Below are 168,989 nucleotides of genomic sequence, written 5' to 3' on the forward strand. Positions count from 1 at the left end.
GGCCCGCGTCGTCACGCCGGAAGCCGGGTCCATCCTCCGTCCGGCGCGGGCGAACAGCACGCCCGCGACAGCGGTCCACGCGAGCGCAACCACCACCCTGGGCGCCACCTCGCCGACGACCGGGACAACCACGACACCCGTGCCCACGTAGCCCAGGACAATCAGGTTGGCGACCACGACCATCACGGAGATGACCCGGCGACCTGCACCCTTTTGCGTCACAGTGACGCTCAGGCCGGACAAGGTCATCGCCACGGTCACGAACCCGCAGTTCGCCGCCACGCAGAGCGCGCCCATCCACTCTCCCGGGTCTCCCGGCGACAGCATGGGCAAGGCTCCGGCCCCTCCCCTGGACTGCACACCCTGCTCAAGACCCCAGGCCACCAGATACACCAGCGCGAATCCCACTGGGGCCACCCACCAGCCGCGCACCACGGCGCGTTGCCAGTCACGTGTCACCCCGCCGAAGACGGTCCACATCATCGCGGCCCGCTCCGCCTGGACGAGTCGGCCGAAGACGACGCTCGCAGTGAGTGCCACCACCAGGATGACGGCGACCACGGTCAGGTCGCTGCCGAGCAGCCGGAACACCAGCTGGACGGGGATCATCACGACCAGGAAGGCGATCAGCGGAGCCAGGACTCCCCCGCCTGCCATGGCACGCATCACGGCGACATGACCGTCCGGTGCCTGTGCCCTCCGACCCCACCGCGTCGACAGGGAGGCCGCCGCACCACCACCGGCGTCGACCGCCGCCCCGCGCAGCTCGCGCAGGCGCAGCACCACGGTAAGGGTGCTGAGCGCCACGATGACCAGCACGGTCAACGCGAACCAGGCCCCGAGACCGCCTCCCCGCACGGTTCCCACCGCCCACAGGACCGTGAGCACCGCCAGACAGACAGCGGTCCCCACCACCGTCGCCATCACCACATGCGCCTTCGCCGCCCGGGCTCCGATGCCGAAGACGACGAGTCCACGCGTCGACATGGTCAGCACCCCGGACGAGGAACCACCGACGATGCCGAACAGGACCGCGACGGCGACCTGCCGGCCAACTCCTTCCACTGTCTCACCGAACAGGATGAACGGCACGATGAGTACCAGCAGCCACGTGACGAGGCGTCCGGCGATCTCCGACCTCGCCTGCGCCAGGCAGAGCCGCAGGTGCGTGGCGGCGGGCACCCCGCCGAGCAGCGTCGTCGTCATCGCGTCCCCCTGACCAGGACGGTCTCCTCCAGTCCGGCGTCCTCGAGGCGGACGTCCAGCCCCTCGGACGCGTGCAGCAGCGCCGCTGCAGCCACTGCGGCCCCGGCATCACCTGCGTCTCCGGTGCGCCCGGCGTCCAGCACGACCCGGCGCGCCCCAGCGACGGTGTCCTCGCGCAGAACAGTTCGCGGTGCGCGCGCCAGCAGGTCGTCGACGGCGCCGGCGGTGCCGGTCGCCACGACGGTCGAGGACGTCAGTGCCTCGACGTCGGCGATGCGGACGACGTCGCCGCGGTCGATGAGGATCACGGCGTCCAGCAGCAGGGAGGCGTCCTCGACCTGGTGGGTGGAGATGACGACCGTGCGTCCGGCATCGGTCGCCCGCGTCGTCTCCTCGAGGAGTTCGCGGTAAAGGTGCTCGCGGTTGCGTGCGTCCAACCCCAGGTAGGGCTCGTCGAGCAGGGTCACGTCCGCCCGGGCGGCGAGGCCCATGACGACACCGACCAGGGTCTTGTTGCCGCGCGACAGGGTGTCGAAACGTGCCTTACGGTCCAGGGCGAAGACGTCCTGCAGGTGGCGGGCGTAGTCGGCGTCCCAGGTGCTCCAGCGCGAGGCGGCGAGGTCGAGCAGCGTGCGCACGCTCATCTCTCCGGGGTAGGGGACATCCGCGCCGGCGAGGATGATGCGGTCGAGGGCGCGTTGGTTGTCGCGGACCGGCTCGCCCTCGAGGGTCAGCCGCCCTTCGGTGGGCAGTTGGCCGGCGAGTGCGCGCAGCAGCGTGGTCTTGCCGGCCCCGTTCGCGCCGATGAGTCCGTAGACGCGGCCGAGAGGAATATCGCAGGTCACGGCATCCAGTGCGCGCGTGCGGCCATATCTGCGGGTGATGTTGTCGAGCTCAAACACGGTTGTCAGAGTGCTCCTTGTCGTTGGTAGTAGAGCCGGTCGTCGCCCTGCACCGCGCCGACCGGGTGCAGATCGTTGCCGGCGAGGATCGTACGGGCCGAGTAGACGAGGACGCCTCCCGCCGCCGCGATCACGACGACGCCGGCGACGACCGGCAGCGGCCCGCCGGGGAAGTCGCTGGCGGACAGCATCACGGTGAGCGCGATGCCGAGGACCAGCAGCACGACGATGCCGAGGTAGTAGTGCACGGTCACGAGCAGCGGCAACAGCACGATGATCAGCAGGAGCAACGCGCTGACCAGCACGATGCGTCCGGCGGTCCAGCCGTCATCAGTGGCCTCCGCGGCCAGCGCGCCGGAGGAGACGAGCGCGGCAATGCACACGGAACCGAGCGCCACCACGGACGCGGAGGCCACGTGGGCATGCAGGAGCCAGCGTCGCACGGGCAACCCGTAGGCCGTCCAGCTGCGCCGCGTGCCGGCGAGAACGTCCACCACTGCCGAGCACGAAATCGCGATCGGTGCGAGGAGAAATGCCATCTCGATCGGTTCATCCTCGCCGCTCATCATTGCTGTCAACACCCCCATCACGACTACGAACGTGACCACCACGGCGACGGCGGTGGTCAGCGCCGGCAGATAGATGAAGCGCCAGGAGAGCGGCCCCCGCGACGCCGGCAGCTTCGAGACCAGGGCGGACCAGCTCGTCGCCGCTGAGCGGGACGTCCCCCGGACCATCCCGTCGCCGCGCAGGAGCGGACGGATCGCAACCGCCTGCATCACCGCGACCACCAGTGCGCCCAGCAGGGCCCCGGCGAGCCCCCACATTCCGCCGGTGAGGCCACCGACCAGGACGACGACGCCGACGGAGAGCGCGAGGACTACTACGCCGGCGATCACCGCGTCCACCCGCCAGATGGCCAGCGGGACGCCGAAAGCGCGGTAGCGCGAGACGTCCGGCAGGGCCACCCAGATCGCAAAACCCGTGGTCAGGGCGATAGTGAAGAAGTCCACCGCCCCCTGCCCCGGGAGAAGCAGGATCCCCGAGAGAGCGAGCATGGCCGGGACCAGCAGCTGTTCGATACGCGGGTACATCTGCACGCGCACGTCGAATCCGGGGCCACGCATCACTGCACCTCCCCGGCCAGACCGGTCAGGCCGATCACGGTGTCCTCGGCGTCGAGGTGCTGGACGGTGACGCCGGGGCGCTGCGGGACGGTGGCACCGCGCAGGTCGACGTCCAGCGACATCGTGCCGGCGACGTCGCGCATGGCGACGACCTGCGGCAGGTCCCCGGCGGTACCGTCGCGTCCGCCCCGCAGCTCGTCGAGGACGTCGTGCATCAGGGCGGTGCTGCCGGTGAGCCGGACGACCCGTTCGTCGAACTCGGCGGCGTCGAGGTCGTGGGCGAGGCTCCCGTCGCCGGCGAGGATGAGCAGCCGGTCGACGCTGCGGCCGGCGTCCGCGAGATGGTGCGTGGACAGCAGGATGCAGCGCGGCGCGGCGGCCTGCTCCTCGGCGAGGATCTCGTAGAACAGGCGGCGTCGCTGCACGTCCAGCCCGGAGTACGGTTCGTCGAGCAGCGTCAGCGGTGCCCGCGACGCCAGTCCGACGACCACGCTGACCAGCGAGCGGTGGCCGGTTGACAGGGAGGCCATCTGGCCGAAGCGGGCCAGGCCGAAGCGTCCGGCGAGGCTCTCGGCGAGGTCGGCGTCCCAGTACGGGTAGCGGGCGGCGGCGACGGTCAGGACGGTGTCCACGGACCAGCGCGGCGGGTAGAGGACGTCCACACCGGTGAAGCAGACCCGGTCCATCACCGCAGCGTCGTCGAAGGGGTCGCGGCCGTCGACGGTGATGCTGCCCGTGCTGGCGCGCAGCTGACCGGCGAGGATACCCATCAGCGTGGTCTTGCCGACTCCGTTGCGTCCGACGAGGCCGATGGTCCCGGCGCGCGGAAGGTCCAGCGTGAGGCCGCGCAGGACGTCCCGGCTGCCGAAGGAACGGCCCAGGTCGCGGGTCTGGATGAAGGTGTCGGTGGGGTGTGTGGTGGGGGTTGGAGAGTTCATGGTGTTCCTTTCGCTGGTGAGTGGTGTCAGGCGGAGAGGCTGAGGTCGACGGGGCCGACGACCGGTGGGAGGGTGCGCCCGGCGCGAGGTGTGCGCCCGGCCCCGGGGTAGGCCAGTGCGGCGCCGGTGAGTGTGACGGTGCTGGTCATGAGTACAGTCCTCTGCTTTCCGCGACCTGGTCGAGCAGTCGGTGCAGGTCGTCGCGCGGCATGTCGAGTTTGATCGCCTCGTCCACGAGGGGGGCGAGGTAGTCGGCGGCGAAGGCCTCGCGGCGGCGGGCGGCGATGCGGTCCCGGGCACCGTCCTCGACGAACATGCCCAGGCCGCGGCGTTTGGCCAGGACCCCGCGTTCGACGAGCAGTGTGAGGCCCTTACGGGCGGTGGCGGGGTTGATGCCGTGGAAGGCGGCGAGTTCGTTGGTGGACGGTGCGCGGTCGCCCTCGGGGAGTGAGCCGTCGACGACGGAGTCCTCGACGAGTTCGGCGATCTGCCGGAACAACGGTGACGTGGTCTCGTCCACGGCCGGTCTCCCTCCGCCCCTCGGGCACATTGGTTCGTTACTGGTGTAACTAACCATCGCACAGGTCGATCTTTCTGACAAGAGCCCCCGCCGCAACCGCGACGTACAGGGCGAATGACCTGCACACCTCCCCACGCGCCCCACGCCTGATGCACACTGGTGGGACTGCACAACTAACTTTAGTGAGGACCATCACCATGCTCGAGCGATCGCTGATCTACGTCGACACCTCCTACCTGCTCGCCAGCTTCTACAACGCGTGGGAGACCGGCGCGCGCGCCCAACTCGAGATCGACCTACCCGAGGTCGTCAACGTGCTCGAGTCACGCGTGGTCGACCAACTCCATCAACCGGTCTACCGGCAGAACTGGTACGACGGGCTGCCGGACTCCGGCCCACACCGCTACCAACGCGCACTGCGCTCCTGCAACGGGGTGCAGCTGCGCTCCGGGCAGCTCATCGAGTGGGGCGACCGGCGCACGCAGAAGGCCGTGGACACCCGCCTGGTCGCCGACATGGTCATCAGCGCCATGTCGCGCGAGGTGACCGACATCGTGCTGGTCTCCGGTGACGCCGACATGCTCCCCGGCGTCGAGGAGGCGGTCTCCCGCGGCGTGCGCGTGCACCTCTACGGATTCGGCTGGGACTCCATGTCGGCCAACCTGCGCTACGCCTGCGACTCCACCACCATCCTCGACCCGCGCGAGGACTTCGCCGACTGCATGCGCCTGCAGGTGCTCGAAGGCCCCTTGAAGACGGCCACGAACAGCGCCTCCGGGACCCCTGGCGCCTCGGGGCCACAGCACAAGCCCATCGGCGACGCCGAACCCGTCGAGGACCTCTCCGGCACCTGCGCGGTGCCCGACGTGCGACGCAAGTCCTCCACGCACTCCGGCGAGACGGCGACACAAAACGAACCGGCACAGGACGAACCAACGCAGGACGCAACGGCGCAGGACGCCCCGTCCGCGCCGTCCGCATCTGCGTCAGCACCCACACCGGCCGACGTCGCGGCCGCGGCGTCCCCCGCGGCGGCACCTGAGCCTGCCCCGGCGCAGGACGCCGGGGACGCCCCCGTCACCGAGACGGAGAAGGACGACGAGAAGAACGCCTCCGGCGCGTCCGATCCGTCCGGTGCCTCCGGCGAATCGTCCGCACCGTCCCCCGGCCCGTCGCCGGCGGACCTGGCGTCCTCCCGTCCGACCCCGGCGATGATGGCGCCGCGCCGGCGGCTGCGCAGCCGCTACGTCCCGCTGCCCACCGAGGTGTGGCAGTCCGGCGGCCAGCAGAACCCCTTCGACATCGGCGAACAGTACGCCGTGTGGTGGTTCCAGAACGCCGCCACCGGCGAACAGCAGGACGGTGCCCACGTGCTCTGCGGCGGCGGACTGCCCCCGGAGGTCGACCGTCCGCTGCTCCAGTTCGCCTGCGAGACCCTCCACGAGTACACGCTCACCGAGTACCAGCGCGTCAACCTACGCGACGGATTCCACTCCGGGATCCGCGGCATCCTGCTCAACCGGTAGCAGGAACCCCACAGTCACCCGTGACCCGGAATCGGCCCGGACTGTGAGAAAATGCCGACATGACCGCCCCCTCCACCGGAACAACCGGCCCCACCGGTAGCGACGCCGCGTCCCGCCCCGACCGTAGCGGCCGTGGGATCCTCACCTTCCTCGGGCAGATCGTCGGGGCGGGCGTGCTCGCCTCCGCCGTCACCCTCGTCGCCTGGTGGGTCCTCGCGCGCACGAACCTGCCCGCCTACTCCTCGTCGAACGTGACCAAGGCGCTGGCCAGCGCCGCCGGCGTGATCGTCCTCGTCGTCCTGGCGTTCGTCCTGTACGCGGTGATGCACGCGCGCACGCCCTTCACCGACTGGGCCCGGTGGCGCAGGCTCGGCGCGACGGCCCTGTGCTGGCTCGCGCCCGCCGGGCTCGTGATCGCCACCCTCGCCATCCCGCTGGCCGCCACCCGCCTTTCCCTCGACGGCATCAGCGTGGACCAGGCGTTCCGCACCCAGTTCCTCACCCGCATGACCGACCAGCCCGGGTTCGAGGACATGGCCTACCTGGACGAGCCGAGCTTCTACCCCCGGCTGTGGTTCTTCACCGGCGGGATGTTCGCCAACATGCTCGGTCTCGCCGGGTGGGCGGCGTTCCAGCCCTGGTCGCTGATCACCCTCGCCGCCACCGGGTCGATGCTGGTGCCGGTGTGGCGCCGACTCACCGGGTCGCTGCCGCTGGGCACCGTCATCGCCGTGGCGACGACCGCGGTGGTGCTCTACACCGCACCGGAGGAGCCCTACGCCGCCGTCGTGGCGTTCGGCATGCCCGCCGCCTTCGTCCTCGCCGGACGCGCCATGCGCGGTTCCTGGCCGGCCGTCGCCGGGCTGGCCCTGTTCCTCGGGCTGTCGGCGAACCTGTACACGCTCTACACCGGCGTGTCCGCGCTGACGGTGGTGCTCATCGCCCTCGCCGTGGCGTGGGGCAGCCGCTCCATCGCCCCGCTGGTACGGCTCACCGTGACCGGGCTGGTGTCCATCGCCATCGCCCTCATCGGCTGGGCGCCGTACCTGATCGCCCTGCTGACCTCGGAGAGCGGCGCGAAGGGACGCGCCCAGCACTACCTGCCGCAGATCGGCACCGAGGTGCCCGTGCCCTTCTTCCAGATCGGGCTCGTCGGCGCGCTGGGACTGCTGTGCATCGTGTGGATGGTGCTGCGCTGGCGGCGCAGCCAGGTCCGCGCCCTGCTCGCCGGCCTGGTGGTCTGCTACGGCTGGGTCGTGGCCTCGATGCTGATGACGCTGACCGGCACCACCCTGCTGGGCTTCCGCATGGAGCTGCCCATCTCGTTGATCCTGGTCACCGGCGGCATCATGGCACTGCAGGACCTGCGGATCAACGGTGTGCGCCGCGCCTACCCGCAGTTCGTGGGCCCGGAGGCGGCACCGAAGGTGACGGCCGTGCTGGCCGTCCTGCTGACCTTCGCCGCCGCCGCGCACGTGGTGAGCATCCCGCTGCACCTGCGCCAGCACATCGACCTGGCCTACACCGACACCGACGGCGACGCCCAGCGCGGCGACCTCTTCCCCGCCGACTCCACCGTCTACTACGCCGACGTCGACTCCTACATCGACGAGACGCTGGGCCTGGGCGGCCAGCGCGCCGGCACCGTGGTGCTCACCGACGAGCAGAGCTTCATGGCGTACTACCCGTACCACTCCTACCAGGCGATGACCTCGCACTACGCCAACCCGCTGGGCCTGTTCGAGGAGCGCAACGACGAGATCAGGGACTGGACCGACATCTCCGACCCCGCCGAACTCACCGACGCGATGGACGCCACCGCCGAGGAGCGCGGCTGGGAGGGCCCGGACGTGATGGTGCTGCGCGGCCAGGCGTCCGACGCCACCGAGGCCACGGAAGACGAGGACGGGCAGGACGGGACGTTCTCCTACCGCCTGTCCGAGGACATCTACCCCAACGACCCGAACGTGCGGTTCACCACGGTGCCCTTCCAGGCGTCCGCCTTCGCCGACGGCTGGGACCTCGAGCAGATCGGCCCGTTCGTCGTGGCGGTGCGCCAGCGCTAGGCGCACGCGCCGTGCCCGACCACGGCTTAGGCCACACCAGACTCCTGCCGTAACATGTGCTGCTATGTCACGAGTCGAACATGAGGCGCCCGACGAGGTGTCTGAACAGGCCCCCGAGACGAACACCGGGGACAACCCTGCCCGGACGACAGCGGTCACGGTGGACCGTCTCAAGGCGCTGGCCGTCCTGTCGGGCATCGCGGCCCTCGTCCTGTTCTGCCTGACCCCCCTGCTGCCGGTCAATCAGGAACAGTCCAGCTTCTCCTGGCCGCAGGGCGGTGACCTGCGCAGCGTCGAGGCTCCGCTGATGTCCTACCACCCGGAGAACCTGGACATCACCCTGCCGTTGGCCGAGGTCCGCGACCTCAACGGCAACCAGACCACCGTGCTGTCCACCGTGCCGGAGGACGCCGAGGAGGCGACGCTGCGCGGCATGTTCGTGCGCTCCACGCCGGACGGACTGGACGTGGTCGTGCGCAACTCCGTGGCGCTGTCGGTCGACACCGAGACGCTGGAGAGCCTGCCGGACGACGCGCAGCTGCGCATCACCTCCGACTACGAGGGCACGCGCGCCTGGATCCCGGACGCCACCGACGAGGACGGCAACCCGCTGGAGGGCGGCTTCGGCGACGACATCCGCCCGATGCTGACCGGCATCTTCACCGAGATGACCGACAGCCCGGAGAACGCCCAGGCCGCGATCGACGCCGGCCTGCAGGTGGACGTGACCGTCGACTCGCGGTACACCTCCACCGCCAGCGGCATCAAGATCGCCGCGATGGTCCTCGGCGTCCTGTTCATGGTCGTCTCCCTCTGGGCGCTGCACCGCATGGACATCCTCGACGGACGCACCCGTACCCGTCGTCGGTTCCTGCCCGCCAACTGGTGGCGCCCGCGCTGGCTCGACGCCGTGGTAGGCGGCGTGCTCGTGGTCTGGTACTTCATCGGCGCCAACACCGCCGACGACGGCTACCTGCTGACCATGGCCCGGGCCAGCCAGGAGTCCGGCTACATGGCGAACTACTACCGGTGGTTCGGTGTGCCGGAGTCTCCCTTCGGCGCCCCCTACTACGACCTGCTGGCGTTGATGACGCACGTCTCCACCGTCTCGGTGTGGATGCGACTGCCCGTGCTGATCGCCAGCCTCCTGACCTGGATGCTGCTCTCGCGTGAGGTGCTGCCCCGCCTGGGTGCCAAGATCTCCCAGCGCAAGGTGGCGCACTGGACCGCCGCCGGCATGTTCCTCGTCTTCGCCATGACCTACAACAACGGTCTGCGTCCCGAGCCCGTCATCGCCCTCGGCGCCCTGCTGACCTGGGTCTGCATGGAGCGCGCCATCGCCACCGGACGCCTGCTGCCCGCCGCGATCGGCGTCATCGTCGCGACCCTGTCGCTGGCCGCCGGGCCGACCGGCCTCATGGCCGTCGCCTCGATCCTGGTCGCCCTGTCCGGGCTGATCCGTATCGTGATCCGTCGTCTGCCCCTGCTCAACGCGGGACGCGGCAGCTCGAAGAAGTCCGTCACCTGGGCCGTCCTCGCACAGATCGCCCCGTTCCTGGGCGCCGGCACCGCCGTGCTGATCTGCGTGTTCGGCGACCAGACGCTGAGCACCGTCATGGAGTCCATCGGCGTGCGCGGCCCCGTCGGCCCGTCGTTGTCCTGGTACGAGGAACCGCAGCGCTACACCGAGCTGCTCAAGCAGACGGTGGACGGCTCGTTCCCCCGCCGCTTCTGCGTCCTGATGATGCTGCTGTGCCTGGCCGTCGTCGTCGCCTCGATGCTGCGCAACCGCCGCGTCCCGGGCACGGCCCACGGTCCGGCGCTGCGTCTGACCCTTGTGATCGTCGGCACCATGTTCTTCATGACCTTCACCCCCACCAAGTGGACCCACCACTTCGGTGTCTACGCCGGCATCGCCGCCGGCCTGGCGGCGCTCGCCGCCGTCGCGGCGTCCAGCATGGCGATGCGCTCGGCACGTAACCGGATCGTCTTCCTCGGCGCCTGCCTGCTGCTGTTCGCCTTCACCCTCGCCGGCACCAACGGCTGGTGGTACATCGCCAGCTTCGGCGTGCCCTGGTACGACAAGCCCGTCCAGATCGCCGGTTTCGAGATCTCCACCGGCATGATGGTGCTCTCCGTGCTGGTCATGCTCGTCGGCGTGGTCATCGGCTTCCTCAACGACATCCGCGAGGCCAACGCCACCACCGACGCCGAGCTCAAGGAGGTCGACCGCCGCGAGGCCGCCCAGGCGCAGCGCTTCGCCGGTGTCGCCGCCGCCCCGATCGCCGTACTCACCATCCTGGTCGTGGTGTTCAACCTCGCCTCGCTGGGCAAGGGCTTCATCTCCCAGTGGCCGGCGTACTCCATCGGCAAGGGCAACCTGACGGCCCTGACCGGCAACACCAGCGGCCTGGCCGGCGACGCCCTCGTGGAGTCCGACACCAACGACTCCTTCCTCGACACCGCCGACGGCACCGACTTTGCCGACTCCCTCACCAGCGAGGGTTCCCGCGGCTTCGGGGAGAACAACATCCCCAACCGCATCGAGGAGAGCTCCGGGTCCGAGTCCGGCTCCTCGCCGCAGACCTCCGCCGTGGACACCAACGCCTTCGGCTCCAGTGAGGACGACGAGGACGTCACCGACACCGGCCCCGGCGGCGGGCTGAACTCCCTGGAGGGCGCCAACGGCTCCTACGCCCAGCTGCCCTTCGACATCGACCGCACCCAGGTCCCGGTCGTCGGCTCCTACACCGACGGGCTGCAGCTGCAGGCCGAGACCACCACGTCCTGGTACTCCCTGCCGGAGCGCAGCGAGGACTCCCCGCTGCTGATCGTCTCCGCCGCCGGCGAGATCTCCCACCTGGACATGAACGGTGTGCGCCAGTACGGCCAGGAGCTCAAGCTGGAGTACGGCCGCAGCAGCGGCGACGGGAGCAGCTCCGACGACTTCGAGGTCATGGGCGAGCTGGAGCCGTTGGACATCGGCACCGCACCGCAGTGGCGCAACCTGCGCTTCCCGATGGACCAGATCCCGGAGGACGCGGACGTGGTGCGCATCCAGGCCGCGGACATGAACGTCACGCCGGACCAGTGGCTGGCCTTCACCCCGCCGCGCGTGCCCACCCTGGCCCCGCTGGACGACGTCATCGGCGACGCCCCGACGCTGCTCGACTGGTCCGTGCCGCTGCAGTTCCCGGCGCAGCGCCCGTTCAGCCACTACGCCGGAGTCGCCGAGGTGCCGGAGTACCAGATCTCCCCGGAGCACGACGCCAAGAAGGCCCACGCACCGGTCATGGACTACTACGGCGGCGGCGCCGGCGGCCTGGTCCAGATGAGTACCCGTGGCACCGAGATGTCGACCTACCTCGACAACGACTGGCAGCGCGACTGGGGTGTGGTCACCAAGCTCACCCAGTTCTCCTCGAGCACCGGCGAGGAGCCCAAGGCGGTGGACCTCGACATCGAGACCGAGAACCGTTCGGGTCTCTGGTCGCCGGGGCCGATGCGCCTGAGCTAGGCGGTACCGGCAGGAACCGTTGACGACGGTTTCCGTCCGGCCCCGGGCACGAAGTGAGCACTTCGACCCCGGCGGCGGACGGAAACCGTCGTTGTGCGTCTGGGGGCCGTCCGGATTCCTTCGGGGTTCCGTCGGGGGCGGCTACGATGGCGGGCGGAGGGGATAGGTCATGGGGGAATCAACGACGCCGCCGACACCGCCGACACCACTGTGTTCACGGCCGTTCTGGCTGACCGCGGAACTCGTCTCCGCCGGACGACCTGACGGCGCTGCAGGCGTTGTCGCACCTGGTGCCGGACCTGGTCTACACCGGGCCGACCGCCCTGTTCCTCTACGACGAGCGCCCGATGCTCTTTGCCGGCGCGCGGCCTGGTGCCGTCCACCGGACGCGCCGGCACGCGGGACCGTCTACTGCTGCGCGCCCGCGACAGGAAGGGCACCGAACGTCACCGCAGGTGCCACGGCGTCACGGCGTCACGGTGGCCACCCCGCTGCAGGCGGCGGTGGACGTCCGGGCGTCCCACACCCCGACGTCCACCGACGGGGAGCTGCGACGATTCCCGACCAGGATGTACGACGGGGCGAAGGGCGACGACGTGCTCGCCGCCGACCTCGCCGTGCTGACCCCGGGCAAGTCCCACGCCGCGGCGGCGCAGTGGGGGTGGCTGGTGCTGCGCTACACCGACTTCTGCATCGGTCCCGGCGGGGTGGACTCCAGGATCGTCGCCAGACGGGCGAACCGCAGGTGGTCGGGGATTCCGCACTACCGTGACCCGGGGGTGTGGACGTTCCATCCGCAGCTGATCTGACGGATGCCTACAGTGGTGGCCATGACTGAGATCCCCGACAACATCACCGAGCGTTCCACCGGCACCGTCCCCGCGCCGGCGGACGACCTCTACCGTCACGTCAACGGCGCCTGGCTGGCGTCCCACGAGATCCCGGCGGACCGCGCCGTCGACGGCAAGTTCCACGAGCTGCGCGACCGCGCCGAACTGGACGTGAAGGCGATCGTGGCGGGCGCGGACCCGTCCACGCGCATCGGCGCGTTGTTCAGCTCCTACATGGACGAGGACGGTGAGCACGGCATCGAGCAGGCCGGCCTGTCCGTCCTGTCCCCGGACCTCGACCCGGTGCGGGACGCCCCGGACCTGGACGGCCCCGACGGACTCGTCGCCGCGCTCGCGCAGCTCGACCGTCACGGCGTCGGCGGCGTCGTCGGATTCTGGACGGAGAAAGACGCCGGCGGCAGCGGCCTGGAGGTCGCCTACCTGGTGCAGACCGGTCTCGGCCTGCCGGACGAGGCCTACTACCGCGAGGAGCAGCACGCCGAGGTCCGTGCCGAGTACCGGGCGTTCATCGAGCGCTTCCTGGGCCTGGTCGAGGCCACCGGCGGGCAGCCGCTGCCGGGCAGGTTCGCCGACGCCGACGCGTCCACCGCCGCCGACGCGCTGATGGCCTTCGAGACCGCGCTGGCCGCGGGCCACTGGGACACCGTGGCATCCCGCGACGCGGAGAAGACGCACAACCCCACCGCGCAGGACGCCCTGCCGTCCGGCTTCCCCTTCGCCGCCTGGCTCGACGGCGTCGGTATCACCACCGACGTCGCGCCGGAGGTGATCGTGAGCCAACCGTCCTACCTGGAGCACGTCGCCTCCCTGGTACCCGGCGCGGACAACGGCCGTGACCTCGACGAATGGAAGCTGTGGGCGTACTGGCGGGTGCTCACCGCGCGTGCCGGAAAACTACCGCGCGAGTTCTCCGAGGCCAACTTCGACTTCTACGGGCGCACGCTCTCCGGCTCCACCGAACAGCGCGACCGCTGGAAGCGGGCCGTGATGATGGTCGAGGGCGCCGTGGGCGAGGAGGTCGGACAGGAGTTCGTGGCCGAGCACTTCCCGCCCGAGTACAAGGAGCTCATGGGCGAACTCGTGGACTACCTGCTCGCCGCCTACCGTGACCGCATCAGCGAGCTGCCCTGGATGACCCCGCAGACCCGCGAACGTGCCCTGGAGAAGCTCGGCACCTTCCGCGCCCGCGTGGGCTACCCGGACACCTGGCGCGACTTCTCCGGCCTGGAGCTCGGCGAGCACGCAGGACGCGGCGAGAACCTGCTGGCCAACTACCGTGCCGCCTCCGACTTCAACCACGAGTTCGAGGTCGCCAAGCTCGGCAAGCCCAGCGACGGCGACCTGTGGTTCACCACCCCGCAGACCGTCAACGCCTTCTACAACCCGGTGCGCAACGACATCACCTTCCCCGCGGCGATCCTGCGTCCGCCGTTCTTCGACGCCGACCGCGACAGCGCCGACATGGCCGCCAACTTCGGCGCCATCGGCGCGGTCATCGGCCACGAGATCGGCCACGGCTTCGACGACCAGGGCTCCAAGTACGACGGCGAGGGCAACCTGAACTCCTGGTGGACCGAGGACGACCGCGCCGCCTTCACCGAACTGACCGACCGGCTCGTCACCCAGTACGACGGGCTGGTGCCCACCGGCCTGGCGCAGCGCGGCCAGACCGACCACAAGGTCAACGGTTCCTTCACCCTGGGCGAGAACATCGGTGACCTCGGCGGCCTCGGCATCGCCGTGGTCGCGCTGAAGAAGTGGCTCGCCGACCGCGGCGAGACCGTGGACTCCGCACCGACCGCCCCGGTCGAGGGGCTGGACGGCGAGTTCAGCGTCCTGCAGCGCTTCTTCCTGCAGTGGGCCACCGTGTGGCGCACCGCGATCCGCCCGCAGATGGCCGCGCAGTACGTGGCCATCGACCCGCACTCCCCCGGAGAGTTCCGCTGCAACGTGGTCGCCTCCAACGTCGCGGAGTTCTACGAGGCCTTCGGCGTGGACGCCGACAACGGCATGTGGCTGCCCGAGGAGCAGCGCGTGACGATCTGGTAATCTCCTGAGAATGCCGGTAGCACCGATCACCCCGGACCCGGGGGCGGACGGGTGGGGGCGTCCAGCACCCGGCCCAGTTTCCGGGTCTTTTTCTGGGCCTCCTTCTCTCCCGCCGAACGCCGATCCGGACGGACGCTTCCGTCCCGCGGCCGTCGGCGGGCACCGCACCGCGCGCTGGTTCATCCTCGTCGGCGTGGTGCTGGTGGCGCTCGTCGTCCCGTTCGCCGTGCCGATGAACCCGTCACCGGACACCGAACCGTACCTACTCAACGAGGCCGCCGCCGACAGCCTCCTGTCCTGGGACCACGACCCCCTCGACCTCACGGCCCTGGACCCGCAGTGCGTCGCGACCGGTGACGCGATGTTGCCCGGCACCCTGGAGGCCGAGTGCGCCGACCGGTTCGGCAACTACGTCGACCTCGACATCATGTCGATGAACGGGGTCGGCGACGAGGACGGGGACACCACGCAGGCCGCCCGGCGGTCCATGCGCGCCATCTTCTACGGCGACATGTCCGGCGCCACGTTCACCACCGTGGACGACTCCGATGCCGCCGACCTGCTGCACCCCACGCTCGCCGCGCGCACCACCGAAGTTCTGACCACCCCGGTGCTCGAACTGGAACCTACCCTGCTGAACGACCCCGACGGCTTCTTCGATGATTTCGAGGACGGCCTCCGCGAGCCCGCCTCGCCGGACACCCACCCCGTGCAATACGGCGACAGCGACGGCAGCGGCAGCGACGGCAGTACCGGGTCGGGGTTGTACACCGCCGCGGCGTCCTTCCTGCTGGACGGCCCGGAACGGGTCCTCTACACCGTCACGGTGACCGGCGACGACGCAGACGTCGTGGCGGCCGCCGCCGAGCAACTCCTGGGGAGCGTCCGTGCAGCATAACGGCAACAACGACCCCGGGGTCAGCGCCCGGGACACCACGCGGCAGGGCTGGCGCGTGATCGACGTCCCGCGTGCCCACCACGACTCCTTCCCACCGACGCAGCGTCCGAAACTCCGTCCCACCTGGGACGTCTTCGGGTGGACGTTCCTGGTCCTCACCGTCATCGGTCTGCTGGTGGCGGCGCTGAACCCCCTGATCATGATGATCTTCCCCGGGCCCGGACCGGTCGCCCTGTGTGCCCTGTACACCGTGGTCTTCACGGCCGTGATGTGGTTCCTGTTCTCCCGCCTGCTCATCTACCGGGGCACGCCCTGGCTGCTCGCCGCGGCCGCCGTGCTGTGGGGCATGACCGGCGCCATGCTGCCCGCCTTCGCCATCGGCGAGCGGCTGATCGACCTGTCCTACAGCTGGAACATCGACGAGATGGCCCTCTCCCTCGGCGGCGCCTACCCGGAGGAACTCTCCAAGGGGCTCGGGGTGTGGCTGCTGCTGCACCTGGGCCGCGCCTGGTGGAACCGGCCGTGGCACGGGCTCGTCGCCGGGGTGCTCATCGGCATCGGCTTCGAGGCCTTCGAGAACTTCGGCTACGCCATGATGCTGAGCTTCTACCACCCGAGCTCCGACCTGGCCGGGGTCTCGGAGATGTGGTTGTTCCGTCTGGTCGCCGGGCCGCTGCTGCACGGGATCTGCGCCGGGCTCGTCGGATTCGGCATCGGCATGGCCGTCTACGCCGCCGGGCTGACCTGGACGCGACGACTGAGCTGGGTGCTCGGCGGCGGCGCCGCGGGCTTCCTCGTTCACGCCGGATGGAATCTGCAGCTGGACTCCCTGACCGCCCAGATCGTGAACATGGTGTTCATCTGGACCGTCGGCGCGGTACTGCTCGTCACCGCGGTGGTGATCTCCACGAAGGAGGCCCGGGTGCTCGCAGACGCGGGACTGTACCCGGCGGTGAGCATCTACCAGCGCATTCCCGTCGCACCGGTGCGGCCGTTCCTGCCGCCGGTGGCTGCTCAGCAGGGCCAGCAGATGCCGCCGATACAGCCGATGCAGCAATTCCCGCAGCAGGCGCCGCCGTTCCCACCCCGGCAGTACCCGCCACAGCAGTACCCACAGCAGGGCCGGAACGGCCCGCCACAGCCCCGGTAGTACCGGCGTGCAGACCGGCACAGTTGTGTTCATTCCTGATATGACTATCATCGGCGCCATGACCATTCTCTCCAGCACGACCACTGCCCCTCGCCGCCCCCGATTCCGCCGCGCCGCCGCGACCGCTGCCGCGCTCGCCCTCACCACCGGGACGCTCACCGCGATCGCCGCCCCCACCGCCGGGGCCGCCACCGCGTCCTCCGCCTCCCCGGCGTCGTCCGCGTCCACCCTCCCGTCGCTGCCCGAACTGCCGTCCCTGCCTGAACTCCCGTCGCTTCCCGGCGGAACCGGTGCGACCGGCGGCCAGGACAACTCCAAGGCCACGATCAACGACCCGGGCCGCGTCGCCGGCGTCGCACTGGCCGCCGGTGTGGATCCCGGCGTGGTGGGTCAGCTGCTCGCCGACCCGGAGGCCACCATCGCCGCCGGCGAGCGTCTCGGCATCCCGCGCCAGACCGCCGTCTGGGCGGCGAACAACCCCGAGCAGGCTCTCGGCGCGGCACGCGCAGCCGGCATCGACCCGGCCTGGGCCGCCAACGTGCTCGCCGCCAACCTGTAGGAAACACCACCTTCCACCAGCACGAACCCTGGTCCTCCCCGCACCCGTCCCCGGTACCTCCCGGGCGGGCGCGGGGAGGACCTTTGACGTTCCTCCCGCTCCCTTTCCAGCGCCTTTCCCGGGCCTTCCCCGACTCTTCCCGTGCTCTGTGGCACCCCTGAGAAAACGACCTCGGCGCGGTGAGCAGCAGAAAATCCGACACGCGGTGCGCGTGTTACTAGTGTGAATGTTGTGAATCGTGTGTATCGTGTGGCGCATGTTGTCTCTCCCCTGGCGTCGATCGGCGCGCACCACCGTCCCCGCCCGACTCACCGCAGTGACCCTCTTCGGCTCAGCCGCAGCGGTCGCCGCACTGGTCGCCACCGACGTCCTCCCCGTGCCCACCTGGGCGCTCGACGGGGTCGACGTCGCGAGCCACCAGCACCCCGGCGACTCCGCCATCGACTGGCAGAGCGTCGCGGCGTCCGGCCAGAGCTTCGCCTTCATCAAGGCCAGCGAAGGCACCGGGTACGTCAACCCCTACTTCACCTCCGACTCCGCCAAGGCCTCCGCCGCCGGCGTGACCCCGGGCAGCTACCACTACGCCAAGCCCGGCGAGACCGACCCGCGTGCCGAGGCTCAGCACTACGCCGCGACCCTGGCCACCGGCGTCCAGCCCTCCCTGCCGCCGACCCTCGACCTCGAGGAGTCCGGCGGACTCGCCCCCGCGGACCTGCAGAACTGGGTCCGCGACTGGATCGACGAGATCAAGGTCCAGACCGGCCGCGAACCGATCATCTACACGTACCAGAACTTCTGGCTCAACGACATGGGCAACACCACGGAGTTCTCCGAGTACCCGCTGTGGCTCGCCTACTACAACCCCACCCTGCCGAACGAGATCCCCGGCGGCTGGGACGAGGTCACCTTCTGGCAGTACTCCTCCGAGGGCCAGGTCGACGGCATCTACACCAACGTCGACATGAACACCTATTACGGCACCGACGAGCAGCTCCAGGGCCTCACCGGCGCCCCCTCGGACGGCAGCGCCGCCGGCAACATCGTCGACGCACTCAAGCCGATCACCGATGCGGCACTCGGCCAGGCCGAGGAGGCCAACGACACCGAGCACCAGGAGGCCGCGGGCGGCGAGCCGGGCCTCGACCAGCCGCTGAGCACGGACCTGCTGGTCAACCTTCTCGGCCTGGTCGGCGGCGCCGTCGGCCCGGAGGCCGTCCTCGAGGCCGCGATGAACTCCGGCCTCGGCGAGGGCCTGGGCTCGGTCCTGGCGTCCTCCGGCATCGAGGCGCGCGACGCCGGCGAGACCATGCCCGTCGCCGCGATCGCCGCCCTCGTGCTCGGCGCCCTCGGCCTCGGCGCCGACGGTGGCGACATCGCCAACCAGGTCGGCGACCTCGTCGGCTCCCTCGTCGACGAGCAGGGCCAGCCCCTCGGCGACGGTGGCCCCGACATCTCCCGCCTCGCCGAGCTCATCGGCGGCGGCGACGTCACGCTCGACAGCATCCTGCGCCTGCTCACCGCCTTCGGCGCCACGGACTACGCCGCCCAGATCGCCAACGGCACCGTCGACACCGACGCCCTCCTGGCCCAGGTCAAGTCAGCTCCGGCGGCACCCGCGCAGGACGCCCCGGCCGCCGATGCGTCCGACGCCGTCGCGTCCGACGCCGACCCGGAGGCGCTGCGCGCCGCGCTGGAAGGTGCCGGCGTGGACGCCGAGACCGCCGGCAAGCTCGCCGCGGACCCGGCCGCGACCGTCGCCGCCGCCGAACGCCTCGGCGTCGACCACGAGACCGCGTCCCGCTTCGCCTCGGACCCCGCCGGTGCGCTGCAGGCGCTGGACGAGGCCGGCATCGACCCCGTCGGTACCGCCCCCATGCTCGCCGCGCAGCTGTAGAACCCCACCCCGGGGGAGAGACACAACATACGACAACGCCCTGACCGGTGCTTTCGCCAGCACCGGTCAGGGCGTTGTCGTGCGTCAGTACACGCCAGTCCGGGTCAGGGCTGGGGCGCGCCAGGGGCCATGATGTCGGGCTCGTGGATGTCCTCGAGGCTCTCCGGCGTCGGCTCGGCGATCTCGCAGAGGTTCACCAGCGCACCCGTCGGGTCGACGAGGGTGCACAGACGACCCAGCTCGGAGTTCCACGGGGCACGGACCAGCTTGCCGCCCAGCTTCTTGACCTTCTTCGCCGCCGCGTCCACGTCCACGCAGCCCAGGTAGAGGGTCCACATCGACGGGTTCTCGTCCAGCTCGCTGGTGTCCCACATGCCGCACAGCGGGGCACCGTTGTACTCGCCGGTGGCGTAGCGGAACTTGTCCGTGTCGCTGTGCTGACGGATGTCCCATCCTGCGAGGTCGTGGTAGAACTTCATCGTCGCGTCGAACTGCTCGCCGACGAGCAGCTCGTGCCACACCGGGGTCCCGGGCTCGCCCGCGGCGAAGAACGGCTCGTCGCCGGACGGCTGCTTGAGGCCCACCGTCGCACCCGACGGGTCGACGATCACGGCCATGCGACCGCGACGTCCCACGTTGCGCGGGGACAGCACGCTCGTCGCGCCCGCCTTCACCGCCTCATCGTGCACGGTGTCGATGTCCGGGGCGTACAGCAGCATGCCCCACAACGACGACTTGTCGTCCGGGACCTCACCGAGGCCGGCGACAGGCATGCCGTTCTTCTTGGCGACGAGGTAGCCGTCGCACTGCGTGTCGAACTCCCAGTGCAGGAGCTCGGTGTAGAAGGTCTTCGCCTTCTCCAGGTCAGTGGTAGCCAGGTCGATCCAGATCGGCATTCCTGGCTCCGCTACGAGAGCGGGCATCAGAGGTTCCTCCACTTGTCGGGGTCGAAATCGTCATCGGCAGTTGCTTCGTCGAAGTAGTCGTCATCGTCACTGGCACCGTCACCGTCCACACCGTCACCCTGGGTGACGACGCGTGCGGTGGCGACCGGGGTGGCGTCCTCGTCAAGGACAGCCACCTCGTCACCGGTGCGCAGATGACGTCCGCGGCGGGTGTCGGCCTCGCCGTTGACCGTCACCCGACCGGCGGCGATGACCTCCTTGGCCGCGCCGCCGGAATCGACCAGGTTCGCCAGTTTGATGAACTGGCCGAGCCGGATGTCGTCACCGCGGACGGAGACGTCCTGCGCCGGTACCTTGTGCTCTTCTCGCTCAGGCATGCCGACCATCCTACGACTCCGCGCGGTGCGTGGGAAGTCCAGCCGGAATATCGTTACCAAACTTGCGGGGCACGGGGTGTGCGCTGGGAGTTTCAGGGCGCTCACGGGCGGCGCTCATGGTGGTTTCCGCCTGCGTGGTGGGGCGCTGCGCACCGGAGACGGTGGCCCTGTGCCCCGCGCCGATTGAATTGTCGCCCGCCCAGGCAGGGTTTCGGGCAGAACAGCTACCTGGAAGGGTGATCCGGCCGCATGTGACGGCCAGGAGCGCCGGGGACGGTCAGCGCAGCAGCGCCACGGTCTCCATGACTCCTTCGCCGACCAGGATCACGCCGAGAACGAGGAAGACCGCGCCGGCGACGATGTCGATCCACGGCCCGGCGGCCTGGAGGCGTCGCGACAGCGCAGGCACCGACACCATCACGGCGACGAGGACGAACCAGGCCACGCCCGTGACCAGCATCATCAGCAGAACGACCAGACGCATTCCCCACCCGGTGTCCGGCGGCACGAAGCCGGCGAAGACCGCGCCGAAGAACACCAGCGCCTTCGGGTTGGCCAGGTTCGTCATCAGCCCGAGCCGCCACGCGGTGGCCGTGGAGACCTTCTCAGCGGTGGTGGCCGTCACGGTGGTCCCGGCGGAGCGTCGTTCGGCCAGACCCCCGCGCAGAGCGCCCTGGCCCATCCACAGCAGGAATCCGCCGCCGACGAGGAACAGGACCGTCAGCACCCACGGGAAGGCGTCCACCAGGGCGGACAGGCCGACCATGCTGGCGAGGATCCACAGGGTGTTGCCGCTCATGATGCCGAGGGCGCAGGCCACCCCGTTGCGCCGGACGGCACCGAGGCGCAGGATCTGGACGAGGTCGGGCCCGGGCGACGCGATGGCGAGCAGCCACGCGACGAGGATGCTGAGAAGTGCGCCGCCGGTCATGGGGAGTAAATCTACCCGGGGACGAAGACGGGACCGGCCCCGCCCCCGGGGTCCGGACTACACGCTCAGCGGCATGTCGGACGGCGCGACGGGGCGCGGCAGGGCGCTCTCGCCCATCAGCGCGCGGTCCACGGCGGCGGCGCAGGCGCGTCCCTCGGAGATCGCCCAGACGATCAGGGAGGCGCCGCGTCCGGCGTCACCGGTGGCGAACACCGGTGCGTCGAACCCGGTGTCGCGCACGGCGGAGGACTCCGCCCACCAGGTGCGGTAGTTGTCGTCGCGCTTCAGGCGTCCACGGCCGTCGACGGGCAGGCCGAGCTCGGAGATGATGCCCCTGGTGTCCACGGAGGTGAAGCCGACGGCGAGCAGGACGAGGTCGGCGTCCATGTCGACCTCGGTGCCGGGCAGGTTGACGGTGCCCTCGGCGGTGCGGTCGCAGGTGGCCGCGCGCAGGCTGGTGACCCGGCCGTCCTCACCGGTGAGCTCCACGGTGTTGATGCGGTGCTCGCGCTTGCCCAGCGGGGTGCCGACCTCGCGCTCGGCGAGGCCGAGGGCGACGATCTCGTCGGCGGACTCGTCGCCGCTGATGTGGTACTCGCCCTCCTCGTGGGCGGACGCCACACGCCAGATCTTCGGCCACACCGGCCACGGGTTGTCCTCGGCGCGGTAGGGGTCCGGGGCGGGGTGGTAGTCGAACTGCCGGACGGAGGCCGCGCCCTGGCGCAGCGCGGTGCCGAAGCAGTCGGTGCCGGTGTCGCCGCCGCCAATGATCACGACGTGCTTGCCCTTGGCGTCGATCTCGGGGGTGTCGATGTCGCCGGCGACCACGCGGTTGGCCATCGGGAGGTACTCCATGGCCTGGTGGACGCCGTCGAGGTTGCGTCCGGGCAGGGAGACGTCGCGCGGGACGGTGGCACCGACGGCCATGACCACGGCGTCGAAGCCGGCGAGGTCGGTGGTGGACGGCGAGACACCGGTGCGGAACGTGGTGCCCTCGGCCTCCATCTGGACCAGACGGCGGTCGATCCAGCGGTTCTCGAGCTTGTAGTCCGGGACACCGTAGCGCAGCAGGCCGCCGATGCGGTCGTCACGCTCGAAGACGGTCACGTCGTGCCCGGCGCGGGTGAGCTGCTGGGCGGCGGCCAGGCCGGCGGGCCCGGAGCCGACGACGGCGACGGACTGCCCGGTGGAGAAGCTGGCCTTGACCGGGCGCACCCAGCCCTCCTCGAAGGCGTGCTCCACGATCTGAAGTTCCACGGTCTTGATCGCGACGGGGTCACCGACGCCGGCACCGGCCCCGATGCCCTCGATGCCGAGCACGCAGGCGCCCTCGCAGGGGGCGGGGCAGATGCGACCGGTGAACTCAGGGAAGTTGTTGGTGGCGTGCAGGCGGTCGTACGCCTCCTTCCACCGGCCCTGGCGGACCAGGTCATTCCACTCGGGGATGATGTTGCCCAGGGGGCAGCCGTCGTGGCAGAAGGGGATGCCGCAGTCCATGCAGCGGGAGGCCTGGGTCTGCACCTTCGAGTCGGCGAAGGGTTCGTAGACCTCCTTCCAGTCCATCAGGCGCAGCGGGACGGGGCGGTGTGCCGCCTCCTCGCGGGGAAACTTCATGAAACCGTGCGGATCAGCCATTACTTGACTCCCTCCATGATGGCGGCGGCGATGCCGTCCGCGTCCAGGCCTGCGTCGCGGGCCTGTTCGATGGTCTGCAGGACGCGGCGGTAGTCGCGCGGCATGACCTTGATCAGTGACCGGGGGTCCACGTCCACGGTGGAGCCGGTGAGGCGCCGGTGGCGCTCGATGGTGTCGACGAGCCAGTCGAGCTCGTCCTCGGCGACGGCCTCCACGTCGACGAGACCCGGGTTGATGTGCTTCGACATGCCTTCCACGCCGGTACCGTCGTCCATGAGGTAGGCGATGCCGCCGGACATGCCGGCGCCGAAGTTCTCGCCGATGGGGCCGAGGTTGATGACCCGGCCGCCGGTCATGTACTCGCAACCGTGGTTGCCCATGCCCTCGACCACGGCGGTGACGCCGGAGTTACGGACGCAGAAGCGCTCGCCGACGGCGCCGCGGATGAACATCTCACCCGAGACACCGCCGAAGCCCAGGACGTTGCCGGCGATGATCTGGTGCTCGCCGACCGCGCCGTCGCGGCCGTTGGGACGGATGGCGATGGTGCCGCCGGAGAGCCCCTTGGCGACGTAGTCGTTGGCGTCGCCGACGAGGGTCAGGGTCATGCCACGGGGTACGAAGGCGCCGAAGGAGTTGCCGGCCGAGCCGGTGAACGTGAGGTTCACGGTGCTCTCGGGCAGCCCCTCGCGTCCGGCGACGCGGCTGATCAGCGAGCCGGTCATCGTGCCCACGGAGCGGTTGACGTTGGTGATCGGGTACGCCAGCTCGATGGTGGTGCCCTCACCGGCGGCGGCGCGTCGGATGGTCTCCTCGGCGTCCTCGCGGATGCGGTTGTCCAGGGCGCCGTCCAGGCTGTGGTCCTGCTGCTTGGTCTTGTACAGGTCCTGGTGCATGTACGGGCTGTCGGGGCGGGCGAAGATCGGCGAGAGGTCCAGCGACCCGGCGGTCTTGTGGCCGGGGTCGACCTTCCCGGAGCGCAGGCACTCGGAGTGGCCCACGGCCTCCTCCAGGGTGCGGAAGCCGAGCTCGGCGAGGTACTCGCGGACCTCCTGGGCGATGAAGGTGAAGAAGTTGACCACGTGCTCGGCCTGGCCGGTGAACTTCTTGCGCAGGTCGGGGTTCTGGGTGGCCACGCCGACGGGGCAGGTGTCCAGGTGGCAGACGCGCATCATGATGCAACCCTCGACGACCAGGGGTGCGGTGGCGAAACCGAACTCCTCAGCGCCGAGCAGGGCGGCGATAATGACGTCGCGTCCGGTCTTCATCTGGCCGTCGCACTGCACGGTGATGCGGTCACGCAGACCGTTCATCAGCAGGGTCTGCTGGGTCTCGGCCAGGCCGAGCTCCCACGGGCCGCCGGCGTGCTTCAGCGAGTTCAGGGGGGACGCACCGGTGCCGCCGTCGTGCCCGGAGATCAGGACGACGTCCGCGTGTGCCTTCGACACACCCGCGGCGACGGTGCCGACGCCCTGCTCGGCGACGAGTTTGACGTGGATGCGGGCGTCCGGGTTGGCGTTCTTCAGGTCGTGGATCAGCTGCGCGAGATCCTCGATGGAGTAGATGTCGTGGTGCGGCGGCGGGGAGATCAGGCCCACGCCCGGGGTCGTGACGCGCACCTCGGCGATCCAGGGGTACACCTTGTGCGGGGGCAGCTGGCCGCCCTCGCCGGGCTTCGCGCCCTGCGCCATCTTGATCTGGATGTCGGTGCAGTTGTTCAGGTAGTGGCTGGTCACGCCGAAACGGCCGGACGCGACCTGCTTGATCGCCGAGCGGCGCCAGGTGCCGTCAGCCTCGGGTTCGAAGCGTCCCGGGTCCTCGCCGCCCTCACCGGAGTTCGACATGCCCTTGAGCCGGTTCATGGCGATGGCCAGGGTCTCGTGCGCCTCGGCGGAGATCGAGCCGTAGCTCATCGCGCCCGTGGAGAAGCGCTGGACGATGGCGGAGACCGGCTCGACCTCGTCGACGGGGATGGACGGGCGGTCGCTGTGCATCTCGAACAGACCGCGCAGCGTGGCCAGGCGCTTGGCCTGGTTGTCGACCTTCTCGGAGTACTCCTTGAAGATGCGGTACGCCCCGGTACGGGTGGCGTGCTGCAGCTTGAACACGGTCTCCGGGTTGAACAGGTGGTACTCGCCCTCGCGGCGCCACTTGTACTCGCCGCCGATCTCGAGCTCGCGGTGGGCGGCCTCCTCCGGACGCGGCAGGAAGGCGAACCGGTGACGCACGGCGACGTCGGCGGCGACCTCGTCGAGGCCGATGCCGGAGATCGGGCTGTTGCAGCCCTCGAAGTAGTCGTCGAGCAGGTTCTGGTGCAGGCCGGTGACGTCGGCGAGCTGGGCGCCGCGGTAGGACGCCACGGTGGCGATGCCCATCTTCGACATGATCTTCTGCACGCTGGCGGTCGCACCCTCGATGAAGTTCCGGCAGCCCTCGTCGGTGCTCAGCGAGCCGAGCTGGCCGCGCTTGACGAGCTCGTCGATGGTCTCGAAGGCGAGGTAGGGGTTGATCGCGTCGGCGCCGAAGGTGATCAGCATCGCCAGGTGGTGGACCTCGCGGGCGTCACCGGACTCGACGATCAGCGAGGCCTGCGTGCGGGTGCGCTCGGCGACGAGGTGCTGGTGCACCGCGCTGGTGAGCAGCAGGGACGGGATGGGCGCCATGCGCTCGTCGGACTCACGGTCGGAGAGGATGATCAGCGTCGCGCCGTCCTCGATGGCCCGCGAGGTCTCGCGGCGGATGCGCTCGATGGCCTGGCGCATGCCGCGGCCGCCGTGGGCGACCGGGTAGAGCCCGGAGATCACCGCGGAGCGGAAGTCGCCGAAACCCTCGTGGTCGCCGGCCTGGCGCAGGGTGGCCAGGGTGGAGTTCAGCAGGACCGGGGTCTCCAGGTGGATGCGGTGCGCGGCCTCGGGCACCTCGGTGGTGACGTCGACCTGGCGTCCCAGCTGGGTGAACATGCTGGTAACCATCTTCTCGCGGATGGAGTCCAGCGGCGGGTTCGTGACCTGCGCGAAACGCTGCGCGAAGAAGTCGAAGAGCATGCGGGGACGGTCCGACAGCGCCGCGATGGGCGTGTCGGTGCCCATGGAGCCGAGCTGCTCGCCGCCGGTGACGGCGAGCGGCTGGATCAGGACGTCGACGTCCTCCTCGGTCATGCCGAAGACCCGCTGGCGCAGGACGACGCGCTCGTGGCTCATCGCCTCGTACTCGACCGGGGGCAGGTCGGCGAAGCGCACGATGTTGTCGTCGACCCACTGGCGGTAGGGCTTGTCGGCGAGGCGGGTCTTGATCTCGTCGTCGGGGATGATGCGCCCCTCGGCGGTGTCGACCAGGAACATGCGGCCGGGCTCCACGCGGCGGCGCTGCACGATGTCCTCCGGGGGAACGGGCAGCAGACCGGCCTCGGAACCACCGATGACCAGGCCGTCCTTGGTGACCCAGATGCGCCCGGGACGCAGTCCGTTACGGTCGAGCACGGAGCCGATGACGGTGCCGTCGGTGAAGACCAGCGCCGCCGGGCCGTCCCACGCCTCCATCAGCGAGGAGTGGTACTCGTAGAAGGCGCGCACGTCCGGGTCCACGGCGGGGTTACGCTCCCACGCCTGCGGGACCATCATCATCACCGCGTGCGGCAGTGAGCGTCCGGCGAGGTGGAGCAGCTCCAGGGCCTCGTCGAAACGTCCGGTGTCCGAGCCGGACGGGTCGCAGACCGGCAGGATGCGCTCGATGTCGCCGAGGGCCTCCGAGCGGATCTGGGACTCGCGGGCGCGCATCCAGTTCTCGTTGCCGCGCACGGTGTTGATCTCACCGTTGTGCGCGAGCAGCCGGTAGGGGTGCGCCAGCGGCCAGGAGGGGAAGGTGTTGGTGGAGAAGCGGGAGTGCACGACCGCCAGCGCCGACTCGACACGCTCGTCCTGCAGGTCAGGGTAGAAGTCGCGCAGCTGCGGGGTGGTCAGCATGCCCTTGAACACGATGGTGCGCGAGGACAGCGACGGGAAGTAGACGGTGTCGGACCCCGGGCCCTCACCGGGGCCCTTGGAGCCGAGCTCGCGCTCGGCACGCTTGCGCACGAACCACACGCGGCGGTCCAGCTCGATGCCGGAGAGCTCGTTGCCTTCGGCGTCCTGCCCGGAGATGAACAGCTGGTAGAAGATCGGCTCGGCGTCGCGCGCCATCGCGCCCAGCGCGGAGTCGTCGACGGGGACCTCGCGCCAGGCGAGCAGGGTGAGGTCCTCCTCGGCGATGATGGACTCCACGGCGCGCATCGCGTCGAGGGCGGCCATGCGGGCGGCCGGGAGGAAGGCGATGCCGGTGGCGTAGGCGCCGGGTGCGGGCAGGTCGATGCCCTGCTCGGCCAGCACCTCGCGGTAGAAGCGGTCCGGGACCTGCATGAGGATGCCCGCGCCGTCGCCGGTGTTCTTCTCGGCTCCGGCGGCACCGCGGTGGTCGAGGTTGACCAGCGCCTGGATGCCCTTCTCGACGATGTCGTGGGTGGCGCGTCCGTGCATGTCGGCGACGAAGGCGACGCCACACGCGTCGTGTTCGTGGGCGGGGTTGTAGAGCCCCTGGGGCGCCGGGTAGTTCTTCAGCTGGTTGTTCACGGGGTGGTCATCCTCCGGTCGTCGGGTCGGGCAGTGCGTTTCGCCGGTGGCCTGGGGTGGTGGCCTTTCCTCGGTACGGGTGCGTTTGCCCTACTGATACGGACCTGCGCAGGCGACACAAAATTAGGCTTGGCTTAGAGCCGCTGGTGCGCTCGGCGAAATGTGATGAAGCACACATTTTTTCGTCGTGCCGGTGTCCGTCTCGTTCTGTGGTTGTCTTTGTATCCTATCTCCCGCGGGACGGCATATCGATACAGCAGCGTATTCCCACTTGGCGCTGAGGCATATCCCACGGTTCGGGATGATTGTTACAACGCAGTTACATCGCCATTTCTTCGTTGTGTACGTCCCGAGGGCGCCGCAACGCGTCTGAAACGCGCCGCCGGACCCGACGCATGCGTACACTGTCGCGCCGTTACCATGGGAGTGGTGAAGGACCCCCTGAGAATTCCCCGCGTCCTGGAGACCCTCTCGCAGGCATGGGAGCGCCAACCCGAGCTCACCCTCCCCCAGCTCTACGGCGTGCTGGAGTCCCGCGGCATCGGCTGGAACTCCTCCGACGAGGAGGTCACCGATGTGCTGGACGCCCTGGTCGCCGAGCGACCGTCCCACCTCACCGCCGAGTCGCCGGGACGCTACCTCGTGGAGACCGAGGACCCGCACCACCGCATCACCCTCGACCCCTGGTGGGCGGCGGTGCGTCCGGGCCGCGCCGGCCGTACCGGCCGCACCTCCAGTACCTCCAGGACCTCCCGTACGCAGGACGGCACGGCGCAGGACGCGCGCGACGCGCCGCAGCCGACGGTCTGGCGCCACGGCGGCGTCCGGCGGTGCGCGACCGGCCAGCCGCTGAGCGTGCTGGACGCCGAGGGCACCGTGCACCGCTTCGGCCTGGTCACCCGCATCAGTGTCCTGAGCCCGGCGGTGTCCTCCCCCACCGACGCCCCGGACCTGGACGGCCTCACCCACGACCGGCTGGGCGGGCACGTGTACCTGCTGCGACTCGCCGGCGACGAGTTCGCCGGGACGACCGTGCTGGTCGACCGCTCGCTGTGGATCTTCGACGTTTCCCGGCGGGAGGTCCACCGCGACAAGGTGCGCTGGTCACGGCTGGTCTCCGCCGCGGTTGGCGCGGAGCTGACCGTGGAGCGCCACGGCGGCGGACGGCTGCACCTGCCGGTCGTGGAGCAGGTCACCGTGCTGGAGTAGCTGCGCCGCACCGCGCAGGGGAGGTAAGGTTGACCGAACACGTTTCAGGTACAAACTATCCTCCCGAGGTGCGTCCGATGAAGAGAATCGGTCGAGTCCTGTCGTTGTTCGCCGGCACCGCTGCCCTGACCCTGAGCTTCGCCGCCCCGGCGAACGCCGCGCCGGCACTCCAGATGCCTGCGCTCCCCCAGCTACCCTCGTGGGCCTCCGACCTGCTGCCGGACGGCTCGACACCGGTTCCCGCGCCGGCGCCTGCACCTGCACCGTCTCCAGCTCCGTCCCCGTCTCCGGCTCCCGTGAACGCCCCGTGTGCCGTGGAGGCCAAGGCGTGCATCAGCCTGGGCGACCAGACCGCCTGGCTCCAGGACGGCGCGGGAACGGTCACGCGCGGCCCGGTCGCGGCGAGCACCGGGCGCGCCGGCTTCGAGACCCCGGTCGGCACCACGCAGGTCACCCGCAAGGACGCCAACTGGTGGTCGACCGCCTACGACGCGCCGATGCCGTTCTCGGTGTTCTTCTCCGCCGGGTCGACGTACCCCGGTGACATCGGCATCGCGTTCCACGAGGGCGATCCGGGCGTGCTCTCCCACGGCTGCGTCCACCTGCTGCACGACGACGCCGTCGCCTTCTTCAACTCCCTGCAGGTCGGCGACGTGGTGGACGTGGTCGCCTGAGGCCTCCGTCCGTCTACGCGATCAGGTAGATCACGGTTCCGAGCGCGGCAGCGACACAGCCGATCAGGGTCTTGATGACCGTCCAGGTCTTGAACGTCTGCGGCACGCTCATCCCCAGCAGTCGGCCGATGAGCCAGAAGCTGGCGTCGTTGACGTGGGGCAGCACGGAGGACCCACCTGCGAGCACGATGGTCAACGCCGCGGTCTGCAGCGGACTCAGTCCGGCCGCCGCCACCGAGGCGCCCAGCAGCCCCGCGGCCGTGGTGATCGCGACCGTCGCCGTGCCGAGCGCGACGCGGACGATGGCGGCGACGACGAACACAGCGGCGACGAGCGGAAGGCCGGTGTCCTGCAGCGTCCCGGAGAGCGCGTCGCCGATGCCGCTGGCGAGCAGGACGCCGCCGAACATGCCGCCGGCACCGGTGATCAACATGACCGGCGCGATGGGCTTCAGGGCGTTGTCGAGCATGTCCTCGATCACCTCGGGGGCGTTGCCCCTGCGGACGCCGATGACCCAGCAGGAGGCGAGCACGGTGATCAACAGCGCGATCGGCGTGGAGCCGAGCAGGACCAGGCCCGCGGCCCAGGTGGCGTCCGGGTCGATCGTGCCCGTGCGTCCCAACGTGGTGACCAGCGTGTTCATGAAGATCAGCACCAGGGGCAGGGCGAGCAGGCCGACCAGGACCCGGACGCGCGGCGGTTCGACGTCGTCGACCTGCGGACCACCGGTCACGAGCTCGGGGACGGGCAGGTCGATCCGCTTGCCGATCCACATGCCGTAGAGGTAGCCGGAGATGTACCAGGAGGGGATCGCGACGACGAGGCCGACGAGGACCACCAGGCCGACGTCCGCGCCGAGCAGCACCGTGGCCGCGACGACCCCGGGGTGCGGCGGCAGCAGGACGTGCATGGTGGACAGCGCCGCGGCAGCGGGGAGCACGTAAATCAGGACGCTGCCGCCGAGCCGGCGCGCGGTGGCCAGCAGGATCGGCAGCATCACCATGAAGGCGGCGTCGAAGAAGATGGGGAACCCGAACATCAGCGAGGCGACACCCAGGGCGAAGGGGGCGCGCTTCTCCCCCAGGCGGTCGATCATCGCCGAGGACAGGGCCGCGGCCCCGCCGCTGGTCTCGAAGAGCCGGGCGAACATCACGCCGAAGGCGAGCAGGAGCCCGACCTCGCCGAGGGTGCTGCCGAAGCCGTCGAGCAGGACGTCGAGCACCTCGGTCATGGTGATGCCGGTGGCCAGGGCGGTTCCGAGGCTCACCAGCACCAGCGCGATCACCGGGTGCAGCTTCATCTTCATGATGAGCAGGAGCAGGACCGCCACGGCAGCTGCGGCGATGGTCAGCAGCAGGCCGGAGCCGTAGATCTCTGGCTTCGGGACGAGCGCGACGGCGAGGAGCCCGAGGGCGATGAGGACGAGGCCGATCCCGAAGGACGCTCCCGTCGTGGGGCCGGGTGTGGGGCCCGTCTTCTGCGAGGAGGACGGACGCGGTGCCGACTGTTGCGTAGGGGGCATCGGTGACTTCCGGTCGATGTGTGACCACCGTCCGCCGGGGGGCAGGCGTGTGAGGGACGCCGCTGAACCTACACGAGTACTTAGCCGTGGGCAACAAAATCCTCACGCCCGGATCATCCGGCCACGCCATTCCATGCCGTGCCCCAGGATGAAGTCGCGCGCCCCTCCCGCGGGTACCGCACTCACATTGGCGGAGACGAGGGGATTTGAACCCCTGGACGATCGCTCGTCGCTGGTTTTCAAGACCAGTGCATTCGGCCGCTCTGCCACGTCTCCCTGGCCGCACGCACACCTGGTGCGTCCGGCGCGCCCTGATTCTAACCCACCGCGGGCCTCCTGTCGGTGTCCACCCCTCGTAGCCGCAGGATGACTAGGCTGGCGGCCATGAACGGGAACATGAAGGCCATCATCCAGACTGACCCCGACGATCCCCAGGCCCTGCACTGGCAGGAGACCCACATCCCCACCCCGCAGGACGGTGAGGTGCTCGTGCAGGTCACCGCCGCCGGCCTGAACCGCGCCGACACGCTCCAGGCCAAGGGGAACTACCCGCCGCCGAAGGGGGTGTCGGAGATCCTGGGGCTGGAGGCCGCCGGCATCGTCGTCGACCCGAACGGCTGCGAGCGTCCGGACGGGACCCCCTACCGGGAGGGCGACGAGGTCGGCGCCCTGCTCTCCGGCGGCGGGTACGCGCAGTACACGGTGGTCCCCGTCGGCCAGCTCGTGCCGGTGCCGGACGGCTTCGGCCTGGCCGAGACCGCCAGCGTGATCGAGGCGGCCTGCACCGTGTGGTCGAACCTGATGATGACCGCGCGCCTGCACGAGGGCGACACCCTGCTCATCCACGGCGGTGGCGGCGGTATCGGCATCTTCGCCATCCAGATGGCCCACGCGCTGGGCGTACGGGTCGCGGTCACCGCGGGCAGCTCCGAGAAGCTCGACGTGTGCCGTCGCTACGGCGCGGACGTGCTGATCAACTACCGCGAGGAGGACTTCGTCAAGGTCATCAAGGAACTCGGCGGTGCGGACGTGGTCCTCGACATCATCGGCGCGAAGTACCTGGACGGCAACATCTCCGCACTGGCTCCGGACGGTCACCTGGTGATCATCGGCATGCAGGGCGGTGTGAAGGGCGAGCTCAACATCGGCAAGCTGCTCGCCAAACGCGGCAACATCTCCGCCACCGGCCTGCGTTACCGTGACCGCGAGGACAAGGCACGCGTGGTGGCGGACACGGTGAAGAACGTGTGGCCGATGCTGGAGGACGGACGGATCAGCCACCACGTTGACCGGGTCTTCCCGGTGCAGGACGCCGCCCACGCCCACCAGCAGTTGCTGGACGGCAGGATCACCGGCAAGGCGATCCTCGAGGTCACCGACTAGACGATCCCGCCGATCACCCGGACGAGGTGGTCGATGTCCATCTGCGTGTTGTGGGGGGCCAGGGCGACGCAGACCGCGCCGCCCATCTCAGCCACACCCATCTGGTCGAACAGGGCACTCTCCTCCAGGCCGACGGTCTGCGCCACGACCCCGTTGCTGAGCAGCCGCTCACCCACCGTGGACGCCTCGATGCCCTGGACCAGGAAGCTCACCCGCGGCAGGCGGTCGACCGGGCCGAAGTGACGGCCGCTGTCGTCCGGGACCGAGCCCCAGCTGTTGTGGTCGTGCTCGGTGTCGACGTCGATCTCCCCGTCCACACCCACCACGTGCACGTTCTCCAGGCCCCGCAGTCCGTCGACGAGGTATCCGGCGAGCCGTCCGAGGTATTCCTCGGCGGACTGCAGGGACGTGCGCAGACGTTCGCGACGCGGGCCGGTGGCCTCCTCGTCCAACCCGGCGAGGTGGTCCACGGCGGCGGGGACGCCGCCGAACATGCCGGGGGCGTTGCCGTCACGCTCGAGCTCGGCGACGCGGCGGGCGGTGAGCTCCTGCGCGTCCGGAGCGGCGTGGCGTCCGCGGCGCAGCTCCACCAGGTGCAGCTCCGCCAGCAGTGAGGGGTCGCGGAACACCAGGGCGCCGACCTCCGGGCCGCCGAGCGGGGCAAGGTCGAGGGCGACGACGTCCGCGTCCCACGCGTCCATGTCGATCAGACGGTAGGGCGCGTAGGCGCCCGCGTCCACGACGAGCCACGCCCGCGACTTCGCCCGCATGATGTCGGCGATCGCGCGCACGTCGGTGACGGTGCCCAGGTGGGCGTTCGCCGCCGGCACCGCGACGATCGAGGTGTCCAGGCTGATGAGGCTGGTGAACTGCCAGGCAGGCAGCGCGCCGGTGGTCAGGTCCGCCTCCGCCCAACGCACCGAGGCACCGTAGAGGTCCGCGGCGAGCTTCCAGGGCGTGATGTTGGACGGCTCGTCCACCCGGCTGAGCACGACCTCACGGCCCATGCGCAGCTTCGCGGGCACGGCCGTGGCCAGGGTGCTCAGCAACGTGGCCCGACTGGGCCCCAGCACCACGCACTCGGGGGACGCACCGACCAGGTCGGCGACGGCCTCACGGGCCGCCGACACGTACCGGTCGCCACGCGGGCCACCGTCCTGCCCCTGCAGCGGGGACGCACGGAACGCCCGTGACACGGCCGAACTGACTTTCTCGGGCACCTGCGCGCGCCGTCCTGCATTGAGGTAGGTCCAGCCCTCCGACAGGGATTCGTAGAGGCCTCGCACCCTCGCGATGTCGAACACTTCCGACTGCCCCTTTCCGCATCTCGCCACACCGGCAGACTGAGAATATTCCTGCAGGTCAAGCTACTTGGGCGCAGTGAATCACCGCGCCGTCCCGTCAACGTCACCGATACTACATCGACCCACGGACATGAGTGGTACCGGCGTTGATTACCGCACACCCGCCCGTTCCGGAGTACCGTAACCACGTGTCAGATTCAGAAAACCCCCGGCCGGTGGCCACCGCACCGCAGTACGAGCGCTTCGTCGCCGCCCCTGTGGACGGCGAGGCACCCACCTCCCGTTCCCAGACGTTCGGTGCCGCGTGGCAGGACCTGAAGAGCGGGTTCGGCCAGCGTGAGCTCTGGCTCGCCCTGGGTTGGCAGGACATCAAGCAGCGCTACCGGCGCAGCCTGCTGGGCCCGCTGTGGATCACCCTGGCAACCGGCGTGATGGCCCTGGCCCTCGGCCTGCTGTACTCGATGCTCTTCCAGATGGACCTCAAGGAGTTCCTCCCCCACGTCGCCGTGGGCCTGATCATGTGGGGATTCATCTCCGGGTGCATCATCGAGGGCTCGCAGGTCTTCATCGCCAACGAGGGGCTGATCAAGCAGCTGCCCAGCGCGCTGAGCGTGCACGTCTACCGACTGGTCTGGAAGCAGTTCCTGATCCTGTGCCACAACCTCGTCATCTGGGTGATCCTGCTGGTGGTCTTCCAGATCCCCGTGGGCTGGGAGGTCCTGCTGGCCGTGCCGGGCCTGGCGCTGCTGGTCGCCAACGGCGTGTGGGTGTCGATGTTCTTCGGCATCATCGCCACCCGCTACCGCGACGTCGCCCCGCTGCTGGAGTCGCTGGTGCAGCTGCTGTTCTACATGACCCCGATCGTGTGGACGACCAAGACACTGCTCGAGCAGGGCGGTGCCGTGGCCGAGCGCGCACGGATCGCCGAGATCAACCCCCTCTTCCACTACCTCAGCGTGGTCCGCGGACCGATGATCGACGAGCCGGTCGAGATGCACTCCTGGCTCATCGTCATCGGACTGACCGTACTCGGCACCCTGTTCGCCATGGTGTTCATGCGCCAGTGGCGCTCCCGCGTGAGCTACTGGGTTTAAAGGAGAACAACCATGGTTTCCATCGACACCTACGACGCCTGCGTCGACTTCCCCATCTTCGACGCCAAGTCCCGCTCCCTGAAGAAGGCCTTCCTCGGCGCGGCCGGCGGCGCGATCGGACGAAACTCCGACAACACCGTGGTCGTCGAGGCGCTGCGTGACGTGAACCTGCACCTCGAGGAGGGCGACCGCATCGGCCTGGTCGGCCACAACGGTGCCGGCAAGTCCACGCTGCTGCGCCTGCTGTCGGGCATCTACGAACCCACGCGCGGTTCCGCCGCGGTGAAGGGACGTGTGGCACCGGTCTTCGACCTGGGTGTGGGCATGGACCCGGAGATCAGCGGCTTCGAGAACATCATCATCCGTGGCCTCTTCCTCGGCGAGAGCCGGAGGTCCATGGAGAAGAAGATGGACGAGATCGCCGAGTTCACCGAGCTCGGCGACTACCTGGCCATGCCGTTGCGCACCTACTCCACCGGCATGCGCGTGCGCGTGGCACTGGGCGTGGTGACCTCGATCGAGCCGGAGATCCTTCTGCTGGACGAGGGCATCGGCGCGGTGGACGCCGCCTTCATGGAGAAGGCGCGGATCCGCCTGCAGTCGCTGGTGGAGAAGTCCGGCATCCTGGTGTTCGCCTCGCACTCCAACGAGTTCCTGGCGCAGCTGTGCGACTCCGCCCTGTGGGTCGACCACGGCCAGATCCGGTCCTGCGGGCCGGTGGACGAGATCGTCGGCGAGTACGAGGGGCCGGGGGCGGCCGAGCACGTGCGCAACGTGCTGCGCGACCTGGGGCGGTTGGACTAGCGGTACCGCCAGGGCAGACCGCCAGGTGGGAGGCGGTCCACGCTCTTACCAAGAGCAGCCTGAATAGAAGAGGTTAAATAAACGCTTCTTATCTGGTAGGTTATCCTCTACTTGCCGACGTGGCCCCTGACACCACGTCGAGTAGCCAGTAGATCGAGGAGAGCCTTCAGTGACCAACCCCTTCAGCACCCCCCAGGACAGCGGCAACTCCGGAAACCCGGCGCCGCAGGGCGGCTCCTACGGTGCGGCGCAGTACCCGTCGCAGCCGCAGCAGTACCAGCAGAACCACCAGCAGCCGCAGCAGTACCAGCAGCAGGCTCCCCAGCACTACCCGCAGGGGAACATGCCGCAGCACGCCGGCTACGGCGCCCCCATGTACACCGGCCCCCAGAAGTCGAAGCTCGCCGCCGCCCTGCTGGCGTTCTTCCTGGGCGCCCTGGGCATCCACAACTTCTACCTCGGTTACACCGGCAAGGCCGTGTGCCAGCTGATCCTCACCATCTTCGGCTACCTCACCGCCATCTTCGCCATCGGTTTCCTGTTCATCTTCGCCGTCGGCATCTGGGCGTTCATCGAGTTCATCATGATCCTCATCGGCGGCGGGAAGTACGACCGCGACGCCCGCGGAATCCCGCTGAGCTAGCACCGAACACCCGACCGGGCACCACCCCGCTCGCCGCCTCACCGTCAGCGCCCCCAGAGCCCCGCTCCGCCACCCTCCCTCACCACACCTCCCCACCGTGCCCTTCCGGCCCCACCCGGCCGGCATCCGCCCAGGCACGCAAGACCTGAATCAACCATGAGATAGTTCTGATACGGTCGGGGTATTAATTTTCCGGCCAGGCAAATACCTGGCCTCATGAGGTCCTCTCCAAGCCCCCGCCAGGGGGCTGCACATCTGAAGCTCAGCCGTGGGCGTCGGACCGGCGGTCCCCGTCGCGAGTCCGTCCTCATCCGCCCACGCTCCTCCCCGTCGTCCTTCAGCGCCAAGTAGGTCTTTACCATGACAAGTCCCTTCGGCAGTAGCCCTGCCTCCGACGGCCCCACCTGGTCTTCTCCCGGGTCGTCTTCACCCGGGTCCCCGTCCGGATCCCCGTCAGCCTCCCCCGGCTTCGCGTCGTCCCCGGGCGGTTTCACGCCGGGCGGCGCGCCGTCCGCTGCCACCCCGTCGGACGGTCCGTCCTCCGGCCCGGTCTCGGGTCCCGTCACGGGCCCCTGGGCCTTCGTCGCGACGGCGACGGCAACGGCCGTCCTCGGCGTGGTCTTCGCCGTGATCGCCGTGGTGACCGGGTCACCCACCGACTTCGTCTTCCGGGTCTTCGCCCTGGCCGGCTGGGCGCTGGCGGGCATCGTGACCTTCATCCTGCTCGGCGTGCACACCGCGAAGGACACACGCCGCCGCGCCGAGAACTTCTACGTGGAGACCTCCTCGCAGGCCGTCCTGTACAAGGTCGCCATCGGTGTGGCCTGCGTGGGCGTCATCGCCACCGCCATCGAAATCGCACTGTGGATCAGCAAGACCGTGGGAGCCTGACGAATGACCGACAACACCATCCTGCGCCCCCGGGCCCGCCGTGCCGTCAGCACCGTCAGCGCCGTCGGTGCCGCGGCACTGCTGTCCACGGCCACCATGTTCGGCCTGCCCGCCGCGACGGCCCAGCCCGGCGGGGAGACCGGCCTGTCGCAGACCGGCCAGGACAACATCGCCGACCTGGGTAGCTGCATCGCCGCCACGAAGTCCGCCGACATCCTGCTGATCATCGACCAGTCGGAGTCACTGAAGGGCTTCGACGGAGAGCCGCCGACCGACCCCCGCAACGTACGGGTCGACGCCACCCGCGACCTGGTCAACCAGCTCGGCATCCACGCCGGCGACCTGAACGCCGACATCAACGTGAAGCTCGCCGGCTTCGGCGACGGCTACCACAACGACACCTCCGACTACGGCGGATGGGTGAACGTGCGCGACGGCGTCGACGAGCTCGACGACCCCATCGACGGCTTCACCGACCGCAACGAGGACGGCTACACCTCCTACCGCGACGCCCTCAACGGTGCGCTCACCGAGTTCGCCTCGGCCCCCACCGGAGAGGACGGACAGCCCAGCGACTGCCAGTCCGTCCTCTTCTTCACCGACGGTGCCGTCACCGACAAGGAGAAGAGCAGCGAGGCCGCCGCCGAGGACGTCTGCCGGCCCGGCAGCCCGCTGGCCTCCCTACGCAACTCCGGGGTGCGCTTCTTCAGCGTCGGCCTCATCCCGCAGAGCACCGCCAACCCGCGCGAACTGCTCACCCGGATGGCCGAGGAGGACTGCGGCGGTGCCGCACCCAACGGCGCGTTCTTCGACGCCGGCACCGACCCCGCCGGCCTGCTGGCGTCCTTCCGCAACTTCATCCCCACCGCCAACAGCATCGACTCCACCCTGTCGATGAACGAACCGCAACCGTTCACCCTGGACAACTCCATCACCACCGTCCGGCTCTCCGCCCAGCCCACCACGTCCATCGGCGACGGCATCACCCCGGTGCTGACCTCCCCGGACGGTGACGAGCTCGAACTCACCGAGGGCGAGCACACCGTCGGCGGTGCCGAGGTGAACGTGACCACCACCGATGCCGTCGACGGCATGGTCGACGCCGACCTGACCCTCGCCGACGGCGAGAGCTGGGAGGGCGAGTGGTCCTTCGGTTACGACACCTCCGGCGCCGACGCCCCCGACGCCGCCCGCTACAACGCCAAGGTCGTGCTCGAACCGGGCCTGACCGTGAAGGTCGACGAGCTCGACGACGGTATCCCCAGCGGCATGAAGTCCGACGAGGTCCTCACCGCCTCGCTCGTCGACCGCAACGGCGCGGGCGTGGACCTCGAGGGCGAGGCCACGATGACCGCCCACTTCATCGACCGGAACGGACGCAGCACCGACCTCGGTGAGCCGACGTCCGTCAGCGACGGCGACGCCGTCGAGTTCCCCCTCGACGCGATCACCGAACCCACCGCGGGTGACGTGGTCGTGCAGACCAACATCACCACCAAGGCCTCCGGTTCGGCACCCGGCACGGCGCTGAGCCCGATCGTCGTTGGCTTCCCCGTCACGGTCACCCCGGTCAACATGCCGACCCTGGGGTCGGCCGACCTGACCATCGACTCGCGGGAGACCGAGGTCAGCGTGCCGGTCACCGGCCCCGGCAAGGTGTGGGTCGCCGACGCGTCCTACTCCGCCGGCGACGGTCCCACCGTGCTGCCCGAGGGCGTGGACCAGGTGTCGGTGTCCTCGCCACACAACAGCGCCGACAACGCCCTGGAACTCGCCGAGGGTGAGACCGCCGATCTGCCGGTGACCGTGAGCACCGAGGACCTCGCCGACGGCCGGGTCTCGGTGACCCCCACGGTCAACCTGGTCTCCGCCGAGGGCGACTCCACCGCTGAGATCGACGTGGAGCTCACCGGGTCGATGTCCGCCCCGGTCAACACGGCCGTGTTCATCGCGACGCTGATCGGCGTGCTGCTGGCGGCGATCCTCATCCCGCTGGGCGTGCTCTACCTGATGAAGTGGTTCACCGGGCGCATCCCGGGCTCGCCCGGCATCCACGCCCTGCGGATCCCGGTGAGCGTGGACAACGGACGCCTCGTGCGCCCGGACACCGGCGGCGCCTTCACCGTGGGCTTCGACGAGATCGTCTCCGGCACCCCGCGGGTGACCTCCACCGGTCGCGAGGTCAACCTCGCCGGAACGCAGGTCAGGGTGAAGCTCGGCGCGAACCCGTTGTCGGCGCCGTACGCGGTGGTGGACGCCACCCCGTCGATCAGTGACGAGGGCCTGCAGGTCAAGGACTCCGCGCGCCTGCCGCTGGCGGTCCACAACCACTGGTTCGTGATCGGCACACCGGGTGACCCCTCGCGTGGCGAGGTCGTGCTCGCCGTGGACGAACGAATCACCGACGACCGGTTGACTGCGCTCGTCGGCAAGATCACCACGGACACCCCGGACCTGCTCAACCGTCTGTCGACCTCGCTGGCCGAGACCGGGACAGCACCCGGTTCGGGCGCCGGGGCAGGTGGAGACGGCGGTGCCGCCTCCGACCCCGCAGCCGGCGCCGCAGGCGCGGCACCGTTCTCACCGGACGCCGGGGCCAGCCCCTTCGGCGGTCCGGCCACCGGATGGGGCTCCCCGTCCGACGGTGGTCCCTCCGGCACCCAGCCCGGTACCCAGTCAGGTCCCGACTTCGGCGACAACCCCTTCGGATCCCCCGGATCCAGCCCGTTCGGCCCCCGCTGACCCCCAGCGCACCCGGCACACCCCTGCAAGACCCAAGTATCACCCCTAAGGAGACAGTGTGAAGAAGTTCCTCGTCGTCGGCTGCGGTGGCTCCGGAGCCAAGACCCAGGCGTACATGATCGACCAGCTCAAGGCGCACCTGCGGTCGTTCGACCCCACGCTGACCTCGCTGCCGAAGGCATGGCAGTTCGTCAGCATCGACGTGCCGATCGACCCGGAGAAGGGGCCGGGCGGGCTCGGCAACGTCCCCGAGAACGGTGGGCGCTACGTCGGCATCGGCTCCAAGCAGCAGTACCGCACCTTCGACTCGGGGCTCTCCCAGTACCTGGGCCGCCGCGGCGCCCTGGGCGACATCGCCACCTGGGCACCGCGCGCACCGGAGACGAACACCACCCCGGTCTCCGACGGTGCCGGCCAGTTCCGCGCGGTCGGCCGCATGCTCACCCTGCAGTCGATCGCGAAGATGCGCGAGGAACTCAAGTCCGCGATGGACGTCCTCGAGGAGGCGTCGACCATCGCCGAACTCAACGACCTGAACCACCGCATCACCGGCCACCAGAGCAGTGCCGCGGACGCCTCCCCGGTGATCCTCGTGGTCTCCTCCATGGCCGGCGGTGCCGGTGCCTCGATGTTCCTGGACGTCTGCCGGATCCTGTCGACCCTGCCGAACGCCAAGCCGGAGCACACCGGTGTGTTCATGTACACCCCGGAGGTCTTCGAGAACCTCCCGTCGGACGCCATGGTCGGCGCCTGGCCGAACGCCCTGGCCATGTTCGGTGAGGCCGTGGCCACCCAGACCGGGTCCTCCACCAAGGCGGACGTGGACCTGTTCAAGGCGCTCGGCGTGGAGGCCGGCGCCTCGCGCAACACCTTCGCCCGCCTGTTCCCCATCGGCGGTCGCATGGGCGCCACCGGTGCCCGCTTCGGCGACGGCGACCCGAACACCATCTTCCGTGGCCTCGGCCGCTCGCTGGCAGCACTGATGTCCTCGGAGAAGTCCGCGGACAGCTTCGTGCAGTACTCCCTGGGCAACCCGCCGGCCAACCAGCCAGACCGCAACATCCTGGGCTGGGCCAACGCCGACCGCGTGCCGTGGAGCGCCATGCCCTGGGGTTCCATGGGGTACGCCCAGCTCAGCATGGGCCGCGACCGCTACGCGGAGTACTCCGCCCAGCGCCTGGCCCGCACCTCCTTCGACCGGATCCTGCGCGGCCACATGGACCCGCTGAGCTCGGACACCGGTGAGGAGCAGCTCCAGAAGCGGCTCAACGAGCGTTACCCGCGAATCCTCGACCGGGTCTGGGTCAACAAGGCGGTCCTGCAGTCCCAGCCCAACCAGCAGTTCATCGCCGGCTGGATCGGGCACCTCTTCGGACAGTTCGCCGAGACCGCAGCCGAGCAGTCCAAGGTGTGGCTGCGCCAGCGTCTGCCCGCGTCCGACGGAATGAAGGCCGCCGAATGGGGCTCGCTGGTGCGCAGCCGTCTCACCGACCCGGGCGTGCCGGCGGGCGTCCACGATCAGCTGGACACCGCGGCGTACGCGTCCGTGCACGAGTTCGCCGACCGGTTCTGCGACGTGATGATCCAGATGGCCGAGGAGGAGCTCGCCTCGGTGGGCCTGCCCTTCGTGGAGAAGGTGCTCGACAAGCTCGCCGACGACATCCGCCAGCGCCTCATCAACCCCATGGAGAACTACGTGGCCGCCACCCGGGGCAGGAGCCCCGCGGTGGTCACCCCGCCGATCGACCAGCTGCTGCAGCCGCTCACCGGCAACGGGGCCGTCACCGGTTCCGGCCAGATCCTCGACAACATCGCCACGAAGTACCGTGGCCAGTTCACCGAGTACTTCGGCATCCGCGTGGCCGCATACCTCGCACCGGTCCTGGAGGACTTCCTCAACAACGCGCTGAGCCGGCTGACCCGCGAACTCACCGACGCCCACGCCGACCTCGAGTACGCCGACAAGCAGAAGAAGGTCAACGTCAACCTCGCCGACGTGGCCACCAACGACCCGGTCGCCTGGCCCCGCAACCGCGACGAGATGATCAACGACCGCTTCCGTGGCTCCGCCAACGAGATCCTCATCAGCGACGTCGACAGCTTCCCCTCCGACTTCGAGGCCCACGTCCTGCAGGACGTGCGTGTCGCCGAGCCGTCCGTCTTCGACGCGGCCGCCGCCACACAGCTCGCCTCCCAGTCGGTCGTTCTGGGCACGTGGGAGACCAACGGTTCGGAGAAGGCGCCGAACAACACCCTCTCCGCCGCGGCACGTCCCGGCGGCAACCGTGCCGGCTGGGTCAGCCGCCACCTGGTCTCCTCCCCATCCGGTCACGAGGAGCGCGAGTCGCGCCACGGTTCGTTCACCGCGCGGATCCGCCCCGCCCAGCTGCTCGAGCGGTCCCGGCTGTGGATCCAGCGTCCCGACTACCACTTCTCGAAGTTCATCGGCACCGACCTGCGCAGCTACATGACGCAGGACGAGGCCACGAACGACGCCACCTTCGCCCGCCGCATCGCCCGCCTGCGCGAGGCTTTCAGCACCGCGCTGGCGCAGGCCCGCCCCCTGGCCGCCGTGGACTCCACGATGGTCAGCCAGGTGCACGGCACCGACGAGAGCTACCGCTACACCTTCTCCGAGATCCCGCTGAAGGCGAACTCCGCCACCGACCAGCTGGTCTCCGTGCTCAACGAGACCACCAACCTGGACCCCTCCACCGAGAGCGTGCTGACCGGGGCACTGTCGACGGACACGAAGATCCGCCACATCGACGTCTTCGGCTCGTACCCGAACTACTCGCCGGTGGTCTACAGCTCGCTGTTCCCGCATGTGGCCAAGGAATGGGGCACCGGACGCAACAACGCCGGTTTCTGGAAGGACCGCCGCAGCCGCACGATCGCCGGCTCCGTCCCGCTGTCCGACGACGAGCGCAAGGCGATGGTCGCCGGCTGGATCGTGGGCACCGCGACCGGCCGGATCTACATCCAGGACGACGGCCTGCCGACCGCACGTGCGCACGTGTACGACGACGCCCGCTCCGAGTGGGTGCCCTTCCCGCACCCGCTGCTCACCCCGCCGAAGGAGATGCGCCACAAGATCGACTGGATGCCGGCCGTGATCGAGTCGGTCCTGCTGGCCTACGCCAACATCCAGACCCGCAACGACAAGGGCCAGCCTGCCTGGTCGCTGCGCCCCTACCAGCTGCTGCGCGGCCTGTACGACAACGCCACCGAGGGCCCCACACCGGACGGCACGAACATCATCCACCCGGTCGTGGAGCGTCTGAGCACCTTCCTGGGTTCCGGCGAGCGTCCCGACCAGGCGCCGCAGGGCGCCGACGTCGAGGAGCGCCACGGCATCGTGACCCGCTACCTCACGTCCTACGCCACCAACGCCGACGCCTTCATCCCCGGTCAGGGCTCCGGCCTGCCCGGTGCGCAGACCCAGGAGAAGCCGTGGGCCACGGTGCGAGAGCGTTCCTACGCCTCGAACATGCCGCTGTTCCACGACCTCGCCCCGGACGTGGTCGAGATGACCGCGAAACTGCGGACCAGGCTCGACGAGGCGAAGCAGCGCGCCGAGGCGCCCGCGGCGCCGGCCGGGATGCCCGGTGGTCTACCCGGCGGCCCGCCGGCCGGCCAGCCCGCCCCGACGTCCGGCCCGACCTTCACCGGTTTCGGGGGTGACCTGTTCTGATGAGCGCCACCGACACCACACCGACCGTCATCTTCTTCGGCCACGGCACCGTGGCCGACCAGGTGCGCCGCAACCTGACCGACCTGTCTTCGCTCGGCATGGTCAAGCCGTTCTACTGGGTGGACCCCCGGCTGCCGGACTCGGCGGCGGCCACGCCCTCCGTACGCGTTGTCAGCGGGAGCGGCCAACGCATCCTGCCCCTCGACCAGGCGTTGCGCACGATCTCCGGGACCATCCTCTTCCTCGCACTCGACGTGGAGAGCGCCACGGACACCACGACCACCAGCGCCGGACTCGACATGGGTGCCGTCGACCGGTGGACCAACGCGGTCGAGTCGCGCCTGTCGACGGCACCGGGCCGCGTGCGGGTCCTTTTGCCCCGCGTGCCGCGCGGCAACTGGAGCCCCACCAGCCACCAGTCGTGGCCGACCACCGTGGCCATCACCCCGGAGGACTCCGAGGCCCCGCACACCCCACTGGAGCCGGTGCTCAGGGCCGGTGACCCCACGGACATCGCCCGTGTCGCCGCACCCACGCTGTGCGGTCTGACCGGCCTGTGGTCCAGCGCCACCGGCTGCGCGCTGACCGAGGACAACGGCGCGCCGATCTCCACCGGCGGCGAGTACCGCGTGCGTCTGGCACGCTCGTACCACCGCACCATCGACGCCTCCACGGTCGAGGACCAGCTGCGCCGCCAGGCGTCCGACGTCCGCGACCGGCTGCCGCAGCCGGTCACCCCGGACGGACGTCAGGCCAGCTACCTGGGACAGGACGAGGGCGTGCCCGAGGCCATGGCCCAACGCCTGCTCGCCGAGCACGGCCCGTCTCTGACCACCCCCATGCAGCCGGAGGACAGCGGACAGGTCGTGCGCAAGAAGTGGTGGAAGGCGTTGTTCTCCTTCCTCGGCGACTACTTCCGCATGGGTCTGGGCAGTCCGAAGAGCTGGGCGCAGAAGGCCGGGCAGGCCACGCTGCGCGCCGCGGAGAACCGGACCCAGACCTTCCTCTACGGTGAGGACTCCCCGGTCCGGGTGGTCTCGAACTCGGCGTCGTCCCCCGCCCAGTCGATGTCGCTGGACGACATGTCCGCCACCGCCGCCTGGTACCGCCGCCAGGCGCTGCAGTCCGGCGTGCGCGTCGGCGAGGTCCCCCAGCTCTCCGAGATGTGGGACTCCTACAAGGACATCTCGCTGACACTGGTGGACGGCACCGAACGCCAGCAGGGCAACCTGCAGTCCCCGAAGGACGCCTGGGGCAACCGCGCCATCGTCCGCCAGGGCTGGCAGGCCGTCCCGGACGTCGACGACTCCTTCCACGGTTTCCACCCGCTGCTCGGCCAGCGCCTCGGCATCTCCGAGGAGGACGCCACCATCCGTCCCTTCGACGCGCGCAAGGCCGCCGCCTACGAGGAGGGCATCGCCTTCGTCGCCGGGCAGACCCGCGAGCCGGAGATCCGGCAGCTCCAGGCGGACTTCGCCGCGTGGAAGCAGACCGCGTCCCGCAGCTTCGCCTGGCAGACCGGCGAAGGCCTGACCGGGCTGATCGACCAGTCCCGCCACAACGTCCACGACCAGTTGGAGAGGTACGACCGGCACAAGCAGAACCTGGACGACCTCGACCACCGAGACACCGCCGGAAGGAACTCGGCCTACACGAGGACCACCTTCTCCCTCCTGGGGCTCGAGTTCCTGCTGATCCTGTTCCTCGCCTACTCGACGACCATCCACTACAAGTCGGAGTGGCAGCTCAGCTTCTTCTCCGGCTTCGACTGGCGCTGGGCGCTGGGCTGGTTCCTGCTGGGCTCCTTCGTGCTGATGGTCATCCACATGGTGGCCTACGCCCGTGCCCGGCGCGGGGTGGAACGCTACCTCGAGAACCTGCGGTTGTTCCGGGCGAACGTGCAGATCACCGGCACGAACGTGAACGCGGCGATGGAGAACTACAACCGCCAGATCGCCGCCTACCGGCAGCTCCTGAGCTGGTCGACGGTGCTGGGCCGGGCGATCTCGCGCCCGCTGGGCCGTGACCTGTCCACCGGTGAGGGGCTGGCGTCGCCGTCGGCCGGGCTGCCGCTGTCGACCCGCATCGGGCAGGCCGCCGTCCCCGACGAGAAGCTCGTCCCCCTGGTCAACTCCATCCGCGAGAAGCTCTTCCCCTCGCAGTGGGCGTCCAACGCCCTGGACTCCCTCATGGAGGACGCGGCCGCCAGCCTGTCGCACCACACCGGCGAGCACACCCCGCCGGAGGGGCAGCTGCGCGGCCAGTCCGGTGCCGGCACCGGCTCGCCGCTCGACCGGTTGACCGCCTGGTCGGTCGCCCCGCAGCTGGAGGACCGCGACCACACCCGCCAGCACTGGGCGCGGATCATCGGCTCCCCCGAGGCGTCGAAGAACTTCGGACGCGAACTCGCCGAGACGATCGACACGGTTCTCTACTTCGAGAACGGTGCTCCGATGTCCACCACCAAGGAGCAGTTCCTCAGCACCCTGCACACCGACAACCGGGTCGCCGGCAACTTCCTGCAGGACGTGGTGTCGACCGTCGCGCTGAACGACGGCGCCACGTCGATGGACCCGAACGTGTGCCGTCTCGACCGCACGCGCAGCGACGCGTCCCACACGTTGACCCGCTCGGCCACCCTGGTGCAGTTCGGACGCACCACCGCCCTGTCCAACCTCGGCGGCGAGCCCGAGGCCGCCGCCGACGTGCCGGTCACCTCCACGGAGATGCCCGTGTTCGAGGCCGCCCCCTTCGAGACGCCGACGTTCGATGCACCGTCCTTCGAGGCACCGTCCTTCGAGGCACCGTCCTTCGATGCACCGTCCTTCGAGGCGCCCACCTTCGACGGCCCCCGGTTCGGGGAGTGACGGACAGGACATGACCTCCCACATCCACGACCTGCCCCTCGACGTCTGCCGGCGGATCGCCACCCTCGCCGACCCCACACAGGACGCGGTCCGCGACCTGCTGCCATCAGGATTGGACGACCAGGCGAAGGACGCCCTGGCGTCCGACGTCCGCGGTCTTTTCGAGGGCCGCACCCCAGATCCAGCCCCAGAGCGAGCCCCCGAACCGGCCCCAGTGCCCGCACCTGAGCCCACCCCCGAACCCGAGCCTGCGACGTCCCCCGCCCCGTCCTCGAAGAACCAGAAGAAGGAACCGAAGGCGCCCATGTCCCTCGCCGACCAGATGAAGCTGCTCCTCGACGGCGACGCCGCCACGAACACCGTGGACGAGTCCGACTTCGAGAGAGACCCGATCTTCACCCAGATCTTCCAGCGCTCCGACGAGGCGTTCGCCTACAGCGCGCCGGAGGGCTACACCTCCCCCGGCCCGATCAAGGTCAACTACTCGGTGGAGGACCCCGCCCCACAGGACCCGCAGGCCTCGCAGGACCCGGACGTCACCGGCAAAGAGTCCGTGCTGATCACCTGGCCGAAGCTGCCGAACCGTCCGAAGGAGACCACCCTCTACCGCGTCATCGCCGCCGACCACGAGGCCGAGTGCGCCCCGGGCGCCGGCACCGAACTGGTCATCACCCACGGAACCGCCTTCCGCGACGAGCGCCCGAACTCCACCGGCCTGCGCCACTACATGGTCTGGGCCTACACCTGGGACGGCGGCCCCGCCGGGCTGCTCAACGCCCCTGCCCTGTTCATCGGTGAGGACGTGGCGATCTACCCGCCGCGCGACGTGAAGCTCGTCGAGTCCAACGGCACCGTCAACGGCTCCTGGGACGCCATGCCCGGACACGACGAGGTGCGCGTCTACCACGCCAGGCAGGGCTACGCCGGACGTCTCACCGACCCGGGCAACATGCTGGTCAGTGGTGTGGAACAGTCCGGTTTCAGCTACCGCGTCAGCACCCGCGGGCTGAACTACGACTTCACCCTGGCCCCGGTCGTCTCCTTCCGCGGGCGCACCCACACCGGCCCGGCGATCCCGGAACAGAAGATCCTGGTCAGTGCGGAGATCCAGAAGGTCTCCCTGATCACCGCCGGCTACCTGCCCGACCACAACAACGAGGACCAGATCATCCTGGAGTGGGAGGCCCCGCCGACCGGTCAGGTCCGGGTCTTCCTCACCGACACCGCCCCGGACCCGGAGCTCCCCCTGGGCCAGGTCGACCGCGGCTACCTCGACGACGACGATGCCCTGGGCTCCACCAAGTGGACCACCGACGACAACTCCGTGCCCGGCGAGCACGTGACCCGCACGCTGGTGTGGCCGGCCGACTGGCACCAGGTGTACATCACCCCGGTGAACATCGTGGAGCAGCGGGCGTGGGTCGGTGACAGCCGGGTGCTGCAGCGCGTGGAGAACATCACCGACCCGCAGCTGGTGGAGCGGGTGTCCGGCCAGCTCATCACGTTCGACTGGCCGGCCGGCGCCACGCACATCAACGTGCGCACCACCCAGGACCGGATGCGTCTCGACGAGGACGCCTACCGCCGCCAGGGCGGGGTGCGCCTGAACCTGCTGAACACCGGCGACAAGGTCACGCTGACCCCCGCGGCGATCTGGGCGGGCAAGGACAAGTACGCCGACTCCCCCACGGAGATCACCTACCCGGGGCTGCGCGCGTACTCCTACGACCTGACCGATTCGCCGGACGGCTTCCCGCAGCTGCAGATCTGGTCGGTCGGCAACCCGGACGCGAACGCCCCGCACTTCCGCCTGGTGCACAACCCGTCCCGGCTCCCGCTGCACATCGGCGACGGCTCCGCGGTGACGTGCGCGAAGGACGGTGCGTCGGCCGGGCCCGCCGGGCAGCCGCAGCCGACGACGGACCTCTACCAGTCCGCCCTGCCGTCGGGATCGCTGTCCGGCCCGGAACAGGGGTCGCAGTCCACCCCTGGGTGGGGAGTGACCTCGGCATCGTCGCAGGACGCGACCTGGTGGATCGACCACACCACCATCGACGGCGGCTACCTGCGCCTCTTCGTCGACGAACCGGAGACCCCGACCACCCCTGCCTCCTCTGCCACCCCGGCACCGGCCGCCAGCCCGACCCCGCGCGCCGGTTTCAGCGCCGGCGCGTTCGGCGGCAGCCTCGGCAACCCCGACGCCGCCGGCACCGGCGCCTCCACCGGCACCACCCCGACGTCGTGGAACGCCGCGACCATCCCCGCCATCGTGGTGGAGTCCGTCGTCACCACGAAGCTCGCCTACCCGTCGCGTCGGAAGGTGCACCCCTGACATGTCCGGTTCCTTCACCTACGCCTCGTTCTCACCGTCCGACCAGCGTTCCGGCGGATGGGGCGTCGGCCACCGCACCGGGGAGCTCGCCGCCTTCCAGGTCGACGAGGTCGTCCCGCTGATCCCCACCCACCTGTCCGACCCGGTCGCGCTGCCGACCTTCCCCGACCGCGAGGAGCTGGCCCGGCGGATCCGCCGGTTCGCCTGGCTGCCCGCCCCGTGGGAGCCGGTGGAGTCCGCGGACACCGGCGTGTTCCTCGCCTCCGTGCCCGCCGGTCAGGACGCGACGGGACGCCCCGGCAACGTCTTCACCTACGTCTTCGTCAGCGACCCCGGCCACCTGCCGCGGCGCGACGCGGTGAAGCTGATGTTCTCCGCGTCCGTCCCCGCGCCCTACGGCAAGCGCAAGGTCGACGCCGCCGAGGCCCCCGGCAATACCGACATGACCGAGACCACCGTGCTGACCGACAAGGTCATCGAGGGCTTCCTCGACGGGACCGGCACCGCCGACGAGTTGTCCTGGCCCCAGGAGCTGGGCCGGGTCCGGCCACATGCGGGTCCGGTTCCGCGCCGCGAGATCCTGGACTTCCTCGCCGCCCGGGTCACCGACGGCACACCGGTGGTGCTGCTCACCGACGTCGCGGAAGGGCCCCTGTGGATCACCGCCCTGGCCGACCAGCTCCCGCCGACGCTGCCGGCGGACCGTTCCTTCACCTGGTCGACCTACGAGAAGGCCGCCACGGTCACCGAGACCCTCGCCGCCGGAGTGTCCTTCGCCGTGGTGCCGTCCGCCGAGGCCGAGAAGATGCAGGACGCCCCGGGCGTCCTCGTCGTGGACACCGCAGCGGTGCTCCCCGTCGTGCCGGACGCCCCGGCGCCCGCAGCGCCCAGCACGTCCAGCCTGGCGGCCACGTCCGTCATGTCCGGCTGGGGCGGGACGACCTGGGCACCGGTGACCGCGCCACAGACACCGGGGGAACCGGAGGCCACGTCGCACACCGCGAACCCCTTCGACACCGGTGCCACGGCCGAACCCGCACAGCCGACACTGCCGACACAGCCCCGGCCTGCCCCGGCGGCACCGGCACCAGCACCGGCACGGTCCACACCCGAGGGCACGTTGCCGGCCATCGTCTTCACCTCCGACATCGACACCGACTTCATCCTGGGTGCACCGCTCTCGGAGTGGAACAACGTGTTCACCCAGACCGAGGCACGCCACGGGTTCACCCAGCCCGTCCCCCAGTACCTGTTGCTCGACCCGGCCACGGAACTCGGCTGGACCACGCGGGTGCGCATGCTGGCGCTGGCGTCCTACGGGTACTTCCCTGCGCTGCGGCAAGCCGGGAGAGACCGCAACCAGGACGCGCTCTGCGCCGTCGACGACACCGACCGGGACCGGCTGGTGGACGACACCGTCGACTACACCGTCCACCACGGTTCCGAACACGGTTTCTACGACACCGGACACCCGAACCTGAGCTCACTGGTCAATCCCCGCCTCCGCGAGCTCGCCGAGGCCGTGTACCTCGGTCGGCAACGTTCACTGGCGAAGGCCCAGCCCGACCACCTCCCGCTCAACCGCACCCCCCGACGATAAGGACACCATCCATGCACACCATTTCACTCAACGACGGCGAGTCCCACGCCGTCGACGACGGTGGCCTGCTGAAGGTCCAGGTCTTCCCCGTGGGGGGAAGCACGTCCGACCTGCGCATCAGCGTCACCGGCGAGGACGTCCGGGCAACCACCCCGAACAACACCCTGGCCATCGTCACCGCCGTGCCCGCCTCGGCGACGATCACCATCGCCCCCACCTCCGGCGGCGACTTCGGCATCGACCAGGCGGTGCGTCTCACCGTCACCGGCACCGACCGCACCACCGTGGAGTTCCCCGTGGTGCGCGTCGGCGGGGTCCCGGAGAAGAAGCTCGGCCGCATCGACCACACCGGCTCCTCCTACAACCTCACGGCCTACGGCTCCTCCGTGTCCACCGACCTGCCGCGGGCGGTGATGGCGGTGTCCTCCGCCGTGCGCACCCACCTGACCTCCACGGCCGGCGTCTCCGGCGTCTCCGCGTTGCGGGTCTTCGCCGACACCGGGGCGACCCTGTCGGCCGCCACCGAGCCGGACACCCTCACCGCCGCGGTCACCGCGGTGCGTGGCCTGGCCACCACCTTCTCCCTCGACACCGTGGAACTGTTCACCGGCGCCGGACGCCGCGGCGAGGTCTCCGTCCCCGAGCTCGACGACCTCGTCCTGCAGGCCGCGGCGGCGGACGTCACCCGCGTCGGCGCGTCCGTCCTGCCCGGGACCCCGGCGGCAGGAACGGCGGCAGGTCCGGCCGGGACCGCCCCCGGAACCCTGACCGTCCACCTCACCTCCACACCGGTGACCGGCATGGTCGCAGACGGTGCAGGCCGCTCCACCTCCCTGGTCCTCGTCCTCGGCGACGGGTCCGTGGAGGAGGCGTCGCTGTTCTCCTCCTCCCCCGACCTCACCGCCGCCACCGGCGTGCTGCCGGTCGACGCCCGCCTCGCCGCCGGCCTGCTCGCCGGCGACCCGGGGGCCTTCAACCACGGCGCCGCCGTCGTCGCCTCCATCCTCGACTCCGTGAAGGAGGTCTCCGCGTGACATCCGCCCACCAGGCCCCCAACCAGGCCGGATCGCTCTCCCGCGACCCGTACACCTTCGAGCCCCTCCACCCGGGCGCCTCCGTCTCCGGACACCAGGACCTGCCGTCCGACTGGGACCACGCGCACGTGCACTGCGTGGCGATGGCCGGCGCCCGGGCGTCCGGCAAGAGCCTGTACACCGCGGTGCTGATCAAACAGCTCGAGGAGATCGCCAGCCACCACAACCGCGTGGTCGAGGCGGCGGACGACTCCACCCAGGAACGCTTCCGCACCCACTACGAGACCCCGCTCTACCGGGAGATGAAGCACATGCCGGCCACCCCGCCGGCCTCCAGCTCGGACGCGTACCAGCGCGACCCACTGATCTTCTCCCTCGGCCGGTGGACGGATGCCCAGGGCACGCTGCGTCCCCACTACCTGGTATTCCGCGACGTCGCCGGCGAGGACCTGGAGAACCTGCCGTCCGACCCGTCGGAACTGTCGTTCTTCCGCCACGCCGACCTGATCATCTTCCTGTTCGACCCGCTGCGCGTCCCGGCGATCCGCACCTACCTGCAGGGCATCATCCCGCCGCAGAACCTCACCGGCGGCGACCCGGAGGAGGTGCTGCGCAACCTCATCCGCCTGCTGGACGGCAGCCGCCCGAAACTGGCGGTCACGATCTCGAAGTTCGACACGCTCCAGCAGCTCGCCCGCACCGGCGACAATGAATGGGCGCGCATCATGGGCAACCACGGTGCGGCCTTCCGCCGCGACACCGGCTGGGACCACGACGTCAACGACCAACGGCTGCTCCACCTGGAGATCGAGAGCCTGCTGCGCTACATGTCGGCGGACAAGCTGGTCAACCTCATCGGACAGGACTACGGCTGGACGTACGACGCCGCCCCGCAGGCCGCCGGACACGTGCGCCCGGACCTGTGGCAGTACTGCGCGGTCTCCGCGCTCGGCGAGTCACCGAACGGCGAGAAGCTGAACCGCCGCGGCATCGCCCCCTACCGGGTGCTGGACCCGGTGCTCTCCGTGCTCGCCCCGCACGGCGTGTTCACCGGCTAGCCGGTCACTGCAGGGACTTCTGCCGGCACTCCCACGCGCGGCCGTCGTTGCCGATCGAGTCGAAGATGTCGGCGGCCTCACCGTAGAAACGCTGGGAGCCGTCCTGCGCACCGGCGTGGGCGAAGAGGTTGGCCAGCGCGACCTTCGCCTCGGCGTAGGCCTCGCGCTCGTCGACCCCGCTGACCTCGTCCTCGGTGAGCCGCTCGTCCATGTCCAGCAGCAGCTGGGTGGCGGTGCGGGGATCCTTGGCCAGGAAGTGCGCGTAGGACAGGCGGATCGTGGACCAGATGACCCCGCTGGTCAGCCCGTAGCGTCGCGACAGGTTCAGCGACTGCTCGTAGACGTCGTACATGTCGGCCAGCCGACCCAGCTTCTCCAGGCACGCGCCCTTCTCCAGGAAGGCCATGATCTCGCCGTTGTGGTCGTTCTTGCGCTGGTAGAGCTCCGCGAGCTGCGAGGCGTACCCGCTGCGTGCCTCCGGGTCGTGCCCGGTGACCTCGGCGGACAGGTTGAGGTGCAGGCGGGTGACGAGGATCCTGTCGTCCAGCGGCACCGAGGACGGGAGCTCGCGGTTCACCCGCGACAGCACGGTCTCGAAGAACCTGTTGCGGTCCTGGCGTACACGGATGGAGTCTCCGAGGGCCTCCATGACCGCCTGCTGCAGGCGGTGCACGCCCACGGCGCGGGTGATCACCTCGGGCCGCAGGTGCGGGGACTCCAGCGACGGTGACCCGGCGATGACGTCCATCAGCTCCCCCAGCCGGTGCCGCAGGGCGGACAGGTCGCCGGTGCTGTCGGCGGTCTCCAGGCTGTACCGGCATTCACCGAGCAGTTCGTCCCACCGGGCGTCGTTGTCCTCGGTGAACGGCTCGGCGGCGAGCTCGCGGACGCGGTCGTCCCAGGTCACCGACGCCGTGACGGTCTGCGGCAGCACGACCTCGGGCTCCGGCTCCGGCTCCGGCTCAGGTTCGGGCCGGCGGATGCGTTCCAGCAGGTCTCCGGCCACCGGTGTGGCGTCGATCTCGCCCTCGGCCATGCGCACGCTGAGCGCCAGGTTCTCCGCGTCCTCCCTCCTGCCCTGGAGCAGGGCGGACTCGGCGAGGTGCAGCCGGGCGGTGGCGAGCATCACCGGGTCGCCCGCTGACAGTGACAGGGCGGCGAGCAGGGACGCCGCGGCCTCGAGCTCGTCGCCGAGCTGGCACGCCTGCGCGGCGACGCAGCGGGCGAAGGCCAGGTCGCGCACGCTGCGCAGCCGCGGGTCGTCGACGGAGAGCTCACCGATGCGCAGCGACACCGTGTCCAGTTCCGCGGTCTGGGCCAGGAAGGCCTCCGCCTGGCCGGCGGAGGACAGCGCGTCCCAGTTCTCGTCGGCCAGGTCCCGGAGCTGGTCGAGGTCCTGCATGACGGTCAACGTGTCCAGCGGTGCTGCGACCATGGTGGGCTCCTGTGGTGACGAAGAAAAAGATGAAGGGCGAAGACTGCAAAAACTGTGTCGTCGCCCATCATTCTAAGGAATACCCGGTGGACGGGTCGCGCAACACCCCGGTTGACGGCGGCCGGGGAACTTTCCCGAAACTTTTTCCCCACCCGACCAATCCGCGGCGCGTGCGGCTCCGAACTCAGGGGTGACACCATCCCCGGGCCTCATGTCAGGCCCACACACCGAGGAGTGCCCACCATGTCCACCAAGTCCACCAAGTCCACCAAGTACACCGCCAAGACGGTCGCCGTCGGCTCCGCCGCCGCCCTGATCCTGGCCCTCGCCGCCTGTTCGGACGACTCGGACGGCTCCGACGGGTCGACCGGCTCAATGACCTCAGGAAGTTCCAGCACCTCCAGCACCTCCGACATGGATGACATGACCGACTCCACCATGGACGAGCATTCCGGCCACGGCTCCGGCGGGGACATCACCCCGGTGAGCACCGGCGACCCCTTCGCCGACGCGATGACCGCGGCGTCCCACATGCCGATGACCGGCCAGACCCTCGCCGACGGCATCGTCGCCTCCGCCGGCATCGACGGTGACCCGGACTCCGACGCCGCCACCCTGCACGCCGACCTGGCGTCCAACCTGCAGGAACACGTCTACCTCGCGGGCATGGCCGTGGCCACCGCCTACACCGAGGGAGCGGACTCCGACGCCTTCGCCGCCGCGTCCGACGCCCTGGACGCCAACGCCGTGGCGTTGGCCGACATGGTCGCCACGATCGACCCGGACAAGCGCGACGCCGTGCTGGAGCTCTGGCGTGACCACATCGGCTACTTCGTGGACTACGCCACCGCCGCCAAGGAGGGCGACGAGGCGGCGAAGGCCGCCGCCCAGGACGACCTGACGCAGTACACGGTGGATGCCGGCGAGGCGTTCTCCGGACTGTCGCAGGGGGTCATCGACGCCGGTGAGGCCACCGAGGGCCTGCAGCACCACGTCGACAGTCTCTCACAGGCCATCGACGCCCTCGCCGCCGGCGACACCGCCGCCTACGGGGACCTGCACGCCGCGGCGTCCCACGGTGGCGACTTCATCGCCACGCTCGCCTCGGGACTCGCCGAGGGCAACGACATCGAGGGAGATGCCACCGACGATGCCGCGACCCTGCGCGTCACCCTGGCCACCGGGCTGCAGGAGCACGTGTACCTCGCCGGGGTAGCCGTGTTCACCGCCTACACCACGGAGGGCGGCACCGACTCCGAGGCGTTCGCCGCGGCCGCCGACACCCTGGACCACAACTCCATGGCCCTGTCGGAGGCGGTCGGCTCCGTCGCCGGGGAGGAGAAGGGCGAGGAGTTCCTGGCGCTGTGGCGCGAGCACATCGGCTACTTCGTGGACTACGCCAACGCCCTGGCCACCGACGACACCGCCGCAGCGGACGAGGCGCTGGAGAACCTCGACGGCTACCGTCCGCAGGCCGGCGAGTTCTTCGCCGGGATCACCGACGGCGAGCTCGACGCCGATGAGCTGGCCGAGGGCCTGGCCGGACACATCTCCACCGTGGCCGGGACGATCCAGTCGCTCAAGGACGCTCTCGTCGACTGAACCATCCCTATGATCGACCTCATGACCCAGCAGACCCCCGACCCCGGGCGACGAGACCAGACGCAGCTGACCGCACTGGTCGAGCGTGCCGCCGCCGGCGACCGGGGGTCCTTCGGTCTGCTCTACGACGAGGTGTCCCCCGTGGTCCACGGCATCTGCCGTCGCGTCCTGCGCAACGAGGGCATCGCCGCCGAGACGACCCAGGAGGTGATGCTGGAGTTGTGGACGAGGTCGTCGTCCTACGACCCCGCCCGTGGCACCGTGTACGCCTGGGCGGCGATGATCGCGCACCGTCGTGCCGTCGACGGGGTGCGTTCGGAGTCCTCCCGCCGGGTCCGCGAGCACCGTACCCACCACGAGTTCCGGGACGTCGACGTGCCGGACGCCGCCGGCGGCTCGGGCGGGGTGGACACCGACCTGCTCCGGCGCGAGGAGTCCGACCGGGTGCGTCACTGCCTGGGCGAGCTCACGGACCTGGAGAACGAGTCCCTGGTCGCCGCCTACTTCGGTGGGCGGACCTACTCCGAGGTGGCGAGCCACCTCACCGCGCCGTTGGCCACGGTGAAGAGCCGTATCCGCTCGGCCCTGTCGCGCATGCGCACCTGTTTGGAGATGAGTTGAGATGACCGGACCGGACCGTGATGTTGACCGTGACCGAACCGATGAACTTCTCGTCGGGCTGGCGCTCGACGCCCTGGACTCCGCGCAGGACGTGCGGGAGGCCGAGGCGCTGGCGGCGTCCGACCCGGACGCCGCGGCCGCGCTGCGCCGCTACCGGGAGGTCGCCGCGCAGCTGGCGGCGGTGCACGAGACCGCCCCGCCGCCGGAGGTGAAGGAGGCGGTCATGCGCCGCCTCGCCGCGGACGGTGCCGGTGGTCCTGATGCGCCGGCGGCCCCGGTCACACCGGTCACCCGGTTGGACGGTTACCGCCGCTCCCGCAGGACAGCCTGGGTGATGACGGCGGTCGCCGCGGTCTCCCTCGCCGTCGCCGTGCCGTCGCTGACGGTGGCGATCTCCCAGCACAACACCTCGGTGCAGGCCGAGGACACCACCCGGGAGATCACCCGGATGCTCACCTCCCCTGGCGCGTCGGTGACCTCGGAACGTGTCGGTGACGGTGAAGAGGGGTCCGTGGCGGTCGTCGCCGCCGGTGGGGAGATGACCGTCATCGCCCGCGACCTGCCCGGGGTCGCCGACGACCGCGTCTACCAGTTGTGGGCCCTCGACGACGCCGGCGAGCCGACCTCGGCGGGCCTGTTCGACGGTTCCGACGGGGTCATCAGCGTCGGCGGCGACGGCGGGGCGGACGGGACCGGGGCCGCCGCGATGGCCGTCACCGAGGAACCGGCCGGTGGTTCACCGGCTCCGACGAGCGACCCGGTGGTCGTGCTCGCGCTCGGCGGCACAGACGGGAACGGCTGAGCCGTCAGCCCACGTGCACGCGCGGGCGGCGGGCCTCGTCGGGTTCCACCCGGCGCAGCACCGCGCGTGTGACCGCGGCGTTGTGGCCACGGCCGACGGTGAGGAAGCGCAGCATCTCGTGCACCGGCGTCCCCGTCCCCCACTCGAAGTAGAGGTCGGGCACCACACCGACGTGCTCCCGGGCGTCCAGGGCGACCGCGGCGACGGCGTTGGGCATCGTCGTGGCCGTGACGTTCAGTACCGGCACCCCGTCGACGGCCCGGCCGGTGATCTCGAGCACGGAGGTGAAGTCGCTGGCGTCGGTCACGCTGACCTCGAGGAGCACCAAGGCCCGATCGGCCGGCAGGTGGTTGGCGCGGCGCACGCCGCGCTCCCGCGCCGCCACGTCCCCCGCCACGTCCTGCGCGCAGGTGGCGACGAGGTGCAGCTCCCCGGTGCCGGCGGCAGCGGCCTGCAGGATGTGCTGCGCCGCGGCGTCGTACCGGATCTCGGTGCCGCGCAGCTCCAGCGAGCGGCGTGTGCGTGACACCGCCGAGACCACGATGATGCCCACGATGAACCACGCCGCCACCCGCAGCCCTTCGGGACGTTCAATCACGTTCGCCACCAGGGTGTAGCCCAGCACCAGCGTGACCAGGGCGAACAGGATGGTCGCCCGACGTGTGCCACGGTGTCTCGTGTGCAGCGTCACCGCCGACGCCCCGGAGAACAGCAGGACCAGCACACCGGTGGCGTAGGCGCCGGACTGGGCGTCCACGTCGGCGCGGAAGAGAAGCACGAGCAGCACCGCCACGCCGGTCAGCACCACCACCATCGGACGCGAGCGTCGCGCCCACGACGGTGCCATGCCGTAGGCGGGCAGGTAGCGCGGGATCAGCGCGAGCATCCCGGCCATCGCCGAGGCACCGGCGAACCACAGCACCGCGATGGTGGAGGCGTCGTAGAGGTTGCCGACGACGGGCCCGAACTGCTCGTGCGCCAGCCACGCCAGGGCGCGGCCGTTGGCCTCACCGCCGGACGCCAGCTGCCCGGCGGGAACCAGCATCGTCACACACAGGGAGGACGCCACGAGGAAGGCGCTCATCACCAGCGCGCTGACCAGCACGAGGCGGCGTCCCCCGCGGATGCGGGAGTCACGTGCCGCGGTAGCGGTGATCTCGGTTCCAGGATCCGTTCCGGGGCCCGGGCGGATCAGCGGCATCACCGACACCCCGGTCTCGAACCCCGACAGTCCGAGCGCCAGCTTCGGGAAGACCAGCACCGCCACGGCGGCCATGGCCCACACGCTCGAATGCTGGCTGGACAGTGCGGCCGTCCAGTCGGCCACGTGGCCCGGTTCGGTGAGGATGCGCCACAGTCCGGCGACGACCACCGCGGTGGTCAGTGCCAGGTAGACACCCACCAGCACCACGGAGACCCGCACGGCCTCGGTGAAACCCTTGAGGAACACCGCGGCGAGCAGGCCGACGAGTACGAGGGTAACGGGCAGGAGGAAGGGGCTGGTCGAGGAGCTGAGCAGGTGGGCCGCCGCGTCCGAGGCGGACAGCGTGACCGTGATCATGAAGTCGCAGGCGGCGAAGCCGAGCAGCACGAGGACCAGGAGTTTCCCGCGCCAGCCGCGGACCATGGCGGCGAGCATGCCGACCGAGCCCAGACCGTCCGGCGACTCGGCGGCGATACGCCGGTAGACCGGAACCGCCCCCAGCAGCGTCACCGCCACCAGGACCAGGGTGGCCACGGGGGCCAGGGCACCGGCCGCGGCGACGGCGATGCCCGGCTGGTAACCGAGGGTGGAGAAGTAGTCGACGCCGGACAGGCACATGACCTTCCACCACGGGTGGCGGGCGTCGTGCCCCGTACTGTGACCGGTGTCGTGGCCGGCGGTTCGGAGGGGACGCGGCACCTGTGCGGTGAAGGCGTCCCGGCGGACCGGTGGATGGCCCTGCGCTCTACGTATAGCAAGAAGCTACGCCCGTGCACCCCCGGCGACAAGGGGTATTAGCAGGTCAGATGTCCTGTGTCAGATGTCCTGCGGGTTCGCGACCTCGTAGGCGTTGATGACCTCGTCGGAGAGCTTTCCCCGGGAGGACACCACGAAACCGTTGTCGTTGGCCCAGTCGCGGATGCGCTGGTTGCGCTTGGAGCGCTGCACGCGCGCCGCGTTGGCCGACAGGGTGCCCTTCGCCTGGCGCGGCCCGGTGGAGGCACGGACCTTGCGCGCCACCTTGAGGTAGGGCTCGAGCTCCTCGGCGAAGATCTCGGCGTTGAGCTCGGAGAGGTCCATGACGTAGTCGTCGCCACGGAAGCCGAACTTCACGCTGCGGACCTCGTCGGGGGCCAGTTCCTCACGGTCGATGTCGTCTACGTAGGTGATCACTGTTCGTCGTCCCATTCCGGTCAGTCTACCATCGACCCCCCTTTTCCCCGGAGGCTCGGTGGCGGTCCGGTGGCGGTTCCGAACGCCCCCGTGACGGTGCCCCCAAACGTCACACTATTTCTTGCGCAAAGCATTCTTTTTCTCTCGTTGACTTTCCATTCGAGGGTGGCCACGCAAGGCCGGACACCGATACCGGCGCCATCCCCTGTACGGGGCTAGGGGCGACCGGTCGGATAAGGGGGACGTCCACCCTCGATTGGAGGTGGACCGACCTTTATCGTTCACCTGGCGAGGATCATTACCTCCATTCCCTCGTTCCGTTCCGGAAAACTCAAAAAGTGGCACGGAAAGTACCTATCTCGCTAGGCTAGCGACATGACCGACGATCACGGCCTCCGGAACTCCCGCCCGCCAGGGCGCCCGAAGACGGCGCTGACGCTGTCCCCCGAGGAACGGGCGACGTTGACCGAGTGGGCGAAAGGCACGCCGGACACACCGTCGCCGAACGGGGACGGTGGGCAGCTCGCCCTGCGCTCCCGGATCATCCTCGCGTGCGCGACAGGGGCGCCGAACACCCGTGTCGCAGAGCATCTCGGCGTCTCCCGACCGACCGTGGGCAAGTGGCGCAGCAGGTTCGTCGAGCGCCGGCTCGACGGACTGGCCGACGAACCCCGTCCGGGGCGTCGCCCGTCGATGACCATCGAGGAGATCCGCGCGGTACTCAAGGCACACCACCCCGGGCGCCACCACGGCCGGACGGGAACGGCGGACTGGACCCGGCGGGAGCTCTCCCGCCGTACCGGGCTGTCGGTCTCCACGATCGGCCGGATTTGGGGACATCTCGACATTCCGAACCTCGAGACATAATCCGACTATTCGTACAACTAAAGTTAATATCCCGGGCTAAGAATAACGGGCCCGCGACAGACGGAGGCAGCATCTCCCGCGTCGGCCATTTCGGCGAATAACCGCGTCTGTCGCCGGCTTCCGCACGCCACATTCCAATGATGACTCAGCGGCAATATTCCCGCGTCGGACCTGCACTGACATGAGATACGCCCCGGGGTGTCGTGCCGGTGACACGACAGTGACGCCCGGTGCCCGCGACCGAGATCGCCCTTCGGCCAATATCCCGCGACGCCCACTTACCTCGCCGCTCTAGCTATATGAGTTAGTTGTGCCGACCGGTTATGCTGAGTACATGTCAACGGACTACTGGTACGACGCGACGGACCCCGCAGTGGCTCTGCTGCACGCCGTCCGCCGCTTCCGCCGCGCCGACCAGGAGATGCGGCGTCATCTCGGGGTGGACATGGGCATCAACGCCACCGACACCGAGGCCGTCCGGCACGTCATCGCCTGCGAACGTGCCGGCACGCCCGTGACGGCCCGCGGCCTGGCCGACGCGCTGCACATCTCCACCGCCGCCACGGCGAAGCTGCTCAACCGGCTCACCGAGTCCGGTCACGTGCGCCGCGCCCCACACCCCCACGACCGGCGCTCCGTCGTGATCGTCGCCACCGACCACGCCCACGAGGAGGTGGACGACTGGCTCTCCCCGATGCACGAGAAGATGATGCAGGCAGCCCACGCGGTACCGTCCGGCGACCGGCAGGCCATCATCAGGTTCCTCGACGCGCTCACCGACTCCGTCGGTCCTGAGGCCCCTGGGGATTCCGGGTCTCCGGGGGCGTAGAACGCCGCGGGGGCAGCGGGATGAACGCCGAGGTCCGTCGCCGGTAGTCCTCCCACCCGGCGCGACCCTGCATCCGCTTCTCCAGCAGGCGGGCGCCGGTACCCCACACCAGCGTCACGGTCATCGCCACCGGCGAGACCAGCGCCAGGAGCGCTGCCGGGGCCGACGGCACGGCCCCGGCGGCGGCGATCCAGATCCCCCACCACACCACCGCCTCCCCGAAGTAGTTCGGGTGGCGGCTCCACGACCACAGACCACGGTCCATCACCCGTCCGGACACCCCCTGTGCCCGGAAGGCGTCGAGCTGCCGGTCGGCGACGGTCTCCACCACCAGCCCCGCCAGCGCCACCGCCACGCCGACGACGACCAACGCCCACCGCGCACCTGAATCACCTGTGGCTCCTGCCGCCGCCGCAACCTGCAGCGGCACGGACACCAGCCACGCCACCGCACCCTGCGGCAGCAGCACCGAGGTCAGCAGGGAGGACGCCGGTTTCTCCATCAGCTCCTCGTACCGGGGGTCCTCGACGTCGTGACCGACGCGGGTGAGCAGGTGACGGGAGAGCCGCGCGGCCCAGACCGCCACCACCGCGAGCATCAGCCACGCCGGCGCGCCGGACGGCCCGACGAGCACCGCCGTCACCGAGTTCAGCAGGATCAGCGGACCCCACAGCACGTCCATCACCGCGACCCGGCCGCTGCGGCGCACCACCACCGCCACGACCGCCATCACCACCACGGTCGTCGCGGCGCAGGCCAGCGCGACGCCCAACCAGTCAGCGAACATCGCCGCCCCCTGTGCCCTCGGTCGTGCCGTCGGCCGCGTCCGCCCCGGGACGGGTGGCCAGGATCTGGTCGACTCCCATGCGCCCCTGCCGGAACGCCATGCCCCCGCCGACGAGGTAGAGGTGCCAGACGCGGAAGACCTCCTCGCCGACGAGATCCACGATGCGGTCCCGGTTGCCGAGGAAACGGTCGATCCAGTGGTCCACGGTCCGGGCGTAGTCCTCGCGCATCCCCCGCACGGCGCGCACCTCCAGACCACCGTCCTCCAACATCGCCACGGTCTCCCCCAGGGGGCGCATGTGCATGTCCGGGGCGATGAACGCCTCGATGAACGGCCCGCCGCCGGGGTGACGGCCCCGGCGCGACATTTGCTGGAGCAGCACCCGCCCGCCGGGACGCACCCGGTCGCGCAGCGTGCGGATGAACGTCGGGTAGTTGCGCTGGCCCACGTGCTCCCCCATCTCCACCGACGAGACCGCGTCGTAGACACCACGCACGTCCCGGTAGTCCTGCAGCATCACGGTGACCCGGTCGTCCAGCCCGCGCTCACGCACGAGCCGCTCGACCCAGTCGCGCTGCTCGGACGAGATCGTCACCGCGGTGACGCGCACGCGGTAGTTCTCCGCGGCGTGCACCGCGGTCGACCCCCAACCGCAGCCCACGTCCAGCAGGTGCTGGCCCTCGCTGAGCTGCAGGGCGGTGCACAGCAGGTCCAGCTTCGCGCGCTGGGCGTCCGCCAGTGTGCGTGCCGGTACCGCACCGGCGTCTGCACCGAAGTAGGCGCAGGAGTACGACATCGTCTCGTCGAGGATCTGCGCGTAGAACTCATTGGACAGGTCGTAGTGGTGGGCGATGACCGAACGGTCCCGTGCACGGGTGTGCACCCGGCCCCGCAGGTGTGCCTGGGACGCCGGCGGTGCCGGACGTCGCCGCACCACACCCAGTTCGCGCACCGTGCGCAGCACGTCAGCGACCCCGGCAAGACCTGCGAGCCCGGCAGAACCCGGGGAGGACGCCGGCATCCGCAGGCGGACGTCCGGACGCCGGGCCAGCGCGGCGAGGCGGGCGAACCCCTCGGCCAGCGGGTCGCCGGCCCCTGTCCCGGCGGCTTCAGCGTCGATCTCACCGGTGACGTAGGCCTGCGCCAGGCCCAGCTCACCCGGCGACCACAGCAGCCGGGTCAGCGCCTGCGGGTCGTTGACCACCAGCGTCGGCACACCCGCCGCGGCGTCCGGCCCGGCCACGCTGCCGTCCCAGGCGCGCAACCGCACCGGCAGTTCCTCCGGGGCCACCCCGGTGAGCTGCGTGACCACCGACACCAGACGTCCCGCGACGCCCTCATCCTCGTTCCGCACCCCGGTCATGACCGATCCTCCCGTCCCGTGGTGGAGTCCACCGGCCGGTGGAACTCCAGTTGGCCGACGTCGATGTAGCCGGCGGCGAACCCCGCCCGGCAGTACGCCAGGTAGAAGTGCCACAGCCGACGGAACGGCGCGTCGAACCCGAGCTCTCCGATGCGTCCGGCCTGCCGCTCGCACGCCTCGTCCCACAGGGCCAGCGTCCTGGCGTAGTCCGCGCCGAAGAAGCGACGGGCCCCGGGACGCAGGCCCGCCCGCCGCGCCGCGGCGTCCAGCGCAGGCACCGACGGGATGCACCCGCCGGGGAAGATGTAGGTGGTGATCCACGTGGCGTTGTCCCGCGAGGCCAGCATACGGTCGTGGTCCATGGTGATCGCCTGGACGACCGCGGTGCCCCCGGGTGTGAGGCGGTCCCGGATGCCCGCCATGTAGTCGTCCCAGTACTCGTGGCCGACGGCCTCGACCATCTCCACGGAGACGACCGCGTCGAAGGTGCCGGTGACCTCCCGGTAGTCGCGGATCTCCACGTCCACCAGGTCGCCCACCCCGGCGCTCGCCGCGCGCTCCCGGGCCAGGGCGGCCTGCTCGGCGGAGAGCGTGACCGTGTGCACCCGCGCCCCACGCCCGGCGGCGCGGATCGCCAGCTCACCCCAGCCGGTGCCGATCTCCAGCAGGCGGGTGCCCGCGCCGACCCCGGCACGGTCCAGGGCCCGGTCCATCTTGGCGTCCTGCGCCGCACGCAGGTCCAGCCCCGGCGGGTCGAACAGGGCCGAGGAGTAGCTCATGCCGGGGTCGAGGAAGGCGGCGAAGAAGTCGTTGGACAGGTCGTAGTGGTGGCTGATGTTCGCCCGCGCCCCGTCCACAGTGTTCCGCTGGGAACGTGGTCGTCGCCGCAGGTAGACCGCCCGGAACCGTTGCATCCAGCCGGGTACCAGGGTGGTGAACCTGCGGCACAGGGCGGTGAGTGTGCCGGCGAGGTCGTCGGCCTCCCAGTCGCCTGCGGTGTAGGACTCGCCGAACCCGGTGAGCCCCCGGGCGCCCAACCGGGCGTAGAACGCCCCGGGACGCAGGACACGCAGGTCGGCGTCCTGCAACGCCTGGGCGGGGTCGCCGGCGTGCGCGACGGTGATGCCCGCGGTGCGTGCCGCGCGCACCAGCAGCCGCCGGGTGACGCGGGCGGCGGTACGCGCCTGCGGCGGGGCCGGCACGAGACCGGACGGGTGCGCCGGGGCGGGCACGGGCGGGGCGAGGGGTGTGTGTGCGGTGGTGTCTGCGGTGGTGTCAACGGGGGAGTTCACTGGTCAGGCTCCGTTCGGGGTGGTGTACCGGGTGATTTCTGGGTGGTGTTCTGGGTGGTGTTCTGGGTGGTGTTCTGGGTGACTGTCTGGTCGAGGCTGCACCGGGAGGCGACGGGCCCACAGCCACACGCCGTGCACCCGGATGAGCACCGCGGTGAGCAGTGCCGCCGGTGCCGCGCGCACGGTGTCGGACCAGCGGGGGCCGCCGTCGTGGGCGGGACGCCCGTGCACCGAGGCAGTGAAGGAGTAGCCCGGCGTCTCCAACGTGATCCCCACCTGCACCCGGCCGTCGACCGGCCGCGGGGCCCGGATCCGGTAACTCCCGTCGGTGCCGTGGAACGGGGAGACGTAGAGCTCCTTGTCCGCCCGCGCCCGGCCCGCCGCATCCGGACGCACCACGTAGGCGTGGCGTCCGCCGTAGGTGTTGCGGACCTCCAGGACCATGGCCAGCGGCGAACCGTCCTCGGCGTCGCACCAGAACACCGACAGCGGGTTGAAGCCGTTGCCCCAGGCCCGCGGCATCGCCGCCATGGCCACCCGCCCCACCGGGGCATGCACCCCACGCTCGACGAACAGGTCGACGATGTTGTCGCGGATGCTGCGCCCCGGGTCGCCCAGGTGGTCGCCGGCGACGAACGCGCCACGCCACCACGACGCCGCCCCGTGGTCCGGCAGGTGGTCCAGGTCCACCAGCCACATCCACGAGCGGTTGGTGAACCGGTGCACCAGCGGGGAGGTGCGCGCGTGGCGCACCCGGGTCCGCAGCACGCGGTTCACCGGACGCTGGGGCGGTGCCGGCTGTGCTGGCTGTGCCGGCGGGGTCGCACCCGGGTCCTGCAGCAGCCGCACCGCGGCGTCGTGCCCCGACCGCGCACCGTCCTCGTGGAACCCCCAGCCCTGCCAGGCTCCGGCGAAGACGATGCGCCCGGTGTCGAGCTCACCCGCCCGACGCGACGCCGCCACCGAGGACGGCGTGTACACCGGGTGCCCGTAGCGGCGGGTGGCCAGCACCGTGGCCGGGTCGACCAGGTCCGCGGCGTTCAGCGTGACCAGGTAGCGGGTCCCGTCGGCGTGCGGCAGCCGCATCAGCCGGGTCATGTCGTAGGTCACCACCACGCCCCCGCCGTCGCGCTCCAGGTGGTTCCACGACGCCCGCGCACCCGCCGCCCGCGGCAGCAGCGAGGTGTCGGTGTGCAGCTGCACCTCGTTGCGCGAGTACGGGATCGCCGACAGGATCTCCCGCTGCACCGCCGACGGCTCCTCCAGCATGTCCAGGGCCTGTTGCGGGTGGGTGGCCACGACGACCCCGTCGAAACGTCGGGACGTGCCGTCGGCGACGGTGACGACGACCGACCCGGCGTCCTGCCGCACGCCGGTGACGGACGTGCCCGTGAGCACCTCCCCGCCACGTCCGGCGACCACCGCGGTGACGCGCCGGACGTACTCGCGTGACCCGCCGACGACCGTGCGCCACTGCGGCGAGCCGAACACCTGCAGCATGCCGTGGTGGTCGAGGAAGGTGAACAGGTACCGCGCCGGGTAGCTGCCCGCGGTGTCCGGGTCGCAGGACCACACCGTGGCCACCAGCGGCGTCATGAAGTGCCGCACGAAGTAGTCGGAGAAACCGCCCTCGTGCAGGAACTGGGTCAGGGTCTGTTCCTCTGAGGTCCCTGCGTCCACCGCCAGCAGCCGGCGGGCCCGGCGGTGGAAACGCAGGACCTCCCCGAGCATCCGGAGGTACGCCGGACGCAGCAGGTTGCGCCGGTCGCCGAAGAGCCCGGCGGCGCCGCGGGCGCCGGCGTACTCCAGCCCCGCGCCACCGTGCGCGTCGTCGGCCCGCACCGACAGGGACATCTCCGCCGGCCGGGTGCGCACCCCCAGCTCGTCGAAGAGCCGGGTCAGCACCGGGTAGGTGCGGTCGTTGTGGACGATGAAGCCGGTGTCCACGTTCACCTCGCCACCGGCGGTGGTGACCGTGGTCGTGTCGGCGTGGCCGCCGGCCCGGTCGTCGGCGTCGTACAGGGTGACCTGCGCTCGGGTGGACAGTTCGTGGGCGGCGGTCAGTCCGCTGACGCCCGCGCCGACCACGGCGATGCGTGGTCGCGTCGCGGCGGGGTCCAACGTGTCCATAGGTTCCGTGGGGTCCATGGGGTCACTTCCTGTCCTGCACCGGGTCAGTGGTGCGGTGGATCTGCCGGTCGTGGTTAGTTCAACCAGGTTAGCTATTTTCTTCCGACCGCGCCGACCCCGGTTCGACGGCGACCGCGTGGCACAATGACATCCATGCAGACCCCCATGCCGTCAGCAGCTCAGCTCCACCGCGACGGGACCACCGCAGCAGTCATCGTCACCCACCGACGCGTCGCGCTCCTGCGCAACTCCCTCGCCATCGTCTGCGGGCAGACGCACCCGGTCGACAAGGTCATCGTCGTCGACAACGGCGACCAGGACGAGGTGCGCGTCCTGCTCGAGGAGCTCGCCGGCGACCGCGCCGTGTACGTCCCCTCGAAGACGAACCTCGGCGGCGCCGGCGGCTTCGCCCTGGGCTTCCTCACCGCCCTCTCCCTCGGCGTGGACGCCGTGTGGTGCGCCGACGACGACGGGCGTCCCGCCGACGACCACGTCCTGGAGAACCTCTACGACGTCGCCGAGTCCCACGGGCTGGCCGAGGTCTCCCCCGCCGTGTGCAACATCGACGAGCCGGAACGACTGGCCTTCCCCCTGCGCCAGGGCGTGGTGTGGCGACGCTACCTGCACGAACTGCAGGGCGACTTCCTGCCCGGCATCGCGAGCCTCTTCAACGGTGCACTGGTGAGCGCCGAGACGATGAAGGTCATCGGTGTGCCCGACTACCGCCTGTTCATCCGCGGCGACGAGGTCGAGTACCACCGTCGGCTGGTGCGCTCGGGCCTGCCGTTCGGCACCTGCCTGACGACGTCCTACCTGCACCCCGACGGCGCCGACGAGTTCAAGCCGATCCTCGGCGGACGGATGCACACCCAGTACCCGGACAACGACACGAAGCGCTACTTCACCTACCGCAACCGCGGTTTCCTGATGAACCAGCCCGGCATGCGCCGGCTGCTGCCGCAGGAATACGCACGCTTCGGCTGGTTCTTCCTGGTGCAGCGACGCGACGTGAAGGGCTTCCGCGACTGGCTGGCACTGCAGGCGAAGGGTCGCGGGGAGAAGTTCTTCCGGCCGTAGGCTGCCCGCCACAGTCTCGCCGCCACGCGGCGTTCGACACCGTACGGTGGACAGAAACAGTGTCAACCCGAATCAAGGATGATCACCCGTGTACCGCAGGAAACTCCTCGTTCCCACGCTTGCGCTTCTCCCGCTGGCAGCATGCGGCCAATCGACCTTCGTTGGGGATTCCGGGACGATGGAGGACGAATCAGGGCGGCTGACCGTCTTCGTCAATACCTGCGGCGAGGAGATCGAGGGGGTCACCGTAGCCTCGGACGGCACCACCATCGCCGAGTACACGCCTGCGGAACCGGCCTCCGGCGCATTCACTTTCGTACTCGGGGACCCGGCACCGTCCGAGCCTGTTTCCTGGGATGTTTCAGAGGTCGGCACCACGACCACAGACCCGGACTCAAAGATCACGGTCACACCAGAACTCAGCGATGCAGACTCCAACACTCAATTCCGGAATGCCGAGTCCACTCGTTCCAGGATCAGTGACTCCGCCGGCCAAATTGTGGTCGGCAAACCCCATAAGAGCGGCGACCAGACGCTCGCCTATCCCCAGGACTGGGAAGAGATCTGCCGTACGACAGAACCTCCGTCCTCGTCAGCACCCCCTTCCTGACCGAGCACGGCGTCCGCGACGCCGTCCGCCGGTCGCGGTCCACCACGCCGGCCGTAGCCCATCCGCCACGCTGCATTCCCCTCTACAAACTGCCGTACCCGGGGTTCAGCTCCGGAGGCATGGGACCCTCTCCTGTGAATGCAGGAATGAAATCAGCCAGTGATCTCGTCGGCCAGCCCCATCATGCAGTCCGCAACCAACTCGCAGGTCTGAGACATCGTCGCCGACAACTGCCGGTCGGTCATCCCCGCACCAACAAACTGATGCAGCGCGTAAATCACCGAGGTCGACCCATCCGCATTGCGATGCACGACGACCACCGCACCCGCCCGGTTCGTCGACCACCTCCACGCCACCGGTAACAGCGGATCCGCGTTCTCCGGGTCGGCGAGCATCACCTCAGCACTGGACGACACACTGAGCACGTCACCGTTGACGGCAATATCCACCGCCGGCTGACCCCAGCGGATCCGCAGCACCCCGTCCTCATCGACCCGTGAAAGCTGCCCGGACCGCGACGCGAAGTCTTCGGTGATACGCTGCGGCGTCACCGGTGCAGTGTCACCAAAGACGAACCCGAAGGCGTTGCCAGGAATGATGAACTGGGCGGCCATCTTCTCTGTGGCAGCGATATCCTGGGGTTGCCCAGTCAGTGCTACCCCTCCGGGGCTAGCTTCGGTGTCGGGTAGCTGCCGGACAGCGTCAGGCCACTGCTCGTCGAGCCACTGGTTCAGGTTCATCGCACCGAAAACGACGGCACGCAGGTACTCGTCGAGCTGGGCGACGGTGTGCCCCTCCCACCAGTTCGTGATCATCTCACCGCGCACCCGAGTGTGGCCCTGGCTGTCCTCGTAGGAGAACACCCGCGGGGCCACGAAACTGTCATTCCACGTGTTGACCACCCGCTGGATATCAATCGGATCCAGATCATCGAGGGTGCCGTGCCAATCCATCACCGCATCATGGGCCAGCGGAGACTCTGACGAACCAGAGACATCGATGCGCAGGTCGATGCCACCCAGGTCCAGCTCATCCAGCCCGAGAGCCGCTGACTGCAACCACAGTCTGGTGGTTCCGTCACTCACGGCGGTCAGGCCCGCACCAGAAGCGACGAGCTGAACAGCCTTCGTTGCAGCAGCAGCATCAACAGCACCCGGGGTGACATCACCGACCGGCTCCGCGGTTGACTGTGCCGGGCGCGGGGCCGGTTCCTGGCTTGTGCTTGACTGTGACTTCTTCTTACCGAATCCGAACATCAATGACCTTCCGAGTAATTACCGTGCGCTTCGTTCAGGGGTAGTTGACGGTGGAACTACTTTCCTGACAACTCATCTACCTTCATCACTACCTCGGCCTCGTACCAGTCAGCGAACTTGTATCCGTGCTCCGTGGAGACGATCTTTCCCTCCTCAGCCCTCTTATCCCACCACTTGTACTCGAAAAGCGGGCTACAGATTCCGGGCCCAAAACGTTCGTCGTCGTCCTCCTCGTCGACCAGGCCGAACATACTGATGTAGCTCGGGCCCTCCACGGGATCTTCGACGTAGTCTTTTTTATCGCATATCTGCCGAAACTGTGACATGCCAAGAAAGAGAATATCCCGCATGACATAACCTTCATCCTCCCCTCGAAGGACGAAGTTATCTTGCTCCTTAACAACGCGTCGCGCTTGCTCACGGAGAACCTCGCTCGTAAGGCATGATGCGTCCATAACCTGACGCAACTCTTCAGAGAACTCGCCGGACTTAGCCCTCAGTTTACTTCGTATTAGCCATTCTGGTTCCTCCTCTTCGCGGAGTCGGTTGAGAAATGAGGAGAAAGACCGTGCCACAAGCTTGGTCTTACCTACCTCCGAATCGACGAGGATAATGGAATGCGGTGGATATCGCAGCATGCCGTAGTTGATGGCCAAGCACTCGTCGAGACCGCCTTCCAGCTCACAGAACACAAGAAGCTTGTCACTAATTCCGTACTCATGGATAAGGCCACGCAGGTACGGTGAATCCAGTGCGATGTCCTCACCGTCTCCGTCCCGGAGGGAGCCATTCCCGTAGATCCGGTCAAGAAACCAGGCGTCCTCGTCAGGATCCCTGACGCTCCTCATCGGCAACTTTGCCGCTTCGCTGCTGACGATGCCCCCACCGGTCGATTTGATCAGCTCCCGGTACGATTTCGGTAGTCGTCTCCCGATATTCTTTTCAATCTCATCAATACGAGAGTCACCACAAGGAGAAGCGGGGACATCGAACATGTCGGAATAAGTTACTTTACCCATTATTTAGTGACTCCATTTCTATTTGGCCGGCCGAGAATAGTTTCACGTCTCGGACCACAACTACTCCCCAGATAGCATAGCCAACAGCATTCTTTACTTCACTATGAGCATCCTTCGGCACGGAAATCGCCACGACCTCCTCTTCGCAGTGCCCCCCCCAGTGGCGAAGCCGACCGTCCGCTCAGCTACGAAAGATCACCCAACGCTGGATGATGAAGTTCAGCACCGTGGCGGTGCCCTGCGCGATCACGAAGCTGATCGCACGCACCCAGAACCGGTCCAGGTCCATGTCCTCCAGCCACGGGATGCTCAGCGTGTACAGGCTGACCTGCACCGCATAGGTCGCCAGGTAGGCGATCATCGTGACCACGAACCGCTTCACCGACGGCTCCGCCTGGAAGGTCCACCGGCGGTTGATCAGGTACGCGGTGAGCGTGCCCAGCACGAAACCGACGGTCTTCGACGTACCGTCCCCCAGGCCCAGCAGGTAGAGCAGGTAGGTGCTGCCGAAGTCGACGACCGCGCCGACCACACCGGTCATGATGAACCGGAACAGCTGGGTCTTCAACGTCAGACGCTCGACCTCCCCGGGCACCGGGACTTCCTGCTTCTCCGTCACTTCTCGTCCTTTCCCGGCAGCGGCGTCACCTGCGTCGGTATGTAGTGCTCACGCGCGGCCCGGAAAGTCCACAGCTTGTTGACCAGGAAGTTCACCGGGATGGCGAAGCACACACCCAGCAGGTTGCCCCAGTAGATCGGGTCACGCAGTCCCGTGGAACCGTCCCAGATCTCCCGGGACAACGCCACCGGCGACTCCGGGTTGATCAGCGCCGTCTGCACCAGCAGGGAGACCAGCAGTCCACCCACTCCGACGAGCATGAACGGCACCAGTTCGCGGAACCAGTTCGACTTGCCGGACGTGCGGAACGTCCACCGGCGGTTCAGGTTGAAGTTCCACAGGTTGGCGACGATGAACGCCAGGACCGAGAACACGTGGTACCAGCGGATGTGGAACTGGGTGCCGAAGAGGTTGGCGAAGGCGTGGTGGCCGTCGAAGTCCCACAGCCACTGGGTGGTCTTGTTCAGCACCACGACCACCGCCGAGTTCACCACCACGCCGGACGCCCCGACGATGCCGAACTTCAGGAACTGCCGGAGGAGGCGCCGGTAGCGGTCGGCGGTGGACAGCCGGCCAGTGCCGTTGCCCGACCCTCCCGGCTCACCCGGCTCGTCCGCGGCGGAGCCCGGCTGTTCGGCGATGGCGTCGGTCACGACGGGCGTCCTCTCTGTTCATGTGTTCGGAGACTTATCGGACATACGCTACTGGCACAGCGGTGATTTGCGAAACCTCACCGACACCCCCGCCGTGTCGGCTCAACCCTCGTGACGCTGCAGGAGGTAGCGGTACATCTCGAGACGTTCCAGCAGGCTGCGGCGTGGCACCAGCGGTGTCACCACCGCACGGGAGTCCTCCCCGGCCCCGGCACCACAGGACGCCAACGTCCATCCCGTCGCCGCGGACAGCGTCCTGATCTCCGCCGCATTCAGCGGGTCGGTGGACAGCCGGCCACCGCCCGGCGCGATGTCGGCGTCGGCGCGGGTGAACCCCAGGGCCGCCATGAGCATCTCGGAGATCTCCCCGGCGGTCGCCCGGTCGGACAACGTCGACAGCGCCACGATCCTGGCCCACGCCGCGGCCCGTCCCACGGGCGTCGACTCGGCGGGCACCCCGTCCAACGCGGCCCTGGCGAACTCCGGCACCTGCGCCGGACGCCCCAGGTCCAGGGCCTGCAGCAGGGGCGTGAACTCGTAGAGGTCCCCCGCCAGCAGCAGCTCACGGAGCTCCGGGGCCAGCCCGTCGAGGATCTCCTCAACGGTCTCCTCCCCGGTCAGCGCGACGTTGACCGCGGCGAGGTCCACGTCGCGTGGGAAACCCGGGCCCTCCGTCGACTCGGAGGTGGTGTCGAAGACCAGTGCGTCCGCGGCGACCGTGCGCCCCACCCCGCCCGGGTCACCGCGCGACTCGGGCACGAAGTCGCCGGCGAGGCAGACCGCGTCGGGCGTGTGCTCGTCGCGGGTCATCGCCCCGGCGGTGGTGAGGGTGAGCACCACGTCGTCGGCGAGCAGGGTCGCGGTGCCGTCACGCCCCAGCGCCTCACCCAGCGGCGTGCCGATCGGCCCGGCGGTCCGGCTGTAGACACGCAGCCGGTCACTGCGGCGCGCCTGCAGCGACCATGCCGGTCCGGCGTCCGGGTCGTCGAGCATCCCGGTGGCACCCGGCCAGTCGAAGGCGACGAGGACGGCGCGCACCGTCTCAGCGACGGACAGCCGGTCGTTCAGCCCCAACGCCCGGGTGTGGAAACCCGCCGACGGGCGGTGGTACTCCGCCAGGATGAGCAGGGTGGTCGGTTCGGCGGGCTCATCGTCCAGCAGCGGGAGGGTGGGCAGACGCAGGACCGCGGCAAGGCCGTCACCGGCCGCCGGGCCGCGTGTGCGGTCCGTCCGGGGAGCATGCCGTGCGTTCATGCCACCCAAGGGTAGCGACGTTGCCGACGCTCTGCCGCCGGAGTAATGGGGTCAGTTCAGCACGAGCGGCAGGGCCCGCAACTCCCCGCCGAGACGCTGCACGCGCAGCTTCTCCACACTGTTCCAGCTGCGGACGAGCCCGCGCACCGCCCGGGCGGTGGCCATGCAGCGCACGACCGCCGTGGCTGCGTCGCCCTCGAGGCCCTGCGGCAGGGCCGCCCCGGGGACTGCGTGCGACTCGGTGACCTCGAAGACGATGTCGTCGGCGTCGCCCCAGGACGGCTGACGCTTCCCCGGGTTCGCCTCGGCGAAGTCCGCACGGTTGCGCTCCACCCCGGCGCGCACCGCCTGCACGGTCGCCTCGACGTCCACGGTGCGCACACCGTCAGCACCGTCCAGCGCTGTCCCCTCGGCCAGGAACACCGGGTGGCGCAGCAACAGGGAGAGCACCGTGTCCCGGTCGTCGCGGCCCTCGATCCAGTCGGCGTCCGCGGCGAAACCCTGCACCCCGTCGGAGTCCACCAGCCACGCGCCGCTGAAGTCGCCGAGCAGCACCCGGGCGTCGACCTCCACCTGCCACACCGCGGTGACCTCGCCGACCGTCGCGGCGACCATCACCGGCGGATCCTGCGCACGCGTGCCGCCGGCCTGCCCCGACTGTGACGTCCCCGTCGCGGCCGTCATCCGCGCGCCCGCTCGTTCAGGACGTACAGGACGCCGAGCTGCGCGGCACCGTAGGTCGTCGACGGCAGGGCACGGAACAGTCCGCCCACCAGCGGGATCCGTCCGCCCACGGCGGTGACCACCGCCGCGCCCGCGGCGTCCAGTTTGCCGTTCACCCAGGCGCCAACGCCGACGGCCACGGTGCTGCCCGCCACCAACGTGACGGTGCCGGGCACCGGGCCGGCGTCCAACGACCCGCGCAGGTCAGCAACACCGGTGGCGAGCTGCTCGCGCTCGGCGTCCGACAGGGCCTCCCATTCCTCGGCCAGAATCAGACCGGCGCCGGTGGCCACGACCGCCGCCTGCCCGATCCGGCGGGGCCAGGTGCGCTTCACCACGTCGCGCACCAGGTAGTAGCCCAGTGTGGTGGCGGCGACGATCCGGAATTCCCTCGACGACAGTGGCCGTGCTGACCTGCCCATGGTGCTCCTTCGCTCTTACGCGCTCTACTTTTCGCGGGTACGTTCCTGGCACCTAGTGTAGAACAGCACCCGGACATGAACGGCACGCTCCAGCCACACTCCGGCCACACACTCGCCACACACTGGCCACGCTCAGGGCCTGCGGCGGGCGGCGCGGTACGCTGGGCCCATGTTCGGAAGAGACCGCGCGAAGACCCAGATGCGGCGCAACATCGCCAAAGCCACCGACGGCCAGCCCGCCGGGACCAAGGGGTCGCGCGCCCAGACCAGCGTGGTCGGCGGCACCGGTGCCGACGACAGCTACGAGGCCGCCAGCCACTCCGAGGCGCCGCTGAACGAGTTCATGGTGCGTCTGCTCGCCCAGGAGATGCCCGTGCTGGACTCCACCAGCCGGCGCATCATCAACCAGGAGCTGCGCGACTACGACGGGCCGACGATCACCTGCGTCGCCGAACTGCCCGAGACCGTGCGCGAGGTCATGGAACTCTAGGCTCCGGCACCTGCACCCGTGACGTCGGCGAGCAGCGCGGAGTAGCGCTCACGCACCCCGGTGTCCCCGCCGTAGTGTGCGGCGGCCTCGAGCCGGTGGGTGACCGCGGCGAGCAGCCAGTCCGCCCCCGCCCGGCGCGCCTGCTGGGCCACGGACTCGAAGACCAGCAGCGCCTCGTCGTCACGTCCGGCGACGTGCAGCAGCAGCGCCTCCTCGGTCAACGCCTCCAGACGCGCGGACTCCAGCGCACTGTCCGAGTGTGCCTGCACCCGTGCCGACGCCCGGGCCTGCACGAACCGCCCTTCGGCGTCCTTGGCCTCCCCGGCCGCCCACGCGGTGAGCGCCAGCGCCTCGTCCACCCGGTCGGTGTGCACCAGACCCCGGTTGACCGCCAGCACCTGGTCGACGAGGTCACCGGCGGCGCGCAGGCCCAGTTCCTGCGGCGACATCCCCGGCCCGTCCTGGCCCTCCTGCGAGGCGTCGGACGCCCCGGCACCGCCGGCACTCGCCGCCGCGTGGAAGGCGCGGTAGGCGTCCTTCAGCCGCTCGACCTGGCCCGGCCAGTCGCGGGCGAAGTTCTCCCCGACCAGCGCGCTGGCCAGCCGGGTGGCCTCGACCTCGCGGCGGAAGGAGGCGTGGGGGAAACGCATCCAGTCCAGCCCCTCAATGTCGTCGACGCTCTCCAGCACGAAGGCGGCGCGCGGGTAGTCACGGTCGTCGAGCAGCGAGGACACGCAGTTGACCTGGTACTCCGCGGCGGTCTCCCACTGCTCCCGGAACTGGGCGCTGTCGGACGCCTCGGCGAAGGCCCCGGCCGCGGCCCGGTGGTTGCCGAGCTTGGCGAGGGTCTCCCCGCGGGCGGCGAGGAGGTGGATGCGCATCGTCGCGGCGTCCTCGGGCGCAGCACCGTGTTCACCGTGTTCGCCACCGGTGACGGCACGGAGGCACCGCTCGTACACGGCCAGCGCCTCGTGGAACGCACCGTGTCCGGACAACGCGACACCCAGGGACAGCAGTTCGTCGAGCAGCTCCGGCGCCTCCTCCCCGGCGAGCATCGCCGTTGGCCCGACTGGCGGGGCAGGCAGGCTCAACGCCACCCCGGCGACGTAGTGCGCCACCTGTGCCACGAGCGCCGGAACGCCCGGATCGTCCTGCCCGTCCTGACCCGCCTGCTCGGCGATGCCGGCGAGCAGTGCGGAACCGACCTCCGGCAGTGACCGGGGCACCAGGCGCGTGACCTGCCGGACGGCGCGCAGCGCCAGGCGCAGCGCCACCTGGTCGGGGTACACCCCACCCATCAGGACGTCCTGCTCGATCACCCGGCGCACCAGCGGGCCGGAGCCCTGCCACAGCCCGGCGACGGTGCCCACCCGGGCGGCGAGGATGGTGACCGGGTCTGCACCGGAGTCCTCCACCTCGTCCTGGGTGCGCTGGCGCGCACGCAGCAGCTCGTCCAGCTCCCTCAGCGCCGCAGGGGTGTCGGACGCGTCGGACGCCTCGGCGTCGTACTCTTCGTCGTCTCCGTCGTCTCCGTCGTCTACATCGTCGTCTTCGTCGTCCCCGTACTCCTCGAGCACGCGGGCGTCGTAACGGCGCAGCAGCTCCTCCACCAGGTCCCGGTGCACACCCAGGTCGAAGCGCGGGTCCAGCCCGTCGGCGAGTTCGGCCAACCGGTCGACCGCGGCCTGCACCGCCTCCTCCAGACCCAGCATCGAGTAGAGCATCAACGCCGCGACCGTGTCGCCGGCGCCCAGGGACTCGAGGTCCACCGGGCCGGCGACGGGGATCTCCGGGGAGAACACCCCGCTGACCTCGCCGCGCCAGTCGGCGACCTCCCGCGGCAGGTGCAGCCAGGCGTCCTCCACCCACGACGGCAACGCCGCCTCCTGCGAGGGGACCACCGCCGGTGTCACCGACAGGGCGGCGGACGCCGGCAGCGGCTGGGGCTGAGCGGCGGCACCCTCCGGTACCCGGTGCAGGCCCAGACCCACCGTCGTTTCCACGTCGTTGCCGTTGCGGGCGTCCAGGGCGGACGCAGCGCGGCGTGCCCGTTCCCCCGTCCAGCGCGCCAGGCCCGCGACCGTGCCGCCGCCGGCCCGCTCCCCGGCAACGGCCAGCCAGTCCACCACCGCCGGCAGCCCGGCGAACTGCGGACGCACCGACCCGTGGCCGGCGGCCGCCGCCGCGGCGTACACCGTGTGCAGGCCCTCGAGCAGGTGAACGTCGGCCTCCGGGTCCCGACGGTGCAGCGCCAGCGTCGGCAGCATGCGGTCCAGCAGTCCCAGGGCGTGGGCCTCGTGACCGAAGACCGCGAGGTACTCGGCGACCTGCAGCAGCGCGTCCGACAGCTCCGGGGAACCCACCGACCGGTCGGCGACGAACGCCGCGCGGGCGGCGGTGACCTCCGGGGCGACCACCCCGGACAGGGGTATCAGCGACTCCGCCAGCATCACCGTGGGCTGCACGTGCGCCTCGGGGGCGTTCTCCATCGCCTCGACGATCGCCGCGGCGACGTCCAGCTCACCGCGCTGCAACGCCACCATGCCGCGCACGTCGAGGTCGCGCTGGTGCCGGTGCGCCTGGGCCCACGTCGGCTCCGCGGGCAGCACGGGCTCCGGCAGGTCGTCGAGCAACGCCTGCGCCTCGTCCAACCGGCCGAGGGAAAGCAGGACACGCACCGACGCCTCGGCGACGTCCTCCGGCGAACTTCCCAGCTCACGCAGGGCGTCCACCGCCAGTCCGGCGAGGTGATCGAGGTGCTCCCGGTCGACGTCGGGACGCTGCGCGGCGCTGAGCACGACCTCCTGCCAGAGCAGTTCGAAGAGGTTCGGCAGGCCGTCCGTGTCGCCTGTGCCGTCTGTGCCGCCACCCGTCGCGTCCGGGTGGGAGGGGAAACGCGCGGGGTCGTTGCGGTACATCGTCCACAGCGCCGGGAGCAGGTCCACGGTGTCGCGCCGGTCCAGCGCCTCCCCCTCCAGACAACGCAGCAGGTCAATCCGGTAGCGCAGCTCCTCATCTTCACGGGAACTTCCCAGGGAATCCGACAGTTCCCCACACCTGCGCAGGTAGGGCTCTTCCCCCAGTTCACCGCGGGAATGCATACCCCGCGCAGACTCCCACTCCTGTGCGACCCACGCCACACCCTGTGTACCTTCGAGCCGACCCATGCCCCAACTATGACATGGATCGGCCTCCCCCGGCGGTAGGGTGGTCATCATGGAACTGAAGACGCACACCCGGACGCTCACCGGGTGGGGACGAACCGCGCCCACCTCGGCCGAGGTCCTCGCCACCCCTGATGTCGACATCATCTCCGCAGCCGTCGCGCAGGTCGCCGACGACAACGCCGACAAGCCCGACCACCTCAAGCGCGGCGTCATCGCCCGCGGCATGGGCCGGTCCTACGGCGACCCCGCCATGAACGGCGGTGGGCTGGTCATCGACATGCAGCAGCTCAACCGCATCCACTCCATCGACCCGGACACCGCCCTGGTCGACGTGGACGCCGGCGTGACCCTCGACCAGCTGATGAAGGCGGCCCTGCCGTCCGGCCTGTGGGTCCCGGTCCTGCCCGGCACCCGCCAGGTCACCATCGGCGGCGCCATCGGCCCGGACATCCACGGCAAGAACCACCACTCCGCCGGCTCCTTCGGCGACCACGTGGTGTCCATGGAACTGCTCGTCGCCGACGGTCGCGTGCTGCACATCGAGCCCGAGGGCTCCGCGGACGACCCGGACGGCACCCTGTTCTGGGCCACCGTGGGTGGCATGGGCCTGACCGGCATCATCCTGCGCGCCACCATCCGGATGACCAAGACCGAGACCGCCTACTTCCTGGCGGACACCGACCGGACGGACACCCTCGACGAGACCATCGCCGCGCACTCCGACGGCTCCGAGGTCAACTACACCTACTCCTCGGCGTGGTTCGACTGCATCTCCCCGGCCCCGAAGCTGGGCCGCGCCACGATCTCCCGTGGCTCCCTGGCCACCCTGGACCAGCTCAAGGAGTACGCCCCGAAGCTGGCGGCGGACCCGCTGAAGTTCAACGCCCCGCAGCTGATGACCGTGCCGGACGTCTTCCCGTCCTTCACCCTGAACAAGCTGACCCTGTCGGCCGTGGGCCTGGCGTACTACACCATGGGCGCACCAGCGAAGAACCAGATCAAGAACCTCACGCAGTTCTACCAGCCGCTGGACCTCATCGGCGAGTGGAACCGTGGCTACGGCCCGAAGGGCTTCCTGCAGTACCAGTTCGTGGTGCCGACCGAGGCCGTGGAGCCGTTCAAGGACATCATCCGCGACATCCAGAAGTCCGGCCACTACTCGGCGCTCAACGTGTTCAAGCTCTTCGGCGAGGGCAACCGTGCACCGCTGAGCTACCCGATGCCGGGCTGGAACGTGTGCGTGGACTTCCCGATCCGTCCGGGCCTGGGCGACTTCCTGGACAAGCTCGACCAGAGGGTCATGGAGTTCGGTGGCCGGCTGTACCTGGCCAAGGAGTCCCGCACGTCCGCGGAGAACTTCCACAAGATGTACCCCGGCCTGTCCGGCTGGCTGAAGACCCGTCGGGAGATCGACCCGACCGGTGTCTTCGCCTCCGACATGTCCCGCCGCCTCGAGCTGAACTAGGAGATTTCAATGATCAACGCTGTGGGTAAACCCCAGTCCATCCTGCTGCTCGGCGGCGCGTCCGACATGGGCCTGGCCGTGGTCGAGGAGTTCCTCACCCGCGGTCCGGCACGCGTGGTGCTGGCCGCACGCCCGGGCGAGGAGCTGTCCTCGGCCGTGGGACGCATGGAGTCCGCCGGTGCCTCCTCCGTGGAGACCGTCGACTTCGACGCCACCGACTTCGACTCCCACCCGGGGGTCTTCGACGAGATCTGGGCCGGTGGGGACATCGACCTGGCCGTGGTGGCCTTCGGTGTGCTCGGCGACAACGAGGTGCAGTGGAACGACCAGAAGCAGGCCGTGCTGGCCGCGCAGGTCAACTACACCGGCGCGGTGTCGGTGGGCGTGCTGCTGTCCAACCACATGAAGGCGCAGGGCCACGGTCAGATCGTGGTGTTCTCCTCCGTCGCCGGTGAGATGGTGCGCCGTTCGAACTTCGTCTACGGCTCCACCAAGGCCGGGGTGGACGGTTTCTACCGCATGCTCGACGAGGCGCTGCGTGGCACCGGGGTGAAGGTGCTGACCGTGCGCCCGGGCCAGGTGCGCACGAACATGACCGCCGCCTTGGACGACGCCCCGCTGACGGTCGACAAGACCGACGCCGCCAAGGCCGTCGCCGCGGGTGTGGACGGTGGCAAGCCGGTGATCTGGATCCACCCGCTGTTCCGTCCGATCATGATGATCCTGAAGAACCTGCCGCAGGCAGTGGTGCGCCGACTGCCGCTGTAGAGCGCGCAGCACGGCATGGCGTCGGGCGGCTCAACTTGATGTCGATGGCGCCCGACATCAATGTGCCGGCCCTACCCGGTCGTCAGAATGATCCACGGGGTCACCGAGATCATTCCGGGCCCGCCTGAGCGCTACCCCACGAACGGGTAGTCGGTGTACCCGTGGGCACCGCCCACGTAGAACGTCGAGGAGTCCGGCTCGTTGAGCTCCAGGCCGTCCTTCCAGCGCCGGACGAGGTCCGGGTTGGCGATGAGCTGACGGCCCACAACCGCCGCATCCGCCAGGTCGTCCTCGACGATGTGGCGTGCCTCGTCGAACTGGGTCACCTGTCCGAACCCGCTGTTGAGCAGGAACGCCCCGCCGAAACGCGCGCGCAGCTCAGCGACCAGGTCACCGTCGATGTCGGCGTGCAGCACCGACAGGTAGGCGATCCCCACGTCGCGGATGCCCTCGAGCAGGGCACCGTAGGTGGCCAGGACGTCCTCCCGGTCGTCCTCCGGCACGCCCTGCACACCGTGCTCCGGGGAGATGCGCAGCGCCGTACGGTCCGCGCCGATCTCCTCGGCGACCGCACGCACGACCTCCACGGTCAGTCGCGCCCGGTTCTCCGGCGACCCGCCGTAAGCGTCCTCCCGGTGGTTCGAGGACGCGGCGGTGAACTCGTGCAGCAGGTAGCCGTTCGCGCCGTGGATCTCCACGGCGTCGACGCCGGCGTCCACCGCGCGACGTGCACCGTCCACGAACTCCTGGATGATGCGCGGGATCTCGTCGGTGGCCAGGGCGCGCGGCACCACACCGTCGAGCTTGCCGGAGAAACCGCGGACCGGACCACCGGTGCCAAGTGCGCTCGGTGCCTCCGGCTCGCCGCCGCGCAGCAGGTCAGGGTGGGACGTGCGCCCGCCGTGCATGATCTGCATGACCAGGGTGCCGCCATCGGCGTGGACGGCGTCGGCCACCCGGGCCCACCCGTCGCGGTGCTCGTCGGTGGCGATGCCGGCCTGACCGGGGAAGGAGCGGTTACTGAAGGCGGGGAAGGTGCCCTCGGTGAGCACCAGTCCCGCGCTGGCACGCTGGCGGTAGTACTCCACGTGCAGGTCGGTGGGGTTGCCGTCCTCCCCGGCACGCTGGCGGGTCAGCGCGGCCATGGTCACCCGGTTGTTCAGGTGCAGTGCGCCGGCGTCCAGCGGGTCGAAGAGGGAGTTCACGGTGGTTTCAGTTGCGGTCGTTGCAGTCGTTGATGTCGAAGTCACGTCCGGTCAACCTGGTGTGCGGCGGCGGTATTCCCGGATGATCCCGGACACACCCCTTGCCGGATACCCCATAGGGGTATACAGTCGAAGATGTCAGAAACATTGAAGGCAAGGAGAACACCATGGCCACCGTCACCAAGAACTACACCGTCGAAGGCATGACCTGCGGTCACTGCAAGGCCTCCGTGGAGGAGGAGGTCGGCGACATCGCCGGCGTCACCTCCGTCGAGGTCGACCTGCCCACCGGCGCGGTCAGCGTCACCGGCGAGGACGTGACGGACGACGCGGTCGCCGCCGCCGTCGCCGAGGCCGGCTACACCGTGAAGGCATAGCCATGACCACCCCAGTCGAGAACCACCCAGTCCAGACCACGCCAGTCGACGTGATCCACCTCGACCTCGGCGTGACCGGCATGACCTGCACATCCTGCTCGGGTCGGGTGGAACGCAAGCTCAACAAACTCGACGGGGTGGACGCCACGGTCAACTTCGCCACCGAATCCGCCTCCGTCGACTACGACCCGTCCAAGGCCGACACCACCACACTCATCGACACGGTGCGCGGCGCCGGCTACGACGCCTTCGCCATGAACGACGAGGGCAGTGCGGACGCCGGTGCCGACGACAGTGACGGCCCCGGCGGTGGCGGGTCCGCCGACCGCACCGAGGCCGCGGACCTGAAGAAGCGCACGATCGTCTCGGCGCTGATCACCGTGCCCGTCGTCCTGCTCAGCATGGTGCCGGCACTGCAGTTCGACAACTGGCAGTGGGCGGTGCTCACCATGGTCACGCCCGTCTACTTCTGGGGCGGCGCCCCCTTCCACCGCGCCACCCTGGTAAACCTGCGCCACGGCGCATTCACCATGGACACCCTGGTCAGCCTGGGCACCACGGCCGCCTACCTGTGGTCGCTGTGGGCGCTGTTCCTCGGCAACGCCGGCATGCCCGGCATGACCATGCAGATGCACCTGCTGCCCTCGGACTCCACGATGGACGAGATCTACCTCGAGTCCGTCGCCGTGGTCATCACGTTCCTGCTGCTCGGACGCTGGTTCGAGACCCGGGCGAAGGGGCGTTCCTCCGAGGCGCTGCGCTCCCTGCTGAACATGGGGGCTAAGGACGCCACGGTGCTGCGCGACGGCGCCGAGGTCCGCGTCAACGTCAAGGAGCTCGCGGTCGGTGACCTGGTCGTGGTGCGCCCCGGCGAGAAGATCGCGGCGGACGGTGTCGTCACCGACGGCACATCGGCGGTGGACGAGTCGATGCTCACCGGCGAGTCCGTGCCGGTGGAGGCCACCGTCGGCTCCACCGTCACCGGCGCCACGATCAACACCTCCGGTCGCCTGCTCGTCAAGGTCACCCGCCTCGGTGAGGACAGCACGCTGTCGCAGATGGCGAAGCTGGTCACCGACGCACAGTCCAAGAAGGCCCCGGTGCAGCGCCTGGTCGACCGGATCTCGCAGGTCTTCGTGCCGGCGGTGATTCTCATCGCCGTGGCAACGCTGATCGTGCACATCGCACTCGGCCACGGTGTGGCCACGGCGTTCACCGCCGCGGTGGCGGTGCTGATCATCGCCTGCCCCTGCGCCCTCGGACTGGCCACACCCACCGCCCTGCTGGTGGGCACCGGACGCGGCGCTCAGCTCGGGCTGCTGATCAAGGGCCCGGAGGTGCTGGAGTCGACCCGGCGCGTGGACACGGTGGTGATGGACAAGACGGGCACGGTCACCTCCGGTGTCATGTCGGTCTCCGACGTCACCACCACCGGTGCCAACGGCACGACGGACGTGCTCGCCGCGGCGGCTGCGGTGGAGTCCGGTTCGGAGCACCCGATCGCCCGCGCGATCGTCCGTGCGGCCGAGCAGGCCGTGCAGGACGGTGAGATCGCGGAGGTCCCGTCCGTCACGGACTTCGCCACCACCGCCGGCCACGGCGTGACCGGCACGGTGGACGGTTCGACGGTCACCGTCGCCCGTCCGTCCGACGCCCTGCCCGACGAACTGCGTCTCGCCGTGGAGCGGGCGCAGCAGGACGGCGGCACGCCCGTCGTCGTCAAGATCGACGGCACCGTCGTCGGCGTCGTCACCGTGCGCGACACGGTGAAGCCGACCTCCGCCGAGGCTGTCGCCGGACTCAAGGAGCTCGGTCTCACCCCGGTGCTGCTCACCGGCGACAACGAGGGGGCGGCGAAGGCCGTCGCCGCGGAGGTCGGCATCGACCCGGACAACGTCATCTCCGGGGTCATGCCCGACGAGAAGGTCCGGCACATCGAGAGGCTGCAGGCCGAGGGACGCAACGTCGCCATGGTCGGTGACGGGGTCAACGACGCCGCCGCCCTGGCGGTCGCCGAACTGGGCCTGGCGATGGGCGCGGGCACGGACGTGGCGATCGAGGCGTCCGACATCACCCTGATGAACAACGACCTGCGCTCCGCGGTCGACGCGATCCGCCTGTCGCGGCGCACCCTGCGCACGATCCGCGGGAACCTGTTCTGGGCGTTCGCCTACAACGTGGCGTTGATCCCCGTCGCCGCCTTCGGGTTGCTCAACCCGATGCTCGCCGGGGTGGCGATGGCGTTCTCCTCGGTCTTCGTGGTCTCCAACTCGCTGCGGCTGCGCGGCTTCCACTCCAGCCTCGCCAGCTGAGCGGGCCTCACACCAGCGGGTTTCCCTCGGGAACCTCCCCGCAGGTGCCGGTCGGCTCCACGCCGTCGAAACGGGCGTTGACCCACGGCACCATCTGCGCGGCCCAGGCGACACCGCCGGGGCCGTGCCCGCCGAGGGGCAGCTCACGGTAGTCGACCACCGTGCCGTCGTCGCAGTACTGCCGGGCGAGTGAGCGGGTATCGCCGAGGAGCATCACCCCGTCGCCGTCACCGAGCTCGGGGTGCGGCGGGGTGTCCTCCGCCTCCCCGCCGCCGGCCTGCACCAGCAGCTGGGGGAACGCCGGGGTGTCGCGCAGACCCATGTTGGTGTCGTCGAGCAGGTGGCGGACCTCGGGGATGGCGTCGGGGTCGGGGTACTCGGGCAGGATCATCTCGTCCCAGCGCAGGTGCTCGTAGGAGTCGGACGCCTCGCCGATGGCCACCCGGTCCAGGTCCTCGAAGACCTCGCGCCCGAGGTCCGTGAGGTAGGGCTCCATGTCCACGTCGTAGGCGCGTGCCAGTCCCACCATCGCCATGCCGACCACGCCGGACCAGCCGCTGCCCTCCCCGGCGTAGCGCAGGTTGTGCTCGGGACGCACCATCGTGCCGCCCTGGGCCACGCCCACGATGTTCTCCGCGACGTCCGGGGCGTAGTCCTGCGCCATGATCGCCGCCCAGCCTGCACCGATGGACCCCCCGGAGTAGCCGGTGAGCGCCAGCGGGGCGTCGGCGGCGACCTCGGCGTCCGGCGTGCGGTACGCCGCGCGCATCCCGTCGAGGATGATCTGCCCGTACTCCGGGCCGGCTGCGAAGATGCCGCGTTCCCCCTGGATGTCGGGCATGACCACGGTGTGCCCGGCGGCGAGCAGCGGTGCGATGAAGGCGATCTCGGCAAGGACGATCACCCCGCCCTCGCCCACCGTGCCCGACAGCACACGCGACGGCCCGTCGGACGGACGCATCGAATCGTAGAAGCTGGCGTACATGACCGTGTCGCCGGACGGTTCGACGGACGCCGGCGGGTGGATCACGCTGGTCACCGCGGCGGCGGGGTCGCCGAGGGTGTCGGTGGTGCGGTACTGCACCTGCGTGACCTGCAAGGGGGCGTCGAACTCCTCCGTGGTGGCCGGGACGGTGCGCTGCTTCAGCGGGGCACCGGGCGCGTACGCCGCGCCAGCTGTGGCGGCATCCGGCAGGTTGAAGAAGGACGCGTCGTCCTGCACCGTGGGGATCTCCGCCGGTGCAGTGACCGGGGCCCTGACCGGCGCGTCCTGCTGGGCGGTGCCGGCGCACGCCGGCGCGGCGGTCATCCCCAGGGCGAGGACGAGCAGCGCCCCGAGCGTCCTACGCATCCCCGTCAGCCCCGCACCACGACGCCGACGAGAACCTGCGCCACGATCTTGTCCGCGAGCCCGCGAACCTCCGCCGGATCCTGCCCCTCCCGCAGATGGAACCACATCGCCGTGCTGTTCAGGCTGCTCAGCAGCACACGGGTGACCAGCCGCGAGTCCTCCGCGCGCAATGAACCATCTGCCACACCCTCCTCGACGACCCGGCGAAACATCAACTCATACTCCTCGCGTAGTCCGTTCAACGTGCCGAGCAGATCACGCTGGCGTTCCTTCAACGCGGCGAATCGCTGACCGGGGACTCCCTGGTGAATGGCGTTGTGGTAGCCAAGGTGCTCCATGAGGTTCACCAAGTGGGCCACACACATCGCCGTCAAACGCTCCCCGCCGGTCCCGGGTGTGGCGGCGTAAGGCTCCACGGTGCGACGGACGTCGCGCATCCCGTTCTCGTAGACGGCGAGGTAGATGTCGAACTTGGAGCGGAAGTAGTAGTACACCCGGCCCTTGGTCGCACCGATCTCGTCGGCGATGTCGTCGATCGTCGCCCGGTCGAAACCTTTGCTCTCGAAGACGTCCGCAGCGGCGTCGAGGATCTCGCGCCGCGAAGAGTCGTGGGCGACGGAGTCGACGCCGAAGGTGTCCGAAGTCATAATGGTTTCCACCCTATACGTTCCCTGAGCCGCTCACCCCTCTAATTCGAGGAGCCCCGCCGCACCCATGCCGCCGCCGATGCACATGGTCACGACCACGTACCGCGCTCCGCGCCGACGGCCCTCACGCAGGACATGTCCCACCATGCGCGCACCGCTCATGCCGTAGGGGTGACCGATGGCGATGGCCCCGCCGTTGACGTTGTACTTCCCCGGGTCAATGCCCAGCCGGTCACGGCAGTACACCGCCTGGGACGCGAAAGCCTCGTTGAGCTCCCACAGGTCGATGTCGTCAACGCTGAGCCCGTGCTGCTCGAGCAGCCTGGGGACGGCGAACACGGGGCCGATGCCCATCTCGTCGGGTTCACAGCCTGCGACGGCGATGCCACGGTAGGTGCCCAAGGGCTCCAGCCCGCGGCGCGCCGCCTCGTCCTTCTCCATGAGCACCACCGCGGCCGCACCGTCCGAGAGTTGGGAGGCGTTGCCCGCCGAGATGGTGGCAGCGTGGCCGTCGCGGTCAGGGAGCACCGCCTTGAGCTTCGCCAGGCCCTCGGCCGTGGTGGTGGGCCGGTTGCCTTCGTCGAGGGAAAGCCCGCCAGCGGGCACGATCTCCTCGTCGAAGATGCCAGCCTCCTGGGCGGCGGCGGTCCGACGCTGCGACTCCAGCGCGTACTCGTCCTGTTCCTCCCGGGAGACCCCGAACCGCTCCGCGACATTCTCGGCGGTTTCGAGCATGGAGATGTAGACGTCGTGACCGTTCTCCCGGAGCCACGGGTCGACCGCACGGTAGGTGTTGCGGTGCTCGTTCTGCACCAGGCTGATCGACTCCACCCCACCACCGACGGCGACCTGCAGACCGTCGACCATGATTTCCTTGGCAGCAGTAGCTACCGCCATCAGGCCGGACGCACACTGCCGATCTACGGTCATCCCAGGCACCGTTACCGGTAGCCCGGCACGCAAGGCGGCCTGACGTGCGACGTTGTACCCGGTGGATCCCTCCTGCATCGCGCAGCCGAGGATGACCTCCTCGACGTCCGACGGATCGAGACCGGCACGCTCCACCGCCTCGGCGATCGCCAGCCCCGCGAGCTCCTGGCCCTGGGTGTCGTGGAAGGCGCCCTTATAGGCACGGCCGATGGGGGTTCGGGCGGTCGAGACCACCACTGCTTCTCTCATGGTCTAGTTCTCCTGGATATCGGTGTTCTCGGGGCTGTACATGGCGACGGACATGGTGGACGTCAGCCCGCCGTCGAGCGGAATGGTGGTGCCGGTGATGAAGGAACTCGCTGGTGCGAGGAGGAACGTCGCCAGGGCAGTGATGTCCTCCGCCCGGCCGATCCTGCCGAGCGGATTGGCGTTGCGCATCTCCTCGCCGTGGTCGTCGAGCACCCACTTCATCATCTTCGTGGGGAAGGGGCCCGGCGCGATGGAGTTCACCAGAATTGACGGCGCCAGCGTTGCCGCCATGTGTTTGGTGAGGTGATGCACAGCGGCCTTGGACGCGGAGTAGGCGTAGTTCTCGTAATTCGGTACGGCGAGGCCATCGATCGACCCGATGTTGATGATGCGCGAGGGGCCCTTTCTGCTGGCCTCCAGTAGCGGACGCAGCTGCTGCGCAAGCAAAAATGGGGCCTTGACGTTCACGCCCATGACCTTGTCCCAGGCGTGGGCCGGAAAGTCATCGAAGGGGGCACCCCACGTGGCACCAGCATTGTTGACCAAACCGTCGAGGTGATCGGTGATGCTGGCGACCTGCTCGGCGAGGTCGCGGCACCCGTCCTCGGTAGAGATGTCCGCGGCGATGGCGTGGACGTCGCCGAAATCGCCGAGGGCCTGCCCCGCCTCCTCCGCAGCGTCCGCCTTACGGGTGGATATCAGGACGGTCGCACCGGCGAGCAGCAGTCCTTCCGCGAGCATCCTGCCGATGCCGCGTGCACCACCGGTGACCAGGATGGTCCGGTCGGAGATGTCGAAGAGCTCGGAGGCGGTCATGACGCCAATCCCTCCGTCCCAGCGGCGCCGACGGACACTGCGGCGAGCCGTGCGGAGCGCAGCGCCGGACGCCGAACCTTCCCTGCGTCGTCACGAAGCTGTTCACCGACGGTCTCGAATGTCCGCGGGACCTTGTTACGTGACAACCGGGACGTCAGGAACCCGAGCAGCTGCTCGTCATCGATCCGTGTCCCCGTGGTGTTCATGATGGCGTGCAGCCGGTTGCCCGCGCGGTCATCGGGCAAGCCGATAACCACGGCAGTCAGCACGTCCGGGTGCTCCATCATGGCCGCCTCAACCTCGGCGGGGTAGATGTTCACTCCACCGACGGTGACCATGTCGGACCGCCTGTCGTGCAGGTACAAGTATCCGTCCTCATCGAAGTGCCCGACGTCGCCCAGGGACGACCAACCGTTGTGCGTCCTCGGTTCCGCACCGATGTAGCGGTACGTCGCCGGCATGCCGTCCTCGGGACGCATGTACACTTCGCCGGGCACTCCGGGGTCCTGGATCTGGTTGCCGTCGTCGTCCAGCAGGACCATTCGACCCCAGGTCACCTGCCCGATTGACCCAGGATGGTTGAGCCATTCGTCACCACGGATCGTGCATCCAGCCTCCGCCTCGGTACCAGCGTAGAGTTCCCAGAGGCGCTCGGCACCGAGCCACTCGATCCACTCCCGCTTCAGCCAGGCCGGGCACGGCTCGGCACAGTGCCAGAATGACCTCACCGACGACAGCGAGTAGGACTCGCGGATGTCCACGGGCAAGGCGAGGATACGGCGCATCATGGTCGGGACCAGGTAGATCCAGGTGGCGGCGAACCGGTCACTCTCCGCCAGCGTCCCCTCGGCGTCGAACCGATCCAGCAGGCAGACGGTTCCACCGCGGAAGACCGTGCACAGTGTCACGCTCAATGGGGCGTTGTGGAACAGCGGGGCGGTGATCAACGATCGCTCGCGCGGTCCGACTCCCCAGAAGGTCTGGTCGGCCTCCGCGGTCACCGCCTCGCGACCGGACATGATGATCTTCGGACGCCCGGTGGAGCCTCCGGAGACCGGGGCCTTCCAGGACTTCGCGGTCTGCGCCTCAACTGCCTCTGCCGACCATGCCGTGGACAGTTCGGCAAGGGTGGCAACTGCACTGGCCCCGGCGAGAGCTCCCGCTCCTTCGGGAACGATGACCGCAGCCGGTTCCCCGAGGTCGAGAATTGCGGACAGCTCATGCGCTGTCATCCTCGGTGAGAGCACCTGTGGGCTAGCCCCGGCCTTGTAGCAGGCGAACACTGCGAGAATGAGGTCAGTGGAGTTCGGCAGAAGGATAGAGACGATACGTCCCGGTTCCGCCCCGCGTGCTGTGAGGCCACGGGCAGCCCGGTTGCTCCCCTCCTCCAGCTCTTGCCAGGTAAGCGAGCGTCCGCCCGCCTCCACCACGACCGTGTCGGGCATTTCCGCGGCGTAGAAGCCGGGGATCGCCGACAGCGGAAAGCCGAGCTCGGGTTCTCTGGTCATGTCACTCATTTGTCCTCCTCGAGGATCTCGCCGTCACGGACGAGCCGATCGTTCACGTCCGCCTGCCGGAACGTCGTCCCGGTCTTCGCCGCCTGGGCGGCCTCCTTTGCCATCACCTGGTCCTCCTTCTTCAGGGCCCGTCCGAGTGCGATAGACAGCAGGCCACCGACTATGGAGACTCCGATGATGATCCAGAACCCGGTGGTCGGAGTACCCGACGCGGTCTCCGCCAGACCAAAGACGTAGGGTCCGACGAATCCTCCGGTGAGCCCGACGGTGTTGATGAACGCCAGGCCGGCCGCTGCCATGAGGCCGGTCATCCGCGGCATCGCCACAGACCAGAAAAGCGGGAGAGTTCCGATGAACAGAAAGCCGAGAACACCGATCAGGATGATCCGAAGCACGGGCGAGGAGGTCATTAGAAATGCCGCTGCGGCGACGGCACAGCCAATGGCGAGGATTCCGATGATGGCGGACTCGTTGGTGTATCGCTTCGCGATTCGGGGAATCACGAGGACACCCACCGTGCCACCGATTCCAGTAACTCCACTGAGTAGACCGATGGTGAAGCTGCTGCTGATGTTCATCTCCTCGATGATGGAGGGGACGTTGAAAGTCACACCGTTGTTCGTGACCTGATTGAGGAAGTAGATGAGCCCCACGAGCAGGATGAACGGGCGCCCGAAGGCGACTTTGAAATTGCCTCTGAGCGAATGCCGTTCATGCGCCTCATCACCGCCGGTCGCCGCCTCCGTGAGAGCATCGGCCTCCTCCTGACTCAGCCAGTCCGCTTTCTGAGGCTTGTCCGGCAGCATGAACAGGACGACTAGCCCCACGAGGATGGTCAGCAGGCCCTCGACGAGGAACATCCACTGCCAACCATGGAGCCCCGCCGTGTCCTGCATACCCATCAGGGCACCGCCCAAGGGAGCTCCGAAGAACATCCCAAGGGTAGCGGCAAGATAGGTGTACCCGATTGCGGTCGCGCGGTCCTTCTGCGCGAACCACTGCGTGATCATGAACATCATCGCCGGGAACAGACCCGCCTCAGCCGCACCAAGGAGCATGCGCAAGAGGTAGAAGGTGAAGTCGTTGGTCACGAACATCATCAGTGCGGTGACCGTTCCCCAGCTCGCCGCGATGCGGAAGATCCACCGACGAGGCCCGACGCGGTACATGATGAGGTTGCTGGGAACCTCGAGGAAAGCGTAGGTGATGAAGAACAGTCCGGCTCCCAGACCGAATGCGGCGACACTGATGCCGACATCCGCCTGCAGGTGCGTCTTCGCCATCGCGATATTGGTGCGGTCCACATAGGACATGAAGTAGGCGAGGCACAGGATGGGCAGCAGCCGGAGCATAGCCTTCCTCGTGGCCAGTGCGTGGATGCCACCAGTGGACTTGTCGCCTCGGCTGGGCTCTCGGACTGCCGGAGGATTCTTGATCGACATCGTGCTCACCTCCCCAGTCCGACGGCTGCGCCTGCGGTCACGGAGCCCGAAGCTTCCTTGGCCAACTGCACATACAGTGCCGTCTGGTCGAATGCGGACCCGAGGGTGTGCGGGTCCCCGAGATCGGAGATCCTGTCCCAGTTGGCAGCAACGCCTTCGGCCGTGCACTCCTCCGCTGGCAGGGCCACCGGCTCTGCCTCGACCATGCGGGAGACCGCGAAGACACCGGCACCGGCACCAAGGATCACCCCGGTCGGGGCGTCCGGCGAGACGAGGAAAACGGCACCGGGAGCGACCGTCTCTGGGCCGAGCTGCGCTGCAGCGTCCTCCTCGATCAAGCCCGCTGTCATCCGGGTTGCGGCGGTAGGAGCGAGCGCGTTGACCCGGATTCCCTTTCGCTCTCCCTCGATGGCCAGGACGTTGGCGAGTCCGACGAGTGCGGACTTCGCCGCACCGTAGTTCGCCTGGCCGAAGTTCCCGTAGATTCCGGAAGCCGAGGTTGTCATCAGGATGCGCCCGTAGCCCTGCTTGACCATGTGCGGCCAGGCGGCCTTCGTGCAGTTCACGGAACCCATGAGGTGAACATCAACGACCTTGCGGAAATCGTCGAGGTCCATCTTCGCGAACGTCTTGTCGCGCAAGATGCCAGCGTTGTTGACGAGGATGTCGACCCGGCCCCATCGCTGTACGGCCTCGTCGACCATCGCGGCGGCCGCCGTCGCATCCGAGACATCAGCGGACGAGGCGACGGCCTCTCCTCCGGCTGCGGCGATCTCGGCGACGACTGCGTCGGCGGCACCGAGGTCGTTGACCACGACCTTGACTCCCCGGGACGCCAGGTCGAGGGCATGGGACCTGCCCAGACCTCCGCCGGCACCGGTGATCACGGCTACTTGTCCTTCAACGTTCACGGTTGCTCCTTATCGCGTTTACCTGCAGTACTCCCGAGTATTATGTGTCACAGGTCTCATATATGTCAAGGAGATTATCTACCTCACAAAATCTCTTTGCGGGCGACCTGCGGGAGGTCCAGCAACCGGCCAAGGTGGTTTATGGGAGTAGAAAGATGCTGATTGCATTGCACCCCCTTCACCCCCGAACCCATGCCTGACCTGCGGCACAAGAGAACACTGGAGGGGGCGCGGGGCACCCCGGGTGACCGTGCACGAACACTCACCTCATATCCGGAGGAGCACCAGTCATGACCGCTTTGATCGCGAGCTACGCCCGCACCCCGTTCACCAAGTTCACGGGGCAGCCCCACGACCTTCTCGCCGACCAGCCCGCCACCGCGTTGGGCTCGCACGCCGCGAAGGCCGCGATCGAACGCGCCGGCATCACCCCCGACCAGATCGACCAGGTGGTCTTCGGGCAGGTCATGCAAGCCGGCGCGGGCGAGAACCCCGCCCGCCAGACCGCCGCCGGGGCAGGCGTGCCGAAGACGGTCCCCGCCATCACCCTGAACGCCGTCTGCCTGTCCGGCCTCGAGGCCGTCGCCCAGGCCGCACGCCTGATCAACGCCGGCGAGGCGGAGATCGTCCTGGCCGGTGGCCAGGAGTCGCACTCCCAGGTGCCGCACGTGATCAACCTGCGTGCCTCAGCCGGACGCGGCGACGCCACCCTCGTGGACCTCATCGACCTCGACGGCCTGCAGGACATGTTCTACAACATCAACATGGTCCAGCTCACCGAGCAGGGCAACAAGGAACTCGGCGTCTCCCGTGAGGAACAGGACGCCTACACCGTGGAGTCGCAGCGCCGTGTGGCCGAGTTCGCCGACTGGCGCAACGAGGAGATCGCGCCCTTCCCCGGCGCCGCGAAGGACGGCGGCGACCTGGCCTCGGACAACAGCGGTCACGCGGGGACCACCATGGAGGGCCTGGCGAAGCTGCGCCCGCTGCTCGGTGGCGAGAAGGACACCATCACCCCCGGGAACACCGGTCCGCTGGCCAACGGTGCCGGCGCACTCGTGATCGTCAGCGAGGAGGCCGCCGAGAAGTACGGCATGACCCCGATCGCCCGCATCGAGGCGACCGCCTTCGTCGCCGGCCCCGAGGACAACACCTACCTGCACTCCCAGCCGTCCCACGCCATCTCCGCCGCCCTGGAGAAGATCGGCGCCACCCCGGACGAGCTCGTCGCCGCCGAGATCAACGAGCCCTTCGCCCTCGTCGGCCTGCAGTCGGCCCGTGACCTGGGCCTGGCCCCCGAGGTCGTGAACCCGCACGGTGGTGCGCTCGGCCTGGGCCACCCGCTGGGCGCCACCGGCGCCCGCATCATCGGCACCCTCGCCCGCGAGCTTAAGGACGCCGGCCCCGGCTCCCTCGGTGCCGCCGCGGCCTGCGGTGGCGGCGGTCAGGGCAGCGCCGTGCTGCTGCGCGCGCTCTGACTTGAGCGTCCTGAGACGGCACCCGCCTCCTAACCGCGCAGTTCCTCGAGCAGCGGAGCGTACATCCGCGCCTTGATCGTCGCCAGGGTGTCCCCCGCCTTGCCCGTCTGCGCGGCGGCGAGGTCCACGGCGGTGGGCAGCACGTCCTGTTCGTCGACGGCGCGGTCGACCACTCCGGACGCCGCGGCGCCCACCCCGCCGAAACGCTCGGAGGTGACCATGGCCCGGTGTGCGACCTGGCGGTCCAGCCGCTCGCGCACCAGCGACGACATACCGTCGGTGAAGGGGATGCCGATGTCTGCCTCCGGCAGGCACCAGAACCCACGGTCGGCACGCATGACCCGCAGGTCGTGGGCCAGGGTGAGCATCGCGCCGGCGGCGTAGGCGTGCCCCTGCACGGCGGCGACGGTGACCACCGGCAGCGACAGGATCCGGGCGTAGAGGGCCTCCACGCTGTCGAGGTAGTCGGCGCGCTGGTCCTGGTGGTCCTCGAGCCACTCCAGGTCCAGGCCGTTGGAGAAGAACTTGCCGGTGGCGGTGGTGACCAGGGCACGGGGCCCGGTGGCGGCGCCCACCTCGTCGAGCAGGGCGGTGACCTCCTCGACCCAGCTCGGGTGGAAGCGGTTCTCGGTGTCGCCGAGGTCGAGGACGAAGACGTCGTCGCGGCGGGCAAGAGTGGGCACAGTGGGCACAGTTTTCCTCACGGGTCGGCGGGCAGGTCGGCGGGCGGTGACTCCCCCAGTGTCGCAGGTGCGCTCCGCCGCCGCCCCGTCTTAACCGTGATTACCCGTGATTAACCGTGATTCGCCCGCTCGAGCAGTTCCTCGAGCTGTTCACGCGTCACCGAGCCGCCGCTCAGTCCCGCGACGCGGTCCAGGGGGATCGACGACATCAACGTCACCACGTCGACGCCTAACCCGTCCCCACCGGATTCACCGTCCCCGCCGAAGACGTTGCCCAGCGACTCCGCCACCGACGGCACCGCCAGCGCCTCGCCGAGGGTGGACTCCAACGTGAGCGGCACGCGGACCTCCTCACCCTCGAGGTCGACCTCCACGGATCCGCGCAGGTCCCGGCTGGAGGATCCCAGGTGCACCACGTATCGGCCCGGTTCCAGCACGAAGCGGTCGACCCGCACGTCCCAGTACTCCAGGTCACGGCGGTCCAGGTGGATCTCGATCTCCTCGCTCGCACCGGGTTCCAGGGTCACCGACCCGAAGCCTGCCAGCGCCCGCTCCACCCTGACCTGCGAGGAGTCCGGGACGGCGACGTAGGCCTGGACGACCTCACGTCCCGCGCGGCGTCCCGTGTTGGTCACCGTGACCGTGACGGTGATGCCGTCCCCGTCGTCGTCGGGCTGCCCGTAGACGTCGTCGTAGCGGAAGGTGGTGTAGGACAGCCCGTGGCCGAAGGGGTAGGTGACGCGCAGGTTGCGGGCGTCGTACCAGCGGTAGCCCACGAACAGGCCCTCGCTGTAGCGCACGTGGCCGTGCTCCCCGGGGAAGTCCAGGTAGGACGGGTTGTCGGCGAGCCGGGTGGGCAGCGTCTCGGTGAGTTTTCCGGAGGGGTTGACCGTCCCGGTGAGCACGTCGGCGATGGCCGCCCCGCCGCCCTGGCCGAGCAGGTTGGCGTCCAGGATGGCCGGCGCGAGGTCGCTGACCTCCCCGAGCTCCAGGGCACCGCCGTGCGACAGCACGACCACCACCCGGTCCTGTACGGCGCGCACCGCCCGCAGCAGTCCGAGCTGTTCGGCGGGCAGGCCGAGGTCGGTGCGGTCGAGCCCCTCGGTCTCCTGGTCGGGCGACAGGCCGAGGAAGACCACGGCGACGTCGGCGTTGGCGGCGTCCTCCACGGCCTCGGCGAGCAGCCCGGCGTGGCGTCCCGAGCCGTCCGTGGTGAACCCGGCGGCGTAGGTCACCGGCGCGGCGATCCGCTCCTTGAACAGCTCCAACGGCGAGTCGACCCGGGTCGGGTTCACGTGCGAGCTGCCCGCCCCCTGGTAGCGCGGCTCCGCGGCGAAGGCGCCGATGACGGCGACGGAGCCGGTCACGCCGGACGCGGCGATGGGCAGGATGTGGCGGCCGTCGGCGTCGTCGTTCTTGAGCAGGACGATGGACGCCGCGGCTGCCTCGCGGGCAAGGGCGTGGTGTGCCTCGGCGTCCACCGCGGCCCCGTCACCGCCGGACGCCTCCTGTGCCTCCTGTGCCTCCTGTGCCCGGCGCGCCCGGGCAGCCAGGCGCGCGACGCGTCCTGCGGCGGTGGTGACGACGTCCTCGTCGAGCTCACCGGCCTCGACGGCGGCGACGACCTCGTCGTCGGACGCCCCACCGTCCGAGGGCATCTGCAGGTCCAGACCCGCCGCGACGGCGGCCACCCGGCCACCGACGGCGCCCCAGTCACTGACGACGACCCCGTCGAAACCCCACTCGCCGCGAAGGACGTCGGTGAGCAGGTCGCGGCGGTGGCGCACCGGCACCCCGTTGACGGCGTTGTAGGAGCACATGACCGTCCAGGGGCGGGCGTCCTCCACGATCCTGCGGAAGACGCGCAGGTAGACCTCGCGCAGCGGCCGGGGGTCCACGTCGGAGCTGGCGCGCATCCGGTCGTGCTCCTGGTTGTTCAGCGCGAAGTGCTTCAGGCTCGCACCCACTCCCCCACCCTGCAGGCCGGTGACCCAGGCGGAGCCGAGCACGCCGGACAGGTGAGGGTCCTCGGAGTAGTACTCGAAGTTGCGCCCGCCCAGGGGCGATCGTTTGATGTTCACGCCGGGGCCGAGCAGCACCTGGACGTCCTCGGCGCGGGCCTCGGCGGCCAGGGCGGCGCCCACGCGTTCGAGGAGTTCCGGATCCCAGCTCTGGCCGAGGCCGGCCGCCGGCGGGAAGCACGTGGCCGGCACGCTGCCGGCCAGGCCCAGGTGGTCCACCCCGCCGGTCTGCTTGCGCAGGCCGTGCGGGCCGTCGGTGAGGGTGACGGAGGGGATGGTGCCCTGCGCTCCGTCCACCTCCCTGGTCTGCCAGAAGTTGCGGCCCGATCCCAGGGCGGCCCGGTCGGCGAGGGGCAGTGCTGATACGTCGGGAGCATCGGTGGTGTGGTGGCTCATGGGTCCTTTGTACGGGGAATCTTCACCGGATGTGGTGCGGGCCACTCGCCCCTCCGGGGAAATCAACATGAAGGGGCATGAAGACAGGCGAAGACACAGAGACGGCCATAATCGGAACCTTCCGCGGCGGGGTCGTCAGGGGTACAGTCTCGGCAAGACCACCCGTCCAACCAGAAACGAGTGCCATGTCCGACACACCCCGTCCCCGCCCCGTCCACCTCGTCATCATGGGCGTCAGCGGAAGCGGCAAGACAACCATCGCCGAACAGCTCGAGCTGCGCACCGGCGTCCCCTACGCCGAGGCAGACGTGTTCCACCCCGAGGCGAACAAGAAGAAGATGGGCTCCGGCCAGCCCCTCAACGACGACGACCGTTGGCCCTGGCTCCACGAACTGCGCGACTGGATGACCTCCCAGGCGGAGAAGGGCCACTCCACCATCGTGACCTGCTCGGCGTTGAAGAAGTCCTACCGTGACGTGCTCCGCGAGGCCGTCGGCGACGAGTTCTTCGTCCTGCTCGACGCCCCGGAGGACGTGCTCGCCGCGCGCATGGAGGTCCGCAAGGGCCACTTCATGCCGGCCTCGCTGCTGCGCTCGCAGCTGGACACCCTCGAGGGCCTCGCCGACGACGAGAACGGCCTCACCGTGGACGCCACCGACACCCCCGAGGCCCTCGCCGACGAGGTGCTGGCACTCAGCGCGTTGGCCACACTCGCCCACGAGGGTGGCCGACCGTGACACCCGCGGCGGACGGTCCCCTCCTGCTCGCCGCCGACGCCGCCGACGCCACAGCTTCGACCGCCGGCGAGGGCCAGCTGGTCGCCGCCGCCGTCGTCGGCATCGCCCTGATCATCGTGCTGATCGTCTGGGCGAAGCTGAACCCCTTCCTGTCGTTGATGATCGGTTCGGCGGTGCTGGCGCTCGTCGCCGGCACCCCGCTGGTCGAGGCGTTCGGCAGCTTCACCGAGGGCTTCGGCGGCACCGTCGGCGACGTCGGCGTGCTCATCGCCCTGGGTGCGGTGATCGGCCAGTTCCTGGTGAAGTCCGGCGCCGCCGACAGCATCGTCGACGCCTTCCTGGACCGCACCAGACCCGCGCTGCGCCCCTGGGTCATCGCCGGGCTGGCGATGCTGCTGGGCATCCCGCTGTTCTTCGAGGTCGGCATCGTCCTGCTGATCCCGGTGGTCATGCTGGCAGCGCGCCGGTCCCAGCTGCCGGTGATGCTGCTGGGTATCCCGGCCCTGGCCGGCCTGTCCGCCCTGCACGCCCTGGTGCCGCCGCACCCGGGCCCGCTGATCGCGGTGAACGCCCTGGGCGCGAACCTGGGCCTCACCCTGGCCCTGGGCCTGCTGGTCGCGATCCCCGTCGTGGCGATCGCCGGCCCGCTGTCGGCGAAGGTGATGGCACGGTGGGTGCCGATCGAGGCCCCGACCTCCATCTCCGGGCAGGACGTCACCGTCGTCTCCGACGAGGACCGTCCGTCCGTGGGACGCGGCCTCACCGTGGTGCTGCTGCCGGTGGTCATGATGCTCTCGCGCACCGTGGTCGAGTCGCTGCAGGTCTCCGAGGATTCCGTGGTCTACAAGACCTTCGAGTTCCTCGGCGAGCCGATCGTGGCCCTGCTCGCCACCGTGCTGGTGGCGATGTTCTTCCTCGGCTTCGGTGTGGGACGCACCCGCCAGGAGGTCTCCGACCAGGTCGGCGGCGCCTTCGGCCCGATCGCCGGGGTGATCCTCATCGTCGGTGCCGGCGGCGGATTCAAGCAGACCCTGGTCAACACCGGGGTCGCCGACGTGGTCGGCCAGTGGGTGCAGGCCGCCCCGGTCTCCCCGCTGATCGCCGGCTGGCTGGTCGCGGTGTTCATCCGCCTGGCCACGGGTTCGGCGACGGTGGCCACCGTCACCGCGGCCGGGATCATGGCACCGGTCGCCGCCGGCATGGGCTCCACCGAGGTCGCCCTGCTGGTCCTGGCCGTCGGCGCGGGTTCGGTGTTCTTCTCCCACGTCAACGACGCCGGCTTCTGGCTCGTCAAGGAGTACTTCGGCATGACCGTGCCGCAGACGCTGAAGACCTGGTCGTTGATGGAGACGATCCTCTCCGTGGTCGCCCTGGCCGTGGTGATGCTGGTCCACCTGATCATCTGACCGGTCGTCAGAACCGTCCCGTCGCACGCTCCCCTCGCGGGGCCACCCCTCCGGGTGGCCCCGCTTTGTGCTGTTCAAGATGCAGGTAGGGTCGTGGGACTTTGGAACGACAGATGGGAGTACGAACCATGACCGACCAACTCACGTTCACCAACCCCGTCACCCGCCACCCCAGGATCGAGCCGCCGAAGCAGCATCAGCCCGAACCCGGACTGGACGCCGACCTCGTCCCCGCCGCCGACATCGGCGCCACGGGCTACCGCGGCACCGGACGCCTGGAGGGCCGTAAGGCGCTGGTCACCGGCGCCGACTCCGGCATCGGTGCGGCCACCGCCGTCGCCTTCGCCCGCGAGGGTGCCGACGTCGCCCTGGCGTACCTCCCCGAGGAGGAGCAGGACGCCCGGCGCGTCGCCGACCTCGTCGAGGCCGAGGGGCGTCGCGCCGTCCTGCTGCCCGGCGACCTGGGCGACAAGGCGTACTGCACCGACCTCGTGGAACAGGCCGTGGCCGGCCTCGGCGGGCTGGACGCCCTGGTGAACAACGCCGGACGCCAGATCACCGTGCCCTCCTTCGAGGAGGTCACCGACGAGCAGTGGACGAGGACGTACGACGTGAACGTCCACGCCATGGTCCGGGTGACCAGGGCGGCGCTGCCGCACCTCGGGCCCGGGGCGACGATCGTGAACTCCACGTCGATCCAGGCCTACGACCCCTCGGACCACATCATGGACTACGCCTCGACCAAGGCGGCGATCAACAACCTCACCAAGAGTCTGGCCACCCAGCTGGCCCCGAAGGGGATCCGCGTCAACGCCGTGGCCCCGGGGCCGGTGTGGACGCCGCTGCAGGTCTCCGACGGCCAGCCGCAGGACGCGTTGCCGGGCTTCGGCCACGGCACCCCGCTGGGACGCTCCGGCCAACCGGTCGAGCTCGCACCCGCCTACGTGTTCCTGACCTCGCAGGAGTCCAGTTACGTGGTCGGTTCCACCATCCACGTCAACGGCGGACAGATGACCCCGTGACGCACAACCACACGAAAGGACCCGAACGATGAAACTCGACACAGTCCGCGGCCTCAGCGATGCGCAGGGCCCCTTCGCGACCCTCTACCTGGAGGGACGTGCCGCCTCCGAGGACGCGGCGAATGAACTACGCCTGCGGTGGGACGCCCAGCGTTCCTCGCTCGCCGACGACGGTGCCGGAGAGGAGACGCTCGCCGCGATCGACGACGCCCTGTCCACCCCCGACGCCACCGAGGTGCAGACCGACGGTCGCGTGATCGTCGCACACCCGGGCGGTGTCCTGCTCGACGAGGCGTGGGACGCCCGCGCCGGCACCGGCGACGACTCCGCCTTCGGCGACATCCCCGAACTGTCCGCCTACGTGCGTGAACGTGCACGCGCGGTGCGCGTCCTGCTCGCCGTCGTCGACCAGACGGGTGCCGTGGTCCGGCGCCTCGTGGCCACCGAGGACCGCAACCTCGACGAGAGCGGTCACGACGTCGTCGACGCCAGCAGCGACGAGCCCGTCCGCAAGCCCCGGCAAGGGGCGTTGTCACACAACCAGATCCAGCGCCGCGCCGACGAGGCCGTCAAGCAGAACGCCCGTGGCGTCGCCGACCACCTGGAGGCCACGGCACGCGCCTGGCGTCCGGACGTCCTGGTGCTGGCCGGTGAGACGCAGGGGCGCGCCGCCGTACGCGGCGAACTGGGCACCGAATTCGCCGCGACCGTGCAGGAGACCGACGAGGGCGGACTCACCGAGGCGTCCGGCGACAACGCCGGCGAGGCCCTCGACCGTGCCGTCGGCACCATCGCCAGCGACGTCGCCGCAGGCCACGCCCTGGCACAGACCGAACGTTTCGAGGAGGCACGGGCCCGCGGCCGCACCGCCGAGGGCGTGCACGCCGTGCTCCAGGCCGCAGGCATGGGCGCGGTGGAGACACTGCTGCTCAACTACGACGTCCCGACCACCGGGGAGAGCGAGATCGTGGTCAGCTGCGCGCAGGTCGACGCCGACGCCGCCCTGATCGACGCGGAGGTCACCGACGGCATCGCCGCCGTCCTGCGCTTCGAGGCACCCGAGGAACTGGGAAGCTCGGAGTTGAACGGATGACCCAGGACGAGCCGGGCTTCGTCACCCGGCTCTGGAGACAGTTCACCAGCCCGGAAGGCTCCACGGCCGCACTGCAGATCGCCAAGTGCGTGATCGCCGCGACCGGGGCCTGGTGGATCTCGGTGACCTTCCTCGACACCAGCTTCCCCTTCCTCGCCCCGTGGGTGGCGCTGCTGACCATCGACGCGACCGCCTACCGCACCCTGTCGCGCGGGGTGCAGTCCACGATCGCCTCGCTGCTGGGCATCGGCGTGGCCTTCCTCGTCGGCCACCTGCTCGGCGTCTCCGTGTGGACGTACGCCCTGGCGCTGCTGGTGGGGCTGGTGCTGGCGCGTCTGCCGTGGATCCGCGACGAGGGTGTCACGGTCGCGACCATGTCGATCTTCATCCTCAGCGACGGTTTCTCCGAGCAGCAACAGCAGTTCGGCGACCGCATGATGGAGATCGCGGTGGGCATCGTCGTCGGTGTGGTGGTGAACCTGCTGGTCCTGCCCCCGCTGCGGGACCGTCAGGCGTCGCGCTACGTGGACAGCGTGAACCGCCGGATGGGCTCGGTGCTGGAGAACATGGGCGAGGAGTTCGCCTCGTCCTGGGACACCGACCACGCCGACGACTGGATCCGGGAGACCGACTCGATCAACGAGGAGCTCAACTCCGCCTGGTCGGTGGTGCGGTTCGCCCGGGAGAGCCGGCGCGCCAACCCGCGGTCCTACCTGGACCAGCTACGCCGGGCCCGCGCCCGCGGGCAGCAGACCCCCGACCCGGAGGACGCCAGCTGGGAGGACATCCTGCGGCGCGCCGGTGAAGGCGTCTCGCACCTGCGCAACCTCGCCCGGACGCTGCGTGAGGCGTCCTACGCCGACGGTGAGTGGGACACCCGCTTCCGTGAGGAGTGGGCCTCGGTCGCGCGCGACTCCGGACGGGCCGTGGCCAACCCGGACGCCGAGGTCGAGCCCCTGTCAACGCGCCTGGAGAACCTCACCGAGCAGCTCTCGAACGACGAGAACCTGCCGACCATCCACTGGCCGGTGTACGGCACGATGATCACCGGCCTGCAGCACATCGTGGAGATCGTGGACGACGTGGCCTCCTCGCGGCAGGCCCGCGCGCCCAGCTGAGGCCGCCGCGTGTTCGACACCTTTGTTCGAACACCGAAATTTTCACGTCCGTGGCCGGTGCGATGATCTGTCCAGTCCTTCGAGGAGAGGACGCCCCCACCGAGACAGAGAGACGTTTCACCGTGACCACGAACTTTCAGCCCCAGCCGTTCCAGCCCGAGCCCTTCCAGCCTGAGCAGCCCGCCAAGAAGCCCTTCTACAAGAGGATCTGGTTCATCGCCCTCGCCGTGGTCCTGGTGATCGGCGTGGCCGTGGCCGTCACCGGTGAGGACGACGAGACCGCCACCGCAGGCGCCACCGAGACCACCGAGGTGACCCCGGTCGCGGAGGAGCCGTTGGTCGACGAGGTGGTCGACGAGGCCGCCGCACAGGAAGCCGCACAGGACGCCGGTGGGGACGTCCCGCGCGAGTACAGCTCGGCACTGCGTAAGGCGACGACGTACTCAGACATGATGCACATGTCCAAGGCCGGCGTCTTCGACCAGCTGACCTCGGAGTACGGCGAGGGGTTCTCCGCGGAGGCCGCCCAGTACGCCGTGGACAACGTGGAGGCCGACTGGAACGCCAACGCCCTGGAGAAGGCGCGGACCTACCAGGACACCATGGCGATGTCCCCGACCATGATCCACGAGCAGCTCGTGTCCGAGTACGGCGAGAAGTTCACCGTCGAGGAGGCGGACTACGCCCTGGCGAACCTGGAGCGGTAGCTCCCTCCTGGAGTTCGGGGGTTTCGGCTCGCGGCGAGAGCAGTTATGCTTTCAGCACTATTGAGCGCCCGGCGCCCAATCCCCGATCTCGCAAGGAGTCCAGCTGTGCCGTCCCACCACCACCGCCCCGTGCGGGGCCGAGGGCTCGTCGCCACCGGCCTCGCCGCCGCCCTGACCGCAGGAGCCGTCGGTGCCGCCCCGGCGTTCGCCGACCCCGGCCTCCCCGGCTCAGGCACGGGGTCCGCCGGCGGCTCGGTGTCTGGTTCGGTATCGGTGGTGGACGACCTCGTCGCCGACGCCAAGCAGCAGGTCTACAACATCACCGACTCCGAGTTCGTTCGCACTCCCCTGGCGAACGAGATCCTCGGGCGCACCGCCGCCCCGGTGGTGGTCCTGGGCGCGCAGCTGCAGGACGACTGCTCGGCACCGCCGGTCCTCGAGGACCGGCTGGACGCCGCGGCACGGCTGCTGAAGGACCACCCGGAGAACCCGGCGATCCTCACCGGCGGAGTCACCGTCGAGGACTGCCCGAGCGAGGCGGCCGTCATGGAGGCCGGCCTGGAGGACCGCGGTGTCGACAACGACATCATCCTCGAGGAGGACTCGTGGAACACCCTGCAGAACGTGGAGAACACCGCCGGGACGATCGAGAAACTCGGTGGGACCACGATCGTGGTGACCTCCGACCCGCACTACCTGCGCGCGCTGAAGAACTACCGTGACGCTGGCCTGCGCGCCTTCGGCTACGTCGGCGGCGTGGGCTGACCGTCGCCCCCCGTCAGTCCAGCATCTCCACGGTGACACGGTCCTCCGACACCAGGCAGCGGAACTGCATGCCGTCGTCCCGTGCCCCGTGGGTCACCTCGACGCCCTCGACGTGCTCGCTGAACACCTGCCCGTCGACGACCCACCGGTCGGCGTCCGTGTCCGGTCGGGCGTCCCACAGGTCGAGCTCGGCGTCCTGCCCGAAACCGGTCTCCCAGCGGACCTCCTCACCGCAGTGTTCCCGTGCCCCGGACTCCCCCAGCCCGCCGGCGAGCGTCTGGTAGCTCTGCAGGAACCACCACAACGCCACAACGCCGACCACCGCGACCAGGGCGATCACGGTGACGGCGGTGAGGACGACCCGGCGGTCAGGCGTCCCGGGCATCCTCGGCCCCAGCCGGCGAACCGGCCGACGACTCGGCCGTGTCCTTGCCCATGTCCCGCGCGTCGATGCGCAGCACCAGGGCCAGGACGAACACAAGCACGGCGATGCCCGCGCCAAAGAAGAACGCGATGTGGACACCGTCCACCAGGGCACCCACCGGATCACCCGCGGACGATCGCGAGGAGCCGATGCCCATCACGGCGATGAACAGCGCGGTACCCGCCGCGGCGGCGAGCTGCTGCAGCGTGTTCAGGATCGCCGAACCGTGGGAGGAGATCTTGTCCGGCACGGCGGCAAGCGCGTTCGACATCAGCGGGGTCATCATCAGCGACAGCCCGATGTTCAGCACCACCGCGACTGCGGCGAGGTACCAGAACGTCTTGTTCTCGTCGAGCATCAGCAGCATGACCATCGCGGCGACCAGCAGGGCACCGCCCGGGATGATCAGGGGCCGGGTACCCACGCGGTCGTAGAGACGTCCGACGATCGGGCCCATCGCACCCATGATGATGCCGCCCGGCAGCGTGACCAGGCCGGTCTGCAGCTCAGACAGGCCCAGCACGGTCTGCCCGAAGATCGGCATGATGATGATGAAGCCGAACAGCGAACCGAAGGACAGCAGCATCAGTGCCATCGACAGGATGAACTCGCGGATGCGCAGGGGCTCGGTGTTCATCAGGGGGGCGCGGTGCTCCCCTGCTGCCTGGGCGCGCATCAGCATGCCCTGACGACGGAAGAAGACGGTCAGGACCAACGCGCCGACGACCAGGCAGACCACGGCGACGGTCGGGAAGCCCTCGGCCGCCGCAGACAGGCCGGACAGGCCGTAGATCGTCGCGGCGAAACCGACCGCGGACAGACCCACGGACAGCAGGTCGAACGGCGGGCGGCTGGGCTCCTGGAAGTTGCGGATCTGCCAGACACCCATCAGCAGTGCGAGCACGGCCAGCGGGATCATGACGATGAAGATCCAGCGCCAGTTCAGCAGCTCCAGGATGAGGCCGGCGAACGTGGGGCCGAGGGCCGGGCCCACGGCGATGACGATGGTCACCAGGCCGAAGACCGAGCCGCGGCGCTCCACCGGGATCAGGATCATGATGGTCGTCATCAGCAAGGGCATGATCAGGGCGGTGCCGGCAGCCTGGAGGACGCGTCCCACCAGCAGGATGGCGAACGCCGGGGCCGCGGCGGCGAGGACGGTGCCGGCGAGGAACAGCGACAGGGCGATGATGTAGATCGCCCGCAGTGTCAGCCTCTGCATCAGGTAACCGGTGGTCGGGATGACGACCGCCATGGTCAGCATGAACACCGTCGTCAACCACTGGGCGACGTCCTCGGTGATGTCGAACTCACGCATCAGCGTGGGCAGTGCGTTCGACAGGGCGGTCTCGTTGAGAATCGCCACGAAGGCCGCGGCCACGAGGATGCCGATGAGCAGCCCGACGTTCACGCCCTCGTTGGCGGGACGGGTGCCCGTGTTCTGTGCCGCGGACGGGGCTCCTGAGTCTGGTCCTGAATGTGGATCGGTGTGTGCCATGGGGTTCCTCCCTGGGGTACTGCACGACGAGGCCTCACACAGGTGGTGTGGGATCCGTCGTCGGTGGGCTGCGGCGGCGAATCACACGCCACAGCACTCTGCACGGGTCATAAGGCAAGCAAAAAGACCCCCTTGCGATCGGAGGTCTCGTATGCGTTATCCGGGGCGTCGGGCTCTGTGGCGACGAAATACACCGCACCCGTGCACTAGCCCTGCCATCTTAGAGGGGGTCGGGGACCCGTGCAACCTGGGTCTGACCACACATGACGTAGGTCAGCGTTCGGTCGTGGAACCGTCCGTGGCCTCGGCGTCGGACGGCTCGGACGCCTCGGATGCGGCGTCCTCGATGCTCTTCGCGTCACCCTCCCCGGAACCCTCTCCGGGGGTGATTTCTCCGGCGGACCCGCCGCCGAGCTCCGCACGGATCTGCTCCAGACGCGAGGCCGCGGCCATGTCGCGCCCACTGGTCTCGATCTCGGCCATGCGCCCGCGCACACTGTTCTCGGTGAGCTCCTGGGCGCCGAGCGCGTTGGCGTAACGCGACTCGATCTTGTCGCGGACGCTGTCGAGCGTGGGCACACTGTCGTCGGCCTGGATACCCTGCATCGACTCCAGCGCCTGGTTGGAGCTCTCCTGCATCTTCGCCTGGTCGACCTGGGCGCGCAGCTGGTCGATCTGGCCCATCTGCTCCTTGAGCCGGACCTCCGACTGCTTCTGCTGCTGCTGTGCCTGCTCCGCGGCCTGGGTGGCCTGGGCGTGCATCTTCTTGGTGTCCTCGATCTCCTGCTCCACGGTGACGAGCTGGGTGGCGAAGATCTCCGCGGTGTTGGTGTACTCGCCGGCGGCGGCGGAGTCCCCCTCGGACGTGGCCTTGTCGGCCTGCTGGAGGGCGGTGCGCGCGTTGTTCTGCAGCTTCTCCTGGTCCTTGACCAGCCGGTTCAGGGTCATCTCCAGCTGGTTTCGGTTGCCGATGATCCGGGCGGCGGACTCGGTGACCTCACGGTGCTGCTTCTTCGCCGCCTCGGTGGCCTGCTGGATCTGGACCTTCGGGTCGGCGTTCTCCTCGATGGTGGTGTCGAGGGACTGCATCAGGTACTTCCAACCCTTCGAGAAGGGATTCGCCATGGCGGCACTCCTAACGTTGTCTTCCGCGGTCTTCACTGTCTTCGTTGTCTTCGCACGGCGCGTGTCCGGTCCATCCCCAGCATAAAGGGTTTTCCGTCTGTCCGTCCCGAAGGACGGTTACCATCGGTGACCATGACTACAACCGCCGCCTGCATCGAAGCCACCTCCGCCGGGGCCGACCTCACGAAGGGCACCGTCACCCGCCGCGACCTGCGCGCGGACGACTGCCTGCTCGAGATCCGCTGGTCCGGCATCTGCCACTCCGACATCCACACCGTCAACGGGGACTGGCCCCACGAGAACTTCCCCCTGTCACCCGGACACGAGATCATCGGCACCGTCCTGGAGACCGGTGCCGACGTCACGAAGTTCGCCGTCGGCGACATCGTCGGCATCGGCTGCATGGTCGACTCCTGCGGCGAGTGCGCGTCCTGCGCCGACGGTGAGGAGAACTACTGTCTCGAGGGCCTGACCGGCACCTACAACGGTGTCGACCGGCACGACGGCAGCATCACCCAGGGCGGCTACTCCACCCACATCGTGTGCCGCGACGACTTCCTCATCCGCATCCCCGAGCTCCCCGGCGGCATCGACGGCGACACCATGGCCGCGATGACCCCGCTGCTCTGCGCCGGCATCACCACCTACTCCCCCCTGAAGCACTGGGGCGTGGGCCCCGGGTCCCGCGTCGCGGTGGTGGGCATGGGCGGACTCGGCCACGTGGCCGTGAAGATCGCCGTCGCCCTCGGCGCCGAGGTCACCGTCTTCTCCCACGGCCTGTCGAAGAAGGAGGACGGCCTGAAGTTCGGCGCGTCCTCCTACGTCGCGACCGGCGGGGACGCCGCCGACACCTTCCACAAGGACCACGCCGACGAGTTCGACCTGATCCTGAACACCGTCTCCGCCGTCCTGCCGATCCACCGCTACATCAGCATGCTTGCCGTGGACGGCACCCTGGTCATGCTCGGTCTCCCCCCGGAGGGCATGAACATCCGCACCGGCCAGCTCGCCGGACGGCGGCGCAGCGTCGCCGGCTCCAACATCGGCGGCATCGCCGAGACCCAGGAGATGATCGACTTCTGCGCCGAACACGGCATCACCGCCGACATCGAGCTGGTCTCCGCCGACAACGTCAACGAAGCCTACCGGCGCGTCCTGGGGTCACAGGTGCGCTACCGCGCCGTCATCGACGCCCGCACCATCTGAGCGGACGGACCGGCGGGAGGTACCGCTAGCCGTTCTGCTGCTGCTCGGCGACCTTCTGGCGAACGTCGTCCATGTCCAGGCCCTCGACCTCGGTGATCAGGTCGGTAAGGGCCTTGGGCGGCAGCGCGCCGGCCTCGCGGTAGACCAGGATGCCGTCACGGAACGCCATCAGCGTGGGGATCGACTGGATCTGCAGTGCGGCGGCGATGTCCTGGTTCGCCTCGGTGTCGATCTTGCCGAAGGTGTAGTCCGGGTACTTCTCGGACACGTTCTCGTAGACCGGGCCGAAACGCTTGCAGGGACCGCACCATTCGGCCCAGAAGTCGAGCAGCACGATGCCGTCGCCCTGGATGGTGTCCTGGAAGTTCTCGTTCGTGATCGTGGTGGTGGCCATTGCCGTACCTTCCTTACTGACGCGTGTCTGTCGTCGAATCTGTCTACACGGGTTCAACGTCACGTGCGGCGGGACGTATTCCCCGGCGTGGGTTCACCGCCCCACGGTACCGGGGACCGCGACGTGGCGTCACGGCTCCGGTCAACCGCCTGCGGCGGCCCCGGCGTTCCGATAATGTCTGGGAACATGACTACACACGCCACCGGCACCTACAAGCTGTGGAAGAAGCTCAACGGCAGCGCACCGGGCCGCGGGCTCTTCTCCCTCGGGTTCAGCCTGAAGGCACCCTACTTCCGCACCGTCTTCCCGCGTATCCGCGTGGCCGAGCCCGGACGAGCCGTGGTCCGTATCGGTGACTGGTGGGGCGTGCGCAACCACATCGGCACCTACCACGTCATCGCCGCGCTCAACGGGGCGGAGGCGGCCATGGGAATGCTCTGCGAGTCCAGCGTCCCCACCACGCACCGGTGGCTGCCGCGCGGCATGCGCGCCGACTACCCCGCCAAGTCCTCCGGCGGGCTCACCGTGACCGCCACCGCGGACTTCCCCGACTTCTCCACCATCACCCGTGAGACCGGCGGACAGCTCGTGACCGTGGACATCGCGCTGATCGACGACGCCGGCAACGAGCCCGTCCACGCCCAGATCGACGTGTGGGTGTCAGCGAAGAAGGGCTGATCACCAGTCCGTGAGCCAGTGGCTGAGCAGGAAGGCCACCACGGCCAGGACCGCCATGGCCACCACCGACACCACCGCCGGCAGCACGCGGCCGCCACGCAGCAACCCCACCGCGTCCACCGAGGCACTGGAGAAGGTGGTGAAACCGCCGCAGAGTCCGGTGCCCACCAGGGCGATCAGCCACCAGCTGTCGCTCAGTCCGTAGAGCGCACCCAGCGCCAACGAGCCGGCGGTGTTGACCACCAGCAGCCCGAGGAGCAGGTCGCCGCGGGAGCGACGCGAGATCGCCGCGTCCAACCGCCACCGCAGCCACGCCCCGGACCCGCCGCCGAGGGCGACGAGCAATGCCGCGACGAGGGACACCTCCCCGGTCATGCCGCCGCCCTCCCCTCACCGGGCACGAGGCGTTCCCCGCACCACAGCCCCGCGCGGGCGAGCAGCAGCCCCAGGACGACCGTGCCGACCAGGTAGACGACCGGCCCGAGCAGGCCCCCGGCGTCCTGTACGGTCGCCGCGGCGATCGCCGAGTAGGACGTGAACCCGCCGAGCAGGCCGGTGCCGAGCGTGAGCCGCAGGCGCTCGCGACGCCCGGGGGCGCCGTTGCGTCCGACGTCCCGGACGAACGGCAGCGCCCCGACGAGCATGCCCATGACGAAGGCCCCTACCTGGTTCACGACCAGGAGGGGCCACAGGGATCCGGTCACACCGGTGTCCACGGTGAACGTCCACCGCAGGAACGCGCCCGCCGCTCCCCCGGCGAAGACGAGGAGGCCGGCGGTGCGCGCACCGTGGCCCGAGGTCGGGCCGGACGTCACAGAAGTCATGTCCGCGATGCTAGGCCACCGCGGACGATTCGTCAGGCGGTCACGCGTTCTTCGTGGCCGAGACGTCGAAGTTCAGCTTGATCTTCTCGGAGACCAGCACGCCGTCGCTCTTCAGGGGGGCGTTCCAGGTCAGGCCGAAGTCGCTGCGGTTGATCTCGGTGGAACCCTCGAAGCCCACGCGGCTGTTGCCCCAGGGATCGGTGACCTCGCCGTCGAACTCGAAGTCCACGGTGACCGACTTGGTGACGTCCTTGATGGTGAGGTCACCGGTGACCAGGAGGTGGTCGTCGCCCTCGGCCTCGACCCCGGTGGAGGTGAAGGTGATCGTGGGGTAGGTCTCCACGTCGAAGAAGTCCGCGGACTTCACGTGGCCGTCGCGGTCGGCGTTGCGGGTGTCCAGCGAACCGGCCTGGATCTCCACGGAGATCGAGGCATTGCCCAGCCCCTCCTCCGTGGTGGCGGAACCGGTGAAGTCGGTGAAGGAACCGCGGACCTTGGTGACCATCGCGTGACGGGCGGTGAAGCCGATCTCGGAGTGTGCCGGGTCGATGGTGTAGCTGCCGGCGAAGTCGTTGACGCTGCTCATGATGATTTTCTCCTTGGTGGGGTGCGTTACGGACGCCAGCGTAGGCCGATGTAGTTGATGTGTCAACTACCCGCCGATTGTGGTTCAATGGTCACCATGACGAACGGCAAGACCGCACCGACCGCCCCCTGGCTCTCCGAGTCCGAACAGCACCTGTGGCGCTCGTGGCTGTCCGTGGCACGGCGCATGGACTCCGCACTGGCACGTGACCTGCAACGCGACACCGGCCTGTCCATGGCCGACTACGAGGTACTGGTGAACCTGTCCGAGGCCTCCGAGCACAAGATGCGCATGGCGCTGCTCGCCGACCGGCTGACCTGGGACCGTTCACGCCTCTCCCACCAGATCACCCGCATGATGAACCGGGGCCTGCTGGCGAAGGAGACCTGCAACTCCGACGGACGCGGCGCCTTCGTCGTGCTCACCGACCAGGGCCTGTCCACCATCCGCGATGCCGCCCCGTCCCACGTCGCCTCGGTGCGGCGTCTCATGTTCGACGTACTCAGCGACGAGCAGGCCGAGACCCTGGACGGGATCCTGAGCACCCTCGCCGGCCAGTTCGAGGAGTAGTCCGGCCCCCTAGACTCCCCTGCTCAGGTCGGAGAACTTCGAGTAGTGCAGCTGGTGGGCGACCTGCACGGTGCCGATCGGACCACCACGGTGCTTCGCCAGGATCAGGTCGGCCTCGCCAGCACGCTCATGGTCACGGTTCTGCGCGTCCGGACGGTTGATCAGCAGCACGATGTCGGCGTCCTGCTCCAGCGAACCGGACTCACGCAGGTCGGACACGCGCGGCAACGCGTCGTCGCCACGGGACTCCACACCACGGTTCAGCTGCGAGATCGCGACCAGGGGGACGTCGACCTCCTTGGCCAGCAGCTTCAGCTGACGGGAGAACTCCGACACCTCCTGCTGACGTGACTCGACCTTCTTGCCCGAACTCATCAGCTGCAGGTAGTCGACCACGATGAGCCCCAGGTCGTGCTTCTGCTTGAGCCGGCGGGCCTTCGCCCGGATCTCCGTCATCGTGAGGTTCGGCGAGTCGTCGATGTAGATCGGGGCGTTCTCGATCGCGGTGACCCGCTGGGTCAGCTTGTCCCACTGCGAGTCGACCATCTTGCCGCCGCGCATCACGGACAACGGCACCTCCGCCTCCGCGGAGAACACGCGCATCATCACCTCGGACTTGCTCATCTCCAGCGAGAACAGCACCGAGGCACGGTTCTGCTGGACCGACACCGAGCGCATGAAGTCCATGGCCAGCGTGGACTTGCCCACACCGGGACGGGCCGCGACGATGATCATCTGCCCGCCACGCAGGCCGTTGGTCATCTCGTCGAGCTCGCTGAACCCGGTCATCACACCCTCGCCCTGACCGTCCCCGTTTTCCAGGGCGTCCAGTTCGTCCATGGTGGACTCCAGCAGGTCCTGGAGCACCATGTAGTCCTCCGAGGCGGACTCGTTGGTGATGTTGAACATCTCCTGCTGCGCGCGGTCCACCACGCTCTCCAGCTCGTTGCCCTCCAGGCCGGAGTAGCCGTACTGCACGATCCTCGTGCCGGCGGACACCAGGCGGCGCAGGACGGCCTTCTCCGAGACCAGGTCGGCGTAGTAGCCCGCGTTCGCCGCGGTGGGCACCTTCGACGACAGCTCGTGCAGGTACGGAGCCCCGCCCACGCTGTCCAGGATGGCGTTGTTGTCCAGACGCCCGGCGAGGATCACCGGGTCGACCTCCATGCCCTCGCCGTACAGCTCGAGCATCGTCTCGTAGATCGTCCGGTGGGCGGGACGGTAGAAGTCGTCCGGACGCAGCCGCTCGACGACGTCGGCGATGGCGTCCTTGCTCAGCATCATGCCGCCGAGGACGCCCATCTCCGCCTCGGTGTTCTGCGGCATCTGCCGCGGCTCGGCGAAGGCGCCCCCCTCGTTGGACGCTCCGCCGCGGCGGCGGTAGCCGCCCTGTCCCCCTCCCTGTCCTCCTCCCGGGGCGCTGCCACGCCCCGCGCCCGGGGCGTCCTGCGGTGCAGGCCCGTCCCACTGGTCGGGCTCCGGCGGCAGCGGCACGGCGCCTGCGTCGTCGGCGAAACTGTCGCGTGCCCGCTCCGGTGTACTCATGCCCATGATTCTAACCCCCTCAGGCGACATTCCCCGAGGGCGTGCTCCGACCTGTGCACAACGCCCACGGACGCCCACGTGGGGGCGGTGGCGGGACCGTCTCCACAGAGTTGTCCACAGGCCGTGTGGATCACTTGTGCACTGAATGTGCACCTGTGGGGGAATTGCCTGTTGGCCCTGTGGACAACTTGTGGACAAGGATTGCTCTGACCTGCGAGTATTCGCGTTCATGCCGGTCACAGGGCTCTTGGTCCGCATTATGGCCGTCGACTTCCAGTGGACAACTCCGGTTGCCGCAGGCCAGCGGAGCGCCTCAGAGTATAACCCGAGGTCAGCGCGATGGCCGATGGGGCCATATTTAGCACATGTTTCGACCAAGTTATCCACAGTTGTCCACAGGGCCCGGAAGTCCTGTGCACAATCCCCGCGGTCCGTCGTGCGGGTCGTCCCGGGAACCGCCCCCACCGGCCCCGGACATGCCGAAGGGCCCGTCGACCGGTCGTGACGACCGGGCGCGGGCCCTTCAGACTGTGCTGTTGTCTTACAGATGGTGGCGTTCGTCGCCTGAGCCGCGGGGAAGCCAGGATGTCGCGGACACGGGAACCGGGTGTCTAAGCCGGCGAACCCCGGGTGTCTAGGCCGGGGGTGTCCACAGATCCTCTCGGGACTTCTGCAGCGCTGTGGCGAGCGGAGAACTACTTCTCTGCGACGACCTTGAAGTTCAGCGACGCGACAACCTGCGAGTGCAGCTTCACGTCGACGTTGTAGGAACCGGTCGCCTTGACGTCACCCTGATCGAGGACGATGGAGCGCTTGTCGAGATCGCGTCCGCCGGCAGCCTTCACGGCGGCGGCGACGTCCTCGGCGGTGACAGAGCCGAACAGCTTGCCCTTGTCCGAGGTGCGCACGGTGACCGTGACGTTGTTCAGGCGGTCGATCTCGTCCTTGACCTCGCGAGCGTGGTCCAGGTCGCGGATGACCTTGTCCTGCTGTGCACGGCGGATGTTCTCCACCTGACGCTCAGCGCCACGGGTGGCGGTGATGGCGTAGCCGCGCGGCAGCAGGAAGTTGCGTCCGTAGCCGGCCTTGACCTCGACGATGTCACCAGGGACACCGAGGTTGTCGACGGCGGCGGTGAGGATCAGCTTCATGATCCGTAGCCTTTCATGGTTTCGGTAGATCCGGGAGGATCTGGGGTTGACTCACACGACAGATCAGAACGGCGGTTCGTCGCCGCCGTCGAAACCGGACTGCGGAGCGGAGTTCCACGGGTCATCGTCCGACGCGGCGTTACGCCCGCCGAACCCACCCTGGCCACCGGCGTTACCGCCGCCGTAGCCCTGGTTGGGTTGACCACCCTGGTTTCCCTGCTGACCACCGAAACCACCCTGGCCACGGTTACCACCGAAGCCACCCTGGTTACCGGCCTGGCCGCCGCCCTGCGGGGCCTGCTGGCCACCGAAGTTCCCACCCTGACGGGGGGTCTTGGTGACCTGGGTCGTGGCGTACTTCAGGGACGGGCCGACCTCGTCGGCCTCGACCTCGAACACGGTGCGCTTCTCGCCCTCGCGGGTCTCGTAGGAGCGCTGCCGCAGACGGCCGTTGACGATGACCCGGTCACCCTTGGTGAGCGAGTTCGCCACGTTCTCGGCCGCCTGGCGCCACACGTTGCATTGGAGGAACAGCGCTTCGCCGTCCACCCACTGGTTCGACTGGGAATCATACCGGCGCGGCGTGGAGGCCACTCGGAAGTTCGCGACGGCGGATCCGCTGGGGGTGTACCTCAGCTCGGGGTCCGCGACGAGATTTCCGACGACGGTGATCGGGGTGTCTCCCTGTGCCATGTCAGTTTCTCCTGTCAGTCTGTGTCAGTCGGTGTCGGTTCGACGTTGATGCAGATGTCGTGAAGACGCCTACTTGGCGTCCTTGCGCAGCACCTTCGTGCGCATGATGATCTCGTTCAGGTTCAGAACGCGGTCGAGCTCCTGGACGGTGGCCGACTCACAGTTCAGGTCGACGACAGCGTAGATGCCCTCTTCCTGCTTGTTGATCGGGTACTCCAGGCGACGCTTGCCCCAGATATCAACCTTGTCGACCGTACCGTTCTCCTTGCGGACCGTCTCGAGGAACTTGTCCAGGGACGGGGAAACGGTGCGCTCATCCTGTGACGGGTCGATGATAATCATCATCTCGTATTGACGCACGGACCTCATCACCTCCTGTGGTCTAGTGTTTTTTCGGCCGTATCCGGGAATGGATGCGGCAGGAGGGTTCGTTGCGTCAGCAACCTGCTCAGGATACACGCCACACCCTGTTTGCCCAAGTCAGGCTGGGCCCGCCGTGGCCCAGAACACGGCGATCAACACCGGGATCAGGGTGATGAACACGATCGCGGCGCCGAACAACCCCCACACCACCGCAGGACGGCGCTTCGCCATGAAGCTGGCGAAGGATCCGCCGAACAGGAGGAACCCGATGAAGACGCTGCCCATGGTGACCAGCAGCTCGGTGCTGGTCATCAGAGGTTGTTGAGGAAGTCGTCGATCATCCGGCCGATGTCGGTGTCCTGGCCGTCGCCGGTACCCGTGCCACCGCCGCTCTCCGGTGCGGTGTCGGCGGAGTCCTCGTCGGAGTCCTCGTCGTCGCCGCCGCCGGTGCCCGCGGAGGCCTCGTCACCCGCGGAGGACTCGCCGCCACCGGTTCCCGAGGAACCGGCCTGCGGGTCCTGGACGACCGGGACGGAGCCGTCGAACTGCTCGATCGGCTCGTTCACGAGCGCCTCGTCCATGTAGCCCTGCCAGATGTCCGACGGCGACTGCGAGCCGTACATCGAACCGCCGTAGCGTGCGTCGACCAGGGGCTGGCCGTCGGTGTCGCCGATCCACACGGCCGTCGCCAGCTGCGGCGTCGAACCGATCATCCAGGCGTCCTTGTTCTGCCCGGTGTCGCCCAGCTGGGCGGTACCGGTCTTCGCCGCGCTGGGACGACCACCGGCGAGGGAGTGGTTGTTGGAGTAGGCGGCGATCGGGCCCATGGCCGCGATCACCTCGTCGGCGACCTCGGGCTGGACGACCTGGGTGGACTCCATGTTCGTGTTGTCCAGCAGCATCTCGTCCTCGGAGGTCTCGACCTTCCAGACGAAGTGGGCGGGGATGTACTGACCGTGGTTGGTCAGGGTCGCCAGCGCCGACGCCATGTCGATCGGACGGGACTGGTACTGCCCCAGGGTGATGCCCTCGTACGGCGTGTCACCGTTCTCGCGGAGCGTCTCGCCGATGCCCGGCAGCTCCTCGGCGACACCGAGGCGGTGCGCCATGTCCGCGACGTCCTGCGGACCGTTGTCCAGGTCGCGGGCCACGCGGATGAAGGAGGTGTTGAGGGAGCGCTTGAGCGCCTCTGCCATCGAGCAGCTACCGCAGGATGCACCCTCCACGTTGTTCACCTCGGTCGCGCCGGTGGTGACGGGGGAGGAGTCGTAGTTCGTCGAGGTGGGGATGCCCTGCTCGACCGCGGCTGCCATGGTGAAGATCTTGAAGGTCGAACCGGTCTGCAGACCCGCGTTCGCCCAGTCGAGTCCCGTGGGGTCGTCGCCACCGTAGTAGGCGCGCACACCACCGGTGTTCGGGTCGATCGAGACGCCGGCCGAACGCACGGTGTCGGCCTGCGCCTCCATCGCGCTGTGCACGTTCTCCACCATCGCGCTCTGGTGGTTGGCGTCGATCGTCGTGGTGATCTTCAGCCCGCCGGTGTTCACGGCCTCCTCGGTGATGCCGTTGGCGTTGAGCTCGGCGAGCACCTGGCTCTTGATCAGACCGTTGGTGCCCTCCGCCACGGAACCGGAGTCCACCTGGGCGGGGTCGATGACCTCGGGGTAGACCATCTCGTCGCGTTCCTGCTGGGAGATGGTGTCCATGTTGACCAGGCCGTCGGCGACGTAGTTCCACCGCTCCTCGGCCTCGGGACGGTTGGTCCACGGGTCCAGCTGGCTGGGCCGCTGGATCGACGCGGCGAGCACCGCACCCTCGGCGGGGGAGAGCTCCTGGATCGGCTTGTTGAAGTAGGCGCGCGACGCCGCGGAGATGCCGTAGGCGTTGCGTCCGAAGTAGATGGTGTTGAGGTAGGCCTCGAGGATCTCGTCCTTCGACCACTCGCGCGACATCTTCGACGAGATCACCAGCTCCTTGCCCTTACGGACCAGGCTGCGCTCGTCACCGACGACGGCGTTCTTCACGTACTGCTGCGTGATGGTGGAACCACCGCCGGCGTCCTCACCGGTGAGCTGGCCGAGGGCGGCACGCGCGAAGCCGGTGACGGAGAAGCCGGGGTTGTCGTAGAAGTCGCGGTCCTCCGCGGCGAGGACGGCGTCCCGCACGTGCTCCGGGATCTCCTCGATGTCCACGTTCTGGCGGTTGCCCTCCGGCGGGACGATACGCGCCAGCTCGGTGGTGCCGTCGTTGGCGAAGATCTGGGAGATCTGGTTGTTCACCAGCTCCTCGGGCTGCGGCACCTTCGTCACCGAGTAGGCGGCGAAGAACGTCACCAGCGGTACCACGATGAGCACGGCCAGGACTGCCGCCACGGAGGCGAAGAGACGGCCCCACACCGGCTTGCGTGTGCGGGTGCGCTGACGCTTCGTGGAGTCGTTGGGGGTGGTCGAGTCGTTAGTCACGTGGCTGTTCTCTCCGTACTGGAATTACCGGCACCGTACATGTCTTCCCTGATCAGATGGTTCCATCCGCAGCGCAGGCAGACCTCCACCGTGTGGACGGCCACCCCGCTCCCGGATCCTCCGGCAGGGTCCGCGTCGGCACGGTCCTTAGCAGACCGCGCGACGCCGTCAGGAAACAGGGTAGCGAGGATAGCGCTGATCTCCGAAAGACTACGCGCCGTTCCGGACTTTTCCCCCATTGCCGCACCGTGGACCCACATGCTCTCGCGCAGATCCTCGGCACCGCAGACCGGGCACGGCCGGCCGGCACGTACGCCGAGGACCTCGGCGGAGGACCGCAGGCCCCGGTCGGCGTCGCAGACGTCGGCGCGACGACGTTCGCCGCGACGCAGGGCGCGGAGCGTCCTACGGCGGTCCAGGTCGTGGGAGACGGTGTGGACGGGCTGCACGGTGGTCGACATGATGGGGCCATCCTATCCCGTGCCGCGGACACGGCGTGCCCGACGAGGTGAATCGGTCAAGACCCGGTGTTGACCGGTCAAGTACCACTGCATCCCACGTCAGGCAGTGTTTTTCCCGAGCGGCAGGGCTAACGTCCGGACCCATGAGTTCTCAGGACACCAACACCATCAAGCTGGCCATCGCCGGCATCGGCAACTGCGCGACATCCCTGCTCCAGGGCCTCGAGTTCTACAAGGACACCCCCGACGACGACACCGTCCCCGGGCTCATGCACGTCCGCTTCGGCGACTACCACGTGCGTGACATCGAACTGGTCGCCGCCTACGACGTGGACGCCGACAAGGTCGGCAAGGACGTCGCCGCTGCCACCGAGTCCGGCCAGAACTGCACGATCAAGATCTGCGACCTCCCGGAACTGGGCATCACCGTGCGCCGCGGCCACACCGCCGACGGCCTCGGCAAGTACTACCGCGAGACCATCGAGGAGTCGGCCGAGCCGGACGCCACCCACGACGAGGTCGTCGCGCACCTGCGCGAGACCGGCGCGGACGTCCTCGTGTCCTACCTGCCGGTCGGCTCCGACGAGGCCGACAAGTTCTACGCCCAGTGCGCCATCGACGCCGGCGTCGCCTTCGTCAACGCCCTGCCGGTCTTCATCGCCAGCGACCCGGAGTGGGCGAAGAAGTTCGAGGACGCCGGCGTCCCGATCGTCGGCGACGACATCAAGAGCCAGGTCGGCGCGACGATCACCCACCGCGTCCTCGCCCGGCTCTTCGAGGAGCGCGGCGTGACCGTCGACCGCACCTACCAGCTCAACGTCGGCGGCAACATGGACTTCAAGAACATGCTCGAACGCGACCGGCTCGAGTCCAAGAAGGTGTCCAAGACCCAGGCGGTGACGTCGAACCTCACCGGCGCGCTCGCCGGCAAGACCGACGACCGCAACGTGCACATCGGCCCGTCCGACTACGTCCAGTGGCTCGACGACCGCAAGTGGGCGTTCATCCGCCTGGAGGGCCGCGCCTTCGGCGACGCGCCGATCAGCCTGGAGTACAAGCTGGAGGTGTGGGACTCCCCGAACTCCGCCGGCATCATCATCGACGCCGTGCGCGCCGCCAAGATCGCCAAGGACCGTGGCCTGGGCGGACCCGTCGACCCCGCGTCCACCTACCTGATGAAATCCCCGCGTATCCAGCAGCCCGACGACCGGGGGCGTGCAGACCTCGAGACCTTTATCTCGCAGGGGTGACCACACCATTTCAGGGGTCCCCGGTAGCCCCTCTGACCTGCCCGGAGCTGAACATGTTAAGGAAGTTCACAAACCTAAAGGTGGTAGCAGTATACCTTTCGGATGCAAAGCACGGTAGGTTGGTGTCATGACAGCTACCCCGTCTGAAGTCGCGCAGCGCCTGCGGCCCGTCGTCACGCGAATGTACCTCCTGTACTTCCGCCAGACGACGCAGTCCAGCATCAGCACTGCACAACTCTCCATCATGATGAACCTCCAGACCCACGGTGCCCTGCGCATCAGCCAGATCGCCGACCTGGAGTCGATCCGGATGCCCACCGCATCCAACGCGATCAACCACCTCGAGTCGCTCGGCCTGGTGTCCCGCGTCCGCGACGTGAGCGACCGCCGCGGCGTGCGCGTGAAGCTCACGGACCTCGGCAGGACCGAGCTGACCCGCATCGGCGACGAGCGGGACAAGCAGATGGCGAACATCCTCTCGGTCCTCGAGCCCGACCAGCTGGAGCGTGTGGAGGACTTCATCCCCACGCTGGAGGCCGGCATGGAGGTCTTCGACTCCCGTCGCATGGGGGAGAAGTAGTCGGTGGATCCGCTGCGCGTGCTGCTGGCCTGGCGGCCGGACGGCGACCCCGACGGTGACTCGACGAGCACCGGTACCGACACCGCGTCCTTCGTCTCCTGGCTGTCCCGCACCGCCGAGATCAGCGTGAAGCCGGTCACGGTGATCCCCCGGATCTGGCCCGAAGGGGTCGACCGGGTGGATGCCGCAGACGCCGACGCCGTCCGCCGGTTCGAGGAATGGGCCGCGGCGGAGTCCACCGCGTGCCACGCGGCGGCCCGTACCGCCCTCACCGAGGCCGGGGTCCCGGAGTCGATGATCGACGACAGCGACGAGCTGCTCCACAGCCACTCCGAGACCACCGCACTGATCCGCTCCGCGGAGGAGTTCAGTGCCGACCTCATCGTGGTCGGGTCGCGCTTCGGCACCTCCGGTGGCCCCGTCGGCCGGTTCCGGGCCGGATCCACCACGGACGCGCTCCTGCACTGCGCCCCGCTGCCGGTGCTCACGGTCCCGCGCACCCCGACGTTGTCGAAGCACGGTGTCACCCGTGTCAGCTGCGCCTACGTGGACAACGAGCAGTCCCACCAGGCACTGCGCAAGGCCGCCGACCTCGCCTCCCGGTGGGGCGTGCCACTGCGCCTGGTCGCCTTCAGCCCGACCGGGGCGTCGATGTACCCCACCCTCACACCGTTCCCCGACGCCGCCGAGGCCGATGAACGCTGGCGTAACCAGGCGCTCGACATCCTGGGACGTGGCCGTGAACGTGCCGAGGAGCGTCACCCGGACCTGCGGGTCTCGGTGGAGGTCGGTTCCGGCCCCGGCTGGAGCGGCGCGATGGACGACGTGCACTGGAAGAAGGGCGAGATCCTGGTGGTCGGGTCCTCCGTGCTCGGCGCCTTCAACCGGGTCTTCATCGGACCGTCGACCAACCAGTTGCTGGCGCACTCGCCGGCACCGGTGCTGGTCAGTCCCGTCTGACGGGCCTCACCCCGTCAGGGACTAGACTTGGGGGCATCATGTCCGCTGAGCACACTAATTCCGGTTACCCCGAGAAGCCCGACCCCCTCGACCACCTCGAGGACCTGGACCGGCGCACGTCGGTGAAACAGGCCTGGCAGCTGGCGATCGCCTTCCCGGTGGTCACCATCCTCGCCTGGTTCGTCCTCGACCAGACGGTGGGGGACACCGCCGCGCGCATCATCCCCACGGTCATCGCCCTCTTCGGCCCGATCGTCGCGGGCCTCGTGGTGCTGCGCAAGTGGCGCCGCTACCAGTGGTGGCAGCCGTTCATGGGCACCCTGTGGTGGCTGATCCCGTTCTTCCTGATCATCTTCACCACGCTCCCGGTTCCCCTCATCACCAACCACTGAGCCACGGCCTCAGGCGCTCCCCAGGATCAGGGCAGCCAGGTTCGGAGTCGCCTGGATCAGAATAGTCGCCCGCCCAGGTAGCGAATCAGCCCGATTCGCTACCTGGGCGGGCGACTTTTCCGCATCGTGCCCGGGGGACCCCCAACCCCCGACCCCCCCGAGCCGCGGGCCTACTTCGCCACGATGTTCACCATCTTGCCCGGCACCACGATGATCTTCGCCACGGTCTTGCCCTCCACGTGGGAGGCGACGTTCGGTTCCGCCAGCGCGGCGGCCTCCACGTCCTCGCGTGAGGCGTCGGCGGCCACGGTCACGCGGCCGCGCACCTTGCCCATGACCTGGACGGGCAGCTCCACGGTGTCGTCCACGAGCCACGCCTCGTCCCAGGACGGGAAGTCGGCGTGCGACAGGGAGGTGGAGTGGCCCAGCCGGGACCACATCTCCTCGGCGATGTGCGGGGCCACCGGCGCCATCATCAGCACCAGCGGTTCCACGGCGGCCCGCGGGACGGATGCCCCGGTGTAGGCCTTGGTCAGGTGGTTGACGTACTCGATGAGCTTGGCGACGGCGGTGTTGTCACGCAGGTTGGCGTAGTCGTCGTGCACACCGGCGACGGTGCGGTGCAGGGCCCGCTGGTCGTCGTCGGTGAGGGAGACGGTGTCACCGGCCACCGCGGACTCGCCGGTGGCCTCGTCGACCACGAGTCGCCAGGCGCGCTGCAGGAAGCGCTGCGCACCGACGACGTCCTTCGTCGCCCAGGGACGGGAGGTGTCCAGCGGACCCATCGACATCTCGTAGACGCGCAGGGTGTCGGCGCCGTAGTTGTCGCAGATCTCGTCGGGGGAGACGGCGTTCTTCAGGGACTTGCCCATCTTGCCGTACTCCTGGGTAACCTCCTCGCCGTTGAAGTAGAACGTGCCGTCCTTCTCCTCGACCTCGTCGGCGGGCACGTACACGCCGCGGGCGTCGGTGTAGGCGTAGGCCTGGATGTAGCCCTGGTTGTAGAGCCGGTGGTACGGCTCGTAGGACGAGACGTGGCCGAGGTCGAAGAGCACCTTGTGCCAGAAACGGCTGTAGAGCAGGTGCAGCACGGCGTGCTCGACGCCACCGACGTAGAGGTCCACGCCGCCGGACGGCGCACCCTCGCGCGGACCCGTCCAGTAGCGCTCGTTGTCGATGTCGACGAGCGCCTCGGAGTTCGTCGGGTCGATGTAGCGCAGCTGGTACCAGGAGGACCCGGCCCACTGGGGCATCACGTTGGTGTCGCGCCAGTAGGTCTGCTCGCCGTCGCCGAGGTCCAGGGTGACCTCGACCCATTCCTTGGCCTTGGCCAGCGGCGGCTGCGGCTCGGAGGAGGCGTCGTCGGGGTCGAAGCTGACGGGCTTGTAGTCCTCGACCTCGGGGAGCTCGACGGGCAGCATGGACTCGGGCAGCGCGTGGGCGACTCCGTCGGCGTCGTAGACGACGGGGAAGGGCTCGCCCCAGTAGCGCTGGCGGGCGAAGAGCCAGTCGCGCAGCTTGTACTGGATCTTCTCCTCGCCGAGGCCGCGGCCGGCGAGCCACTCGATGGTGGTCTCGATGGCGGCGGCCTTGTCCTGGCCGTTGAGGTCGAGGCCGTCGTCGTTGGCGGAGTTCACCAGCGTGCCGTCGCCGGTGTACGCGGCCTCTGTGACGGGGACGTCGCCGCCGGAGACGACCTCGGTGACGGGCAGGCCGAAGACGGTGGCGAACTCGTGGTCGCGCTCGTCGTGGCCGGGCACGGCCATGATCGCGCCGGTGCCGTAGCCGGTGAGCACGTAGTCGGCGATGAACACGGGGACCTGCGCGCCGTTGACCGGGTTGGTGGCGTAGGCGCCGGTGAAGACACCGGTCTTCTCCTTGCTCTCCTGGCGTTCCAGGTCGGTCTTGGCCGCGATCGCGGCCCGGTAGGACGCCACTGCGTCCGCCGGTGTCGCCGCGCCGTACGTCCAGCGCGGGTCGACGCCGTCGGCGTAGGACGCCCCGGCGACGAGCGCGTCGACGAGCTCGTGCTCGGGGGCGAGCACCATGTAGGACGCGCCGAAGAGCGTGTCGGGGCGGGTGGTGAACACGCGGATCCGGGCCTCGGACTTCGGCCCGGCCAGGGAGACGGCGAAGTCGACCTCGGCGCCGCGGGAGCGTCCGATCCAGTTGCGCTGCATGGACTTGACCTTGTCGGGCCAGTCGAGGTCCTCGAGGTCGTCGAGCAGGCGGTCGGAGTAGGCGGTGATGCGCATCATCCACTGCGACAGGCGCTTGCGGAACACGGGGAAGTTACCGCGCTCGGAGCGTCCGTCGGCGGTGACCTCCTCGTTGGCGAGCACGGTGCCGAGCCCGGGACACCAGTTCACGGTGGAGTTGGAGCGGTAGACCAGGCGGTGCGCGTCGAGTTCGGCTTGCTGCGCGGCGGCGTCCAGGTCGGCCCAGTCGTCCCGCTCGGCGGCGAGCTTCGCCTCGAGTTCGCTGATGGGGCGGGCCTTCTGGGCCTCCACGTCGAACCAGGAGTTGTAGATCTGCAGGAAGATCCACTGGGTCCAGCGGTAGAAGTCGGTGTCGGTGGTGGCGACCACGCGGCGGCGGTCGTGGCCCAGGCCGAGGCGTCCCAGCTGACGCTCCATGTTGTCGATGTTCGCGCTGGTGGTGGTGCGCGGGTGCGTGCCGGTCTGCACGGCGTACTGCTCGGCGGGCAGGCCGAAGGCGTCGTAGCCGAGGGTGTGCAGCACGTTGCGTCCGAGCATCCGGTTGAACCGGGCGTAGACGTCGGTGGCGATGTAGCCCAGCGGGTGGCCGACGTGCAGGCCCACGCCGGAGGGGTAGGGGAACATGTCCTGGACGAAGAGCTTCTCGGACCCCTGCAGGTCGGCGCCCTCCTCAGCGAGGTCGCCTACCGGGTTCGGCGCGTTGAAGGTGCCGTTGTCCCGCCAGTACCCCTGCCAGCGACTTTCGATGTCGCCGGCGAGTTGCGGGGTGTATCGGTGGGAGGTGGACTCGCTGGAGTTAGTCATGTCCAGTCATTGTAATAGACTGGTCACCATGATCGTTCTCTCTGTCCTGCTGTCCGTCCTGGGTGTCGCCGTGCTGGTCACCGGTGTGCTCGCCGTCACCGGGAAACTGCCGGGCAACCGGTGGGTGGGCCTGCGCATCCCGGAGGTGCGCAAGAACCGGGAGATGTGGGACACCGGCCACCGGATCGCCGGCCCCACCTGGGCGGGAGCCGGCGTGGCACTGATCGCCGCGGGCGTGGTCAGCCTGCAGGGCGGCTGGCTGTGGGCCGTCACGGCGCTGCTGGTCGTCGGCGCACTGTTCCTCATCGGTGTGGGCGCGGCACTGGCCGCGCAGACCCTGGCGAAGATCGACCACGCCAAGGCGCAGCAGGCCGAGCAGACGCGTGCTGCGGCGGGCTGCTGCTCCTCAGGCAAGAAGGACAGCGCCGACAGCGCCGACGGTGCCGAGACCTCCGGTGGCTGCGGAGACGGCTGCGGCAATGGGTGCGGCGGCGGATGCGGCGGCCACGACTCCGCGCCGTCCGTCCCGGTCGAGCTGGACCTGGACGCGGCCCGCCGCGCCGTGGCGTCCCGCGACGACAGCTAGCCGAACAGCCCCAGGCGACAAACTCACGCAGCACCCCCCAGGCCGGTCGCACCGACCTGGGGGTTGCTGCGTCACAGGGGACACCAGACCTCTGCACACCCCCGGGGGTACTCCGGAGCTGCCGCTATACGCCCCCCATTCCCATTTGCGAACAAAATATCCTTCCGTCTCGATCCTGCGCCTACTATTCAGAAATCATTCGAGGCAGGAGAATCCACCATGCCCCTTCGTTCACGGTTCGTCGTCGCCACCGCCGTTGCCGCAGCCACCACCCTCGGACTCACCGCATGCGGTGACAGCTCCGACGACTCCGCCGCCCCGGAGACGGTCACCCAGGTCGTCACCCAGACCCCCGAGGAAGCGTCCCCCGCTGTCGAACAGGCCGACGTCCCTGCCGCCACCTCGGAGGCCGCCCCGGTGGAGGACCTGGTCATCCCCGAGGGGCTCGAGGGCATGAATGCCCAGCTCGCCTACGAGCGACTGACCGGCGACGGCTTCACCGGGGTCAACCCCACGTCCGTGGACCCCTCGCGGGCCATGCCGGTCCTGTACAACAACTGGACCGTCACCTCGATCGAGCCCGCACCCGGCACCACGGTCCCGTCGGACTCCACGATCATCCTCAACATGACCAAGGAGTGACACCCTGCCGCGGCCACCACGGTTAGGATCGGTGCCCATGAACAGACTGGGTACAGCATCCGGCACCGTGGTGGTGTGCGGCAGCGTCAACATGGACACCTTCGTCGGTGTCGACAGGTTCCCGTCGGCGGGGGAGACGGTGATCGCCGCGCCGAACGGGCAGGCCCTGGGCGGTAAGGGGGCGAACCAGGCCGTCGCGGTCGCGCGCTACCAGCAGGGGCAGGACGCCCGGGTCGTCCTGCTGGCCACCGTGGGGCAGGACGCCGACGGCGACACCGCCCTCACCGGCCTCGACGACGCCGGGGTGGACGTCTCGGCGGTCGCGCGCACCGGGGAGGCGCCGACGGGCCGGGCGTTCATCATGAACGACCCCGACGGGGAGAACATCATCGTGGTGACCTCGGGCGCCAACGAGCTCACCGACCCTGCGGCGCAGGCCGACGGCTCCGCGGACGTCCTGCTCGCCCAGGGGGAGCTCACCCCGGAGCACTCCGCGGCGCTGCCGGGCCTGGCCGAACGCCTGGGCGCCCGGCTCGTGCTGAACCTCGCACCGGTCACCACCCGCGACCGGGACCTGTTGGCCGCGGCGGACCCGCTGGTCCTCAACGAGTACGAGGCGGAGGCGCTCGGCGACCTCAGCGACCTGGCCCGCTCGGTGGTGGTCACCCTCGGCGCCCGCGGTGCGGTGCTCCACGAGGGCGCGGGACGCACCGAGGTCGCGCCGGTGCCGGCCGGGGACGTGGTGGACACCACCGGTGCGGGCGACGCCTTCTGCGGCACGCTGGCCGCAGCGTTGGCGGAGGGGGAGTCGTTGGCGGACGCCGCGGCGGTCGCCACGGCGGCGGGCAGCCTGGCGGTGCGCTCGCGCGGTGCCGCGGCGTCCTACGCGGGGAGGGACGCCGTGCGCGGGGCGACCGTCCTCTAGACTGTCCCACCATGAGGAACTTCATCAACCGTATCGTGGGATATCGTCCGGACCTGTTGATCGTGCTGATCGTCCTCGGTGTGGTGCTCGCCCTCATCTTCCCGGCGCGCGACGGTTTCGCCGAGGTGATGGACTGGGTCGTGAAGATCGCCATCGGCCTGCTGTTCTTCCTCTACGGTGCACGGCTGTCGACCCGCGAGGCGCTCAACGGGCTGAAGCACTGGCGCCTTCACCTGCTGATCCTGGCGTTCACCTTCGTGGTCTTCCCGCTGATCGGGCTGGCGCTCACCCCGCTGAAGTACGCCATCGGCGACGAGCTCTACCAGGGCATCCTCTTCCTGTGCCTCGTGCCGTCCACGGTGCAGTCCTCGGTGGCGTTCACCTCCATCGCGCGCGGCAACATCCCCGGCGCGATCGTCAGTGCCTCGGCGTCGAACCTCATCGGCGTCTTCGCCACCCCGGTACTGGTCCTTCTGCTGATGAGCGGTGCCGACGGCGGCCTGCACATCGACACCTCCGTGTTCGTCAACATCGCCCTGCAGCTGCTCGCCCCGTTCGTCGCCGGCCAGGTGCTGCGCAACGTGCCCGGGGTGTCGAAGGTCGCCGGCGCGAAGCCGACCAGTTACGTGGACAAGATCTCCATCGGGCTGGTCGTGTACGTGGCGTTCTCCGAGGGGATCGTGATGGGCGTGTGGAGTTCGGTGTCGTGGGTGGCGATCGTGGGCATCTGCGTCGGCTCGGTCGTCGCCGTCTACGGCATGCTCTGGCTGACCTCCTTCACCGCCCGCCACCTCGGCTTCGACTACGGCGACCAGGTGGCCATCCAGTTCTGCGGCACGAAGAAGTCGCTGGCCTCCGGGCTGCCCATCGCCGCGGTGCTGTTCAGCGGGGGAGCGGGGCTGGTGATCGTGCCGCTGATGATCTTCCACCAGGTCCAGCTGATGATCTGCTCCGGGCGCGCGGCGACCTACGCCGCCAAACGCCCCGAGAACACCTGGTAGACCGCTAGACCGTACCTAGCACGAGCGCGGCGACGCGGTCGGAGAACCGCCACTCGTCGCGCCGACGGGCGGTGCGCTGCAGCACGCCGCGCTGCGCCAGCCACGTCATCAGCGAGCGGGCGTCCGGCTCGCTGGCCTGCTGCAGGATCGCCGCGACCTGCAGGTCCACCGTGCCGGCGGACATCAGGTGGCGCAGCACGACCAGCGTCGCGGCGTCCCGGGCGACCCCGCGGCCGTACTCGGCGCGCACCGCGGTGAGCAGGCCGACGAACTCCATGTCGGCCTCCCCGTTGAACAGGGTCACGTCCACCGCGTCGTCCTTGGCGTCCACCACCGGCGGCTCGAAGCCGGACGACAGCATCGCCAGCCACATCCGGTCGAAACCGCGCGAGGACCAGCGTTCCAGCCCCAGCAGCTGCATGGCGTTGAGCAGCGTCGGGTTGCGCGGCTGCGAGGGCCCGGACAGCAGCCGGTCGGCGGCGGTGCCGTCGGGCAGTCCGCCGGGGGAGTGCACGCGGATGAGGTCCGGCGACTGGAAGACCACCACCGGTTCCGGACGCATCCAGTCGCGGTGCACCAGGGCGTTGGTGATCGCCTCGTCGGCGGCCGCGGCGGGCACCGAGGAGTCGTCGTGGGCGCGCACCAGGTCGCGCAGGCCCCCGGCCAGCAGCACCAGGGGCAGGTCCAGCACGGTCTCCGTCGGCGGGTTCGCCGCGTCCGTCGCCCCGGCGCGGTAGAGGTGACGCACCCCGGCCGTCCGGTGGAACAGCAGCTCGGCGGCCACGCTGGGACGCCCGTCGGCGGTGAGCAGGTCCAGTGCGGGAAGCAGGTCCGGGCCGGACGCCCCGTTCGGCAGCGTGCCGGCGCGCTGCGCGGCGGCCAGCAGGGAGCGTCCGGCGTCCAGCGCCTCGGCGTCGAAACGTTCCACGGGCACGCAGGACGCCGCGGACGTGGCGTCCGGGTTGCCGCGGGCGCGGCCCAGCTCCGCCAGCGGCTCGCCGGCCAGCGGCAGGCAGGCGTCCCCCACGCGGTGGCGCACCACCTGGTCCGGGCCGGTGTACACCGCCAGGCCGGCGGGCACCCGGATCACCACGATGCGCGCCCCGTGCGCGTAGGCCGCCCAGGCGTCCACCGTCAGGTGCGGGCGGGTGGCCGCGAAGATCTGGTGCGCGATCTGCGCCGGGTCACGCCCGGTGCCGTTGAAGGCGTCCGGCCCCGGGGTGCGGTCGGCGATGCCGAAGACGATGAAGCCGCGTCCGGCGGAGCCGTTGGCGAAACAGCACGCCGTCTTGACCAGCATGTCCGCGGCCTTGTCGTCCGGACGCCGGGTGGGGGTGTGCGACGGGTCCTCCTTGAAGTCCAGCACGCCGGACTCCAGGTCGTCGGCCACCGCACCGTCCAGGATCCGGTCCAACGCCTCGGCCACGTCCCGTGGCAGTGCGCGCTGACGACCGGCGGGTTCCATGAACGAAAGACTATATCCCGCGCAGGTCCCCGGCGACCGGACGCGACCGCTTGACGTACCCCATCCGCGGCCGGAAGCCCGCCGGATGCTTGAGCTGCGCCACGCAGTCGGCCACCACCAGGCGGAACCGCGGGTCCATCGCCGGCAGCTGCGCCACCGGGAACCAGCCGACCTCCACCGACTCCTCGTCGTTCACCCGCGGCTCGACGGCACTGTCCGCGGTCAGCACACAGCGCACCGTGGTGTCCATGAAACTGCACTCGTCGCCGTTGGGGTAGGTCACCGGCCCCACGGCACCGGTGCCGATCAACGCGTCGACCTCCACGGTCAGCCCCGTCTCCTCGGCGACCTCGCGCACCGCGGCCTCGGCGACCTCCTCGCCGGGGTCGATGATTCCGCACACCGGCGTCCAGCGGCCGTCGTCGGCGCGCCTGACCAGCAGGACGTCCGGCGTCGCGTACGCCGGGGCGTCCTGCGGCACGTCACGCACCACGACGGCGGTCACGCCCGGCAGCCACAGCGGCGCATGGCCGATCCGCTCGCGGAGCTCCACGATAAAAGAGGGGGTACCCATGGGAGAGGAGTCTAATACCCACGCGCTCTCCGTGCTGTTCAAGCTGTTCATGGGGTTGCGCTTACGGTATCTTTACACCATGAGACGCTCACTGCTGCGCATCGCCGCCGCCACCACAGCCCTGGCCACGGGCATCGCCCTGACCGCCTGCTCCTCCGACGACAACGACGGCGACAGCACGGGCGCCACCGCGTCCGACGGGGTCTTCCCGACCTCCGTGGAGACGAAGTTCGGCGAGATCACCGTCGACGAGGCACCGCAGCGTGTGGTCGCCCTGGGCTGGGGCGACGCCGAGATCGCCCTCGACCTCGGCGTCCAGCCCGTCGGCGCCACCGACTGGCTCGGCTTCGGCGACGACGGAGTGAGCCCCTGGAACGACAACTCCTACGACGAGTCGCCCGAGATCCTCGGCACCGACGAGGTCGAGTACGAGAAGATCGCCGCCCTGGACCCCCGACCTGATCCTCGACACCCGCTCCGCCGGTGAGCAGGACGTCTACGACCAGCTCTCCGACATCGCCCCCACCGTCTCCGTGCCCGAGGGCGGCGACTCCTTCACCACCTCCTGGGACACCCAGGTCGAGATGATCGCCGCCGCCCTCGGCGTGCAGGACAAGGGCGAGGAGCTCATCGGTTCGGTCAACGACCGCATCACCGAGGCCAAGGACGCCAACCCGGAGTGGGGCGACAAGACCGCCTCCGTGGTCACCAAGTTCGGCGACGGCTGGGGCATCTACCCCGAGGGCGACGCGCGCATGGACCTGCTGGTCGCGCTCGGTTTCACCCAGACCGACGAGGTCACCGAGATGGCCGACGGCAGCAACTTCTACATCGACGTCTCCGAGGAGAACATCGACCGCGCGGACGCCGACGTGGTCGTCGGCTTCCCGATCGGCTTCACCACCGAGGAGTTCGAGGAGGACAGCACCTGGCAGCGCATCGGTGCCGTGCAGGACGGCCGCGGAATCGTCGCCGACGAGGAGCTGAGCCAGGCCATCTCCGTGGGCACGCCGGACGCGATGATCTGGGCCGTGGGCCAGCTCGAGCCGAAGCTCGCCGAGGCCGCCGCGAAGTAGGCTCCCGCGCTCCCCACACTGCGGAATAGTCGCCCTCCCAGGCAGCGAATCACCCCGATTCGCTACCTGGGAGGGTGATCCTCTTCAATAGGGCGGCGCCGGCGTGGGTGATCGTGTTTGATCGGGGGCATGGGGAATTTCGGGGGACCCGACTGGGACGCGGCTCAACGCGCGCACCGCATCACACCGGGACGGGGACCGCTGTACGCGCGCCGCGTCCTGCCGACACGCAAACCGGAGCTACGGGTGGACGCCCTGGCCCGCGGCGTCCCGCGCTCCGCCGTGGACACCTGGGAGGCACCCGTGCGGTGCGTCGTCCTGCCGCCGGCGCCCGACTACAGCGGGAACATCCGCCTCGGCCCGGGTGGCCACGGCGACGAACACGGCCCGTACCGCTGGGACATCATCACCCGGCTACGCGCATCCTGGCTGATCAGCCCCCACACCGTGGTCGCCGGGTGGGCGGCCGCCGCACTGCACGGACTGCCGTACTGGGCGGACAGCGAACCGGTCGTCCTGCTCTCCTCGCGCACCCGTCGCAACGCCACCGGGCCCTCCACAGCGGTCTTCCGCACCCTGAAGCCCGGCACACCGACCGACCGCGCCGACCCACTGTTCCCGCAGATGAGGGTGCTGGACGCGGCGACCGCCACCGCCCAGTGCCTCGCCACGATCCTCCAGGGAAAGAAGACCTGGCACGTCCCGCACGTGCCCGGCATGGACGGGAAGCACGTGCGCGCGGTGCAGCTCATCGACGCGATGTACCAGTGCAGCTTCCTGACCGCGCGCCAGATCCTCGCCGCCGCCCACGGGATCGTGGACCGTCGGGTGCTGACCAGGCTGCTCGCGATGGCGGACGAGGGAGCGCAGTCACCGATGGAGACGGTGCTGCGCCTGATCGTCCGCGACGAACTGCCGGACGATCACCGGTGGACCTCGCAGGTGCGGATCAACCTCGCCGACGGGACGGTCGGCGGGGACGGCGGGAGTTGGCGAGCAGGTGGCGGTGCGCGCTCCACGGTGCCTGACCTGGCGTGCGAGACCCTCGGGGTGGCGTTGTACTACGACGGACGGCACCACGACGAGCTGGCCCAGACCGACACCGACTTCACGCTGTTCCAGAAGCTCAGGGGAGTGGGGTGGGAGGCGGTACGGGTCAACCGCATGCTGCTCGCCGACCTGCCGGAACTGCTGGAGCAGCTACGCGCCGCGGTGCGCCGGGCCTGCGAGGCCCGCGCGCGGGAGATGACGGCGCGGGAGGCGTGAGCGGGGGCTGACCTACTGCTCGCTCCACGACGATGTAGCCCGATCACCCTCCCAGGTAGCGATTCGGGCTCTTTGCCTACCTGGGAGGGCGACTATTTCGCTCCCGAGGGGTGCGCCGGGGTCAGAAGACCAGGTTCACCAGCACCATGTAGACCACCGTGCCGAAGAGGATCGACATCGTGGCCGAGCGTCGCCACAGGTGCAGGACGGCGGTGGCGACCACGGCGATCAGCGCGGCCCACACGCCACCGGGGTTCTCCGTGGAGCCGGCCAGCGTGTACATCACCAGCACCGTCATCACCCCGGCCGGCATGGCGATCCCCAGCCACGCGACCAGCGCAGACTCACGGAAATAGCGCATCGCGGCGAACGGCAGGGCGCGCAGCAGCAGGGTCACCAGCCCCACGGCACCGAGGATGAGCAGGGTGTTGGTCAGGTCCACACCCGCGGGCAGGCCGCTAGACATCGCGACCACCCCGGGCGTCCCGGGCGTCCCGGGCTCCCCGCTGCTCCCACAGGAACCGCGCGACCAGGTACACGAAGTACAGCGACAACCCGACCAGCAGCATCTGCTCCCGGCTCACCACGTAGCCCACGGCACCGGCGACGACGGCCACCACGGGCAGCCACACGTCGCGGCTCACGTCCAGCGCCTCGATCGCCAGCACCACGAACAGGGCGGTCAGCGCGAAGTCGAGCCCGACGAGGTCCAGGGGCAGCGCGGAGCCGACCAGGGCGCCGACCACGCCGAAGACCACCCAGGCGGACTGGCAGAACATCTGCACCGCCATGACCCGCGGCTGCGTCCACACGGACTTCTTCTTCGTCGACAGGATCGCGTAGGTCTCGTCGGTCAGCGCGTAGATGCCGTAGGCCTTCGCCGCCGGGGAGCGCACGGCGTCCACCGGGTAGCTCAGGCCGTAGAACACGTGGCGGAAGTTCACCAGGAAGCCGTAGAGGGCGGCGGACAGCGGGGCGACACCCCCGGTGACCAGGCTGATCGCGAGGAACTCCATGGATCCGGCGTAGAGCACGATGCTGAACACCGGCGTCCACCACCAGGCGAACCCGGTCTGGGTGACCAGCAGTCCGAAGGCGAGGCCCAGGGGGACGAGCCCCAACGCCACCGTCCAACTGTCCTGGATGCCTTTCCTGAACTCCGCCGGGGCGGTGGGGCTCACTGCTGCGCCTCCCACCAGCGGGTCAGCTCGGCGACGGCCTCGTCGCGGTCCATGGGGCCGCGGTCCAGGCGCAGTTCCTTGAGGAACGCCCAGGCCTTGCCGACCTCGGGTCCGGGCCGCAGGCCGAGGACGGTCATGATCTCGTTACCGTCGAGGTCGGGACGCACCGCGTCGAGGTCCTCCTGCTCACGGAGCTCGACGATGCGTGAGTCCAGGTCCTCCACGGCGCGCGCCAGGCGTCCGGCCTTGCGCTTGTTGCGGGTGGTGCAGTCGGCACGCACGATGACCTGCAGCTGGGGGAGCAGGTCACCGGCGTCGGCGACGTAGCGGCGCACGGCGGAGTCCGTCCACGCTCCCTCGCCGTAGCCGTGGAAACGCATGTGCAGGAACACCAGCTGGCCGATGTCCTGGATCTGCCGCTTGGGGTACTTCAGCGCCTTGAGCCGCCGGCGCGCCATGCGCGCACCCACGACCTCGTGGTGGTGGAAGGTCACCGCCCCGGTGTCGGTGAAGTCGCGTGTGTCGGGCTTGCCGATGTCGTGCAGCAGGGCGGCCCAGCGCAGGACGAGACGGTCGTCCTGCGTCGCGTCCTCCATGCGCCCCTCCAGCTCGGTGGCGTTGCGCAGCACCTGCAGGGAGTGGGCGTAGACGTCCTTGTGCTGGCGGTGCTCGTCCTGCGTGAGCTTCAGGGCGGGCAGTTCGGGCAGCACGTGGTCGGCCAGCCCGGTGGCGGACATCATCTCCAGGCCGGTCCACGGTTCGGCGCCGAGCATCAGCTTGTTGAGTTCGGTGGCGACGCGTTCCACGGTGATCCGCTCGATCTGACCCGACATCTCCGTCATCGCCCCGCGCACCCGTTCGGCCACGGTGAAGCCCAGCTGGGAGGCGAAGCGGCAGGCGCGCAGCATGCGCAGCGGGTCGTCGTGGAAGGACTGTTCGGGGGCGGCCGGGGTGTCGAGCACGCCGGCGACGAGGTCGTCGAGCCCGTTGAGCGGGTCGCGCAGGTCGTGGTGTCCGTCGGCGGAGAGTTCCAGGGCGATGGCGTTGCAGCGGAAGTCGCGGCGCACCAGGTCGCCGTCCAGCGTGTCACCGAAGGTGACCTGCGGGTTGCGGGACGCCCCGTCGTAGGAGTCGGCGCGGAAGGTGGTGATCTCCACGACCAGTCCGTGGAACATGGCGGAGACGGTGCCGAACTCGATGCCGGTGTCCCACACGGTCTCGGCGACGTCCTCGAGGATGCCGGTGACCACGTCGGGGCGGGCGTCGGTGGTGAAGTCGAGGTCGAACTCGGCGCCGTCGCCGAGGCGTCCGAGCAGGGCGTCGCGGACGGATCCGCCGACGAGGTAGAGGCTGTGGCCGCGCGCGGCGAAGGCACCGGCGAGCGCGGTGAGCGTCCGGTCCGTCCTGTCGCCGTCCTTCACCGCCGACCACGCGGTGGCGAGCATCGTTGCGGCGTCCTTGTTCTCCTGTGTCACCCCCCGGATTTTACAGTTCCCACAAACCGACCCGCAGGCACTACCCTTGTTCCCCATGAACCAACGGCGTCGCCGCTCCAACGGGAGCCCTTCACGGCCGGACCAGCGCCGGTCTCCGGCACGCTCCGTTCAGCAGCGTGACCACAGTGAACTGCCGACCTCGGTGGAGACCAGCGCCGGCGGGCTGGTCCTGTCGGGTCTGGCGGAGGCGGTGCGCGGCGACGGGTCGGTGGACCTGTCGCGCATGTACGTGGCGCTGATCGGCCGGCTGGACCGTCGTGGGCGGTTGCTGTGGTCGATCCCGAAGGGTCACATCGAGCCGGACGAGTCGCACCACACCACCGCCGAGCGTGAGGTGTGGGAGGAGACCGGTGTCAGCGGCGAGGTGGTCAGCGACCTCGGCACGATCGACTACTGGTTCGTCTCGGAGGGCCGGCGCATCCACAAGACGGTGCACCACCACCTGCTGCGCTACATCGACGGCGACCTCAACGACGAGGACCCGGAGGTCACGGAGGTGGCGTGGCTGCCGGTGAGCAACCTGGTGGAGCGTCTGGCGTACGCCGACGAGCGCAAACTGGCCCGCCAGGCCCATGACCGGCTGCCCGACCTCGCCCGCGCCGAGGCGAAGGCCGGACGGCGTACGCCGCGGTAGCGATGGGGGGTTTCTCGGGAGCGGTCCGGACGCTGGCCTGCGTCGCTGTGGCGGCGGTGGGTCTCGCCGCCGCGCCGCTGGCGGCTGGGCAGGACGCACCGGACGCACAGGGGACCCAGCCCGCCGCGTGGTCGAACCCGGAGGCGCGCTCGGCGGACCCGGACAGCGGTGTCGAGCTGGAGATCCTGGGCCAGCAGCCGGCCACGGTGACCGGCGACGGCGCCCTCGACCTGCGCATCCGGGTGACGAACAACTCGGACCAGGACGTCTCGGGCCTGCAGCTGCGCACCCAGCACCAGAATGCGGTGGACGCCCCGGAGGGCGTCGCCACCTCACTGATCGCGAACCAGGGCGAGTACCCGTGGGTCGGCCCGTTCCAGCAGTTGGACGGCCGGCTCGCCCCGGGCGAGGACCGGCAGTTCCGGCTGACGGTGCCGGTCGACGGCCGGGCGGGCAGTCTCAGCGGCCTGGGTTTGGACGCTCCCGGCGTGTACCCGCTGCTGCTGAACCTGAACGCGGACCTGGGGGACGCCGGGACCTCCTTCGTGGCGGCGACGCGCACCACGGTCACGGTGAGCGGCGAGAGCGAGAACGCCGACAACAACGAGGACAACGAGGACAACGAGGTCAACGAGGTCAACGAGGTCAACGACACTGCCGAGCGTCCGTCCGGGCTGACGGTGCTGTGGCCCCTGTCGTCGGCGGCGACGGTGTCCGCCGGGCAGGTCGGCGACGCCCCGGAGCCCAATGAGCTCTACCTGCCGGACGAGTCCCTGGCGGAGGAGCTGCAGCCGGAGGGCCGGCTGAGCGCCCTGGTGTCGTCCTACCGCACGGCGGCGGGGGATTCCGACGACCTGCGGCAGGCGACGTGCATCGCCATCGACCCGGACCTGCTGGAGACGGTGTCGCGGATGAGCCAGGGCTACCGGGTCGGCGAGGCGCCGAGTCCGGTGGAGGAGCCGGTGCGGCTGCGCGACCGGTGGACGCAGAACGACAGCAGCGACCGCTCGGTCGAGGGCACCGGTGCCGACGACGCGGCGTCGTGGTTGGCCGACCTGCGCGAGGTCGTCGACGGCCAGTGCACCGTCCCGCTGCCCTTCGCCGGGGTGGACGTGGACGCGGTCACCGCCCTGGACGACCCGTGGGTCGAGGAGTTGGCGGCGCGCGGGGTGGAGACGATCGAGGACGTGCTGGACACCGACACCGCCGAGGGTGTCGTGGTCCCGGGTTCCGGCTACGTCGGCGAGGAGACGCTGCAGCGTCTCGGCGAGTCGGACCGGGAGACCCCGGCCACCGTCGTCGTCGCCGACGACACCGTGGACACAGACAACAGCGACACAGACACCAGCGACACAGACACCAGCGACACAGACAACACTACGAGCACCGTGGCGACGCTGCCGGGCGGCACGCGCGCGCTGCGTTTCCCCGCGGCCCTGGGTGCCGCGCTCGCGGCGACGGGCGAGGCGCCGACGGCCGCGGCCTACGGGGCGACGTCCTCGCGGCGTCCCCTCGCCGAGGACAGTCCCGCCGAGCGCATGGCCGCCGCCGTCGGCGTCCTGGACCTGGAGCTGAGCGCCGGTGACGGCAATGTGCTCGCGGTGCCGCCGGCGGAGTGGTCCGTCGACGGCGAGGACGCGCAGACCTGGCTCGAGGCCGTCACGGGACGCCTGGAGGACGGTTCGGCGCGCGCGGTCTCCTTCGGTGCCGCGCTCGGCGGTGTGGCGTCCGAGGGGACGCTGCGCGGACCGGTCGCCGACCCCGTCCCGGTGTCCGACGGCGAGGTCGCGGCGGGGCAGGGGCTCGTGGAGGAGCTGCACAACTTCACCAGCATCATGGTCGACAACGACAACGTGGCGCTGACCCCGGAGATCTTCACCCGGCCGATGTTCGACGACGTGCTGCGGTCGTTCACGGACAACCGTCGTCGCGTCGCCGTGGAGGCCGACCGGGCGCGGGACGCCTCGGAGCAGCGTCGTGGGCGCGTCCGGGGCCTGTCGGACGAGTTGCGTGCCTCGGTGTCGTTGCTGCCGCCGGGCAGCGTCTTCACCCGCACCAGCGACTCCTCGCCGCTGATCGTGGTGGCGCGCAACGGTCTGCCGTTGCCCGTGCGCGTGAGCGTGGACTACGAGTCGCAGGACGGGGTCACCCTCAACACGCCCGGGATGCAACTGATTCCCGCACAGGGCAGTGTGACGCTCCAGATGACGACCACCTTCCCCGAGGAGGTGACCGGCACGGACCTCACCATGTTCCTGGAAACCCCGGACAACCAGCAGATATCCGAGCCGGTGACGATCAGAATCTCCTCCGGCCCGGGCTCCGGGGCGCTCGCCGTGACCGTGGGTGTGGCGGTCGTGTTCGGCCTGTTCGCGGTCATCCGGACGGTCAAACGACGCCGACAGTTAGCGAACGGCCGGGGGAGTGCACGAAGATGGAGCGGTGACTGATTCTCGAGAAGACTCCGGCGACGCCGCCCATAGCGGCGAACGGGGGCGGTTCCGCGCCGCAACCCCGCCGGCGAAGGCACCGTCCGCCCGTCCCTCACGCGCCCAGGACGGTGGCGACGCCGTCGGCACCGGCTCCGGGACCGACCACTCGAAGCTGAACCTCTCGCCCGCCGAGCGGGCGGCGACGGACCCCCGGCAGAAGAAGGCGTCCGGGGCGTCCGGCACGTCCGGCGTCAGGACCACCACCACGGACGGCGGCGGCAACGGCAGCGACGATGGCAACGAGGGCTCCGGTGCGACGAACGCCTCCGACGCCGACGTGGTGCGTGCCACCGGGTCGATGGCCTTCGCCACCCTGCTGAGCCGCATCACCGGCTTCCTGCGCACCGTGATGATCGGCTCCGCCCTGGGCGGCACGGTCGCCAGTGCGTTCAACACGGCGAACACGCTGCCGAACCTCATCACCGAGCTGGTACTCGGCGCGGTGCTCACCAGTCTGGTGGTGCCGCTGCTGGTGCGCGCCGAGAAGGAGGACTCCGACCGCGGCGCGGCCTTCATCAGACGGCTGCTGACCATCACCTTCACCCTGATGATGACGGTCACGGTCGTCGCGGTCTTCGCCGCGCCGCTGCTGACCCGGATCTCGCTGGCCGCCGACGGCAAGGTCAACATCGGCATGTCCACGGCCTTCGCCTACCTGGTGCTGCCGCAGATCGTGTTCTACGCGATGTTCGCCGTGATGATGGCGGTGCTGAACACGAAGGGCGTCTTCAAGCCGGGTGCGTGGGCGCCGGTGGTCAACAACCTGGTGACCCTCGCTGTGCTCGGCATCTACTTCACGCTGCCGCAGGACACGAAACTCAGTCCGAACGACACCGTCACGATCACCGACCCGCACATCATGCTGCTGGGTCTGGGCACCACGCTGGGTGTGGTGGTCCAGGCACTGATCATGGTGCCCTACCTGCGTAAGGCCGGGGTGGACATCCGCCCGCTGTGGGGCCTGGACGACCGGCTGAAGCAGTTCGGCGGCATGGCGCTGGCGATCGTGGTGTACGTGCTGATCTCCCAGATCGGCTGGATCCTGAACAACCGCATCGCCTCCGGGTCCGGCCCGGGCCCGACGATCTACATGCAGGCCTGGCAGCTGCTGCAGGTGCCCTACGGCGTGATCGGCGTGACCCTGCTGACGGCGATCATGCCGCGCCTGTCGCGCAACGCCGCCGACGGCGACGACAAGGCCGTGGTCAAGGACCTGACGATGGCCACCCGGCTGACGATGCTGGCGTTGATCCCGGTCATCGCCTTCTTCACCGCCTTCGGCACGCTCATCGCACCGGCCCTGTTCGCCTTCGGCCAGTTCGACATGGGCAACGCGAACGTCCTGGGCTGGACGATCAGCTTCTCGGCGTTCACGCTGATCCCCTACGCGATCGTGCTGCTGCACCTGCGCGTGTTCTACGCGCGTGAGGAGGTCTGGACGCCGACGTTCATCATCGGCGGCATCACGGTCACGAAGGTCGCGCTGGCGTACCTGGCGCCGCACATCGCCAGCGAGCCGCGCCTCGTGGTGGTGCTGCTGGGTGCGGCGAACGGCATGGGTTTCGTGGCCGGTGCGATCATCGGTCACCGTCTGCTGCGCCGCTCGCTGGGGCACCTGGGCATGCGCAGCGTGCTGAAGACCTCGCTCTGGACGGCCGGGGCCTCCGCGGTCGCGGCGTTGATCGTGTGGCGTCTGGACGTGCTGCTCGACCGCTTCCTCATCCCCGACGGCTTCCGCTTCGGCTACCTCGTGCGCCTCATGATCATCGGCGTGGTCTTCCTGGCCATCGTGATGCTGATCATGTCGCGGTCCAAGCTCCCCGAGGTGATGACGGTCGGCGCGTCCTTCGCGCGCCTCCCCGTCGTCGGACGCTTCTTCTCCGGTGCCGTGCCCGAGGACGGGCAGGACGGCCAGTCGGCGCTCATCACCGAGATGCCGATCGCCGGCATGGGCGGCATCACCGGGCAGGACGTCGCGGGCCCCGCGATGCCGCCGCTGTCGGCGGGTCGGGTGCGCGGGCCGCGCCTGGTGCCCGGTGCGCCGATCCTGCAGGGGCGTTTCCGGCTGCTGTCGGACCACGGCGGCTCGCCCGCCGCGCGCCTGTGGCAGGCCCGTGACAACGAGTCCGGCGACCTGGTCGCCCTGACCATCCTCGACCCGCAGGTCGCCGGGGTCGGGTCGCGCGAACTGCTGGACCGCAGTGCGACGTTGGCGAAGGTCTCGTCCCCGGGTGTGGCCCGGGTGCGCGAGATCTGCGACGCCCGCACGCTGGTCGTCGTGGTCGCCGACTGGACCGAGGGCGCGCCGTTGACGCGCGTGGCGGAGTCCGGTCCGGACCCGTTGGCCGCCGGCTACGCCATGTCGGACCTGGCGGACGCTGCGGCGGACGTCGCCGAGCTCGGCGGCTCGTTGGGCATCGACCACCGCAACCGGCTGCGCATCAGTTCCGAAGGTCGCGCCGTGCTGGCGTTCCCGGGCGTGCTGCCGGGCGGTTCGGCCCGGCAGGACGTCCACGCCGTGGTCGTGTCCCTGGACATGCTGCTCGCGGCGGTGCCGTCCGACCGGATCCCGGCGGAGCTGCGCACGATCATGGACGACGCCCGCAGCGCCGACGGTGTCGACGCCCGGCAGCTCGCCGCGCGCCTGCGTGCGGCGACGACCTCGGAGTCCCCGGACTCCGACCTGGTGACCAGTGCCGACGTGGCGCCTGACCCGGAGCAGCGCGCCGGTTTCGGTGCCGCCCCGGAGAAGCCCGGGCGCACGGCCCTGGCCGTCGGCCTGACGATCGGCGGGCTGCTCCTCGCCGTCGCGCTGATCGTCGCGGCGGTGGCGTACTTCGGCGGCGACCGGCCCGACTCGCCGGTGACCACGGACTCGATCCGTGGCAGCCAGTCGAGCAGTGCGCAGGCCGCCCCGGAGCCCGAGGTCGTCGGCGTGACCGACGCCGCCGAGTGGGCCACCGCCGACGACGGCGACAACCTCGACAACCCGGAGGACGCACCGCTGGTCATCGACGGCGACGCGGGCACCACCTGGAGTTCCGCGCAGTACCTGGACCAGCTGGGCGACGGGCCGTCCTCCCTGAAGCAGGGCATCGGCCTGCTGCTGTCGCTGGACGGCGAGACGTCGGTGACCTCGGTGGATCTCGAGGGTGTGCCCGAGGGCACGCGGATCGAGCTGCGCACCGGCTCCGGCGACATCACCTCGATCGACCAGACCGAGGTGCTGGACGCCGAAACCGCCTCCGGTGACACCTTGACGCTCACCGGTGAGGACGCCCCGGCCGGCGACCGGGTGCTCCTGTGGATCACCGAGCTCCCGATGCCGGACGCCGCCTCCGTGGGCGAGGTCGTGGTGCACGGCGTGCGGGAGTAGGACGTCGCCCAGAGAGTTGTCCACAACCCTGCCGCCGGGGCGCGCGGCAGGCTAGGGTTGTGCACAGAGGCTTCCTCCGCGGGGACGGCAGGGGGCCAGGGGACACAATTCACCGGGGGACTTTTCCGTGACAACATCGACCGCGCCAGAAATCACGCCAGAAACCGCACCGTCGGACGCCGAGCTTCTGCGCCGGCACCTCGCCGGCTGCAGCACCTCCTTCACCGACCTGCTCGCCCGGCACTCCGGGCTGCTGGGCTGGGCACTGCACCAGGCGGGCGTGCCGCTCGAGGACCGTCCGGACGTCCTGCAGGACGGACTGCTGAAGGTGCACCGCACCGCCGGCTCGTTCCGAGGGAAGGACTCCGCGGCGTCCTGGCTGCACACCATCATGCGCAACACCGCGCTGACGCATTTGCGTGACAGCCGTCGGCGTACCGACGAGCTCGCCCGCTCCGTCGACCTGGGGGAGCGGTTGCGCACCCTCCCGGACAACCGCAACGTGGACGCCGCCCGCACGATCCACCGCATCCTGCTGGGCGAGGCGGTCAGTCAACTTCACCCGGGCCTGCGCGACGTGATCGTGCTCACCGACGTCCGTGACTGGTCGCTCAGCGAAACCGCCGCCCACCTGGGCATACCGACCGGGACGGTGAAGTCGCGGCGGGCGCGGGCCCACCGTCACCTGCGCGAGCGTCTCGCAGAGGCCGGGGTGGCACCTGCGGTGTCCGGGGCGTCGCTAGAATCGTCGGCATGAGTGATTCCACCCAGTCTGTCCACGACGTCGTCATCATCGGTTCCGGCCCCGCCGGCTACACCGCCGCCATCTACGCCGCCCGTGCCGAACTCAAACCCCTGGTGTTCGAGGGGATGGACTTCGGTGGACTGCTGATGCAGACCACCGAGGTCGAGAACTACCCCGGGTTCCCGCAGTCGATCATGGGCCCGGCGCTCATGGACGACATGCGCAACCAGGCCGAGCGCTTCGGTGCGGACCTGCGCATGGAGGACGTCGTAAGCGTGGAGCTGGACGGCGACCTGAAGAAGGTCGTCACCGACGAGGAGGAGTTCCTCGCCCGCACCGTGATCCTGGCGACCGGCGCCGAGCCGCGCTACCTCGGCGTCCCGGGCGAGGAGGCCCTGCTGGGCCACGGCGTGTCCGCCTGCGCCACCTGCGACGGCTTCTTCTTCAAGGAGAAGCAGATCGCCGTGATCGGCGGCGGCGACTCCGCCATGGAGGAGGCCGACTTCCTGACCAAGTTCGGTGACCGGGTGACCATCATCCACCGTCGCGACGAGTTCCGCGCCTCGGCGATCATGGAGGAGCGTGCCCGCAACAACCCGAAGATCGACATGATCATGAACTCCCGCGTCGTCGAGGTCCTCGGTGAGGGCAGCGTGCAGGCGCTGAAGCTCGAGGACACCGTCACCGGGGACACCCGTGAGGTGCCGATGGACGCGATGTTCGTGGCCATCGGCCACGACCCGCGCACCGCCGTCTTCGACGGCCAGGTGGCCTTGCAGGACAACGGTTACGTGCAGGTCGACGAGCCGTCCACCCGCACCTCCCTGCCCGGCGTCTTCGCCGCCGGTGACCTGGTGGACTCCCATTATCAGCAGGCCATCACCGCCGCCGGTTCGGGTTGCCGCGCCGCGCTGGACGCTGAAGGTTATCTGGCCGCGCTCTGAGGCGCGCACCGGTTTGCGCCTTATCCGGAACGTGACCGTTCCGTGACCGCTCCGTGACTGTTCAGCGCATGTTTCCGCGCTGCTACTCCCGCGGGTATTGTGGTGTGGACACTCTAGCTCCCACCACCCCCAGGAGATTGCGACCATGGCTGACCCCGTGACCGTCACCCAGGACACGTTCCGCAGTACCGTCATCGAGTCGGACGTCCCCGTCCTCGTGGACTTCTGGGCGGGCTGGTGCCAGCCGTGCATCCAGATGGAACCTGCGCTGAACAACATCGCCGACAAGTACGGCGACTCGGTGACCGTGGCGAAGGTGAACGTGGAGGAGGAACGCGGCCTGGCGGCCATGTTCCAGGTGATGTCGATCCCCGCCCTGTTCATCTACCACGAGGGCCGCAAGGTCGTGGAGCTCCACGGCCGCCAGTCCGAGGCCGACCTCTCCGAGGCTCTCGACGCGCTCGTCTCGGCGTGACCTCCATCAACCACAACCGACCTGAGCCGGCAACGAGAGGATGACGTGCACCGTAATTCACTGAAGATGGGCGACCGGAGCCCACGTGTGGCCGAGGTCCGCGGAACGCTCGCCCGGCTCGGTTTCATCGACGGATTCACCGGGGACACCTCCGGGGACGCCGGACAGCGGTGGACCGCCGAGGACGAGGTCTTCGACGCACACATGGACATCGCCCTGCGTGCGTTCCAGCAGGGGCGCGGCATCATCGCCGACGGACACATCACCGACGGCACCCTGCGGGCGCTGAGGGAGGCCTCCTACACGCTCGGGGCCCGTGTGCTGTCCCTGCAGCCCCCGGGGCATTTCTTCGTCGGTGACGACGTAGCCGAGCTCCAGGGGCAGCTGCACGACCTCGGTTTCTACACCGACCGTGTGGACGGGCAGTTCGGGCCGCACACCCACGACGCGGTCCGCAAGTACCAGCTCAACTACGGGCTCACCAACGACGGTGTCTGCGGCCCCGTCACCCTGCGCGCGCTGAGCTACCTGGGCCGGCGCATCACCGGCGGGTCTCCGCAGGCGCTGCGCGAGAAGGAGCAGATCCGCGCCGCCGGCCCGCAGCTGACCGGCAAACGCATCGTCATCGACCCGGGTCTGGGTGGGGACGTGTCAGGACGCACCGTGAGCGGTCCGTACGGCACCATCACGGAGGAGGAGATCCTCTGGGACCTGGCGACCCGTACCGAGGGCCGGATGATCGCCGCGGGCATGGAGACGATCCTCTCGCGTCCGCGCAGCGGCAACCCCTCGAGCCTGGATCGCGCCTCCCTGGCCAACGCCTTCGGCGCGGACCTCGTGATCTCGTTGCGTGCGGACGTGTACCCGAATGCGCTGGCCAACGGTGCCGCCTCGTTCTACTTCGGTTCGGAGGCCGGCTCGTCGTCGGTGACGGGGGAGAAGCTCTCCGGCTTCATCCAGCGTGAGGTCACCGCGCGCACCCCGCTGACGAACTGCCGGGCCCACCGACGGACCTGGGACCTCTTGCGCATGACGAAGATGCCGGCGGTGCAGTTCGTGGCCGGCTACCTCACCAACGACGGCGACGTCGCGGTGCTGACCGACCCGGACAACCGGGACACCATCGCCGAGGCCCTCGTGGTGGCGGTGAAGCGGCTCTACCTGTTGGACGCGGACACCGCTCCGACCGGCACCTTCCGGTTCTCCGACGTCCTGGAGGCCGAGAAACTGGCCTGAATCACAGCGATGTGATTCAGGCCTTCTGACCGCCGAGCACCGTGCTCAGCGGTCCTCTGTCGTTCATGAGCTCATGCGCGTCGGTCGCGTAGTTGCTGAACAGGGACGATCCCTCCGCGAGCTTCTTACGGTACCGGGGGAAGCGGGGGTGCTTGCCCACGATGGTGAACTCCTGCTGTTCGAGGATGTCCGCGGAAAGCACCGGCGCAGCCTCGAGATCGGCGTCCGGACCGTCGGGGCGGTCCTCCCACCCGTGGTAGCCCTCCGGGAAGTAACCGGACGGAGCCCCGTCCTCGTCATTGCGCCCGTAGGCCTCGACAGCAGCCACGCCGCGGCGCTCCGCCTCGGTAAGGATCGTGTCGATGAGACTGTGCTCCAGGTAGAGGCCCATGTAGGGCGGCTCCACGAAGACGGTGGAGATCTGGATGGCGTCCCCGGAGACCGGCCCCGAGGGCATCGCCGCGGAGCCCGGGAAGTTCGGTGGGGGAGCGAAGAACGCCGTCGCGGCCGGCCGCTCGCCACTGCCCTCGTCCCCGGTCCCGACGAATGCGGTGTAGCCGCAGGTACCCCAGCGGTAGAGGACGGACTGTATCCACATCTGCTTGTCGAATGCCGAATCGGGGCTCGTCACCGTCGGTGAGAGCTCCCAGAACATATCCCCACCTGCAGAAGGCGCCACCACGTCACCGCTGTCGTGACGCAGAGCGCTGTACCTGATCTCCACCGATGTCCTCCTTCGTCGATGGCGATTCTACCGCGCGGACGCCTGGGTCGCCGGGCTACGGCGTAACCCGGCGAGGTTTCACGTGAAACCTTTCGCTGTCAGCTCTCCTTCGGGAGCTTCAGCAGTTCCGTGATGCGGGAGAAGTCCTCCTCGTCGCCGAACTCGACGACGATCTTTCCCTTCTTCGCACCCATCTGCACGGTGACCCGTGTGTCCAGCGCGTCTGCAGCGGAGGAGGCCCACTGCGTGACCGCCTGAGGCTGCTCCCGCGGCGCGCGGGCGGTTTTCGGGGCCACCTCGTCCCCACGGTTCAGCAGGACGACGGCTTCCTCGGTGGCACGCACGCTGAGCCCCTCGGCGATGATGCGCTCGGCGAGGCGGTCCTGGGCCTCGTGACCTGCCTTGACGCCGAGGAGCGCCCGGGCGTGGCCCGCGCTCAGCACGCCGGCGGCAACCTTTCGCTGGGCACCGACGGGGAGCTGCAGGAGGCGGATCATGTTCGTGATGAGCGGACGGGAGCGCCCCAGCCGCCGGGCGAGCTCCGCCTGGGTCACATCGAACTCCTCCAGCAGCTGCTGGTAGGCGTTCGCCTCCTCCAAGGGATTCAGCTGCACCCGGTGGATATTCTCCAGCAGGGCATCGCGGAGCATGTCCTGGTCGTCGGTCTCCCGGACGATGGCGGGGATGACCTCAAGACCGGCGAGCTTGGACGCACGCAGACGACGCTCGCCCATGATCAACTCATAGGAGGACTTCCCGAGCGGACGGACGACGACCGGCTGGAGGAGGCCGAACTCCTTGATCGAGTGAACGAGTTCGTTGAGGGGCTCCTCCTCGAAGTTCTCTCGCGGGTTCTTCTGGTTCCGCGTGATCGAGTTGAGGGGCAGTTCCTGATAGGTCGCGCCGACGCTCTCGACACTTTCCTGGGGGGTCTCTGCGCCCTTACTCGACCCTTCGGCCTTTACGTCACTGTGACGCTGATCCGCGGGACCGTTCGGACGCTGTCTGGCTGGACCGAGGATCACGTCCGCCGCACCGGCACCGAGGCGCGGCTTCGACGGACTGGTGGGGATGAGGGCGGCGAGACCACGGCCGAGGCCACCTCGTTGGGTCTCGGTCTGGGGGAGCTGGGGGAGGGTCGGCTTCTTCTCTGACATCAGTTGTTGCTTCCTGTCCGGAATTCAGGTGCCACACCGATCGGGGCGGTCTCGGGGAGGGGGAGGTAATCGCCACGTTTCGCGAACTCCACGGCGCCATCGAAGTAGGCCAATGCCCCACGGGAGCCCGGATCGTACTGGAGGACGGTCTTGCCGTAGCCCGGAGCCTCGGAGACCTTCACGCTGCGGGGAATCTGGTTGTCCAAGACAGCGCTGCCGAAGTGGTTGCGCACCTCTCCGGCAACCTGCTCCGAGAGCTTCGTGCGTGCGTCGTACATGGTGAGCAGGACGGCGGACACGTGGATCTCCGGGTTCAGGTGCTCCCTGATCATGGAGATGTTGTTGAGCAGCTGCCCGACACCTTCCAGGGCGTAGTACTCGCACTGGATGGGGATCAGGACCTCGGACACCGTGTTCATCGCATTGATGGTCAGCAGGCCGAGCGACGGCGGACAGTCGATGAAGACGTAGTCGTATCCCTGGCTCGCCAGGTAGTCGGAGCTGAGCGCGTCGCTGAGACGGTATTCCCGTCGAACCATGGAGACCAGTTCAATCTCCGCGCCGGCGAGGTCGATCGTGGCCGGGATGCAGAAGAGGTTCTCGTTCTCCGAATTCTGCTGGGTCACTTCGGAAGCCGACTTCTCGCCGATGAGCAATTCATAGCTGGAGGGTGTGCCCATCCGGTGCTCCGCCCCGCAGGCCGTGGACGAGTTCCCCTGGGGGTCGAGGTCGACCACGAGAACCTTCATCCCGTGCAGCGCCAGAGCCCATGCAAGGTTCACTGCCGAGGTGGTTTTGCCGACGCCGCCCTTCTGGTTCGCGATCGTGATCCGCCGCGTCCGAGGCGGGCGGGGGAGGGACAGTCGCTCCGGGTTCTGGATTCGCGCAGCGCGACGTGCCGCGTCGGCGATAGGGGTGTCATCCCATTCGGGAGGAATCATGTACTTCCTTTGCATGACGGAGTGGGCGGTGCGGCGGAGCGGGTTTCACGTGAAACACTGTGCGGATCACCCTGCACAGTCAGTTTAGTCTCCCCGGGTCCGTGTAACAACGGAGGTTTCACGTGAAACCCCGGGGTGAATCACATCGTTGTGATTCAGCGTAGGCGTTCGACGGCCACCACGAAAGTGGGGTTCCCCAGAGCCTCGGAACCGACCTCCAGGACCTCTCCAGGCGATCCTCCAGCCCGTGTGAGGTCCTTGGCGTCCCGTACGAGCTCCTCGCCCGCAGAGGAGCCCTTCAGGGCCTTCACGTGACCTCCCACGCGCGCCAACGGCAGCGACCAGTTGATCAGTCGGCCGACCGGCGCCACCGCGCGGGAGGTGACGACATCGGCGCCACCGACGGCCTTGCGGATATCCTTCTCCTCAGCGCGTCCGCGGAAGACCTCGACGTTCTCCAGTCCGAGCGCGTCAACGACCTCGTTCAGGAAGGTCACCCGACGCAGAAGAGGTTCGACGAGCTGCACCCGCAGATCGGGCCGCGCGATCGCCAGGGGGATACCCGGCAGCCCCGCCCCGGAGCCGACGTCGACGACACGCTGACCGTTGTCGATGACCTCCGCGAGAACGGCACTGTTGAGGATGTGGCGGTCCCAGAGCCGTCCGACCTCACGCGGGCCGATGAGGCCGCGGACGACACCTGCATCGCCCAGCCAGCCGGCGTAGTCGACGGCGAGGCCGAGGCGGTCACCGAAGACCGCCTCCGCCTCCGGGGGAGGGGAGGGGACGTCACTGGACGGGAGTTTCTCATCTGACTGGCTCACACCCCCAGTGTAGCGAGCGCCCGGACATGAAAAAGACCCCGCACCCTCGAGGAGGGAGCGGGGCCGGGCGGGGCGGGAACTAGTTCCCGTCGCGCTTCTTCTGGTTCTTCGGCTTGGCGCCGGGCTTGGGGGCGGTGGAGCGCTTCGCCTCGATCTTGGCGGCCTTCTCCTCCTCCTCTTCGCGGTCCATCTTGTTGAACACGAGACGCTGCTGGACGTACATCCAGGTGGTGTTCGCGGCCATGTACACGGCGAGACCGACCTGCCAGAGGAAGCCACCGGCGAACATCATCACCGGCATGACCCAGAGCATGAGCTTCTGCATCATCATCATCTGGTTCTGCATCATGTCTTCCTGCGCAGTCGCGTTCTTCTTCTTCGGCTGCGCAGCCTGACGCTTCTTCTGCCGGTCCATCGACATGCGGGCGTTGAAGTGCATGAGCACCGAGGCGATGAGCATCAGCGGGAGCACCACGATGACGATGTTCCACTGGGCGAAGTCCACGTTTCCGTCATCGGAGAACGCACCGTAGGAGTCCTTCTCCATGGTGATGAACGCGGAGAGCGGGGTACCGAAGAGACGGGCGTCCAGGAAGGACTGGACCTCGTCCACACCGAAGAAGTAGTTCGGGGTGTTCCTCGTCTGCTCGATCGTCATGGCGTCGCCCTGGCCCATGCCGCTGCCGGTGCGGTTGAAGGACCGCAGCACGTGGAACAGACCGATGAAGATCGGGATCTGCACCAGCATCGGCAGGCAGCTCGCCAGCGGGTTGACGCCCATCTCCTTCTGGAGCTTGCGCATCTCCAGGGCCTGCGTCTGCTGGTCCTTGGCGTACTTCTTCCGGATCTCCTGCATCCGGGGCTGCATCTCCTGCATCTTGCGACTGGAGCGTAGCTGCTTGATCGTGGGTCGGACGAGGAGGCCGCGGATCGTGACGACCAGGAAGATGATCGCCAGGGCCCAGGACAGGCCGGAGTCGGGACTCAGTACAAAGCCGAAGACTTTGTGCCAGAACCACAACACCGCCGAGATGGGGTAGTAGATGAAGTCAAGCACTTGTGGTGCAATCTCCTTGTTGTAGGGGGACGGTCACCTGCGTGGCCGTGACCGGAGCGGGGGAACCGGATCCCAGCCGCCGGGGTGCCAGGGACCGCATTTGGCGAGGCGGGCAACGCTGAGCAAAAAACCCTTCACCACGCCATGACGAGAAAAGGCTATCAGCGAGTAGGCGCTGCACGACGGCTCAAAACGGCAGGACGGTCCCAGTTTAAGGGGTGAAACATGGTTCTGGTAACCCAGAACGAACCGGCGCAACGTCCGTGCCCGCCCACGGGACACGTCCCAGGCGTCAGTCGGTGAGGCGTCGGAGTGCTCGTCGCACATCAGAAGCCAACTCCGCGGACGTGGCGTCCCCCGAGGCGGGCAGCGCCCGGATCACCAGTGTGTGCCACGGCTCCAGGGGGACGTCCCCGAGCAGGTCGGCGGTGACGTGCCGGAGCCGGCGCGACACGGCGTGCCGCGTGACGGCGTTGCCGACGGCCTTGGAGACCACGAGGCCCATCCGGGGACCGCCGGTCACCACCTGGTCCGTCCGGGCATACAAATAAACCACCACCGTGCGGGATCCCTTCTTCCGACCTCGACGGACGGTCTCACCGAAGAGTGAGGTCGACCGGAGCCGGTGTTCCGGGGGAAGCACGGTGGTGGTTCGTGTGTCGCGACGCGTTACGCGGTGACGCTGTCACGGCCCTTACGACGACGGGCCGACACGATAGCGCGGCCGGCGCGGGTGCTCATGCGGGCACGGAAACCGTGCTTACGCGAACGACGACGGTTGTTGGGCTGGAAAGTACGCTTGCCCTTGGCCACGGTACTCACTCCTTCTTTGTTCAACGCCGCGGTCGGCCGGGTTCGGTCCGCTCCGCGAACCGGGCCCGGCCCATCCACCGCGACTGCGGTCTGGTGGGTCGGAAGACCGGACAGGATCATGTGATCCCGGGCCATCCATCCGTTCTATGACGGGGGTGAGTGCCAGAGACGCCGGAATCCGGGTTCAGTGACACTCGAAGACGGTGACGAGCCTACGTGCTCGGCCCGGTAAATCAAAATCCCGGTCCATCACAGGCGTGTCATTCAACCTCCGGCCCGGTGCAGGTCAAGCTCCCAAACAACGGACACGCACATCGAACGGCGCCGCGCAAGGTGCACAAGGTTGTCCACAGGAGAACTGCCAGGTCGCTGTGAATCCTTGCAGTTCACGGGGAGGGGCTGTGGACAACTTTATCCACCCCCGAACCCTCGACTGTAGATTTACCCCTGTTCCCGCAGGTCAACGCGATCTGTGTACACATGTTGGGGTTGTCCACAGCACTGCAGTAACCTGTTGACAACTAGCAGGACAGAGTTATCCACAGGTGTGTACAACGCTGTGGATACGCAGGCCACCGCCACTACGGTGTTGTGCACATGAACGTCAGATTCCTGCGTATGAACACGAAGCGAACTCCGAGACCCGACCCACCCGCCGAAAGGTGACCCGCCATGCCCGATGCTGTGGACTTCAAGGAGGTCTGGGGCTCACTCCTCGACAGGTGGATCAACGCCGACGAGGACTCCGCAGAATTCCCGCGTTTGAGCTCCCGGTCGCGTAGTCTGCTGCGCCAACTCAGCCCCGTGATCGTGGTCGACGGCATCGCCGTGCTGAAGACCCCGTCGAAGTGGGCGCGCACCGAGACCGAGAACAACCTCTCCGGTCTGATCTGCGACGTCCTGGAGGAGGAGCTCGGACACAGCGTCTCGTTGTCCCTCAGTGTCGACGAGTCCGTCACGGAGGCCGAGGCCACGCCCACGCCAGCACCGGCGCCGGCACCCGAGCCGTCCCCCGAGCGTCAGCGACAGCACTGGGAGGACCTCACCGGCGGCGGCTACCAGCAGCGACAGGTCCCCGCGCGCAAGGAGACGGTGCCGGAGGCACCGAAGAAGGCGCAGGACGACGCCACCGAGAACCGGCTGAACCCCCAGTACACCTTCGACACCTTCGTCACCGGGTCGTCCAACCAGTTCGCCAACGCCGCCTGCCGCGCGGTCGCCGAGAAACCCGCCTACGCCTACAACCCGCTGTTCATCTGGGGGGAGTCCGGCCTGGGGAAGACCCACCTGCTCCACGCCATCGGCCACTACGCCCGGGAACTGCGCCACGGGATGAAGGTGCGGTACATCTCCAGTGAGGAGATGACGAACGAGTTCGTCAACGCCCTGCGTGACGGCCGGGGTGAGCAGTTCAAGCGCCACTACCGCAACCTCGACATGCTGATCGTGGACGACATCCAGTTCCTCCAGGGCAAGGAGAGCACCCAGGAGGAGTTCTTCCACACCTTCAACGCTCTGCAGCAGAACCACCGGCAGATCGTGCTGTCCTCCGACCGCCCGCCGAAACAGTTGACCACGCTGGAGGACCGCCTGCGCACCCGCTTCGAGGGCGGGCTGATCACCGACGTGCAGACCCCTGACCTGGAGACCCGCATGGCGATCCTCTCCAAGAAGGCGCAGATGGAGGGGACCTATCTGCCGGACGACGTCCTGGAGCTCATCGCCAGCCGGTACGAGACCTCCATCCGCGAGCTCGAGGGCGCGATGATCCGCGTCACCGCCTACTGCTCACTCAGCAAGGAGCCGGTGACCCGCCAGGCCGCCGAGATCGCGCTGCGCGACATCATGCCGGACCCCAAGGACGTGGAGATCACCCCACAGATCATCATCGAGGTGATCACCGGGTACTTCGACGTGACCGTCGACGAAATGGTGGGTAAAGGCAAGGTGCGCCGCCTGGTCACCGCGCGCCAGTTCGCCATGTACCTGTGCCGTGAGCTCACGGAGCTCTCGCTGCCCCAGATCGGCAAGGTCTTCGGTGGCCGTGACCACACCACGGCGATGTACGCGGAGCGCAAGATCCGTAAGTCCATCCAGGAGGACCGCAAGACCTTCCAGCAGATCCAGGAGCTCACCCAGCGCATCAAGTCCCGCGCGAGGCAGTAGTACACAGCTCCGTCGGCCCGTCACCAGCCGGGGACGGAAGTTGTGCACAGTTTCCACAGCCTTGTCCACAGCAGTGTAATTACAGTCTTGTAATTCAGTGACCTTGATCACATTCGTGGTCCCGCGGGCGTTTTCGGGAGTCCCTCCACCTGCGGTTACTTTCCGCGACCTGGGACTTACACTCTTATCATTTCGCAGGTCAGAGAGCCATCCTTGAAACGACGTCTCCGCAAATCCCCAGGTCGCTCCTGTGGATAACCGCCGCAGGGCGGGGGAGTGGCGGTGCGGCCAGTGTGGACAACTCACACCCACGGAAAGTTATCCACAACCACCCACAGTTATCCACAGATTCATCCACCGGCTGTGAACAACTTACAACAATGTCGTCCACGGCCCCGACCAGCGCTCGACCGCCCCGCCGGCCGTTCCTCCACAGTCTGCACAGCCCCTACTGCTTCTACCGGTTCCATCCATGGTGAATCCAAAGAAGAAATAACCGGTGTGCACAAACCTCACCGACCGGTCCGCCGGGACTCCGGCGGAGGAGGTGTGCACCGGTACCGTCCGACCTCGGTGTCGGCTAGGGTTACGACCTAGATTCACCAAGCTCCCGCATCAGCGAAAGGATCCCAGGCGTGGACCACCCGTCCGTCAGTTTCACCGTGTCCAAGGACGACTTCTCCTCGGCACTGGCCTGGGTCGCTCGCACCTTGCCGAGCAAGGCCTCACAGCCGATCCTCCGGGGCGTGCTCATCGAGGCCACCGACGACGGCCTCCAGCTCTCCGGCTTCGACCGTGAGGTCTCCACCAAGGTCCGCGTCTCGGCGGACGTCTCCGAGCCCGGCAAGGTCCTCGTCGCCGGACGTCTGGCGTCCAACATCATCGGCGCCCTCCCGGACAAGCCCGTCCGCCTGGACTACGACGGCACCAAGGTCCTGGTCAACTGCGGCAGCTCGCACTTCGAGCTCCCCGCCATGACCATCGACGACTACCCCGTCCTCCCTGACTTCCCGCAGGTCGCCGGATCCCTGGACCCGCACCTGTTCACCGAGGTCATCAGCCAGGTCGCCATCGCCTCCAGCCGGGACGACACCCTGCCCATGCTGACCGGTATTCGGATGGAGATCGACGGCGAGCACCTGGTCCTCGCCGCCACCGACCGCTTCCGCTTCGCCGTGCGCACCCTGGACTGGGTCCCGGCCCGGGCCGACATCTCCGCAGAGCTGCTCATCCCGGCACGCACCCTCGCCGAGACCGCACGTTCACTGGACTCCACCGGCGAGCCCGTCGAGATCGCCCTGGACCAGGAGGGTGGCCGCCTGCTGGGCATCTCCACCTCGGACCGCAAGACCACCACCCGGCTCATCGACTCCGACTTCCCGAAGTTCCGGTCGCTGTTCCCGAAGACCCACACCTCCCTGGCCAGCGTGGAGATCGCGCCGCTGCTGGACGCCATCCGCCGCGTCTCCCTGGTCACCGACGGCAACTCCCCGGTGAAGATGGACTTCGAGGAAGGCACCCTCACCCTGTCCGCCGGCGGCAGCGACCTGGGTGTCGCCAAGGAACAGCTGCCCTGCGCCTTCGCCGGCGAGCCCCTGGTCATTGCCTTCCACCCCGGGTACCTGAAGGACGGCCTCGGCTCGGTGCACACCGACCGGGTGGTCTTCGGCTTCAACCAGGCGTCCCGTTCCGCCGTGCTCGTCCCCGAGCCGGACGAGCTGCCGGAGGCCTCCGCCGACGGAACCTTCCCCACCCCGGAGAGCTCCTTCACCTACCTGCTGATGCCTGTCCGCCTGCCGGGCTGACCGGATGTACATCCGCTCGCTCCACCTGGGTGACTTCCGGTCGTGGCGCCAGCTCGACCTGGAGCTGACCCCCGGGGTCACCGTCTTCACCGGCCCCAACGGCAACGGCAAGACCAACATCGTCGAGGCCGTCGGCTACCTCGCCCACCAGGGCTCCCACCGCGTCAGCTCGGACGCCGCCCTCGTCCGCGAGGGGTGCGACTCCGCCCGTCTGTCGGCCACCGCGGTGAACCACGGACGCGAACTCACCGCCCACCTCGTCCTCAACGCCCGTGGGGCGAACCAGGCGGCGGTGAACCGGACGCAGGTCAAGAACCAGCGGGGCATCGCCGGCATCGTGCGGACCACGTTGTTCGCCCCCGAGGACCTCGCCCTGGTGCGAGGGGAACCCGAGCAGCGCCGCGCCTTCCTCGACCAGACCATGGTCGCGCGCTACCCGCGCCTCGCCGGCGTCCGCACGGACTACGACAAGGCGCTCAAGCAGCGCAACGCGCTGCTGCGCCACGGCGTCGACTCCGACACCCTGCCCACCCTCGACGTGTGGGACGCACGCCTGGCCGCCGAGGGCGGCCAGATCATGTCGGCCCGCGCGCAGCTCGTCCACGACCTGGAACCGCACGTGCGCGAGACCTACGCGCGTCTCGCACCCGGGTCGCGTCCTGCGCTCATCTCCTACGCCACCAGCGTCGACCTCGGTGAGCCGGGCAGTCCGCAACTGCTCGACCCGGACGTCGCGGAAGCCGTCCTGCTGGAGGGCTTCGCCCGACGACGCGACGCGGAGATCGAACGCGGCACCACACTGACCGGCCCGCACCGCGACGACCTCACCCTCGTGCTCGGCACGCAACCGGCGAAGGGCTTCGCCAGCCACGGCGAGTCCTGGTCCTTCGCGCTCACCCTGCGCCTCGCCGCGCACCGCATGCACCGCGCCGACGGGACGGAACCCGTCGTGATCCTCGACGACGTCTTCGCCGAACTCGACCGCCACCGCCGGGCCGCCCTCGTAGACCTCGCCGCCGAGGCCGAGCAGGTGCTCATCACCGCGGCGGTGGGGGACGACATCCCCGCCGACCTGCGCTCGGTCGCCGCGGTGCACACCGTCGTCGCCCACGACACCGACGACGGCCGGGTCTCGGAGCTCGACGGTGAGTGAGCAGGGTACCGGAGACGAGTCCGGGCCCGAGCGTGACCCCGTCGCCGAGCGCATGGAGATGCTGCGCGCCGCGGCAGGACGCCCCGGGCGTCCTGTCCGGCGCAAGGGGCGTCGTCCCCGCACGATGAAGACCCGCTACGACGGACGCCTCGACCGCAGTTACCGCGACCCTGGCGAGTTCAGCGAACTGGTGCAGCGCGAGATCAAGCGCAACGGCTGGGGACGCAACTTCGCCGCAGGGTCGTTGCGCAGCGCCTGGCCCGAGATCGTCGGTGAGAACATCGGCCGGCACACCCACGTGGTGATGTACAACGAGAAGAAGCGTCAGCTGCACGTGGAGAGCGACTCCACGGCCTGGGCCACGAACCTGCGGCTGATGCAGTCGACGATCCTGAAGACCATCGCGGCACGCATCGGGCCGGACGTCGTCGCGGAGCTCAAGATCTACGGGCCGAAGGCCCCGAGCTGGCGTCACGGGCCGCTGCACGTGAAGGGACGCGGCCCCCGGGACACCTACGGCTGAGCCATTTCACCTGGTACAATGTGGGGGTTAACCCATTTGCCGAGAAGGAGCTGAAGCGACTGTGGCCGAGGCCGATAACATCCCCGCCGAGAACACCCCCGCCAACGGAGAGTACGGCGCGGACTCCATCACCATCCTCGAGGGCCTGGAGGCTGTCCGCAAGCGCCCCGGCATGTACATCGGCTCCACCGGTGAGCGAGGGCTGCACCACCTGATCTGGGAGGTCGTGGACAACTCCGTGGACGAGGCCATGGCCGGCTTCGCCACCCACGTCGAGGTCATCCTCCACGACGACGGCTCCGTGGAGGTCACGGACAACGGCCGCGGCATCCCCGTGGAGATGCACCCCACCGGGCGTCCCACCGTCCAGGTCGTGATGACCGAGCTCCACGCCGGCGGTAAGTTCGACTCCCAGGCCTACGCGGTCTCCGGCGGTCTGCACGGTGTGGGCATCTCCGTGGTCAACGCCCTGTCGACCCGTGTCGAGACCCAGATCACGCGCGACGGCGTCATGTGGCGCCAGGTGTTCGACCACGCCGTCCCCGAGGAACTGGAGCAGGTCAAGAAGGCCCGCGGCACCGGTACCCGGCAGCGTTTCTGGGCCGACCCGGACATCTTCGAGACCACCGACTACAACTTCGAGACGGTCTCGCGTCGACTCCAGGAGATGGCCTTCCTGAACAAGGGCCTGACCATCACGCTCACCGACGAGCGGGTCAAGGTCATCGAGCAGGACGTGGAGGCCGAGGTCGCCGCGGAGTCCGTGGAGGACGCCGCCGCACCGAAGCCGGACGAGGACAACCGTCCCGTCCCCAAGGAGCGCAAGAAGGTCTTCCACTACCCGGACGGCCTCAAGGACTACGTCACGCACCTCAACCGGACGAAGACCGCGATCCACCCCTCCATCGTCGGCTTCGACGCCGAGGGCGAGGACCACGAGGTCGAGATCGCGATGCAGTGGAACTCCGGCTACTCCCAGTCGGTCCACACCTTCGCCAACACCATCAACACCATCGAGGGAGGCACCCACGAGGAGGGCTTCCGCGCCGCGCTGACGTACCTGATGAACAAGTACGCCCGCGACCACAAGCTGCTCAAGGAGAAGGACACCAAGCTCTCCGGCGACGACTGCCGTGAGGGCCTCGCCGCGGTGATCTCCGTGCGTGTCGGCGACCCGCAGTTCGAGGGCCAGACCAAGACGAAGCTCGGCAACACCGAGATCAAGAGCTTCGTGCAGAAGATGGTCAACGAGCACGTCTCCGGCTGGTTCGACGCGAACCCGGCCGAGGCGAAGGCCATCATCAACAAGGCCGTCTCCTCCGCCCAGGCCCGCGACGCCGCACGTAAGGCCCGCGACCTGGTGCGCCGCAAGTCCGCCACCGACGTCGGCGGACTGCCCGGCAAGCTGGCCGACTGCCGGTCCAAGGACCCGGTGAAGTCCGAGCTCTACATCGTGGAGGGCGACTCCGCCGGCGGCTCGGCGAAGTCCGGCCGCGACTCGATGTACCAGGCGATCCTCCCGTTGCGCGGCAAGATCCTCAACGTGGAGAAGGCACGCCTGGACAAGGTGCTGAAGAACAACGAGGTCCAGGCGATCATCACCGCCCTGGGCACCGGTATCCACGACGAGTTCGACATCACGAAGTTGCGCTACCACAAGATCGTCCTGATGGCCGACGCCGACGTGGACGGCCAGCACATCGCCACGCTGCTGCTCACCCTGCTCTTCCGCTTCATGCGCCCGCTCGTCGAGGAGGGCCACGTGTACCTCGCGCAGCCGCCGCTGTACAAGCTGAAGTGGGGCAAGGGCGAGCCCGGCTTCGCCTTCTCCGACGCCGAGCGCGACGGGCAGCTGCAGGAGGGCCTGGCCAACGGCCGCAAGATCAACAAGGACGACGGCATCCAGCGCTACAAGGGCCTCGGCGAGATGAACGCCAAGGAGCTGTGGGAGACCACCATGGACCCCACCGACCGCATCCTGAAGAAGGTCACCCTGGAGGACGCCGCCAGCGCCGACGAGACCTTCAGCATCCTCATGGGCGACGACGTCGTCGCCCGCCGCAGCTTCATCACCCGCAACGCCAAGGACGTCCGGTTCCTCGATGTCTGACGTCGCGATGCCCGACGGCAGCACCTCCCCGGTGCGGCTGTTCCCCGGTGCAGACCGAGCCCTGGTCATGGTCTGGCCGGGTCTCGGCATGGGTGCACGCTACTACCGCCCCATCGCCGAGGACCTGGCGGCACGCGGATTCCCCGTCGCCGTCGGCGAGCTGCGCGGCCAGGGTGACAGCACCGCCCATGCGAGCCGGACGGCGAGCTGGGGCTACCACGACATGGCGTCCGGCGACTACCCGCGGACGATCCGCGCGGCGAAGGAGGCGCTCGGCCTGCCGGTCGAGCACCCCACCGTCCTGCTGACGCACTCGATGGGCGGACAGATCGGATCGCTGTTCCTGGCCCGCCCGGAGGCCCGCGAACTCAACGTGACCGGCATGTTCGGTGTCGGCAGCGGTTCGCCGTACTACCGGACGTTCGACAATCCCGAGCGCTCACGCCTGCACTTCGGCGGCTACCTCATGGAGGGCGTCAGCCGCCTGCTCGGCTACTGGCCGGACGGACGCCTCGACGTCACGAACTACGGTCGCCAGTCCGGCGTCCACATCGGGGAGTGGGCCCGGTTCGGGCGGAGCAACCAGCTGCGCGACCTGCGTGGCGCCGACCTGGACTACATGGCGGCGATGCGCACCGTGGACGTCCCCGTGCTGCTCACCCGCTACCGCGACGACACGTACTGCACCCTCGCGTCCTGCGAGGCGCTGGCGGAGCTGCTTCCGGCGCAGGTGGAGGAGTTCCCCGGCACGCTCGGGCACAACCGGTGGGCGCGGGAGCCGCATGACGTCGCCGAGCGCCTCGAGCGCTTCGTCGCTGCGCTCTAGGCGCTCTGGGCGGCCAGCGGGTCCTGCCACAGGCGGTGCAGGGCGGTGACCGCGGCGGCGCGCGAGAGGATGCCGTCGCCGGCGCGCTGGATGCTGAGCTGGCGTCCCGTCCCGCGCAGCCCCTCGGCGATGATGCGCACGGTGCCCGGGTCGGCGGTGAACGTCTCTCCGGCGAAGACCACGGTGGACGGGTCGACCACGTCGACGGCCAGTGAGATGATCCGGGAGAGCAGCGTGGCGCGTTCGTCCAGGATCTCCCGGCCCACGGGGTTGCGTTCGGCCAGCGCGACCAGGTCGGGCACCGTGGAGACGTTCAGGCCGCGCCGCCGGGCGACGTCCAGCACCGCTGTCGACCCCAACGGGTGCCCGTGGCGGTCAGAGAAACTGCCGGACGCGGCGATGTCGTTGAACGCCGACGGCGCCGAGCCCGTGTACGGCTGGTGCACGGCACTGCCCACGATCCACGCGTGTCCGACGAGCTCGCGGGCGTAGACGTACAACGTGGAGGCCAGGGGGTCGCGGCTGAGGGCGAGGGGGGAACTGCTGAGCTCGGAGCCGGCCATCGCGCCGACACCGGTGGACACTGCGACGGGGATGTCGGTGTCGAGCTGCGCGACGGGGTCGACGTCCTGCCAGCCGTAGGACGGTGAGGTGATGCGTCCGGCGTAGTCCACGTGGGCGGAGAAGGCGATGCCGAGGCTGACCGGGGTGGGGAAGTCCCGCCCCAGTGTCATCAGGGCGTGGTGCACGGCCTCCATGGCGTCCTCCGGGCTGAGTTCGGCGACCGGGAGCCGCAGCGTCCGCTTGCGGAGGGGACGGCCCACGCCGTCGACGGCGACCAGCTGAGTGCTGCGCAGGCCCACGTGGGCGCCGAGCGCGGTGAGGTCGCGCCCGTCGGGCTGCAGCGTGGAGCCGGGACGTCCGACTCCGCCGCCGCTGGTGGGGGAGACCTGTTCGACCAGCCCGGCGTCGATGAGGGCGCTGACGTGGCGTGTGACCGTGGGCTGCGACATGCCGAGGTCCGCGTGGAGGCGTCCACGGGTGATTCCCGGGGACGTGCGGATCTGGTGGAGGCACTTCGCCGGGCCGGTGGCAGGGGCGGTGAAGTGCGCAGTCGGGGAGAGTTGGACGGTGGTCATGGCATTCAGCGTAATTCAGATCACGCTGAAAAGACAGACCGATCGGTCTATTAATTCGTGCTGAGCAAAACGTTCGCCGTGGCTGCAGACAGGATGGTCTACTCAGCGGTCATGACACAGAACATCACACTGCACTGGTTTCTGCCGACCTCGGGCGATTCCCGGAACATCGTGGGTGGCGGGCACGGTGCCGGCCCGGAACGCGGCGAGCGACCCGCCGACCTGGAGTACCTCTCCGAGGTGGCTCACGCTGCCGAGCGCAACGGCTTCGAGTCCGTGCTCACCCCGACCGGTCGGTGGTGCCAGGACGCCTGGGTGACTACCGCGGCCCTGTTGGCCACCACCAGCCGTCTGAAGTTCCTCGTGGCCATCCGACCGGGCCTCATCGGGCCCTCGCTCACTGCGCACCAGGCCGCGACCTACCAGGAGCTGTCCGGTGGACGCCTGCTGCTCAACGTGGTGGTCGGGGGAGAGGACTCCGAACAACGCGCCTTCGGCGACTACACCACCAAGGCGGAGCGCTACGGCATCGCCGACGAGACCCTCGCCGTCGCCGACCACCTCTGGACGTCCGATGAACCGTTGACGTTTCACGGGAAACATCTCAGTGTGGACGACGCGGCACTGAAGCAGCGTCCCGAGGTGGTACCGCCCGTCTACTTCGGCGGGTCCTCACCCGAGGGGATCGAGGTGGCGGCGAAACGTTCGGACGTCTACCTCACCTGGGGCGAACCACCGGAGCAGGTGGGCGAGAAGTTGGAGCGCGTCCGTGAACGGGCCTCCGCCCACGGGCGGACGCTGAAGTACGGTGTGCGCCTCCATGTGATCGCCCGGCCGACCGCCGAGGAGGCGTGGTCGGTGGCTCAGCGACTCTTCGACTCCCTGGATCCGGAACGTGTGCGTACCGCACAGGAGGGACTCGCGACCTCACAGTCCGAGGGGCAGCGGCGCATGAGTGAGCTCCATGGCCGCGGCGCAGACTTCGCCCCGGGGCAGGACGCCCGGACGTTGGAGGTCTCCCCGAACCTGTGGGCGGGGATCGGTCTGGTGCGTGGCGGGGCCGGCACGGCACTCGTCGGTTCCTACGAGGAGATCGCCGAGCGGATCGACGACTACCGCGCCGTCGGTGTGTCCCACTTCGTCCTCTCCGGGGTTCCGCATCTCGAGGAGGCCTATCAGGTGGGGGAGGGGGTCGTCCCCGCCATCCGGGCCCGAGGCGTCACTGTGACGAATTTCGATGCATGAGGAGGTTACCTCTCCATCTCCTGACATTCGCCGGAGTTCTCGCCGTCTGGTGGCTTATCGCACGTTTCACGGGAATCGACCCGGTCCTGCTGCCCGGCCCCGACGACGTTGCCCGGCAACTCGTCGACACGAACTTATGCACAAGCACCTGTGGAGTTCAGGACTACTTCCTCTGGCAGCATCTCCTCGCCACCTTGCAACGTATCGCGGTGGGCCTCACCGCCGGAATCGTCGTTGGTGTCCTGCTGGGATGGTGGCTCGGTTCCAATGCGACGGTTCGCAGTGTCGTGGAGCCGTACCTCTCCTTCCTCCGGGCGCTGCCGCCACTGGGTTACATCGGTCTGCTGATCGTGTGGTTCGGGATCGGCGACCAGTCGAAGGTGATCCTCCTCTTCCTCGCGGCATTCCCGACCGTGGCCGTCGCCACCCTGCTCGGCGTCACCGGTGTGCGCCAGGACTGGATCCGTGCGGCGACGTCGCTGGGCGCTTCCCGGGTGCAGGTGTTCCGCACCGTGCTGCTGCCGGCCGCCCTCCCGGAGATCATCAGCGGCTCCCGCGTGGCCGCCGGACTGTGTTGGTCCGCCATCGTCGCTGCGGAGATGAACGACGGTATTCCCGGCATCGGCGGGCTCGCCTACATCTCGGGCACCCAGCTCGACACCTCTCTGACGATCGCCTGCATCATCGTCATCGGTGTCGCGGCACTGATCGTGGACAAACTACTCCTGGCCGTCGAAGCCCGGTACTCACCCTGGAGGACAAAACAGTGACCATCCGCAGAACGGCCGCGCTGTGCGCGGCGGTCCTCCTCACGTCCGTGGCCGGATGTGTGGGCCCGCCGGCGAGCGAATGGGAGGACAGGGGAGAGGACGCGACGTGTCCCGTGAAACCTTCCGAGGCCTCCGGGTCGGTCCGCGTCGGCTACCTCGGCGGTCCGGCCACGGACCTCTACACGGAGGCGACGGGTCTCGCCGAGGCGTGCCTGCCGAACGCGGAGATCGACTGGACACGCTATCCGACGGGTCAGGACATCGTCCAGGGCTTCGCGGCCGGTTCAGTGGACCTCGCCGCACTGGGTTCGACTCCCACCACGAAGGCGCTCAGTGAACCGCTCGATCTGGACGTGTCGGTGGTCCAGGCGAACTCGGTGATCGGAACGACCGAGGCTCTGGTGGCGAAGGACGCCAGCTCGATCAAGGACCTGAAGGGTGCCCGCATCGCCGTACCCTTCTCGTCGACGGCGCACTACTCGCTCCTCAACGCTCTCATCGACGCCGGACTCGACCCGTCCCGGGACGTGGAGATCACCAACATCTCCCCGGACAAGCTGCCCGCAGCGTGGAAGTCCGACCGGATCGACGCCGCCTACTTGTGGGATCCGACCTTGCAGGAGTTGAAGGACGGCACCGGTGGAACGACCCCCGGTACGGTGCTCACTGACTCCGAGGAGCAGGCGGCGGCGGGCCATGCGACCTACAACGTGTCCCTGGCGTCCAACCCGTGGTCCGAGGCGAATCCGGAGCTCTTGTCGACATGGCTGGAACTGGAGTCCTGGATCGCCGACCGGACCGGGGAGCTGGATGACTTCGTGTCGGTGAACGCCACCGCGTCCGGGATGGACGAGGAGGCGGCGGAGCTCCAGGTGGACGGTCAGCGGTTCATCCGCGGGGACGAGCAGAGTGAATACCTCGGCGACGTCGCCGAGGCCTTGCATTCCACCGCGCAGTTCCTCGTGGAGCAGGGCGACATACCGAGTGCGAAGCAGGACTACTCCGACGTGGTCCGCACAGACCTGTGGGAGGACGGCAAATGATCGAGTTGAAGAGTGTCGGTGAGATCTACCGGACGCAGAGTGGGGGAGAGGTCGAGGCGCTGAGTGACATCTCGCTGCGCTTCGAGGACGGCGAGATCGTCTGCCTCGTGGGGCCGTCCGGCTGCGGGAAGTCGACGTTGCTGCGACTGCTGGCTGGCTTCCTGGAGCCGAGTTCCGGGCTGGTGGAGGTCGACGGGAGCAAGATCGGTGGACCGGGCACGGAGAGGGGAGTGGTCTTCCAGCAGCCGACGTTGTTCCCGTGGTACTCCGTGCGGGAGAACACGAGGCTGGCCCACCGGTACTCAGGAAGTGAGGAGCAGTCCGCGCGTGCCGATGAGTTGCTCGCACTCGTCGGTCTCGAGGATGCCGCCGATCGTCTGCCTCATGAACTGTCCGGTGGCATGCAGCAGCGAGCCCAGATTGCGCGGGTTCTGGCGGCTGGACCGGAGCATGTGTTGATGGATGAGCCTTTCGGCGCACTGGATCCCTTCACCCGCGAGCAGTTGCAGGCTGAGCTACTGCGTGTGTGGGCCACGGCGTTTCCCTCCGTCGTCTTCGTGACGCACAGTGTCGAGGAGGCGCTCTTGTTGGGCCATCGGGTGATCGTGATGGCGGGAGGTCCGGGCAGGGTGTTGGAGGAAGTCGCGGTCCCTGAATCGCTGCGGGTGGATGTGGACGCAGATGTTCCACGTGAAACCATCCAGGCACGCCTTCGGGAACTGTCGACGAATCCGGAGATCGTGGATCTTCGCCGCCAGGTCACCGAGCTCATATCCTCGGTCAGTCAGATCTGATTCTCAGGACCGGTCCGCCGGCGGTGGTGGTGTAGTGGTCGTTGGCCGGGCCGATCCAGTGGATGGTGACCCCGTCGTCCTCGGTGGAGCACGACCACCGTCTCTGCGTCTTCAACTTGTGGTGGTGGCGGCAGAGTAGCTGGCCCTTCGCCACGGAGGTGGGACCGTTGCTCGTGGGGTCCGTGTGCGGACTGTTCTCGATGTGGTCGAACTGGCACTGGGATGCGGGCACCGTGCAGTTGGGGAAGCGGCAGTGCGAATCCCGCCCCATGATCGCCGCCTTGTGTTTCACGGGAAACGTGTAGGCCTCCACCGGGTCGAGGGTTCCGGTCAGGAGTCGGGGGGAGTACGCCCGGGACTCCAGCATCCCGGCCGCCGCGGTGGACACCCAGCCGACTCCGGGGATGAATCCGGGGCCGTAGCCGGTGTGGTCGTCCTGGGTCAGACGGTAGAGGTTTACCGTCACAGTGATGTTATTCGCCCCGTCTCCGAGTGCTTCGAGAATGACCTTGGCACGGCATGCTGACAGGGTTTCCCGGACGTCCGGGATCTCGGTGGTCTCCTTCAGGTCCTGGAGTATCTTCCAGCCGGCGTTGTTGACGGCGTCCCATACGCGGGTGGCGGTCGCCTTGCTGCCGCAGTCGAGCACGATGCGGTTGTCCCGCCGGAAGACGCGGGCCTGGCCGGTCTCGAACTCCTCGGTCTCGGTGACGAGATCGGAGTCCAGGGCGAGAATCACCTCCTCGACGAGATCCCCGAGGGCCTCAAGTGGGACGGGGGAGGGGTAGGTGATGCCGTCGATCCACTCGACTACCGCGCACTCGACGGCGAGGTCCAGTGCCCGGCGTACCGGCTCAGCCTCCCGGGACGGGAGGTGGCGGAGATGGCGGTTGATGATCAACCACACGAGATCCAGGTGTTCGAGGCTGAGCCGGCCGTCCTCACCGGCGATGGTGAAGAGATCAGGCATACGAACCGCCCGTTCGCCAGAGTGAACGAAACGACGTGCTTCACCGCGACCCCGTCCCCGGCGGGCCAGTGCGGTACTGTGGCGTTGGTCGGCGGCGACGGTGGACAGGTGGGCGACTAGGGTCATCTCGGCCCTGTTGATGGGATACACCAGTAGTTCAGCGTCCGTCGGCATCTCCACCAGGTCAACTGCCATGGTCCCCACCCCTTGTCCCGAACTGCGATCCGGAGGTATTTTCCTTTGTTGGTGAACACTCTACTTGACCCCATGGACACGGTCAACAGTGTGTTCGAATAAGCTTCCAGCGGGGCAGAAGTGGGGGTACCCGCAATATAGACCGCTCGGTCTGCATAATATTCATGGTGTGACCTGCGCAAATGACTTCCAGGTGCATTGCGGCCCTTGCGTTTTTGCAGACAGACTGGTCTACTGGTCACCATGATCACAGCACCCACGGACACCGTGTCCGCACCCCGTCTTCCCCTGGCCGTCCTGGCAGCAGAGGTCAACGGCACCATGATGTGCGTGGTCATCGACTCCTACTTCGACGAGAGCCTGGCCCCCGGACTCGTCTCCGTGCGCATCCCCTCTGACGACCTCACCTGGCGCCAGCTGCGCACCGCCCCCCGTCTGGGCATCTCCGTGCTCAACCCGCTGCAGACCATCGGAGTGGCGAACATCGCCCACTCACTGTCCTCGGAGGATGGTGCGGGCGTCGTCGACGGCGCGGCGGTGCACCTCACCGCCCGGCTCTACCAGGAGTTCGACGCCGGCGACCACACCGTCGCCCTCATGCACGTCACGGGACGTCGTACCGGTGACATCGCACCGGAACAGCGCGACTACCTGTTCGCCGCCGCCTGAGCCTCGTCCGTCTCGATCTCCTCGGTGAACTCCCGCTTGCTCGCCTGCCACTCGTCCTCGACCATTCCGAGACGCCAGTAGCCGGAGATCGAGACGTCCGACTTCGGGACACCGCTGTCCACGAACAGGTGACGGCGCAGGTCACGGATCATCTCCGCCACCCCGTGGATGAACCACCGGGTCTCGCCGGACGGTACACCCGCCGCGACGACGGCGCGGACCAGTTCCGTGCCGTGCGTCGCGCCGTCGCGCTCGACCCAGTGGATCGTCGTCCCCGGGTGCGACGGGGCGGGCAGGTGCGCGTCGGCGTCCGACACCTCGACCCACGCCTCCGCCGTGACGTCCTGCGGCAACGCCTCGATACCGGCGAAGATCGCCGGGGCGGCGGCTTCGTCGCCGGCGAAGACGACGTGCTCCCCCTCGGGGTGCCACGCGCCGCCGGGGCCCATGAACCCGATGCCGTCGCCCGGACGGGCGGCGTCCGCCCACGGTCCGGCCAGGCCTGAGTCACCGTGGGAGACGAAGTCGATGTCCACGGTCTGTGCCCCGGCGTCCCAGGAACGCAGCGTGTACGTCCGCGTCACCGGCCACTCCTCCCGCGGCAGCTCCTCGCGTACCTGCGCCGGGTCGAACGGCCAGCTGTAGGACGCCCCCTCCGGCGGGAAGAGCAGCTTCACGTAATGGTCGGTGTGCTCCAGGTCGGCGTAGGGCAGGGAGTCGCACGCGAGCGTGACGCGCACCATGTCGCGGGAAATCCGGGAGGAACCGGTCACGGTGGCGGAGTGAACGGGACGGGCGGGACGGGGCATGGACAGGCTTTCCTTCTACTGCGGTGTCGGTGGTCGCCGACCATGGTACGCACCTGACCCGGATATGGGTCATGAGGTGGTAAGATTGCCAGGTCTATACCTAGTCTTCTGGAAGGGATCGCACCGAAGTGAGCGACGACAACTACGGCGGCGGCGAGACGCTGTTCGACCGCATCACCCCCATTGACCTCAATGAGGAGATGCGGAACAGCTACATCGACTACGCCATGAGCGTCATCGTCGGCCGTGCGCTGCCCGAGGTCCGGGACGGGCTGAAGCCCGTCCACCGCCGCGTCCTGTACGCGATGTACGACTCCGGCTTCCGCCCGGACCGCAGCTACGTCAAGTCCGCGAAGCCGGTCGCCGAGACGATGGGTAACTACCACCCCCACGGCGACACCGCCATCTACGACACCCTCGTGCGTATGGCGCAGCCCTGGTCGATGCGTTACCCGCTGGTCGACGGGCAGGGCAACTTCGGTTCCCGCGGCAACGACGGCCCCGCCGCCATGCGTTACACCGAGTGCCGGCTGACCCCGCTGGCGCTGGAGATGGTCCGCGACATCCGCGAGAACACCGTCGACTTCTCCCCGAACTACGACGGCAAGACGACCGAGCCGGACGTCCTGCCGTCGCGCGTGCCCAACCTGCTCATGAACGGTTCCGGCGGCATTGCCGTCGGCATGGCGACGAACATCCCGCCGCACAACCTCAACGAGCTCGCCGAGGCCGTCTTCTGGCTGCTGGAGAACTTCGAGGCGGACGAGCAGACCGCGTTGGACGCCTGCATGGAGCGCGTCAAGGGCCCGGACTTCCCGACCGCGGGCATGATCGTCGGCGACACCGGCATCAAGGACGCCTACACCACCGGACGTGGCTCGATCCGCATGCGCGGCAAGACCACCATCGAGGAGGAGGGCAACCGGCAGATCATCGTCATCACCGAGCTGCCCTACCAGGTCAACCCGGACAACCTCGTCGCCTCGATCGCCGAGCAGGTCCGCGACGGCAAGATCGCCGGCATCGCCAAGATCGACGACGAGTCGTCCGACCGCGTGGGCATGCGCATCGTCGTCACCCTGAAGCGCGACTCCGTGCCGCGCGTGGTGCTGAACAACCTGTACAAGCACTCGCAGCTGCAGACCAGCTTCGGCGCCAACATGCTCTCCATCGTCGAGGGCGTGCCGCGCACGCTGCGCCTGGACCAGATGCTGCGCTACTACGTGAAGCACCAGATCGAGGTCATCGTCCGGCGCACCCAGCACCGGCTCGACGAGGCAGAGAAGCGGGCCCACATCCTGCGCGGCCTGGCCAAGGCGCTGGACGCGTTGGACGAGGTCATCGCGCTGATCCGTCGCTCCCAGACCGTCGACATCGCCCGCGAGGGCCTGCGCGACCTGCTCGACATCGACGACGTGCAGGCGGACGCCATCCTGGCGATGCAGCTGCGCCGTCTGGCCGCCCTGGAGCGCCAGAAGATCATCGACGAGCTCGCCGAGATCGAGGAGACCATCGCGGACCTCAAGGACATCCTGGCGTCCCCCGACCGTCAGCGCACCATCGTGCACGACGAGCTGGCCGAGATCGTGGAGAAGTTCGGCGACGAGCGCCGCACCGAGATCGTCGGCGCCACCGGCGACGTCTCCGAGGAGGACCTCATCGCCCGGGAGAACGTGGTCGTCACGATCACCTCCACCGGCTACGCCAAGCGCACGAAGGTGGACTCCTACCGCTCGCAGCGCCGCGGCGGCAAGGGCGTGCGCGGAGCCGAGCTGAAGCAGGACGACATCGTCCGGCACTTCTTCGTGTGCTCCACCCACGACATCATCCTGTTCCTCACCAACTACGGACGGGTCTACCGGCTCAAGGCCTACGAGCTGCCCGAGGCCAGCCGTACCGCACGCGGCCAGCACGTGGCGAACCTGCTGGAGTTCCAGCCGGGTGAGCAGATCGCCCAGGTCATCCAGATCCAGTCCTTCGAGGACGCCCCCTACCTGGTGCTCGCCACGCAGCAGGGCCGCGTGAAGAAGTCGCACCTCACCGACTACGACACCGCCCGCTCCGGCGGCCTGATCGCCATCAACCTCAACGAGGGCGACAAGCTCATCGGTGCGCGCCTGTGCACCGGGGAGGACGACCTGCTGCTGGTCTCCGAGGAGGGCCAGGCGCTGCGCTTCACCGCAGACGACGACACGCTGCGTCCCATGGGACGTGCCACCGCCGGCGTGAAGGGCATGCGTTTCAAGGGTGACGACCAGCTCCTGGCGCTCACCGTCGCCGACGACAACTCCTACCTCCTGGTCGCCACGTCCGGTGGCTACGGCAAGCGCACCGCGGTGGAGGAGTACCCCGTGAAGGGGCGCGGCACCCTGGGCGTGATGACGTTCAAGTACGACCCGAAGCGCGGCAAGCTCATCGGCGCGGTGACGGTGGGCCTCGACGACGAGGTCTTCGCCATCACCTCCGCCGGCGGGGTGATCCGTACCCCGGTGAAGCAGATCCGCAGCTCCTCGCGCGCCACGATGGGTGTGCGTCTGGTCGACCTGGCCAAGGGTGTGGAACTGCTCGCCATCGACCGCAACGTCGAGGACGAGGGTGAGGAAGCGGTCAACCAGACGGCGGAGAAGTCATGAGGGCCTCGCTCCGGGAGATCGCGCCGCTGAGCGCGCTGAAGATCGGTGCGGTCCTCAGCGCGTGCGTGTTCGCCGCCTGGATGGTCGCCGCAGCCCTGATCTACATCTTCCTGGGCCTCGGCGGTGTGTGGGACCGGATGAACAACCTGCTGGCCGACCTCATCGGGGCGGACCGTATCTCCGCCGGCCTGTACTTCGGTGTGGCCGCCGGTGTGGGGCTGCTGGAGTTCGTCGTGGTGACGCTCTTCGCCCCCGTCACGGCGTTGCTCTACAATGCGGCGACCGGGCTCGTGGGCGGGTTGCGCGTGACGATCGAGCCGGAGTCGGTGAACGAGCCGCAGGACGTTGAAAACGTAGCCTGACCACACGGTTTGTGTGTTCAGGGCTGTGTGGGTAAAGTTCTGTCTCGTTCGAGGGCCTATAGCTCAGGCGGTTAGAGCGCTTCGCTGATAACGAAGAGGTCGGAGGTTCAAGTCCTCCTAGGCCCACCAGTAAGACCCCTCGGGGCTGTAGCTCAATTGGTAGAGCATCTGCTTTGCAAGCAGAAGGTCAGGGGTTCGATTCCCCTCAGCTCCACAAGTTAAGCTCCAGGTCAGACCCTCATTCCGATTCTTCGGGGTGAGGGTCTTTCTTTGTCTGGTCCGCTTTCAGTCCGCTATTGATCAGCGCATCCATCTTCACGGCTACTGAGTCGAGGTCGTCATCGAATAGGCCTGTGTACACGCGGAGGGTGAAGGCGGCGTTGGAGTGGCCGAGCATGCGTTGTACGGCTGGTGGTGTGGCACCGGAGGATAGGGCGAGGGATGCGGCTGTGTGCCTGAGGTCGTGGAGGGTGAGGTTGGGGAAGTCGGGGTTGGTGGCGTGTAGTTGTTTCACGGCGGGGCGGAAGGTGCGCCTGCCGTAGTTGCTGTGGCGGATGGGTTTCAGCTCCAGGGAGCGGAACACTAGTTCACTGAGGGGGCGGCCTTGCAGGAGGGGGTGTAGGTGTTCGTCGAGGGCGGTGGGGT

At 69.0% G+C, this 168,989-nt stretch carries 146 protein-coding genes, 3 tRNA genes and 2 pseudogenes; 79 read left to right on the forward strand and 72 right to left on the reverse strand.

Annotated features, from left to right (window positions below):
* The 6 genes from ACT3UN_RS09105 to ACT3UN_RS09130 all read right to left on the reverse strand — a co-directional run.
* Positions 1–1,206: hypothetical protein (locus tag ACT3UN_RS09105; RefSeq protein WP_444615203.1), on the reverse strand; the 1,206-nt coding region annotated here is incomplete at its 3' end.
* Positions 1,203–2,108: an ATP-binding cassette domain-containing protein gene (locus ACT3UN_RS09110; RefSeq protein ID WP_301443250.1), complete on the reverse strand. Its 906-nt coding sequence runs from the start codon at positions 2,106–2,108 to the stop codon at positions 1,203–1,205. The genes ACT3UN_RS09105 and ACT3UN_RS09110, both read right to left, overlap by 4 nt.
* Positions 2,109–2,113: 5 nt before the next feature.
* Entirely contained in the window at positions 2,114–3,235 is a 1,122-nt protein-coding gene (locus ACT3UN_RS09115; RefSeq protein WP_444656920.1) for a hypothetical protein, read from the reverse strand.
* Positions 3,235–4,173, reverse strand: a complete 939-nt coding sequence (locus tag ACT3UN_RS09120) for an ATP-binding cassette domain-containing protein (RefSeq protein WP_301443248.1) — start codon at positions 4,171–4,173, stop codon at positions 3,235–3,237. Before ACT3UN_RS09120 ends, ACT3UN_RS09115 begins: the two co-directional genes overlap by 1 nt.
* 26 nt (positions 4,174–4,199) lie before the next feature.
* On the reverse strand, positions 4,200–4,322 hold the full coding sequence (locus ACT3UN_RS09125) for a hypothetical protein (RefSeq protein ID WP_301443247.1): 123 nt from the start codon (positions 4,320–4,322) through the stop codon (positions 4,200–4,202).
* The gene (locus tag ACT3UN_RS09130; RefSeq protein WP_301443246.1) at positions 4,319–4,693 is read right to left on the reverse strand and encodes a GntR family transcriptional regulator; all 375 of its coding nucleotides are present in this window, start codon (positions 4,691–4,693) and stop codon (positions 4,319–4,321) included. The genes ACT3UN_RS09125 and ACT3UN_RS09130 overlap by 4 nt, the downstream gene beginning before the upstream one ends.
* Before the next feature lie 197 nt (positions 4,694–4,890).
* On the opposite strand from ACT3UN_RS09130, the gene ACT3UN_RS09135 reads away from it, so the two are divergent.
* The 9 genes from ACT3UN_RS09135 (at position 4,891) to ACT3UN_RS09175 (ending at position 19,203) form a co-directional block, all read left to right on the forward strand.
* The gene (locus tag ACT3UN_RS09135; RefSeq protein WP_444656921.1) at positions 4,891–6,219 is read left to right on the forward strand and encodes an NYN domain-containing protein; all 1,329 of its coding nucleotides are present in this window, start codon (positions 4,891–4,893) and stop codon (positions 6,217–6,219) included.
* 59 nt (positions 6,220–6,278) lie between these two features.
* Positions 6,279–8,285, forward strand: coding sequence for a galactan 5-O-arabinofuranosyltransferase (locus ACT3UN_RS09140; protein ID WP_301443244.1), 2,007 nt, complete (start codon positions 6,279–6,281; stop codon positions 8,283–8,285).
* A 64-nt stretch (positions 8,286–8,349) separates the two neighbouring features.
* Positions 8,350–11,802, forward strand: coding sequence for an arabinosyltransferase domain-containing protein (locus ACT3UN_RS09145; RefSeq protein ID WP_301443222.1), 3,453 nt, complete (start codon positions 8,350–8,352; stop codon positions 11,800–11,802).
* Between the two features lie 455 nt (positions 11,803–12,257).
* Positions 12,258–12,611 carry a hypothetical protein gene (locus ACT3UN_RS09150; RefSeq protein WP_441579430.1) on the forward strand — a complete coding sequence of 118 codons (354 nt, stop codon included), beginning with the start codon at positions 12,258–12,260 and terminating at the stop codon, positions 12,609–12,611.
* A 21-nt stretch (positions 12,612–12,632) separates the two neighbouring features.
* Positions 12,633–14,702 carry a M13 family metallopeptidase gene (locus ACT3UN_RS09155; RefSeq protein ID WP_301443220.1) on the forward strand — a complete coding sequence of 690 codons (2,070 nt, stop codon included), beginning with the start codon at positions 12,633–12,635 and terminating at the stop codon, positions 14,700–14,702.
* Between the two features lie 10 nt (positions 14,703–14,712).
* Entirely contained in the window at positions 14,713–15,600 is an 888-nt protein-coding gene (locus ACT3UN_RS09160; RefSeq protein WP_444656922.1) for a hypothetical protein, read from the forward strand.
* On the forward strand, positions 15,590–16,750 hold the full coding sequence (locus ACT3UN_RS09165) for a PrsW family intramembrane metalloprotease (RefSeq protein ID WP_441582928.1): 1,161 nt from the start codon (positions 15,590–15,592) through the stop codon (positions 16,748–16,750). The genes ACT3UN_RS09160 and ACT3UN_RS09165 overlap by 11 nt, the downstream gene beginning before the upstream one ends.
* A 58-nt stretch (positions 16,751–16,808) precedes the next feature.
* Positions 16,809–17,309 (forward strand): hypothetical protein, encoded by a 501-nt coding sequence (locus tag ACT3UN_RS09170; RefSeq protein ID WP_441579428.1) that lies wholly within the window; start codon positions 16,809–16,811, stop codon positions 17,307–17,309.
* Positions 17,310–17,565: 256 nt separating this feature from the next.
* The gene (locus ACT3UN_RS09175; protein WP_444656923.1) at positions 17,566–19,203 is read left to right on the forward strand and encodes a glycoside hydrolase family 25 protein; all 1,638 of its coding nucleotides are present in this window, start codon (positions 17,566–17,568) and stop codon (positions 19,201–19,203) included.
* 104 nt (positions 19,204–19,307) lie between these two features.
* Here ACT3UN_RS09175 and ACT3UN_RS09180 read toward each other — a convergent pair whose 3' ends face one another.
* From ACT3UN_RS09180 to gltB, 5 genes are all read right to left on the reverse strand, one after another.
* The gene (locus tag ACT3UN_RS09180; RefSeq protein WP_301442265.1) at positions 19,308–20,126 is read right to left on the reverse strand and encodes a VOC family protein; all 819 of its coding nucleotides are present in this window, start codon (positions 20,124–20,126) and stop codon (positions 19,308–19,310) included.
* Positions 20,126–20,485: an RNA-binding S4 domain-containing protein gene (locus tag ACT3UN_RS09185; RefSeq protein ID WP_301442264.1), complete on the reverse strand. Its 360-nt coding sequence runs from the start codon at positions 20,483–20,485 to the stop codon at positions 20,126–20,128. Before ACT3UN_RS09185 ends, ACT3UN_RS09180 begins: the two co-directional genes overlap by 1 nt.
* 277 nt (positions 20,486–20,762) lie before the next feature.
* Positions 20,763–21,416, reverse strand: coding sequence for a LysE family translocator (locus ACT3UN_RS09190; protein WP_301442263.1), 654 nt, complete (start codon positions 21,414–21,416; stop codon positions 20,763–20,765).
* Positions 21,417–21,473: 57 nt separating this feature from the next.
* The gene (locus ACT3UN_RS09195; RefSeq protein ID WP_441582926.1) at positions 21,474–23,051 is read right to left on the reverse strand and encodes a glutamate synthase subunit beta; all 1,578 of its coding nucleotides are present in this window, start codon (positions 23,049–23,051) and stop codon (positions 21,474–21,476) included.
* Positions 23,051–27,643: a glutamate synthase large subunit gene (gene gltB, locus ACT3UN_RS09200; RefSeq protein WP_301442268.1), complete on the reverse strand. Its 4,593-nt coding sequence runs from the start codon at positions 27,641–27,643 to the stop codon at positions 23,051–23,053. Before gltB ends, ACT3UN_RS09195 begins: the two co-directional genes overlap by 1 nt.
* Positions 27,644–28,084: 441 nt before the next feature.
* Between gltB and ACT3UN_RS09205 the strand changes: the two genes are divergently transcribed.
* On the forward strand, positions 28,085–28,864 hold the full coding sequence (locus tag ACT3UN_RS09205) for a hypothetical protein (protein WP_441583067.1): 780 nt from the start codon (positions 28,085–28,087) through the stop codon (positions 28,862–28,864).
* A gap of 77 nt (positions 28,865–28,941) precedes the next feature.
* Entirely contained in the window at positions 28,942–29,538 is a 597-nt protein-coding gene (locus tag ACT3UN_RS09210; RefSeq protein ID WP_301442260.1) for a L,D-transpeptidase, read from the forward strand.
* A 13-nt stretch (positions 29,539–29,551) separates the two neighbouring features.
* Here ACT3UN_RS09210 and ACT3UN_RS09215 read toward each other — a convergent pair whose 3' ends face one another.
* Both ACT3UN_RS09215 and ACT3UN_RS09220 read right to left on the reverse strand, forming a co-directional pair.
* Positions 29,552–31,060, reverse strand: a complete 1,509-nt coding sequence (locus ACT3UN_RS09215) for a GntP family permease (RefSeq protein ID WP_444656924.1) — start codon at positions 31,058–31,060, stop codon at positions 29,552–29,554.
* A gap of 188 nt (positions 31,061–31,248) precedes the next feature.
* Positions 31,249–31,336, reverse strand: a tRNA-Ser gene (locus tag ACT3UN_RS09220).
* 120 nt (positions 31,337–31,456) lie between these two features.
* Here ACT3UN_RS09220 and ACT3UN_RS09225 point away from each other — a divergent pair.
* Positions 31,457–32,443, forward strand: coding sequence for an NAD(P)H-quinone oxidoreductase (locus ACT3UN_RS09225; RefSeq protein WP_301442267.1), 987 nt, complete (start codon positions 31,457–31,459; stop codon positions 32,441–32,443).
* Here the strand turns inward: ACT3UN_RS09225 and ACT3UN_RS09230 are convergent.
* On the reverse strand, positions 32,440–33,747 hold the full coding sequence (locus tag ACT3UN_RS09230; protein WP_444656925.1) for an aminotransferase class V-fold PLP-dependent enzyme: 1,308 nt from the start codon (positions 33,745–33,747) through the stop codon (positions 32,440–32,442). The genes ACT3UN_RS09225 and ACT3UN_RS09230 overlap by 4 nt on opposite strands.
* 188 nt (positions 33,748–33,935) lie before the next feature.
* On the opposite strand from ACT3UN_RS09230, the gene wzm reads away from it, so the two are divergent.
* The 11 genes from wzm (at position 33,936) to ACT3UN_RS09285 (ending at position 52,506) form a co-directional block, all read left to right on the forward strand.
* Entirely contained in the window at positions 33,936–34,841 is a 906-nt protein-coding gene (wzm, locus tag ACT3UN_RS09235; protein ID WP_441579490.1) for a galactan export ABC transporter permease subunit Wzm/RfbD, read from the forward strand.
* A gap of 12 nt (positions 34,842–34,853) precedes the next feature.
* Positions 34,854–35,645, forward strand: coding sequence for a galactan export ABC transporter ATP-binding subunit Wzt/RfbE (wzt, locus tag ACT3UN_RS09240; RefSeq protein WP_301442257.1), 792 nt, complete (start codon positions 34,854–34,856; stop codon positions 35,643–35,645).
* Positions 35,646–35,814: 169 nt separating this feature from the next.
* Complete coding sequence (locus ACT3UN_RS09245) at positions 35,815–36,288, forward strand: NINE protein (RefSeq protein ID WP_301442256.1); 474 nt, start codon at positions 35,815–35,817, stop codon at positions 36,286–36,288.
* A gap of 360 nt (positions 36,289–36,648) precedes the next feature.
* Positions 36,649–37,179: a hypothetical protein gene (locus ACT3UN_RS09250; RefSeq protein ID WP_301444000.1), complete on the forward strand. Its 531-nt coding sequence runs from the start codon at positions 36,649–36,651 to the stop codon at positions 37,177–37,179.
* A 3-nt stretch (positions 37,180–37,182) separates the two neighbouring features.
* Positions 37,183–39,921 carry a vWA domain-containing protein gene (locus ACT3UN_RS09255; protein WP_444656926.1) on the forward strand — a complete coding sequence of 913 codons (2,739 nt, stop codon included), beginning with the start codon at positions 37,183–37,185 and terminating at the stop codon, positions 39,919–39,921.
* A 58-nt stretch (positions 39,922–39,979) separates the two neighbouring features.
* The gene (locus ACT3UN_RS09260; protein WP_444656927.1) at positions 39,980–43,615 is read left to right on the forward strand and encodes a tubulin-like doman-containing protein; all 3,636 of its coding nucleotides are present in this window, start codon (positions 39,980–39,982) and stop codon (positions 43,613–43,615) included.
* Positions 43,615–46,482, forward strand: a complete 2,868-nt coding sequence (locus ACT3UN_RS09265) for a hypothetical protein (protein ID WP_444656928.1) — start codon at positions 43,615–43,617, stop codon at positions 46,480–46,482. Before ACT3UN_RS09260 ends, ACT3UN_RS09265 begins: the two co-directional genes overlap by 1 nt.
* A 10-nt stretch (positions 46,483–46,492) precedes the next feature.
* Positions 46,493–48,814 carry a cell surface glycoprotein gene (locus ACT3UN_RS09270; protein WP_441578791.1) on the forward strand — a complete coding sequence of 774 codons (2,322 nt, stop codon included), beginning with the start codon at positions 46,493–46,495 and terminating at the stop codon, positions 48,812–48,814.
* Between the two features lies 1 nt (position 48,815).
* On the forward strand, positions 48,816–50,414 hold the full coding sequence (locus ACT3UN_RS09275) for a GAP1-N2 domain-containing protein (protein ID WP_301442980.1): 1,599 nt from the start codon (positions 48,816–48,818) through the stop codon (positions 50,412–50,414).
* An 11-nt stretch (positions 50,415–50,425) separates the two neighbouring features.
* The gene (locus ACT3UN_RS09280; protein WP_301442981.1) at positions 50,426–51,448 is read left to right on the forward strand and encodes a hypothetical protein; all 1,023 of its coding nucleotides are present in this window, start codon (positions 50,426–50,428) and stop codon (positions 51,446–51,448) included.
* Positions 51,445–52,506 (forward strand): TRAFAC clade GTPase domain-containing protein, encoded by a 1,062-nt coding sequence (locus ACT3UN_RS09285; RefSeq protein ID WP_444656929.1) that lies wholly within the window; start codon positions 51,445–51,447, stop codon positions 52,504–52,506. Before ACT3UN_RS09280 ends, ACT3UN_RS09285 begins: the two co-directional genes overlap by 4 nt.
* A 4-nt stretch (positions 52,507–52,510) precedes the next feature.
* On the opposite strand, the gene ACT3UN_RS09290 is transcribed toward ACT3UN_RS09285, so the two are convergent.
* Entirely contained in the window at positions 52,511–53,941 is a 1,431-nt protein-coding gene (locus ACT3UN_RS09290; protein WP_444656930.1) for a hypothetical protein, read from the reverse strand.
* A gap of 243 nt (positions 53,942–54,184) precedes the next feature.
* Between ACT3UN_RS09290 and ACT3UN_RS09295 the strand changes: the two genes are divergently transcribed.
* Genes ACT3UN_RS09295 through ACT3UN_RS09305 form a run of 3 tightly spaced genes read left to right on the forward strand, consistent with a single transcriptional unit; the run spans position 54,185 to position 56,966 of the window.
* Complete coding sequence (locus tag ACT3UN_RS09295; RefSeq protein WP_444656931.1) at positions 54,185–55,543, forward strand: hypothetical protein; 1,359 nt, start codon at positions 54,185–54,187, stop codon at positions 55,541–55,543.
* A gap of 21 nt (positions 55,544–55,564) precedes the next feature.
* The gene (locus ACT3UN_RS09300; protein WP_301442985.1) at positions 55,565–56,164 is read left to right on the forward strand and encodes a sigma-70 family RNA polymerase sigma factor; all 600 of its coding nucleotides are present in this window, start codon (positions 55,565–55,567) and stop codon (positions 56,162–56,164) included.
* Between the two features lies 1 nt (position 56,165).
* Positions 56,166–56,966 (forward strand): anti-sigma factor, encoded by an 801-nt coding sequence (locus ACT3UN_RS09305; RefSeq protein ID WP_301442986.1) that lies wholly within the window; start codon positions 56,166–56,168, stop codon positions 56,964–56,966.
* 4 nt (positions 56,967–56,970) lie between these two features.
* Here ACT3UN_RS09305 and ACT3UN_RS09310 read toward each other — a convergent pair whose 3' ends face one another.
* Positions 56,971–58,788, reverse strand: coding sequence for an amino acid transporter (locus ACT3UN_RS09310; protein ID WP_444656932.1), 1,818 nt, complete (start codon positions 58,786–58,788; stop codon positions 56,971–56,973).
* 198 nt (positions 58,789–58,986) lie between these two features.
* A complete protein-coding gene (locus ACT3UN_RS09315) occupies positions 58,987–59,358 on the reverse strand; it encodes a histone-like nucleoid-structuring protein Lsr2 (protein ID WP_301443484.1) in 372 nt (123 codons plus the stop codon).
* A 360-nt stretch (positions 59,359–59,718) separates the two neighbouring features.
* On the opposite strand from ACT3UN_RS09315, the gene ACT3UN_RS09320 reads away from it, so the two are divergent.
* Positions 59,719–60,210: a helix-turn-helix domain-containing protein gene (locus ACT3UN_RS09320; protein WP_444656933.1), complete on the forward strand. Its 492-nt coding sequence runs from the start codon at positions 59,719–59,721 to the stop codon at positions 60,208–60,210.
* A gap of 334 nt (positions 60,211–60,544) precedes the next feature.
* Positions 60,545–61,039, forward strand: coding sequence for a MarR family winged helix-turn-helix transcriptional regulator (locus ACT3UN_RS09325; RefSeq protein WP_301443487.1), 495 nt, complete (start codon positions 60,545–60,547; stop codon positions 61,037–61,039).
* On the opposite strand, the gene ACT3UN_RS09330 is transcribed toward ACT3UN_RS09325, so the two are convergent.
* From ACT3UN_RS09330 to ACT3UN_RS09350, 5 genes and pseudogenes are all read right to left on the reverse strand, one after another.
* The gene (locus tag ACT3UN_RS09330; protein ID WP_301443488.1) at positions 60,984–61,826 is read right to left on the reverse strand and encodes a DUF1295 domain-containing protein; all 843 of its coding nucleotides are present in this window, start codon (positions 61,824–61,826) and stop codon (positions 60,984–60,986) included. The two genes, ACT3UN_RS09325 and ACT3UN_RS09330, sit on opposite strands and share 56 nt — an antisense overlap.
* Positions 61,816–63,189, reverse strand: coding sequence for an SAM-dependent methyltransferase (locus tag ACT3UN_RS09335; RefSeq protein WP_301443489.1), 1,374 nt, complete (start codon positions 63,187–63,189; stop codon positions 61,816–61,818). Before ACT3UN_RS09335 ends, ACT3UN_RS09330 begins: the two co-directional genes overlap by 11 nt.
* Positions 63,186–64,481 carry a class I SAM-dependent methyltransferase gene (locus ACT3UN_RS09340; RefSeq protein ID WP_441578793.1) on the reverse strand — a complete coding sequence of 432 codons (1,296 nt, stop codon included), beginning with the start codon at positions 64,479–64,481 and terminating at the stop codon, positions 63,186–63,188. The genes ACT3UN_RS09335 and ACT3UN_RS09340 overlap by 4 nt, the downstream gene beginning before the upstream one ends.
* Before the next feature lie 3 nt (positions 64,482–64,484).
* Positions 64,485–65,258 carry a DUF1365 domain-containing protein gene (locus ACT3UN_RS09345; protein ID WP_444656962.1) on the reverse strand — a complete coding sequence of 258 codons (774 nt, stop codon included), beginning with the start codon at positions 65,256–65,258 and terminating at the stop codon, positions 64,485–64,487.
* A 39-nt stretch (positions 65,259–65,297) separates the two neighbouring features.
* Positions 65,298–66,611 (reverse strand): annotated as a pseudogene (locus tag ACT3UN_RS09350) (NAD(P)/FAD-dependent oxidoreductase); the annotation flags it as partial.
* A gap of 153 nt (positions 66,612–66,764) precedes the next feature.
* On the opposite strand from ACT3UN_RS09350, the gene glfT1 reads away from it, so the two are divergent.
* Together glfT1 and ACT3UN_RS09360 are read left to right on the forward strand one after the other, a co-directional pair.
* Positions 66,765–67,688: a galactofuranosyltransferase GlfT1 gene (gene glfT1, locus ACT3UN_RS09355; RefSeq protein ID WP_441578794.1), complete on the forward strand. Its 924-nt coding sequence runs from the start codon at positions 66,765–66,767 to the stop codon at positions 67,686–67,688.
* Between the two features lie 178 nt (positions 67,689–67,866).
* Positions 67,867–68,298 carry a hypothetical protein gene (locus ACT3UN_RS09360; RefSeq protein ID WP_301442626.1) on the forward strand — a complete coding sequence of 144 codons (432 nt, stop codon included), beginning with the start codon at positions 67,867–67,869 and terminating at the stop codon, positions 68,296–68,298.
* Between the two features lie 152 nt (positions 68,299–68,450).
* Here ACT3UN_RS09360 and ACT3UN_RS09365 read toward each other — a convergent pair whose 3' ends face one another.
* The 7 genes from ACT3UN_RS09365 to ACT3UN_RS09395 all read right to left on the reverse strand — a co-directional run bounded on the left by ACT3UN_RS09365 (position 68,451) and on the right by ACT3UN_RS09395 (position 74,244).
* Positions 68,451–69,554, reverse strand: coding sequence for a hypothetical protein (locus ACT3UN_RS09365; protein ID WP_301442627.1), 1,104 nt, complete (start codon positions 69,552–69,554; stop codon positions 68,451–68,453).
* Positions 69,555–69,610: 56 nt separating this feature from the next.
* Positions 69,611–70,549 carry an SMI1/KNR4 family protein gene (locus ACT3UN_RS09370; RefSeq protein ID WP_444656934.1) on the reverse strand — a complete coding sequence of 313 codons (939 nt, stop codon included), beginning with the start codon at positions 70,547–70,549 and terminating at the stop codon, positions 69,611–69,613.
* Between the two features lie 205 nt (positions 70,550–70,754).
* The gene (locus tag ACT3UN_RS09375) at positions 70,755–71,192 is read right to left on the reverse strand and encodes a GtrA family protein (protein ID WP_301442629.1); all 438 of its coding nucleotides are present in this window, start codon (positions 71,190–71,192) and stop codon (positions 70,755–70,757) included.
* Positions 71,189–71,761: a GtrA family protein gene (locus tag ACT3UN_RS09380; protein WP_301442638.1), complete on the reverse strand. Its 573-nt coding sequence runs from the start codon at positions 71,759–71,761 to the stop codon at positions 71,189–71,191. The genes ACT3UN_RS09375 and ACT3UN_RS09380 overlap by 4 nt, the downstream gene beginning before the upstream one ends.
* 186 nt (positions 71,762–71,947) lie before the next feature.
* Positions 71,948–73,099 carry a hypothetical protein gene (locus tag ACT3UN_RS09385; RefSeq protein WP_301442630.1) on the reverse strand — a complete coding sequence of 384 codons (1,152 nt, stop codon included), beginning with the start codon at positions 73,097–73,099 and terminating at the stop codon, positions 71,948–71,950.
* Positions 73,100–73,150: 51 nt separating this feature from the next.
* Positions 73,151–73,783 carry an N-acetylglucosamine-6-phosphate deacetylase gene (locus tag ACT3UN_RS09390; protein ID WP_301442631.1) on the reverse strand — a complete coding sequence of 211 codons (633 nt, stop codon included), beginning with the start codon at positions 73,781–73,783 and terminating at the stop codon, positions 73,151–73,153.
* Entirely contained in the window at positions 73,780–74,244 is a 465-nt protein-coding gene (locus tag ACT3UN_RS09395) for a hypothetical protein (protein ID WP_301442632.1), read from the reverse strand. Before ACT3UN_RS09395 ends, ACT3UN_RS09390 begins: the two co-directional genes overlap by 4 nt.
* A gap of 169 nt (positions 74,245–74,413) precedes the next feature.
* Here ACT3UN_RS09395 and ACT3UN_RS09400 point away from each other — a divergent pair, with 169 nt between their 5' ends.
* The gene (locus tag ACT3UN_RS09400; protein WP_301442633.1) at positions 74,414–74,734 is read left to right on the forward strand and encodes a hypothetical protein; all 321 of its coding nucleotides are present in this window, start codon (positions 74,414–74,416) and stop codon (positions 74,732–74,734) included.
* Here ACT3UN_RS09400 and ACT3UN_RS09405 read toward each other — a convergent pair.
* Positions 74,731–77,835, reverse strand: a complete 3,105-nt coding sequence (locus ACT3UN_RS09405) for a hypothetical protein (protein ID WP_444656935.1) — start codon at positions 77,833–77,835, stop codon at positions 74,731–74,733. The two genes, ACT3UN_RS09400 and ACT3UN_RS09405, sit on opposite strands and share 4 nt — an antisense overlap.
* A 115-nt stretch (positions 77,836–77,950) precedes the next feature.
* On the opposite strand from ACT3UN_RS09405, the gene ACT3UN_RS09410 reads away from it, so the two are divergent.
* Together ACT3UN_RS09410 and ACT3UN_RS09415 are read left to right on the forward strand one after the other, a co-directional pair.
* The gene (locus ACT3UN_RS09410; protein ID WP_301442635.1) at positions 77,951–79,366 is read left to right on the forward strand and encodes an FAD-binding oxidoreductase; all 1,416 of its coding nucleotides are present in this window, start codon (positions 77,951–77,953) and stop codon (positions 79,364–79,366) included.
* Positions 79,367–79,375: 9 nt separating this feature from the next.
* A complete protein-coding gene (locus tag ACT3UN_RS09415) occupies positions 79,376–80,134 on the forward strand; it encodes a decaprenylphospho-beta-D-erythro-pentofuranosid-2-ulose 2-reductase (RefSeq protein ID WP_444656936.1) in 759 nt (252 codons plus the stop codon).
* Between the two features lie 131 nt (positions 80,135–80,265).
* Here ACT3UN_RS09415 and ACT3UN_RS09420 read toward each other — a convergent pair whose 3' ends face one another.
* On the reverse strand, positions 80,266–81,339 hold the full coding sequence (locus ACT3UN_RS09420) for an alkene reductase (protein ID WP_301443046.1): 1,074 nt from the start codon (positions 81,337–81,339) through the stop codon (positions 80,266–80,268).
* A gap of 167 nt (positions 81,340–81,506) precedes the next feature.
* Here ACT3UN_RS09420 and ACT3UN_RS09425 point away from each other — a divergent pair, with 167 nt between their 5' ends.
* Both ACT3UN_RS09425 and ACT3UN_RS09430 read left to right on the forward strand, forming a co-directional pair.
* On the forward strand, positions 81,507–81,716 hold the full coding sequence (locus tag ACT3UN_RS09425; protein ID WP_301443039.1) for a cation transporter: 210 nt from the start codon (positions 81,507–81,509) through the stop codon (positions 81,714–81,716).
* 2 nt (positions 81,717–81,718) lie between these two features.
* On the forward strand, positions 81,719–84,028 hold the full coding sequence (locus ACT3UN_RS09430; RefSeq protein ID WP_444656937.1) for a heavy metal translocating P-type ATPase: 2,310 nt from the start codon (positions 81,719–81,721) through the stop codon (positions 84,026–84,028).
* Positions 84,029–84,035: 7 nt separating this feature from the next.
* Here the strand turns inward: ACT3UN_RS09430 and ACT3UN_RS09435 are convergent, their stop codons facing one another.
* The 7 genes from ACT3UN_RS09435 to ACT3UN_RS09465 are packed head-to-tail and all read right to left on the reverse strand — an operon-like array spanning position 84,036 to position 91,891.
* A complete protein-coding gene (locus tag ACT3UN_RS09435; protein ID WP_444614754.1) occupies positions 84,036–85,379 on the reverse strand; it encodes a lipase family protein in 1,344 nt (447 codons plus the stop codon).
* A gap of 5 nt (positions 85,380–85,384) precedes the next feature.
* Positions 85,385–86,026, reverse strand: coding sequence for a TetR/AcrR family transcriptional regulator (locus ACT3UN_RS09440; RefSeq protein ID WP_301443042.1), 642 nt, complete (start codon positions 86,024–86,026; stop codon positions 85,385–85,387).
* Positions 86,027–86,059: 33 nt separating this feature from the next.
* Complete coding sequence (locus tag ACT3UN_RS09445; RefSeq protein ID WP_301443043.1) at positions 86,060–87,205, reverse strand: acetyl-CoA C-acyltransferase; 1,146 nt, start codon at positions 87,203–87,205, stop codon at positions 86,060–86,062.
* Positions 87,206–87,208: 3 nt separating this feature from the next.
* Positions 87,209–88,021 (reverse strand): SDR family oxidoreductase, encoded by an 813-nt coding sequence (locus ACT3UN_RS09450; RefSeq protein ID WP_441578800.1) that lies wholly within the window; start codon positions 88,019–88,021, stop codon positions 87,209–87,211.
* Entirely contained in the window at positions 88,018–89,529 is a 1,512-nt protein-coding gene (locus ACT3UN_RS09455; protein ID WP_441582252.1) for an AMP-binding protein, read from the reverse strand. The genes ACT3UN_RS09450 and ACT3UN_RS09455 overlap by 4 nt, the downstream gene beginning before the upstream one ends.
* 5 nt (positions 89,530–89,534) lie before the next feature.
* A complete protein-coding gene (locus ACT3UN_RS09460; RefSeq protein ID WP_301443079.1) occupies positions 89,535–90,980 on the reverse strand; it encodes an MFS transporter in 1,446 nt (481 codons plus the stop codon).
* Between the two features lie 5 nt (positions 90,981–90,985).
* Positions 90,986–91,891: an SDR family NAD(P)-dependent oxidoreductase gene (locus ACT3UN_RS09465; RefSeq protein ID WP_444656938.1), complete on the reverse strand. Its 906-nt coding sequence runs from the start codon at positions 91,889–91,891 to the stop codon at positions 90,986–90,988.
* Positions 91,892–92,181: 290 nt separating this feature from the next.
* Between ACT3UN_RS09465 and ACT3UN_RS09470 the strand changes: the two genes are divergently transcribed.
* Complete coding sequence (locus tag ACT3UN_RS09470; protein WP_301443077.1) at positions 92,182–93,369, forward strand: acetyl-CoA C-acyltransferase; 1,188 nt, start codon at positions 92,182–92,184, stop codon at positions 93,367–93,369.
* A 29-nt stretch (positions 93,370–93,398) separates the two neighbouring features.
* Here the strand turns inward: ACT3UN_RS09470 and ACT3UN_RS09475 are convergent, their stop codons facing one another.
* Both ACT3UN_RS09475 and ACT3UN_RS09480 read right to left on the reverse strand, forming a co-directional pair.
* Positions 93,399–94,052, reverse strand: coding sequence for an enoyl-CoA hydratase-related protein (locus ACT3UN_RS09475; protein WP_301443076.1), 654 nt, complete (start codon positions 94,050–94,052; stop codon positions 93,399–93,401).
* Positions 94,053–94,162: 110 nt separating this feature from the next.
* Complete coding sequence (locus tag ACT3UN_RS09480; RefSeq protein WP_444656939.1) at positions 94,163–96,469, reverse strand: glycoside hydrolase family 3 C-terminal domain-containing protein; 2,307 nt, start codon at positions 96,467–96,469, stop codon at positions 94,163–94,165.
* A 185-nt stretch (positions 96,470–96,654) separates the two neighbouring features.
* Between ACT3UN_RS09480 and ACT3UN_RS09485 the strand changes: the two genes are divergently transcribed.
* From ACT3UN_RS09485 to ACT3UN_RS09515, 7 genes are all read left to right on the forward strand, one after another.
* On the forward strand, positions 96,655–97,206 hold the full coding sequence (locus ACT3UN_RS09485; protein WP_441578804.1) for a gluconokinase: 552 nt from the start codon (positions 96,655–96,657) through the stop codon (positions 97,204–97,206).
* Between the two features lie 23 nt (positions 97,207–97,229).
* The gene (locus tag ACT3UN_RS09490) at positions 97,230–98,612 is read left to right on the forward strand and encodes a GntP family permease (protein WP_301443081.1); all 1,383 of its coding nucleotides are present in this window, start codon (positions 97,230–97,232) and stop codon (positions 98,610–98,612) included.
* A gap of 128 nt (positions 98,613–98,740) precedes the next feature.
* Entirely contained in the window at positions 98,741–99,634 is an 894-nt protein-coding gene (locus ACT3UN_RS09495) for an SDR family oxidoreductase (RefSeq protein ID WP_444656940.1), read from the forward strand.
* Between the two features lie 28 nt (positions 99,635–99,662).
* Positions 99,663–100,727: a baeRF2 domain-containing protein gene (locus ACT3UN_RS09500; protein ID WP_444656941.1), complete on the forward strand. Its 1,065-nt coding sequence runs from the start codon at positions 99,663–99,665 to the stop codon at positions 100,725–100,727.
* Complete coding sequence (locus ACT3UN_RS09505) at positions 100,724–101,845, forward strand: FUSC family protein (RefSeq protein ID WP_301442425.1); 1,122 nt, start codon at positions 100,724–100,726, stop codon at positions 101,843–101,845. Before ACT3UN_RS09500 ends, ACT3UN_RS09505 begins: the two co-directional genes overlap by 4 nt.
* 122 nt (positions 101,846–101,967) lie before the next feature.
* Entirely contained in the window at positions 101,968–102,552 is a 585-nt protein-coding gene (locus ACT3UN_RS09510) for an Ltp family lipoprotein (RefSeq protein WP_444656942.1), read from the forward strand.
* 105 nt (positions 102,553–102,657) lie between these two features.
* Positions 102,658–103,317, forward strand: coding sequence for a YdcF family protein (locus tag ACT3UN_RS09515; protein WP_301442423.1), 660 nt, complete (start codon positions 102,658–102,660; stop codon positions 103,315–103,317).
* A 13-nt stretch (positions 103,318–103,330) separates the two neighbouring features.
* Here the strand turns inward: ACT3UN_RS09515 and ACT3UN_RS09520 are convergent, their stop codons facing one another.
* From ACT3UN_RS09520 to ACT3UN_RS09530, 3 genes are all read right to left on the reverse strand, one after another.
* Positions 103,331–103,702 (reverse strand): hypothetical protein, encoded by a 372-nt coding sequence (locus ACT3UN_RS09520; RefSeq protein WP_301442422.1) that lies wholly within the window; start codon positions 103,700–103,702, stop codon positions 103,331–103,333.
* A complete protein-coding gene (locus ACT3UN_RS09525; RefSeq protein ID WP_301442421.1) occupies positions 103,686–105,239 on the reverse strand; it encodes a DHA2 family efflux MFS transporter permease subunit in 1,554 nt (517 codons plus the stop codon). The genes ACT3UN_RS09520 and ACT3UN_RS09525 overlap by 17 nt, the downstream gene beginning before the upstream one ends.
* A 273-nt stretch (positions 105,240–105,512) precedes the next feature.
* Positions 105,513–106,364, reverse strand: a complete 852-nt coding sequence (locus tag ACT3UN_RS09530) for a PspA/IM30 family protein (RefSeq protein WP_301442420.1) — start codon at positions 106,362–106,364, stop codon at positions 105,513–105,515.
* Positions 106,365–106,496: 132 nt separating this feature from the next.
* Here ACT3UN_RS09530 and ACT3UN_RS09535 point away from each other — a divergent pair, with 132 nt between their 5' ends.
* Positions 106,497–107,570, forward strand: a complete 1,074-nt coding sequence (locus ACT3UN_RS09535; protein ID WP_444656943.1) for an NAD(P)-dependent alcohol dehydrogenase — start codon at positions 106,497–106,499, stop codon at positions 107,568–107,570.
* 25 nt (positions 107,571–107,595) lie between these two features.
* On the opposite strand, the gene trxA is transcribed toward ACT3UN_RS09535, so the two are convergent.
* Positions 107,596–107,964: a thioredoxin gene (trxA, locus tag ACT3UN_RS09540; protein WP_301442418.1), complete on the reverse strand. Its 369-nt coding sequence runs from the start codon at positions 107,962–107,964 to the stop codon at positions 107,596–107,598.
* A gap of 186 nt (positions 107,965–108,150) precedes the next feature.
* Here trxA and ACT3UN_RS09545 point away from each other — a divergent pair, with 186 nt between their 5' ends.
* Entirely contained in the window at positions 108,151–108,642 is a 492-nt protein-coding gene (locus ACT3UN_RS09545) for a hotdog fold domain-containing protein (protein WP_301442417.1), read from the forward strand.
* Here the strand turns inward: ACT3UN_RS09545 and ACT3UN_RS09550 are convergent, their stop codons facing one another.
* Genes ACT3UN_RS09550 through ACT3UN_RS09560 form a run of 3 tightly spaced genes read right to left on the reverse strand, consistent with a single transcriptional unit; the run spans position 108,643 to position 110,052 of the window.
* Positions 108,643–109,017, reverse strand: coding sequence for a fluoride efflux transporter FluC (locus ACT3UN_RS09550; RefSeq protein WP_444656944.1), 375 nt, complete (start codon positions 109,015–109,017; stop codon positions 108,643–108,645).
* Positions 109,014–109,466 (reverse strand): CrcB family protein, encoded by a 453-nt coding sequence (locus ACT3UN_RS09555; RefSeq protein ID WP_301442415.1) that lies wholly within the window; start codon positions 109,464–109,466, stop codon positions 109,014–109,016. The genes ACT3UN_RS09550 and ACT3UN_RS09555 overlap by 4 nt, the downstream gene beginning before the upstream one ends.
* Positions 109,467–109,506: 40 nt before the next feature.
* A complete protein-coding gene (locus ACT3UN_RS09560) occupies positions 109,507–110,052 on the reverse strand; it encodes a YceI family protein (RefSeq protein WP_301442414.1) in 546 nt (181 codons plus the stop codon).
* A gap of 96 nt (positions 110,053–110,148) precedes the next feature.
* Here ACT3UN_RS09560 and ACT3UN_RS09565 point away from each other — a divergent pair, with 96 nt between their 5' ends.
* Positions 110,149–110,622, forward strand: coding sequence for a MarR family winged helix-turn-helix transcriptional regulator (locus ACT3UN_RS09565; RefSeq protein ID WP_444656945.1), 474 nt, complete (start codon positions 110,149–110,151; stop codon positions 110,620–110,622).
* Positions 110,623–110,631: 9 nt separating this feature from the next.
* Here the strand turns inward: ACT3UN_RS09565 and dnaB are convergent, their stop codons facing one another.
* From dnaB to ACT3UN_RS09600, 7 genes are all read right to left on the reverse strand, one after another.
* A complete protein-coding gene (dnaB, locus tag ACT3UN_RS09570) occupies positions 110,632–112,167 on the reverse strand; it encodes a replicative DNA helicase (protein ID WP_444656946.1) in 1,536 nt (511 codons plus the stop codon).
* A 695-nt stretch (positions 112,168–112,862) separates the two neighbouring features.
* On the reverse strand, positions 112,863–113,318 hold the full coding sequence (rplI, locus tag ACT3UN_RS09575; protein ID WP_301442411.1) for a 50S ribosomal protein L9: 456 nt from the start codon (positions 113,316–113,318) through the stop codon (positions 112,863–112,865).
* 63 nt (positions 113,319–113,381) lie between these two features.
* Entirely contained in the window at positions 113,382–114,011 is a 630-nt protein-coding gene (locus tag ACT3UN_RS09580; RefSeq protein WP_301442410.1) for a single-stranded DNA-binding protein, read from the reverse strand.
* Between the two features lie 69 nt (positions 114,012–114,080).
* Positions 114,081–114,380 (reverse strand): 30S ribosomal protein S6, encoded by a 300-nt coding sequence (gene rpsF / locus ACT3UN_RS09585; RefSeq protein ID WP_301442409.1) that lies wholly within the window; start codon positions 114,378–114,380, stop codon positions 114,081–114,083.
* A gap of 111 nt (positions 114,381–114,491) precedes the next feature.
* A complete protein-coding gene (locus tag ACT3UN_RS09590) occupies positions 114,492–114,686 on the reverse strand; it encodes a hypothetical protein (RefSeq protein ID WP_301442408.1) in 195 nt (64 codons plus the stop codon).
* Positions 114,686–116,836: a transglycosylase domain-containing protein gene (locus ACT3UN_RS09595; protein WP_444656947.1), complete on the reverse strand. Its 2,151-nt coding sequence runs from the start codon at positions 116,834–116,836 to the stop codon at positions 114,686–114,688. Before ACT3UN_RS09595 ends, ACT3UN_RS09590 begins: the two co-directional genes overlap by 1 nt.
* Positions 116,833–117,297 (reverse strand): DUF5318 family protein, encoded by a 465-nt coding sequence (locus ACT3UN_RS09600; RefSeq protein WP_301443055.1) that lies wholly within the window; start codon positions 117,295–117,297, stop codon positions 116,833–116,835. Before ACT3UN_RS09600 ends, ACT3UN_RS09595 begins: the two co-directional genes overlap by 4 nt.
* A gap of 143 nt (positions 117,298–117,440) precedes the next feature.
* On the opposite strand from ACT3UN_RS09600, the gene ACT3UN_RS09605 reads away from it, so the two are divergent.
* The 4 genes from ACT3UN_RS09605 to ACT3UN_RS09620 all read left to right on the forward strand — a co-directional run bounded on the left by ACT3UN_RS09605 (position 117,441) and on the right by ACT3UN_RS09620 (position 120,479).
* Positions 117,441–118,547 (forward strand): inositol-3-phosphate synthase, encoded by a 1,107-nt coding sequence (locus ACT3UN_RS09605; RefSeq protein ID WP_301443056.1) that lies wholly within the window; start codon positions 117,441–117,443, stop codon positions 118,545–118,547.
* Between the two features lie 127 nt (positions 118,548–118,674).
* Positions 118,675–119,127 carry a MarR family winged helix-turn-helix transcriptional regulator gene (locus tag ACT3UN_RS09610; RefSeq protein WP_301443057.1) on the forward strand — a complete coding sequence of 151 codons (453 nt, stop codon included), beginning with the start codon at positions 118,675–118,677 and terminating at the stop codon, positions 119,125–119,127.
* A 3-nt stretch (positions 119,128–119,130) separates the two neighbouring features.
* Positions 119,131–120,087: a universal stress protein gene (locus ACT3UN_RS09615; protein WP_301443058.1), complete on the forward strand. Its 957-nt coding sequence runs from the start codon at positions 119,131–119,133 to the stop codon at positions 120,085–120,087.
* A 38-nt stretch (positions 120,088–120,125) separates the two neighbouring features.
* Positions 120,126–120,479: a hypothetical protein gene (locus ACT3UN_RS09620; protein ID WP_301443059.1), complete on the forward strand. Its 354-nt coding sequence runs from the start codon at positions 120,126–120,128 to the stop codon at positions 120,477–120,479.
* Positions 120,480–120,649: 170 nt separating this feature from the next.
* On the opposite strand, the gene leuS is transcribed toward ACT3UN_RS09620, so the two are convergent.
* Positions 120,650–123,502, reverse strand: a complete 2,853-nt coding sequence (gene leuS, locus ACT3UN_RS09625; RefSeq protein WP_301443060.1) for a leucine--tRNA ligase — start codon at positions 123,500–123,502, stop codon at positions 120,650–120,652.
* A 28-nt stretch (positions 123,503–123,530) separates the two neighbouring features.
* On the opposite strand from leuS, the gene ACT3UN_RS09630 reads away from it, so the two are divergent.
* The 4 genes from ACT3UN_RS09630 to ACT3UN_RS09645 all read left to right on the forward strand — a co-directional run bounded on the left by ACT3UN_RS09630 (position 123,531) and on the right by ACT3UN_RS09645 (position 126,656).
* The gene (locus ACT3UN_RS09630) at positions 123,531–124,088 is read left to right on the forward strand and encodes an SdpI family protein (RefSeq protein ID WP_301443061.1); all 558 of its coding nucleotides are present in this window, start codon (positions 123,531–123,533) and stop codon (positions 124,086–124,088) included.
* A 219-nt stretch (positions 124,089–124,307) separates the two neighbouring features.
* Positions 124,308–124,730, forward strand: coding sequence for a hypothetical protein (locus ACT3UN_RS09635; RefSeq protein WP_301443062.1), 423 nt, complete (start codon positions 124,308–124,310; stop codon positions 124,728–124,730).
* Positions 124,731–124,767: 37 nt separating this feature from the next.
* A complete protein-coding gene (locus ACT3UN_RS09640) occupies positions 124,768–125,655 on the forward strand; it encodes a ribokinase (protein ID WP_301443063.1) in 888 nt (295 codons plus the stop codon).
* 11 nt (positions 125,656–125,666) lie between these two features.
* Positions 125,667–126,656 (forward strand): bile acid:sodium symporter family protein, encoded by a 990-nt coding sequence (locus ACT3UN_RS09645; protein ID WP_441578833.1) that lies wholly within the window; start codon positions 125,667–125,669, stop codon positions 126,654–126,656.
* Positions 126,657–126,660: 4 nt separating this feature from the next.
* Here the strand turns inward: ACT3UN_RS09645 and ACT3UN_RS09650 are convergent, their stop codons facing one another.
* The gene (locus ACT3UN_RS09650) at positions 126,661–128,121 is read right to left on the reverse strand and encodes an RNA-binding domain-containing protein (RefSeq protein WP_444656948.1); all 1,461 of its coding nucleotides are present in this window, start codon (positions 128,119–128,121) and stop codon (positions 126,661–126,663) included.
* 10 nt (positions 128,122–128,131) lie between these two features.
* Positions 128,132–128,695 carry an NUDIX hydrolase gene (locus ACT3UN_RS09655; RefSeq protein ID WP_301442281.1) on the reverse strand — a complete coding sequence of 188 codons (564 nt, stop codon included), beginning with the start codon at positions 128,693–128,695 and terminating at the stop codon, positions 128,132–128,134.
* A 79-nt stretch (positions 128,696–128,774) separates the two neighbouring features.
* On the opposite strand from ACT3UN_RS09655, the gene ACT3UN_RS09660 reads away from it, so the two are divergent.
* The 3 genes from ACT3UN_RS09660 to ACT3UN_RS09670 all read left to right on the forward strand — a co-directional run bounded on the left by ACT3UN_RS09660 (position 128,775) and on the right by ACT3UN_RS09670 (position 131,037).
* Positions 128,775–129,182, forward strand: coding sequence for a hypothetical protein (locus tag ACT3UN_RS09660; RefSeq protein WP_444656949.1), 408 nt, complete (start codon positions 128,775–128,777; stop codon positions 129,180–129,182).
* A complete protein-coding gene (locus ACT3UN_RS09665; protein WP_444656963.1) occupies positions 129,157–129,771 on the forward strand; it encodes an ABC transporter substrate-binding protein in 615 nt (204 codons plus the stop codon). The genes ACT3UN_RS09660 and ACT3UN_RS09665 overlap by 26 nt, the downstream gene beginning before the upstream one ends.
* Before the next feature lie 129 nt (positions 129,772–129,900).
* A complete protein-coding gene (locus tag ACT3UN_RS09670) occupies positions 129,901–131,037 on the forward strand; it encodes a hypothetical protein (RefSeq protein WP_444656950.1) in 1,137 nt (378 codons plus the stop codon).
* A 121-nt stretch (positions 131,038–131,158) separates the two neighbouring features.
* On the opposite strand, the gene ACT3UN_RS09675 is transcribed toward ACT3UN_RS09670, so the two are convergent.
* Genes ACT3UN_RS09675 through ACT3UN_RS09685 form a run of 3 tightly spaced genes read right to left on the reverse strand, consistent with a single transcriptional unit; the run spans position 131,159 to position 133,663 of the window.
* Positions 131,159–131,503: a branched-chain amino acid transporter permease gene (locus tag ACT3UN_RS09675; protein ID WP_301442278.1), complete on the reverse strand. Its 345-nt coding sequence runs from the start codon at positions 131,501–131,503 to the stop codon at positions 131,159–131,161.
* Entirely contained in the window at positions 131,496–132,218 is a 723-nt protein-coding gene (locus ACT3UN_RS09680) for an AzlC family ABC transporter permease (protein ID WP_301442277.1), read from the reverse strand. Before ACT3UN_RS09680 ends, ACT3UN_RS09675 begins: the two co-directional genes overlap by 8 nt.
* Positions 132,215–133,663, reverse strand: coding sequence for a CCA tRNA nucleotidyltransferase (locus ACT3UN_RS09685; protein WP_301442285.1), 1,449 nt, complete (start codon positions 133,661–133,663; stop codon positions 132,215–132,217). The genes ACT3UN_RS09680 and ACT3UN_RS09685 overlap by 4 nt, the downstream gene beginning before the upstream one ends.
* A 187-nt stretch (positions 133,664–133,850) precedes the next feature.
* Between ACT3UN_RS09685 and ACT3UN_RS09690 the strand changes: the two are divergent.
* The 7 genes and pseudogenes from ACT3UN_RS09690 to ACT3UN_RS09720 form a co-directional block, all read left to right on the forward strand.
* Positions 133,851–134,348: pseudogene (locus ACT3UN_RS09690) on the forward strand (NUDIX hydrolase); the annotation flags it as partial.
* Between the two features lie 47 nt (positions 134,349–134,395).
* Complete coding sequence (locus ACT3UN_RS09695) at positions 134,396–136,798, forward strand: hypothetical protein (protein WP_444656951.1); 2,403 nt, start codon at positions 134,396–134,398, stop codon at positions 136,796–136,798.
* Positions 136,791–140,216 carry a murein biosynthesis integral membrane protein MurJ gene (locus ACT3UN_RS09700; RefSeq protein ID WP_444656952.1) on the forward strand — a complete coding sequence of 1,142 codons (3,426 nt, stop codon included), beginning with the start codon at positions 136,791–136,793 and terminating at the stop codon, positions 140,214–140,216. Before ACT3UN_RS09695 ends, ACT3UN_RS09700 begins: the two co-directional genes overlap by 8 nt.
* Before the next feature lie 127 nt (positions 140,217–140,343).
* Positions 140,344–140,973: an RNA polymerase sigma factor gene (locus ACT3UN_RS09705; protein WP_301442273.1), complete on the forward strand. Its 630-nt coding sequence runs from the start codon at positions 140,344–140,346 to the stop codon at positions 140,971–140,973.
* Positions 140,970–141,905, forward strand: a complete 936-nt coding sequence (gene trxB, locus ACT3UN_RS09710; protein WP_301442272.1) for a thioredoxin-disulfide reductase — start codon at positions 140,970–140,972, stop codon at positions 141,903–141,905. The genes ACT3UN_RS09705 and trxB overlap by 4 nt, the downstream gene beginning before the upstream one ends.
* Before the next feature lie 145 nt (positions 141,906–142,050).
* Positions 142,051–142,380, forward strand: a complete 330-nt coding sequence (locus ACT3UN_RS09715) for a thioredoxin family protein (protein ID WP_301442271.1) — start codon at positions 142,051–142,053, stop codon at positions 142,378–142,380.
* A 66-nt stretch (positions 142,381–142,446) separates the two neighbouring features.
* Positions 142,447–143,616 (forward strand): N-acetylmuramoyl-L-alanine amidase, encoded by a 1,170-nt coding sequence (locus ACT3UN_RS09720; protein WP_301442284.1) that lies wholly within the window; start codon positions 142,447–142,449, stop codon positions 143,614–143,616.
* Positions 143,617–143,632: 16 nt separating this feature from the next.
* Here the strand turns inward: ACT3UN_RS09720 and ACT3UN_RS09725 are convergent, their stop codons facing one another.
* The 8 genes from ACT3UN_RS09725 to rpmH all read right to left on the reverse strand — a co-directional run bounded on the left by ACT3UN_RS09725 (position 143,633) and on the right by rpmH (position 149,132).
* Positions 143,633–144,340, reverse strand: coding sequence for a hypothetical protein (locus ACT3UN_RS09725; protein ID WP_444656953.1), 708 nt, complete (start codon positions 144,338–144,340; stop codon positions 143,633–143,635).
* A 98-nt stretch (positions 144,341–144,438) separates the two neighbouring features.
* Positions 144,439–145,497, reverse strand: a complete 1,059-nt coding sequence (locus tag ACT3UN_RS09730; RefSeq protein ID WP_441578829.1) for a ParB/RepB/Spo0J family partition protein — start codon at positions 145,495–145,497, stop codon at positions 144,439–144,441.
* Entirely contained in the window at positions 145,497–146,438 is a 942-nt protein-coding gene (locus ACT3UN_RS09735; RefSeq protein WP_301442200.1) for a ParA family protein, read from the reverse strand. Before ACT3UN_RS09735 ends, ACT3UN_RS09730 begins: the two co-directional genes overlap by 1 nt.
* A 155-nt stretch (positions 146,439–146,593) precedes the next feature.
* On the reverse strand, positions 146,594–147,262 hold the full coding sequence (gene rsmG / locus ACT3UN_RS09740; RefSeq protein WP_301442199.1) for a 16S rRNA (guanine(527)-N(7))-methyltransferase RsmG: 669 nt from the start codon (positions 147,260–147,262) through the stop codon (positions 146,594–146,596).
* Between the two features lie 79 nt (positions 147,263–147,341).
* On the reverse strand, positions 147,342–148,319 hold the full coding sequence (gene yidC, locus ACT3UN_RS09745) for a membrane protein insertase YidC (protein WP_301442198.1): 978 nt from the start codon (positions 148,317–148,319) through the stop codon (positions 147,342–147,344).
* 33 nt (positions 148,320–148,352) lie between these two features.
* Positions 148,353–148,646 carry a membrane protein insertion efficiency factor YidD gene (gene yidD, locus ACT3UN_RS09750; protein WP_301442197.1) on the reverse strand — a complete coding sequence of 98 codons (294 nt, stop codon included), beginning with the start codon at positions 148,644–148,646 and terminating at the stop codon, positions 148,353–148,355.
* Entirely contained in the window at positions 148,612–148,962 is a 351-nt protein-coding gene (gene rnpA / locus ACT3UN_RS09755; protein WP_301442196.1) for a ribonuclease P protein component, read from the reverse strand. Before rnpA ends, yidD begins: the two co-directional genes overlap by 35 nt.
* Positions 148,963–148,988: 26 nt before the next feature.
* Entirely contained in the window at positions 148,989–149,132 is a 144-nt protein-coding gene (gene rpmH / locus ACT3UN_RS09760) for a 50S ribosomal protein L34 (RefSeq protein WP_075811958.1), read from the reverse strand.
* Positions 149,133–149,804: 672 nt separating this feature from the next.
* Here rpmH and dnaA point away from each other — a divergent pair.
* From dnaA to ACT3UN_RS09790, 6 genes are all read left to right on the forward strand, one after another.
* Positions 149,805–151,298: a chromosomal replication initiator protein DnaA gene (dnaA, locus tag ACT3UN_RS09765; protein WP_301442195.1), complete on the forward strand. Its 1,494-nt coding sequence runs from the start codon at positions 149,805–149,807 to the stop codon at positions 151,296–151,298.
* Between the two features lie 635 nt (positions 151,299–151,933).
* Entirely contained in the window at positions 151,934–153,103 is a 1,170-nt protein-coding gene (dnaN, locus tag ACT3UN_RS09770) for a DNA polymerase III subunit beta (RefSeq protein ID WP_301442194.1), read from the forward strand.
* A 4-nt stretch (positions 153,104–153,107) separates the two neighbouring features.
* A complete protein-coding gene (gene recF / locus ACT3UN_RS09775; protein WP_444656954.1) occupies positions 153,108–154,256 on the forward strand; it encodes a DNA replication/repair protein RecF in 1,149 nt (382 codons plus the stop codon).
* 52 nt (positions 154,257–154,308) lie between these two features.
* On the forward strand, positions 154,309–154,779 hold the full coding sequence (locus ACT3UN_RS09780; protein ID WP_301442201.1) for a DciA family protein: 471 nt from the start codon (positions 154,309–154,311) through the stop codon (positions 154,777–154,779).
* Between the two features lie 61 nt (positions 154,780–154,840).
* Complete coding sequence (gene gyrB / locus ACT3UN_RS09785; protein WP_301442192.1) at positions 154,841–156,889, forward strand: DNA topoisomerase (ATP-hydrolyzing) subunit B; 2,049 nt, start codon at positions 154,841–154,843, stop codon at positions 156,887–156,889.
* Positions 156,882–157,715 (forward strand): alpha/beta fold hydrolase, encoded by an 834-nt coding sequence (locus tag ACT3UN_RS09790; RefSeq protein WP_444656955.1) that lies wholly within the window; start codon positions 156,882–156,884, stop codon positions 157,713–157,715. Before gyrB ends, ACT3UN_RS09790 begins: the two co-directional genes overlap by 8 nt.
* Here ACT3UN_RS09790 and ACT3UN_RS09795 read toward each other — a convergent pair.
* Complete coding sequence (locus ACT3UN_RS09795) at positions 157,712–158,854, reverse strand: ArsR family transcriptional regulator (RefSeq protein WP_441582616.1); 1,143 nt, start codon at positions 158,852–158,854, stop codon at positions 157,712–157,714. The genes ACT3UN_RS09790 and ACT3UN_RS09795 overlap by 4 nt on opposite strands.
* Before the next feature lie 111 nt (positions 158,855–158,965).
* Between ACT3UN_RS09795 and ACT3UN_RS09800 the strand changes: the two genes are divergently transcribed.
* The 4 genes from ACT3UN_RS09800 to ACT3UN_RS09815 all read left to right on the forward strand — a co-directional run bounded on the left by ACT3UN_RS09800 (position 158,966) and on the right by ACT3UN_RS09815 (position 162,706).
* A complete protein-coding gene (locus tag ACT3UN_RS09800) occupies positions 158,966–160,099 on the forward strand; it encodes an LLM class flavin-dependent oxidoreductase (protein WP_444656956.1) in 1,134 nt (377 codons plus the stop codon).
* Positions 160,096–160,869 carry an ABC transporter permease gene (locus tag ACT3UN_RS09805; RefSeq protein ID WP_301442188.1) on the forward strand — a complete coding sequence of 258 codons (774 nt, stop codon included), beginning with the start codon at positions 160,096–160,098 and terminating at the stop codon, positions 160,867–160,869. The genes ACT3UN_RS09800 and ACT3UN_RS09805 overlap by 4 nt, the downstream gene beginning before the upstream one ends.
* Positions 160,870–160,982: 113 nt before the next feature.
* A complete protein-coding gene (locus ACT3UN_RS09810) occupies positions 160,983–161,912 on the forward strand; it encodes a taurine ABC transporter substrate-binding protein (RefSeq protein WP_444656957.1) in 930 nt (309 codons plus the stop codon).
* Complete coding sequence (locus ACT3UN_RS09815) at positions 161,909–162,706, forward strand: ABC transporter ATP-binding protein (RefSeq protein WP_444656958.1); 798 nt, start codon at positions 161,909–161,911, stop codon at positions 162,704–162,706. Before ACT3UN_RS09810 ends, ACT3UN_RS09815 begins: the two co-directional genes overlap by 4 nt.
* Here ACT3UN_RS09815 and ACT3UN_RS09820 read toward each other — a convergent pair.
* Positions 162,693–163,871 carry an HNH endonuclease signature motif containing protein gene (locus tag ACT3UN_RS09820; RefSeq protein WP_444656959.1) on the reverse strand — a complete coding sequence of 393 codons (1,179 nt, stop codon included), beginning with the start codon at positions 163,869–163,871 and terminating at the stop codon, positions 162,693–162,695. The genes ACT3UN_RS09815 and ACT3UN_RS09820 overlap by 14 nt on opposite strands.
* Positions 163,872–164,114: 243 nt before the next feature.
* Between ACT3UN_RS09820 and ACT3UN_RS09825 the strand changes: the two genes are divergently transcribed.
* On the forward strand, positions 164,115–164,540 hold the full coding sequence (locus ACT3UN_RS09825; RefSeq protein ID WP_301442184.1) for a flavin reductase: 426 nt from the start codon (positions 164,115–164,117) through the stop codon (positions 164,538–164,540).
* On the opposite strand, the gene ACT3UN_RS09830 is transcribed toward ACT3UN_RS09825, so the two are convergent.
* Positions 164,519–165,349: a siderophore-interacting protein gene (locus ACT3UN_RS09830; RefSeq protein WP_444656960.1), complete on the reverse strand. Its 831-nt coding sequence runs from the start codon at positions 165,347–165,349 to the stop codon at positions 164,519–164,521. The genes ACT3UN_RS09825 and ACT3UN_RS09830 overlap by 22 nt on opposite strands.
* A gap of 128 nt (positions 165,350–165,477) precedes the next feature.
* Here ACT3UN_RS09830 and gyrA point away from each other — a divergent pair, with 128 nt between their 5' ends.
* The 4 genes from gyrA to ACT3UN_RS09850 all read left to right on the forward strand — a co-directional run bounded on the left by gyrA (position 165,478) and on the right by ACT3UN_RS09850 (position 168,558).
* The gene (gene gyrA, locus ACT3UN_RS09835; RefSeq protein ID WP_441588238.1) at positions 165,478–167,982 is read left to right on the forward strand and encodes a DNA gyrase subunit A; all 2,505 of its coding nucleotides are present in this window, start codon (positions 165,478–165,480) and stop codon (positions 167,980–167,982) included.
* Positions 167,979–168,344: a DUF3566 domain-containing protein gene (locus tag ACT3UN_RS09840; protein WP_441588239.1), complete on the forward strand. Its 366-nt coding sequence runs from the start codon at positions 167,979–167,981 to the stop codon at positions 168,342–168,344. The genes gyrA and ACT3UN_RS09840 overlap by 4 nt, the downstream gene beginning before the upstream one ends.
* Before the next feature lie 52 nt (positions 168,345–168,396).
* Positions 168,397–168,473, forward strand: a tRNA-Ile gene (locus ACT3UN_RS09845).
* A 12-nt stretch (positions 168,474–168,485) separates the two neighbouring features.
* Positions 168,486–168,558 (forward strand) — tRNA-Ala (locus tag ACT3UN_RS09850).
* A gap of 24 nt (positions 168,559–168,582) precedes the next feature.
* Here ACT3UN_RS09850 and ACT3UN_RS09855 read toward each other — a convergent pair.
* Positions 168,583–168,989, reverse strand: a 407-nt coding sequence (locus ACT3UN_RS09855; protein ID WP_444656961.1) for a tyrosine-type recombinase/integrase, incomplete at its 5' end; no start/stop codon positions are given.

Origin of the sequence: Corynebacterium sp. AOP12-C2-36, from assembly GCF_052379185.1 — a bacterium.
Lineage (GTDB): Bacteria > Actinomycetota > Actinomycetes > Mycobacteriales > Mycobacteriaceae > Corynebacterium.

What these genes read in the sequence shown, in the direction of transcription:
- ACT3UN_RS09115 (WP_444656920.1), bottom strand. Translation starts at nt 3,235, where the DNA reads ATGCGTGGCCCCGGATTCGACGTGCGCGTGCAGATGTACCCGCGTATC.
- ACT3UN_RS09120 (WP_301443248.1), bottom strand. Translation starts at nt 4,173, where the DNA reads ATGAACTCTCCAACCCCCACCACACACCCCACCGACACCTTCATCCAG.
- ACT3UN_RS09125 (WP_301443247.1), bottom strand. Translation starts at nt 4,322, where the DNA reads ATGACCAGCACCGTCACACTCACCGGCGCCGCACTGGCCTACCCCGGG.
- ACT3UN_RS09135 (WP_444656921.1), top strand. Translation starts at nt 4,891, where the DNA reads ATGCTCGAGCGATCGCTGATCTACGTCGACACCTCCTACCTGCTCGCC.
- ACT3UN_RS09140 (WP_301443244.1), top strand. Translation starts at nt 6,279, where the DNA reads ATGACCGCCCCCTCCACCGGAACAACCGGCCCCACCGGTAGCGACGCC.
- ACT3UN_RS09145 (WP_301443222.1), top strand. Translation starts at nt 8,350, where the DNA reads ATGTCACGAGTCGAACATGAGGCGCCCGACGAGGTGTCTGAACAGGCC.
- ACT3UN_RS09155 (WP_301443220.1), top strand. Translation starts at nt 12,633, where the DNA reads ATGACTGAGATCCCCGACAACATCACCGAGCGTTCCACCGGCACCGTC.
- ACT3UN_RS09160 (WP_444656922.1), top strand. Translation starts at nt 14,713, where the DNA reads ATGCCGGTAGCACCGATCACCCCGGACCCGGGGGCGGACGGGTGGGGG.
- ACT3UN_RS09170 (WP_441579428.1), top strand. Translation starts at nt 16,809, where the DNA reads ATGACCATTCTCTCCAGCACGACCACTGCCCCTCGCCGCCCCCGATTC.
- ACT3UN_RS09175 (WP_444656923.1), top strand. Translation starts at nt 17,566, where the DNA reads ATGTTGTCTCTCCCCTGGCGTCGATCGGCGCGCACCACCGTCCCCGCC.
- ACT3UN_RS09180 (WP_301442265.1), bottom strand. Translation starts at nt 20,126, where the DNA reads ATGCCCGCTCTCGTAGCGGAGCCAGGAATGCCGATCTGGATCGACCTG.
- ACT3UN_RS09185 (WP_301442264.1), bottom strand. Translation starts at nt 20,485, where the DNA reads ATGCCTGAGCGAGAAGAGCACAAGGTACCGGCGCAGGACGTCTCCGTC.
- ACT3UN_RS09190 (WP_301442263.1), bottom strand. Translation starts at nt 21,416, where the DNA reads ATGACCGGCGGCGCACTTCTCAGCATCCTCGTCGCGTGGCTGCTCGCC.
- ACT3UN_RS09195 (WP_441582926.1), bottom strand. Translation starts at nt 23,051, where the DNA reads ATGGCTGATCCGCACGGTTTCATGAAGTTTCCCCGCGAGGAGGCGGCA.
- ACT3UN_RS09210 (WP_301442260.1), top strand. Translation starts at nt 28,942, where the DNA reads ATGAAGAGAATCGGTCGAGTCCTGTCGTTGTTCGCCGGCACCGCTGCC.
- ACT3UN_RS09215 (WP_444656924.1), bottom strand. Translation starts at nt 31,060, where the DNA reads ATGCCCCCTACGCAACAGTCGGCACCGCGTCCGTCCTCCTCGCAGAAG.
- ACT3UN_RS09225 (WP_301442267.1), top strand. Translation starts at nt 31,457, where the DNA reads ATGAAGGCCATCATCCAGACTGACCCCGACGATCCCCAGGCCCTGCAC.
- wzt (WP_301442257.1), top strand. Translation starts at nt 34,854, where the DNA reads ATGGTTTCCATCGACACCTACGACGCCTGCGTCGACTTCCCCATCTTC.
- ACT3UN_RS09250 (WP_301444000.1), top strand. Translation starts at nt 36,649, where the DNA reads ATGACAAGTCCCTTCGGCAGTAGCCCTGCCTCCGACGGCCCCACCTGG.
- ACT3UN_RS09255 (WP_444656926.1), top strand. Translation starts at nt 37,183, where the DNA reads ATGACCGACAACACCATCCTGCGCCCCCGGGCCCGCCGTGCCGTCAGC.
- ACT3UN_RS09265 (WP_444656928.1), top strand. Translation starts at nt 43,615, where the DNA reads ATGAGCGCCACCGACACCACACCGACCGTCATCTTCTTCGGCCACGGC.
- ACT3UN_RS09270 (WP_441578791.1), top strand. Translation starts at nt 46,493, where the DNA reads ATGACCTCCCACATCCACGACCTGCCCCTCGACGTCTGCCGGCGGATC.
- ACT3UN_RS09275 (WP_301442980.1), top strand. Translation starts at nt 48,816, where the DNA reads ATGTCCGGTTCCTTCACCTACGCCTCGTTCTCACCGTCCGACCAGCGT.
- ACT3UN_RS09280 (WP_301442981.1), top strand. Translation starts at nt 50,426, where the DNA reads ATGCACACCATTTCACTCAACGACGGCGAGTCCCACGCCGTCGACGAC.
- ACT3UN_RS09290 (WP_444656930.1), bottom strand. Translation starts at nt 53,941, where the DNA reads ATGGTCGCAGCACCGCTGGACACGTTGACCGTCATGCAGGACCTCGAC.
- ACT3UN_RS09295 (WP_444656931.1), top strand. Translation starts at nt 54,185, where the DNA reads ATGTCCACCAAGTCCACCAAGTCCACCAAGTACACCGCCAAGACGGTC.
- ACT3UN_RS09300 (WP_301442985.1), top strand. Translation starts at nt 55,565, where the DNA reads ATGACCCAGCAGACCCCCGACCCCGGGCGACGAGACCAGACGCAGCTG.
- ACT3UN_RS09305 (WP_301442986.1), top strand. Translation starts at nt 56,166, where the DNA reads ATGACCGGACCGGACCGTGATGTTGACCGTGACCGAACCGATGAACTT.
- ACT3UN_RS09310 (WP_444656932.1), bottom strand. Translation starts at nt 58,788, where the DNA reads ATGTGCCTGTCCGGCGTCGACTACTTCTCCACCCTCGGTTACCAGCCG.
- ACT3UN_RS09315 (WP_301443484.1), bottom strand. Translation starts at nt 59,358, where the DNA reads ATGGGACGACGAACAGTGATCACCTACGTAGACGACATCGACCGTGAG.
- ACT3UN_RS09320 (WP_444656933.1), top strand. Translation starts at nt 59,719, where the DNA reads ATGACCGACGATCACGGCCTCCGGAACTCCCGCCCGCCAGGGCGCCCG.
- ACT3UN_RS09325 (WP_301443487.1), top strand. Translation starts at nt 60,545, where the DNA reads ATGTCAACGGACTACTGGTACGACGCGACGGACCCCGCAGTGGCTCTG.
- ACT3UN_RS09330 (WP_301443488.1), bottom strand. Translation starts at nt 61,826, where the DNA reads ATGTTCGCTGACTGGTTGGGCGTCGCGCTGGCCTGCGCCGCGACGACC.
- ACT3UN_RS09335 (WP_301443489.1), bottom strand. Translation starts at nt 63,189, where the DNA reads ATGACCGGGGTGCGGAACGAGGATGAGGGCGTCGCGGGACGTCTGGTG.
- glfT1 (WP_441578794.1), top strand. Translation starts at nt 66,765, where the DNA reads ATGCAGACCCCCATGCCGTCAGCAGCTCAGCTCCACCGCGACGGGACC.
- ACT3UN_RS09360 (WP_301442626.1), top strand. Translation starts at nt 67,867, where the DNA reads ATGGAGGACGAATCAGGGCGGCTGACCGTCTTCGTCAATACCTGCGGC.
- ACT3UN_RS09365 (WP_301442627.1), bottom strand. Translation starts at nt 69,554, where the DNA reads ATGTTCGGATTCGGTAAGAAGAAGTCACAGTCAAGCACAAGCCAGGAA.
- ACT3UN_RS09370 (WP_444656934.1), bottom strand. Translation starts at nt 70,549, where the DNA reads ATGTTCGATGTCCCCGCTTCTCCTTGTGGTGACTCTCGTATTGATGAG.
- ACT3UN_RS09385 (WP_301442630.1), bottom strand. Translation starts at nt 73,099, where the DNA reads ATGAACGCACGGCATGCTCCCCGGACGGACCGCACACGCGGCCCGGCG.
- ACT3UN_RS09390 (WP_301442631.1), bottom strand. Translation starts at nt 73,783, where the DNA reads ATGACGGCCGCGACGGGGACGTCACAGTCGGGGCAGGCCGGCGGCACG.
- ACT3UN_RS09395 (WP_301442632.1), bottom strand. Translation starts at nt 74,244, where the DNA reads ATGGGCAGGTCAGCACGGCCACTGTCGTCGAGGGAATTCCGGATCGTC.
- ACT3UN_RS09400 (WP_301442633.1), top strand. Translation starts at nt 74,414, where the DNA reads ATGTTCGGAAGAGACCGCGCGAAGACCCAGATGCGGCGCAACATCGCC.
- ACT3UN_RS09405 (WP_444656935.1), bottom strand. Translation starts at nt 77,835, where the DNA reads ATGCATTCCCGCGGTGAACTGGGGGAAGAGCCCTACCTGCGCAGGTGT.
- ACT3UN_RS09410 (WP_301442635.1), top strand. Translation starts at nt 77,951, where the DNA reads ATGGAACTGAAGACGCACACCCGGACGCTCACCGGGTGGGGACGAACC.
- ACT3UN_RS09415 (WP_444656936.1), top strand. Translation starts at nt 79,376, where the DNA reads ATGATCAACGCTGTGGGTAAACCCCAGTCCATCCTGCTGCTCGGCGGC.
- ACT3UN_RS09425 (WP_301443039.1), top strand. Translation starts at nt 81,507, where the DNA reads ATGGCCACCGTCACCAAGAACTACACCGTCGAAGGCATGACCTGCGGT.
- ACT3UN_RS09430 (WP_444656937.1), top strand. Translation starts at nt 81,719, where the DNA reads ATGACCACCCCAGTCGAGAACCACCCAGTCCAGACCACGCCAGTCGAC.
- ACT3UN_RS09435 (WP_444614754.1), bottom strand. Translation starts at nt 85,379, where the DNA reads ATGCGTAGGACGCTCGGGGCGCTGCTCGTCCTCGCCCTGGGGATGACC.
- ACT3UN_RS09440 (WP_301443042.1), bottom strand. Translation starts at nt 86,026, where the DNA reads ATGACTTCGGACACCTTCGGCGTCGACTCCGTCGCCCACGACTCTTCG.
- ACT3UN_RS09445 (WP_301443043.1), bottom strand. Translation starts at nt 87,205, where the DNA reads ATGAGAGAAGCAGTGGTGGTCTCGACCGCCCGAACCCCCATCGGCCGT.
- ACT3UN_RS09450 (WP_441578800.1), bottom strand. Translation starts at nt 88,021, where the DNA reads ATGACCGCCTCCGAGCTCTTCGACATCTCCGACCGGACCATCCTGGTC.
- ACT3UN_RS09455 (WP_441582252.1), bottom strand. Translation starts at nt 89,529, where the DNA reads ATGACCAGAGAACCCGAGCTCGGCTTTCCGCTGTCGGCGATCCCCGGC.
- ACT3UN_RS09460 (WP_301443079.1), bottom strand. Translation starts at nt 90,980, where the DNA reads ATGTCGATCAAGAATCCTCCGGCAGTCCGAGAGCCCAGCCGAGGCGAC.
- ACT3UN_RS09470 (WP_301443077.1), top strand. Translation starts at nt 92,182, where the DNA reads ATGACCGCTTTGATCGCGAGCTACGCCCGCACCCCGTTCACCAAGTTC.
- ACT3UN_RS09480 (WP_444656939.1), bottom strand. Translation starts at nt 96,469, where the DNA reads ATGAGCCACCACACCACCGATGCTCCCGACGTATCAGCACTGCCCCTC.
- ACT3UN_RS09485 (WP_441578804.1), top strand. Translation starts at nt 96,655, where the DNA reads ATGTCCGACACACCCCGTCCCCGCCCCGTCCACCTCGTCATCATGGGC.
- ACT3UN_RS09495 (WP_444656940.1), top strand. Translation starts at nt 98,741, where the DNA reads ATGACCGACCAACTCACGTTCACCAACCCCGTCACCCGCCACCCCAGG.
- ACT3UN_RS09500 (WP_444656941.1), top strand. Translation starts at nt 99,663, where the DNA reads ATGAAACTCGACACAGTCCGCGGCCTCAGCGATGCGCAGGGCCCCTTC.
- ACT3UN_RS09505 (WP_301442425.1), top strand. Translation starts at nt 100,724, where the DNA reads ATGACCCAGGACGAGCCGGGCTTCGTCACCCGGCTCTGGAGACAGTTC.
- ACT3UN_RS09520 (WP_301442422.1), bottom strand. Translation starts at nt 103,702, where the DNA reads ATGCCCGGGACGCCTGACCGCCGGGTCGTCCTCACCGCCGTCACCGTG.
- ACT3UN_RS09525 (WP_301442421.1), bottom strand. Translation starts at nt 105,239, where the DNA reads ATGGCACACACCGATCCACATTCAGGACCAGACTCAGGAGCCCCGTCC.
- ACT3UN_RS09530 (WP_301442420.1), bottom strand. Translation starts at nt 106,364, where the DNA reads ATGGCGAATCCCTTCTCGAAGGGTTGGAAGTACCTGATGCAGTCCCTC.
- ACT3UN_RS09535 (WP_444656943.1), top strand. Translation starts at nt 106,497, where the DNA reads ATGACTACAACCGCCGCCTGCATCGAAGCCACCTCCGCCGGGGCCGAC.
- trxA (WP_301442418.1), bottom strand. Translation starts at nt 107,964, where the DNA reads ATGGCCACCACCACGATCACGAACGAGAACTTCCAGGACACCATCCAG.
- ACT3UN_RS09545 (WP_301442417.1), top strand. Translation starts at nt 108,151, where the DNA reads ATGACTACACACGCCACCGGCACCTACAAGCTGTGGAAGAAGCTCAAC.
- ACT3UN_RS09550 (WP_444656944.1), bottom strand. Translation starts at nt 109,017, where the DNA reads ATGACCGGGGAGGTGTCCCTCGTCGCGGCATTGCTCGTCGCCCTCGGC.
- ACT3UN_RS09555 (WP_301442415.1), bottom strand. Translation starts at nt 109,466, where the DNA reads ATGACTTCTGTGACGTCCGGCCCGACCTCGGGCCACGGTGCGCGCACC.
- ACT3UN_RS09560 (WP_301442414.1), bottom strand. Translation starts at nt 110,052, where the DNA reads ATGAGCAGCGTCAACGACTTCGCCGGCAGCTACACCATCGACCCGGCA.
- ACT3UN_RS09565 (WP_444656945.1), top strand. Translation starts at nt 110,149, where the DNA reads ATGACGAACGGCAAGACCGCACCGACCGCCCCCTGGCTCTCCGAGTCC.
- dnaB (WP_444656946.1), bottom strand. Translation starts at nt 112,167, where the DNA reads ATGAGTACACCGGAGCGGGCACGCGACAGTTTCGCCGACGACGCAGGC.
- rplI (WP_301442411.1), bottom strand. Translation starts at nt 113,318, where the DNA reads ATGAAGCTGATCCTCACCGCCGCCGTCGACAACCTCGGTGTCCCTGGT.
- ACT3UN_RS09580 (WP_301442410.1), bottom strand. Translation starts at nt 114,011, where the DNA reads ATGGCACAGGGAGACACCCCGATCACCGTCGTCGGAAATCTCGTCGCG.
- rpsF (WP_301442409.1), bottom strand. Translation starts at nt 114,380, where the DNA reads ATGAGGTCCGTGCGTCAATACGAGATGATGATTATCATCGACCCGTCA.
- ACT3UN_RS09590 (WP_301442408.1), bottom strand. Translation starts at nt 114,686, where the DNA reads ATGACCAGCACCGAGCTGCTGGTCACCATGGGCAGCGTCTTCATCGGG.
- ACT3UN_RS09600 (WP_301443055.1), bottom strand. Translation starts at nt 117,297, where the DNA reads ATGTCGACCACCGTGCAGCCCGTCCACACCGTCTCCCACGACCTGGAC.
- ACT3UN_RS09605 (WP_301443056.1), top strand. Translation starts at nt 117,441, where the DNA reads ATGAGTTCTCAGGACACCAACACCATCAAGCTGGCCATCGCCGGCATC.
- ACT3UN_RS09610 (WP_301443057.1), top strand. Translation starts at nt 118,675, where the DNA reads ATGACAGCTACCCCGTCTGAAGTCGCGCAGCGCCTGCGGCCCGTCGTC.
- ACT3UN_RS09620 (WP_301443059.1), top strand. Translation starts at nt 120,126, where the DNA reads ATGTCCGCTGAGCACACTAATTCCGGTTACCCCGAGAAGCCCGACCCC.
- leuS (WP_301443060.1), bottom strand. Translation starts at nt 123,502, where the DNA reads ATGACTAACTCCAGCGAGTCCACCTCCCACCGATACACCCCGCAACTC.
- ACT3UN_RS09630 (WP_301443061.1), top strand. Translation starts at nt 123,531, where the DNA reads ATGATCGTTCTCTCTGTCCTGCTGTCCGTCCTGGGTGTCGCCGTGCTG.
- ACT3UN_RS09635 (WP_301443062.1), top strand. Translation starts at nt 124,308, where the DNA reads ATGCCCCTTCGTTCACGGTTCGTCGTCGCCACCGCCGTTGCCGCAGCC.
- ACT3UN_RS09640 (WP_301443063.1), top strand. Translation starts at nt 124,768, where the DNA reads ATGAACAGACTGGGTACAGCATCCGGCACCGTGGTGGTGTGCGGCAGC.
- ACT3UN_RS09645 (WP_441578833.1), top strand. Translation starts at nt 125,667, where the DNA reads ATGAGGAACTTCATCAACCGTATCGTGGGATATCGTCCGGACCTGTTG.
- ACT3UN_RS09650 (WP_444656948.1), bottom strand. Translation starts at nt 128,121, where the DNA reads ATGGAACCCGCCGGTCGTCAGCGCGCACTGCCACGGGACGTGGCCGAG.
- ACT3UN_RS09655 (WP_301442281.1), bottom strand. Translation starts at nt 128,695, where the DNA reads ATGGGTACCCCCTCTTTTATCGTGGAGCTCCGCGAGCGGATCGGCCAT.
- ACT3UN_RS09660 (WP_444656949.1), top strand. Translation starts at nt 128,775, where the DNA reads ATGAGACGCTCACTGCTGCGCATCGCCGCCGCCACCACAGCCCTGGCC.
- ACT3UN_RS09670 (WP_444656950.1), top strand. Translation starts at nt 129,901, where the DNA reads ATGGGGAATTTCGGGGGACCCGACTGGGACGCGGCTCAACGCGCGCAC.
- ACT3UN_RS09675 (WP_301442278.1), bottom strand. Translation starts at nt 131,503, where the DNA reads ATGTCTAGCGGCCTGCCCGCGGGTGTGGACCTGACCAACACCCTGCTC.
- ACT3UN_RS09685 (WP_301442285.1), bottom strand. Translation starts at nt 133,663, where the DNA reads ATGCTCGCCACCGCGTGGTCGGCGGTGAAGGACGGCGACAGGACGGAC.
- trxB (WP_301442272.1), top strand. Translation starts at nt 140,970, where the DNA reads ATGAGTGATTCCACCCAGTCTGTCCACGACGTCGTCATCATCGGTTCC.
- ACT3UN_RS09715 (WP_301442271.1), top strand. Translation starts at nt 142,051, where the DNA reads ATGGCTGACCCCGTGACCGTCACCCAGGACACGTTCCGCAGTACCGTC.
- ACT3UN_RS09720 (WP_301442284.1), top strand. Translation starts at nt 142,447, where the DNA reads ATGGGCGACCGGAGCCCACGTGTGGCCGAGGTCCGCGGAACGCTCGCC.
- ACT3UN_RS09730 (WP_441578829.1), bottom strand. Translation starts at nt 145,497, where the DNA reads ATGTCAGAGAAGAAGCCGACCCTCCCCCAGCTCCCCCAGACCGAGACC.
- ACT3UN_RS09735 (WP_301442200.1), bottom strand. Translation starts at nt 146,438, where the DNA reads ATGATTCCTCCCGAATGGGATGACACCCCTATCGCCGACGCGGCACGT.
- yidD (WP_301442197.1), bottom strand. Translation starts at nt 148,646, where the DNA reads ATGTGCGACGAGCACTCCGACGCCTCACCGACTGACGCCTGGGACGTG.
- dnaA (WP_301442195.1), top strand. Translation starts at nt 149,805, where the DNA reads ATGCCCGATGCTGTGGACTTCAAGGAGGTCTGGGGCTCACTCCTCGAC.
- recF (WP_444656954.1), top strand. Translation starts at nt 153,108, where the DNA reads ATGTACATCCGCTCGCTCCACCTGGGTGACTTCCGGTCGTGGCGCCAG.
- ACT3UN_RS09780 (WP_301442201.1), top strand. Translation starts at nt 154,309, where the DNA reads ATGGAGATGCTGCGCGCCGCGGCAGGACGCCCCGGGCGTCCTGTCCGG.
- ACT3UN_RS09790 (WP_444656955.1), top strand. Translation starts at nt 156,882, where the DNA reads ATGTCTGACGTCGCGATGCCCGACGGCAGCACCTCCCCGGTGCGGCTG.
- ACT3UN_RS09795 (WP_441582616.1), bottom strand. Translation starts at nt 158,854, where the DNA reads ATGACCACCGTCCAACTCTCCCCGACTGCGCACTTCACCGCCCCTGCC.
- ACT3UN_RS09800 (WP_444656956.1), top strand. Translation starts at nt 158,966, where the DNA reads ATGACACAGAACATCACACTGCACTGGTTTCTGCCGACCTCGGGCGAT.
- ACT3UN_RS09805 (WP_301442188.1), top strand. Translation starts at nt 160,096, where the DNA reads ATGAGGAGGTTACCTCTCCATCTCCTGACATTCGCCGGAGTTCTCGCC.
- ACT3UN_RS09815 (WP_444656958.1), top strand. Translation starts at nt 161,909, where the DNA reads ATGATCGAGTTGAAGAGTGTCGGTGAGATCTACCGGACGCAGAGTGGG.
- ACT3UN_RS09820 (WP_444656959.1), bottom strand. Translation starts at nt 163,871, where the DNA reads ATGGCAGTTGACCTGGTGGAGATGCCGACGGACGCTGAACTACTGGTG.
- ACT3UN_RS09825 (WP_301442184.1), top strand. Translation starts at nt 164,115, where the DNA reads ATGATCACAGCACCCACGGACACCGTGTCCGCACCCCGTCTTCCCCTG.
- ACT3UN_RS09830 (WP_444656960.1), bottom strand. Translation starts at nt 165,349, where the DNA reads ATGCCCCGTCCCGCCCGTCCCGTTCACTCCGCCACCGTGACCGGTTCC.
- ACT3UN_RS09840 (WP_441588239.1), top strand. Translation starts at nt 167,979, where the DNA reads ATGAGGGCCTCGCTCCGGGAGATCGCGCCGCTGAGCGCGCTGAAGATC.